This window comes from Yersinia nurmii (assembly GCF_001112925.1).
Taxonomy (GTDB): Bacteria; Pseudomonadota; Gammaproteobacteria; order Enterobacterales; family Enterobacteriaceae; genus Yersinia; species Yersinia nurmii.
On sequence record NZ_CPYD01000008.1, the window covers coordinates 1 to 207620 of the forward strand.

Genomic DNA, 207620 nt, shown 5'->3' on the forward strand with positions numbered 1-207620 from the left:
CGTAGCGAGCGAAAGCAACTTAAGGGCGGCAAGCGCACAGCTACCGGAATGGACTTTCTATCCATGAGGATAGCGAGCACTGCCCAACCTTAAAGTGCGAACGCGCAGTAGCCGACCACGATTACTCGTCGAGCATGACCACCTTGCCTACATACGGCAAATGACGATAACGCTGTGCATAATCAATACCATAACCGACAACGAACTCGTCTGGAATCTTGAAACCAACCCACTCAACCGGAACTTCAACTTCACGGCGCTCTGGTTTATCCAGCAAGGTGCAGATTGCCAGAGATTTTGGTCCACGCAGCTGCAGAATTTCACGCACTTTACTCAGGGTATTACCGGAATCGATGATGTCTTCGACGATCAGCACGTCTTTACCGCGAATATCTTCATCCAGATCTTTCAGGATTTTTACATCGCGGGTTGAGGTCATACCGCTGCCGTAGCTGGAGGCCGTCATGAAATCGACTTCATGAGAAACATTGATAGTGCGGCACAAATCCGCCATAAACATGAAAGAACCGCGCAGCAAGCCGACCAGAACCATTTCGCTGCCGCTGTCGCGGTAATGCTCGGTGATTTGACTGCCTAACTCGGCGATACGGGCTTTTACTTCCTGCTCGGAAATCATTACTTCTACGGTGTGTTTCATAAGTTTTTAACGTCGGTTGCCTGAAGAAAGCCGCTGAGTTTAGCATAGCGGGAAAGTAGTTGCGACGCGTGCGCAATAAGGGAATGTGAAGGAAATGGCAGATAGCTGATTATGAAGCTAAAGAGCCCCGGACGCGAGTGGTCCGGGGAATCGGGTTAAGCGCTGACGGTAAAGCCCAACATCATCCCGGTATCTTCGTGTTCCAACAGATGGCAGTGGGCCATATAAGGTTGGCTGGCGGTCGCTAAATGGTTAAACCGAACCAAAACTTCGCTACGCGCACCTTCAACCCGAACCGTATCCTTCCAACCGCGACGATGTACCGCCGGTGGCTGACCATTTTCCGTTAAGATACGGAATTGAGTGCCGTGAATATGGAACGGATGCAGCATCATGTCCCCTTCACCTGAGATGGTCCATTTCTCGTATTGCCCCTGTTTGGCATCAAACGCCGCTTCGGTCATGGAAAATGCCTTACCATTGATCATGTTGGCATGGCTGAAATCGAAGCTCTCAGCCTTTTGCGCCCCGTGCCCCATTCCGGCCATGTTGCCATGCCCCATAGCACCGTGATCCATGCCGCCCATTGAGCCACCGCTGTTTTTACCGCTTTCGGCCATCATCGCCATGCCGCCGTGCTGATCCATGCTCATGCCAGCCATTGCCTGATGCCCGTAGCGAGTCATCAATGCCTGCATTCCGAGCATATCGAGCTGAGGATTCATCATCAGCTGTAACCACCGCTCCTTCAACCCATCAAGCGAAGCCAGCGCAGGCAATGCTACCAGTTGATCCGGCAGCACTTTGTTGCTACCGGCGGCCAACGACGGTTGCAAACGTAATACCGGCAGCGGTTGATCAAACGGCGCCAACGTCATACCCATTTGCTTAACCGGCAGAGTAACTAAATCCACACTCTTACCATCGGCGGTATCAACCAGAATTTCGAAGCGTTCTCCCATCAGAATCGGCAGTTCTTTAACCGCCACCGGTTCCGACAAGAAGCCACCGTCGCTGGCAATCACATACATTGGCCGCCCATCGCTCAACGCCAGATTGAGCGATCGCGCGTTACAGCCGTTCAGTACCCTCAAGCGCACCCAACCGCGCTGCGTAATCTGCTGCGGGAAACGTGCGCCGTTAGTCAGCATGTGATCGCCAAACCAGCCTACGGCTGCGGTCATCACGTCTAGCTGGTAATCAATCTGTCCGTCTTTATCCAGCAATTTGTCCTGTAAAATAACCGGAATATCATCGACGCCCCACTGCTTGGGCAAGGATAATTTGCTGCTTTCGTCATCGTCGATCAGTACCAGACCACCCAATCCCATCGCTACCTGATAGCCGGTTTTATTGTGGGTATGCGGATGGAACCAGCAGGTCGCCGCCGGTTGGTCGACGGTAAAGGTCACTTCTCGCGTCGCGCCCGCCTCAATCAATGCCTGCGGCCCGCCGTCTACTTCCCCAGGGATTTCCAATCCGTGCCAGTGTACAGTGGTCGCTTCCGGCAAGGTATTTTTCACACTTACAGTGACAGGTTTACCACGCTGTAAACGAATCGCCGGGCCGAGAAATCCGCCGTTAATTCCCCAGGTTTGAGTCGTTTTACCAGGAACCCAGACCATGCTACCGGTTTGCAGTTGCAATTGGATTTTGCCGCTTGCATCAGGTTGTAGCAACGGAGGAATCGGCAAGCTAGGGCGTTCAGCAGCAAAAGCCGCTCGGCTCCAGAGAGGCAGAGACGTGGCGGCTCCAAGAGCCGCCGTCAATTTGATGAAATCACGGCGCAACATGGTCGTCCCCTCAAAATGATTAATCAGTGCAGAAACTGCAGCAGAGTACATAATTAGTGAAGAGCCTAAACCCTCCCCTTGCGGTAAGGTCAAGAGGCAATTGCTCAGTCTGAGCGTTAACGCCAAGGTTATATAAGAAAATTTAGTGTGGGACTGTCCAAATGTGTTAACGTTTATTGACAATTAAATAAGCAAATTTCCGCCATGAAAAGAACAAAGTTAGTCGTGCTGCTGCTCGCTCTGTGTGGATTTTCATCTGCCAGCCAAGCTTTAACCGAATCCGAAGCAGAAGATCTTGCCGATCTCACTGCGGTTTTCATTTATCTGAAGAATGATTGCGGCTACAACGAACTACCTAATACGGAAATTAAGCGGGCGATTGTATATTTTGCCCAGCAGAATCGTTGGGATTTACGTAACTATAATAGCTTCAATATGAAAGGCCTGGGTGAAGAGAGCTATCGCGATTTGCGCGGCATCGCCATTCCGGCTCCCACCAAATGCAAATTCCTAGCACGCGATTCACTGAGTTTATTGGCCTACGCCAACTAATAACTCGCCTAATAGCCTCTGTCTGAAATTCAACCGTGCAACCTCGGGCAGAGTTGGCTATGATGTTGCGCCCATTTTTCATGGCTGTTACCGCGGAGGAGAGCCCTAACATGTCCCAGAAAGAGCTTTGGTATGAAACGCTCCATGCCAATTTCGGCCAGTATTTCTCTGTAGAGAATATTCTGTACCGCGAGAAAACCGAGCACCAGGATCTGGTGATCTTCGAGAACCCGGTTTTAGGCCGCGTCATGGCGCTGGATGGCGTAGTGCAAACGACTGAGCGTGATGAATTTATCTATCACGAAATGATGACCCACGTTCCGCTGCTGGCTCACGGGCAGGCGAAGAAAGTATTGATCATCGGCGGCGGCGACGGTGCCATGCTGCGTGAAGTCAGCCGCCACAGCACCGTTGAACAAATCACTATGGTGGAAATCGATGCCGGCGTCGTAGAATTCTGCCGCCAGTATCTGCCGAACCACAATGCCGGAGCCTATGACGATCCGCGCTTCAAACTGGTGATCGACGACGGCGTTAACTTCGTTAATCAGACCACCGAAAAGTTTGATGTCATTATCTCTGACTGCACCGACCCAATCGGCCCAGGCGAAAGCCTGTTCACCTCTGCCTTCTACGAAGGTTGCGCCCGTAGTCTGAACGAAGGCGGTATTTTCGTCGCGCAAAACGGCGTGTGTTTCCTCCAGCAGGATGAAGCCGTCGATAGCCATAAAAAACTCAGCAACTATTTCGGCGATGTCAGTTTCTATCAGGCAGCAATTCCGACATATTACGGCGGTATCATGACCTTTGCTTGGGCTACGCAAAACCCGGCGCTGCGTCAGTTAGATCTCGCTACGCTGCAAGCCCGGTTTGAACAAGCAGGCCTGACCTGTCGTTATTATAATCCAGCAATTCACGTCGGTAGCTTTGCCCTGCCACAGTATCTGCTGAATGCACTTTCCACAAAACGTTGAGTATTAATCCGTAAGGGGGTGAACTAAATTGCACAAGCTTAAACTGCACGGCTTCAACAATCTGACCAAGAGCCTGAGTTTTTGTATTTACGATATTTGTTATGCCAAGACCGCAGATGACCGCGATGGCTATATCGCCTACATTGACGAACAATACAATGCCAACCGCTTGACCGAGATCTTGAGCGAAACCTGCTCGATCATCGGCGCGAATATTTTAAATATCGCTCGTCAGGATTACGATCCCCAGGGTGCCAGTGTCACTATCTTAGTCAGCGAAGAGCCAATCGATCCTCGTGATGTCGATACATCAGAACATCCCGGCCCGCTGCCTAACTCCGTGGTTGCTCATTTGGATAAGAGCCACATTTGTGTGCATACCTATCCTGAAAGCCATCCTGAAGGCGGGCTATGTACTTTCCGTGCCGATATCGAAGTTTCTACCTGTGGCGTTATTTCACCGCTGAAAGCGCTGAACTATCTGATCCACCAGCTTGAATCTGATATCGTAACTATGGATTATCGGGTACGCGGCTTTACCCGCGACGTTAAAGGCGTGAAACACTTCATCGATCATGAGATCAATTCGATCCAGAACTTTATGTCAGATGATATGAAGTCGCTGTACCACATGATGGATGTGAACGTTTACCAGGAAAATATGTTCCATACCAAGATGATGCTGAAAGATTTCGATCTGAAGCACTATCTGTTTAACGCCAAACCAGAACAACTGAGCGATGAAGAAAGAGAAACCATCACTCGTTTACTGTACAAAGAAATGCAGGAAATCTACTACGGACGCAACGTTCCGGAAGTATGATCGACGTGCAATGACTCACAGGCAGGTCTTCCTGCCTGTGTGTTTTTATCCTCGCCACGCTTTCTTTCCGATAAAACAACGATAAATCAACCCATCATCCCATTTTTTCCTGCACGAATGTCGTACTCTGGCTGGCTGATATTTCATCGCCGACGTCGAGTCTACCCACATGGAACGTACCGCCACATTATTAGGCATTGTTGCTATTTTACTTTGGAGCATGAGCGTCGCACTCACTCGTGGGTTAGCCGAAACCTTAGGCCCCTTTGGTGCCGGAGCGGCAATCTATAGCGTCAGCGGAATACTGGTCTGGCTGGTGGGCGGTAAGCCGCAGATTCGCGGCCAGCATCCGGCCTACTTATGGGGATGCGGGTTATTATTCGTTATTTATATGGTTGCTTTTGCCATTGCCATCGGAATGGCGAGCGATCGCCAACAGACGCTGGAAATTGGCCTGATCAACTATCTGTGGCCCAGCCTCACGCTGCTTTTCGCCGTCGTACTACTACGGTTACGCACCCGCTGGTGGCTATGGTTAGGGGCTGCAATTGCTTTATTCGGCGTCATTTGGGTTGTCAGCGGTGGAAATGGTCTGGATATCAGTATCTTGGCAGAAAATATCAACCATAACCCGCTAGCTTATAGCTTAGCGCTGCTCGCCGCCTTTGCTTGGGCAATTTATTCCAATCTGGTGCGCATTTATAGCCGTGGCCGCGGTGTACTGCCGCTGTTTCTTCTGGCCTGTGCGCTGTGCCTGTGGCTACTGTTTTTTACCCTGACTCCGGGGCCACTTCATTTTACACCGCAGGCAGTCATGGAGCTGTTGATGATGGGCTGCAGTACTGCGCTGGCCTACCAATGCTGGGATAGCGCCATGAAGAAGGGCAACGCCACGTTGGTCGCAGCCCTTTCATATTTTACGCCTTTGCTGTCAGTACTGATTGCCAGTTTATGGCTCAGTACGCCACCGTCAGCCGCGTTTCTACCGGGCGTCGGAATGGTGATAGCCGGTTCGCTTTTGTGTTGGTCTGCCAGCCGAGCGCCAGCCTCACCAAGAGCGAAATAAAAATCAATATTTCAGAATAAAGGCTCGATAGCCTTTTAACACGGCGAGGAAATCCTCTAATCCGCACATGCAGAGGCTTTCCTCATCGTAATAGTTCATACCTTCTTCAATTTCATCGCCTTCAAAATCAAGTTGGTTAGCCCGAACCATCACCTCTTCACCGTCCAGCCACAAAGTGTATTCATGGCCTACCTGCTGCCATTGGCGTTCACTACCGGCAACCTGAGCCGCCGCGGTTTCGATCTCATCGAGTTTAGTCAAGTCACCTTTAATTTCTTCATTGAGCCAGTGGCCGATCACTTCATGCCCCATGGAGAATCTGACGATTACCTGCCCCGTTAGATCACGCAAAAATTCATAGTCCATAGCACGCCCTCCTGTTGCTCTTACTATCAGTTTAAACATTATTGGCGGGCTAACTAAGTCCAAGCTCGCAAAGTTATGCAACATCTTGCGATGACACCCAATAAAAACGGGAGACCCTTGGCCCCCCGCGTATTAGATGCGAAATATAGCGACTTAAACCGCAGTTTGAAAGGGTTGCATCACACTTAGCTGTATAAGCCGGAGTATTTAGCCGGGGAATGTTGCCATCAAGCCGCCGTCGACCACGATATCACTTCCGTACAAATAACTGGATTCATCAGACGCTAGAAACAGAATAGCCTGAGCAATTTCTATGGCTTCAGCGAAACGTTGCACTGGGAGCAGCGGCGTAAACTGCTCGTGGAATTTATCCCCATCCATGCCCTGTTTATACAAAATTGGCGTATTCACCGGGCCGGGTGAAATCGCGTTAATTCTGATGCCATCGGCGGCTAATTCCGTGGTTAAACCACGCATTACCGCCAGCAGCGCCGCCTTGGAAGCACCGTAAATAGGCGCACCAAGCAAACCACGATGAGCGGCAATAGAAGTGGTTATCACCACCGAGGCTGGGTTGCTCAACAAGGGTCTTAGGGCCTGTAGTAAGAAGAATGGCCCTTTAAAATTCACTGACATCTGCCGATCAAAATCAGCTTCGGTCCAATCTTCCAGTGAATGCCAAATCCCCATTCCCGCATTCAGTACCAAGGCATCTAACTGACCAAAATCCTGTTTAATTTTTTCAGCCAATCTCTTCTGTTCCTGAATACTACCGGATTCACTGGCATAAATTCTGGCAGCAGGTAGAGTTTTACAGGCATTCTCCAGGCTTTCCGGTGTAATCCCCGTAATCGCAACCTGAGCGCCCTGCTGCAACATCAGCTCTGCCGCCGCCAAACCTATACCCGATGTACCACCAGTAATAAGTACACGCTTACCTGCCATCCTATTATGATTTTTTATCGAATATGAATCGGAGGTCTGTGTCGTCATTAGGTTATTTCCGCTGTGAAAAAAAAGGATAAACGCCTGCTTACAGCCGCTGGCTGCTTTGAAAGCGTAGCCTATCGCAGTGGATAATAAAGACAGTCTAATGTTTAGGCAGGGTATTTAACGGGGAGAATGGGTGATAAATAGAGAATCAAACGCCGCTTACCCACTCTGGCAGAAACAAAATCCAGAATGTTCTATCGCGAGTAATACTCAGAAATCACATAGGAAATCGCCCGTAGCACGGAATACAAGGCAATAAAAAGGAGGCCATCGGCCCCCTTCTAATTATTAGTAATAACTCATGGTTAATACAAAAAATATCTTACAGTGCAGTCTGGAAAATGACGCCGTCAGCTTTCTCTGTATATTCATTTAACTTATCGAAATTAAGATAACGATAAGTATCAACCGCGGTCTTATCAACCTGAGCCATATAAGTCTGGTATTCGTCCGGCGTAGGTAGACGGCCTAACAACGCAGCGATAGCCGCCAATTCAGCTGAAGCCAGATACACATCGGCACCGGTACCCAAACGGTTCGGGAAGTTACGGGTCGAGGTAGATACTACCGTTGCCCCGTCGGCCACGCGCGCCTGGTTACCCATACACAGTGAACAGCCCGGAATTTCAACGCGCGCCCCACTCTTACCAAAGATGCTGTAATAGCCTTCTTCCGTTAGCTGAGCGGCATCCATTTTGGTTGGTGGTGCGACCCACAGGCGAGTCGGTAGCTGACCTTTATGTTGATCCAGCAGCTTACCGGCAGCGCGGAAATGCCCGATGTTGGTCATACATGAACCGATAAAGACTTCGTCGATCTTGCTGTTTGCTACGTCAGACAACAGGCGAGCATCGTCCGGATCGTTTGGCGCACACAGAATAGGCTGAGTGATCTCGGCCAAATCAATTTCGATCACTGCAGCATATTCTGCGTCGGCATCCCCTTCTAACAGATTCGGGTTAGCCAGCCAGTTTTCCATGCCAGTAATGCGGCGTTCCAGAGTACGGCGATCGCCATAGCCTTCGGCAATCATCCACTTCAGCAATACCACATTGGATTGCAGATATTCTTCGATCGGCGCTTTATCCAGCTTAATGGTACAACCGGCGGCGGAACGTTCGGCGGAAGCATCAGCCAGTTCAAACGCCTGCTCCACTTTCAGCTCAGGCAAACCTTCGATTTCCAAGATCCGGCCAGAGAAGATATTTTTCTTTCCTTTCTTCTCAACGGTCAGCAAGCCTTCCTGAATGGCATAATAGGGAATGGCATGTACCAAATCACGCAGAGTGATACCCGGCTGCATTTTGCCTTTAAAGCGCACCAGCACCGATTCCGGCATATCCAGCGGCATAACGCCAGTCGCCGCAGCAAACGCCACCAGACCCGAGCCAGCAGGGAAGGAAATCCCGATAGGGAAACGGGTATGGGAGTCACCGCCGGTACCGACGGTATCCGGCAACAGCATACGGTTCAGCCATGAGTGAATGATACCGTCACCGGGACGCAGGGAAACCCCACCGCGGTTCATGATGAAATCAGGCAACGTATGGTGAGTGGTCACGTCAACCGGCTTAGGATAAGCGGCGGTATGACAGAATGACTGCATCACCAAATCAGCGGAGAAACCCAGACACGCCAGATCTTTCAGCTCGTCGCGCGTCATAGGCCCGGTTGTATCCTGAGAGCCCACGGAGGTCATTTTAGGTTCGCAGTATTCGCCCGGGCGCACACCGTCAACGCCACAGGCGCGACCGACCATTTTCTGTGCCAGAGAGAAGCCTTTATTGCTTTTGGCAACCGGCTTGGCCTGACGGAAAATTTCGCTCGGTGGCAACCCCAAGGCTTCCCGTGCCTTAGTGGTCAAACCTCGGCCGACGATCAGAGGAATACGCCCACCGGCGCGAACTTCATCCAGCAAAACATCGGTTTTCAGTTCAAAAGTCGCCAGCACTTCACCGGTATCATGGCGACGCACCTCACCCAAATACGGGAAGATATCAATCACGTCGCCCATATTCAGTTTGGCAACGTCAACTTCGATCGGTAATGCCCCGGCATCTTCCATAGTGTTAAAGAAGATAGGCGCAATTTTGCCACCTAAAACCACACCACCACCGCGCTTATTCGGCACGTAAGGAATGTCGTCACCCATAAACCACAGCACTGAGTTAGTGGCAGATTTACGGGAAGAACCGGTACCCACAACATCACCGACGTAAGCCAGCGGGAAACCTTTCTTATTCAGCTCTTCGATTTGTTTAATCGGGCCAACGCTGCCCGGCTGATCGGGGTAAATGCCTTCGCGAGCATTTTTCAGCATAGCCAGTGCGTGCAATGGAATATCTGGGCGCGACCAAGCATCAGGTGCCGGAGACAAATCATCGGTGTTGGTTTCACCGGTCACTTTAAATACCGTAACGGTGATTTTGTCCGCCAGCGCCGGGCGAGACAGATACCATTCCGCATCGGCCCAAGACTGCATGATTTGTTTGGCATGCGGGTTGCCGGATTTGGCTTTTTCTTCCACGTCATAGAAGTTATCGAACATCAGCAACGTGTGAGATAAGGCTTTAGCTGCGATAGGTGCCAGCTTTTCGTTATCCAGCGCATCAATCAGAGGATGGATGTTATATCCGCCCTGCATAGTACCGAGCAACTCGACGGCTTTTTCAGGAGTAATCAGTGGAGAGGTAGCGTCGCCTTTAGCGATGGCGGCCAAGAAACCGGCCTTTACGTAGGCTGCTTCATCAACGCCAGGTGGAACGCGGTTGATCAGCAGGTCTAACAGGAATTCTTCTTCGCCCGCAGGCGGATTCTTTAATGCTTCAACCAGCGCGGCCATTTGAGATGCATCCAATGGCTTCGGGACGATCCCCTCAGCGGCACGCTCGGCTACGTGCTTACGGTATTCTTCTAGCACGACATTCTCCTCGCTTTCATTATCATTTATTTTGCCTGGCTAACCGTTCTCTCCGGTCACCGAAATCGATGCCTAAAGTTGTAGGGTAAGTGCCCGGTTCTGCGCAGCCAGCATATCAGGATTTGAACTGGTTGTTAATTCGTTCACATAAAAGCAACATTAAATTTTTGCTGAATCGTTGAGCACAGTGTAATCACCTGAAAAATTTGTTTGGGATATCAATTCGTGGCTAACCAAGTGGTTTCGGTGATAAATACTCCGCAACATAATAACCATATTCTTGCAATGGATACTATCTCTCCGTGCGGGTTATGTATTGCGGATCAGGCTGATAGGAGTAAGGGTTTGCGTAGGGAGCAGAAAATAAGGTCAATCCGATAACGGTCAATTTTTATGGTTAAAAAATCAGGTGGCGGGCGTTGGATAGCCCAAACCATTTGCTGTTTCACTCGAGTGGTAGCTTTACTTTGAAGCTGTCACTGGGGGGCAAAAGGTGATTGATTGCACTGATATTTGTTATCAACAACGGCCCGTATCGCTACGGGCTATCGATTTTATTCACTAAACTTAACGATTAGAACTGCGTATTCAGGCTAAGGAAGAAAGTGCGTCCCGGTTCGTTATAAGTTGCGGCTCCGGCGCCTTCAATGCCCGCCACACTCTGCGCGTTACCCGCACGGAACTGGCGTTTATCAAACAGGTTTTCAATCCCAGTAGTGACACTGACATTCTTAGTCAGCGTATAGCTGCCGCTCAAACCAAATACCGCGTAAGGACTGAGTTCTCTGGTCGCTGTACCTGTAACTGGATTTCCCTGATAGTCGAATTTCTTCGGTTTTTGGCGACCGTACCACACCACATGGGTCATCAACGATAAATCATCCGTCGCCTGCCAACTCAGAGAGCTATTCAGCGTGAACTCTGGCGTGATGGAAAGATAATCCCCGGTGGTTTTGTTCTCCGATTTCAGCATGTAGGTCAGGTTACTGCTCCACAGCACATCATCAGTAACCGGAACCGCCAGGCTGCCTTCCAGCCCTTCCACCAAGGCTTTAGGCACGTTTTCCCATTGGAAAATATCTGAATCCACATAGGCACCTGTCCCACCGCTGGCATGACCTATTGATACCAAACCCGGCTCAATCTTATTACGATAATCGTTACGGAAGTAAGTGACACCGGCAATCAGCCCATCCTGATGGAATTCCAGACCGATCTCTTTATTTACGCTGGTTTCCGCCGACAGAGACTCGTTCCCCATCAAATAGCAACTCCCGCCGCCACCGTAACAGCCTTGCCCACGGCTATATAGCAGATAGTCCGGGTTGGTTTGATACAGATTTGGCGCTTTGTAAGCACGGGCAATCCCCATTTTTAGCGTAACATTATCGCCCAGCTCCTGAGAAAGGTTCACACCCGGACTCCAGTTGCTCCCAGCTTTACTGTGATGATCGTAACGCACTGCCGGAGTCAACATTGTCGTTTCCGTCAGCTCGATATTATCTTCCACAAACAGAGAAGCAATTTGCGCCGATGTGCGCGTATTGCGCCCGGAATCATTCAAACCACCTACGCTACCGCCTTCAATCGTGGTTTGAGTATTGGAGGCAGGATCGTGCATTTTCTGATCGTTCCACTCCGCCCCAATGGTCACTATCTGATTTATCCCCCACTCGAAGGGCAAATTAACTTCGCTGTGCGCGACGTAGTTATCCAGTGTGATGGTATTAAAATCGCGGTTTGAGAAAATACCTTCAGTACCGCCAGCCAGACCTTCACCCAGCCGCGAATTTCGGGTTTCTTCATATTGAAGATAGGACGTCGTGCTCATGCCGCTATCCCAGAATCCGCGGTGAGTTGCCGAGAAACTCTCGCGATACATGCGGTTAGTTTCAGCACCATACAAGCTGCGCACAATGGCGTTACTGTTGGTATTTTGCGTATCACCGGCGTAAATATTTCCCTGGCGGCTATAGCCTGCTTGGAATTCCAGAGACTGACCGGGACTGAAATCCCAGCGCAGTAAGCCACTGATATCTTTATTACGTACGCCTTCGCGTCCGGCAGGTAAAGTCCCAACCTGATTGCCCGTACGCAATGATTCATGACCTGCGTTGATATCCCATTCATCGGCATCGGTTTTATTGTATCTGCCGTATAAACGGAAGCTGAGCGTATCACTCAGTGGTCCCATCAGGCTAAAGTCAGTGCGACGGGTCGCCCCTTCCTTACTGTGCTGCGGCACATTCATATAGGCATTCCAGCTACCTTGTCGCTGTTTGTCCGGCTGCTTAGTGATGATATTCACCACGCCCCCAGCGGCACCATTGCCATAGCGAGCTGCCGCAGGGCCACGCAACACTTCGATTTTCTCCACCATATTGGCGGGAACCCAATTGGTATCACCGCGAGTATCACGCTCGCCGCGCCAGCCGTAACGTACCGCATTGCGACTGGAAACGGGAATGCCGTCGATCATAATCAGGGTATTTTCCGGCCCCATACCGCGAATATCGATTTGGCGGTTATTGCCGCGCTGACCGCTAGCGGAATTACCAGAAAGATTCACCCCCGGCATAGTTCGGATGATTTCGGATAAATCATTGGCCGGTGGCCGTTTGCGTATATCTTCCGCCGTGATAACCGAAGCGCCTAGCGCCTGTCGTACCTGCTGCTCTGCCGTTACCACCAAAGTGTCGCCACTGGTTAGCGCATTGGTTTTTTTCGATGTAGATGTGGATTCCGGCTGTTCGGTTGACGCGGTATCCGTACCGGTTTTGATATTATTTTGAGCTTGCACCCACAACGGTGTGGAGAGACACAGGCCGATCATGGTCGTCAGGTAGCGCCGCTGCCATTTGACATTCATCATTATAAATAATTTCCCTAGTGCAGGCGCCCGCAACGCATTGCGACGGAGAGCGTCCCCGTCGACTGATTAACGAGCCAACAAAACAAACAAGATTGATAATTATTTTCATTACCCATTCAGTGCGCTAATTGTTACATTGCGCTACAGGAAAAAGGTTTGTGAAAACGGCAAAGCTCTTTGCCGCAGCGTCAATGTCATCGGGTAAAAGTATGGAGACCATACTCAAGGGGGGTCATCTTGTCGGCGATGAAAAAAAATACTGTGCGCAAGGTTTCGCCTTCTTCTAAACCAATCTATCCAGAGCAAATTGTGCAACAGTCCAATTTGGTCGCCAGCGACTATCGCCTGAGCGGAGGGAAGTCCTCTGCCACCGACCCGGTGCTATTTGGTGATTTTCAGGTGCTGCGCCTCAACCCCCATTTAATTCTGCATACGGCGAATGTCACTAATCTTTACGACATCAAAACGCAGAACTGTCTACCCCCTTCACTCAAACTGGCTATCGTAGTGAGCGGCAGCGCGCATATATCCTTTGGAGGCAAACCATTAGAGCTACATGAGAAAGGACCTTCCTCTCTGATTTCTCTCGTTGAGAACACGTTATTTACCCGGCATGGAAAGAAGAATGGTCATGAACGCACTTTAACGCTGACCTTTGACCGCGAATGGCTATATGGGGATTTGCTACCGCAGGAAGGAGGATGGGAAAAACTGTACGACTTCACTCAGCAACATCTGGCAATTCATTTATGGCAACCATCTGTACAGGCACTTTCAATCGCCCAACAAATAGCCAGTGCGCCCCCCTACGGCACGCCACTGGAGCGGTTACGCTGTGAAAGCCAGTGTATTGGTCTGATTATTGAGGCATTCAGCTCACTGGAACAATCAAGCCAACAGCAAAACAAAATATCTCTGCGCGGCCTGAATCGGATTCAACAGTTACGTGACTGGCTGGAAAGCGGCGAGGCCGACCAACTTTCACTACAGGAACTGGCTCAGTCAATTAATATGAGCCCAAGCACGCTACAACGCCGTTTCCGGGAGAACTATAACGTGACAGTATTTGAATATTTGCGCCATTGCCGATTGAAGCGCGCCATGCTGGCCTTAAAAAAAGAAGGTGTCAGTATCGATCAGGCCGCTGCCATTGCCGGATATACCAGCTCCGCAAACTTTGCGACCGCACTGCGACGCACATTTAATATCACTCCGCGGCAAATTCGTGAAGGTTTCTATCCTTAACTAATTTCCATCCTTAACTAATATAGTATTAAACAGTTAATTAATTGTCATACGTAATACTCATTATATAAAGTCAAATCCACTTACCTCACAAGTTCAAACTTACAATTCAATGCTAATTTTGAAACCGCAAACCTCCAATTTAAAACCACAAGCCGTATTTATAATATTTAATTTTATATTCTGAAGGTATTCTCATTTAAACAAATAAGGAGTGAATATGAGATTAACCATAACATTTTCAACTTTGTTATTCACAACATTATCATTCAATATTTCCCATGGACGAGAAGCTCAACCTAAATGGCAATCGAATAACGAAAGCTGGTCCAGCTTTCAGTCACGCCATTGTAAATGGGAACGCGGAGTTCCTTGTAAAACCGTCCCAAAAGATCAGGGGAAAACACCTCCCAGAACCGGCGCGGAAATCGCGCTTGAAGTCGGTCTTGGCGTATTAAGTATGGGGCCAACCCCGCAGCCCAGAGGATTTAAAGTCAGTCTTGCTGCCAAGCCAGGAGCGACTACGGCAGCAAAGCCCAGAGTGAATATTGCTACCAGGCCAAGCTCGCGCATCGGGGTCAATACAGAGCGAACCCCGCTATTACCCACAACATCGAAACCTAAACCCAAAATATCGAGTCGACTACAGAGGGTAAATGGCAAGGTCGGGTTCCTGTTCGGTGATACCAATCCACCAACTTTAGGTGATGATCCCCCACCTAAAATAGCCAAAATAAAACCATCGGATAGCAGTAGCTCTTCATCAGCCCACCCGGCGTCTTCATCCTCTTACGGCTCTTCTACTTCGACAGATGCCTATTATGATGTTGAAGGTAATATTATGGTGGACAAGAATAGAATTGACCAAATGGCACCGATAACGCCTAATGAAACTCCGACAATAAAAGAAGAGCTTGAAGTGATATATGGAAAAACGAGATTAGATGAATGCGACCTAAATATTGACGATGAAATTCAACGCTATAATTCAATCTCTGCACATAAAAAAATAAGCTTCCGAGAATACTTTGCCATTAGAAACTTTCAAGAAGAAAGATTCGTGACCATAAATAATGCCATGAGAAATGGAACCACTAATAATGAATTAGAAACTGAAATAACAGAAGCCTACACAGCATTAGATAACCACTCTGATATTAATGTCTCATTACGTGAGAACGGCTATATTATTTCCGAAGAAGAGAGCAGCGTTAGCGAAGTTTACCGAGGGGAAGTCAGAGATCGCGCTGACTTCTTATCTAAAGTTATACCTGAAGAAACCATCCAAATAGATACATTCTTGAGCACTACCGCTGATGAGGATCTTATCGACCCATTCACTAGCCAAGAGCTGGAAGAGGGAAAAATCAACGTCAGATACACCATAAGATATTTTCTTGAACGTACCAACAGTACTGATATCAGCGAATTACTCGACGAACCAGGAGAGGAACGTATCTTCTTGCCTAAAAGCCGTTTCCTTGTCACCAGTGTAGAAGAATCGGCAGAAGGCTCAACCTTCAAGGTCGACATGCTGGCCCTTACCGATGAACCATTGCCACCGGTAGCGCAGGTGAACTGATTCAGTTCATTGACACATTTTCCCCTTTGCCCCAATAAAAAACGGCCCCTGAATTAGGAGCCGCTTTAACTAACACATCAGCAATCAGAAATTATTTCTTTTTCGCTTTAGGGTTAGGCAGGTCGGTAATGCTACCTTCGTAAATCTCAGCAGCCAAACCAACAGATTCGTGCAACGTCGGGTGAGCATGGATAGTCAATGCCAGATCTTCTGCATCACAACCCATCTCAATTGCCAGACCGATTTCCCCTAACAGTTCCCCACCGTTAGTACCGACAATAGCGCCACCAATGATACGGTGAGTTTCTTTGTCGAAGATCAGTTTGGTCATACCGTCTGCGCAATCTGAAGCGATAGCACGGCCAGATGCCGCCCACGGGAAGGTGGAGGTTTCGTAGCTGATGCCTTTCTCTTTTGCTTCTTTCTCGGTCAAACCAACCCATGCGACTTCTGGTTCAGTGTACGCAATGGATGGGATCACTTTCGGATCGAAGTAGTGCTTCATACCGGCGATAACTTCAGCAGCAACGTGGCCTTCATGAACACCTTTATGTGCCAGCATTGGCTGACCCACGATGTCACCGATTGCAAAGATGTGCGGTACATTGGTACGTAACTGTTTGTCGACGTTGATGAAACCACGCTCGTCAACTTCTACGCCAGCCTGACCCGCATCCAGCAGTTTACCGTTAGGTACACGGCCAATCGCAACCAGAACGGCATCGTAACGCTGTGGCTCTGCTGGCGCTTTTTTGCCTTCCATCGTTACATAGATGCCGTCTTCTTTGGCTTCTACTGCTGTAACTTTAGTTTCCAGCATCAGGTTGAACTGCTTGCTGATACGCTTAGTGAAGACTTTCACTACGTCTTTATCAGCCGCTGGAATCACCTGATCGAACATTTCTACCACATCAATTTTCGAACCCAGAGCATGGTAAACGGTACCCATTTCCAGACCGATGATACCGCCGCCCATGACCAACAGACGTTCTGGGACAGATTTCAGTGCCAGTGCATCCGTTGAATCCCACACGCGTGGATCTTCATGAGGAATGAAAGGCAGTTGGATCGGACGAGAACCCGCAGCGATAATGGCATTATCAAAGGTGATGGTAGTTGGACCATTTTCGCCTTCAACAACCAGAGTATTCGCGCCGGTAAATTTACCGAAACCGTTAACTACTTTGACTTTACGGCCTTTAGCCATACCAGCCAAACCACCGGTCAACTGAGTGATAACTTTGTCTTTCCAGACACGAACTTTATCAATGTCAGTCTTAGGCTCGCCAAAAACAATGCCGTGCTCAGCCAGCGCCTTGGCTTCTTCGATCACTTTTGCAACATGCAGCAATGCTTTTGATGGGATACAACCCACGTTCAGGCAAACGCCACCCAGAGTGGAGTAACGCTCAACCAGAATGGTTTCCAGACCTAAGTCCGCACAACGAAAAGCAGCAGAATATCCTGCTGGGCCCGCCCCAAGTACCACGACCTGAGTTTTAATTTCAGTACTCATCATGACCTCTTAATTGTTTGTCCGGCGGGTCAGACGTCATTTATTAGGCTAATAAAGTTCATAACGCCCTTCATCCACCGGGACGCTTACACTGCGAGCAGTTTACAGAATTGTTAATAGGCTGAAAAGCCGCATCGCGTGACGAGTGTCTCAACAACCTTGTCTACTAATGTAACGAGCAAAACAAGGTCGGTTCATAACTATCAGTGATATAACCCTAAGCTAAGTAATAATAAGGCCGGCGCTAGGCCGGCCTAAGCTATTACATAACCAGACGGCGAATATCAGCCATAATGGTGGCAATGTAAGCTGCGAAGCGCGCACCTGCCGCCCCATCAATCACGCGGTGATCGAAGGACAGAGACAGAGGCAACATCAGACGCGGAGCGAACTCTTTACCATTCCAAACGGGTTTCATGGATGATTTAGACACACCCAGGATAGCCACTTCTGGTGCGTTGACGATTGGCGTAAACGCCGTTCCGCCGATGCCGCCCAGACTGGAAATGGTGAAACAGCCGCCCTGCATATCGGATGCGGTCAGTTTGCCGTCACGTGCTTTCTTAGAGATAACAGACAGCTCGCGAGACAACTCAACGATGCCCTTCTTGTTAACATCACGGAAGACCGGAACAACCAAACCGTTTGGCGTATCAACAGCCACACCAATGTTGATGTATTTCTTCAGAGTCAGTTTCTGACCGTCTTCAGAAATAGAGCTGTTAAAGCGTGGGAACTCTTCCAATGCTTTAGCAGCGGCCTTCATCAAGAACACCAGCGGGGTGATTTTCAGATCCTGTTTCTTCTTCTCAGCTTCCACGTTTTGTTGCTTACGGAATGCTTCAACGTCAGTGATATCCGCTTCGTCGAATTGAGTAACATGAGGAATCATGACCCAGTTGCGGCTCAGGTTAGCACCAGAGATTTTCTGAATACGACCCAATTCCACTTCTTCGATTTCACCGAACTTGCTGAAGTCAACTTTCGGCCAAGGCAGCATGCCTGGCAGACCGCCGCCAGCCGCGGCTGTCGGAGCAGCTTCAGCACGTTTCACCGCATCTTTCACGTATGCCTGAACGTCTTCGCGCAGGATACGACCTTTACGGCCCGTTCCTTTCACTTTCGCTAGGTTAACGCCGAATTCACGAGCCAAACGACGCACAACCGGAGTGGCGTGTACGTAAGCTGCATTCTCAGCGAATTCGCCTTTGCTTTCCGCTTTAGCTGCTGGCGCTGCCGCTTTGGCCGGAGCCGCTGCCGCAGGTGCCGCTGCTTGTGGAGCCGGAGCTGCCGCAGGCGCTGCGCCTTCAACTTCGAAGACCATGATCAGAGAGCCGGTTTTCACTTTGTCGCCGGTGCTGATTTTAATTTCTTTCACGGTGCCAGCGAATGGAGCAGGAACTTCCATTGAAGCTTTGTCACCTTCAACGGTGATCAGGGATTGTTCAGCGGCAACTTTGTCGCCCACTTTCACCATCACTTCGGTGACTTCAACTTCATCACCGCCGATGTCAGGAACTTCAACGTTTTTAGCCGCGGAAGCCGCTGGCGTAGCCGGAGCACCTGCAGGAGCAGGTGCCGCTGCTGCCGGTGCCGCAGCACCTGCAACTTCGAAGACCATGATCAGAGATCCGGTGCTCACTTTATCGCCGGTGCTAATTTTGATTTCTTTCACGATGCCAGCGAACGGAGCCGGAACTTCCATAGAGGCTTTGTCGCCTTCTACGGTAATCAGAGACTGTTCAGCTTCAACGCTGTCGCCAACCTTAACCATGATCTCGGTGACTTCAACTTCGTCAGAACCGATATCCGGTACCGCAACATCTTTCGCTGCGCTAGCCGCAGGTGCAGCCGCTTTCTCTTCTGCTTTAGCCGGTGCCGGTGAGGCACCTGCCGCTGATTCGAAGACCATGATCAGTTTGCCGGTTTCGACTTTATCGCCAACCGCAACTTTGATTTCTTTCACCACACCCGCTTGAGGTGATGGAACTTCCATAGAGGCTTTATCACCTTCTACAGCGATCAGCGACTGTTCAACTTCAACGGTATCGCCGACTTTCACCATAATTTCGGTGACTTCAACTTCATCTGCACCGATGTCTGGTACATTGATTTCGATAGACATTTGTTCTTTACCTCTTATGCCAGACGCGGGTTAACTTTATCGGCGTCGATACCAAACTTAGTAATTGCTTCTGCAACTACGCTGGTGTCGATGTCACCGCGTTTAGCCAATTCACCCAGTGCTGCAACCACAACATAAGAAGAATCAACTTCGAAGTGGTGACGCAGGTTCTCGCGGCTGTCAGAACGGCCGAAACCATCTGTACCCAGTACGCGGAACTCGCTGGCAGGAATAAAGTTACGAATCTGTTCAGCGAACAGCTTCATGTAGTCAGTAGAAGCAACCGCTGGCGCTTCGTTCATTACCTGAGCTACGTAAGGTACGCGTGGAGTTTCGGTTGGGTGCAGCATGTTCCAACGCTCACAGTCCTGGCCATCACGAGCCAGTTCGGTGAAGGAAGTTACGCTGTACACATCAGAACCAACGCCATACTGTTCAGACAGAATCTGTGCAGCTTCGCGAACGTGACGCAGGATAGAGCCTGAACCCATCAACTGAACCTTGCCTTTCTCACCGGCCAGAGTTTCCAGTTTGTAGATACCTTTACGGATACCTTCTTCTGCGCCCTGTGGCATAGCTGGCATATGGTAGTTTTCGTTCAGCGTAGTCAGGTAGTAGTAAACATTTTCCTGAGCGTCGCCGTACATACGTACCAGACCGTCATGCATGATAACGGCTACTTCATAAGCATAAGCCGGATCGTAAGAAATACAGTTAGGGATAGTCAGTGACTGAATATGGCTGTGACCATCTTCGTGCTGCAAACCTTCACCATTCAGAGTCGTACGACCTGAAGTACCGCCGATCAGGAAGCCACGGGCCTGTTGGTCACCCGCTGCCCAGCACAGATCGCCAATACGTTGGAAACCGAACATGGAGTAGTAGATGTAGAACGGAATCATTGGCAGATCGTTGGTGCTGTAAGAAGTCGCTGCGGCCAACCATGAAGAAGCGGCGCCCAGTTCATTGATACCTTCTTGCAGGATCTGACCTTTCTCGTCTTCTTTGTAGTATGCAACCTGCTCGCGGTCTTGCGGGGTATACTGCTGACCGTTAGGGCTGTAAATACCGATCTGACGGAACAGACCTTCCATACCGAATGTACGTGCTTCATCAGCGATGATTGGAACAATACGATCTTTGATCGATTTGTTCTTCAGCATCACGTTCAAGGCACGAACGAAAGCGATAGTGGTAGAAATTTCTTTGTTCTGCTCTTCCAGCAAGGAGCTGAAATCTTCCAGAGCTGGCATTTCCAGTTTCTGGGTGAAGTTAGGCAAACGGCTTGGCACGTAGCCTTCCAGCGCCTGACGACGTTCATGCAGATACTTGTACTCTTCGGAATCTTTCTCGAAGGTGATGTATGGCAGTTTTTCGATTTCTGAATCAGCAACTGGCACATTGAAACGATCACGGAAGTGACGAACACCGTCCATGTTCATTTTCTTCACCTGGTGAGCGATGTTCTTACCTTCAGCAGTTTCACCCATGCCGTAACCTTTAATGGTATGAGCCAGGATGACAGTTGGTTTGCCTTTGGTATCTTGCGCTTTTTTCAGTGCTGCAAAGACTTTCTTCGGATCGTGACCGCCACGGTTCAGCGCCCAGATCTCGTCGTCGGTCATGTCTTTCACTAATGCAGCTGTTTCTGGGAAACGGCCGAAGAAGTGTTCACGGACATAGGCACCGTCTTTGGATTTGAAAGTCTGGTAGTCACCATCCAGCGTTTCGTTCATCAGCTGAATCAGTTTACCGCTGGTATCTTTACGCAGCAGCTCATCCCAACGACCGCCCCAGATAACTTTCAGTACCTGCCAGCCCGCACCGCTAAAGATGCCTTCCAGTTCGTTGATGATTTTGCCGTTACCAGTAACTGGGCCATCAAGGCGCTGCAAGTTACAGTTGATAACGAAGACTAAGTTGTCCAGCTTCTCACGGGTAGCGATGGTGATCGCACCTTTGGATTCCGGCTCATCCATCTCGCCATCACCCAAGAAGGCGTAAACGGTTTGTGCTGAGGTATCTTTCAAACCACGGTGAGACAGATATTTCAGGAACTTAGCTTGATAAATGGCGCTAATTGGACCCAGACCCATAGAAACGGTCGGGAACTGCCAGAATTCAGGCATCAGTTTAGGATGCGGGTAAGAAGACAGACCTTTGCCGTGAACCTCTTGACGGAAGTTGTCCATCTGTTCTTGGGTCAGTCGACCCTCAAGGAAGGCACGAGCGTAAACGCCTGGGGAGATATGACCCTGGAAGTAAACCAGATCGCCGCCGTCTTTTGGGTTACGCGCACGGAAGAAGTGGTTGAAGCAAACTTCGTAGAAGGTTGCAGAAGACTGGAAGGAAGCCATGTGGCCGCCCAGATCCAGATCTTTTTTAGACGCGCGCAGCACGGTCATCACGGCGTTCCAACGGATTGCAGAGCGAATACGACGCTCCAGATCCAGGTTGCCAGGGTAGGCTGGTTCGTCTTCTACTGCGATGGAGTTAACATAGTTGCGGTTTTCAGAACCCGCAGCCACGCTCACGCCGCCTTTACGGGCTTCGCCCAAAACCTGATCAATCAGATACTGAGCGCGCTCAACACCTTCTTCACGGATAACCGATTCAATCGCCTGTAGCCAGTCACGGGTTTCGATCGGATCCACGTCATTAATTAAACGTTCTGACATGGTGGTATTCCTTATCTGTCTCTAATGGTTTATTTGGAGCCTATCTTCCTGTGTTTTAACCAGAGTGATTAAACCAGGTTAAAACACGCGCCCTGGTGAAAGCACCGGAAGATAGGCTCATCAGTTTAGTTGCCGCTTTTAGTGCTCAAAATAAGCACTTAGAACCCATCCCGACGGGGAGAAGCCCTTAATCCTTGCGTTGCTGGAGGCGTCGGAGCGATCGCTCACGGCGACTGTTCTCACGACTAAGATCCAGCAAAATTTCCTCAATAAACGCCAAGTGGCGGTGTGAGGCTTCGCGCGCTTTTTCCGGCTCGCGGGCCACAATCGCCTCGAATATCCCGGCGCGGTGACTGCTTACCGTTGCCAGCATTTCGCGGCGCGAGTAAAGCAATTCGAAGTTCTGTTTAACATTCTGTTCTAACATCGGCCCCATGCAACGCAGTAAATGTAACAACACCACATTATGAGCCGCTTCTGTAACAGCCACCTGATACTGCATAACTGCATCGGCTTCAGCGTCTAAATCACCGCTGTCTTGCGCCTGTTGAATCGCAGTATGACATTCACGAATACATTGCAGATCTTCATCAGTACCGCGTAAAGCCGCGTAATAGGCGGCAATACCTTCGAGGGCATGACGTGTTTCCAGCAAATCGAATTGTGATTCAGGATGGTCGGCCAGCAATTCTGCCAGCGGGTCACTAAAGCTTTGCCACAGGTTCGTCTGGACGAAAGTACCGCCCCCTTGACGACGCAGCAGAAGGCCTTTGGCCTCGAGTCGCTGAATGGCTTCTCTCAAAGAAGGTCGGGAAACATCAAATTGCTTCGCCAGCTCGCGCTCAGGCGGTAATTTCTCGCCCGGACGTAGTGTCCCTTCCAAGATCAGGTACTCAAGCTGCTGCTCGATAACATCTGATAATTTGGGTTGGCGTATTTTGTTGTAGGCCATAATTTATGTGAGTCGCGCTGTAAGCCGTATTGAGTGAATTCGTCTCTGCGAGTGGCGCTGAGTCAATTGGTAATACCAATTTCAAAAACGTGACGATAAAGTAACAAAGTATTCACTAGCTGTCCATACGGACATTGACCGAAATCATGAAAGCCAGCACATTTTAACAACTTCACTAATGTTATGCCGCAAAGTGGTAACCTATAGGTGGTAATACCATTACTCACCCCCGAATAATTGTAACGATTATGAAAAGGGTAATTAGGCAAGCTGAAGCGTTATAGTTGATGTTTTTATGATTTTTTAATCAAAAAATATGAATTTAAATCCACCAGCAACGATCTTTATTTTATGACCGAGAATATGAGTCACAGAAAACTGGTTTGACCATTTTATAAATCCTCATTTCACCGAAGCATGCCTATAAAACCGTCATTTCCCCCTCGCCATTTCTTAAACTCCCTGAATAGCCACCGGTCTTAGTATTTCTTAAATGCATAAAATACGAACGATCCATTAAAAAAGCAGATGCAATAATTCTCGCCTACCACTATTCTCACGTAATGGGTAGTCATTGGCACCATTATCAAAATGAATACCCGTAAACAAAACAATACAAACAACGGAATTTCAAAATTACACAACATCACAAATAACGATTTGGGCATTAGCCAAAAAGACAGAGGATGCAACGATGAGTGTTCAACAAGAAGGCGCGGAGCTAAAGCGGGGTCTAAAAAACCGCCATATCCAGCTAATCGCCTTGGGCGGCGCAATTGGTACAGGGCTTTTTCTCGGTATTGCACAAACCATAAAAATGGCAGGCCCTTCAGTGCTGCTGGGATACGCCATCGGCGGTTTTATCGCTTTCCTGATCATGCGCCAACTGGGTGAAATGGTCGTTGAAGAACCGGTCGCAGGTTCATTTAGCCACTTTGCCTATAAATATTGGGGCAACTTCGCCGGTTTCGCCTCTGGCTGGAATTATTGGGTACTTTACGTTTTGGTCGCGATGGCCGAACTAACCGCCGTGGGGATTTACGTCCAATACTGGTGGCCGGAAATCCCCACCTGGGTTTCCGCCGCAGTGTTCTTCCTCGCTATCAACGCTATCAATTTGGCTAACGTTAAAGTGTATGGCGAAATGGAATTCTGGTTCGCCATCATTAAAGTGGTCGCGATCATCGGGATGATTGTATTCGGTGGCTATTTGTTGTTGAGCGGACAGGGTGGCCCAGAGGCAACGGTCACCAACCTGTGGGCTCAAGGGGGCTTCTTCCCTAATGGTTTCATCGGGTTAGTGATGGCGATGGCAGTGATAATGTTCTCCTTCGGCGGCCTTGAACTGGTCGGCATCACAGCGGCAGAAGCAGAAGATCCTGCGCGCAGCATCCCGAAAGCAACCAATCAGGTTATCTATCGGATCTTGCTGTTTTATATCGGTTCACTTGCAGTATTGCTCTCACTTTATCCTTGGGGAAAAGTGGTTGAGGGCGGCAGTCCCTTCGTACTAATTTTCCATGCATTAGACAGTAATATTGTCGCTACCGTGCTGAATATCGTGGTGCTTACCGCCGCGTTGTCGGTGTACAACAGCTGCGTTTACTGCAACAGCCGTATGCTGTTCGGTCTAGCCAAGCAAGGGAACGGCCCGAAAGCTTTATTAAAAGTAGATGGTCGTGGCGTACCGGTCATCGCTATTGCCGTTTCAGCCTTTGCGACTGCATTCTGCGTATTGATTAACTATCTGATTCCCGGACGGGCATTTGAGTTACTGATGGCGTTAGTGGTTTCAGCGCTAGTAATCAACTGGGCAATGATTAGCCTTGCTCACTTAAAATTCCGCGCAGCGAAAGACCGGCAGGGAATTGAGCCTAAGTTTAAAGCCTTCTGGTATCCCTTTAGCAACTACCTATGCCTAACCTTCCTGGCGGGCATTCTGGTTATCATGTACCTAACGCCGGGCATTCAGATTTCCGTCTTGCTTATCCCCGTCTGGGTCATCGTGCTAGCGGTTGGTTATATGCTGAAAAATCGAGTTAAGCAGAATAAAGCTTAATCGCTCATCACTGTGCACTATCTAGTTGAAAGCGATAAGCATTAACGTTCAGGCCCGCATTTATACTGTGGGCCTGTTTTTTAATTGCCCATAGAGTAATAAAGCCGCTTGCTGAGCTTCATCGAAAGTCGTTTGATTATTGATTATTGATTATTGATTATTGATTATTGATTATTGATTATTGATTATTGATTGCAGATTGCAGATTGCAGATTGTTTGTACATGAAAAATCACGCCTAATTGTTCTCACAACACCAGAGAAAATCAGTCAGTTACCTCGGAAATGGCTATGTTATCAAGGAGCTTAAACTCGCGCTGCGGTGACATAATTACCCATATCACGACCATGAGTCTCTGATATTACCCAAGCCTAAAGCGAACTAATGTGTAGGGGAAATCAGAAGCAAACAAACTATCAGACTTTGATGCTTCAATCCGATAATTCCCTGCCTGTATTTCGCAACCTTACTCCCTCCCTCCATTAATGACTGAAGCTAGCGCTAACACGCTCTAAAACCTGTAATAAACTCGTTGAATTTTAAGTTTTTCATTGTTTTTGTTACAAAACCGACCAATCAGACATACGCTTATTTTGATGGGCTCTTGCTGCCAATCCGATGCTTACGAAGCTACCTTTCCAGATAGCTGTCGTTTTTATCGATAATGCCTCTAATGCCGCTATACCAGAGCGCCATAGATAGTGAGCAAAGCCACGACAATTATAATCGTCAACGTGACTTTCCTCGCCAAAGATACTGCCGCACGCGGCGTTTGTACTGGGTCGAGATGCGGTTCTCTAGCCAGCGAATACTGAGCTAAGCGGGTGAGCACCTGATACTGCGGCGAATGCCAATCCCCCAAAGAGGCAAACCACGCCGGCAACGCACGTTCGCCGTGACCAAGCAGTGCGTAGGCCACGCCAACCAACCGGACGGGAATCCAGTCAACCCAGTGTAAAATCCGGTCAATGCCTGACTGAGAGCGTTGCAAAGGGCTTTGGTGACGTGCCAGCCAGGTTTGGTATCCGCGCAACATCGCGTAGCCCGTAATAGCTACCGGGCCATAAGAGCCACAAACCACCAACCAGAACAAAGGAGCCAGATAGTAGCGGAAGTTAATCCATAGCAACGCATTCTGTAACTCTTGTAAACGGTCCTTTTCACCACAGTCCACAGGCAATCCATGAATCAATGCCAGCTCTTCCGCCATTTGCAGACTGGCATTGGCCTCCCCTTGTCGGGCGGCTTTCAGGTAAGCACGATAGTGTTTTCTTATACCACCAGCGCCGATGCATAACAGGCAGATAACAATCCACAGTAACAGTTGTGGCAAGCCAAACAAAAAATCCTGAACCAACTGCAACATCAAACCGACAATAGCCATACACAAAATGGCCAGACCGAGCGTTTGCAGCAACGAATATCGATGCAACCGACTAAAAATAGCTTCCAACCGGTGGTCCAGCTGCCAATGTTCGCCTAACTTAAACAAACGTTCCCAGGCCAGTACCAGCAATAGCGTAAAAAGCGTCATTGATTCCCTATCTCCCTCTACATTCCACCTGCCCGAACCTTCAGGCACCATGCCTCCCGGCAGCGGTTATCACAAAAAAGGTAAAAATGACGGAATCCGCGCCTCCGCTATCATGACCTCTATTGCTGCAAAATCACGCCAATAATGGCGTCAAACTTTGTCGATAAAGCGCCCAGTCAAATGCGGGTCCCGGATCGGTTTTGCGGCCGGGAGCTATATCACTATGCCCGGTTATCCGCTCTAGGGTAATGGGATAGTGGGATAGCAACAACACACTGATTTTTTTCAGACTTTGATATTGCTTATCGGTAAACGGTAGCACATCCGTTCCCTCCAACTCGATACCAATGGAAAAATCGTTACACCGCTCACGCCCAGCAAATTGAGATATACCGGCATGCCAAGCTCGCTTATCAAAAGGCACATATTGAATAACTTCGCCATCGCGACGAATCAGGCAATGCGCCGATACTCGCAAGTGAACAATATCAGCAAAATAAGGATGTTCATCCGCATTCAAAGTTCCGGTAAACAAATGGTCGATATAAGGTCCACCAAATTCGCCTGGCGGCAAACTGATATTATGAATGACCAAAAGAGAGGGAGCCTCATCTTCAGGTCTGAGATCAAAATGAGGAGAAACCACCCGCTTAATCCCAACAATCCAGCCATTCTCTAACTGCATTTGTCACCTCAATCTTATTCTAAACCGGCTCTGTAGTAGCACTGACGCCAGCAACAGAGTAGCATGTTTGAACTATTACCTATCCGCCATTTCGGAGTTTTCTATGCCGACACGTAGCTACAGTGCCGACAGTCGTCGCACTGCGTTATTAGAGCGAATTCAAAGCGATATTCCCTTTTCCGTTGCCCAGGCACTGAGTGAAGATCTAGGCGGTGAGGTTAATGCCGATCGCGATCTGACGGCCCAACTGCTCCCCGCAGATAAACAAGCCTCCGCGACTATCATTACTCGCGAAGCCGGCGTTTTCTGCGGGCAACGCTGGCTGAACGAAGTCTTTATCCAGCTCGGAGGAAAAGTTGCGGTCGAGTGGCTGGTGGCAGACGGTGACGCTCTCACCGCTAACCAAACGTTGTGCCACCTTTCCGGCCCCGCTCGCATCTTGCTCACTGGCGAACGTACCGCATTAAATTTTGTTCAGACGCTATCCGGCGTAGCCACCGAAGTCAGCCGCTATGTTGCTTTACTCCAAGGGTTGCATACCCAACTCCTAGATACTCGTAAAACACTGCCTGGCTTACGAACCGCATTAAAATACGCAGTGTTATGCGGCGGTGGCAACAATCATCGTCTTGGGTTGACCGATGCTTTTTTAATTAAAGAAAACCACATTATTGCCGCCGGTTCGATTAAAGAAGCCGTGAGTAAAGCATTCTGGATCCACCCCGATGTCCCAATTGAGGTCGAAGTGGAATCTTTAGATGAATTACAGCAGGCTCTGGATGCCGAAGCCGATATCGTGATGCTTGATAACTTCACCATTCCTATGATGCGTGATGCCGTATCCCTCACCGCAGGCCGCGCTCAGCTGGAAGTCTCAGGTAATGTCACACTCGAGACACTTCGCAGCTATGCCGAGACTGGGATCGATTTTATTTCTGTCGGCGCACTGACTAAACACGTTACCGCCTTAGACCTCTCGATGCGTTTTCAATAACGCTAGCAGATTTGTTTCAACCGGGGAAAGAGCTCAAGTAATAATGAGCTCTTTTTTGCGGCCTCTGCCGAAAAAAAATCTCCGATTACTGCAACACTTAAAAATTCTCACAATACGTTTCGCAGCCCTATTCAAACCCACTTTTCCAGCAATAAAAAAAACCGCACTCTTGCCTCGTCTTTCATCACAAGGAGTGTGAAAATGCATTATTCACAAGGCTTTACCCTCATTGAACTCATGGTTTCCATCGTCATTATTGCCATTCTCGGCGGCATCGGCATTCCTGCTTATCAAGGCTATGTACAGAAAGCCGCCCTAACCGATATGTTGCAAACCAGTGCTCCTTACCGAATGGCCGTAGAGGTTTGCTCGATGGAACATTCAGCATTATTAGGCTGCAATGCCGGTAGTCAGGGGATTCCCTCTGGCCAACCTACTCGTTATGTCAAAGCCATCAACATCGCAAGAGGGGTTATCTCTATGACCGGACAGGAGACTCTGGATGGATTAAGCGTGGTATTAACCCCAACTAAAAGCGCCGCCGGCAACCTGGTTTGGACACGAGCATGTACAGGAAACCATGATGAGCTAAGTAAACTCTGCCAGTCGGTATTTGCTCTGAAAGAGACGTCTAGCGACGATGAATAGCAACCGCTCAATCAATAACAAAGGAGCCGGGGGATGCGTTATCCCGGCTTTGCCAGCAGTATCGAGCGATACCGCTGGAAATCAGCCCAAATACATTAACTCTTGCCATGTTGCAGTACCCAACCAGTGAGGAGATAAATGCATTACGCTTTGCCTGCGGTTTAAATGTGGAAGTGATTCTATGGCCTGCGGCAAAAATTGAGCACCACCTCCATCATTTGAGTCCTGATTTAATCCAGCAGCTAAACGGCGCGATTAGGCCAGATAACGAGATCAAAAAACACGCGGAAGAGGCGGCCATAAAATATGCCCCTAATACGGATAAATCACACATTCAAACCTTTGATAATCAAAAAGTGACTTCACTTAATGATGAAAGTGATGCGCCCATTATCAACATCATTCATCAAACGCTACGCATGGCGATTCAAAAACGTGCGTCTGATGTTCACTTCGAGCCTTATCGCCGCTATTACCGTATTCGGTTACGTATTGATGGCATTTTGCACCAAACGCTATCTCCACCGGCTAATTTGGTTAATCGAATCAATGCCTGTCTCAAAGTAATGGCCAAGCTGAACAGTGCGGAACGGCGATTACCTCAGGATGGACAGTTTAGCATTAGCCTTGATAATCATTATTACTCACTGCGCATAGCCACATTACCAACTCAATACGGTGAAAAAGTGGTACTACGCATTCTGAATACCGATATACCGCAACGATTGGACGAGCTGGAACTTCCCCAAAAAAGTCGGGAATCAATCCTTGAGGCCTTAAGTTTACCGCAAGGATTGATTCTTGTTACCGGGCCAACTGGGAGCGGAAAAACAGTGACCTTGTATAGCTGTCTACAACACCTAAATCAACAGTACCGTAATTTATGCAGCGTCGAAGATCCGATCGAAATTCCCGTTGAAGGCATTAATCAAACTCAGACCAACAGTAAAATAGATTTAGATTTCTCTCAGGCGTTACGTGCATTACTCAGACAGGACCCAGATGTCATTATGATCGGCGAGATCAGAGATAATGAAACTGCAGATATTGCGGTAAGGGCTGCACTAACAGGCCATTTAGTGCTTTCGACCTTGCACACCAATTCAACGCAAGAAACGCTAGCCCGATTGACTCAAATGGGAATCAGTCATTATCTGCTCGCATCTTGCCTAAAACTGGTAGTAGCCCAACGCTTGGTGCGCCGCCTGTGTCAACGTTGTAAACGAGCAGCACCCGAGCCAGTCATTCTCCCCATAGTTTTGTGTCCAAAGCCTTTGCATCACTGGCATGCCACTGGTTGCGAACACTGTAGTAGCGGCTACTATGGCCGAATAGGCGTCTATGATACATGGGCAATGACACCGTCAAATCAGCAGGATTTAATGAATATAGCCCCTCTTCCTAGCCTGAAAAATTCTCAGCCGCCCCCAGGACACCATTCTCTACTCATCGCAGGCTTAGCGCTGGTTCAACAGGGAATAACCAGTATCGCCGAAGTCTCACGAGTTGTCGGAAACCTGACGACATTAAGGGGAATTCAATGACACTTGGTTTATTTATTTGGCAAGGCATAAATAGCGAAGGAAAGATGATCGTCGGCGAGTCTCTAGCCAGCGAAAAATCGGTAATTTACCAAAGAATAATGCAGCAGGGGCTACAGCCCATCCGTATCAGAAGGATAAAACGCCTAAGCTCTCGGCTACATCAAGGGAAGCATCTGCTTCATTTCACACGCCAATTAGCTACGCTTTTGCAAGCGGGACTGCCGTTAATAAATAGTCTGCAATTGTTGGCAGCAGAGGCCGACACGCCAATATGGCGCTGTTTACTAAGAGATGTTAGTGAAAGCCTATCTCAAGGGCAGCCGTTATCTGAGGCAATAAACGCCTATCCATCAGTTTTCCCACCCATATACGCGCAATTAATTGCCATAGGCGAATTAACGGGAGAGATAGATAAATGCTGTCTCCAGCTAGCCGACCAACAGGAAAAACGCCAGTACCTGAAAAAGAAAGTGACTAAGACACTCAGATACCCCGCCTTTGTTTGCCTGGTTGCTTTTGCCGTCAGTGTCCTGATGTTACTTGTTGTTTTACCAGAATTTGGGCGGCTCTATCAGACTTTTGACGCCCCCCTGCCCGCACTGACTCAAGGGCTGCTATCTCTATCAGAAATACTGGGTAATTACGGTATTTACACTACAGTGGCAATCATCGGTATTGTATTAGTTTACCTCTATAAAATAAGGGGAAACACACGATGGAAGCAACGGGAACAATTCTTGTTGTTACGCCTCCCGTTGATAGCGCCACTGGTTCAAGGGTACTGTCTCAGCCAAATTTTCCGTACCTTATCTGTCACACAAAAAGCAGGTTTAACCTTAGCTAATGGGCTGGAAGCAGCCGCTAGATCCATTGATAATCTGCATTACAAATCCATTATCAATCATTTTTATCAGCTAATTAATCAGGGAATACCTCTGAGTGATGCCCTTTCACACCAACCTCTTTTTCCTCCACTTTGCCAACAGTTAGTACGCATTGGGGAAGAATCCGGCTCGCTGGATAGCGTGCTGACAAAGCTTGCTGGTTGGCAACAGCAGCAAACTGAGGAACTGGCTGATAAGTTGACACAAATGCTCGAGCCGATGTTGATGCTGTTCGTCGGCGCAGTGATTGGCACGCTGGTTATTGCTATGTATCTCCCCATTTTTCAACTTGGGGGAATTATTAATTAGCAAAAGTTTTAGGTTTGGCATTTGGCATTTGGCGTTTGGCGTTTGGCGTTTGGCGTTTGGCGTTTGGCGTTTGGCGTTTGGCGTTTGGCGTTTGGCAGAAGATTAAAAAAGGACGCATCATTTTGCGTCCCTTCTTTAATAGTCAATTAATCACAAACTATCAGCGATATAAAACACGCATTCAGCGTAAACCGGCTGAGGTTATTTGGCTCAGTTACTGCCAAATACACGGTTTTCTTGCTCTGCAACGCGGATAAAGGTGGTGCGTTTGGTCAGCTCTTTCAAATGAGAAGCGCCAACATAAGTACAAGCAGATCGCAGCCCACCCATAATGTCGCGAACGGTATTCTCCACTGAACCACGCAATGGCAGTTTCACGGTTTTACCTTCCGCGGCACGATATTCCGCTACGCCGCCAACGTGACGCTTCATCGCTGACTCAGAACTCATACCGTAGAACAGCATAAATTTCTCACCGTTTTCTTCAACAACTTTACCTTCGCATTCGTCGTGACCGGCTAACATCCCGCCCAACATAACAAAGTCTGCACCACCACCGAACGCTTTGGCAACATCACCCGGAACGGAACAACCACCGTCACTCACGATTTGCCCACCTAAACCGTGGGCAGCATCGGCGCATTCGATCACGGCAGAAAGCTGCGGATAACCCACGCCTGTTTTCACTCGGGTGGTACAAACCGAACCTGGGCCTATCCCAACTTTTACAATATCGGCACCAGACAAAATCAATTCTTCAACCATTTCGCCAGTAACTACATTACCAGCGCAAATCACTTTGTCAGGGCAAGCTTCACGAGCCTGTTGCAGGAAAGCAACAAAGTGTTCAGAGTAACCATTGGCTACATCAATACAAATAAATTTCAGTGCAGGGGAAAGCGCCAGAATTTGCTTCATTTTGGCAAAGTCCGCCTGAGATGTACCGGTAGAAACCATGACGTGACGCAGTACCGATTCAGGCACACGGCGAACAAACTCGGCCCATTGTTCAACAGAATAGTGTTTATGTACGGCGGTAAGAACATCAAATGAGGAGAGAACCTCAGCCATGCGGAAGGTGCCGACGGTATCCATATTCGCTGCAATAATGGGTACACCAGCCCAGTTATAACCTGAATGTTTGAAGGTAAACTGACGCTCTAACTCAACTTCAGAGCGACTTTTCAGCGTGGAGCGTTTAGGTCGGATCAAGACATCTTTAAAACCTAATTTCAAACCTTCTTCAATACGCATGGCTTTGGTTTCCTGGTTATTGGCGATGGATCGCATAATGAGATCGGGCGTAATAGACGCCATTTCCAGTGAAGCTATCATACGCAGGAATAATTCTTCGGCAAGACTGCGAATTTACCTTTATTTAGGCTACACTCCCACAAATTACCTAAAAACCACGCATTTTACCTTCCTGACTGGTTCGTCTGGCTACACTATTCCTAGCTGTGTCACTATCGGCAATATTGATTTAAAAAATACGCCCATGGCCAGAGAATAGGCATCAAAGACAGATTGAAAATCCGAATGCATCCGCGCTATGTCTTACACACAGCTTTCAGTTACAATTCGGGTATTCAACAGCAGTATGCAAGGCAATGTAATGACCTATATTGTTGCTCTTACAGGCGGAATTGGTAGTGGGAAAAGTACCGTTGCTAATGCTTTTGCCGATCTCGGCGTACCGCTGGTTGATGCGGATATCATCGCCCGACAGATTGTTGAGCCTGGTATGCCGGCGTTAAATGAGATAAAAGCCCGTTATGGATATACTATCTTGCTGGCAGACGGCAGCCTGAATAGAGCCAAGCTGCGGGAAAAGATTTTTAGCGACCCGATGGAAAAAAACTGGCTAAATGCGCTGTTGCACCCATTGATTCAGCAAGAAACTCAGCGTCAGCTCGCGGCTGCAAAAGCGCCTTATGTACTTTGGGTCGTTCCCTTACTGGTTGAAAATAACCTAAGCCATAGAGCTGACCGAGTATTGGTCGTGGATGTCACCCCTGAGATTCAGCTTAGGCGCACCATGGCAAGAGACGGTATCAGCCGTCAGCAAGCGGAACATATTTTAGCTTCGCAGGCCACACGACAACAGCGTCTGGTCTGTGCAGATGACATTATCGACAATAGCGGCGATCCTTCCACGATCCCGCCGCTCGTTGCCTCGCTCCATCACCGGTATTTAAGGTTGGCGACGGTGACCCAACAGGATTTACACCGATGAGTGATCTCACCTCAACTGTACTTTTTGAACACCCGCTGAATGAAAAAATGCGTACCTGGCTTCGCATTGAGTTTTTGCTGCAACAGTTAGAAAGTCAGCAAAATCTAGATAATATCGCCAGTGCTTTAACGTTTTTTCGCACCGCATCCGACCTAATCGATGTGCTTGAAAGGGGGGAAGTTCGCACTGACTTACTCAAAGAGCTTGAGCGTCAGCAGCAAAAACTTCAGGCCTGGGCTGATGTTCCCGGTGTCGATATGGCGTTGATTGATGAATTACGAGCCCAGTTGAAAAGCCGGGCATCGGTGCTGATGTCCGCACCGCGTATCGGACAGTCGCTGAAAGAAGACCGCATGATTAGTCTGGTTCGCCAACGACTCAGTATTCCGGGCGGTTGTTGTAGTTTCGATCTGCCTACGCTACATATTTGGCTGCACCTGCCGCAGGAACAACGCAATCAACATATCAATGCATTACTTGATACGTTAACCCCTCTGAATCAATCATTAACCATGATTCTGGATTTAATCCGCCAGTCTGGCCCGTTGCGCAACCAAATTAGCCTAAATGGATTCTTCCAGGATAATGCCGAAGGCGCTGATTTATTGCGCCTGCGAATTTCCATGGAGCATCAGCTTTATCCGCAGGTTTCCGGCCACAAAACCCGTTACGCGATACGTTTCCTACCATTGGATAGCGAGAATGGCACTGTACCCGCACGCTTAAGCTTTGAGTTGGCCTGTTGTTAACTCTTGCACTTATTTATGCTTATGGCTGTGTTGTCATGCAGTAAGCAAGTTTTAGGAGAGAATATGGATTCAACTGAAATGCAGGTTAATTGCCCAACCTGTGGGAAAATCGTTATCTGGGGCGAGCAAAGCCCGTATCGTCCTTTTTGCTGCAAACGTTGTCAGTTGATCGACCTTGGCGAATGGGCCGATGAAGAGAAGCGTATTCCAAGTCAGGGAGAACTCTCAGATAGCGATGAATGGAGTGAGGAAGATCCGCGCTAATGCGCTCACAGATTGGAGCCACGCAATGTGTGCTCCAATCTGAGTTTGATTATGCCTGAGAAACCAGTAACTCAACTATGGACAGATTTGCCGTTGGGAATTCCTCAGCCCGTAACTCCTCTTGCTTAATCCAACGCACCGGCTGGCCTTCCCGACCAAAAGGTTCGCCCTGCCAGTGTTCTACCAGATAGAAGCTGAGAGTGACAATTCGGTCAGGAAAACGGTGTTCCAGAGTGGTTATCTGCACGGCATTTTGCGCAACAATGCCAACTTCTTCCAATAGCTCACGATACAACGCCATTTCCGAGGTTTCCCCCTGCTCTATCTTCCCACCGGGAAACTCCCAGAACCCCGCCATATGGGAATCTGCCGCGCGCTGGGTAATAAAAATTTCGCGTTGCGCATTACGGATAATACCCACAGCGATCTGCAAATGTTTCATTCTGATATTCCTCGTTTATCTCGCGTTCACATCCTGATTCCGCGACATTAAGCAAAAAGAAGGGCGGTCTATTTGGCCGCCCTGCTATTTACTGTTTAACTATTGCTGGCTAATCACAGCGTTATTTCTGCAAACGGCCATGACATTGCTTATATTTCTTACCTGAACCACAAGGGCAAGGATCGTTACGGCCCACTTTACGTTCAAGGCTGGCTGCAACTTTCACATCTTCTTCAGACATCAGGGCGCTATTGTCATTTTCATGGCTCAACTGTTGCTGTCTGGCCAAACGCTCAGCTTCTTCACGGCGTTGAACCTCCAGCGCCTCGACCTCTTCCGGCATACGAACCTGAACTTTGCTCAGCACGCTGATCACTTCATATTTCAGAGACTCCAGCATTGCCGCAAACATAGCGAAAGATTCGCGCTTATATTCCTGCTTAGGATCTTTCTGCGCATAGCCACGTAAATGGATGCCCTGACGCAGATAATCCATCGCTGCCAGATGCTCTTTCCACAAGGAATCCAGCGTTTGCAGCATCACGCCTTTCTCAAAATTGCGCATCATTTCGACGCCGACAACTTCTTCTTTGCGTTTGTAGACGTCAATGGCCTGCTGAAGGATTCGCTCACGCAGGGTTTCTTCATGCAGCTGTGGTTCATCTTCCAGCCATTGCGCAATCGGCATATCCAGATCGAAGTCGTTTTTCAGGCGCTGTTCCAGACCTTCAACATCCCACATTTCTTCCAAAGATTGCGGCGGAATGTAGCTATCCAGCGTAACTTTGAACACATCTTCACGAATGCTGTTGATAGTTTCGCTAACGTCAGATACGTCCAGCAACTCGTTACGCTGGCTGTAGATCGCACGGCGCTGATCGTTGGCTACATCATCGTATTCCAGCAGCTGTTTACGAATATCGAAGTTACGGCTTTCTACTTTACGCTGTGCGTTAGCAATCGCTTTGGTTACCCAAGGATGCTCAATGGCTTCTCCCGGCTTCATACCCAGTTTACGCATCATGCCTGACACACGGTCAGAGGCAAAAATACGCATCAATGCATCTTCCATTGACAGGTAGAAGCGCGAGGAACCGGCATCACCCTGACGACCCGCACGACCGCGCAGCTGGTTATCAATACGACGGGATTCGTGGCGTTCAGTACCGATGATGTGTAAACCACCGGATGCCAGAACCGCATCGTGACGAATTTTCCATGCGGCTTTAATTTCGGCAATTTGCTCTTCAGTCGGATTTTCCAACTGTGCGATTTCACTCTGCCAGCTTCCGCCTAACACGATATCGGTACCACGGCCGGCCATGTTAGTCGCGATAGTAACCGCTCCCGGCTGACCCGCCTGAGAAACAATGTCTGCTTCCATGGCGTGGAATTTAGCGTTCAGAACTTTATGTTCGATGCCGGCTTTGGTCAGTTCAGCAGATACCACTTCGGATTTTTCGATGGAAATCGTACCAACCAGCACAGGCTGGCCGTTGGCAGTACGCTCACGGATATCCTCAATGATGGCACCAATCTTTTCCATTTCAGTCATATAGACCAGATCCGGCAGATCTTTACGAATCATTGGACGGTTAGTTGGAACCACAATAGTATCCAGCTTATAGATAGAGCTGAATTCAAAGGCTTCGGTATCCGCAGTACCTGTCATACCAGCCAGTTTTTCGTAGATACGGAAATAGTTCTGGAAAGTAATGGAAGCCAGCGTTTGGTTTTCGTTCTGGATTTCCACCCCTTCTTTGGCTTCAACTGCCTGATGCAAACCGTCAGACCAGCGGCGGCCTTGCATGGTACGACCCGTGTGTTCATCAACGATGATAACTTCGCCATCTTTAACGATGTAGTCAACGTCGCGGGTAAAGAGTACGTGGGCGCGTAGAGCGGCGGTTACGTGGTGCATCAGCATAATATTGGCCGGTGAGTACAGAGATTCGCCTTCCTCCATAATGCCGGCTTCCACTAACATCTGCTCGATCATGATCAAGCCACGCTCAGTTAAATGCACCTGACGGGACTTTTCATCTACCGAGAAATGCCCTTCACCCTGGAAGGTATCGGAATCTTCTTTTTCCTGACGAATCAGTTTAGGAATCAGTTTGTTAACCCGAATATACATTTCGGAACTGTCTTCCGCAGGCCCAGAAATAATCAACGGAGTACGCGCTTCATCGATCAGGATGGAGTCAACCTCATCCACCAACGCATAGTGCAGTTTACGCTGTACGCGCTCTTCCGGGCTGAACGCCATGTTGTCGCGCAGGTAGTCAAAACCGTATTCGTTGTTAGTACCGTAAGTAATATCAGCAGCATAGGCTTCACGCTTCGCCGGAGCTGTCATACCCGGCAGGTTGATACCGATAGTTAGGCCGAGGAATTCAAACAGTGGACGGTTATTCTCTGCATCGCGCTGAGCCAGATAGTCGTTGACAGTAACCACGTGTACGCCGCGACCAGTCAGCGCATTCAGGTAAGCTGGCAGCGTTGCGGTTAAAGTTTTACCTTCACCGGTACGCATTTCTGCAATACAACGCTCGTTCAGAACCATACCGCCCAACAGCTGCACATCGAAGTGGCGCATGCCGAATACGCGTTTACTGGCTTCGCGAACTACAGCAAAAGCTTCTGGAATCAGGTTTTCCAACACTTCGCCTTTCGCCAAACGTGCGCGGAATTCGTCCGTTTTGGCTCTTAATTCTTCATCGGACAGTTTTTCCATGTCCGGTTCCATGCGGTTGATTACATCAACCACTTTACGCATACGGCGCAGGGTCCGATCGTTACGGCTGCCAAAAACTTTAGTGAGTAATTTGATTAGCATAATTCTTTATATCTCTTACAAGACCACCAAACCGGCGGTCAAAGGTTACATTAAGTTAAAAGACTTCAGAGGAATAACTAGCTGTAACGAACCGGTCCGGCACGAATGCCTTGTACCTGGGCAAGCCATAAGCCAGGTTGATGAAGGGATAAAACGGGCTGAGGTACTCGTTTGGTATAGCGAATGATGGTCGGTGGCCGCGACTCGTGAGTCAACAACGCATTGAGCGTATCCAGTAGCGCAAGCTGTTGAATTTGCGTCGGCTCTACCTGTTCTAACGCCTCGACTTCCTGCACGCGGCTATAAGCGGCCTGCGGTGCAAGTGCAAAAGAAAGGTGACGAATGACGGTGCGAAGCGCATGCTGCTGCCAATAGTCTACGCTGAAGGAAGGACGACGGTGCGTCTCTTGCAGCAGAGCAAGACTATTAAAGTTGGTCGTACCGTGATTTTGGCGACTTTGGCTGGAAGATGTACTCGGCAGTGCGGTTTGATCCGGGCCGCCGGACAAGTTTGACGGCACGCCAAGACTCGCCGCGACCATCCCCAAAAGGAGATGCGGCCAGAAATAACGTCTGCCAAATTGTCGCCAACGATTTAGAATACCGATCACAAGTTTAAAATCCGCCGGAGCCCTGTCAATGCGTGAAAGCCGCCCACAATTATTAGATGTTCTGTTCGACGATGCGACCGCAACGGAGAAAGGCCCACTGCACAATGTACAGCAGCGCGCAGTCGCACTGTTAAAGCTCAATCGTGCGGTAAAAGCATTGCTTCCGTCACAGTTGCAGCCTTGGTGCCGTGTGGCCAATTATCGACAGAGTATTTTGGTGCTAGAAACCGCCAACGCCAGTTGGCTAATGCGATTACGTTACGAACAACCTAACCTGCTTTCTGCACTACGAGCGCAAATTCTACCATCATTGTCTTCAATCGACATCAGGATTAATCCTGCGTTAATGGCGAAAGGACAGAACAAGATACAAGAAACCGTTCAGGCTGCGCAAAAAAGCGAAGAGTCAGCGCCATTACGTCACTTGAGTTTGGAAAGTGCAAATGAATTACGAGGATTAGCGAGGCGTAGCCCAGAGAAATTGAGGACTATTTTGGAACGACTGGCTGCGTTGGCCGGAGAGAGTGCCAACGCAACCAAACGTGATAAGTAGCTTTTAGTAAGCCAATACCGTTGACGGAGCTTTGAATGCCAATGGCATTTCGGCTTCGTCTTGGAACGTCACATATTCCCAAGCTTCCTGTTTTGCCAATACGGCTTGCAGTAACTTGTTATTCAGTGCGTGACCAGATTTATACGCGGTGAACGCGCCAATAATATTGTGGCCGCACATGAACAGGTCGCCGATGGCGTCCAGCATTTTGTGACGAACAAACTCATCTTCGAAGCGCAGGCCATCTTCGTTCAGAACGCGGTAATCATCTACCACGATGGCACAATCGAAACTACCGCCCAGGCACAAACCGCGGGACTGCAGATATTCGATATCACGCATAAAGCCAAAAGTACGCGCACGACTGATTTGCTGCACAAATGAATCAGCAGAGAAATCCAGGCGGTAACGCTGCGTACTGGTGTCTATCGCCGGGTGATTGAAATCAATGGTGAAATCTAAACGGAATCCATTGAATGGAGACAGTTCAGCCCATTTATCACCGTCTTCAACCCGAACGGTATCTTTCAGGCGTAGGAATTTCTTCGCTGAATTCAGCTCTTCAATTCCTGCGTCCAGCAGCAGGTACACGAATGGACTGGCACTGCCGTCCATGATCGGCACTTCAGGTGCATTGACTTCTATAATAATGTTATCAATCCCTAAGCCCGCCAAAGCAGCGTTGAGATGTTCAACGGTAGAAATACGCACGTCATGCTCGTTAACCAGACAAGTACAGAGCATGGTATCACGCACGGATTTTGCATCTGCCGGGAAATCAACCGGTGGATTCAAGTCAGTGCGACGATAGATGACCCCGGTATTGGCCGGCGCGGGGCGCATTGTCAACGTGACTTTCTTGCCGGTATGTAAACCAACACCAGTCGCTTGAACAATACGTTTTAATGTCCTTTGTTTGATCATCGTTTTATCTCGCAATGTTATCCATCCTACCGACCTAGCATATAGGAAGATCGGTGGGACAGTTTAGCACAAAGAGCGGAGATACCAAATTTTTGGAAATTAATCAGCTTGCTTGCGCAAGAACGCTGGAATATCCAAATAATCCGGCTCTTTGTTCGTTTGAGCAGTTTGGTCGTTCACCACCTTCGCGGCAGGCTTCACTTCCTGCGGCAACGGTGACATACCGTGCTGCTGATAACGGTGATCCATCACTGGCTGAGTTTGCTTGTTGGTAACCAGCGTGATTTCCGGACGTTTGTCCATGCCGATACCAGTCGCAACCACAGTAACACGCAGCTCGTCGTTCATTTCCGGGTCTAAGGACGTACCGATAACCACGGTAGCATTATCAGACGCGAAGGCACGAATGGTGTTACCTACGGTTTCAAATTCATCCAAACGCAGGTCGAAACCAGCGGTGATGTTGACCAGAACGCCACGGGCACCCGACAGGTCGATATCTTCCAGTAACGGGCTAGAAATCGCCATTTCTGCCGCTTCCTCCGCACGATCTTCGCCACAAGCGACGCCGGAACCCATCATGGCATAACCCATTTCGGACATCACAGTGCGCACGTCAGCAAAGTCGACGTTCATCAGGCCAGGACGGGTGATCAGCTCGGCGATCCCCTGAACGGCACCTTTCAACACGTCGTTAGCTGCGCCGAATGCATCCAGTAAAGAGATGCCACGACCCAACACTTTTAACAACTTGTCGTTCGGAATAGTGATCAATGAATCCACGTGTTTAGACAACTCAGCGATACCCTGCTCAGCGAATGCCATGCGTTTCTTGCCTTCAAAGTTGAAAGGCTTGGTAACCACGGCCACTGTCAGAATACCCAGATCTTTTGCTACTTCCGCAACTACAGGCGCAGCACCAGTACCGGTACCGCCACCCATACCTGCCGCGATGAAGACCATATCCGCGCCATCAAGTGCTGCACGCAGCGCTTCGCGATCTTCTTCCGCAGAATTACGACCCACTTCCGGGTTCGCACCAGCACCCAGACCTTTGGTAATACCGCTACCGATCTGGATAGTCTGGCCAACTGCCGTTTTACGTAGCGCCTGAGCGTCTGTATTAACGGCAAAGAATTCAACACCTTCGATGCGCTCGCGCACCATGTGTTCAACGGCGTTGCCACCGCCACCGCCGACGCCGATGACTTTAATCACCGCGTCATTGGTCAGTTCCATAGGTTCAAACATAGTTTCTCTCCGTTTTGTGCCTGTCGCTTCGAGATCAAAAAATATGTTCAGCATGATCTCTTTGTTGAAACATTAAAACTCTTTTCTCAGCCAGCTATTGATACGTTTGAACCAATTGCCCACCGAGGCACGTTTTTCTACTTCTGACTCACCACTGAGATGAGATTCTTTACCGTAGTGCAATAACCCAACAGCAGTGGAGTAGTAAGGTTCCTGCGCATAGTCCGTCAGCCCGGTAATATTGAGCGGTTGGCCAATACGTACCTGGGCATGAAACACCCGTTGCGCACATGCGGCCAGGCCATCAATTTGTGCCGCACCACCTGTAAGCACAATACCTGCTGCCAAGTGGTGTTTTACGCCTTGCTGACGTAATTGTTCCTGCAACTGCAAAATTTCGTCATTTACCAGGTTCAGCAATTCCGTATAGCGTGGTTCAATGACCTCGGCCAGTGTCTGTCTTTGCAGACTACGGGGAGGACGTCCGCCAACACTTGGCACTTCAACACTTTCGTCCTTGCTGACAATCGACCCGAGCGCACAGCCGTGTCGAACTTTAATCGCTTCCGCATCGGTCGGCGGTGTGCCAAAGGCGTAGGCAATATCGCTAGTGACTACGTTACCAGCATAAGGAATCACCTTGGTGTGACGCAGTGCGCCACCGGTGTACACCGCCATATCCATGGTGCCGCCGCCGATATCCACTACACAAACGCCCAGTTCGCGTTCGTCTTCGGTCAATACCGCATAACTGGCGGCCAGACCGGCAAAAATAAGCTGGTCAACTTTCAGACCACAGCGTTCAACCGCTTTGACAATATTCTTTGCCATATCGTTATGGCAGGTAATCAGGTGTACTTTGGCCTGCATCCGCACGCCGGAAAGGCCGACCGGGTTCTTAATACCTTCCTGATAATCAATGGCATATTCCTGAGGGATAACATGCAGGATTCGATGTTCATCACGCACACGTACCGACTTCGCGGTATGTACTACGTTCTCTACATCTTCCTGAGTTACTTCCTCTTCGGAAATAGGAACCATCCCGATTTCATTCTGACAACTTATATGTTTACCCGATAATGCCAGATAAACGGAGGAAATCTGGCAATCTGCCATTAACTCTGCTTGATCGATCGCACGTTGGACGCATTTCACTACCGATTCAAGATCGTTAACGCCACCCTTATCCATACCACGGGATGGGCAACTGCCAACCCCAATAATGTTGACCATGCCATCGGGCAGAACTTCCCCTACCAATGCGGAGACCTTTGCCGTACCGATCTCGAGACCCACTACCAGTTTTCTGTCCGTCGACTTGATCATTGTTGTTTTGCCTGTGCCTGATTCTGTTGCGGATTACTGTTCTGCTGGCTGCTTGCCTGCTGGTCGATAAATACCGGGGACCAACCCACCGCAGCGCCGGTGTCATAACGCAGGTCGATATAGCTAACCCGTTTATCAGGCTGCTGCTCTAGCATGGGGTACAGTTCCATAAAGCGCTGCAAACGTCCCATGCGGTCATCCCGCCCTAGCTCCAGCCGAACATCGTTATCTAAGGCCAGTTGCCAAGAATGGCGAGCACTCATTGCCGCCATTTTTAGCGTGTATTTATTGGCCGCTAACACCTTACTCATCGCCCGGTAGCCCTCCAGAACATCCTGTTCACTGCCTTCAGGCCCATACAGCAGCGGCAATTTCTGGCCGCCGATGCGTTCCGAAGGCACGCTAAACGACTTACCCGCAGCATCAATCATGTGCAAATCGTTCCAGCGGGCAACCGGCACATATTCTACCAAATGGATTTTCAGCTCATCCGGCCACTGCTTACGCACGCTAGCCTGCTGAATCCAGGGTAACCGTTCAATCTGCTGCTGGATGATGTTGACATCCTGCGTCATAAAGGTTCCCGGTGCGCCCAAAGCCAGAATCGCCTGGCGAATATCGTCATTGGTGGTGTAATGGCGTTCGCCGGTCACCACCAGTTTTGACAGTGGCAAACGGCTGGCATCCTTCATCCAACCTACAACGGCCCAGCCGCTCCACAACACGGTTCCCAGCACCATCAGCAGGAAAACCAACCCCGCTAACTGGCCTCCGTTGCTCCGGCGAGCAGCGCGGGTTTCAGCGGCACGTTCCCGTGCATTCAGAGCAGCTTGCGACATATCAGTCAGCCAGCGCCAGAATGCGCGTCACCAGCTGGGAAAAACTCATCCCGGCATGACGAGCGGCCATCGGTACTAAGCTATGGCTGGTCATACCTGGCGAGGTATTCACCTCTAACAGATAGAATCCGCCATCGCTATCCTGCATAACATCCACCCGCCCCCAGCCGCTGCACCCTAGAGCCTGATAGGCCTGACGTGCCAGTTCGGCCAGCTGTTGTTCTTGCTCCGCGTTTAAACCGCTTGGGCAAAAGTATTCTGTATCATCGGATAAATACTTGGCTTCATAGTCATAAAACACACCGGCTGGCTGGATGCGGATCGAAGGCAACACTTCGTCACCCAACATTGCCACGGTGTATTCCGGGCCACTGAGCCATTTTTCAATCAGTACGTCATTGTCATGACGGAACGCTTCTTCCAATGCTGCCGGCAGATTCTCAATGCGATCCACCTTACTCATGCCAACGCTAGAGCCTTCACGGCTTGGCTTGACGATTAAAGGCAGGCCAAGCTTAGCGATCCGCTCAGCGAAGTCATCAGATGAAAGTGTTTCAAATTGTTGACGAGAGAGCGCCACAAAAGGTGAAACCGGCAAACCCGAAGCCTGCCACACTAATTTGCTGCGTAACTTGTCCATCGTCAGCGCAGAGGCCATGACGCCGCTACCGGTATAAGGCAGTTGCAGAAACTCCAATAACCCTTGCAGCGTACCGTCCTCACCGCCACGACCATGCAGAGCGATAAAGACTTTATCGAAGCCGTGCTCTTTGAGCTGAGTCACAGGAAAATCAAGAGTATCAATGGGATGGGCGTCGATGCCGCCTTCCAGCAGACCGGCTAATACCGCCGCGCCAGACATCAATGACACTTCGCGCTCAGCGGAGGTTCCACCCAGCAGTACGGCGACTTTCTCAACCATGATGTTCCTCCTCTTTCACCTGAGGCTGCAATTTGGTCTCAGCCAGATTGCGCGCGATTTTACCGATATTACCTGCTCCTTGAACCAAGATCAGATCGTTGTCATTCAATACTTTAGCTAATACTGACGGAACTGTGTCGCTATCCGAAACTAAAATTGGGTCCAACTGACCACGATTACGAATGGTGCGGCACAGAGAACGGCTGTCGGCACCGGGAATTGGCGTTTCGCCAGCGGAATACACATCCAGCATCAGCAACACGTCCACACCTTCCAGCACGTTGGCGAAGTCATCGTACAAATCACGAGTACGGGTGTAGCGATGCGGCTGGAAAACCATCACGATACGTTTGTCCGGCCAGCCCGCACGAGCCGCTTTAATAGTGGCATCCACTTCCGTTGGGTGATGACCGTAATCGTCCACCAACATCACGCTACCGCTTTTACCGTTCACATTTTTCAGCGGGAAATTACCGAGGAAATCGAAACGACGCCCGGTCCCCTGGAAACCGCTCAGCGCGCGTAAAATTGCTTCATCGTCAATGCCTTCTTCCGTTGCTACCGCAACCGCGGCGGCGGCGTTCAGCGCGTTGTGACGACCCGGCGCATTCAGGGTCACCGTCAGTAAAGGTTTATCCTGACGACGCAGGGTAAAGTGGCCCTGCGGCCCAATTTGCTGATAGCTGGCAATTTGTACGTCCGCGTCATCGCTGAAACCATAAGTGGTAATGTGACGACCTACGCGCGGCAGCAACTCACGCACCACAGGATCGTCCACACACATCACTGCGCGACCATAGAACGGTAGGTTGTGCAGGAAGTTAATAAATGTCTGTTTTAAATTTTCAAAGTCGCCTTGGTAGGTATCCATATGGTCGGCTTCGATATTGGTCACAATCGCCACCATTGGCTGCAAATGCAGGAAGGAAGCATCGCTTTCATCCGCTTCTGCAATCAGGTAGCGGCTGGAGCCCAAGCGCGCGTGAACGCCCGCCGCTTTCACCAAACCGCCGTTAACGAAGGTTGGATCCAAACCCGCCTCAGCATAAATGCTGGAAACCATCGCCGTCGTGGTGGTTTTACCGTGAGTACCGGCTACCGCAATGCCGTGGCGGTAACGCATCAGTTCCGCCAACATTTCAGCGCGACGAATGACGGGAATACGCGCTTCCCGCGCAGCCACGATTTCCGGGTTATCCGCAGAAATCGCCGTTGAAACCACCACTACGCTCGCATCACGGACATTTTCCGGACGGTGATGGAAATAAATCTGTGCACCCAATGCGCTCAACTGCTGAGTGACCGGGTTTGGCGCCAGGTCAGAACCGCTAATCTGATAGCCTTCGTTTGCCAACACTTCAGCGATACCACCCATGCCAGCACCACCGATGCCGACAAAGTGAATGTGCCGGACGCGTCGCATCTCGGGCACGATAGTACGTAGTTTCGCCAGTTGTTGTGTATTCACGTTTTTCTTCACTATGTAGTTTGTTACATCTCTACAGCCCGCGTTAAACGCAAGCTGTTCATTATTTCTGTCTTGAATCAAGGCTTCGCAGCAGCGATCACTTCTGCGGCCACGCGCTCGGTCGCATCCGGAATGGCAACGGCTCGTGCCTGTTCCGCCATTGCTAACAGCGTCGGTCTATCCCACTGTTGCAACAGGCTGCTCACCGCGGACGCATTAAACTGCGGCTGCTCGATAATTTTTGCGGCACCGGCTTTTTCCAGCGGCAACGCATTCCAGTACTGCTGACGATCTTTATGTTGGAAAGGCACAAAAATCGCGGGTAAACCGGCGGCGGCCACTTCGCTGACCGTCAACGCACCGGAACGACACACCACCACGTCAGCCCAGCGATAAGCCGCAGCCATATCATCGATAAACTCGACAATTTTGTGCTGTGTCTGTCCGGCCTGTTGGTAAGCCTGCTCGACTTCAGCCAACGCACCTTTACCCACCTGATGCCATAAGGTGATTTTATCGCCCAGATCCGCCGCAACTTGCGGCATGGTTTGATTCAGCACGCGTGCGCCCTGACTCCCCCCGATGACTAGCACACGAGTTGCCCCTTCACGACCGGCTAGACGTTCAGCCGGCAGCGGCAGTGCCAGTACGTCGGTACGAACCGGATTGCCAACCACGTCTGCGTGAGGAAATGCGCCAGGGAAAGCCTGCAATACTTTTTTGGCAATACGCGACAGCCAACGGTTGGTTAAACCTGCGATACCATTTTGCTCATGCAAAACGACCGGAACGCCGTTCATCCACGCCGCCAGACCGCCGGGACCAGAAACATAGCCGCCCATTCCCAGCACCACATCTGGCTGGTAATCACGCATGATTTTCCGCGCCTGACGAATGGCACGATAGATGCGCAACGGAGCGGTCAGCTGAGCTTTCAGCCCTTTGCCACGCAAACCGGAAATCTGAATAAAATCGATCTCAATGCCGTGTTTGGGGACCAAATCGGCTTCCATGCGATCGGCGGTGCCTAACCAACGCACCTGCCAGCCCTGCGCCATCAGATGATGCGCAACGGCCAAACCGGGGAACACATGTCCACCGGTTCCGCCAGCCATCACCATTAAACGCTTGGTTTTCCCACTCATCGGGCACTCCTTACAAACGCTTGGGCTTTTGCCAAACGTGTTTCAAAATCAATACGCAGCAGTAAAACTATGGCTGTTGACATAATCAACAGACTGGAACCACCGTAACTTATCAGGGGGAGTGTCAGACCTTTGGTCGGTAACATCCCAGCCGCGGCCCCAACGTTAACCAACGCCTGGAAACTAAACCAAACGCCGATTGAACAAGCCAAAAAGCCGGAAAACCGCTGATTAATCTCTAACGCACGACGCCCAATGGACATCGCGCGAAAAGCGACGAAGAATACCATTAACAGGGCTAAAACCACACCGAAATAGCCGAGTTCTTCCCCTAAAATTGCGAAAATAAAGTCGGTATGAGCTTCCGGCAAATACTCGAGTTTTTGCACCGAATTGCCCAAACCTTGCCCCCAGAATTCCCCGCGACCAAACGCCATCAGAGACTGAGTGAGCTGATAACCGCTGCCAAAAGGATCTTCCCACGGATTCCAAAACGAGGTGACCCGGCGCATACGGTAAGGCTCGGCAATGATTAGCAGACAAACTGCAAAAATCCCGGAGCCGATAATCGCCAGGAACTGCCACATTTTGGCTCCGGCTAAAAACAGCATCGCCAGCGTAGTAATAAACAGCACCACCACGGTCCCCAAATCCGGCTGAGCCAACAGTAGCACTGCCAGTATGACCATCACGCCCATCGGTTTGCAGAAGCCCCAGAAGTTACTGCGTACTTCTTCAACCTTGCGCACCAGATAACTGGCCAGATAACAAAACAGCGAGAGTTTAGATAACTCCGCCGGCTGAATACGCAACGGACCGATGGAAATCCAGCGGGATGCACCGTTAACCGAGCTACCGACTACCAATACAATTAGCAGCATCACGATGGACAGCAGCAGCATAATGTTGCTGTAGCGCTGCCAGATTTCCATCGGAATACGTAGCGTGACCAGCGATAAACCAAAAGCCAAACCGAGGTAAAGCGCGTCACGCTTGGCAAACAGGAAAGGATCGCCCGCCAAACGCTGACCGATAGGCATTGATGCCGAAGTCACCATCACAAAACCGATGATGGCTAAACCAAAGGTCAGCCACAGCAAGGTTCTGTCATAAAGCACCATACTGGTGGCGTCGCTCTCCCGCGATCCCATGACCCAGTGCTTTAACTTATTAAACAGCCCTAGCCCCAGCATTCGCATCAGCCCAGTTCCTCCGCCAGACGGGCAAACTCGGTGCCCCGTTGTTCAAAACTGCGGAACTGATCCAGACTGGCGCAGGCAGGTGATAACAGCACCATATCGCCGCTTTTTAGCGTCGGTGCCAGTAATTTCATTGCCTGTTCCATGGTTTCAGTCAACTGTGAGACTTCAGGTCTCAACTGCGCTAACTGCTCGCCATCACGACCAAAGCAATAGACTCGTACGTTGTCACCCTGTAGAAAACGGCTCAGTCCGGAAAAATCAGCGGATTTGCCGTCGCCACCCAGCAGTAAATGCAGAGTGCCATCGACGTATAACCCGTCCAGTGCCGCTTCAGTGCTGCCAACGTTGGTGGCTTTGGAATCGTTAATCCAACGCACCCCGTTGTTTTCAAACACCAATTGGAAGCGATGTGCCAGCCCTGCGTAGGTGGTCAGTGCTTTTAAGCTGGATGAACGAGGAATTCCCGCCACATCAGCCAAAGCCAGCGCCGCCAACGCATTGGTATAGTTATGTCGACCTGTCAGCTTCATTTCGCGGGTGTTTAGCACTTTCTCGCCGCGAACCCGCAGCCAGACTTCGCCTTGCTGTTTATTTAAATGGTAATCGCCCACATCAACACCAAAGCTAATACAGCGGCTATCGGCCCCGCGCACCGGCATGGTTAGCGCATCATCGGCGTTGACCACACAGGCTTTGGCATTTTCATAAATACGCAGTTTGGCGGCGCGATACTGTTGCAAACCAAACGGATAGCGATCGGTATGGTCTTCCGTCACGTTCAAGACGGTCGCGGCGGTGGCGTGCAGACTTGAGGTGGTTTCCAGTTGGAAACTGGATAATTCCAACACCACCAACTGATTTTCCTGCTTCAGCAAGGTCAGAGCCGGAACGCCGATATTGCCACCCACACCAACCTGCCAGCCTGCGGCTTTCGCCATCTCACCCACCAGCGTAGTGACCGTGCTTTTGCCGTTAGAGCCGGTAATCGCAACGATCGGTGCCTGATTTTCACGGCAAAACAGCTCAATATCACCGACGATTTCAACGCCAGCTTCCGCCGCCTCGCTCAAAGCCGGATTAGTCAGCGCCATTCCTGGGCTGGCAACGATTAAATCGGCGTCTAACAGCCATTGCTGATTCAGATCGCCCAAATGGCGCTCCAAACCGGCAGGAAGTTTATCCAAACCCGGTGGATTGATGCGGGTATCCATAACGCGCGGCGAAACGCCCCGCGCCAGAAAGAAATCAACGCAGGAGAGGCCGGTTAGCCCCAGCCCAATAATGACAACTTTTTTACCCTGATAATCCACCATAATTACCGCACCTTCAGCGTCGCTAGGCCAATCAGGACCAGCATCAGCGAAATAATCCAGAAGCGCACAATCACACGCGGCTCTGGCCACCCCTTCAGCTCATAATGATGATGAATCGGTGCCATACGGAAAATCCGCTGGCCACGAAGCTTAAAGGAGCCAACCTGTAGAATCACTGACAGGGTTTCTACTACGAATACCCCACCCATAATCAGCAATAAGAATTCCTGACGCAGCAATACGGCGATGGTGCCTAACGCGCCGCCCAGCGCCAGTGAGCCGACATCGCCCATAAAGACCTGTGCCGGGTAGGTGTTGAACCACAAAAAACCTAACCCGGCACCGACGATGGCGGTACAGACGATCACCAATTCACCGGAATGACGCAGATAAGGAATGTGCAAATAGTTGGCAAAGTTGACGTTACCCGTCGCCCAAGCCACCAACGCAAAGCCCGCAGCAACAAATACCGTTGGCATAATGGCCAAACCATCCAGACCGTCGGTCAGGTTAACGGCGTTACTGGTGCCGACGATCACGAAGTACGCCAGGAGAACGTACATCAGCCCCAACTGCGGCATCACGTCTTTAAAGAACGGCACCACCAACAGCGTTGCCGGGGTGTCTTTACCTATGGTGTACATAGTAAAGGCGGCGGCCAGCGCGATCACCGACTGCCAGAAGTACTTCCAGCGGGCAATCAGTCCCTTGGTATCCTTGCGGACCACTTTGCGGTAATCATCGACAAAACCGACGATTCCGTAGCCCACCAGAATAAACAGTACGCACCAGACATAAGGGTTAGACGGATAAGCCCACATTAATACCGAAATGGTAATGGAGAACAGAATCATCAGCCCGCCCATAGTTGGCGTGCCGCGTTTGCTGAAATGTGACTCCGGACCGTCGTTACGTACAACCTGACCGATTTGCAGCTTCTGCAAATAAGCAATTAGGCGCGGCCCCATCCACAAGGAGATAAACAGAGCGGTCAACAAACTGACGATGGCGCGAAACGTCAAATAGGAAAAAACGTTAAAACCGGAATAGAATTTGACCAAATATTCAGCCAGCCACACTAACATGATGCTTTCTCCTGTAACGCCTGCACAACACTTTCCATGGCAGCACTACGTGAACCTTTAATTAATACGGTGATAACTTGATGTTCGGACAACAGGGCCGCCAAACGAGCCGTCAACGCGCTCTTATCTTGAAAATGCTCGCCGTTACCGCAGGCGTTACTGATCAGCTGACTTAATTTACCCACGCTCAACACTTTATCCACTCCAGCCAGACGGGCAGCCTCCCCCACCTGACGGTGACAATCCTCTGCGGTTTCACCCAATTCGGCCATATCACCCACCACCATTACGCGGTAGCCGGGCATATCGGCCAGAACCTGCGCCGCGGCGATCATGGAGCCCACGTTGGCGTTATAAGTGTCATCTAGCAGCAGTTTTCCTTCGGCCAGCGAAATCGGGAATAAACGCCCTTTTACCGCTTGCAACTGAGATAACCCCTGACGCACCGCATCTAAATCTGCGCCGACCGACATCGCTAGAGCCGCCGCAGCCAACGCATTGGCGATGTTATGGCGACCCGGTAACGGCAGCGACACTGCTACATTGCCGAAAGGCGAATGCAGAGTGAAATCCATACCTTGCTGATGAATGCGCACATCGCTGGCATAAAAATCGATGTCTTCACCGGCCTGCGGTGAAAAACGCCAAACCTGCTTGTGAGCTAGCGTGGACTGCCAATGCGGCCAGTCATTGCTATCAGCGTTAAGAATGGCAATACCTTTGGCTGGCAAACCGGCAAAAATTTCACCTTTCGCCTGCGCAACACCCGCCAACGAACCAAAGCCTTCCAGATGAGCGGCCGCCAGATTGTTCACCAATGCGGCTTCTGGGCGGCTTAAATCCGTGGTGTAGGCGATTTCGCCAATATGGTTAGCGCCTAACTCAATCACAGCAAAATCATGTTCTGGCGTTAAACGCAGTAAAGTCAGCGGCACACCGATATCGTTGTTAAAGTTACCGGAGGTATACAACACGTTGCCACATTGACGCAGAATCGCTGCGGCCATCTCTTTAACCGAGGTTTTACCGGAAGAACCGGTCAACGCGACGACTCTGGCAGGAACCTGCTGACGAACCCAGGCAGCAAGCTGACCCAGAGCCAGACGGGTGTCTTTCACCACGATCTGCGGAACATCCACCCATAAGCGCTGACTTACCAGCAGCGCCCCAGCACCGGCGGCAACGGCGGCTTCAGCAAAATCATGAGCGTCAAAACGCTCGCCTTTCAGTGCCACAAACAGGCAACCTGCCGTCACCTGACGCGTATCGGTGGTCACTTCGGTAATCATATCGTCGTTACCGAACAGCTCAGCGTTAAGCTGCTCCGCGAGGTGTTGCAGGGAAACGGGAATCATGCGACTACCCCCAGCAAACGGGCAACGGTAACACGATCGGAATAATCCAGCCGACGATTGCCTACCAGTTGGTAATCTTCGTGACCCTTACCGGCCACCAAAACCACATCTTCTTCCTTCGCCTGCATAATCGCGCTGGTTACCGCTTCAGCACGGCCATGAATTGCCAGCGCACGACCCGCATCCATCAAACCGCGAAGAATATCAGCCACGATAGCCTGCGGCTCCTCGCTACGCGGATTATCGTCGGTCACAACGACGCGATCGGCCAGCTGTTCTGCAATGGCTCCCATAAGTGGGCGCTTACCTTTGTCACGATCGCCGCCGCAGCCAAATACGCACCACAGTTGACCTTTGCAATGCAGACGCGCCGCCGCTAGAGCTTTTTCCAACGCATCCGGTGTATGAGCATAATCAACGACTACCGTAGGTTTGCCTGGAGCGTTGAACACTTCCATACGACCGCACACCGGCTGGAGCCTAGGTGCCGCAGTTAACAATTCCGGCAACGGATAGCCCAGCGCTAACAAGGTCGACAACGCCACCAGTAGGTTACTGACGTTGAATGCGCCCATCAGGCGGCTTTCCAGCTGACCTTTACCCCAACGGGAGTCAAAGGAAATCGTAGCGCCGTTATCGTGATAATCCACATGAGTAGCGGACAGCCACGGACCATTCCAGCCCTGCGGCACTTTACCTTCCATAGTGACGGCAACTGCCTGAGGCAACTGGCTCAGCCAGCGTTGCCCGACCTCATCGTCAGCATTGATAATTTTGTGTTCGGCCTGATGAGTGGAGAACAGCAGCCATTTAGCTGCTTCATAGCTCGCCATGTCGCCGTGGTAATCCAGATGATCGCGGCTCAGGTTGGTAAACACGGCAGCGGCAAACGGTAACGCTGCCACGCGGTTCTGCACCAGTCCGTGAGAAGAAACCTCCATCGCAGCGACTTTAGCGCCCTGTTCCACCAGCGAATGCAAAATCTGTTGCACATCAACCGCTGAGCCGGTGGTATTTTCTGCCGGTACAACCTGTCCCAGCAGCCCGTTACCCACGGTACCCATCACTGCACTGGTCTCCCCCAGCGCCTGAGTCCATTGCGCCAACAGCTGCGTAGTGGTGGTTTTGCCATTGGTGCCAGTGACGCCAATTAAGCGCAACGCCGCACCCGGCTGTTGGTAAAACTGGCCTGCCAGCTTGGATAAATGCTGATTCAGATTGCTCAAATAAATCACGGGAACGCCGTGCATTTCTGTGATGCTGGCATCTGGTGCTACGCCTTCGGCTTCAGCAACCACGGCGGCGACGCCCTGAGCAATAGCCTGCGGAATATAGCGCCGCCCGTCCGTTTGGTGGCCGACAACGGCGACAAACAGATCCCCGGCAGCCACCACGCGGCTGTCTAATGTCATTTCCCGTAGCGCACGTCCCGGGACGTCAAGCCCCCAAGGAGCGAGTAAGTCGCGCAAATTACGATCTGCCACCTGAACCCTCTTTTTTATTAATCACTAATTCGCTTTTATCACTGGTCGGTAACGCATCCGGTTCAACGTTCATGGTACGTAAAACACCGCCCATAATTGCGCCAAATACCGGAGCAGAAACCGCACCGCCGTAATATTTCCCGCCCTGTGGGTCATCAATGACCACTACCAGAGCAAATCGAGGGTTGCTTGCCGGCGCTACGCCGGCGGTATACGCAAGATATCGGTTCACGTATTTGCCGTCCGGTCCGACTTTCTTCGCAGTACCGGTTTTAATCGCAATACGATAGCCTTTAATCGCAGCTTTGGTGCCCCCACCGCCCGGTAACGCTACGCTTTCCATCATATGAACCACGGTACGAACAATGGGCTCAGGGAAGACGCGCTCACCGGCAACCGGCGGGTCAACTTTGGTAATCGACAGCGGCCGATAAATGCCCATACTGCCGATCGTCGCATAGACTCGCGCTAACTGTAACGGGGTTACCATTAGCCCGTAGCCGTAAGAGAAGGTGGCCCTCTCTATGTCAGACCACCGTTGTTTTTTAGGATATAAGCCACTGCTTTCTCCGACCAACCCCAAATTGGTCGCTTTCCCAAACCCAAAACGTGAGTAAGTATCTACTAACGCTGAGGATGGCATCGCTAACGCCAGCTTAGAAACACCGACGTTACTCGACTTCTGTAGAATCCCTGTCACCGACAACTCCGCATAACGCGCCACGTCTTTGATCTGATGGCCACTAACAAAGTACGGCAAGGTATTCAATACGCTGTTTTCTTTGATAACACCGTGCTGCAATGCGGTCATCACCACCATCGGCTTAACCGTAGAGCCCGGCTCGAAAATATCGGTAATTGCCCGGTTACGCATGGCTTCTTTCGGCGTACCGGTTAGGTTGTTCGGATTGTAAGAAGGGCTATTGGCCATTGCCAGCACTTCGCCGGTGTTCACATCTACCAACACCGCGGTTCCTGATTCAGCTTTGTTGAACGCCACCGCATTGTTCAATTCGCGATAAACCAGCGCCTGGAGGCGTTCATCGACGCTCAGCGCCAGATTATGTGCCGCTTGGCTATCCACGGAGGAGATATCTTCGATCACCCGACCATAGCGGTCTTTACGCACCGTACGTTCGCCCGGTTGACCGGTTAGCCAGCGATCGAAGCTTTTCTCAACCCCTTCAATTCCCTGACCGTCGATATTGGTCACGCCGATAATATGCGCCATGACCTGGCCCGCAGGGTAATAGCGGCGAGATTCCTGACGCAGATAGATACCCGGCAGTTTCAACTTATGGATATAGTCGCCAATAGCTGGATTGACCTGACGCGCCAGATAAACAAAGCGGCCTTTCGGATTGGCGTTAATACGGGAAGCCAACTGATCGAGAGGAATTTCCAGCGCGTCGGACAGTGCTTTCCAGCGCGTATCCAGCGTGATTCCCCCACGTTCATGCAGTTCTTTCGGATCGGCCCAAATGGCATTCACCGGAACACTCACCGCCAGAGGCCGCCCTGCGCGATCGCTTATCATGCCGCGAGCGGTAGGTACGGATTGAACCCGCAGCGAACGCATATCGCCTTCGCGCACCAATTTGTCTGGATTGATCACTTGCAGGTAGGCAGTGCGTAGCATCAGCCCAACCAAAGCCAGTAAAATACAGCCGCACAGCAATGCAAAACGCCAGCTTATAAAGCTGGCTTGTTCTTCCTGCCGTTTCAACTTACCGGGGCGCGCTGCTTTCATGCGTTACCTTGGCTACTCCGAGTCATGGTGAGTGCAAATTTAATCATTGTTTAACCACAATGTTTTCTTGTGCTGGATCAACGTGCTGCATTTTTAACTTATCAGTCGCGATACTCTCGACCCGGCTGTGATCGCCCAAAGCGTTCTCTTCCAGAATCAGGTTACGCCACTCGATGTCCAGAGCATCACGCTCCAGCACCAGTTGTTCACGTTCGGCGGTCAGCAACCGAGTGCGGTGAGCGGTTGTCACCACTAACACCGCAGAGACCAACACCGCAACCAGCAGAATCAATGGGATCTTGGCATTGCGGAGTAAATCTCCGCCAATGACCCCGACTAAGCCGTGGCGTTCGTTGCCTATCACGCGTTAATCCTCTCAGCGAAACGCAGTACGGAGCTACGCGCCCGAGGGTTTTCCGCAACTTCCGCGTCGGAAGGCATCATTTTCCCTACGGATTTCAAATTACGTCCGCCCAAACTCTGTAACTGCTCTTCCGTTAACGGCAAACCGGCAGGCACTTTCGGCCCACGGCTTTGGTTACGGATAAAGTTTTTAACAATACGATCTTCAAGAGAATGGAAACTGATGACGGAGAGACGACCGCTGGGAGCTAACACTTCCAGCGCGCCTTCCAATGCTCTTTCGATTTCTTCCAGCTCGCTGTTGATATAAATGCGAATCGCCTGGAAACTGCGGGTGGCCGGATGCTTGTGTTTTTCGCGGAATGGGCTGGCGTTAGCGATCAGATTTGCCAGCTCGGTGGTGCGAGTCATCGGCTGGGTCAGGTTACGCTCGACAATAGCGCGAGCCAGACGTTTGGCAAAGCGCTCTTCACCAAAGGTTTTCAATACCCAAGCAATATCGTCGGCGCCAGCTTTCATCAACCACTCGGCGGCAGAAATACCACGCGAAGGATCCATCCGCATATCCAGTGGCCCGTCACGCATAAAGGAAAAGCCGCGTTCTGGATCGTCTAACTGCGGTGAAGAAACGCCCAGATCCAACAGTACGCCATCGATCTTCCCGACTAAGTCCAATTCCCGCACATAATCTGCTAATTCAGAAAATGGACCGTGTACAATTGAGAAACGCGGATCGGTAATGGATTTTGCTGCTTCAATAGCTTGCGGGTCGCGGTCAATTGCAATCAAACGCCCTTCCGGCCCAAGTTGAGACAGAATCAGACGTGAATGACCACCACGGCCAAAAGTTCCGTCGATATAAATGCCGTTACTGCGAATGTTCAGGCCGTTAACTGCCTCATCCAGCAGCACGCTTGTGTGCTTATAGTTATCTACCATGCTTATAGCGATAAGTCCTGTAGCCGCTCAGATAAAGGTTCCTGAGTCGACTGTTGTGCGTCTATGTCATCCTTGACTTGTTGATACCAGGTCTGTTCATCCCACAGTTCAAACTTGTTGAACTGCCCAACCAGCATCACTTCTTTACTCAGCCCGGCGTGTTGACGCAGTGTATTTGCAATCAACAAACGCCCGGAGCCATCCATCTGGCATTCGCTAGCATGCCCCAACAATAAACGCTGAATACGGCGCTCGGCAGGAACCATGCTCGACAGACGAGAAAGCTTTTGTTCAATAATTTCCCATTCGGGCAGCGGATAAAGCAACAGGCATGGTTGGTGAAGGTCGATAGTGCAGACCATCTGTCCTTGCGATTCCTCGTTCAGCAAATCCCGATAACGGGTAGGTACGGCAAGCCGCCCTTTGCTGTCGAGGTTAACCATCGTTGCCCCACGAAACATCGTTGAGTCACCCCTTCATGGCCTTATTTGCCACTTTATCCCACAAATCCCCACATTAAAGAGTTTACGGATGGTATGAAAACCTTGTCAAGCCAGAGCAGAAGCGGTTTGGCAATATTTATGGGTCTATTTTGAGATATATCTTGTAGAAGGGGCGTTTTCAGCAAGTAGCGTGGAAATTAACGTCATGATAAACGGGCTATTTTTCCGCCAGATGATTTTACTGATTAAATAACGATTAATTTAGCAATTAATTGTCACATTAATTCCTTCTGCAAGGGATGTCTCATTTCCAGTATAAAAATTGCACAATGCAAAATATTAGGAATTAGGCCTATCTCCCGCTGTGACTGGCTGCGCTGGGGAATGTTAATGCAGAACATTCCTGCGGATAATCTTCGTGAATAATACCAATTAAAATTATCAGACGTTCGCCGTGGGCGCATTTTACTTCAATTACTCAGAGGAATATGAATCTATTTTGAAATAAATTATTAGCCGCTGATTATCCGCCCCTTTTTAATAAGAGAATGCGTTTTAAGAAAAGTCCCAAATTAGTAACACAGCGCCAATGTATTTTTCCCGCCTTTCAATATGGCTATTAGCCGCTAATCAACTTCCCCTTGACACTTAAAAACGCCAGTAAATTTAATTCATTGTTTTTAAAGCATAAACATACATCCCACCGCGTAATTCACCATAAACAAGCCTTTACAGGCCAGTTGAAAGTATAAAAATCATACAAGTGTTAAAAATAGAAATTTTAAGCTAGTTATATTAAATAAAGTGGTCATGTAAACTACCATGAAAGCAAAACACCAGATGATAAGCCTTAAATTAACAAAAAATCAGAAACATACCACTAACAGAAAGCACACATGATTTGATCTATTAACGGATTTTCCCCCAATATGGGAGGTAATGACGATGTTTTCTACTGATTCTCGCTTACGTAGCGCCGTTGCAGATACCTTTGCTCTGGTGGTGTATTGCTTTATCACCGGTATGGCGATTGAAATACTGATTTCAGGCATGACCTTTGAGCAGTCGCTTTCTTCACGCCTGCTTTCCATACCGATTAACATCCTGATTGCCTGGCCTTACGGCATGTATCGGGACAGTTTTATCCGTCTCGCTCAACGATGCGCGGGACAGCATTTTTGGGCGAAAAATCTGGCCGACTTACTGGCCTACGTCAGCTTTCAGTCTCCGGTTTACGCTATTATTCTGTGGACGGTCGGCGCAGATTCCCAGCAGATCATCACGGCAGTAGCCAGTAATGCGGTCGTTTCTATGGTTATGGGCGTGGCCTACGGCTATTTTCTGGAATATTGCCGCCGCCTGTTCCGCGTGGCTGGGTACGTGTAAGACAAGGATTGAAGTAACCGCGACAGATATGATTCGGGCACCGATTAAGGTGCCCGATAGCATTTTAGCGAAAGTATTCAGCGCGTTATTTGCGGCTTAAACTACCGCGACGGAACAGATTACGACGAATACGCGTCAAGCCCGGTTTCGGTTTATGCGGTTCATCCAGACTCGCTAGCACCAATTCCAATACTCTTTCTGCCACGTCACGGTGACGCTGCGCCACCGCCAACACTGGACATTCCAGGAAATCCAACAGCTCATTATCACCAAAGGTGGCGATAGCCAGATTGGTGGGCAGGCGGCCACTTTGCTGCAAAGTGACATCCAGCACGCCCTGTAGCAATTGGAAGGAAGTGGTGAACAACGCCTGCGGCATTGGGTGAGTTTTCAGCCATTCGGCAAACTTCACTCCGGAAGCTTCCCGCTCATAGCTATTTGCATACAGATAATCCACTTTACGCGGATCGTCCTGCCAAGCCTCACGGAAACCCTGCTCACGCAGGAAGCTCACCGAAAGCTCCGGCAAAGCACCAAGATACAGAATGGATTCCGCCGGGAAAGTGCGTAGCTCTTGCGCCAGCATCAAGGCATCGTCCTGATCGGCACCCACAACGCTGATAAAGTGCTCGCGATCCAACGCTCTATCTAACGCGATGATAGGCAGGGATTTATCTGCCCAGCGTTGATAAAAGGGATGTTCTGGCGGCAGCGCCGTCGAAACGATAATCGCATCGACCTGACGTTGTAACAGATGCTCAATACAACGCATTTCGTTATCAGGTTGATCTTCAGAACAGGCGATCAATAGCTGATAGCCGCGCTGTCGCGCCTGCCGCTCAAGATAATTCGCAATACGTGTATAACTGGTATTTTCAAGATCCGGAATCACCAGACCAATGGATCGGGTTCTGCCCGCGCGCAAACCTGCCGCTACGGCGTTAGGGTGATAATTGTGTTCACGTACCACAGCCATCACTTTTTCTACTGTTTTATCGCTGACCCGGTACTGCTTCGCTTTGCCATTAATGACATAACTGGCCGTAGTGCGCGAAACACCCGCGAGACGCGCGATTTCATCCAGTTTCACGTTAACCCCTTATAAACCCTGTAAAGTTATGAAAAGCAGATCTGTCTGCCGGGTTTTTATATACATAGTTTAACTATGGATATAACCCATGATAGATCTAACCGCAGAACACCCCATTGAGCAACCGCTTTCATCTTAAGATGTCACTATCAGGCTTAAAAATGCAAAAAAAAGCTCTGCTTCAAAGCAGAGCCTCAGATTTATCTAATTTATATGCCCGATTTCTGCTTAACGCATGATTTTCTCACCGCGAGAAACGCCAACAATGCCGGAGCGAGCAACTTCAACAATCTCAGCCACTTCCCGCACCGCATTAAGAAATGCGTCCAGTTTGTCGCTGGTTCCTGCTAATTGAACGGTGTACAACGTCGCGGTAACGTCAACGATCTGGCCGCGGAAGATCTCGGTGCAACGTTTGATTTCTTCACGTCCGTAACCGCTAGCCTGTAGCTTCACCAACATGATTTCGCGCTCAACGTGCGCACCGGGTACCAGTTCGCTGACTCTCAATACGTCCACCAGCTTATGCAACTGTTTCTCAATTTGCTCCAGTACTTTCTCGTCACCCACGGTCTGAATGGTCATACGGGACAGCGTTGGATCATCTGTAGGCGCCACGGTCAGGCTTTCAATGTTATATCCGCGCTGTGAAAACAGGCCGACAACCCGAGACAACGCCCCAGATTCGTTTTCCAATAATACTGATAAAATCCGGCGCATCATTAGGTCCTCTCCGTTTTGCTTAACCACATTTCGTCCATACCGCCACCGCGAATTTGCATCGGGTAAACGTGCTCGGTTTCATCAACGGTGACATCCACAAATACCAGACGATTGGTTTCAGAAAGCTGCGTTAATGCTTCGGCCAGTTTTGCCTCCAGCTCGCCTGGGGTGCGAATGGCGATACCGATATGTCCGTAGGCTTCAGCCAGTTTGACAAAATCAGGCAGAGATTCCATATAGGATTGCGAATGGCGGCCAGAGTAAATCATATCCTGCCATTGTTTCACCATGCCCAGATAACGGTTGTTCAGGTTCAACACCAACACCGGCAGGTTATATTGCAACGCCGTAGATAGCTCCTGAATATTCATTTGGATACTACCGTCACCGGTTACGCAAACCACGGTTTCATCCGGTAACGCCAGCTTGACGCCCAGCGCCGCCGGTAGGCCAAAGCCCATGGTTCCCAAACCGCCGGAGTTGATCCAACGGCGCGGTTTATCAAACGGATAGTACAGTGCAGCAAACATCTGGTGCTGCCCGACGTCAGAAGTCACGTAAGCATCGCCTTTGGTCAAACGATGCAGAGTTTCAATCACCGCCTGAGGCTTAATACTGCCACTTTCTTTGTTGTAACCCAGGCAATCACGAGCGCGCCATTGTTCGATAGACTGCCACCAATCGCGTAACGCATCGAAATCCTGCGTACAGTCGATTTGCGTCGCCAGCTCCAGCATTTGCTTAAGTACCTGTTTGGCGTCGCCAACAATAGGAATATCTGCATTTACCGTTTTTGAAATAGAAGTTGGGTCAATATCAATATGCAGAACAGTGGCATTCGGACAATATTTAGCCAGATTATTCGTGGTACGATCGTCGAAACGTACCCCTACGGCAAAGATCAGATCCGCGTTGTGCATCGCCATATTGGCTTCAAAAGTACCGTGCATTCCTAGCATGCCTACGCTTTGACGATGTGTCCCAGGGAAACCCCCTAATCCCATTAACGACGTCGTCACCGGAAGATTCAGTTTTTCTGCCAGAGTGAGCAATTCTTCGTGGCAGGCGGCGTTTATCGCCCCGCCGCCCACGTACATAATAGGTTTTCTGGCTGCCAGAATGGTTTGCAATGCGCGTTTAATCTGCCCGCGATGGCCTTGTACCGTTGGATTATATGAACGCAGGCTAACCTGCTCTGGATAGGCATAAGGCAGTCTCAGCGCCGGGCTGACAATATCCTTCGGCAAATCAATCACTACTGGGCCAGGCCGTCCACTTGAGGCCAGATAAAAGGCTTTTTTCAGCACTGAAGGAATGTCTTCGGTACGCTTAACCAGAAAACTGTGTTTTACCACTGGCCGGGAAATACCGACCATGTCGCATTCCTGAAAAGCATCATAACCAATGAGCGAGCTAGGCACCTGCCCTGACAACACCACCATTGGAATAGAATCCATATAAGCTGTGGCAATCCCGGTTATGGCATTGGTTGCACCGGGGCCGGAAGTCACCAGCACCACTCCGACTTCGCCAGTGGCACGAGCATAGCCATCGGCCATGTGTACCGCACCTTGTTCATGACGAACCAGAATATGATCGATTCCCCCAACCGTGTGCAGGGCATCGTAGATATCAAGTACGGCCCCGCCGGGATAACCGAATACATGTTTTACGCCCTGATCGATTAACGATCGGACTACCATCTCGGCTCCTGACAACATCTCCATGGGTTTTGCCTCCGGGCTTAGTTTTACTTTTTGGACAACAGAAAAAGATTTCTACGTCGTCCTGTAGGAAAGGCACGAGGCCCAACTCTTGTTATTTTTCGAATATGATTAATTAACATAACGTCAGAATTTCTAGCAGGCAAACGGCAAATCAGGTGCTAGGAGGAGGTTCACTCTGTGACACGCTGCATTCATTAATTTTACAAAAATAAAACACTAGCAAGACCGCACATTTTGTCGGGATTGTGTCGGAGGGGGAATCAATAACAGAACTAAATGAGGTAATGACTTTTGCCGGAATATTGAGCAAAAACCGTTATTCACGGGACAAGAACGATGGGAAGAGCAAGCTGGCATCAAAAAATACCAAGCCCCGCGGGCTACACCTAGTTTCCAGATGCTGCCCGCAGGGCTTGTCGATAACAATCACGAATCTGATTAATGGGTCAGCATATTAATCGCGATACATAGAATCAATTTCGAACTGATAGCGTTGAGAAATAATTTTGCGACGCAGTTTAAGCGTTGGCGTCAACTCGCCAGACTCCATTGAGAAAGCCTTTGGCAGCAGCGTGAAGCGTTTTACCTGCTCAAATTTCGATAGCTCTTTCTGCATATCTTTCAAACGCTGTTCGAACATTTCCACAATGTGACTATGACGCAGCAGTTCTAGACGATCGTGATATTTTAAATTGATCGATTTGGCATATTCTTCCAATGATTCGAAACAAGGCACGATCAATGCAGAAACAAATTTGCGCGTATCGGCGATCACTGCAATTTGCTCGATAAAACGATCCTGACCCAAGGTGCCTTCGATCATCTGCGGAGCAATATATTTGCCCCCCGATGTTTTCATCAAATCTTTCAAGCGTTCGGTGATAAACAGGTTACCAGCGCTATCAATGGCACCTGCGTCGCCGGTTTTTAACCAGCCGTCTTCAGTCAATGTCGCCGCCGTTTCTTCCGGTTTATTCAGGTAGCCACGCATCACTATTGGCCCACGAACCTGAATTTCATTTTCCGCGCCGAGACGCACTTCAATACCCGGTAACGGCTTGCCGATCGAACCAAAGCGGAAATCATTTTCTTCCCAGCAGGAAACCGTCGCGCAGGTTTCCGTCATGCCGTAGCCATATTTAATATTGACGCCAATGGCTTGGAAAAACAGGATGATATTGTCATCAAGGCGCGCACCGGCTGCCGGTAAAAATCGCACGCGACCACCGAGCACATTACGCAATTTTTGCAGCACTAAGCGATCGGCCAAAGCGAACAAACGATCGGAAAGCCATGAGGATTTACGTCCTTCCTGCTGGCGGCGAAATTGTTTCTCACCGCAGCTGACCGCCCAGTGGAACAATACCCGACGATGGGGTTTGGCTTGTGCGACTTTCTCATGAATGGCCGAAAAAACCTTTTCATAGAAACGAGGAACGGCACACATTACTGTTGGGCTAACGGCCTGCATTGCTTGACGAACCCAGTCAGTATTACTGATGTAAACATTTTGCGCGCCGGTATGCATCACATAGAAACTCCACGCGCGCTCAAAAACGTGAGAAAGCGGCAGGAAACTCAGAGAAACATCGTCGGTAGTCAGCGTTAAACGCTCATCATGCAAATACAGCTGCGCCGCCATATTGCGGTAATCCAGCATCACCCCTTTAGGTTCGCCGGTGGTTCCCGAGGTATAAATCAGGGTAAACAGATCGTCTAAATCACAGCTATCGATACGCTTATTCAGCAAAAACAGCAGTGTTTCATCGGGATCGATTTCGAATGAAGCAAGGTGCTGAGCATACTCGCAGCCACGTAAATCAACCGCCGGATCCAGCGCTACGATAGTTTCCAACTGCGGACACAGGCTTTTCAGCGTTATCGCCACGTCATACTGCGACTGCTCACCGACAAACAGAATGCGAATATCGGCATCATTGACCACAAAGGCCGCCTGCGCCGCCGTATTAGTCGCATAAAGTGGAACGCTGATCGCACGAATTTGCAAAATAGCCAAATCAGCTAAAGACCATGCCATGCTGTTATTGGCAAAAATGCCCACTTTGTCCTGCACCGCTACGCCTTTAGACAGCAGCGCAGCAGAAATGCATTGAACCTGATGGCCTACCTGCTGCCAGCTAAGTTGAGTTTCTGCTCCGGGAGACCACTGGCGAAAGGCCGTCTGATCAGCACGATGTTTAATTTGCTGATGCAATCGACGCACCAAGTGGTATTGCTGCAATTTATCTATCATAGAAATGCTGCCCAGGGTTGAAATAAACAAATGTAGTGAATACGTAAAGCATAGGATGAAGCTCCCCTTTGGCCAAAGTTTCGGCTTACAGGTGTTCACTTTTTTCGCGCAGTCTACTCACTCTTAGCCCTATGGCAAACAAATTTCGGCGTAAGAATGTGAGGTGAAACTGATTTCACCGCGGATTTCAGTGAAATTGGTGAGGTCTATCGCAGATGGCGGACCAGCATCTGAGAGAAGTATTGCGGGAATAAACACAGAATAACGGAAAGAAAAAATTTTAATGAGTGCCGCTACGCAACAAAACTACTGAGGTACATCAGTACCCCAGTAGTAACAACGCCAGTAGCCGTTAATAAAGTTTAAATTGAAAGGCTAAATTGGCTTAATAAGGCTTTCATCCACTGATGACCTTTATCGCGATCGGTAGATTCATGCCAGGTTAGATAACAGGCTCGTGTAGTATTTGCCCAAGGTAATTCAATAAGTTTTAGATTAGACTCTTCACTACATATATTAATTAACCAGCGAGGAACAATAGCCACGTAATTTGTTTTAGATACAACGTTAAGAACGCTATTCATATCCGTGCTTTCATAGGAAATAGTATGGGATAAGTCATTAGCCTCATAATAGTTCTTGCTAAATGAACCCACTTTATCCAAAGAATCCACGGCATGTTGTTCTTCAAAAAGTTGCTCTGAAGTAATAGATTCATTTATTCGCGGATGATCTTTTGAAACAGCCAATACCAATTCATCATTAAATAAAAGCGTGCGTTTAAATTCAGGCCGTTCAAATTCGGTATAACCTATCACAAAGTCTGTTTTCTGATAGCGCAACTGATGTTCAATATCATCATTTAAGTATGACTTAATTGATAACTGTACGTGTGGGCCGCACTGCTTGACTCGCCCTACTATTTCGGCGGTCAGGCGAACATCAAGCGGACTACAAATGGAGAGATTAAACAAACGTTCGCTACTTTTTGGCTCAAACCCAACGCCGGGCAATTCATTATGGACCAATTGTAATGCCTGGCGAACCGGCCCAAACAGCTGTTTAGCTCGGACTGTCGGCTGAATACCTCGACCGCTACGGAAAAAGAGTTCGTCATCAAACATCAGCTTTAAACGCGCTACGGCGTTGCTCACCGCCGGTTGTGACATCCCCAAAGATTGCGCCGCGCGGGTCACGTTCTGCTCTTGCATAACGGCATCAAAAACCGTGAGTAAATTAAGATCAACGCTACGCAAATGGACATCAAACGATTCTTTTTGAGTTACTGGATTTGCAGTTACCAAGTTGTGTTCAGACATGCTTAACTCCACTAAGCTTTATGCAGATGGTTCTATTAGGAGTATGACTATCTTTTAATAGCAGCAAATTAATTACTGATATATTAGATGTCTCACAATTAATATAACCAATGATCTCAATTGTTATCGTTAGGAAAGATAACCACTGAGTCTCGTCCTTGTATAAAATGTGAAACCACGTATCACATCTAACGCATCCTATTGTCAGAATATTTTCCATAGATAAATAAAAAGTGGAACGTGGCATGTTATCACTGGAATCACTAATTTCCAGAAATGTGATGATTAACCTCCAAGTGACATACAAACACTCACCTTATAAGATACAATGATTCATAATCATGCCATTATTAAATAATAATTTCATAAATTAAACCTTATTAGTTCTTAAAATAAGCTAACAACAGCCAAATAGTTAAATTTTTTACATTGACATAATAAACATTAAGTGTGAATTAATAAACCAAAGGTTTATAAATATAATCGCTGCGTATGCTAACTCTAATTATATATAAATATATTTATGATAATTAAATAACGCCAATAGTGGACGTCGTAAGATGCCTTATTACATTAATGCTATCTGTCATTTTTATCCACCTTATCAAGTTTGTCAGAGGATAATTTTACTTAAACAAAGGTTAACTATTCACCAAAGAGGCTGGAATCGAACGGAGCATTATAGTTAAGCATAATAACCCGCTTTTAATCACACTTGCGAAACAATCAATAATATCCACAACGGCAAGATGAAACATAATTCTAAAATTAAGCCAGGTAAAGGATTTAATACCAAAAATAAGGTTAACAAAAACCTCAAACCAGTTTAAGTCGCCATTCCAAACAAAAGTTGACACCCCTGTTAAAATAACGTATCAAATTAGGAAGCAAAACAATTAACCGATGAGAAGCTGATAACGATGTTCTACTCCAACCGTCTACTAGGCCTACTACTAAACGCATCTTACTTGCGCGGTATGTTGGTGGACGGAAATCAGAACTGATTCAGCCATCAAGATTCAGAAACCCGCGCAAATGCGCGGGTTTTTTTTTACCCGTCGCGCGCTAAATAAAAAAGTTACTCAGAAAAATAAGGAATTACCCGATGAGCCAACAAGTCATTATCTTCGATACTACCTTGCGTGACGGCGAACAGGCGTTACAGGCTAGCCTGAGCGTGAAAGAGAAATTACAGATTGCGCTGGCGCTGGAAAGGATGGGCGTCGATGTTATGGAAGTTGGCTTTCCCGTTTCTTCCCCTGGCGATTTCGAATCGGTGCGTACCATAGCCCGTGAAATTAAAAACAGCCGAGTCTGCGCCCTGGCGCGCTGCGTCGATAAAGACATTGATGTCGCCGCCGAAGCCTTGCGTATCGCCGAGGCTTTCCGTATTCACGTATTTTTAGCCACATCGACATTACATATTGAATCCAAATTAAAGCGCACGTTTGAAGATGTTATGGCGATGGCCGTTCACTCGGTAAAACGTGCTCGTAATTATACCGATGACGTTGAATTTTCCTGTGAAGATGCAGGCCGCACGCCAATTGATAATTTGTGCCGGATTGTAGAGGCCGCGATTGGCGCTGGGGCGACCACGATCAACATCCCTGACACAGTGGGTTACACCACGCCTTATCAGTTCGGCGGAATAATCAGTAACTTGTATGAGCGTGTTCCAAACATCGATAAAGCCATTATATCCGTTCATTGCCACGACGATTTGGGTATGTCGGTCGCGAACTCCATCACTGCCGTTCAGGCTGGCGCGCGTCAAGTTGAAGGAACAATTAACGGTTTGGGCGAGCGCGCCGGTAACTGTTCATTAGAAGAAGTGATTATGGCGATAAAAGTACGTCACGAAATGCTGGGTGTGCATACCAATATCAATCATCAGGAAATCTACCGCACCAGCCAGTTGGTCAGTAAATTATGCAACATGCCAATTCCTGGCAATAAAGCCATTGTTGGTAGCAATGCTTTCGCTCACTCTTCCGGTATTCATCAGGATGGCGTACTGAAAAATCGTGAAAATTACGAAATCATGACGCCGGAATCCATTGGCTTGAAAGAAGTTCAGTTAAACCTGACCTCCCGCTCTGGTCGCGCCGCAGTAAAACACCGCATGGAAGAAATGGGCTATCAGGATAAAGATTACGATCTGGATTCCTTATATGACGCTTTCCTGAAACTGGCGGACAAAAAAGGCCAAGTATTTGATTACGATTTAGAAGCTCTGGCCTTTATTAATAAACAACAGGAAGAACCGGAGCATTACCGTTTGGACTATTTCAGCGTTCAATCTGGCTCCAGCGTGATGGCCACGGCGTCAGTGAAATTGGTGTGTGGCGAAGAAATAAAATCTGAAGCTGCCACCGGTAACGGCCCGGTAGACGCCGTTTATCAGGCAATTAACCGCATTACCGAATATCCGATTGAATTAGTGAAATATCAATTATCTGCCAAAGGTCAGGGTAAAGATGCGCTGGGTCAGGTGGATATCGTAGTGGAACATCAAGGCCGCCGTTTCCACGGCGTCGGATTGGCCACTGACATTGTTGAATCCTCCGCTAAGGCATTGGTTCACGTATTAAATAACATCTGGCGCGCTCAGCAGGTAGAAATAGAAAAACAGCGCTTGCAACAAAATACTCAGGAAATGGTGTGAACATGACGAAAAATTATCATATTGCCGTTTTACCCGGAGACGGCATTGGCCCAGAAGTGATGGCGCAGGCAAACAAAGTGTTAGACGCCGTACGCCAGCGCTTTAACATGCGAATTTCCACCAGCGTTTATGATGTCGGCGGTGCTGCTATCGATCGCCAAGGCTGCCCTTTGCCTACGACAACCATTAACGGCTGCGAGCAGGCTGACGCGATTTTATTCGGCTCCGTCGGCGGTCCCAAATGGGAACATTTGCCGCCGGACGAACAACCTGAGCGCGGCGCTTTGTTGCCTTTGCGTAAACATTTTAAGTTATTCAGTAACCTGCGCCCTGCTCGTTTGTATCAGGGTCTGGAGGACTTTTGCCCATTGCGCAGCGATATTGCTGCCCGTGGCTTCGATATTCTGTGCGTACGTGAATTAACCGGCGGAATCTATTTCGGCCAGCCGAAAGGTCGCGACGGCCAAGGCATGTATGAGCGCGCCTTTGATACCGAGGTTTATCACCGTTTTGAAATTGAGCGGATCGCCCGTATTGCCTTTGAATCCGCGCGTAAACGTCGTAGTAAAGTCACTTCGATTGATAAAGCCAACGTATTGCAAAGTTCTATTCTGTGGCGCGAAGTGGTGAATGCCATTGCTGCAGATTATCCGGACGTCGCGCTGTCTCATATGTATATCGACAACGCCACCATGCAGTTGATTAAAGATCCATCTCAGTTCGACGTATTGCTGTGTTCCAACCTGTTTGGCGATATTTTATCCGATGAGTGCGCCATGATTACCGGTTCTATGGGCATGTTGCCATCTGCCAGTCTGAACGAGCAGGGCTTTGGCTTGTACGAACCTGCGGGCGGCTCCGCGCCAGATATTGCCGGAAAAAATATCGCTAACCCGATTGCGCAAATTTTATCGGCATCATTGTTATTACGCTTCAGTTTAGGCGAAGACGATGCCGCCGACGCCATTGAACGCGCAGTTAATCTGGCGCTTGAACAAGGCTATCGCACCGCTGATTTGGCGGGTGACGGCAAATCTATTGGCACCAATGAAATGGGCGATGTCATCGCACGCTTTATCGCTGAGGGGATTTAACATGGCCAAGACCTTATACCAAAAATTGTACGATGCACATATCGTCCGTGAAGCCCCGAACGAAACGCCATTGCTGTATATCGACCGGCATTTGGTGCATGAAGTGACCTCACCACAGGCTTTCGACGGCCTACGTGCTATGGGTCGTCCGGTACGTCAGCCGGGTAAGACTTTCGCTACTATGGATCACAACGTTTCTACCCAAACCAAAGACATTAATGCCAGCGGTGAAATGGCGCGAATTCAGATGCAGGAACTGATCAAGAACTGTGCCGAATTTGGCGTTTCTTTATATGACTTGAACCATCCTTACCAAGGTATCGTCCACGTTATCGGCCCGGAACAAGGCATGACATTGCCGGGAATGACCATCGTATGCGGCGATTCCCACACCGCAACTCACGGTGCCTTTGGTTCTTTGGCTTTCGGTATCGGTACTTCGGAAGTTGAGCATGTATTAGCGACTCAAACTCTGAAGCAGGGCCGCGCTAAGACCATGAAAATTGAAGTCAACGGTGAAGTTGGCGCAGGTATTACCGCTAAAGACATCGTATTAGCGATCATCGGTAAAACCGGTAGCGCAGGCGGCACTGGGCACGTAGTGGAATTCTGCGGCAGTGCGATTGAAGCCTTGAGCATGGAAGGTCGAATGACCTTATGCAATATGGCAATAGAAATGGGTGCTAAAGCAGGTTTGGTCGCGCCGGATGATGTCACTTTTGACTACCTGAAAGGCCGCCAGTTTGTGCCAACCGGTGCGAATTGGGAGCAAGCAGTGGCCTACTGGCGCACGCTGAAATCCGATACCGATGCCAAATTTGACACCGTGCTGACATTGAACGCTACGGATATTGCGCCGCAGGTCACATGGGGCACTAACCCTGGTCAGGTCATTGCCGTTAACCAAATTATTCCAGCGCCTGAGTCTTTCAGCGATCCGGTTGAGCGCGCATCGGCGGAAAAAGCCTTGGCTTATATGGATTTGCGTCCGGGCATTAAGTTGACTGACGTGCCTATCGATAAAGTATTTATCGGTTCCTGCACCAATTCACGTATTGAAGATTTACGCGCTGCGGCGGCTATCGCGCAGGGCAGAAAAGTAGCTCAGGGTGTACAAGCTATCGTGGTTCCTGGCTCCGGGCCAGTAAAAGCCCAGGCAGAAGCCGAAGGTTTGGATCAGATCTTTATCAACGCTGGTTTTGAATGGCGCTTGCCGGGCTGTTCCATGTGTTTGGCGATGAATAACGACCGTCTGGAGCCGGGCGAGCGCTGCGCTTCGACCAGTAACCGTAACTTTGAAGGCCGTCAGGGCCGCGGCGGGCGCACCCATTTGGTCAGCCCTGCAATGGCGGCAGCGGCGGCGGTTAGCGGCCATTTTGCAGATGTGCGCGATTTATCCGCGTCCACACATTAATCGGAGACACCATAGTGGCAAAATTGATTCAACACACAGGTTTAGTCGTTCCGTTGGATGCAGCGAATGTCGATACCGACGCCATCATTCCTAAGCAGTTTTTGCAAAAAGTGACGCGCACTGGCTTCGGCCAGCATTTGTTTAACGATTGGCGTTTTCTGGACGATGCAGGTCAGGTGCCTAACCCTGAGTTTGTACTGAACCACCCGCGCTATCAGGGCGCGTCGATTTTACTGGCGCGCGAAAATTTTGGCTGCGGCTCATCTCGCGAACATGCCCCTTGGGCACTGACCGATTATGGTTTTAAGGTGGTTATCGCCCCAAGTTTTGCCGATATCTTTTACGGTAACTCATTCAATAACCAATTATTACCGGTGACGTTAAGCGAAGCGGATATTGATACTTTATTCCAGTTGGTAGAGAGCCAGGAAGGTATCGAGTTCGTCGTGGATTTGGAAAAGCAGACCGTCATCGCCGGAGGCAAAAGTTATGCCTTTGAAATCGATGGTTTCCGCCGTCATTGTATGATGAATGGGCTGGACAGTATCGGTTTGACGTTGCAGCACGAGGCCAATATTTCGGCCTATGAGCAGCAGCAACCCGCATTTTTACGTTAATTTTCAGCAAAATTACGCTCGGTCACTTAGCGCTCAACTAAGTGACCGGGGTGAATGAGTGCAGCCAACGCCGCTGCGGCGTGAAAGATGCAGGGGATTTAGATAGCCCTGACTCTGCTAAATATCCCTAATGACACTGTCGCCAGTAACGCAGCCATCCAATAAACCGCGTAATGCCCCAGATTCTCTGTTAGCACGCCTTGTAAGATCCCAGCTAAAATTACGCCGGTTGATATGCTATTGGTAAACAGCGTCGTTGCGGCACCAGCCCTGCCCGGCATCAACTCCTGAAAATAAAGCATACCTATACCTGCAACAATACCGATGAAAACGGCGTTGAAAATCTGCAATAGCATCAGCGCAGTTTTGAACTTAAACAGGATCAAACCAACATAAAACACGATACCTGCGGCCACTGCAAATAGCATAATTTTACGCATACCAAAGCGTTTAACCGAGTAACCCGCCAGCAGCATAATCGGGATTTCCAGCCCCGCGGCGGTTCCCATCAGTAAACCGGCCAAACGTTCCGGCAAACCGAGATCTGAAGTGATGTATAACGGCATATCGATGATATACATGGTGTTACAGGTCCACATCAGCATCGAGGCAATGAACAGTAACAGCACGTTTTTATCGGCAAAAAGCTTGGCATTAATCACTACCGGCGCGTCTTTCGGCACTTCAGCTTTCGGCACCGATGGCAATAAGAACCCGACCAGAATACCGCTTAATACGAATATTCCGGCGGCAACGCTGAACATCAAAGTGAAGCCATAGTTCAACGCCAGCATAAACGATAGCGGTGGGCCGATAACCCAAGCCAAGGATAATTGCGCTCTCATTATCGAACTAAACATCACTACTTCTTTCGCCGAGCTGTCGGCATATTCCCGCGCTAAAGCAAAAATCTGCGGCATGGCCGTATTGGCCACTGAGGCTAATAGCACGCCAACGGTAATCAGTGTCAGATAATCACGATTAAAGGCAAATAGCAGACAGTTACCCACCGCCATCAGGTAGCACAGCATGATTAACTTGCGGCGATCGCCTCGCAGATCCGAGCGTTTCGCCAGCACAAAGCTCACCGTAATTCCAGCAATAGCGTTAACGGTATAAAAAAGCCCAACCCATAAAGGGCGTACATTGACCTCTGTGGTTAAAAACAAACTGAGGGTTGGAGCCTGCAGTGCACCGGCGATGCCAGAAAGAAAAGCCACCACAAAAAAAGCAATAAAGACGGGATTAATTCGTCGGGAATAAGTCAGAGCAGATTTCATTACAGGCTCCATCGCCAGAAACCACTTTAGATTCATATGCTACAGAAGGCACATTGCGGTGAACAGCAACAATAACTATATAGCTAATAATTACTCGGCAATAAAAAAGCCAGCAGGCTGCCCCACTGGCTGGTGAATTGCACCATTACTCAGAAATTTTTGATGATAGGCAGCGCCCCTGCCGAACAGCGAAAGTTAAATCCAGATTCCATCGGTACTAAATAGGTTCAAACTAAATATGTTTGCGGTATTCTTTTTCCGGCATTTGCTGAATGTCCCATTGGGTGACATCTGCCAACATCCGTAACCGCCATTCCATCGGCACCCAGCTCAACCAATCGGCCTGCTGCTGCCTGATGGCTCTAAAATAGCGCTGGTAAAACTGTCTGGTTAAGCACTTTTTCATCATGCTCCTCCCCTTTCATTACTGATAATTATCTGCGTAATATAGGGAAAGATAAATTGATGCATTTTGCCGTGGAGTTCCTCTTTTATGTCTACTTCTCGCCTGCAACACCAGTTCATCCGTTTGTGGCAACATTACGACGGTAAACCGACGGAAACCACCCTGCAACAATTGGCGGAAGTGCTAAATTGCTCGCGTCGCCACGTTCGTTCGTTACTAGGTAATATGCAGCAGGCGGGTTGGCTAAGCTGGCAGGCAGAAGCTGGACGAGGAAAACGCTCGCAGCTCACCTTTTTGTACACCGGTCTGGCCCTGCAACAACAGCGGGCAGAGGAGTTGTTGGAGCAGGATCATATCGATCAGCTTGTGCAGCTGGTGGGAGATAAACAGGCCGTTCGCCAGATGCTGCTATCACAGCTAGGACGGAGTTTTAGACAGGGTAAACATATACTTAGAGTGCTTTACTACCGTCAACTACAGAACCTGTTGCCCGGTTCCGCACTGCGCCGTTCAGAAACTCATATCGTTCGGCAGATTTTTAACGGCTTAACCCGCATAAATGAGGAAAATGGGGAAGTAGAACCAGATTTATCTCATCACTGGCAAACGCTAACCCCCTTGTATTGGCGCTTTTATTTACGTCCGGCGATTCACTTCCATCACGGCCGTGAATTGGAAATGCAGGATGTGATTACATCATTAAGGCGTTTGACCACACAGCCGCTGTTTTCCCACATCACGGAAATCACCTCACCTACGCCTTATGTCATTGATGTAAAACTTAATACGCCAGACTATTGGCTCCCTTGGCTACTGGGCAGCGTTCACGCCATGATTTTGCCGCAGGAATGGCCTGAACTACCTGATTTTTCGCGTTATCCTATCGGCACTGGCCCTTACTCGGTGATTCGCAACCGGCATAATCAATTTAAAATTCAGGCTTTCGATAACTACTTCGGTTTTCGCGCACTCATTGATGAAGTCAATATTTGGGTATTGCCTGAATTGTCGGAAGATTTAGTCTCTTCTGGCGTTCATTTGCAGGCGGATGATACCAGCCGTAATGAACTGGAAAGTCGGCTGGAAGAAGGCTGCTACTTTCTCCTTTTCGATCAGCGCTCCCCACTTACCAGCCAACCGGACGTTAGACGCTGGCTATGTGAACTGATAACACCGGTAGCATTACTCAGCCATGCCGATGCGTTGTATCAGCGCTACTGGTCGCCAGCCTACGGTATTTTACCGCGCTGGCACCATAACAGGCTGAATCCACCTTCTGCCAAACCCATCGAATTAACCGAGCTAACCGTAACCTGTTTTACCGAGCATCCTGAATTTAACGCCATTAGCCAAACGCTGAGAGACGTACTGGCCACGCAAGGAGTGAAACTGGTGGTACAAGAGCTCGATTACGCCAGTTGGTATCGAGGGGAAGCCAAAAGCGATATCTGGTTAGGGAGCGCCAACTTCTATCTGCCGGTGGAATTTTCCATTTTTGCCACCTTATATGAACTTCCTCTATTGCAACACTGTTTGAGTGAAGAGTTGCATCAAGACGTCGCCCAGTGGCGTAATAACCAGTTGCCCATGGCGGAATGGAGCCAACGATTGGTCAGCGATCATCAATTCCACCCGTTATTCCATCACTGGCTAGAATTGTTTGGACAGCACAGCATGCGTGGCGTGCGGATGAATACCCTTGGCTGGTTTGATTTCAAATCGGCCTGGTTTACGCCACCGGAGGTATAAACAGACTTTCACTAGTCTGGCTATCCCTCTACAATAGCGCCGTCTCAACGGGGTGCGAAAAATTGTTTAGCGGCAAACCGCGGCCAATATTCGCTGAGAGTAAACCCGTCGAACCTGATCCGGTTAATACCGGCGAAGGGATTTGAGAGCGTCATTCAGCAATATGATGAACTTGCAGATATTGACCAAAGCCTCAGATACCTTTGCCACCTTTCTTTTTTGAGGAGTGCAAAGTGTTTAAACGAATTCTTCCCTGCCTGCTGCTGATTTCGGCCGCGACCACCGCGGCTGAGGGCACCAAACCTGTCCTGACGGTTTACACCTACGATTCCTTTGCCGCTGATTGGGGGCCGGGTCCTGCTATTAAAAAATCCTTTGAAGCAGAATGCGACTGCGAGCTGAAATTCGTCGCACTGGAAGATGGCGTTTCTCTGTTAAATCGCCTGCGAATGGAAGGAAAGAAAAGTCCGGCGGACGTGGTATTAGGATTGGATAACAACTTGGTGCAATCCGCAGAGAAAACTGGATTATTTAGGCCAAGTCAAATAGATACCAGCAAACTGGCGCTACCCGAAGCCTGGCATAACAACACGTTTATTCCGTATGACTACGGCTATTTTGCCTTCGTGTATAACAAGGAAAAAATCAAAAGCCCGCCGAAAAGTCTGCATGAGCTGATCGACAGTGACTCACCGTGGAAGGTTATTTATCAAGATCCGCGTACCAGTACACCGGGGCTGGGGTTGCTGCTATGGATGCAGAAAGCCTACGGGGACGAATCACCGCAAGCATGGCAAAAATTGGCGAAAAAAACCGTCACCGTGACCAAAGGCTGGAGTGAAGCCTATGGCCTTTTCCTGAAAGGCGAAGGGGATTTCGTCATGAGCTATACCACTTCTCCGGCTTATCATTTGATTGAAGAAAAGAAAGATCAATACGCTGCTGCTGATTTCAGTGAAGGCCATTATTTGCAAGTGGAGGTCGCCGCGCAGGTCGCCTCGAGCAAACAACCAGAGTTGGCGCAGAAATTTATGCAGTTTATGGTTTCTCCGGCTTTCCAGAACCATATTCCTACCGGAAATTGGATGTATCCGGTGATCAAAATGGATCTTCCGGCCGGATTTGACACGCTGACTGTGCCAAAAAAAGCGTTGGAATTCAGCGCTAAAGAAGTGGCCGATAACCGCAGTCAATGGATTCAGGCATGGCAATCCGCCGTCAGCCGCTAATCCCCGCTTGGCTCTGGCCGGGGCTACTGGCTTCATTCCTGCTGGTTGGCGTGGCGCTGCTGGCATTTAGCGCCATCTGGCGTCATGCTCCAGAAGCCGATTGGCTCGGGGTATGGCAGGACAGCTATTTGTGGCACGTGGTGCGCTTTACCTTCTGGCAAGCGTTTTTATCGGCGCTGTTCTCGGTGGCTCCCGCTATTCTGCTGGCTCGCGCTCTGTATCGCCGCCGCTTTCCCGGCCGTCAACTGTTGCTGCGATTATGTGCCATGACCTTAGTACTGCCGGTATTGGTAGCGTTATTTGGTATTTTAAGCGTCTATGGGCGCCAAGGCTGGCTAGCGCAACTTTTCGGCTGGCTGGGGCTGGATTACCGTTTTTCCCCTTATGGCTTGCAAGGTATTCTGTTAGCTCATATCTTTTTCAATCTACCACTGGCTACCCGCCTGCTACTGCAATCACTGGAAAGCATTGCGGTAGAACAACGCCAATTAGCCGCTCAGTTGGGAATGAACGGCTGGCAACATTTCCGCTGGGTGGAATGGCCTTATTTACGCCGCCAGATTCTGCCTACTGCCGCGCTGATCTTTATGCTGTGCTTCGCCAGTTTTGCTACCGTGCTGTCTCTCGGCGGCGGGCCACAGGCGACAACCATTGAGCTGGCTATTTATCAGGCGCTTAGCTACGACTACGATTTAGGCAGAGCGGCGCTGCTGGCGCTGATTCAGCTCGGTTGCTGTCTGGGATTGGTACTACTAAGTCAGCGGCTAAATAGTGCGCTAGCGGTGGGAAATACTCATGCTCAGCGCTGGCGCAACCCGCAGGACAGTCTGTGGCAACGGGTTAGCGACAGCGTACTCATCATCGGCGCGCTATTATTGCTGTTACCACCTCTGCTGGCCGTGATCATTGACGGTACCAATAGAAGTCTATTCAGCGTATTACAACAACCGGCGTTATGGCAGGCCTTAACGACTTCGCTGACTATCGCCGTATGTGCAGGATTGCTCTGCGTGCTGCTGACCATGATGTTGTTGTGGAGCAGCCGCGAGTTAAAGTTGCGACATAAAATGGTATTCGGCCAAGCAATGGAAATGAGCGGAATGGTGATATTGGCGATGCCGGGCATTGTTTTAGCCACCGGTTTCTTCCTGTTACTCAATGACACCATAGGTTTACCCCAATCCCCCTACGCGCTAGTGATTCTCACCAACGCCCTGATTGCAGTGCCCTATGCGCTGAAAGTGCTGGATAACCCGATGCGCGATTTGGCTGAACGCTACGGTCCGCTATGTCTGTCGCTGGATATTCGTGGCTGGCACCGACTGCGCTGGGTGGAATTCAGCGCCTTAAAACGCCCATTAGCCCAGGCGTTCGCCTTCGCCAGCGTGATATCTATCGGTGATTTTGGCGTCGTCGCCCTATTTGGCAATGAGCATTTCCGCACCCTGCCGTTTTATCTTTATCAGCAGATTGGGGCCTATCGCAGCAACGACGGCGCGGTAACCGCCCTACTGCTACTGTTATTGTGTTTCCTTCTGTTTACCCTAATTGAGAAATTGCCGGGCCGCCATGCTAAAGCTTGAGAAAATCACCTATTTATATGACCACTTGCCTATGCGATTTGATGTGCAAATTCATCCGGGCGAGCGCGTGGCTATTCTTGGCCCCAGCGGAGCAGGTAAAAGCACCTTACTTAGCCTAATCGCCGGGTTCCTTACGCCAGTCAGTGGTCGTATGCTATTGAATAACCAAGAGCACAGCGGTAGTCCTCCAGCTAAGCGCCCAGTTTCTATGCTGTTTCAGGAAAACAATTTATTCTCACATCTGACAGTGGAGCAAAACATCGGGCTGGGACTGAATCCGGGATTAAAACTGAATAGTCAACAACGCGAGTTATTGCAGCAAATTGCTCAACAGGTAGGATTGGAGAACTGCCTGGATCGCTTGCCAGCACAGCTTTCCGGTGGTCAGCGGCAACGAGCGGCGCTGGCGCGGTGTCTGGTTCGCAGCCAGCCGATCCTGTTATTGGATGAGCCGTTTTCTGCCCTCGATCCGGCATTACGCACCGACATGCTGCAACTGCTGGAACAGGTTTGCGACCGTCGCCAGCTGACTTTGCTGATGGTTTCTCATAATTTGGACGATGCCGCGCGGATTGCGAAACGAACGTTATTGGTAGTGGACGGGCGCATCTATTACGATGGCCCGACTCAAGCATTGGTGGAAGGTTCGGTGGCTGAGGCCAGTGTGCTGGGCATTACCTCAACTTTAGCCTGCTAGCACTTTCCACAGCAAATGGCGGTAAATCGGCATAATCGGCTGTACGAGCAGCCAGATAAAGCTGCTGATTGCCGCCAACGTCATCAATATCGTTAACCAGCGTAAACGCGCCAGCGGCAGCCAACGACTCAGACGATCTGGCCCGCGCTTGCCGTATCGAACCCAGCGCCAGCCCAGCCATCCTGCCAGCCAAACGGTTACCGCCACTAAGACTAACAGCCACTTAAACATGTAACTATTGGCGCTGGGCGGAATATCAATCGCCACGCCAGCCAAAATGCCGGGGAAGAAATACACCGCAGGCCAGGTCAGGCAACCAATAATATTTGGCAAAGCGAATTTTAGCGGCGGTAAATCCAGCATACCAGCGACCATCGGCACCAATGGCCGAGTGGGGCCAATATAACGACCGATCAATACCGTCGCCATGCTGTGCTGATGCAGTGCATACTCGGTTTTATCCAGCATAGTTTTATGCTTTTTCAGAAACGACCAACGGTGCAACGGCTGTTTAAACGCCCGCCCGATAAAATAGGAAATCCAATCTCCTAACAGGCAACCGACAATCCCCGCGGCCCACGCCGGATAAAATCCAACCTGACCGCTTCCAATTAACGCCCCCACGCTCGCCATCATCACCGTCCCCGGCAACAACAGGCCAACCAGCGCTAAAGATTCAATAAATGTGACAAACATGACGACAAATAGCGTGAAAGCCAGCGATTGTGTCAAAAGGTGTTCTAAATAGGCTTCCATAAATTTATCCATTGTATAAAGCGCGTGGGATTGTCCAGCTACCTCATAGTCCCGTCAATCAATGATTTTTTCCGGGCTATTTCTGTACTGCTGCTGAAGTGGCTGTGATTCAACTGTTTGAGTGTTTGCTACGAAATCTATTGGAAACATACGGAAGCTGTCTGGCAACCATTCAAATAGACAATGACTGTATAAAAACCCATACTAAAAGACACATCAGTTAACACTCATTCATAGCATCACTAATTAAAGGTAGCATTCATTAAAGGTAATCCGGTGGATCAAGCGCGCCAAGGTTTCCTGCTCACCCGTCATTGGCGAGATACAGCAGCAGGCACTGAAGTTGAATTCTGGTTGGCAACCGATAATGGGCCGCAGTTGGTTCGGCTGCCGCCTCAGCCTTCCGTGGCCTTTATTCCCGCAGAGCAGGCGCCGTTGGCAGAACAAATCCTGCTGGATGAGCGCCGCTATCAGTTACGACCGCTTTCCCTGATGGATTTTCACCGTCGCCCGGTTTTAGGGCTGTATTGTCAACAACATCGTCAGCTGATGCGGCTGGAAAAACTGCTGAAAGAAGGCGGCGTGAATGTCTACGAAGCGGATATTCGCCCACCGGAACGCTACCTGATGGAGCGCTTTATTACCGCACCGGTGTGGTTTAGCGGTCAGCCGGATAAAAACGGCACGTTATTGTCCACCCGAATGAAACCGGCCGAAGCTTATCGCCCACCAATAAAACTACTGTCTCTGGATATAGAAACCAGTGAGCGCGGTGAGCTATACAGTATCGGGCTGGAAGGTTGTGGCCAACGTCAAGTTTATATGCTGGGGCCGCAAAATGGTGATGAGCAACCGCTGGATTTCAATCTGGAATACGTTGCCAGCCGCCCGCAGCTACTGGAAAAACTGAATCAATGGCTGGAACAATACGATCCCGATGCCATTATCGGCTGGAATCTGGTGCAATTTGATCTGCGGATACTGCAAAAACATGCGGATCGTTATCAGATTCCACTACGTTTTGGTCGTGGCGGTAACCCACTGGAATGGCGTGAGCACGGTTTTAAACAGGGGCACTTCTTTGCGTCTGCCGCTGGACGGCTGATTATCGACGGCATTGAAGCGCTTAAATCAGCCACCTGGAATTTTTCCTCTTTCAGTCTGGAATCCGTCGCGCAAACCTTGCTGGGCGAAGGCAAAGATAGCGACTCCCCCTATCAACGAATGGATGAAATCAATCGTCGCTTTGCTGAGGATAAGCCTGCGCTAGCGCGCTATAACTTGAAAGACTGCGAGCTGGTGACGCGGATTTTTGCCAAAACCGAGTTGCTCAGCTTCTTACTGGAAAGAGCCAGCGTAACCGGTCTGGCCGCCGATCGCAGCGGCGGGTCGGTCGCGGCCTTTACTCATTTGTATTTGCCGCGCATGCACCGAACCGGTTATGTCGCGCCAAATTTAGGAGAATTACCGGAAGAACATAGCCCCGGCGGCTTCGTGATGGATTCTCAGCCCGGTTTGTACGACTCGGTGCTGGTGCTGGACTACAAAAGCCTGTACCCGTCGATTATTCGAACTTTCCTGATAGATCCTGTTGGCTTAGTCGAAGGAATGCATCAGCCAACGCTAACGCATTCAGTGCCCGGTTTTCGCAATGCCTGGTTTTCTCGCGAGAAACACTGCCTGCCCGCCATTGTTAAACAAATCTGGCAAGGCCGCGAAGCCGCGAAACAACAGCAAAATAAGCCGTTATCTCAAGCGTTGAAAATCATTATGAATGCGTTTTACGGCGTATTGGGTTCTAGCGGCTGCCGTTTCTTCGATCCTCGGCTGGCCTCTTCGATCACGCTGCGTGGTCACGAGATCATGCGCCAAACTCGTGAATTAATCGAAGATCGCGGTTATCAGGTCATTTACGGCGACACCGACTCCACCTTTGTCTGGCTGAAACACGCCCATAACGATGAACAAGCCAGCCAGATTGGCAAAGCCTTGGTGGAATACGTGAACGCATGGTGGCAGCGACATTTGCAGGAGACGTTCGGCCTGTCCTGCGCATTAGAACTGGAGTTTGAAACTCACTATCGCCGCTTTTTGATGCCCACCATCCGCGGCGCAGAGCAAGGCAGTAAAAAACGTTATGCAGGATTGGTCACCACGCCGGAAGGCGATCGTATGGTGTACAAAGGGTTAGAAACCGTGCGCACCGATTGGACGCCGCTGGCTCAGACATTTCAGCAGGAGCTTTATCAACGCATATTCCAACAGCAACCCTATCAGGACTACATTCGCGATTACGTGGCGAAAACCCTGAACGGCGAGCTGGATCATCTGCTGGTTTATCGGAAACGACTACGAAGAAAGCTGGATGATTATCAGCGCAATGTGCCACCCCATGCCCGTGCAGCTCGTCTGGCCGATGAGTTTAATCGTCAGCAAGGACGCCCTTTGCAATACCAAAACGGCGGCTGGATCAGCTATGTGATGACCACGTCTGGCCCGGAGCCGCTGGAGATTCGTCATTCCCCCATTGATTACGATCATTACCTCACCCGCCAGCTACAACCTGTAGCCGAGGCTATACTACCCTTTCTACAGGATGATTTTACGACATTGATTACTGGTCAGATGGGACTTTTTTAATCACTTTTCCGTGGTTTTACAGGTGACGACGGGCGCGCCTTCCATTACCATAGCGCCCTTGCCAAATCGCGCATCAATCACAATGTCGTTATTTATCCGTGCAAACGGACTCTGCCGCCAGCGTCACACCGGTTGTCACGTTTTTTCAGGCAGATTCTTAGGCCTCCAGCCTGCGCGGACGGTAAACTATTGCCAGTTAGTTGATAAGGGTTGGTGCCATTCGTCGACAATAAAATTAAATTTATAGTGAATAAAACCAACCTTATCAAACGCACAGACTAGTTAAACAAACCACTGCCCAACCAAAAATCGAGCCGATAATTTATGCCTTTTACACTTGGTCAACGCTGGATCAGCGATACAGAAAGCGAACTTGGACTGGGTACTGTCGTAGCCATCGACGTACGCATGGTCACCTTGCTGTTCCCTGCAACCGGTGAAAACCGCCTCTATGCCAGAAATGACTCTCCAATCACCCGCGTGATGTTCAACCCCGGTGATACCATCAGCAGCCACGAAGGCTGGCAAATGAAAGTGGAAGAAGTCACCCACGAAAACGGATTGATTACCTATATCGGCACCCGTTTGGATACCGAGGAAACCGGTGTTGCAATGCGTGAAGTGCTGCTGGATAGCAAGCTCACCTTCAGCAAGCCGCAAGATCGCTTGTTCGCCGGTCAGATCGATCGGATGGATCGTTTTGCCCTGCGTTTCCGCGCTCGTAAATACCAAAGCGAGCAGTTCCGTTTACCGTGGAGCGGTCTGCGCGGCGTTCGCGCCAGCCTGATTCCTCATCAGTTGCATATCGCATACGAAGTCGGCCAGCGTCACGCTCCACGCGTACTCTTGGCCGATGAAGTGGGTTTGGGTAAAACCATTGAAGCCGGGATGATTATCCATCAGCAATTATTGGCTGGTCGCGCTGAGCGCGTGCTGATCGTGGTGCCGGAAAGCCTGCAACACCAATGGCTGGTTGAGATGCTGCGCCGTTTTAACCTACGCTTCTCACTGTTTGACGACAGTCGTTATTCCGAAGCGATGCAAGACAGCAGCAACCCATTTGAAACTGAACAGTTGGTTATCTGCTCATTAGATTTCGTGCGTCGTAACAAGCAGCGCTTAGAGCAACTGGCCGACGCATCCTGGGATTTGTTAGTGGTGGATGAAGCCCACCATCTGGCTTGGAGCGAAGAAGCCCCGAGCCGCGAATATCAGGTTATTGAACAACTGGCGGAAAATATCCCTGGCGTACTGCTGCTAACCGCAACGCCTGAGCAATTGGGCCAACAGAGCCACTTTGCCCGTTTGCGCCTGCTGGATCCGGATCGCTTCCACGATTACGAAGAATTTGTCAGCGAACAACAGCAATATCGTCCTATCGCCGACGCAGTGACGCTACTGCTGGGCGGCGAACGTCTGGCGGACGACAAGCTGAATATGCTGGGTGAAATGATTGCCGAGCAGGATATCGAACCGCTGCTGAAAGCGGCAAACAGCGACGGAGAAGACAGCGAAGCGGCTCGCCGCCAGCTAGTCGACATGCTGATGGATCGCCACGGTACCAGCCGGGTTCTGTTCCGTAACACCCGTAACGGCGTGAAAGGTTTCCCACATCGCGTACTGCACGAAATTAAACTGCCATTGCCAACCCAGTATCAGACAGCGATCAAAGTCTCTGGGATTATGGGTGCGAAAAAATCTCTGGAAGCTCGCGCCAAAGATATGCTTTACCCCGAGCAGATTTATCAGGAATTTGAAGGGGATAATGCCACCTGGTGGAACTTTGACCCTCGCGTTGAATGGTTGCTGAACTACCTGATCGCCAACCGCGATGAAAAAGTGCTGGTTATCTGCGCTCAGGCCGCTACCGCGCTGCAACTGGAGCAGGTCTTACGTGAACGTGAAGCGATTCGCGCCGCCGTGTTCCATGAAGGTTTATCACTGATTGAGCGGGACCGCGCCGCGGCTTATTTTGCCTCAGAAGAAGACGGCGCACAGGTGCTGCTGTGTTCAGAAATCGGCTCCGAAGGGCGCAACTTCCAGTTTGCCTGCCAGCTGGTGATGTTCGATTTACCGTTTAACCCGGATCTGCTGGAACAGCGAATCGGACGTCTGGATCGTATTGGTCAGAACCGTGAAATTCAAATCATGGTGCCTTACCTGGAAAATACTGCACAGGCGATTTTGGTGCGCTGGTATCACGAAGGTCTGGATGCCTTCGAACATACTTGCCCGACAGGCCGAACCATTTATGACAGCGCCTATCAAGAATTGATCGGCTATCTGGCCACGCCAGCCGAACAGGAAGGTTTGGACGAATTTATCCATACCTGCCGTCAGCAACACGACAAACTGAAGCAGCAACTGGAACAGGGTCGTGATCGTCTGCTAGAAATGCATTCCAACGGCGGTGAACACGGTCAGGAACTGGCCGAGGCTATCGCCAATCAGGATAACGACATCAATCTAGTTAGCTTTGCGCTGAACCTGTTTGATATTGTCGGCATCAATCAGGAAGACCGCAGCGATAACCTGATCGTATTAACGCCATCAGACCACATGTTGGTACCGGATTTCCCTGGCCTGCCGCAGGATGGCTGCACCGTGACGTTCGATCGCGATCAGGCATTATCCCGTGAAGACGCACAGTTTGTGTCCTGGGAACACCCGATCATTCGCAACGGCCTGGATTTGATTTTGTCCGGTGACACCGGAAGCTGTGCCGTTTCTCTGTTGAAAAACAAAGCATTACCAGTAGGTACTCTACTGGCAGAGTTGGTTTATGTGGTAGAAGCTCAGGCACCTAAGCATCTGCAACTGACCCGCTTCCTGCCACCGACACCGGTACGTATGCTGATGGATCGCAAAGGCACTAATCTGGCCGCTCAGGTTGAGTTTGAAAGTTTTAACCGCCAGTTGAATGCCGTCAATCGCCACACGTCCAGCAAGCTGGTGAACGCGGTTCAGCAAGAGGTTCACGGCATGCTGCAACAGGCGGAAGCTCTGGTAGAAGAACAGGCGAAAGCGCTGATCGAAACCGCCAAGCAAGAAGCCGATGAAAAGCTGAGTGCAGAACTGGCACGTTTGGAAGCGTTGAAAGCCGTTAACCCGAATATTCGTGATGACGAACTGGAAGCGCTGGAGCATAACCGCAAAATGGTGCTGGAGAACCTGAATCAGGCTGGCTGGCGTCTTGACGCAATCCGTCTGGTTGTGGTCACTCACCAGTAACACTTTTGTGTAAGAAAGAGCCGGGAATCTCCGGCTCTTTTATCCAGACTCATATGCAATATCGAAAACGTCGAATTGCAGCAAGGTGGTAACTGATTGAACATGGAACCCTATAACCCCCCACGCGATCCCTGGCTGCATATTTTGTATCAGGATCAGCATATTATGGTGGTTAACAAACCGAGCGGGTTGCTTTCGGTACCCGGACGGGCACCGGAAAACAAAGATAGCGTAATGACGCGTATTCAGGCTGATTTTCCGACGGCGGAATCCGTTCATCGTCTGGATATGGCGACCAGCGGCGTGATTGTCGTGGCACTCACCAAAATCGCCGAACGCGAACTGAAGCGTCAATTTCGCGAACGTGAGCCGAAAAAATCTTATATTGCACGCGTTTGGGGACATCTGGCACAGGACGAAGGGGTTATTGATTTGCCGCTGATTTGCGACTGGCCTAATCGGCCGAAGCAAAAAGTGTGTTATGAAACCGGTAAATCTGCACAAACCGAGTATCTGGTGCTGTCCCGAGATGCAGACGGCAGTACGCGGGTGAAATTATCGCCCATCACCGGCCGTTCACACCAATTACGAGTACATATGCTGGCGATGGGGCACCCAATCCTCGGCGACGGCTTCTACGCCCATCCAGAGGCCAAGGCGATGGCTCCGCGCTTACAGCTACATGCTCAGGAATTATGTATCACCCATCCAGAATTCAGCACTCCTATGCATTTCCGTAGTGAAGCCGATTTTTAAGTGATAAGCAACGGTAGAGTACAGTGAGTATCCCGTTTGATGAATGATTAAGGAAGGCGTCCTGCCTTCCTTAAAATCGAATGAAATGGCACCAAAGTAGCGACTGCAATTTTTATCGATAAGCATCTCAATAAAAATCTAAACTTATTTAAATCCCTTTTCTCGCTTAATCAAATCATAAGCGGACTGAATTTCCTGCGCTTTCTGCTTAGCCATTTCCATCATTTCCGGCGGAAGGCCCTTAGCGACCAATTTATCCGGATGATGTTCACTCATCAATTTGCGATACGCGCGCTTGATGGCAACGGCATCATCGCTCGGATTAACGCCGAGCACTTTACAAGCATCAGCCAGCGTTGGACCTTGAGGCGCCTGCTGATAGCCCCCTTGAGAGTAACCCCCCTGCCCACCAAACTGACGACCACCTTCTATCATGCGAAGAAACTGATCGAACTGGCTACGGGAAATCCCTAGCTCATCGGCAATCACATACAGTACCTGCCGTTCATTCGGATGGAGCGAACCATCGGCAAAAGCGGCCTGTAACTGAATTTCCAGAAACATCCTAATAAGATCGAAACGACCGAAGCAAACGCTGCGCAATTCACGCAGTTTTTCCCTCAATGGGAAGTCGCTTTGCTTACCTTCACGGAACGCCTGTTGCGCCGCTGTACGGGCATTTCCATGTAATTGCATACGATCCATCAACTGACTGGCAAGCTGAATATCGACTTCAGTTACGCGTCCTTTGGCTTTAGCCAGGTGCCCCATGACCTGAAATGTGGTGCGAAAAAACAGTGATTGTCGCGTTTGCTGATCGACGAAAAAGCCGCGGCGTCGCGCGGTTCGCGCCTTATCTACCATATGGCCGACGATCAACCCCAGTACTACACCCCAGAAACCAATACCGGACATCAATCCCAATATCAGACCGAGCAGTTTTCCCCAATACTGCATATACTCCTCAATTCATCATGCCGTCAGTCAAATTTTGCATTATCATACTCGGCATTTAGCTCTGTGCCTAACGGCGAGACGTGTAAGCGGCCGGATTTAACACTAGCGCAACTCTGATGAGTGAGATAGTCTCAGACCGTTTGCCGGCACGATGCCCCTGATGACGGAACACCAAAAGCGCGTATGAAAAAAAGATTCCCAACACTGCTGGCCACGTTGATATGGACGGCACTCTATAGTCAGCAATCGCTGGCCGACCTCGCTGAACAATGCATGTTCGGCGTTCCTACCTATGACAAACCACTGGTAACGGGTGATACCAACCAGCTTCCGGTGCATATCCAGGCGGATAAGACCGAAGGCAATTATCCCCACAGTGCGATTTTCACTGGTAACGTGAATGTCCAGCAGGGTAACAGCACCCTAACGGCCAATGAGGTTCAGTTACACCAGACGCAGGAACCCGGCCAGCCGATTCCGGTGCGAACGGTGACCGCTATAGGTGATGTCAATTACGACGATCCGCAGATTATTCTGAAAGGGCCAAAAGCCTGGTCAAATCTGAACACCAAAGACACCAATATGGATAAAGGCGACTACCAAATGGTAGGACGTCAGGGTCGCGGTGATGCCGATCTGATGAAATTGCGCGGTCAAAATCGCTATACCATTCTGGAAAACGGTACTTTTACCTCGTGCCTGCCCGGTGATAATAGCTGGAGCGTAGTGGGTAGCGAAGTGATCCATGATCGCGAAGAACAAGTCGCCGAGATCTGGAATGCGCGCTTTAAAATCGGGCCGGTACCGGTTTTCTATAGCCCGTATATGCAATTGCCCGTTGGCGATAAACGCCGCTCCGGTTTCCTGATCCCGAATGCGCGTTACTCGACTAATACTGGCTTCGAATTCATGCTGCCGTATTACTGGAACATCGCACCAAACTTTGATGCCACAATAACTGCGCACTATATGGAAAAACGTGGCACACAGTGGCAAAACGAATTCCGTTATCTGCTCGCCCCCGGCGCTGGCACCATGGCACTCGACTGGCTGCCAAGCGATCGCGAATACGCCAGTTTGAGCGAAGCCAATAAAGATAAAGCTCGTTGGCTTTACTACTGGGGTCACTCCGGCGTAATGGATCAGGTATGGCGCTTTAACATTGACTATACCAAAGTTAGTGACTCCCGCTATTTCTCAGACCTGACGTCACAATATGGTTCCAGTACTGACGGTTATGCCACGCAGATTTTTAGCGTAGGCTATGCGCAGGAAAACTGGAATGCCACTTTGGCTTCCAAGCAATTCCAGGTCTTTACTGATGCCGGTAATGCTAATGCCTACCGTGCCCAACCGCAGTTGGATCTCAATTATTACAAAAACGATATAGGCCCGTTCGATATGCGGGTGTATGGGCAAGCGGTTAAATTTACCAGCGTCAACCCAAATAATCCGAAGGCGGACCGTTACCATATTGAGCCATCTATCAATCTGCCACTGGCGAACGATTGGGCGAGTCTGAATACCGAAGTCAAGCTGATGGCAACCCATTATCAGCAAGATATTCCCACTGGTTTTTTGGCGAATAACGGTGGTGTTGCTCCAGAACTGCAAGATTCAGTCAATCGCGTTCTGCCGCAGTTTAAAGTCGACGGGAAAGTGGTATTTGACCGCCAGATGGATTGGGCCGAAGGCTATACGCAGACTTTAGAGCCACGCGCCCAATATTTATATGTGCCTTATCGTAACCAAGATAACATCTATCTTTACGATACCACTCTGCTGCAAACTGACTATACCGGCCTGTTCCGTGACCGCACTTATGGCGGGTTGGATCGCATCGCATCTGCCAATCAGATCGCTACCGGTTTAACTTCTCGCATTTATGATGATGGGCTGGTTGAACGTTTTAACGTTTCCTTAGGTCAAATCTATTATTTCACCCCTTCCAGAACCGGTGATAATAATAAAAACTCAGCCAATATCGACAACAGCAATGATACCGGTAGCCTAGTATGGGCCGGGGACACCTATTGGAAAATTACCGATAAGTGGGGCTTTAGAGGCGGAGCGCAGTACGATACCCGCTTAGGAAGTCTGACTCAGGGTAATACGGTGATGGAATATCGCCATAATGCTGAAACGGTGCTTCAGTTGAACTACCGCTACGCCAGCCCTGAATATATTCAGGCGGCGGTACCTAATGTGAGAAGCCAGGGCTATCAGGAAGGTATTTCTCAAGTGGGTGCTGTGGCCAGTTTACCATTGGCAGACCGTTGGGCTATCGTCGGGTCATACTATTACGATACCAAAGCTAATCAACCGGCTAGCCAACTGGTTGGGGTACAGTACAATACCTGCTGTTGGGCGATTAATCTGGGCTATGAGCGTAAAATCAACGGCTGGAACACGCTGGACAATACCAGTAAATATGATAACAAAGTCTCGTTTAACATAGAGTTACGTGGTTTAAGCAGCAACCACAGTTTGGGTACCCAACAGATGTTACGCTCTGGTATCCTGCCTTACCAAAGCGCATTCGGATACTGAGTAACACACTGAATTCAGTGAATTTAAACCCGCTACTGCGGATTACATAATGGAAAAGGTATGAAGAACTGGAGAACGCTTATTCTCGGATTGGTGATCGGTGCCAATACCGCGTTCGCAGCACCACAAGAAGTTGATAAAGTGGCCGCCGTGGTTAATAACGGTGTGGTCTTGCAGAGTGACGTCGACGGTTTGTTACAGTCGGTCAAACTCAATGCGCAACAGGCTGGTCAGCAAATTCCTGACGAAGCCACATTGCGCCACCAGATTCTGGAACGCCTGATTATGGATAATATCCAATTGCAGATGGCGCAGAAAATGGGGATTACTGTTTCCGATGAGGCGCTGGATAAAGCCATTGCTGATATTGCAGCGCAAAACCGTATGACAACGGCACAAATGCGCAGCCGTCTGGCCGCTGAAGGGCTAGATTACAACACTTATCGCGCCCAGATTCGCAAAGAAATGCTGACCTCCGAAGTGCGAAATAACGAAGTTCGCCGTCGCGTCACTATTTTACCGCAGGAAGTCGAATCACTGGCTAAACAGATCGCAGCCCAGACCGGCGATGACGCTGAATTAAACCTGAGCCACATTTTAATTCCGCTACCGGAAAATCCATCCCAGCAGCAGGTTGATGCCGCTGAAGACTTGGCAAAAAATCTGGTCGCTGAACTCAAAAATGGCGCAGATTTTGGCAAGTTGGCTATCGCAAACTCTGCCGACTCCCAGGCATTGAAAGGCGGCCAGATGGGTTGGGGCAAGCTACAGGAATTGCCAACGCTATTTGCTGAAAGACTGCAAACGGCCAGCAAAGGTCAGGTCGTTGGTCCGATTCGCTCCGGCGTCGGTTTCCATATTCTGAAAGTGAATGATATTCGCGGCACAAATCAAAGCGTGTCGGTTACAGAAGTGCACGCTCGCCATATTTTGCTTAAACCATCCGTTGTGATGACCGACGATCAGGCGCGTGCAAAATTACAGGCAGCGGCGAATGATATTAAAAGCGGCAAGACAACCTTTGCCGATGAAGCCAAGCGACTTTCTGAAGATCCTGGCTCAGCGGTTCAAGGTGGCGATCTGGGTTGGGCTTCTCCCGATATCTACGATCCAGCCTTCCGTGATGCATTGATGAAACTGAAAAAAGGCGAGATCAGTGCGCCGGTTCATTCATCTTTCGGCTGGCATTTGATTCAGGTAGTTGATACCCGTCAGGTAGACAAAACCGATGCGGCGCAGAAAGATCGTGCCTACCGCATGCTGTTTAACCGTAAATTCTCTGAAGAAGCGCAAACCTGGATGCAGGAGCAACGTGCCGCTTCTTATGTGAAGATTCTTGATGGTAGCGATGCTCAAAAATAACCGCATTGTCATTACCCCCGGCGAACCTGCCGGGGTTGGGCCGGATCTGGTGATCTCTCTGGCTCAGCAGGACTGGCCTGTTGAGTTGGTCGTGTGCGCCGATCCGGCCTTGCTGCTTGAACGGGCAGAGCAATTAGGGCTCCCTCTGCAATTGCAGGAATATCAACCCGATGAAACTGCTCATCCCCAGCGGGCCGGTACGTTAACTGTCCTGCCCGTTGCCGCCGCTCCGGTCACCGCAGGTGTTCCTTCGGTTAGCAACAGCGCCTACGTGGTAGAAACGCTGGCTCAGGCCTGCGATGGGTGCTTGCGGGGTGAATTCGCGGCTCTGGTCACCGGTCCGGTACAAAAAAGCATTATTAATGATGCTGGCGTCCCTTTCACTGGACATACTGAGTTTTTTGCCGAGCGTAGCCAGTGCCAAAAAGTCGTTATGATGCTGGCAACCGAAGAGCTACGCGTCGCTCTGGCTACAACGCATTTACCGTTGTCCGAGGTTTCTCGCGCAATAACTCGTGATAACCTGCACGAAGTTATCACTATTCTCGATCGGGATCTCAAAACCAAATTTGGCATCCTTCAGCCGCATATTTATGTTTGTGGGTTAAATCCACACGCAGGCGAAGGCGGTCATATGGGTCGTGAAGAACTGGATATCATTATTCCCACGCTAGACGAGCTGCGTCAGCAAGGCATGACCTTGATTGGCCCGTTGCCGGCGGATACCCTATTCCAGCCCAAATATTTACAACATGCCGATGCAGTTTTAGCCATGTATCACGATCAGGGGCTACCGGTGTTAAAATACCAGGGCTTTGGACGAGCGGTAAATATTACCCTCGGTCTGCCTTTTATCCGCACATCAGTGGACCACGGAACCGCTTTGGAACTTGCCGCTACCGGCACTGCCGACGTTGGCAGCTTCAAAACGGCATTAAATTTAGCCATTAAAATGATAAATAACAGCAATGAATAATAGAGTCCACCAAGGGCACTTTGCCCGCAAACGCTTTGGACAAAACTTTTTAAACGATCAGTTTGTCATCGATAGTATTGTTTCTGCGATCCACCCTGTTCCAGGGGAAGCGGTAGTTGAAATCGGGCCCGGCTTAGGCGCGTTAACCGAGCCTGTGGCTGCACGAATGGATCACATGACCGTAATCGAGCTGGATCGCGATCTCGCCGCACGTTTAGCCAGCCATCCGCAGCTAAAAGATAAGCTGACGATCCACCAGCAAGATGCCATGAAGATTGATTTTGCCGAGCTGGCAGAACAGGCGGGTCAGCCATTACGCGTGTTTGGTAACCTGCCGTACAACATTTCCACCCCGTTAATGTTCCACCTGTTCAGCTATACTCAGGCTATTCGCGACATGCATTTTATGTTGCAGAAAGAAGTGGTAAACCGCTTGGTTGCTGGCCCAAACAGCAAGGCTTATGGTCGCTTAACAGTCATGGCGCAATATTATTGCAACGTGATACCGGTTCTTGAAGTGCCGCCAACGGCCTTCACCCCAGCACCAAAAGTAGACTCTGCCGTGGTACGTCTGGTTCCTCATGTGAACATGCCTAACCCGGTTGGGGATGTGCGTATGCTGAGCCGCATTACTACGCAAGCCTTTAACCAGCGCAGGAAAACCGTACGTAATAGCTTAGGGGATTTGTTTACGCCTGAGCAATTAACCGAATTAGGTGTCAATCCGACGCTGCGTGCAGAAAACATTTCTGTGGCACAATACTGTAAGCTGGCTAACTGGCTTTCGGCGCAATCGACACCGCAGGAATAACAGGAGTTCGCCATGATTGAACGGCCCCGTGTGTGTGTGCAGGTACAAAGTATCTATGTGGAAACCCAATCGATACCTGATGAAGAACGCTTTGTCTTCGCCTATACCGTCACTATTCGCAATCTGGGACGTTCAACCGTTCAGCTGGTTGGTCGTTACTGGCTGATCACCAATAGCAACGGTCGTCAGACCGAAGTTCAAGGTGAAGGCGTTATCGGTGAGCAACCGCTGATTCTTCCGGGTAATGAATTCCAATATACCAGCGGCGCGGTACTAGAAACGCCGCTGGGTACCATGGAAGGGCACTACGAAATGGTGGATCACCTCGGCCAGGCATTCCGTACAGCAATTCCCGTCTTCCGTTTGGCTATCCCGACGCTGATCCACTAATCCGGCCCCATAAAATATGTCTACCTACCTGATTGGCGATGTTCACGGCTGTATCGATGAACTACGCGCCCTATTGGCGCAAGTTGAGTTTAATCCTCAGCAAGACACACTTTGGTTAACCGGTGATTTGGTCGCCCGTGGCCCCGCATCTTTAGATGTTCTGCGCTATGTTCGCTCACTGGGCCCCGCCGCACGTATGGTGCTAGGCAACCACGACCTGCACTTACTAGCAGTTTATGCTGGCATTAGCCGCAATAAGCCCAAGGATCGCATCACTCCGCTGCTGGAAGCACCAGACGCCGATGAACTGATTAACTGGTTACGCCGCCAGCCGGTGCTTCAGGTCGATGAGGAATTGAAACTGGTGATGGCTCACGCGGGAATCACGCCACAGTGGGATATTGAAACCGCCCAAACCTGCGCCCGCGAAGTCGAAGCGGTGCTGAGTAGCGACAGCTATCCACTATTTCTGGATGCCATGTACGGCGATATGCCAAACAATTGGAGCCAAGAGCTATCTGGTCTGGCTCGTCTGCGTTTTAGCACTAATGCGCTAACCCGCATGCGGTACTGCTTCCCTAATGGTCAGTTGGACATGATCTGCAAAGATACGCCAGAGAATGCTCCATCACCGCTAAAACCTTGGTTTGATTTGCCTCGGTTGGTTGATCCCGATTATTCCATTGCGTTTGGTCACTGGGCATCGCTGGAAGGGAAAGGGGCTCCGGAAGGTATTTACGCGCTGGATACCGGCTGTTGCTGGGGAGGCGTGCTGACTATGCTGCGTTGGGAAGATAAGCGCTATTTCACTCAGCAATCTTTCCGTGAAAAAGGCACTGACATCAGCTTCGCAGCAGCCAACTAACCTCGTTTAATATGATGAAATGGCACAAATAAATTCGTGCCATTTCTCATTCTTCAGAATGACATCGCACACCGAACTACTCTTGCCAAAAATTCCTACCCGTGACCGCACTGCTTTGAAGCATAGTGTCGAAGCTGTCGCTTTCGAATGAGACAGGCCAGATTCCACCACCAAGAATCCCAACTAAACCTATTTTATCAATATTATCTGCACGCAGTTCTCGTCCCACACGATTGGTCAATCGATCTTCATTCAGTTGCATAACTTCATTTACCATAAGTATTTCCCTTATTTTTAATTGATAAAAGCAGATGCATGAAAATAATAAGTCTCACTTATGACAAATAAATGGCACCCGGAGACTCCGAAAAAAGATAGATCAAAACAATAGTGATTAACAGTTAGCTTTTCTTAATATTGATTACATCACTCTAGCTATTATCTTCCGTCTGATACTGACATATTTGGTAATAATCCAACCGGTCAAAAGTACAATATTTTACATCATCAGACTGACAAACGAATTTATCTCCCGTTAACGTCGAGGGTGTCCTCACCCAAGGCTTATGCCCCATCAGAGAAACAAAAAACCCACCGTTTTGCATCGACTCATAATCTTTCATATGCATATCTATAGTCCCAGATTCAAGGGCATAGCTACAGCTGGATAAAATACCTATCGTCTCAGCATTACTATGATAAGGAAAGTAGGTAGCCCCTAAAAAATGAGAAACTTTCCCATGATTCTCAGCACCTTGAGATACTCCAAGCCACTCACTATTTACCGTGGAATATAATCCCAGACCATGAACCCCATCAATTTCATTCGGTTCTGGGCAATGACTGACAGAGGCTGATAAAAGGTGACTGTATAGAATAATAGGTAGAACCGTTGCCAGATTTATTTTTCTCATTTAACACTCCGATTTATATAAAGCCTGAATTAGCATTGAAAAGAAAAATAAATATATCAACCAGATTGAGCGCTGGCGTTTTCTAATTTAATAACGAGGGCCATAATAATAGAGATGCATTTTTTGATAAAAAAAGGAGACCATATAGATCTCCTGTTTAATTAATCCGACTCAGTGAAAATTAGCGACGCTCTAATATCTCAAAGCAATAGCTATGTGAATTAGCTTCATCTGCATCGTGAAACTCGCTGAATGAAGATTCCCATTCATCAGGTTCATAGTCAGGGAAATGTGTATCGCCCCCAACTTCAGCGTCGATGTGTGTCAGGTACAGGCGATGTGCGCGATCGAGGAACTGGCTATATACCCGTCCTCCGCCCATAACCATCACTTCTTCAACGTTACCGGCTAAAGCCAGCGCTTCGTCGATTGAAGTTGCCCAACTCACGCGGCTGTCGGTGCCCGGTTGGCTGCTGATAACAATATTCAGGCGACCAGGAAGTGGACGACCAATAGATTCAAACGTTTTGCGACCCATAATTACCGGTTTGTTCAGCGTGTTACGTTTAAACCACGCCAAATCAGCCGGTAGGTGCCACGGCATGGCATTTTCCATACCAATAACACGATCCGCCGCAAGTGCAGCGATCAGGCTGATAATCATTATTAAACCCTGTAGGCTAAGTAAGCCAGTCCCGAAAAATTGCTCACACTATACGTAAAGCCTTATCAGCCGTCGATAGTCATAATCAGGCTAAAAGCACATATAAGACAGCTCTTAGCGACGGGACTGCTGACCTCGGGAAAAAAGCCTATACACTCGGGCGCTTACGATAAAGCCATAATCCAGGCAAAGATAAACCTATCGATAGTGCGCCAACAATAAATGAAGCTTTTAAGAAATTGGTGACCATTGTTGACATCAACTGCTCGGTGTATCCCAAATGGGATATTTCTACCACCGAGATCATCGCAGTATAGGCCGAAATACCGGGAAACATCGGAATAACCGCAGCGACTGTAAATACCTTCGGGTGCGCGAGTAGCCAGCGCGACCAACTGATACCAATCACGCCGATCAGAATTGAAGCCACCAGCGACGCCAATTCGATATTCATACCAAAATGCATCATCAGCATACGCGAGCCGTGACCGATAGCACCCAACAGTGCGCAATAACGTAATGCCCGAATCGGAACGTTAAACACCATCGCAAAACCCAATGCAGGAATGGCCGCCAGCGCCATATCTTGCAGCAAAGCCCATAATAAAGTCATGCCCATCCCCGCAGCCCCCACAGTGCCATGGCGATCACCACGCCAATACAGGTCGATAACGTCAACAGGCTGGCCATTGCCCAACGAGCCAGTCCGGTATTCACATGGCCTTTAAACATATCCGCGACCGCATTAATCAGCGGAAATCCGGGAACCAACAGTAAAACGCTGGCGGCCATCGCCACGCTGGAAGCCTGTTCAAACTGAGGTAAGCGCATCAGCAAACCTGATGCCGAAGTCGCAACGAATGCCGTAATACAGAAGTTAATCAGAGGATTCATATGACGAGCCGTCAAACTTTGCCGCACAAACATCGCCACGCCGCTGGCGATAAAAGTGATAGAAAATGCATCCCAACCGCCGCCGTTTAGCATACTAAAGCACCCGCAGGACAAAGCGACCATCGCTACCACCAACCAACGTGGATAACGCAGTGGCCGAATATGATCTAAGCGTTTCGCAATATCCTGAGCATCCAGCAGACGATGTTCAGCCAAAATAACAATATGCTGTACTTCGGTCACAACCTGCATGTTAATGCCACGATCGGTATTTTTTCGGGTCGAGGTCAGGCATTTCCCTCGGCTAATAGTCGTTAGTACCACCGCGTTAGCAGAGATCGAGCTTTCAACGCTATCCATTCCCAAAGCAATCCCCAGACGAGCGGAGAGTTGTTCTACCAACATGCTTTCTGCGCCATGCTGTAACAATAACAGGGCACATTGTATACATAGCCGGGTAATTTCCCGCTGCTGCTGATGGGGTATACCCTGACAAATTGCATTCTCCTGGCTCATCATTCTGTATAGATACCTGTCAAAAGAGTGAAACGTTGATTTTAATTTCTTACCCATTAAGGTGATGCCAGGGAACTGGGACAGCGCTATTATTCACCTATTGCCCTGCTACATTGCGGAATTCCCCGATGCTCGAAACTTCATTATTTGTTGCTACTATTGCTACTTTGGGGATGCTTTCTCCCGGCCCTGATTTCTTTCTGATCATAAAAAATGCCGCTCGCTATCGCCGTTCGGCCGCCATGATGACCGCATTTGGCGTTATTTGCGGCGTGGCGACTCACATGTCTTATTGCGTAGCAGGCCTGGCAGTGGTTATTACCACTACCCCGTGGCTATTTAATTTCCTGAAATATGCCGGTGCTGTCTACCTAATTTGGGTAGGAATTCAGGCGCTTCTCTCACGCGGAGAAAGCAAAATGAATATCAGCAATTTGCCACAACTAAATATCAAGATGAAGAATGCCTTTCTGCAGGGTTACCTTTGCAACCTGCTAAATCCCAAAGCGACGCTATTCTTTCTCGCGGTATTCACCCAGATACTTCAGCTTAACTCCGGTATCGGCGAAAAACTGTGGTACGCCTCGATCATATTGGGATTAGCAGTAGTTTGGTGGCCAATACTGGTAATTTTGATCCAAAGCGCTCCGGTTAGGCGCGCTCTGGCAAAAGCACAAAAACTGGTGGATAAAGTTCTCGGTGGTTTACTGATTGGTCTGGGTATTAAAGTCGCCTTGAGTTGATTCACTTTGTTGCAGTCAAAAAAAAGGCGATGTTTCCATCGCCTTTTCAACTTAGCGCTTACCCAGATTAACCTTTCATTTGCTTAATCTTGGCATGCATTTCCTGCACTGAAATCACTTGCTCGGTTGGGTCCGCATTCAGCGCCATTGCCGTCGCGAAACCACCGTTTAACGTGGTGTCATAGTGGACTTTATACTGCAAGGCACTGCGACGAATCAGCTTGGAGTCTTCAATAGCCTGACGTCCCGCAGTGGTATTCACAATGTAGGTATACTCACCATTCTTAATACGATCCTGAATGTGAGGACGGCCTTCATGCACCTTGTTGACCAAGCGTGGATTTATGCCTGCTTCGCCTAACACCACCGCAGTACCGTGGGTTGCATCTAATTCGAAGCCCTGTTTCAGCAACTTGGCGGCCAAATCAACCACGCGAGCTTTATCCCCTTCACGCACTGACAGAAGCGCACGACCACTTTTCTTCATACCGGACTGGCTGCCCAGCATCGCCTTTGAAAAGGCTTCTGCAAAGGTACGACCAACGCCCATAACTTCACCGGTAGAACGCATTTCTGGCCCAAGAATCGGGTCAACACCAGGGAATTTATTAAACGGCAGCACCACTTCTTTGACCGAGTAATATGGCGGGATGATTTCTTCGGTTATCCCTTGCTCTACCAGTGATTTGCCAGCCATAACTCGAGCGGCAATCTTCGCCAGTGGCATACCGGTGGCTTTAGAAACGAAAGGTACGGTACGGGCGGCGCGTGGGTTCACTTCAATCAGGTAAACTTCGTTGTTCTTCACCGCGAACTGGACGTTCATCAAACCGCGAACGCACAGTTCAAACGCCAGTTTCTCAACCTGCTGACGCATAACATCCTGAATCTCTTTGCTCAGCGTGTAGGCTGGCAATGAACAAGCGGAGTCACCGGAGTGAACCCCGGCCTGCTCGATGTGTTCCATAATTCCGCCGATCAGCACACGCTCACCGTCGCAAATCGCATCCACATCCACTTCCACCGCGTCATCGAGGAAGCGGTCCAGCAATACGGGTGCATCGTTTGACACGCTCACCGCGTTCTGGAAGTAACGGCGCAGGTCGGTTTCGTCATAGACGATTTCCATTGCACGACCACCCAGTACATAGGAAGGACGCACCACCAGCGGATAACCTAAGCCGCTAGCCTTATCTACCGCTTGTTCGATAGTGGCAACGGTGGCGTTAGCCGGTTGCTTCAGGCCCAGACGATTCACCGCCTGCTGGAAACGCTCACGGTCTTCTGCGCGGTCAATGGCATCAGGGCTGGTACCGATAACAGGAACACCGGCAGCTTCCAACTCGCGAGCCAGTTTCAGCGGAGTCTGGCCGCCATACTGTACGATAACGCCCTGTGGCTTCTCGATACGCACGATTTCCAGCACGTCTTCCAGCGTCACTGACTCAAAGTACAGTCGGTCAGAAGTATCGTAATCCGTGGAAACCGTTTCAGGGTTACAGTTCACCATGATGGTTTCGTACCCATCTTCACGCAGCGCCAACGAGGCGTGAACGCAGCAATAATCGAACTCAATCCCCTGACCGATACGGTTCGGACCACCACCCAACACCATGATTTTTGGACGATCGCTGGTTGGGTTAGATTCGCACTCTTCCTCATAGGTTGAGTACATGTAGGCTGTGTCAGTAGAGAATTCTGCCGCACAGGTATCCACACGTTTGTAAACCGGATGCAGGTCAAATTTGTAACGTAGTTTACGCACTTCGCTTTCTGCTACGCCAACCAGTTTAGCCAAACGCGCATCAGCAAAACCTTTACGCTTCAACTGGCGCAGGAATTCATAATTCAAGCCGTTGATACCGCATTCAGCGACTTTCTCTTCCAGACGAACCAGTTCTTCAATCTGCACCAGGAACCAGCGGTCAACGTTGGTCAGGTTGAAAACGCCGTCTACGGACATACCGGCGCGGAATGCATCGGCGATGTACCAGATACGCTCTGCGCCAGCGTCTTTCAGCTCGCGGCGAATCTTAGTCAGTGCTTCTGGATCGTCCAGACTGACTTTTGGATCAAAGCCGGTCGCGCCCACTTCAAGGCCACGTAAGGCTTTCTGCAAGGATTCCTGCTGAGTACGGCCAATCGCCATCACTTCGCCGACGGATTTCATTTGGGTCGTCAGGCGGTCGTTGGCACCGGCAAATTTCTCGAAGTTAAACCGAGGGATTTTAGTCACAACGTAATCGATGGACGGCTCAAATGACGCCGGGGTTCGGCCACCGGTGATATCGTTGGTCAGTTCGTCCAGCGTGTAACCTACCGCCAGCTTGGCGGCAATTTTGGCAATCGGGAAGCCGGTTGCTTTAGATGCCAGCGCTGAAGAGCGAGATACGCGCGGGTTCATCTCGATAACAATCAGACGGCCCGTTTTTGGGTTAACCGAGAACTGAACGTTGGAGCCGCCGGTTTCCACGCCGATTTCACGCAGTACCGCCATCGAGGCGTTACGCATGATTTGATATTCTTTATCCGTCAGAGTTTGCGCTGGCGCAACGGTGATGGAGTCACCGGTGTGGATTCCCATCGCGTCAAAGTTTTCGATGGAACAGACGATGATGCAGTTGTCGTTTTTATCACGCACCACTTCCATCTCGTACTCTTTCCAGCCGATCAGGGATTCGTCAATCAACAATTCTTTAGTTGGAGACAAATCCAGACCGCGTTCGCAGATTTCTTCGAACTCTTCGCGGTTGTAAGCAATACCGCCGCCAGTGCCTCCCATGGTGAAGGATGGGCGAATGATGCAAGGGAAACCCACGTCAGCCGCAACGGCCAGCGCTTCTTCCATATTGTGAGCGATGCCGGAGCGCGCCGTATCCAGACCGATTTTCTTCATCGCGATATCAAAACGACGGCGGTCTTCTGCTTTATCAATAGCGTCGGCGGTTGCACCAATCATGGTGACGCCAAACTCGGCCAGTACGCCCTGACGTTCCAGTTCCAACGCACAGTTCAGCGCAGTTTGGCCGCCCATGGTTGGTAATACTGCGTCTGGACGTTCTTTTTCAATGATTTTGCGAACCACTTCCCAGTGAATTGGCTCGATGTAGGTCGCATCGGCCATTTCTGGATCGGTCATGATGGTTGCCGGGTTGGAGTTCACCAAAATAACCCGATAACCTTCTTCACGCAGGGCTTTACAGGCTTGAGCACCTGAGTAATCAAACTCACAGGCCTGTCCGATAACGATCGGGCCAGCGCCGAGAATCAGGATGCTTTTTATATCTGTACGTTTTGGCATGGTCTTCGCTCCTGATTACTTGCTATTAGTGCTTGCTGATGATGCGCGGTAGGCTTCAATCAGTTCGATAAAGTGGTCAAACAGCGGAGCGGCATCATGTGGCCCTGGGCTCGCTTCAGGGTGACCCTGGAAGCTGAACGCTGCTTTATCAGTACGATGGATTCCTTGTAGAGAACCATCGAATAACGACGTGTGGGTGGTACGTAAAGTGGCAGGTAATGAGGTTTCATCCACCGCGAAGCCGTGGTTTTGTGCGGTAATCATCACGCAGTTGCCATCCAAATCTTTCACCGGATGGTTGCCGCCGTGGTGGCCAAACTTCATTTTTACCGTTTTTGCGCCGCTGGCCAGTGCCAGCAGTTGGTGACCTAAGCAGATTCCAAAGACTGGGATATCGGTTTCAAGAAAACGTTTAATCGCCGTAATGGCGTAGTCACAGGGTTCCGGATCGCCCGGGCCGTTGGACAGGAAGATACCGTCTGGATTCAGCTTCAGAACATCTTCCGCCGACGTCTGCGCCGGAACAACCGTCAGGCGGCAGCCACGATCTACCAGCATACGCAGAATATTGCGTTTTACGCCGTAATCGTAAGCCACTACGTGGAAAGGTAATTCCTCAGCTTTTTTCGCCGCCGGCAGCTCGCTTTCCAGCGTCCAGCTCCCCTGCAGCCAGGTGTAAGCTTCTTTGGTCGTGACCTCTTTTGCTAAATCCATCCCTTTCAGACCGGGGAAAGCTTTGGCTTTTTCCAGTGCCACAGCCGCATCCGTCAGGTCCCCAGCGATGATGCAACCGTTCTGAGCACCTTTCTCACGCAGTAAACGAGTCAGCTTACGGGTATCGATATCTGCAATCGCAACGATATTGTGGCGTTTGAGATATTCGAATAAGCCTTCTTCATTACGGTAGTTGCTGGCAATCAGTGGCAGGTCGCGGATAACAAGACCTTGGGCGTGTACTGCGGAGGATTCTTCATCGGCGGCGTTGGTGCCGACATTGCCGATATGGGGATAAGTGAGAGTAACGATCTGGCGGGAATAGGAAGGATCAGTGAGGATTTCTTGATAACCGGTCATCGACGTATTGAAGACCACTTCCCCCACTGCCGAACCTTCTGCCCCGATGGCCCGACCGTGAAATTGGGTTCCGTCTTCGAGAACCAATAGCGCTGACTTAATCAAAACACCCTCCAAGGAATAAACAGTCACATTATCTGCATATTAATTCAGATTTAACGATCTAAATCAATGCAAAATCCGCCCTCAAAGCTAATTTTTGGCAAATTGGGCGCATTTTAATGATGAGCTACGCTCTTGTCTAGCCAAAGTACCATTTTTTCTTTGTTTTTTGCCCATTTCGCCAAAATAGTGGGTTTATGGCGGTAAAAATACAAACTAAGTTAACATAGTAAACGGTTGCGAGGGTGATAGAGTGAATTTTAACGTATTCGGAGAGAGGAAAGGCAAATTGGCAATAACGAGAGTCGTAAAATTTCAATAAAACGCTAAAAAACACGTCAAAAAACACCAAAACAACCGTCTAGCAAACAAATAACACCTTAATAGCTAAAATAACAAGAATAAAAAAGAGCGATAAATATATCGCCCTACTATCAGATAGTTATGATAGAAAAAACCACATCACGCCGGTGCTTTACACATTACAAATCGTTTAAACCCAAGACATCTCGCATATCAAACAACCCTTTATCCTGACTTGATAGCCAAATTGCTGATTTAATTGCTCCATTAGCAAAAGTCATACGACTGGTCGCTTTATGGGTGATCTCAACCCGCTCGCCAATATCTGCAAACATCGCGGTATGCTCACCCACAATATCCCCCGCACGCACGGTAGCAAAACCGATAGTCCCTTCCTGACGCTCGCCGGTATAACCTTCGCGACTATAAACGGCGCAGTCTTTTAAATCGCGCCCTAACGCTTCCGCAATCGCTTCTCCCATCGCCAGCGCAGTGCCCGAAGGCGCATCGACTTTATGGCGGTGATGCGCTTCAATAATTTCGATATCAGCGTAGTCACCCATGACTTTAGCTGCCTTCTCTAACAGCTTGAGAACCAGATTGACGCCCACGCTAAAATTGGCCGCAAAAACAATCGCAATCTCTGTCGCCGCCGCGCTAATCGCAGCTTTGCCAGCGTCATCAAAGCCCGTCGTGCCGATAACCATGGCTTTTCCGTACTGGCGGCATAGAGCCAAATGCGCCAACGAGCCTTCTGGACGAGTAAAATCCACGAGGATATCAAAGCTGTTAATTGCTTCGGCAACATCATCTGTCACCTTGATATTTAGCAACCCAATACCGGCCAGTTCACCGGCATCCGTGCCCACCAGCGACGAACCTTTGCGCTCCAGCGCAGCCCCCAGCGTTACACCAGGAATTTGATGCACGGCCTGAATCAATTGTCGCCCCATACGGCCACCGGCACCGACAATAGCGACACGAATTGCTGAATCAGTCATAAATCCTCTTGTTGTTTTATATCAGCCCTGATCAGGGTTCAGATTAGCGGTCTGCCACTGACTCTGCCAGACTATTTAACCTGTATTAGAAAAAAATGATATCCGCTCATTTTTATCAGTGAAAGCACTTAATTGCTCAGCTATGGGAGGCAAAAAGCTCCGACATATCAGATAATCAGATGGAATTCTCTCAATTTCTGCGTTACAAACCGAAAATGGGCAAATTTCGCGCGCTGCATCTTTACGCATATTCATGCATTTTCAAGGAATAGCCAGCAGAAAGGCATTTAACATTCCCGTATCCAAACCGTTACCTTGAGTTTTCTTTTGCCATAAAAAAAGCAGCCCCAAGGCTGCTTTTTCTCTATTCATTCGGCTAACTTAGTCAACCTGCTTTACGTTAACCCTCAGCTCTTTTGGCACTTCGAAAACAATATTCTCTTCCCTGCCACTCAGCTCAATCGAGTGACCGGCCCCCAGCTCTTGCAAGCGAGCAATGACTTGCCGCACCAAAATATCCGGCGCCGAGGCTCCAGCAGTCACGCCGATGCAGGAAACATTGCTCAGCCAGGTTTCTTGTATATCATCAGCTGAGCCAATGAGATAAGCCGCTTTGCCCATCCGTTGTGCCAATTCGGCTAAACGATTCGAGTTAGACGAGTTTTTCGAACCGACGACCAAAACCACGTCCGCTTCATCCGCCAAATTACGCACCGCTTCCTGTCGGTTAGTGGTGGCGTAGCAAATATCATCTTTACGCGGACCAATAATCTTAGGGAAGCGTTTATGCAGCGCATCTATCACTTCAGACGTATCATCAACCGACAAAGTGGTTTGCGTCATAAAGCACAGATTATCTTCGTTTTTTACTTCCAGCGTCCACACGTCCGCTGGCGATTCAACCAAATACATTCCCCCTTCCGGGTTACTGTATTGCCCCATGGTGCCTTCCACTTCCGGATGACCCGCATGTCCAATCAGAATCGCCTCTTTGCCCTTACGGCTGGCGCGAGCCACTTCCATATGAACTTTGGTCACTAACGGACAGGTCGCATCAAACAGCATCGTCAACTGGCGCGAGCGGGCTTCTGCCCGAACGGCCTGAGAAACGCCGTGGGCAGAAAATATCAGAATAGAGCCATCTGGCACTTCCGATATTTCCTCGATAAAGATGGCTCCGCGCTGGCGCAGGCTATCCACCACGTAGCGATTATGCACCACTTCATGACGAACATAGATCGGCGCGCCGTACATCTCCAACGCGCGTTCTACAATGCTGATAGCTCTATCGACTCCGGCGCAAAAGCCGCGTGGATTAGCCAGCAGTATTTGCATGAGATTCCCCCTGTTGAGGATCAATCTCCAGCACTTCTATATCAAAGCTGATAGATTGACCGGCCAACGGATGATTGAAATCAACGGTGACGGATTCTTCAGCCACTTCACGCACCACGCCCGGCATCTCACTGCCGTCTCGGGTGGTAAAGAGCATAATAGTACCCGCATCCGGCACGCCGGTTTGAGCAAAATCACGTCGGCTAAAGTATTGAATCAGATCCGGGCTTTCCAGACCAAACGCCGCTTCCGGTGGCAAAGTAAAGGCATGCTTGTCGCCAATTTGTAGGCCAAGCAGTTCTTCTTCCAACTGATCGGATAAGCTGCCATCGCCTAAGCGAAATAGCGCAGGCTTACCGTGTGTGCGCGTGGATTCAGCCGTAGAGCCATCTTCCAGTTTCAGCGTGAAATGCACCAAAACGGCACTGTTATCCTGTACCCGGTCTGACATATTACTCACCTTTCTTTGGTGCGGTTTTTTCCGAAGGACTTAAAAACCCTTCAAATACCACTAGCGCTGCACCGATACAAATAGCCGTGTCGGCCAGATTGAAGATCGGAAAATGCCAGTCATTAACGTAGAAATGGATAAAATCGATAACGACGCCATGTACCATGCGATCAAATAAATTGCCTAAGGCACCGCCGATAATCAGCGCATAAGCACAGTTTATCAGGCGTTGTTTGCCGCTGGAGCGGTACATCAGCACCGCCAACGTCACCGAGATACCAACGGCGATCAGCGCAAAGAACCAGCGCTGCCAGCCATCTTTATCCGCCAGGAAGCTAAACGCCGCCCCCGGATTTTGCGCATAGGTCATATTAAAGAAAGGGATCAGAGGGATCGACTCCCCCAAAGCAAGGTGGGTCATAACCCACTGCTTGCTCCCCAAATCCAATGCCACCACCAATACCGCCAGCCACAGCCAGCGCAATCCGGTCGAACAAATCGGCTTACTCATTAGGCAAACTTACGCTCTTCGCCGTCACCGGCCACGTTAGTAACACAGCGACCACATAAATCTGCGTGTTCCGCTACCAGACCGATATCCTGCGTGTAGTGCCAGCAACGCGGGCATTTCTCGCCATCGGCTTTCTTGAAGGTGATTTTCAGGCCGCTGATAAGTTCACTTTGCTGTGCATCATCCCCTGCTGCAGCGTAATCTGCTACGTGAGCACCGGAAGTTAGCAACACAAAACGCAGCTCATCTTGCAAGCTGTTCAGACGCGCCGCCAGTTCAGGCTCGGCAAACAGCGTTACATCCGCTTCAAGAGAACCGCCGATGCGCTTATCGCTACGAGCCTGTTCCAGAACCTTATTCACTTCGCCACGGACTTTCAGCAGTTCGTCCCAGAAGCTGTCGTTCATGCTTTCAGTACCGGTCAGGCCAAACAGCCCCTGATACCATTCTTCAGTGAAGACATACTCTGGGCGCTCGCCCGGCAGTTGGTTCCAGATCTCGTCGGCCGTAAAGGACATGATCGGCGCCATCCAGCGCACCAGCGCTTCAGCGATGTGGAACAACGCGCTTTGGCAGCTACGGCGGGCAACGCTGTCGCCTTTCGCGGTGTACTGACGGTCTTTGATGATATCCAGATAGAAGGAGCCCATTTCGACCGAACAGAACTGCATCAGACGCTGGACAACCAGATGGAAATCATAATTTTCGTAAGCTTCGATGATACCAGCCTGCGCAGCCTGCGCACGACCTACCGCCCAGCGATCCAGTACCACCATATCTTCCGGCTGAACCATGTGCTGAACCGGATCGAAACCGTTCAGGTTAGCCAGCAGGAAGCGCGCGGTGTTACGGATACGACGATAAGAGTCGGCAGAGCGCTTCAGAATTTCATCTGACACAGCGATTTCGCCGGTGTAATCCGTCGAAGCCACCCACAGGCGCAGGATGTCGCCACCCAATTTGTTCATCACATCCTGTGGGCTAACGGTATTACCGATGGATTTGGACATTTTGCGCCCCTGACCATCAACGGTGAAACCGTGGGTCAGCACTTGACGGTAAGGCGCTTTGCCTTTGATTGCCGTTGCAATCATCAGTGACGACATAAACCAGCCGCGATGCTGGTCAGAACCTTCCAGATACATATCCGGGGTATTGCCGTTAAATTCAGGACGAACGTCAACCACTGATGAATGGGTTGAGCCTGAGTCAAACCACACGTCCAACGTATCTGGTACTTTCATGTATTCGTCGGCGTCCGCACCCAGAATTTCCGCTGGGTCCAGATCCCACCACGCCTGAATGCCACCCTGTTCTACACGCTTCGCCACTTCTTCCATCAGCTCAGTGCTGCGCGGATGCAGGGCTTCAGTTTCTTTGTGTACAAACAGAGACATCGGCACGCCCCAAGTACGCTGGCGGGAAATACACCAGTCAGGACGGTTGGCAACCATAGTCTCGATACGCGCCTGACCCCAATCTGGAATCCACTGCACGTCTTTGATTTCTTCCAGCGACTGCTTACGCAGACCTTTCTGATCCATGCTGATGAACCATTGTGGCGTGGCGCGGAAGATAATCGGCGTTTTGTGACGCCAGCAGCACGGGTAGCTGTGAGACATTTTCTCTACGTGCAGCAAAGCGCCTTTCTCACGCAGCAACTCAACGATCATATCGTTAGCTTTGAAGACAAATACGCCGTCCAGCATTGGGTAAGTGCCCGTCAGGTAGCAGCCGTTTGGCCCGACCGGATTCGCCACTTCCAAACCGTATTTTTGACCGATCACAAAGTCGTCCGGGCCGTGGCCAGGAGCAGTATGAACCGCACCAGTACCGGCATCCAGAGTCACGTGGTCGCCCAAAATTGCTGGCACGTCGAAATCCAGGAACGGATGACGGAAACGCAGCAGCTCAAGATCCGCGCCCTGACAGTTGCCCAACACAGTCCACTCGATGATACCGGCGCGTTTCATCACGCTTTCCACCAGATCGGCAGCCAGAATCAAATTCTCGTCGCCTACTTTCACCAGCTGATACACAAATTCTGGATTGAGTGAAATCGCGCGGTTAGCTGGTAGAGTCCACGGCGTGGTTGTCCAGATCACCAGAGAAATCGGGCCGGAAACGCCGGAAACGCCAAATTTCGCAGCAACGGTGGCTGCATCAGCGGCGTTAAAGCGCACGTCGATAGACGGAGAGGTCTTATCGTAATATTCCACTTCCGCTTCGGCCAAAGATGAACCACAGTCGGTACACCAGTGCACCGGCTTAGCACCTTTATGCAGATGGCCGTTATCGATGATTTTACCCAGTGCGCGAATGATGTTGGCTTCAGTTTTGAAGTCCATTGTCAGGTAAGGGTGATCCCAGTCACCCAACACGCCCAAACGGATAAAGTCTTTTTTCTGGCCTTCTACCTGCTCTGCCGCATACTTACGACAGGCCGCACGGAACTCGGACGCGGTGACTTTTTCACCCGGTTTACCAATCAGTTGCTCAACTTTCAATTCGATAGGCAGACCGTGGCAGTCCCAGCCTGGAATATAAGGCGAGTCAAAGCCGGCCATACCTTTCGATTTAATAATAATGTCTTTGAGAATTTTATTAACCGAGTGACCAATATGAATATTGCCGTTCGCGTACGGAGGGCCATCGTGCAAAATAAAGGACTTTTTACCTTTCTTGGCCGCACGAATTTTCCCGTACAAATCCTGCTCATACCAACGTTTCAGCATCTCAGGTTCGCGTTTTGCCAGATCGCCGCGCATCGGGAACCCTGTTTCCGGCAAGTTCAGGGTATTCTTGTAGTCACTCATTAGATTCTCGGTTCCGTTTTCGGCTAGAAATATTAAACCGGTGTCTTTAGCCCGAAGAAATTTCGGGCCGTCACCACATCATTGGCGATTTGCTGCTTCAAAGCATCGAGGGAAGCAAACCGCTGTTCATCGCGCAATTTTGCGCGCAGCACCACATCAATGTGGCGCCCATAAAGATCCATATTTACATCAAGCAGATGAACCTCCAACTGCTGGCGAATGCCAGCAACGGTCGGCCGCGTGCCAATATTGGCAACGCCGGGTAACGGCTCTGGATCCAAGCCATATACTTCAACCGCGTACACTCCTTTGACCGGAGCGACTAAACGTTTTAACGGTAAATTCGCCGTAGGAAAACCAATGGTCCGCCCCAGCTCATCACCATGGACAACCCGTCCAGAAATGCTGTAAGGGTGCCCAAGCAACGTTTCTGCCAGTGACAAATCGTCATCATGCAGCGCTTGGCGAATCGCCGTGCTGCTAATGCGTAAGCCGCCGTCACAGAAACTGTCGGTGCTGATAACGTCGAAACCGTACTCGGCACCAGCCTGCTGCAACAGTTGGAAATCCCCTTGACGCCCAGCGCCAAAGCGAAAATCATCCCCAACCGCCAGAAACTTAACGCCGAGCTTTTCTACCAGTAACTGAGCCACAAAGGTCTGGGCCGTATTGGCAGCAAAACGCGGTTCAAATTTAACGCATAATAAGTAGTCAACGCCGGCCTGTGCCAAATATTTGGCTTTATCACGTAAACGCGTTAACCGGGCCGGTGCTTTTTCCGCTGCGAATAGTTCCAAAGGCTGCGGCTCAAATATCATCACCATTACCGGTAGCCCTAAGCGCTGACCTTCGCGCTTGAGTTGCTCTAGTAATGCCAGATGCCCACGATGGACACCGTCGAAGTTACCGATAGTTAGCACGCAACCATGGTGGCGTGCCCGGATATTATGTATACCGCGAATTAGCTCCATAGCTGGCTCAAAACAGTGGAAATCGCCGGATTATACCTTGTACAGCGGTTAAGGTTAACCCGCGATTGGCACCTTTACTCCAATAGTCATAGCAATTTACCGATAATACGCAGTTAAAACACTTTTACGCCAGTTTATCCTGTAGAATGCGCGAGCAGTTGGATACAGACCCCCCGTTAAGACTTTTGCAAAAACCATCGCCGAAGGCTTAATAGGTGAGGCCGGTGGAATTTTCTTTCGAAAGACTGTATTCCACCGCTCGAAGCTGGTAAAATCCCGCTCCATCACAACGTAGCAAGTGCCGCCCGTACAAACGGCGCTTATTTGCACAAATCCATTGACAAACGAAGGCAAAAAGGGCATATTCCTCGGCCTTTGAATTGTCCTCAATAGAATATATTTGGGAGTTGGACCTTGGCTAATATCAAATCAGCTAAGAAACGCGCCGTACAGTCTGAGAAACGCCGCAAGCATAACGCTAGCCGTCGCTCAATGGTGCGTACCTTCATTAAGAAGGTATATGCGGCAATTGCAGCTGGCGATAAAGACGCGGCGCAAAAAGCATTTAACGAAATGCAACCAATTGTGGATCGTCAGTCCTGTAAAGGTCTGATCCACAAGAACAAAGCAGCGCGTCATAAGTCAAACCTGACAGCGCAAATCAACGCAATGCAGTAATGCATTAAGTTGACTGCTTGTAAAAAGACCGGCCTAGGCCGGTTTTTTTATATCTGCCATTTGGCCACAGATTCAGATCTTAGGTCGCCCTACCAGTTTATCCTACCCGATAATCTGATAGAGCATCCTCTTTGCTAAGTACTTTCTTTCTATCAAACCGACTTTCAGCGATTAAATCATCAACAGTCAAACTTTCGGCTATTTAACGCCCAACGGTTAAATTTTCAACCATTGAGCTTTTAACTGTTAAATAATGACGTGAAATCTTTATTACACACGCGCTGTACCGCCGGATGCTGAATCATTCTTTCTGCAAAGATAACGTAATATTCTTCATGCACATTATCTAAGCGCCCGATTTCTACGACCTGTTCATTTGAAAAAATATCGTCGGCATACATAGATGGTGCGACAAAAATTGCATTGTGATAAACCCCAAACGCCTTCATCAATGCGGCATCATCAAACTCGCCCAGAATCTCAACCTGAATTCCTTTGCTGTTTATCCAGTTCAGTAACTTGCGCCCAAGCATAGAACGGCGGCCTGGAATTAGCAGACGGCGCTCCTGCAAACACGCAGGAAACGGCGCTTCCGGTATTGGCTGACGGCAATAAAAACTCACACTGCACTCGCCCAACTTAACGGAAAACAGCCCTTCTTGTTGGCTGGAATCAACCGGACAATCAGACAAAATCATGTCCAGCTTGTGCTGACTTAACTGCTCTAACAACATTTCGTGGGTAGATTCGAAGCAGCGTAAATGTATCTGCTCGTTATCCACCACGGCGGTTTCTAATACTCGGCTAACCAATCGTTTGGAAAGCGCATCTGCCACGCCGACGTCAAACAGCAGGTTAGATTCTTTACGGTAATTAACGATATCCAGCATTTCATGGCTAAGCATGAACATTTTATCGGCGTAACGAAAAACCAGCTGGCCTAACTCTGAAGGTACCAGCCCGCGCCCTTGGCGTTTAAATAGTTTCCCGCCCAAGCGTTCTTCCAGGGCTTTAATCTGACCAGTAATAGTCTGTGGCGTCAGAAACAATGCTTCCGCCGCTCCAACTACCGAGCCTTCCTTACACACCTGCCAGAAATAGTAGAGGTGGTTAAAATTGATATGTGACATTCGCATGCAGTGATCTCCTTAACGTATCGCCCGATGGGGTGATCAATTTCCCGAGCGATCAACTTCCCTTGTTCTGAGATCAAAACATAATGCGATCTCGGGAACCCATCAAGCAAAACTGCCGACGTTGTAAAGAGCACTACGTCGGCAGTTCGGCCTATTACTTCTAATGATTTACGACAATTATTTTGCGGCAACGGCCGGCGTTTTATTCGGTAAAACCAAACGTAGCAGTGTGTATCCCACTATCGCTGCGGCAGTAGAACCCAGCAATATACCTAAGCGAGAGTAAGTGCTTAAAGCCTCGCTACCACCTTCGAACGCCAGTGAAGCGATGAAGATAGACATAGTAAAACCGATACCGCACAGCACTGATACCGCAAAAATCTGTTTAAAGTTAATGGATTCCGGCAGTTTGGCGATGCCAACCTTCACCGCTACCCAGCTGAAGAGGAAAATCCCCAACGGCTTACCAATAAACAGCCCGCTGGCAATCCCCAAAGGCAGCAACGACGTCAGTCCCGCAAGCGAAACGCCTTCAAGAGATACGCCAGCATTAGCGAAAGCAAACAGCGGTAAAATCAGATAAGCCACCCACGGATGCAGCCCGTGCTCTAAAGACTCAGAAGGTGAACGCTTATCTTTGGTATGCAACGGAATCATAAAGCCGACAATCACACCGGCCAGCGTCGCATGAACTCCGGATTTCAGAATACTGACCCACAGAACTAAGCCGACAAGTAGATAAACTGAGGTTTTCCCGACCCCACGCCAGTTCATATACGCCAAGAGCGCAATCGCCGCGGCTGCCACGCCCAGTGCGGCCAGCGAAACATCCTGAGTATAGAAAAAGGCGATAATAATAATGACACCCAGATCGTCAATAATCGCCAGCGCCAGTAAAAACACCTTCAAACTGGTTGGAACGCGGTTGCCCAATAGCGCCATCACACCGAGCGCAAAGGCGATATCCGTTGCCGCTGGAATAGCCCACCCCTGACGGGTAACTTCATCTGCGCCGTTAAATAACAGGTAAATCAGCGCCGGAGCCAACATCCCACCTAATGCCGCGATAGCGGGAAATACCGCTTTATCACGACCAGCCAAAGAACCTTCCATCAGTTCGCGCTTAACTTCCAGCCCGACGACCAAAAAGAAGATGGCCATCAAACCATCATTAATCCACAGCAGTAACGGTTTACTGATATCCAATGACGCAATTTTTACCGCGACCGGAATGTCTAAAAACGTTTGATAAATACCCTGTAGTGGGCTGTTAGCCATCAGTAAAGCGACCACGGCAGCCACGATCAGAATCATGCCCCCGGCCGCTTCTAATCGTAAGAATTGGCGAATAATATTTGTCACAATGAATACTCCCTACATCGGACAGAGAAACAAACCAAAGCAATTGGCAAATAATTTACAAATTCTAGGCTAATTATTAACTCGAAAATAGTCGTTTTTATTGCACAAACCACTCGGTTAAACCGAATAATTAATGATTAGCATCACGTTGCAGCTGTAAGTATTGGCGAAAAAAATCCCCGGTATATACCAGGGATTTAGTTTCAACTACCTAATCATAGGTTCTATGATTAACGGGTCAAATCATCGAAGAATTTTTTCACACCGTCGAGGAAGCTTTTAGAGCGTGGGCTGTTTTTCTCGCCCGCGGCACCGCCGAAACTTTCTTCCAGTTCACGCAGTAACTGTTTCTGTTTTTCACTCAAACTTACCGGCGTTTCTACGACTACACGGCACAACAAGTCACCCTGGCTGCCCCCGCGTACTGATTTAACGCCTTTGCCGCGCATACGGAATAATTTACCGGTTTGCGTTTCCGCAGGAACTTTCAATTTCACCCGGCCATCGAGCGTCGGAACTTCAATTTCACCGCCCAGCGCTGCCATTGCAAAGTTAATTGGCACTTCGCAATACAGGTTATTGCCTTCACGTTCGAAGATTGGGTGAGCTTTCACCTGAACCTGAACGTACAAATCGCCTGATGGTGCACCGTGTTCGCCAGCTTCACCTTCACCCGCTAAACGGATACGGTCGCCGGTATCCACACCCGCCGGGATCTTAACCGAAAGGGTTTTGGATTTTTCAACGCGGCCATGACCATGACATTTGTTGCACGGATCTTTGATAATCTGGCCCCGCCCGTGGCAATGAGGACACGCCTGTTGCACGGTGAAGAAGCCTTGACGCATCTGTACCTGACCTGCACCGTGGCAAGTCGGACAGGTGATTGGAGAACTGCCTGGTTTTGCTCCGCTGCCGTGGCAAACGTCACACTCGTCCAACGTTGGAATGCGGATTTCTTTGGTTACACCACGAACCGCTTCTTCTAACGTCAAATCCATATTGTAACGCAGATCGGAACCACGACTGGCGCGCTGCTGACGACGTCCGCCGCCAAAAATGTCACCAAATACATCACCAAAGATATCGCTAAAATCAGCGCCACCGCCAAATCCGCCGCCGCCGCCCATACCGCCCTGTTCAAAAGCCGCGTGGCCATATTGATCGTAAGCAGCGCGCTTTTGCGCATCGGTCAGAATTTCGTAGGCTTCTTTAACTTCTTTGAATTTACCTTCGGCGTCCTGTTCCTGATTACGATCCGGATGGAATTTCATCGCCAAGCGCTTATAGGCCTTTTTGATTTCACGCTCATCCGCCGTCTTGGGGACGCCTAAAACCTCGTAATAGTCTCTCTTCGCCATTCTGTTTTTCCTACCCTTAACATGCGTGCACGGGCGTAGAGTTTCCTCGACGCCCGTGCTGGTTTCCAGCAACAGTATCTCTTACCACTGCTGTGCCCGCTTAAGGGCTATTATTTTTTGTCTTTTACTTCTTCGAATTCGGCATCAACAACGTCGTCTTCTTTCTTCGCGCTGGCATCGCCCGCTTCGCCGGCTGCCGCCTGCTGCTGCTGTGCCATTTCCAGCAACTTGCCAGATACCTGGACCAGTGCCTGAGTTTTCGCTTCGATTTCCGCTTTGTCTTCGCCTTTAACCGCTGCTTCCAGCGCTTTCAGTGCATCTTCAATGGCAGTTTTGTCTTCTGCTGGCAGTTTGTCGCCGGCTTCTTCCAACTGTTTACGAGTGCCATGAATCAGGTGGTCAGCTTGGTTACGAGTCTGAACCAGTTCCTCAAACTTACGGTCTGCTTCAGCGTTAGCTTCCGCATCGCGTACCATTTTTTGGATTTCTTCCTCGTTCAGACCTGAAGATGCCTTAATGGTGATCTTCTGCTCGCGACCGGTATTTTTGTCTTTCGCAGACACATGCAAGATACCGTCGGCATCGATATCGAAGGTAACTTCGATTTGTGCCATACCGCGAGGTGCGGCCTGAATACCATCCAGGTTAAACTGACCCAGAGACTTGTTGTCCTGCGCACGTTTACGCTCACCCTGCAGCACATGGATGGTTACCGCAGACTGATTGTCTTCCGCAGTAGAGAACACCTGGCTGTGCTTAGTTGGGATGGTGGTATTTTTAGTGATAAGCGGAGTCATCACACCACCCATTGTTTCGATACCCAGAGACAATGGAGTAACGTCCAACAGCAACACATCTTTTACTTCACCAGACAGAACGCCGCCCTGAACTGCTGCACCGATAGCAACGGCTTCATCTGGGTTCACGTCTTTACGTGGTTCTTTACCGAAGAAATCAGCAACTTTCTTCTGAACCATTGGCATACGAGTCTGACCACCAACCAGGATAACGTCCTGGATGTCAGACACAGACAGACCCGCGTCTTTCAGAGCCACTTTCAGCGGTTCCATAGAACGGTTAACCAGGTCTTCTACCAGTGACTCCAGTTTTGCACGAGTCACTTTGATGTTCATGTGTTTTGGACCACTGCCATCAGCGGTGATGTATGGCAGGTTAACGTCAGTCTGTTGTGCAGAAGACAGTTCAATTTTCGCTTTTTCTGCTGCTTCTTTCAGACGTTGCATCGCCAACGGATCGGTACGCAGATCCATACCTTGGTCTTTCTTGAATTCGTCAACCAGGTAGTTGATCAGGCGGCTATCAAAGTCTTCACCACCCAGGTGGGTATCACCGTTGGTAGCCAGAACTTCAAAGGTTTTTTCGCCGTCAACTTCATCAATTTCGATGATAGAAATATCGAAAGTACCACCACCCAAGTCGTAAACCGCGATAGTACGGTTGCCAACTTCTTTATCCAGACCGTAGGCCAGTGCCGCCGCGGTTGGTTCGTTGATGATACGTTTTACTTCCAGACCCGCGATACGGCCAGCATCTTTAGTCGCCTGACGCTGAGCATCGTTGAAGTATGCAGGTACAGTGATAACCGCTTCAGTTACTGGCTCGCCCAGATAATCTTCAGCCGTTTTCTTCATTTTCTTCAGCACTTCAGCAGAGATCTGCGGTGGTGCAATTTTCTGGCCTTTCACTTCCAGCCATGCATCGCCGTTATCAGCAGCAATGATTTTGTACGGCATGATGTCTTTATCACGCTGCGCTTCTTCGTCTTGGAAACGACGACCGATCAAACGCTTGATTGCAAACAAGGTGTTCTCTGCGTTAGTAACAGCCTGACGTTTAGCTGGTTGACCAACCAGAATCTCACCATCTTGGGTATACGCGATAATAGAAGGCGTTGTACGTTCGCCTTCGGGATTTTCCAGCACGCGTGCTTTTGTACCATCCATAATTGCTACACAAGAGTTGGTAGTACCCAAGTCGATACCAATAATTTTACCCATCTAAAACGCCTCCACGAAAAAAGTCATAATCGGTCAAGTTACTAATCTATATATGGGCGGATTTCTAATTTTCAACTGCCAAATATTTACTGACAACTTTCCGCTAACCACGATTAGTCACTGCGGTTGGGAATAAGATGGGGCCATGAACACCATCATCAAGGGGGGAGATGAAAAAAAATTACTTTTTATCACACTCAAGATCATTGTTTCCGGTCGAACAGATCATTATGATGCCGCGCGCACTGAGGGAATAGACGACTTTTTACTCATTCAGGCGATTTATACTTATTCGGATATTTATCTATTTTTTTAGCAATCTTTTATTGCAGAGGACTTATGAACACCAACAAGTTGGCGAATCCTGGCCCGTTAGGCCTGATGGGCTTCGGGATGACCACCGTCTTGCTTAACCTGCACAACGCGGGTTTCTTCCCCCTGACTTCCGTAATCCTCAGCATGGGGATTTTTTACGGCGGTTTGGCGCAAATTCTGGCTGGTCTGCTGGAATATAAAAAAGGGAATACCTTCGCTGCAACGGCCTTTACCTCATACGGCGCATTCTGGCTGAGCCTGGTTGGCCTGCTGATGCTGCCTAAACTGGGTCTGGCAGAAGCTACTGACGCTCAATTCCTCGGCGTTTATCTGGGCGTATGGGGTATTTTCACCCTGTTTATGTTCTTCGGCACTCTGCCAGCCAACCGTGCATTACAGTTTGTGTTTGCCAGCCTGACGCTGCTGTTTGCCCTACTGGCTATCGGTAACTTCACCGGTAATCACGCGATGCTAGTATTCGCCGGCTTCGAAGGCGTTATCTGTGGTGCCAGCGCCATTTATCTGGCTATGGCTGAAGTACTGAACGAACAGTATGGTCGTACCGTACTGCCAATCGGTGAAGTCAAACGCCCAGTGGCAATCCCAGCGACTGCTTAAATTCCTGACCAACGGTCAGATAAAAGCCCTGCAAATGCAGGGCTTTTTTTATCACTTCACACTGAATAAAACTTAGTTGCCAAGCGGAATACGACGGCCCGCTTCAGACTCGGTTTTACTTTCGCTATTGATATCATTACGCAGATAGATACCCAATAGCAGCCCGACCACACACAGTGTCAGCATGTAGTAAGCCGGAGCCAACGGCGTGATTTTCAGCAATAAAGTCACTAATACCGGCGTCAGTCCACCAAACACCGCGTAAGCCACGTTGTAAGAGAACGAAATGCCGGTAAAGCGAATTTCTGCCGGGAAGGCCCGCACCATCACATAAGGCACAGCACCAACGATACCCACGCTAAAACCGGCGAAAGCGTAATGGCTAAACAGCGTTGTCGCATCGGTGAGATCCGCGCGATAGAAGGTCCAGGTCGCGACAGCCAACAACAGGCTGCCCAGAATAAAGGTTTTACTGGCGCCAAAGCGGTCAATTGCTAATCCAGCCAGTACGCAGCCACATACCAGCGCCACAATTGCCACGCTGTTAGCCTGCATCGCCAGCGCTGACATCACGCCGTACTGTTTTTCCAGATAAGTTGGCGTCAACAGGATGACGACCACGATTCCAGCGGACAGCAACCAAGTCAGCAGCATCGAAACCACGATTTCTTTTTTATGGTTAACCACGACCGATTTCAAGGGCAAGCCCTCTGCCAAGGCTTTCTGCGCCTGCATCTCTTTAAAGATCGGCGTTTCCTGTAACCAGCGGCGAAGATACATAGCGAACAGGCCGAAAATACCGCCGAGGAAGAACGGAATACGCCAGCCACCGTTCATCATTGCCTCGGTGCTAATGGTGGTTTTCATCCCCGTAGCCACCAAAGAACCCAGCAGAATGCCCGCTGTCAGCCCGGCGGTTAAGGTGCCACAGGCAAAACCAACGCGTTTACGTGGCACGTGCTCGGCCACAAATACCCAGGCTCCCGGCACTTCTCCACCGATAGCCGCGCCTTGCAATACGCGCATCAGAAGCAGTAATAAAGGTGCAGCAATACCGATAGAGGCATAAGTTGGTAGCAGACCAATAGCCAGCGTCGGCAAGGCCATTAATAGAATACTCAGGCTAAACATCTTTTTACGGCCAACCAAATCGCCGAAGTGCGCCATGATAATGCCACCCAATGGTCGCGCCAGATAACCGGCGGCGAAAATACCAAAGGTCTGCACCTGACGTAGCCATTCTGGCATATCGGGAGGGAAGAAGAGTTCACCGATAATCGCGGCGAAAAATACGTAGATAATGAAGTCATAAAACTCTAAAGCTCCGCCCAAAGCGGCTAACGTCAGAGTTTTATAATCTTGCCGATTCAATCGGCGATTGTGCTGTTGATCCATAAGACACCGTGATAAACCAGAGTAGTGAGTTAAAAATATTACAACTCTTTGTAAAGTAAAAATTACTATACCGTACAAAAATCCTCACATGCTTAGAATGGTATCTTATGTCAGAAACTATTTGAATTTAGATTTTTGTATCACGCAAGGCACTCTTAGGACGAAATGCTGCTACCACCTGGCTGTTTGTTTCAATGTACGGGCCATCCAACAATTGAATGCAATAAGGGACACTGGCAAAAATCCCATGAACCAACACGTTGCCTTCCGCGTCTTTGACTCCTTCCAGCGTTTCTTTTATCGCCTTAGGCTGGCCGGGCAAATTCAGAATCAGCGCCTGTTTGCGAATGACCCCAACCTGGCGGGATAAAATCGCCGTGGGAACAAAGTGTAGACTGATTTGGCGCATTTGCTCGCCGAAACCGGGCATGTGACGATCGGCGATGGCCAGAGTCGCATCCGGCGTCACATCGCGACGCGCCGGGCCTGTGCCGCCGGTGGTTAACACCAAATGGCAGCCCATTTCATCCACCAGCTCACACAGGGTTTGCTCTATCAGCGTTTGCTCATCGGGGATTAAACGGGTTTCGAGGGTAAATTCACTGGTTAAGGCGCTTTTCAACCAATCTTCCAACGCTGGCAGACCTTTATCCTGATAAATCCCATTGGATGCCCGATCGGAAATGGACACTAAACCTATACGTAATGTATGCATACAACGACCTCGATGGAAAAATCTATCTCTGTGGGCGGGATGATACTACGCGACGCTATTACCTCAACCCTCTCAACTCACAGAATTAAGTATAGTTTTGTTCCGTCACAGAGCAGAAACAGGCGAGCTTCAGACGTAAAAAAGGCGGCTTGCGCCACCTTTTTCATTCAATGTTGCCTGCCGGTATAAAATTACAGCAGATCGGCAATCATCTTCTCAAGTTTGCCCTGATCGACAGCAAACTTGCGGATACCGTCGGTCAGTTTCTCAACTGCCATTGGGTCTTGGTTGTGTTCCCAGTAGAACTCAGCTTCAGTCAACGGCGCTGGCGCAGCGTCAATATTGCCGGTGTAAGACAGTTTACGCTCCAGTGGGCCTTCGCTTTCCGCCAGCTCTTTCAGCAGGGTTGGAGCGATGGTCAAACGGTCACAGCCAGCCAGTTCGATGATTTCACCAATATTACGGAAGCTTGCGCCCATCACCACGGTTTTGTAGCCGTGTTTTTTGTAGTACTGGTAGATTTCTTTAACGGAAATTACGCCCGGATCTTCGTTTGGTGCGAACTCTTTCTTATCGCCGTTCGCTTTGTACCAGTCCAGAATACGGCCAACAAACGGAGAAATCAGGTATACGCCCGCTTCAGCACAAGCACGCGCCTGAGCAAAGGAGAACAGCAGAGTCAGGTTACAGTTGATGCCTTCTTTCTCTAACTGCTCAGCGGCGCGGATACCCTGCCAAGTAGAAGCCAATTTGATCAGGATACGGTCTTTGCTAATACCCGCATCACCGTACATTTTAATCAGACGTTTGGCTTTCGCGACGCTGGCAACGGTGTCGTAAGACAGACGCGCATCAACTTCGGTAGAAATACGGCCTGGGATCAGCTTCAGAATTTCCAGACCGATGTTAACGGCCAGCTTGTCACCCGCATCGATGACTTGCTGCGCTTTATCGCTGCTTTGCTCGCGAGCCCAGGCGATAGCGTCGTCAATCAATTTACGGTATTCAGGAATTTGAGCCGCGTTCAGGATCAGAGAGGGGTTAGTCGTGGCATCTTGCGGCTGATACAGTTTCATCGCCGCAATGTCCCCGGTGTCAGCTACAACGGTAGTCAATTGACGTAGGGAAGTAAGTTTATCGGTCATGTTGTCGTTTCTCATCGTTTGTGCATGAACTTTTGGCATTCTGCAACCCAGCCTTTTCTTGATAATAACACGCAGAAGCCCCGGTGCAAGGCAGTTCAACTGTTTAGAAAAACACCGGTCGCGTCGACTTCTCCGAGCAACCGTTTTCGCCTGCGAAAAGGCGTTGAACCCCGTGGATTAATAACAACTTGGTTCATTATCACGATGCTGAGACGATTTAGCCACGCGATACTTCCTATCCTAGCAATTGACCATTCTTCGTTTGGTTACCGCTCGCTTTTTGCTACAGTGTGCCAATCTGGATAAACAGGATGTCGTCATGCTTATTATTATCTCTCCGGCTAAAACTCTCGATTTTCAAAGCCCCTTGGCTACCAAAACCTACACTCAGCCCGAGTTGTTGGATCAGTCTCAGGCTCTGATTGAGATTTGCCGTGAACTGACTCCGCCCCAGATTGCCAGCCTGATGAAAATCAGCGATAAACTGGCCGGATTAAATGCCGCCCGTTTTAGCGACTGGCAGCCGAAATTCACGCCGGAAAATGCCCGCCAGGCTATTTTGGCGTTTAAAGGTGACGTTTACACCGGTATGCAGGCACAGGATTTCAGCGAGGAAGATTTTGCCTTTGCTCAGAAGCATTTGCGTATGCTTTCTGGTTTATACGGCCTGTTGCGTCCGTTGGATCTTATGCAGCCATACCGTCTGGAAATGGGCACCAAACTGGCTAACCCGCAGGGTAAGGACTTATACGCTTTTTGGGGGGAGACCCTGACCGAAAAACTGAATCAGGCGATGGAACAGCAAGGCGATAACGTGCTGATTAATCTGGCTTCGGATGAATACTTTAAAGCGATAAAGCCGGCTAAACTGAACGGTACGCTGATCAAACCGATATTCCTGGATGAGAAAAACGGTAAATACAAAATTATCAGTTTCTACGCCAAGAAAGCCCGCGGGTTGATGAGCCGCTTTATCATTCAGAACCGCTTGAGTAAAACCGAGCAATTGGTGGATTTCAATCTGGAAGGCTATCAGTTCGATGCGGGACTCTCGGCGAAAAATGAGCTGGTCTTTAAACGGTCCGAACAGCACTAAGCTGATTTATGCATCATTGATTCATGTACCATTCATATAAAAAAGGGCCAATCGGCCCTTTTCTGCTTTAGTGATTTAGTGATTTAGTGATTTAGTGATTTAGTGATTTAGTGATTTAGTGATTTAGTGAGTTCGCTGTATTCTGCAAAAACGCGCTCACTTATTTCGGTAATGCCATCAGGAATGCGCGCAATTTATCGTAATCTGCTGGTAAATCATGAGATAACAATGGCATTGATGCTCTGACAGCCAACTCTTTCGGCAACGGCAGTTCCTGCGCCAGAATCGCTTCTACGTTCTCTTTAAACTTCGCCGGATGCGCTGTCCCCAGAAACAGGCCGAACTCGCCGTCTTGCAGCTGATCGCGTAAAGCGCGGTAAGCAATGGCGGCGTGAGGTTCAGAGATATAGCCGATTTCAGCCAGTTCTCTCATGGTTTCTTTGGTCACTTCATCGCTAACGGCTGCATGACCCAGATCTTTCAACTGCCAAATCTTACGGCGGAACAGTTCTTCTACTCGCGGCCAGTTATTCGGCTGGCTGACGTCCATCGCGTTGGATAACGTTGCTACGGTAGCCTTAGGCTGCCACTGACCGTTAACCAGGAAGCGCGGTACAGTGTCATTAGCGTTAGTCGCGGCGATGAAGCGTTTCACCGGTAGCCCCAGAGACTTCGCCAGCAAACCTGCGGTCAAATCACCGAAGTTACCGCTCGGTACCGAAATCACCAATTGGTTACGTGCTTCCTGCGGCAGCTGCGCCACGGCCTCGAAGTAGTAACAGATTTGAGCCAGCAAACGGCTGATATTAATTGAGTTAGCCGAGTTAAGGTGCAGTTCTTGTTTTAACTCTTCATCATCAAAGGATTGTTTCACCAGCGCCTGACAGGCATCGAAATCGCCGTCGATAGCAACGGTTTGGATGTTGCCACCCAAGGTGCAGAACAGTTTTTCCTGCAACGGGCTGATTTTACCGCGCGGGTACAGAATCACCACTCGCACGTTTTTCAAACCGTAGAAAGCATGAGCTACCGCTGCGCCAGTGTCGCCAGACGTGGCGGTCAGAATGGTGACTGGCTGCTCACCGGCTACTTCTGCCAGCATCTGCGCCATAAAGCGTGCGCCGAAGTCTTTGAATGCCAAAGTTGGACCGTGGAAAAGCTCCAGAATCGAGACATCGTTTTCCACCGGAGCCACCGGTGCCGGGAATTCAAAAGCGGCTTTAACTCGTTTGGTCAGAGTTTCAGGAGCCATTTCGTCACCGATAAAAGCAGATAAAATGCGACTGCTGCGCGTCACAAAATCCTGATCAAGCAAGTTATCAATTTCAGTCAGTTCGAACTCTGGCAATTCCAGCGGGAAAAACAGCCCCTGATTCTTACCCAAGCCTTGCTTGATGGCCTGCGCAAAGCTGACCTGCTCATTATGATCTTTAAGGTTGTAGAGTTTCATGCGTTATCCCAGTAGTCGTGCGCCTGCGGTATCCAGACGGCAAATATGAACAAAACCTTCGTCGTTTTGCAGGTAGTTTTTTTGCAGCCAATCCGCCATGCGTTGCGCGGTAGCGCTTTCGTTGCACACCGCAAACAGGGTTGGGCCAGAGCCGGAAATTCCGCAGGTCAGCGCACCAATATCCTGTGCGGCCTGACGCGCTGCGGCAAAGCCCGGTAGCAGTTGCGTACGATAAGGTTCTGCAATGACATCTTTCATCAGTTTAGCGGCTAACAGAGGCTGCTGCGTGTGGCTGGCGTGGATAAAGCCGGCCAGATTACGCCCGTGGCTAATGCAATCCTGCCGACGATATTGTGCAGGTAAAATCGCCCGCGCTTCGGCAGTAGAGACTTTAATTCCCGGATAAGCCATCACCCACAGCCAATCGTCAAAACCGGGCACTGACTGACTAATGCAATCCGCTTGCTCTAAAATCAGCTGCAGCCCCCCCAGATAGCAAGGCGCTACGTTATCGAAATGCACGCTGCCGGACACCCGCCCTTCCAACTCGCCCATCAGGCCAAGTAGAGTGACCTTATCCAACGGATGGCCGCAAAACTCGTTCATCGCCATCAAACCGGCGACAACCGAACAGGCGCTGGAACCCAAGCCAGAACCTATCGGCATATTTTTTTCCAACCGCATTGCGACCGGAATCTCTTTGCCTATTTCCTGACAAAAACGCTGCCAGCACTGATAAACAATATTCTCTTTTGGATCGACAGGTAGCTTACTGACGAAACGCCCTTCATTCTCCAAACTGAAACTGTCTGCCGCCGTTACGCTAACGCAATCGCCGAGCAAGGTGCCATCCACTGGCGACACTGCCGCACCCAGCACATCAAAACCGACGCTAACATTGCCAATCGATGCCGGAGCATAGACCTTAACCATAATTAAACTCCCAGCTTCCAGGATAATGTGCGTAACAAATCGGCAAATACGCCAGCGGCGGTAACATCGTTACCTGCACCGTAACCACGTAATACTAAAGGAATTGGCTGATAGTAACGTGTGTAGAAGGCCAGCGCATTCTCACCATTTTTGACTTTATACAACGGATCGTTGCCATCCACCGCATCCATACGGACTTGACAGCGACCGTCTTCAATCACGCCGACATAGCGCAGCACTTTGCCCTGCGCGGTTGCATCAGCGACCCGACGAGCGAACTCTGCGTCTAGCGATGGCAGGTGTTTCAGGAAGCTTTCTACATTGCCGCTGGCATCGAAAGATGGCGGCAATACGGATTCAACGTCAATATCAGCCAGTTCTAATTTGTAACCCGCTTCTCGAGCCAAAATCAATAGTTTACGAGCAACATCCATCCCAGAAAGATCATCGCGCGGATCGGGCTCGGTATAACCTAAAGCTTTGGCTTGCAGCGTAGCTTCTGAAAACGACATTCCTTCATCCAGTTTACCGAATATAAAGGAAAGCGAACCGGAAAGGATGCCGGAGAAACGCACCAACTCATCACCGGCGTTCAATAAGTTTTGCAGATTCTCGATAACCGGCAGGCCTGCGCCCACGTTGGTGTCGTACAGGAATTTACGGCTGGATTTAGCCGCTGCAACGCGAAGCTGGCGGTAATAATTCATCGATGAGGTGTTGGCTTTCTTATTCGGCGTCACGATGTGGAAACCATCGGACAAGAAATCGGCATACTGATCGGCCACGGCCTGACTGGAAGTACAGTCCACAATAACCGGATTCAGCAAGTGATATTCCTTAACCAGACGAATTAAACGGCTCAGGTTGAAAGGTTCTTGAGCTGCCGCCAGTTGCTCCTGCCAGTTCGCCAAATCAATGCCGTGGACGTTGGTCAGCAACGCTTTAGAATTGGCAATCCCGCAGACGCGTAAATCAATATGCTTTTGTTTCAGCCAAGGCTGCTGACGGTAGATCTGCTCGATCAACGCGCCGCCGACGCCGCCTGCACCAATCACAAACACCTCAATAACCTGATCGGTATTAAACAGCATTTGGTGGCAAACCCGTACGCCGGTGGTCACAGAATCATTATTCACCACCACGGAAATGGATCGCTCGGAAGAACCCTGTGCAATAGCGATAATATTGATATTGGCTCGCGCTAGCGCGGAGAAGAAGCGTGCGGAAATACCGCGCAAAGTGCGCATACCATCGCCGACAACGGAGATAATCGCCAGCCGCTCCATGACGTCCAGCGGGTCGAGTACACCATCTTTTAATTCGAGGTAAAACTCGTCCTCCAGCGCCCTGCGAGCTCGCGCCAGCTCGCCCTGAGGCACACAGAAACTGATGCTATATTCAGAAGAGGATTGAGTGATTAACACCACGGAGATTCCACTGCGTGACATCACGGCAAAGACCCGTGCGGCCATGCCGACCATGCCTTTCATTCCCGGCCCTGAGACGTTAATCATCGCCATATTATTCAGGTTAGTAATACCTTTCACCGGATAAGCGTCATCGCTGCTATCGCCACCGATTAAGGTGCCGGGAGCTTGCGGGTTAGCGGTATTTTTTATCAGGCAAGGAATCTGGAACTGGGCAATCGGAGCGATGGTGCGGGGGTGGAGAACTTTGGCGCCAAAATAGGACAATTCCATCGCTTCTTGATAAGACATCGACTTGAGCAACCTGGCGTCTGGCACGGTGCGCGGATCGCAAGTGTACACGCCGTCGACGTCAGTCCATATCTCGCAGCAGTCTGCACGTAAACAGGCGGCCAGAACCGCGGCGGAATAATCAGAGCCGTTACGCCCCAAAACCACCAGTTCCCCTTTATCGTTACCGGCGGTGAAGCCAGCCATCAGGATGATATGGTCGTTCGGAATCGCACTGGCGGCAATACGCTGAGTGGATTCGGCAATATCAACGGTAGATTCCAGATAGTGGCCCTGCGCCAACAGTTTCTCAACCGGATTGATTACCGTCACTGGGTAGCCTTTGGCCTGAAATACCGCTTCCATCATCGCGATGGATAGCTTCTCACCACGGCAGATAATCGCCGCATTAATGCTATCCGGGCATTGTCCCAACAGGGAGATTCCGTGCAGCACTTGTTTGAGTTGCGCAAATTCATGGGAAACCAGGGCCTTTAAACGCTCATAGGCAAAACCCGGCTGCGCTTCTGACAGGCCGCGCAACAGATCGGCAAAAATAGCTTCTGCATCGCTCATGGTAGGAGAGATATCCAGCCCCGCCACGGTCTTATCAATCATCGCAACCAAATGGTTGGTGATTTTAGCTGGCGCAGACAGTACGGTCGCGACCTGCCCCTGACGCGCATTGTTTTCGATAATATCGGCAACGCGCAAAAATCTTTCCGCATTTGCAACTGAGGTCCCGCCAAATTTCAGCACTCGCATTTCTGATTCTCTCCTGAATTTATGCCGAAAAAAAAAGCCCGCACTGTTTAGGTGCGGGCTTTTTTCTGTGTTTCCTGTACGCGTCAGCCCGCCCCGTAACCTGTGGTTTCGGTGGTGGTAATAATCGTTGTAGTCAGGCTGATGAATCGCATGTTTTCTGTCTGTCTCATTTAATAATTGAAGCTCTCCCTCTATTGGTTAAAGCAATAGTCGACCCAAGTCAAACTTTTTTGTTAACTGGCTCGCAGAACTAGCCATCAACGCCAAAGAATTTAAATTCTACAAAATAGAAATTAAAAGCAGTAAAGAACGATAAAGGCATAAATTAAGGAATATATAGCTAGGCGAACGAATTTTATCCCTAGTATGTACAGCAGCATTTTTTTCTGTTTTCTACGCGAGCAGACGGTGACATTTCCTCAAATAATGAGAAAGCGTCTTTCGTTCCAATAGAGTCAAAGAGGGAAAAAGCGATGTAATAAGGAAATTTGGCTACGGGTGAATCCCCTGTGGGGAATATGACGTGAATAAGCTGTTTTCCAGCGTAACGCTACGGATGTAAATATAACAGACATTTTGTTTACATTCATATAACATTTACGGTAATTTATCTTATCTATTGAGTGAAAGAGACGCCCAACGTTAAAAATCAGGACTGACGGCTGATACTCAGAATATGTTGATTTTAAACAATAAAAATCAATGCATTACAAATTAAATTATTCATCTAAACATAAACCGATTTTTTTAATATTAAATACACTGAAACGATCAGTTATTTTAACCAACTATCACTTAAGCTGGTATTCTTGTAAGTGTTTTTCACAAAAGTGTTAACGTGCTACAATTGAATTTGATATATGTCAACAAAGCGTAGTTTTGTTGGGTGGTAGATTCGGCTCACACTGTTATGTTGCTGTTAATAGGGTTAGGATATGCGCCGCTTTTGTCACCTTTGGGGCTGTAGGGAGTAACACCCCGACCAAGCTAGCGATGTTGTTGACGTTGATGGAAAGTGCATCAAGAACGCGTTTACGTACTTTAGTCATGTGATAAATAGGATGACGAGTTACAAGTCAATAAAAATTCCTATATAACAAAGACTTCTGTACTTCCTATTTCTATTTTGTTGGCAATTTTAGGTAGCAAACATGCAGACCCCGCACATTCTGATCGTAGAAGACGAGATAGTCACTCGTAACACCCTGAAGAGCATTTTCGAGGCGGAAGGCTACGTAGTTCATGAAGCCAATGATGGCGCTGAAATGCACCACATTCTGTCTGAGAATGATATCAACCTGGTTATCATGGACATCAATCTGCCAGGCAAAAATGGTTTATTGTTGGCTCGGGAGCTTCGTGAACAGGCAAGCGTTGCGCTGATGTTCCTGACTGGCCGCGATAATGAAGTGGATAAGATTCTCGGTCTGGAAATCGGTGCTGATGACTACATCACCAAACCTTTCAATCCGCGCGAATTAACTATTCGTGCACGTAACTTGCTGTCACGTACCATGAACCTGGGTAGCGTGGGAGAAGAACGTCGTCTGGTTGAAAGCTATAAATTTAACGGTTGGGAGCTGGACATCAATAGCCGCTCACTGATCAGCCCTGCTGGCGAACACTATAAACTGCCACGCAGTGAATTCCGCGCCATGTTGCACTTCTGCGAAAACCCAGGGAAGATTCAATCCCGTGGCGAATTGCTGAAAAAAATGACCGGCCGCGAGCTGAAGCCTCATGACCGTACGGTTGACGTGACCATCCGTCGAATTCGTAAACATTTCGAATCCACTCCGGATACGCCAGAAATCATCGCGACTATTCATGGCGAAGGTTATCGTTTCTGTGGCGATCTGGAAGAGTAATCAACCGGTTATAAACTCTATAAGAAAGCCAGCGCTGATGTGCTGGCTTTTTTTTTGCTTAAAATGCTTCGTTATTGGCTGGCGTGCGTCCAGGGAATAATCGGCACGGCACTGATAGCATTCTTCGGTGAACCATCAACGACTTTGTCGGAATAAGTCAGATACACCAGAGCGTTACGGTTTGCATCGTAGAAACGAACGACCTGAAGTTTTTTGAAAATAAGCGAAGTACGTTTCTGGAATACCACCTCTCCTTTAGATTTTCCTTTCTTAATTTTCTCTGATAATTCAATCGGTCCAACCTGCTGGCAGGAGATAGCCGCATCGGCAGTATCTTCAGCCAGCCCTAATCCGCCCTTGATTCCACCAGTTTTTGCTCGACTGATATAACAAGTTACATTTTTAACATCGGGATCATCGAAGGCCTCAATGACGATTTTATGGTCAGGACCAAACAGCTTAAATACCGTATCCACCGAGCCAACCTCTTCCGCCTGCACGCTCATCGCGCCAAAAGAAAGTAGTCCGCAAAGCAATATCCAATTTTTTTTCATACACTTACTCCATTACGCCCGATAGATTATGCAAAGTTAAATTTTTGTACTGATAATAAGATATTTATTGGAAATGAGCATTCGCCAGCTTAACAACATTATTTAGCACAGATGCTAATAAAAATCTTAGGCAGTCTGAGACAGAAAAAATTGCTACTATGCGGCGGAGCTAATTCAGCTCTCAAGCTATTACTTTACTCCAGGCCGCTTTACGAGGAAGATCTATGGATCAAGCCAGTATCATTCGTGATCTGCTTAGCTGGCTAGAAAGTCATTTAGACCAGCCTTTATCACTGGACAATGTCGCCGCAAAAGCAGGCTACTCTAAATGGCATTTGCAACGGATGTTTAAAGACGTCACCGGTAACGCTATTGGTGCCTATATCCGTGCAAGAAGACTATCTAAAGCTGCGGTTGCGCTGCGTCTAACCAGTCGGCCCATTCTGGATATTGCACTGCAATACCGTTTCGACTCCCAGCAAACCTTTACTCGCGCATTCAAAAAACAGTTTGCGCAAACGCCTGCGCTCTATCGTCGAGCGGAAGACTGGCATTCATTAGGCATCTGCCCGCCTATTCGGTTGGGCTCTTATACCCTGCCTCAGGCCGAGTTTATTACCTTGCCAGAACAGCATTTGGTTGGTTTAACTCAAAGCTATTCATGCACGTTGGAACAAATTTCCACGTTCCGAACCGAGTTGCGCTCTCATTTCTGGCATCAATATCTTGGAGGTGCGGATAAGCTGCCGCCGGTACTGTACGGCTTGCATCATTCCCGACCAAATCAGGAAAAAGATGATGAGCAGGAGATATTCTACACTACGGCCATTGAGCCTCAGCATACTCCAGCTAACGTACAGGAAGGCCAGCCGGTTATTTTGCAGGGCGGTGAATACGTTAAGTTTATCTATGAAGGGCCAGCGGAAGGGTTACAGGACTTTATTCTGACGCTGTATGGTACCTGCCTGCCGCTGTCGGAGATGACTCGCCGCAAAGGCTATGATATCGAACGTTTCTTCCCTCAGGGCCGGCCACAAGACCAGCCTCCGAAGGTGTTACGCTGCGAATACCTGATTCCTATCCGACGTTAACGCTGTAATTCGTCCAACGCGGGCATATCCAGATGTGTGATATCGCCCGCGGTCTCAACTATCCAACCTGATGCCAACCACGGACTTTGCTGATAATCCACGCGGGATAGCGAACAGTTGCGCAAACGTAAGCGGCGCTCAGCATGGGGCGGCAGCCCCAAAATAGTGCTGAGCAGGCAACCTAACGCGATACCGTGGCTAACCAACAACGGTTTGCTGCCCGGAGGTAGCTCAAGGCAGCTTTCCAAAGCCCCGCGCATACGGGCCGCCAGTTCAGCCATGGATTCACCTTGAGGAATACGCCCCTCAGGAGTACCATCGACCATCTGCTTGCGCCACCGTTCTTCCTGGGCGTTTAAACCGTCGATGCCACGCTCTTCCAACACGCCCATATTTAATTCTCGCAGGCGCGGTTCAACAATAACGTCACAGCCACAGGCATCGGCAATGATTTCTGCCGTGCGTCGCGTACGTCCCAAATCGCTGGTGATGACGTGGGTGATACCTTCACTGCTCACCCGACGTGCGACCAGACGAGCCTGATGTTCACCGATTGCGGTCAGCGGGCTGTCTGATTGCCCTTGAATACGGCGAGCCGCGTTCCATTCGGTTTCGCCATGACGAACGAGATATACCTGTAACATGTCTGATTTCCGTTATACTGCGTAAAATTAGCTAAAGGATGCTTAAGCTCATTATGTACCATGTTGTTGCCGCAACTACCAACCCTGCAAAGATCAGGGCTATCACTCTCGCCTTCAACGATGTTTTTGGCGCAGACTCCTGCCGTGTCGAGGGTATCAACGTCGATAGCGGCGTATCCCTACAGCCTATTGGCAGTGACGAAACCCGCACCGGAGCACGCCAGCGGGTCACCGCAGCACGTCAGATAAAGCCGGAAGCAGATTTTTGGGTCGGGGTCGAAGCCGGTATCGAAGATAATATGACCTTTGCCTGGATAGTCGTTGAACACTTGCAGCTGCGAGGAGAATCCCGTTCAGCCAGTTTGATGCTACCTCAAATTATATTACAAGGAATTAATCAAGGCCGTGAACTAGGCGACGAAATGGCACTTTTGACAGGTAATACGGAAGTGAAACGTCAGGGCGGTGCGATTGGAGTCTTTACCGATGGTAAACTGTCACGCACCAGCGTTTACCATCAAGCATTAGTACTGGCTTTAGTTCCCTTCCATAACCCGGTCTATCTGCAATAGCGGATTAGGCAATACAGCATCAGGCAAAGGCTGAATCTTTACCTGATTTTTCAGTCATTTCAGGATTGTGACGACGATTCGTTATTGAGTAATTGCGCTTCTAACCAGCTTTTCAACTGCGCTGGTGAGGCTTTCAGGCTATTAGAACCTCGGGTAATGGTAGCAATACCGGCGCCCAGTTGGTTCTTCAGTTCCCGCTGACTCAATTCACCACGCATTAACTCTTGAATAATACGCACGCGCGTCCCCAAAGCCGCACGCTCATCGGGCGTCAGCATCAGTTGCAACAGCGGTTGATGAAGATCTTGCGCTACGGCCTGTTGCAATAGCGCAATAAAGCTTAACCAGTTCTGGTTATCTTCAGCGGAAAGAGCGGGATCGATTACGACATTTTCGGTCATGGTATGCTGCCATACTATTTAACTAGTACAGCAGCATAGCATAAACTAGCAAAAATCAATAACGCCTCTGCCACTCTGCATCACTCAGCACCTTCGCCGGACGGTGCATAAAGTGACGATAGAAAGCATCGTAAGCCAGGACGTTTTTGACATAGCCACGCGTTTCAGAGAAAGGAATACTTTCAATGAAAGCAATAGCATCGACCTGCCCCGCACTATTTCCCAGCCAGGTATTCACTCGTGATGGCCCGGCGTTATACGCCGCGCTGGCGAGAATCCGGTTGCGACCAAACTGCTGATAGACCTCTTCCAGATAGCTGGTGCCAATCTCGATATTTGTGACCGGATCGAGCAATTGGCTGCTGTTCACATAGCCGCTGATATTATTCAGTTTTACCGTATGATCTGCGGTACGTGGCATCACCTGCATTAAACCTGCGGCCCCCACTGGGGATTGCGCTTTCGGGTTCCATGCACTTTCCTGTCGGGCAATCGCCATCGCATAGCTTGGAGTGATGCCTTTGCCTTCCGTTGCCCGACGGAATTCTTGCGGCCATGCCAGTGGGAAGCGCTCTTCCAGGTGATCCCAAAGTTTCGCCACTATCGTCGCCTGTACGCTCAGATCGGCCCACTTTTGGTTAAAGGCATAACGCGCCAGAGCTTCCTGCTGTGGTTTGCTGCGGCTGGCGACCAAATAGCTCCATTCGTTACGTGCCAGATTATCCATATTCCAGTACATCAGCTCGCGAACCCGAGCAATTTCCGGGCTTTCGGCCAATGAGGCATCGGGTTTCGTCGCCACTTCAACCATGATGGGATAAGGTATATTCAGCTTTTGTGCCGCCACCATCGGGTAGAAACCGCGCGCTTTGGTTAACTCACGCAGTATCGCCTCGCCTTCGGTTTTCTTTCCCTGCTCAATTAGCAACGTTGCACGCCAGTAGCGCCATTCGTCTTTATCTTTTGCATCCGCAGGCAAACGCTCCAGCCATGCCTGTAACCCTTTACGGTCTCCGGTGCCTAACGCCATGCGAATACGGCGTTCAAGCAACGGCGTCGCGTGGCTTCGCAACGTGACTTCATCACGCCATTTCGCCTGCTCGTAACTGGCATCATTACCCATCAAACGCCAAGCAACCGCCTCTTCCAGCTCCAGTTTCTCATTCTCGCTCATCTTCTGGAGTCGTGTCAGAGTGGGAATCATGGCGCGAGCGTTTTCCACGTCCTGACGCGCTAAGCGAGTAAAAGCAATAATGGTGGCAGAACGAGTAAAATCTGTCGGCCCTACGGTGCGGGCAAAGCTTTCCACGCTGGCCGGATCGCTCTGCAACTTCGCCAGCGCCGTCCCCATAGTTTGATAATCACTCGGTAATTGTTTTAGCAAGAAATTGACCAGACTGGCATTCCCTTCCTTCAGCGCCAAACGCATCCGCGCCAGCGTTGCCAACGGTGTTTGATGCCCTGCCTGCTGCCAAACCGTAAACAGTTTGTCGCAGCTACCCGGTAAAGACTGACCATTCAACCAGATTTCGCTGGCACCGTCCCAGGCCACCTGCTGCTCGCCGGTCGCCCATTTGGCATAGTAATAATTACAGCGAGCCGCTACCGGCTTCGGCGGCTGTGGGCTAAAGCTCAATAACCCACGCCAATCTTCACGGTTCGCCAGCTCGTTAACAAAACGTGAGGATAGCGAACGCGCCGGCGGCAGCGTCGGATTACGGCTGAGGAAATCACTGATCTGTGCCGCACTGACCTGGCTGAGATCTTGCGTCAACTGACGATATTCCAGATAGGGATACAAAGGATAATCGCGCAGCGTTGGCAACAGCTGCTCCACCGTTGCCATCTGGTTGCTATCCCACGCCTGTTTAACTTGTTGATAGCGCTGCCGTTGGGCATCAAGAGAATCTGCTGACGCCGCGCCTGATGCTGTCACCAGACACACGCCAATCGCCAGGTATCGCCACTTATCCATACTTACTGTTTCCTCACTGGTTGTTGGCTGTACGTCACATTCACCGGATCTTCTGAATAGCTTAGTCATAATGAGTTCAGAGTTTTAAATTCAGGCTGGCTGAGAGTTTCGCTCGATATGCCGCTATGTTCCAGCGTCTTTACCCACTTTTGCAGATATTCCTATAATGGAAAATCCACGTTTTGCTCAATGAAGATAAGCACATAAATTAGGAGTGCGAACGAAATAATAACCTTTATATAATAGTGGTTATCCATATTCATCTTATCCGCTTAATGAAATAAATTCCCCATGACGCTGTGAGATTGGGTTTTAAATTTTTTAGCGATAACGCAAGTAACCACTAGATACATCATTATTAGCATTAGCAAAAATCGCGCCTAAACTCAGGCTTTGACCCTACCGGAATATTCTGTTACTTAATTTTTATTATCTCAGATCAAGGCAGTAAACTGATAATTATCTACTATCCTTCCTCAATATAATCATGCTGTTTCACTGTTTATGTTCAACCCATTAGCATTTAATTTTTAATTAAAAATCAAATAATTAACATAAAGGTGTTCACAACGTAAGGCAAAAGGTATTTTGGCTTGACGCTAAACCGGCATTATTTTCCGGTCAATAAAGGACACAAGGACGGCTAATTTTAGATTTATTAATTCTTTGGAGAAGGTTCCTTCAATGCATAACACACCAAACCAAAAGTCAGCCTCGCCACCCCCATCGGGGAAAACTTGGTATCAGCTCACGATGGATGAGAGCTTAGAGCAGCTCAATACCACTACAGAAGGTCTGAGCCAGCAGGAGGCAGCAGAACGCCTAAAAAAGCACGGGCCTAATGCCTTGCCAGAAAAGAAACGCAAGCATCCCCTCCTCCAATTCCTCGCCCATTTTAATGATGTTCTAATTTATATCCTGCTCGCCGCAGCCTTGGTTAAAGGGCTGATGGGGCATTCCGTCGACACCATAATCATCCTATGCGTCGCGGTCATTAACGCCCTGATCGGTTTTGTACAGGAAAATAAGGCCGAGAAATCCCTGAAAAGTATTCAGAACATGCTGTCCAGTAAAGCCGTCGTTATTCGCGATGGCATTACGCAAACCATTGATGCGAAAGACCTGGTTCCGGGCGATATCGTTACCCTGAAACCCGGTGACAAAATTCCTGCTGACCTGCGTTTGCTGGAAGGCCACAACCTACAGATCGAAGAAGCTATTCTGACTGGCGAATCGACGGTGGTGGAAAAACAAACCGGAGTGATAGAAAGCGAATCCGTTATTGGAGATCGTAAAAACCTGCTGTTCTCTGGTACCACCATTAGTGCCGGTACGGCCAAAGGCGTGGTTATTGCCACCGGCGGCGACACCGAATTGGGTCATATCAACCAGATGATGTCTACCGTTGAATCGACCCGAACTCCGCTACTGCAACAAATGGATCGCCTCGGTAAAGCTATATTCATCCTGATTCTGGTGATGATGGCCGTACTGTTTGTTTTCGCCTTTATCCTACGCGACCTACCGGTTGATGAACTGTTGCTGGCTCTGATCAGTCTGGCCGTGGCCTCGGTTCCAGAAGGGTTACCGGCGATTATCTCAATTATTTTGTCGCTAGGCGTTCAGTCCATGGCGCGTAAAAGGGCGATTATCCGTAAGCTGCCAACGGTAGAAACGTTGGGTGCTATGACGGTGGTATGTTCCGATAAAACCGGCACACTGACAATGAACGAAATGACCGTGAAAGCGGTAATTTTGGCCGACCATTGCTATCGCGTTGAAGGTGAAAGCTACGAGCCCGTTGGCAATATTTATCAGGAAGGCAGCGACCAGCAGGCCGATTTGGCGGCAAACCCAACGCTGAAAACATTCATCACTGCGGTGAATTTATGTAATGACAGCCAGATACAGAAAAACGATCAGGGTCATTGGGTGATTACCGGCGGCCCAACCGAAGGGGCGCTAAAAGTACTGGCGGCGAAATCCGGCATTGAGTTGGGACAGGTTAATCAGCTCGGTAAAATTCCTTTTGATTCCGCTTATAAATATATGGCCACCAGCCATCAGATTCAGTCGGAAAACAGCATCTTCCTGACCGGCGCACCGGACGTACTATTTACCTTCTGTCAGCAGGAACTGACGGCAAACGGCGTCGTTCCGTTCCGCCGCGATTACTGGGAAGCAGAAATGGCTCGCTACGCCAAGCAGGGCTTGCGTATGGTGGCTGCAGCGTTCCGACCTACTGACGAGGGCATTAGCAACCTGGATCATGCCGATATTCAACAGGGTATGGTGTTTGTGGGTATTGCCGGCATGATGGACCCGCCGCGCCCTGAAGCCATTGATGCGATAGCCACCTGCCAACAGGCCGGTATTCGCGTGAAAATGATCACCGGCGACCATCAGGAAACCGCCATGGCGATTGGTGCGATGCTGGGAATAGGCAACGGCACGGATTCCATTACCGGCAGTCAGCTGGAACATATGGACGATGAGGAACTGGCCGAAGCCGCGGTTCGTTACGATATCTTTGCCCGAACCAGCCCGGAACATAAGCTACGTCTGGTGAAAGCGCTGCAAACCAAAGGTGAAATCGTTGGCATGACCGGCGATGGCGTCAACGATGCACCGGCGCTGAAACAGGCGGATGTGGGTATCGCCATGGGGATTAAAGGGACCGAAGTGACGAAAGAAGCTGCCGATATGGTGCTCTCCGATGATAACTTCGCCACCATCGCCAGTGCGGTAGAAGAAGGGCGTCGGGTTTACGATAACCTGAAGAAAACCATTCTGTTTATCCTGCCAACCAACCTAGCGCAAGGACTGCTAATCATCTTTGCCATTCTTGCCGGGGCGGTCATTCCGTTAACGCCGCTGCAAATTCTGTGGATGAATATGGCGACCTCTACCACGCTTTCCTTCGGTCTGGCATTTGAACCGGCAGAAAGAGGCATAATGAACCGCAATCCGCGAGATCCTTCGCGCCATGTGCTGGACGGCCACGCTATTTGGCGTATCGCCTTTGTCGGTACTTTGATTGCTATCAGTGCCTTTATTCTGGAAGCTTATCTGGAGCCTCGGGGCTACAGCACCGAATTTATCCGAACAGTGCTCATGCAAACGCTGGTTACCGCGCAGTGGATTTACATGTTTAACTGTCGCGTAGCGGATCGCTTCCCGCTGAACAAAGAGTTGTTCGTTAACAAAGGCCTGTGGCTGGTTTCCGGCGTATTAATCTTGCTGCAACTGGCGATAATCTATTTGCCGTTTATGAACACGGCCTTTGGGACCGAACCGCTGCCAGCCTATTACTGGGGCCTGACATTACTGGTGGGTATTGCCATCTTCATTATTGTTGAAATAGAGAAATGGGTTATCCAGCGTTTTAAACCTTCCATAAAATCTGTTTGACTATATTCCGCTTTATTTCTCCGCCCGGTGTTAAAACCGGGCGGTGTTCCCTGAAATGAAGATATTTAAGAAAATTCCCTGCCCTGCCGATACCATGACGAGCATTGCAACAATGTGATCTTGTAATACAATCAGAGAGAATAAAAACAGTAAATCTAAGCGCCGATAATAAAATGACTTTTTCTCACTGACTAAGTTGCTTGTTTCTATTTCCGAGGCCGATCCACAGGAAGCGCAAAAATGACTATCTCGACTTGCGCAATCAACGGCGTCAGTAAGAATCCTCAATACGTTATGCCTCCCTGGCATTTTTGGCGTATTTGTCAGTATCTGTTGATTGTATTGACGTTAGTATTTTCTACCGGCGCCGGATCGGCGGAAGAACCTGCGAATGCGAACGTTGTGCAGGCGCGGACAGACGCCGCAACCAAAATGGTTTTGGGGATTATCAGCTATACACGCTGGCCGGTGACTCCGCAGGTTATTAGGTTATGTATTGTCGCCCCGACCAACTATGCAGAAGGCCTGTTTAACCCAGCGTTAATGGCAACGCAACATCCCATTAAAGTCGAGCGATTCCCGTTTGCCAGCCCGGCTATTTCAAGCCAATGCGATGCTATTTATTTGGGAAGTACCACCGAAGAACAGCGGTTGGAGTTAATTAATCGTACTCAAGGTCATCCGATACTGACAATCAGTGAGGATTATTCTGAATGCACCACCGGCAGCGCCTTTTGTCTGTTAGTGGAAGATAACCAGGCATCTTTTAAGGTTAATATGGATGCGTTAGCACGTACAGGAGTTCGTGTTCATCCGAGCGTACTGCAACTCGCCCGTAAGAAGGCTGATGGTTTATGAGACTGATTAAAAGAATAAATAAACGTCGTGCAAAATTACCTAGCTTAGGGAAAATACTTCAACGCATACATTTAACCGTGGCTCTGGTTGCTGTGGGGATGGCCGGTATCTTTATTACCCTGGTTGCTATTTTTTCCTTGCGTGTTTACGCCGATCACAACCTGCATTTGATCGCCCGTTCAATTAGCTATACCACCGAAGCCGCCGTCGTCTTCGGCGATAATATTGCTGCCAGTGAATCGCTGGCGTTGATTGCAGCCAGTGAAGAAGTGGCCGAAGCCAAAATTGTTGATGCCAATGGCAAGCTCATTGCCAGTTGGTCGCTACCAGCCCACGGTCCGTTCCATAAGTTGGAACAAAGCGTTGCCCATTGGGCACTGAGCGGTCCGGTAGAACTACCTATCATGCACAACGGCGAACGCATAGGTACTATTATTATGGTCGGTCACGGCGGCAGCCTGCTCAGTTTCCTGCTGCGCGGAGTGATTGCCATGTTGGCCGGTATCATTGCCAGTACGCTAGTCGCCCTGTTCCTTTCTCGTCGTATGCTCCGCAGAATTGTCGGCTCGCTGAATCGTATAACTGAAGTGGCGCACGATGTGAGTCTGCATCGCAGCTTTGGTCAAAGAGTTCCATCGGTTCACATCAAAGAACTCAATGAGTTAAGTAACGATTTCAATGGATTACTGGAAGAGCTGGAGATCTGGCAGGCGCATTTAACGCAGGAAAATGATTTCCTGACTCATAGGGCGACTCATGACAGCCTGACCGGGCTTGCCAATCGCGCCTTTTTTGAAGTCAGCCTGAACCGTACGCTCAATGAATGCGCGGATAAAGATATGGTGGCATTGATGTTCCTCGATGCCGATAATTTCAAAGAGATTAACGATAATTATGGCCATGCCGCCGGTGACGTCGTACTCATCACCATGGCTGAACGCATCCGTTCGCAATTACGCGAAACTGATTTTGTTGCTCGCCTGGGCGGCGACGAATTTGCCGTACTGTTGACGTCAATCGGCAATAGCTACGATGTATTATCGATCGCGGACAATATCATTCATTGTATGGCTCACCCTATTACACTGCCTGACGGCACGGACATCACAACATCAATCAGTATTGGTATTGCGTTCTATCCGGAACACGCGCAAACGCCAGTAGAGCTGTTACAGCGTGCGGATGAGGCCATGTATTTGGCGAAGAACAATTACCACGGAGGCGGTCGGGTGATTCTGCCCCAAAGCCTGACACATACAGCGTAAAAAGAATAAGGTCATACAATGCAAAAGTTGAGGAGTAGCCTGTGGATTGGCTTGATGGCGTTGGGTTTATTGCTGCTAGCGGGTTGTCAGAATAAACCTCAGGGCCTGACAGCGGAGCAGATAGCCGCTCTACAGGAACAGGGATTCAAACTAACGGACAACGGTTGGGAGTTTGGCCTGTCAGATAAGGTGCTATTCAGCAGCAACGTCGGAAACTTGAATGCGCAAGGAGAGCAAACCGTAGAGAAAATCGGTCACGCCTTGATGGACGTTGGTATCAACCATATTCGCCTGGATGGACACACCGATTCTATGGGTGAAGAGAGTTACAATAACCAACTGTCTTATGGCCGCGCCAGCGCCGTCGCCGATACCCTATCTTCCGTCGGTATGCCGAAAGCCAATATCGAAGTTCGCGGGCTCGGTAAGCTAAATCCAGTTGCCGATAACCGCACGGCCAAAGGCCGGGCTGAAAACCGTCGAGTGGCAATGATCGTCACCGCGCCCTGACACCAGAATAAGCCCATTCTGTGGGGGCGGTCAGCCCGCCGTTCCTGCAAAAAGGTTATACTCCGTTATCTTCAAGGATGTATGGGATCCGTTATCGAAACGGGCTACACTCCGCACCAGACATCCTAATAAAAACTGATATAGAGAGGCTAGAGCAACGTGGCTCAATACGTCTATACCATGCATCGCGTCGGCAAAGTGGTTCCGCCGAAGCGTCATATTTTGAAAAACATCTCCCTGAGCTTCTTCCCCGGCGCCAAAATCGGCGTATTGGGTCTGAACGGCTCCGGTAAATCTACCCTGCTGCGCATTATGGCCGGTGTAGATACCGATATCGAAGGCGAAGCGCGCGCCCAACCAGGTCTGAAAATCGGTTACCTGCCGCAGGAACCTCAGCTGAATTTGGAGCAAACGGTACGCGAAGCGGTAGAAGAATCCGTTAGCGAAGTTAAACGCGCGCTGACCCGTTTAGACGAAGTCTACGCGCTGTATGCCGATCCGGATGCCGACTTCGATAAGCTGGCAAAAGAGCAAGGCGAGCTGGAAGCGATTATCCAGTCTCACGATGGCCATAATCTGGATAACCAGCTGGAACGTGCTGCCGATGCGCTGCGTCTGCCGCCTTGGGATGCCAAAATTGCCAATCTGTCCGGTGGTGAGCGTCGTCGCGTAGCGATCTGCCGCCTGCTGCTGGAAAAACCAGACATGCTGCTGCTGGACGAACCAACCAACCACCTGGATGCCGAATCCGTGGCTTGGCTGGAGCGCTTCCTGCACGACTATGAAGGCACCGTTGTGGCGATTACCCATGACCGTTACTTCCTGGATAACGTGGCTGGCTGGATTCTCGAACTTGACCGTGGCGAAGGTATTCCGTGGGAAGGCAACTATTCCTCTTGGCTGGAGCAGAAAGACGCTCGTCTGGCGCAGGAAGCCTCTTCCGAAGCCGCTCGTCGTAAATCTATCGAGAAAGAGCTGGAATGGGTTCGTCAGAATCCGAAAGGCCGTCAGGCTAAAGGCAAAGCACGTTTGGCTCGCTTTGAAGAACTTAACAGCGTTGAATACCAAAAACGTAACGAAACCAGTGAGTTGTTCATTCCACCTGGTCCACGCTTAGGCGACAAAGTGCTGGAAGTTCAGAACCTGAGCAAATCCTACGGCGATCGCCTGCTGATTGACGATCTGACCTTTGCACTGCCGAAAGGCGCCATCGTCGGTATTATTGGGCCAAACGGCGCGGGTAAATCTACTCTGTTCCGTATGTTGTCCGGTCAGGAACAGCCTGATTCCGGCACCATAACCTTGGGTGAAACCGTGCAGTTAGCCTCTGTCGACCAGTTCCGCGACAGCATGGATAACAGCAAAACCGTGTGGGAAGAAGTTTCCGGCGGTCAGGACATCATGAAGATCGGTAACTTTGAATTGCCAAGCCGTGCCTACGTTGGCCGCTTCAACTTTAAAGGCGTCGATCAGGGTAAACGCATCGGCGAACTATCCGGCGGTGAGCGTGGTCGTATCCATCTGGCAAAACTGTTGCAGGTTGGCGGCAATATGTTGCTGCTCGATGAACCAACCAACGACTTGGATATTGAAACCCTGCGCGCACTGGAAAACGCCTTACTGGAATTCCCAGGCTGTGCGATGGTTATTTCCCATGACCGTTGGTTCCTCGACCGTATTGCTACCCATATCATCGATTATCAGGATGAAGGGAAAGTCGAATTCTTCGAAGGTAACTTTACTGAATATGAAGAGTGGAAAAAGCGGACGCTGGGCGCTGATGCCTTAGAACCGCACCGTATTAAGTACAAGAAAATGACCAAGTAATTCGTCATTCACTGCTAAATACTGCTCACCTTGGTGGGCAGTATTTTTTTAGCCTGACGCATGGATAGCAAATGAAATTACGTTCAATCTCTGAAGCACTGAAAAAATTAATAAGAATCCGCAAAATCCGATGGACGCTATTTTTATTTATTCTGGGTGGAGCAGTCTATTTTTGGTGGCAGCAAGGCACTCTGGTTAGGGAAGAATGGAGCCCCAATCATCAATACGTTATGCGATTTTATAAGATTACCCAGTTGATTCCCTCTATGGGTTCCCCCGGCGACGGCTCTCATTACAGCGGCTACATTAAAATTGAAAATCAGGCCGGTCAGGTTTTTCACACTGAACAGGTTTCGCTAATGGATTTTATTGAAGGCCCGCACTGGAGCGATTATGGCGTTTATTGGTTTGGGACCGATTTTAACGATATTGTTCCGCTCCCTACTTCTGCCGAAAAGTAATTCTCTCACTTAGCCAAAGCACTACAAATCATTAGGTTAACCCTTGGGCATAATGGGTAAATACCGGATGCCCCATAACCACATCAATAAAACAGCTCAATGCTGGTGAATTTAATTTCCGGCTGGGATAAACCAAATACAGTTCATTACCTTCGACCAGCCACTCTGGCAACACTTCCACTAATTTCCCCTGCGCAACCTTTTCGCGGCTGAGAAAAGCGGGCAGCAAGGTAATTCCCCCCGCCGACAGCGCGCACTCAATGGCGTAGAGCAAATTATCGGTGACGTGGAGCTTAGGTAACTGCCAACGGAAATATTCATCCTGATAATTTAATACCAGTTCTGTCCAGGCGCGGTGGGTAATCCAACGATGTTCCTCCAACTGACGTGGATGTAAAATTGGCGGAAACTGAGTCAGATAATCAGGGGAAGCCAGTAAATTGCGTGGCGCATAGCCCAAGCGGCGCCCAATCAATGATGAATCCTGAGGTTTTCCGGTGCGCAACGCTACATCGAAGCCTTCTTCCACCAAATCCACTTTAACGTCGGAGACCAATACCTCGAGAGAAACATCGGGATATTGTCGTTGAAAATCAGTGGCAATCTGTGCCAGCAAAGTGGCGGCCAGCCCTGCCGGACTGGAAACTCGCAGTCGGCCGCTGGGATTATCCAGCAAGCGCTGTAGGGTTAAATCGGCCCGCTCCGCCGCCAGTAGCATTTCCTGGCAGTGCACCAAATAACGTTCACCGGCGAACGTTAGGCTGATCTGACGCGTGGTTCGATTCAGCAGCCGGATACCCAACCGGTGTTCCAACAGGCTAATACGCTGACTGACGCTGGATTTAGGTAAACCGGCGATGGCCGCCGCTTTGGTGAAACTGCCGCATTCGGCCACTCGCGCAAACAGCGCCATATCCTGTAGCTGCTTAAACATAATTGTTCACCATAGACGAACGCTTCGTTATTGATTGTCCATCTTATCACTCTAGTTAATCGGGTCTAGACTCAAGGTCTACCTAAAAAGGAGCTAGACTATGTCTCATTACGCTATTGCGGTTAATCCGCAGCACCCCGCCGATTTTATTCAGATCCCGTGGGATCAGCCAACGCCCAATGCTTTCGATCTCTTGGTGGAAGTAAAAGCCGCATCGGTTAATCCGGTCGATACCAAAGTCCACGCCGGTCTACAGAAAAATGGCTTACAACAGCCGCGAGTACTCGGCTGGGATGCCAGCGGCGTAGTCATTGCCGTAGGTAGCTCGACACAGGGTTTTAGCGTTGGAGATGAAGTCTGGTATGCCGGTGATCTGACACGTCCTGGCAGCAACGCCACGCATCAGTTGGTCGATGCCCGCATCGTGGCGCATAAACCGAGTCGCCTGAACTGGGCAGAAGCCGCCGCCATGCCGTTGACCGCATTGACCGCCTGGGAAGGGCTATTTGAGCACCTAAAAATTCAGGAAGCGCCAGCGGGGAAAACCCTGTTGATCATTGGTGGTGCCGGTGGCGTGGGATCAATGGCGATCTCACTGGCAGCGCTGCGCAGTCAGGTTAAAGTGATCGCCACAGCCTCTAATCCAACCTCCGCACGCTGGTGTCTGGATCGCGGCGCGGATCTCACCGTCGATTATCGCGATCTAAAAGGAGAACTGGCCAGTAATGGAATCGAACAGGTGGATTATATTTTCTGTCTGAATGACACCGACGGTCACTGGGCGGCGATCGGTGATCTCATCGCACCGATGGGCCACATTTGCACCATCGTGGAAAATACACAGCCCCTCGATCAAAGCGCGTTGAAACTGAAAAGTGCCGCTCTCCACTGGGAACTGATGTTTACCCGCAGCATGTTCAACACGCCGGATATGGCGCAACAGGGAGAAATATTGAAACAGGTCGCTCAATATGTCGACGCAGGAGAACTGCGCGGCACGCTGAGTGAGACTTTACACGGCCTAACGACTGAAAACCTGCACGCGGCGCACCAAAAAGTACTGACCGGACGCATGCAGGGCAAGCTGGTTATCGCTTATTAATTATCATTCTGCACACTGTCCCGCTCGCTGATCGGTGAGCGGGATAATCGCAGCGGATCGGCGGCCAGCAATTGCTGAACCAATTCAACGCAGCGCAGGAAGCGCTCGTCATAGTCTGCCGATTCCACGTGAACATACTCAACGTTATTGGCCCTCAACATGTCTTGCAGCAGGCTTTGGAAGGATTTCCGATCGGAAGTACTTCCCAGGCTACGTAAACCGTCAGCCACCCACGGAGTATTATTCTCCAACAGAATCACCAGATCGAAGCGATACTCATCGATCAATGCCTGCACGAAAGGATGCTCCCGCCCTTCGTATTTCTTACAAAATGCCTGAGTCGTGACGAAGTCTGTATCGATAAAAGCGACCTTATTGGCGTATTTCACCGCGAAATCCACGTACTGCGCCTGCCCCAAGGCTATTTTGTCGTAATCCGAGTATTGCAACGCCATCTCATCGCCACCCAAATGGGAAAATACGTAATCCCGCCCGTATTCCCAGGCGCTGGTGGTATTGAATATATTGGCTAATTTATTCACCAGCGTCGATTTTCCGCTGGATTCGCCGCCGAGGATAGCCACCGTTCGGACAAAGAAGGGTTTGACTTCGGTAGGAATATAATCCCAGTAACGGAAAGGATCACGGCGAATCTGACGGCCGCTGATCTTCATAAATGAACGCTGCGGATCGATCAGGATGGTTTCGATACCAAATTGTTCGCGATAGCGCGGCGCATCCTGACTTTCGCTGGAATAGATAAAACTCGGCACTATACCTTTATCTGCCATAAAGGCTTTTACGCCGCGGCTCCAGACATCCCAACCGTGCGGATAGGGTTCGATGCCGTGCTCGTCAAATGAGTGAATGCGAATGTTTTTTTGATATTTGAACGTTTGCAGCAGCCAGCGCAAACGGTCACTAACCGTTGGCTGTTGTGACATGGAGCTGTTCTCGAACAGTTCCCGATCCCGAGGTTCGTCGTGGCACAGAATGATATGCAATTCATCTACTTGGCTACAGGCTCGTTGGATCAAATAGATGTGACCGGTATGCAGCGGGTAAAATTTACCAAACACTACGCCCACCTTTTTCTCGCGGCGGGGGAACTCCAATTCAAGAAAACGATGCAGAGCTTCAAGCTTTTGCGCACTGGGGCTTTTAATTTTATCGTTAAGTAGCTGGCTTAAATATCCTTTGGTCATCCCGCTGGCTTCGGCCACTTGCTGTAACGTGCAGCCTTTCTGTTTGATTGCCGTTTTTAAATAATCGAACTGCAGCATACTGCCTCCTGTTTAGCACGCTAAACAAAAATAACACAGTATGCTGCTCAAACAACACGACTAAATGCAGCTTAGAGATCCTCTAAAACCGCCAGCGCGTCGGCCAGTTTTTTCACACCAAATACCTGCATATTCGGCAGAGGCTTCTTCGGCATGTTGGCGTGCGGCACGATGGCTCGTTTAAAACCGTGCTTCGCCGCTTCGGAAATTCGCTCCTGACCACTGGGCACCGGGCGAATCTCACCGGCCAATCCGACTTCACCAAATACCACTAAATCCTGTGGTAAAGGCCGATCCCGCAAGCTGGATACCAATGACATTAATAACGCCAAATCGGCGCTGGTTTCCGTCACTTTTACCCCACCTACCACGTTAACGAAAACATCCTGATCCGACATTTGAAGGCCGCCGTGACGGTGTAAAACCGCCAGCAAGATAGCCAGTCGATTCTGTTCCAATCCTACCGCTACTCGCCGCGGATTCGACATCATCGAATGATCCACCAGCGCTTGAATCTCAACCAATAGCGGGCGTGTCCCTTCCCACACCACCATCACCGAACTACCCGCAGTGACTTCATCACCCCGGCTGAGGAAAATAGCCGATGGATTACTGACTTCACGTAGCCCTTGTTCCGTCATAGCAAAAACGCCCAACTCATTCACCGCGCCAAAGCGGTTTTTGTGGCTGCGAAGAGTACGGAAGCGGGAATCGCCGTCGCCATCCAACATCACCGAACAGTCGATACAGTGTTCCAACACTTTCGGGCCGGCCAGCGAGCCGTCTTTAGTCACATGACCGACCATCACTATCGCCACGCCGCGTGTTTTTGCAAAGCGAGTGAGATAAGCGGCAGTTTCGCGCACCTGCGCCACGCTACCGGGAGAGGACTGAATATCGGCCATATGCATCACCTGAATGGAATCAATCACCATCAGCTTAGGCTGTTCTTGCTCGGCAATCAGGCAAATCTGCTCAATGCTAGTTTCTGATAGCATATTCAGATTACCGGTGGGCAAACCAAGTCGATGCGCTCGCATCGCCACCTGCTGTAGCGATTCCTCACCGGTGACATACAGGGTTTTCATGCCTTCAGATAGCTTGCACAATACTTGCAACAGCAGGGTACTTTTCCCCGCGCCGGGGTTACCACCAATCAGAATGGCACTACCGGGTACCACACCACCGCCCAACACCCGATCAAACTCTAGGAAGCCGGTGGTGAAACGCGGCAGCGCCTCCAGACTGATATCTGACAGCTTTTGTACCCGACTGATACCCGCCTCGCCCGCGTAGCCACCGAGGCGATCGTTACGCGAAGAAGGCGTTGCCGCAGCCAGACGCACTTCGGTAATGGTATTCCAGGCGTTACAGGCACTGCACTGCCCCTGCCAGCGCGGATAATCTGCGCCGCACTCATTACAAACAAATGCGCGTTTTGGTGCTTTAGCCACGTCTTTTCCTCTGTCTTACGATCTCACAATAAATTGAAAGTTTAATAGGCTTGAGCGTTGTAACCGCCTATTTTTCTACGGTTTACTGGCGTGATGGCAAACTGCGCGATCACGCCAGAAACGTAGGGAATTAGCGTTCTTCGTGCTTCAGACTGCCGCTTAGAATACACAGCACGCTCATCAAATCACCGTGCCGAATCGCCACTTTCGCTTTAGCATAAACCTTAGGCTTAGCATGGAACGCCAGACCTAAACCGGCAGCCTGCATCATTTTCAGATCGTTGGCACCGTCGCCGATGGCAATGGTTTGCTGAATCGGAATAGACAGTTTTTCCGCCAGTTTAATCAGTGTGTCGGCTTTGTATTGCGCATCGACAATCGGGCCAAGCACCTGACCGGTTAGTTTGCCGTCACGGATTTCCAGCTCATTGGCAGCTACCGCGTCCAGATGCAGCTTATCCCGCAGATATTCCGCATAATAAGTGAATCCACCAGAAGCGATAGCCACATGCCAATTCAGCGCCTGCAATTTCTTCACGAGCGTGACCAAACCCGGCATCAGCGGCAAAGTATCTCGTACCTGTTTCAGAATATTGGCATCAGCGCCTTTCAGCGTACCTACCCGCTGACGCAGGCTGGCAGAGAAATCCAGTTCCCCTTGCATTGCTCGCTCGGTTACAGCCGCCACTTCGTCGCCTACGCCGGCTAACTTGGCTATTTCATCAATACATTCGATTTGAATAGCCGTGGAATCCATATCCATAACCAATAAACCCGGCGTACGCAAATGAGGAATTGCGCCTAGCGGAGCCACATCGAGTCCGCTTTCGTCCGCCAGCGTTTTAATCCGCGGTGTCAGGCTACCAGCCAGACGAATCACCTGATAGTCATCGACGCACCAAGCGGAGACAATCACCATCGCCGCGCCCAAACGGCGTTGAAAATCGGTAATACGTTGCTTATCCAGCTTTCTGCCGTACAACAGCCAACCCGTATGGCCCGCACGATAATCCAGCGGCATGACCTCATCACCACTCAAAGAAAGCGGCAAACCGGGCCACTGATAAATCTCCGCGGGGAGATCGCAATAGGTCAGACTATTTGACATGAAAAGCTCCTGTAGAAACCCAGAATCGGCAATATATACCCAATAGCTTCACATCACAGCAAAGCTGCAATATAAGCCCAATAATTTCTCGTTGCGGCTAGGCGGCAACTGAGCGAATACCCAGGAGCTTAGTCCACTAAGTGACTGGGGTGAGCAAAAGCAGCCAATACCGCAGCAGCGAGAAAGATGAAGGGTAAAAACGATGCATCAAGCTATCCTATCGCCCTTGCTTCTGGCAACATAAAGTCATCAAAACGCGTAAGGAACCTGCATGGCCCGGGCTAAATTAAAATTTCGACTGCATCGCACTGCTATCGTACTGATTTGTCTAGCTTTGCTTGTACTGCTTATGCAAGGCGCATCTTATTTCAGCCTCAGCCACCAATTGGCACGCTCCGAACAGGTGGAAGAGCTGGCGAAAACGCTGGCGAAACAGGTGGCTTTTAGCCTGTCACCGATTATGGATAGCAACAATGACGACGTGGATAGCCAGAAGGTCGATGAAGTCCTGAAACAGTTGACGCAGGCTAGCCGCATACTGGATGCCAGTGTGTACTTGATTGACGGCACTTTGGTCGCGGATTCTGGAGAAAAAGTCAAAGTGCGTGATCGGTTAGCGCTGGACGGCAAGCGCCCCGGCAGTTATTTCAATCATCAGATTGTGGAGATGATTCCCGGCAAGAACGGGCCTAGCGGCTTTTTGCGCATGACTTTGGATACCCACGTACTGGCAACCGAATCCAAGCAGGTGGATAACACCACCAACTTACTGCGTTTAATGATTTTGGTCGCGCTGGCGGTCGGTATTATTCTGGCCAGAACCTTATTACAACATCGCCGTAGCCGCTGGCAACAATCCCCTTATCTGCTCACGGCCAATACGCCAGTAGAAGAAGACAGCGAATCAGGGGAATCATCCGATGCGGATTCAACTGCCAGCAAATCTACGGAAAGAACCGAGGGATCGCAGGACAAAAAGTAGGTTCAGGCCATGCGTTTGATACGTGGCGTTTGTGAAGCAAATTTTTCCTGTACTTAGCAAGCTATCGCTTTGAATTCCGAGTTGATATCAATAGATAGGGTAATATCTGGAACCTGTTGCCGCATATTACCGGTGCTCGCCGGAGCAAATGCCAGAGGCAACATATCGTAGATAGGCACCAAAGATAACGGCCAATTCCTAGAATGCTAGAAAGATAGATTCCCTTGATGCGCATCGGTATTTGCTATTAAGACGCCAAATGCGCACGCTATGCAAAACCGAACTAAGGTTTCGGCACTAATCAACCCTTTCTCCGCTAGCTCTTTGCATACTTTTGAGCAACTGGACGTTGGCATACCGATAAATCCCGCGTTTACCACCGCCAGCGATACCATGCCCATACGCCCGCGTTGACCGTTCCACGTCTAAAAAGGTCTGTTTGCCCTGATTACGAAAAACGCGGCTGACCACCGCCGAATATCCGGCACAGCAGGTAAACTTGGGCTGCTCCCCTCTTGCCGATGATCCGACTATTTCACCCGCCAATGCCATTTAGGGCAGCTTAGTATAGCGCTGAGGCTTATCCATTGGTTGAATAGGTGCTACATCCGATTTGTCTAACCAACGCTGATAGCTTTCCTACCCGAGAAGAATATTGCTATACATATCATCTGCCATACGAGAGAGAGCAATAAGAATGATGAATAAATTTATAGCTCTAATAATATGATATATAAAGAAATGAGAATAAAACGGTGCAGAATAGTGAATAGAAAGAAAAAGAGAAACAGAGAGTTTGGATAAAAAAAGAGCCGCAGCGGAGTGTGCGGCTCAGAAAAAATAATAGCCTAGGCTATTACTCTTTATCGCCCAGCAGAACAGATTCCAACGCAATTTCGATCATGTCGTTGAAGGTCGTTTGACGTTCTTCTGCGGTGGTTTGCTCACCGGTACGGATATGGTCAGAAACGGTACAGATAGTCAGCGCTTTTGCACCGAACTCTGCCGCTACGCCGTAGATACCGGCAGCTTCCATTTCCACGCCCAAAATGCCATATTTTTCCATTACATCAAACATTTGTGGGTCTGGTGTATAGAATAAATCAGCGGAGAAAATGTTACCGACGCGTGCTGGAACACCTTTGGCTTTCGCTGCGTCAACAGCGTTACGCACCATATCGAAATCAGCGATAGCCGCGTAATCGTGATCTTTAAAACGCAGACGGTTAACTTTTGAATCGGTGCAGGCACCCATACCAATCACAACGTCACGCAATTTTACATCGTTACGCACTGCGCCACATGACCCCACGCGAATGATTTTTTTCACGCCGAAATCGGTGATCAGTTCTTTTGCGTAGATTGAGCAGGATGGAATACCCATACCGTGACCCATTACCGAGATCTTGCGGCCTTTATAAGTACCGGTGAACCCCAGCATGCCACGCACATTGTTAACCTGACGCACGTCTTGCAGGAAGGTTTCTGCGATAAATTTTGCACGCAGCGGGTCCCCTGGCATCAGGACAACGTCAGCAAAATCACCCATTTCAGCATTGATATGTGGCGTAGCCATAATTATTTTCCTTATAAATCAAAATATTAAATAAAATTACCGGTCGGGCCGCCATGAACGGTCTGACGCAGATAATCAAAACATGGGTTTGCCGTAATCCATCGGTGACAAATCAAAATATTTCGCGACAGTCTGGCCGATGTCGGCGAAAGTATCGCGATGACCGAGAGAACCCGGTTTCACTTTTGGACCGTAAACCAGCACTGGAATGTGCTCACGGGTGTGATCGGTACCCGGCCAGGTTGGATCGCAACCGTGGTCCGCGGTGAAGATGATAATGTCGTCATCTTTCACCAGTTCTAGCAATTCTGGCAAGCGGCGATCGAACAGTTCCAGCGCCGCGGCATAACCTGCCACATCGCGGCGGTGACCGTAAGATGAGTCGAAATCTACGAAGTTGGTAAAGACGATGGTGTTATCGCCCGCTTTCTTCACTTCTTCCAAAGTAGCGTCGAATAAAGCATCAATACCGGTAGCTTTGACTTTGTGAGTAATCCCCACGTGTGCGTAAATATCGGCGATTTTGCCGATCGAAACCACTTCACCTTGCTTCTCATCAACCAGCTTTTTCAAAATGGTTGGCGCTGGCGGCTCAACGGCCAGATCGTGGCGGTTACCAGTACGCTGGAAGTTACCCGGTTTATCGCCGATAAACGGGCGAGCGATAACGCGGCCAATGTTGTAGCCGCCTTCGGTTAACTCTTCACGAGCGATTTCACACAGCTCATACAGACGATCTAAACCGAAAGTTTCTTCGTGGCAAGCAATCTGGAAAACCGAGTCAGCGGAGGTATAGAAAATCGGCTTGCCGGTTTTCATATGTTCTTCGCCCAACTGATCCAGAATTACAGTACCGGATGAATGGCAGTTTCCTAGGTAGCCTGGCAGGTTGGCACGCTTAACCAATTTATCCAGCAATTCCTGCGGGAAACTGTTCTCAACGTCGCTGAAATAGCCCCAATCAAACAGAACGGGCACACCTGCAATTTCCCAGTGGCCTGACGGAGTGTCTTTACCGGAAGATAATTCGCTGGCGTAAGCATAGGCGCCAATGATGTCAGCATCTTTATCCAGGCCCACAGGGAAAGTACCGCAGGATTCCTCAGCGGCTTTACCTAGACCCAAACGGCTCAGGTTCGGCAACGTCAGCGGGCCTTTGCGCCCAATATCAGCTTCACCACGGGCACAGGCTTCAGCGATGTGGCCGAGGGTGTTGGCACCTTCATCGTTAAACTTGCCAGCATCAGCGCTAGCACCGATACCAAATGAGTCTAATACCATAATAAATGTACGTTTCATCATTTTCTCCTGCGTGAACTCACGCTGTGGGAGCAGCACGGCCAACAGGCCTTACTGCGCCAAATTCGTAGTGAATAAATCAAGCTTATTCGGTAATCCGACGATAAACCACCGGCGTTTGTTCTGGCGCTTTGTCACCCAGCGTCATTGCCGCGCGTACTGCATCAGCCGCCTGCTGCCAGTCACTTTCATTGTTAGCATGAATCACTGCCAACGGACGTTCACTATCCATTTTATCGCCCAGACGCGCCATATCGGTCAGGCCTACGCTGTAGTCGATTGCATCGGTCGCGCGGCGACGACCACCACCCAGCGCTACCACAGACATCCCCAGCGCGCGGGTATCCATCGCAGTGATAATACCCGGTTTTTCTGCAAAGACCGGTTTGCTTAGCATCGCCACCGGCAGATAGCTGTCATAACGTTCAACGAAATCAGTTGGGCCTTTCTGAGCCGCAATCATACGACCAAAAACTTCGGCCGCTTTACCGTTATCCAATACCGCCTGTAGCTTGGCGCGCGCATCGGTTTCAGAGTTCGCCAGCCCGCCGGAAAGCAACATTTCAACGCACAGCGCCATCGTCACTTCCAGCAAGCGTGGATTACGGTATTCACCGGTCAGGAAGCGCACGGCTTCACGAACTTCCACACCGTTCCCGGCGCTGGATGCCAGCACCTGATTCATATCAGTCAGCAGAGCCGTTGTTTTACAACCCGCGCCGTTGGCCACGCCGACAATCGCCTGTGCCAAATCTGCGGACAGTTGATAGGTTGGCATAAAGGCACCGGAACCGACTTTAACGTCCATCACGAGCGCATCCAGTCCTTCCGCCAGTTTCTTCGCCAAAATAGAAGCGGTAATCAGCGGAATGGAATCCACGGTCGCCGTAATATCGCGAGTGGCGTAAAAACGTTTATCCGCCGGAGCCAATGAACTGGTCTGGCCGATGATTGCGACGCCAACATCCTGAATAATCTTCCGGAAGGCATTATCATCTGGGAAAATATCAAATCCAGGAATGGCCTCCAGCTTATCGAGTGTACCGCCGGTATGGCCCAAGCCACGGCCTGAAATCATAGGCACATAACCACCGCAAGCCGCTACCATTGGGCCGAGCATTAACGAAGTTACATCGCCAACGCCACCGGTAGAATGCTTATCTACGATAGGGCCGTTCAGCTTGAGACTTTTCCAGTCCAGCACGGTACCGGAATCGCGCATCGCCATAGTCAGCGCCACGCGCTCAGGCATGCTCATATCATGAAAATAAATGGTCATTGCCAAAGCGGCGATCTGCCCTTCGGAAACAACATTGTCGCGAATACCATTGATAAAGAAACGTATTTCTTCTTCGCTCAGCGGCTGGCCGTCGCGTTTTTTACGAATAATTTCTTGTGCCAGAAACAAGGCATCCCCCTGCTTGACCTGAATGGGAAATCGAAAAGCACATTGTGTCTTTTCAGCAATAGCAACACGGCGGGCGGATTGCCCGTCGTGCATCTGCAATAATTAATAACCGCCGGTTTTGGCTGTGCTGTGATGACCTAAAGTGGTCAGCAAGCTGGCTAACAGGCTGGATGCACCGAAGCGGAAGTGGCGCGCATCCGCCCAATCTTCACCCATGATATCGTCAGCCAGTTTCAGGAATGCAGCCGCGTCTTCTGCAGTACGCACGCCGCCAGCAGGCTTGAAGCCGACGTCTTTGCCTACGCCCAAATCGTGAATGGTGCGAATCATGATTTCCGCACTTTCCAGCGTCGCGTTCACCGGTACTTTCCCGGTTGAGGTTTTAATGAAATCAGCGCCCGCTTTAATCGCAATTTCAGAAGCCTGACGGATCAAATGCTGCTGTTTCAATTCGCCGGTTTCGATAATGACTTTCAGCAATACGTTGGCGGCGGCACAGGCCTCTTTGCACACTTTCACCAGCTCGAAGCCCACTTTATCGTTACCAGCCATCAGCGCACGGTACGGGAATACCACATCGACTTCATCAGCGCCGTAGGCAATTGCCGCACGGGTCTCGGCCAAAGCAATGTCGATATCGTCATTGCCATGCGGGAAATTGGTCACGGTGGCAATGCGGATTTCAGGGGTGCCCTGTTCACGTAGCGTTTTACGAGCAATCGGAATAAAACGAGGATAAATGCAGACAGCCGCGGTGTTACCCGCAGGGCTTTTCGCCTGATGACAAAGATCGATAACCTTTTGATCGGTATCGTCGTCGTTCAGGGTGGTCAAATCCATCAAACTGAGCGCACGTTTCGCGCTGGCGGTTAAATCGGTCATAAAACTCTCCAACTCTATTTCAGCTTCGGCACCGCGCCAAAGCCGAGCATTCATTTATGAACTGACGGCAATTTCCTATGGAAATTCCAGGCCATGCAGCTCAACACGTTGGCGAGCGGACTTGGTTCCTTGAAGATAGCGCCCTTGGGATTTTTCTCCCGCAGCGGCAACTGAGATCCATCTCACCGCACTTAGCTTTTCCACAAGAAAAGCCAGCTGTCTCTATTTGAACATGAAGCGCTCAAATGAGATGTGTTAATGCTCACATTAATTAATAGTGATTTGTAACAGGCCTGAATTATATGTGAATTGAATCACAAAATAACCTGATTTATCGATAAGTGAGGACTCTCTTTCGCTCTCGCATCAAGAATAGCCTATTCATCGAATTCCGCGCGACGACGGTGATGGCAATACGCACAAACGGACTGAGCAACCGGAAGGGTGAAACAGGCTGGCGGGGGATAACCTTCCCCCGCCAGCACGCTATTCTACAAACAATCGACCTTTGCAGAATATTATATTTTACAAATCGATATGAATTACAGGGCCAGGAAGAAACCGGCGATGGTGGCGCTCATCAGATTAGATAAAGTCCCCGCGGCCACCGCTTTCAAACCGAAACGAGCAATGTCATGACGGCGATTCGGCGCCATGCTGCCCAGGCCGCCCAACAGAATTGCCACGGATGAAAGGTTGGCGAAACCGCACAGAGCAAAGGAAATGATGGCTTTGGTATGATCGGAAAGCACTGGCAAACCAGCGGCAATAACCAACTCATCGGCTTTCAAATACTGACCGAAGTTCATAAAGGCCACAAATTCGTTGACGATAATTTTCTGACCGATAAAGGAACCGGCAACCATCGCTTCGCTCCACGGCACGCCAATCAGGAAAGCAATTGGTGAGAATACCCAACCTAGAATCAGTTCCAGCGAGAGCTGTGGATAATCAAACCAGCCGCCAATACCCCCCAAAATGCCGTTTAACAAAGCAATTAACGCGATGAATGCCAACAGCATTGCACCGACGTTTAACGCCAATTGCATACCGGAGGCCGCACCGCTCGCCGCTGCATCGATAACGTTCGCTGGGCGATCGGCTTCAGGAATCAGCTTGGTTGCATCTTCGTGATCGTGAGTTTTTTCGGTTTCCGGCACCATCAGTTTGGCAAATAGCAACCCACCCGGCGCAGCCATAAAGGACGCGGCAATCAGGTATTCCAACGGCACGCCCATTTGCGCATAACCCGCCAATACTGAACCCGCAACCGACGCTAGGCCACCGCACATCACGGCAAACAGCTCGGACTGAGTCATAGTAGAGATGTACGGACGCACCACCAGCGGCGCTTCTGTCTGACCAACGAAGATATTCGCGGTAGCCGATAGGGATTCAGTGCGGGAAGTCCCCAGCAGTTTTTGCAGGCCGCCACCCAGTACGCGAATCACCAGTTGCATGATACCGAGGTAATAAAGTACCGCGATCAGAGAGGAGAAAAAGACGATAACCGGCAGAACGCGCAGGGCGAAAACAAAGCCGCCGCCACCGAAAACTTCAAACATTTTGTCGGAGACCAGTCCGCCGAAAATAAATGAAATTCCTTCGTTACCATAGGCGATAACATTCGCTACGCCTTCAGACATTCCGCCCAAAATACGGCGACCGATCGGCACATACAAAACCAATGCTCCGACGCCAATCTGGATAAGAAAAGCGCCTACGACGGTGCGGATATTAATTGCTCTAAAGTTACTCGAGAGTAATACGGCAATTAATATCAGTACCGCCATCCCGACCAAACTCATGATGGGTTGCATCTGATGTTCCCTGTGTGTGTATTAAATGGAGAGTGACACGATTTAATATGCGTTCAGGCCGCATATTTCTGTTTTAGATTCGGGGGGGATTATAGCGTTATGGTTCAAATCGCAAACAATCCCTGTCACAAATAAACACACAAAGAAGCAACTAAATGGCTGGAAGTGTGATCCAATTCACACAATTATAACTATTATGAGTAGTCGAGATGTTACCACGCTAAGTAACACATTCAGCTGCTTCAATGGCGTTCAGCACGTTGTTAGCCATCCATTCATACTCAATAGATTTTTCATTGCAGCAATGCGGCAGCTGAGCGAGTGGCTGGGAACTTAGCCGACTCCGTCACTGGGATAAATGAAGATAGTCAACACAACTGTGCTGTGACAAATGAAAGCGATTACGCCGGAGGAAGATTAAACAAACGCACACTGTTGGCATAAAGCTGCTGCGCAATCACATCCGCGGGTTCGGAGCGTAATGCACACAGCACAGTGAACACGTCCGCCGCGCGTTCAGGCCGATTCGGTTGTCCCTGAAAACCGGCCAGCGGCATATCCGGCGCATCGGTTTCCAGCAACAGCGCTTCCAGCGGTAGCTCGGTCATCACTTTTCTGGTTTTCTGCGCTCGCTCATAGCTAATAGTGCCACCCACGCCGATGTAATAGCCTAATTTAATAAACGCTTGCGCTTGTACCAGACTACCGGCAAAACCATGTACGACACCGGTGCGCGGCAGATCGGCTTTACGCAGCGCACCGGCCAGCTGATCGTGAGTGCGGCGAGAATGCAAAATCACCGGTAAATCATACTGCCTAGCTAATTTAAGCTGCGCTTGTAATAACGCCAATTGGCGAGAGAACTGTGGATTTTCCATATACAAATCCAGCCCAATCTCGCCCACTGCAACCACTTTTGGCGATCTCTTCGCCAGCCGTTGCTCCAGTAAAGTCAGATGCGGCGCCTGATGCCTATCAATATACAGCGGATGCATTCCCAGAGCGGCAAACAGCGCCGGATAATCATGAGCCAAAGCCTGTATGCGATCGAAATATTCGGCTTCTACGGCGGGTACAATGATTTGCCTAACATTCGCCTGCGCAGCCAATGTCAGACTAGCCACTTCCGCTCCGCTAAACGGCGGAAAATCGAAATGGCAGTGAGTATCAATAAAATAAGCTGCGCTGCTGCTAGAACCTGACATTACGCCTGATCACCTTTGGATTTTTTTGCCTTAGCCGGCGGAGTGAAATCGGAAATCACCTGCGCCACTTTATTCCTAAGCTTAGCCGGTAAAATGAGTCCTTTTGCTAATGGCATATTCTCAGCGGGTAAGATTTTCCCCGTTTCAGCAAATTGACCCGAGTCACTCAGCAATGACGAGGCTACAATTTCAGACTGAATGTCTTGGCGTGGTTTAATTAAACGACGAGAGAAAACCACCTTACTCTTATCATCCGATCTGTTATCCCGAGGCAATAACCAGTGGCCCACGGTTGCCAAAAAATAACGGCCACAGCGGCGTCCTAAATGATAATCCCGATTTAGCGACGCTATCTTACTGCCCAAAGCGTTACTGGCTAGCGGCTTAGGTGGAAAAATTTCAAATACGCGTAATTTCCCCGGTGGTTTTTCAATAAACTTTTGAATGCGATGATAGCTATGCTCGTGCTGCTGCATAATTCGCACCAGTTGTTGTAGGCTGCTTTCGCTTAACCAATGCTCCATACGCTTCATCCACTGTGGCGTGTAATACATTTGCGAAGGCACAGTGCGAATCACGACAATGGTATCTGCTCCGCGTCGGTGAGCTTCCTCCACCGGAATGGCATCGCTGATACCGCCGTCCAGATAACTGATTCCATCCATTTCTACCCCTGAACGATAAAACCCAGGAATGGCGCTGGAGGCTTTAATCGCTGGCAGCCAGTTTTCTCTATTGGGCGCGATATAAGTCGGCGTGAAATCATCGCTGCGACAGGCGCACATCAAGAATTCACGTCCATTGGACAAATGCTTTTCCGCACGATCAATAGCTAGCGGCAGTTGCTCAGAAGTGATATTGACCAGCCAATCAAGATCGATTAGATGGCCGCCACGTACAAAGCGCAGAGGATTAAAGAAATCCGCACTGGTGGTATAACGCGTGATAACCCGACGAGCATAGCCCGGCTGGTCACAGATAAAGGCGGATAGATTCTGCGCACCGGCGGAAGTACCTATCATTAAATCGAATGGATTAAAGCGGGCTCGCTGAAATTCATCCAGCACTCCGGCGGTAAAAATCCCCCGCTGTCCGCCCCCTTCGCATACCAGCGCCATTTTCCCAGGCTGATAGGGTTTGTACGCTAATGGCTCAATATTGCCGAGCGTAATAGGTATTCTGTGTCCCACCATCCATCCTCAGTGAGTAGCAATAGACCCCGAGGATAGCTTGTCTTACACGCTTTGGTTAATCTTCTTGTAAATAATCATTGCTAATAAGCCGCTTTACGCCCGGTTACTCACTGATTAACATCGGAAAATAGGCTCTTATTGCTAATGATGCCTTCTTAATTTGCTATTGATAGTTTCTTAAATCGCTTCATTCGGCCAATGAAAAAGCCGCTGTTAATGACAGCGGCTTTTTAGCATAAAAAACAAGAATGTAATATCTTCCTACGCTAGCTAAAGACGTTTACGTCCGGTAAACAAACTGATCAAGAAGAGTATGATACCGACGACAAAGACCACTTTGGCCGCCCAGGCCGCCGTACCGGCTAACCCACCGAAACCAAGCGCCGCAGCAATCAACGCTATTACCAGAAAAATAATGCCCCAACGAAACATAAGCCTCTCCTTCCATCCGTATCTCAATAAAATTGACCCGCTGTAGTGCTGAACAACGCGCTTACTTCGGTATGGCTAGCTTGAAAAAGCCCCATCCATAGAGCACTTCAGCAATAACTAACGGGTCAACTCTCGGTTTTAAGTTCTTCAGAACGGCCTGTTACTCCACAGACCTTCTGTGGAAGTATTAAGGCTTAATGTTCAGATCGTTTTTTACACTTTTCACACCGTCGATGGCTTTCGCGATGCTTTCAGCGCGCTCAGCTTGTGCTTTATTTTCTACATCGCCCGTCAATAGGACGACACCAGCGGTGGTTTCTACGGTAATTTTGCGCGATGGAACGATATCATCGGCCAACAGTTTGGCTTTTACTTTGCTGGTCGTGGTTGCGTCACCGGCATATTCACCAACTGATTGTGTTTTCTGATCTTTTACATGCAGCTTATCACTGACAGATTTCACGCCTTCTACCTTGCCTGCGACAGCAACCGCACGCTCGGCTTCAGCCTGGCTGGATACAAAACCACTCAGAACAACAACGCCATTTTCAGTTTTCACCGAAATATCGCCGCTCTTAATAGTTTTATCCTCAACTAATGCACTTTTAACTTTAGCCGTAGTTGCGCTCTCATCCATGTAATTATCAACTTTTTTCATGGAGCTATCGATTTTCGCACCGGTGCTGTCTATCGTGCTGGATGCTTTATTGAGTAAAGTGTCTTCAGCCATTACGCTTCCGCTAACCAACGCAGAACCTAAAACAACAGCCATCACTGAACGTGCAAATGTAGTGTTTTTCATCGATTTTTCCTTTTTGGTGTGAAGCCAGTCAGTGTCAGTTGTTTCGCCACCGCTTTCGTGGCTCACTTAATGGATACTTCACAATTACTGTAGCTTCAATATTTCCAAGCTGGCAAAAATTGAGCTTGTTCAGTCAGACATACTGCAATTGCAATCTACAATTACGATGCCGACCTAAAACACCATTAAATTCAGCCATAAACAAAGTCTGGATTAACAAACTGAAGCAAAACCGCCTGCGACAACAGACAATAACGCTTAATCCAGAGCCATTTTTCGCTTACTGACTGATTTAACAGAATTAAACCTGTTTCTTTTGGCAATGAACAAACAAAAACATAACTGATTGATTCAAAATACTGTTTTTATCTGAACAATTGCCTAACACGCTTATAAATATAGACCACAGATAAAAAAAGACAGTAGGAATCCGCCTAAAGAGGCAGTATCGAAAGATTAGTAGGATGAATCCTAGAGGTGTAAATGATGAGGGAAACTAAAGATTCGGGGCAATGGATGCCCCGAATAATAAGGGATACAGCGGAGATTAATGCTCGCGAGTTTTACGGAAAATAACTTCCGGATAACGCTCTTGAGTAATATTCAGGTTAACCATGGTTGGAGCGATATAGCTTAGATTATCGCCACCATCCAGCGCTAGGTTCAGCTCATTCTTACGTTTGAACTCTTCAAATTTCTTCACGTCACTGCACTCAACCCAACGTGCGGTGGAAACGTTAACCGACTCGTATACCGCTTCAACGTTGTATTCACTTTTCAGTCTGGAAGATACCACCTCAAACTGTAGCACCCCTACCGCGCCCACGATCAGATCGTTGTTGGAGATTGGGCGGAATACCTGTACCGCACCTTCTTCCGACAGCTGAACCAGACCTTTCAGCAATTGCTTCTGTTTCAGCGGATCGCGCAGACGAATACGACGGAATAGCTCTGGCGCAAAGTTCGGGATACCGGTGAATTTCATATCTTCACCTTGAGTGAAGGTATCACCAATCTGAATGGTTCCGTGGTTGTGTAAGCCGATGATATCACCAGCAAAAGCTTCTTCCACATGGGAGCGGTCGCCGGCCATAAAGGTCAACGCATCGGAAATCACAACGTCTTTCTTGGTACGAACCTGACGCAGTTTCATGCCTTTTTCGTATCGGCCGGAAACTACGCGCATAAAGGCCACGCGGTCACGGTGTTTCGGGTCCATGTTAGCCTGAATTTTAAACACGAAACCGGTGAATTTCTCTTCTGACGCTACCACTTCACGCACATCGGTTTTACGTGGCATCGGTGCCGGAGCCCAGGAAACGAGGCCGTCCAACATGTGATCCACGCCAAAGTTACCCAATGCGGTACCGAAGAAGACCGGCGTTAAATCACCGGTCAGGAAAGCCTCATGATCGAACTCATGGGAGGCGCCCTGCACCAGTTCCAGCTCTTGACGGAATTGTTTGGCCAGATCTTCACCGACAGCAACGTCCAGCTCTGGGTTATTCAGGCCTTTAACAATGCGAACTTCCTGAATAGTGTGGCCTTTACCCGTCTGGTACAGGTAAGTTTCATCTTTATAGAGGTGGTAAACCCCTTTAAACAACTTACCGCAGCCGATTGGCCAAGTGATTGGAGAACAGGCAATTTTCAGCTCACGCTCCACTTCATCCAGCACTTCCATCGGATCGCGAATATCACGGTCCAGTTTGTTCATAAAAGTCAGAATCGGCGTATCGCGCAGGCGGGTCACTTCCATCAGCTTACGGGTACGATCTTCTACCCCTTTTGCCGCATCAATAACCATCAAACAGCAGTCAACAGCGGTTAGAGTACGGTAAGTATCTTCGGAGAAGTCTTCATGCCCCGGGGTGTCCAGCAGGTTTACCAGACATTCCTTATACGGGAACTGCATCACCGAGGTGGTGATGGAGATACCGCGCTGTTTCTCCATTTCCATCCAGTCGGATTTGGCGTGGTTATTGGAGCCACGGCCCTTTACCGTACCGGCAGTCTGGATAGCCTGTCCGAACAGCAACACTTTTTCAGTGATGGTGGTTTTACCGGCATCAGGGTGGGAAATAATGGCGAAAGTACGTCTTTTCGCCACTTCTTGTGCGTATTCACTTGGAGACATAGTTAGATATTTCTACTTTGGGCCGCCCTGCTCTGGCATCACTTCGAGTCATGCATGATTCAGGAAAGCGAGAATCAGTGTTATAGCGCGATATTTTCCCTGATTTAACCGGGATAGACAATCGATGAAAATACCTGCGACAGCGAAACCGGCTTTAAGCCAAAGGTAACGCCATCATGATGGCATCTTCGCGCCCATTCGCGCTGGGATAGTAGTTACGCCGCACCGATACTTCATTAAAGCCAAGGCTGTCATACAGCGCGATGGCGCGGGCGTTTGAGGCTCTTACCTCCAGCCAAAGTGTGACTACATCACGCGTCTCCAACTGTTCAATCAAATGTTCAAGCAGTAAGCGGCCACAGCCTTGGCGCTGATACTGCGGATCAATGGCGATATTAAACAGCGTGGCTTCGTCCAATACAATTTGTGTAATCGCGAAACCGGCCATTTGCTGATCGACCGTCAGCTTATAGTTGAGGTAACGTTCGCCCTGATTACTGGCTAGGGTCTTTTCCGTCCACGGAAATTCGTGGCTGGCTTGCTCAATCTGATACGCGGTGACCAGATCGGCTGGCGTCAGGATAGAAATCTGCTTCATGGTGACAAATCTGCTGCCAAAGTGCGCGCTTCGCGCCCGCATCTTGATAAAGCTCGGTCAACGCCGGGCTGTGTAATTGTGCACCGGCCAGCGCAAGCGGCTCGCTGATACCCAATCGCCAACTATTACACTGCGTATCTTCCGGCAGCATCGCCACCTGATCCGGCGTCAGGCTATATACCTGAGCGGCGCTCAGGCCAAGGCTGCGCACGATATCACACAGCAATGGATCGTCCTGACCGGGGAGCGTTTCCGCCACAATAAGCAGGCGAATATCCTCGGGTAAACTTACTGCAATTTCGCCTTGCAACACGGCGGGACGGCGTAGTGTCCACTGTGTAATGCCAAGCTGTTGCAATAGCCAGTCTCGTCTTGATGCCATGCTATTTCCTGTCAAGATACCCGTGTTTCGGCGCTATGCTAGCAAACACATCGAATATGCGCCAACAAACCTCTATAATCCCCGATCATATTATTAAGGAGCCAACGACTGATGTCCGCATTAACCCCAGCCAGTGAAGTGATGCTGCGCCATAGTGATGAGTTTATTCAACGCCGCGTGATTTTTGCCGGCGACCTACAGGACGCGTTACCGGCGCAGTTCGAAGCAGCCGAGGTGCGTGTTCACACTAACCAATATCACCACTGGCAATTACTGAGCAATACGCTGGAAGACAATGTTCAATTCGGTCTGCTGGCTGACGCCGATTTTCTGGCGCAAAGTGATACGCTGATTTACTACTGGCCAAAAAGCAAACAAGAAGCTCAGTTCCAACTGGCTAACCTGCTGTCTATGCTGCCAATCGGCACCGATATTTTCATCGTCGGTGAAAACCGCTGTGGCGTACGCAGCGCAGAAGAAATGCTGACTGATTTTGCCACGTTGACCAAAATCGACAGCGCGCGCCGCTGCGGTTTGTACCATGCTCGTTTGGATAAACAGCCTGAATTTAATCCAGAAGGCTGGTGGCATAGCTATCAGGTTGATGATGTCACCATCAAAACTCTGCCAGGCGTGTTCAGCAAAGACGCACTGGATTCCGGCAGCTACCTGCTGCTCTCCACCTTCAACGAACCTTTTAAAGGTCGCGTGCTGGACGTCGGCTGCGGTGCAGGCGTATTGGCTTCGGTATTATCTAAACAGTCACCGAAGATTAAATGGACTCTGAGCGACGTAAGCGCTCCCGCCATCGAAGCCAGCCGAGCGACCTTAGCTGCCAACGGAATCGAAGCAGAAGTGATCGCGAGTAACGTTTACTCTGACATTCAGGGACGTTTCGATATGATTATTTCCAACCCACCGTTCCATGATGGATTACAAACCAGTTTACACGCGGCAGAAATGCTCATTCGTGGTGCAACCGGCCATTTGCACGTTGGTGGTAAGCTGCGCATCGTGGCCAACTCCTTCCTGCCTTATCCGGCGCTGTTAGATGCCGCGTTTGGCAGCCATGAAGTACTGGCACAAAACGGACGTTTCAAGGTTTATCAGGCGACCGTTGGCCGCGCTCCCCGCGCAAAAGCCAAACGTTAATAATCTGAGACTGAAATAATTTGGCGTTTAAATACTCAAACGTTAAGATTTTTAAGATCAGCACGTCATGTTGCAGCGCATAGCCGCTGCCGCATGGCGTAAACACCGTCTACTCACTTATTCCGTACTTTGCCCGCCTTTCACCCCAAAATTTCCCGCTTATTTCAGGCTTCTTATTGACGAGGTCACCTTTAATTTCCGATGACCTCATCAGTCATGCTGACAAAAAAACGCTAAAAAGCCCGATATCTCGATGAATCAGCCGAATAACTGCGGATATGCTGTTTTTTACAGCAACTGCCCCGATAAAGGGAAATAAGTATTGACCTGCACAGGAAAATCTCTAGAATTCGCCCCCGTGGTTGCATCACAAAAGTGATGAACAAGGTACGCGATGGTGGCGGAATTGGTAGACGCGCTAGCTTCAGGTGTTAGTGTTCTTACGGACGTGAGGGTTCAAGTCCCTCCCTTCGCACCACACTGATTGAATTCCTCGGTTTTATCCCTTCTTGTTATGTGCAAGCGATATAGCATTTGGCTATAGATCACTTAGCGGTATTCGTTCCAAAGCACTTAGTTATCTTCCCAAAAAAACTTCCCTATTTTGCTCTAAATACGGCGTAATTCAGCCCGCATTCATACATGAGTCAAAACTGCAAGCAGACCGCCAGTCATTGCCAGACAGGAAGGAATCAACAGAAAATGGCGCAGCCGCGGGTGGTACAGCATACTCAACGTTGCCAACATCGCGGCGACAATAATGCCACGCAGCTCGGCCACGCTAAATTCTCCCCAGCCCAGCAAAGGTAAAAGCGCGCAAGGCAGTAAAACACCCCATCCGCTGGCCATTCGACTCAGTAAGAAATCGTTTAGCCTCCACGACCGGCAGGCTGCTATTGTCGCTCCAATCATGATAATACCCCACACCAAGTGATAATGATAACCAATATCATATAACACTCTGTAGTTAAGTGCATCATTTTGCGTAGCAGCTCGACATCATGATGACATGCCGATCCAAAGATGGTAATTTTGTATTAAGAAAAATCTTAAAAAGATTTAAATAAGAATAATTTCAAAGAAAAACTATTTATCGTGCCCCTTAAATCAGGCGGCATGAGGATATTGTTTATTTGTCTGCGGACAGCATTACATACACAGAGTGAATTTAATATGAACGGCCATTCCTACGATCAGCTATTGAAAAGTAAGCATCGGCTTTCTTTACTGCTCTTTTTATTTTTAAATGCGTCTTCATCTATTTTTAATATGTTATTACCGGCTCACCACACTCCAGCATTTACTTTGCCGGTGGTATTGATTGCTATTCTCAGCATTAGTGCATTGTTATTCATCATATTTTTTTCGAAGGATTATGCGAATAAACTGAATATATTCGCATTTGTTCTCGGTATTCTGTGGACATGGCAAATCATTCTTAAATATGAATATTTGGGACGAGACGAAAATAACTTCTTATTGATCAGCCTGTTTACTATCTTCTTTATCAGCACTATCGCGCTTTCCGATAATTTTATCGCCTTTTGTTTACATTCAGCGCCAGCGGCGATTGCCGTGATTTTACTGGACGATTTCCAGAATATCTTCCGCATTATATTCACGGTTATGCTGCCACTCATTGGTTTTTGCTTACATCATCTGATGCTGCGCCGCAGCGATGAATTCACCCGAAAATTGGTCGCCCATTTATACAATGAACGAGAAAAATTCAGTGATTTAAGCATGATAGATCCATTAACTAATCTGTATAACCGACGCGGCCTAGAAAGTAAGCTGGAAAGCCTGCTAACGCAGTCGCCGGGGAATCATTATGTTTTGTTGTTGGATATTGACCATTTCAAGGCCTATAACGACAATTACGGCCATACTATGGGCGATCAGGCTTTAGTGCGGGTTGCTGCAGCCATTCGCGATGCCGTGCGTTCGCGAGATATCGTGGTGCGCTACGGTGGAGAAGAGTTTCTGGTATTGCTGACCCACGTTAGCGAAGAATACGCCTCACAGCTGGCCGAACGCGTTCGCCAGCGCGTGCTAGGACTGGATATTCCCCACGTTTTCAATCACAAAGTTTCTACTACGGTCACGCTCAGCGCGGGTATTTCACCACTGCAACCCTTGGATTTGCCAGCTTCGCTAAAAGCCGCGGATGAAGCACTGTATCAAGCCAAGAAAGACGGTCGCAATAAAGTCGCTTTTGCCAGCGATACGCTCACTAACGTGGAATCCGTCCACTAAATCTCCGCGGTTAGCCAGACAATCTCTTCTCTGTGGGGCGATGTATTTGCCCTGCCAATAAAATACCAGATCGCTCCTCTCCGGCATTAGATTTCACCACGCCAGACGGGAAGATCTATTTACTAATATGAATGATTAAATAAATGCATTAAAAATCTGTTGAGTTTATTCGAATGAATCAGTCGGTTTATTGTGAAAATGATTCACGTAAGTTATCCCGTCCCTATGTATATTTCTAATATCTGAATTTAGCTAATTTCGTTTAGTAACTATTTTTATAGAATGTTATTTCTGCGGTTACAGGCATAATTTTTTTGAAGGCTGGTGACACGAAATAACAAAAGGAAATGGCGGCGCAGGGAACAATTGGTCGAACACTATCAGAAACCCGGCCAGTACTTGGCCGGGTGAACGGCTTTAGAATGATACAGAACCTTGCACAAAGAAGGTGCGCGGCTCACCGACATATTTGCCGGAATTGTTATCATTTGAACGAGTGAAATAACGCTGGTCAAATAGGTTTTTCACCCCAGCGCCTAACGTCAGATTTGACCACTGTGGTCCGAAATTATATTCCGCTCGAGTATTCCACACCATATAACCCGGAATATTACCAAACTGGCCGTCGGCGCTTTCTTCGGTAAGATAAATCGGACCGCTACCCGGTGAACGCTGCTTAGATTGCGCATAACTATCCAGATTCCAGGTCCAGTTTCCGGTCTGATAACGGGTTCCAAGGGTGTATACCTGGCGGGAATAGAACGGCAGATCCTTACCCGCAAACGCGCCGCCTTCGGTCGTCGCTTTGGTGTAGGTATAGCTGGTATAAACGCTCATACCCTCCAGTGTCGGGTTCAATTCACTCAAATCGTAACTGAACGCCATTTCAATCCCTTGATGCTTGGTCGCGCCCAGATTGGTCCAGCCGATATCATTGCTGATGTATTGCAGTTGGTTATCGAAATCAATGTAGAACAGCGTCACTTCACCGGTGATTAGCGTGTCATCGAAGCGAGTACCCATTTCGTAGGTATGCGCTTTCTCTGCGGTCAGACCCGGCGCGGGTGCGTTACCGTTGCCACCTTTGCTCAATTGGAAGTACTGCATACTGCCAAAAGAGGTATTAGCATTAGCAAACAGCTTCCATTCATCAGACAGATGATACATCAGGTTCAGGGATGGCAGCGGCTCACTGTAATGCTTCTCACGAGCGGTTTGTGAGAAAGAATCATCAACGTTGGTGCTGATTTTTTCATAACGCAGACCCGGTGTGATCGTCCAGTTGCCAACGTTTATCGCATCATCGATATACACCGCGTGGGCTTCTGTGCCGCCAGAGGTATGCTGGTAGTAATCAGGCGTCGCCGGTGTAGAAGACTCAGAACCCGGAGCATACCAGACAGAACGATAGGCTTTCTCGTCCATGGTTTCATTCAGATAACGATAGCCTACCGTCACCTCATGGGAACTGCTGCCCAAACGGAACAATTGGGAATAACTCGGCTCAATAGCCCAGGTGGTGTAATTACGCGGATAAGCAACCATCCGTTTTTTACCCACATTTGCGCCAGTGCCTTCAGATTCAATATTGCTACCGCGGAAGCTTTTGGTGAAATAAGTCAGTAATTCAAACTGCTTATCTTCTTCCTGATGTTTATATTTGAAAGACATGTCGCGGCGGCGGCCATCGAACTGGTCGAATGGCCGAGTGGACTGGAATGGGTTTTGTGCATATTGCGCACGGGTCAGGCCGCCTGGCATACCGGCGTGGGCTTCGTAATAATGGAAGTTGGCCAATAGCTCATCATTCGGCGTGATTTCATAACGCGTTTTCAGCAGAAAATCGTCGATATCGGTATTGTCGTTACTATCGCGATACCCCTGGCCATGTAAACCAGAGTACATCAACGCCGCGCCGAAGCCGTTATCCGCCGTACCGCCCAAAGAAGCGCTGGATAGCGTTTTCAGGCCGCCGTGGCTAGCGCCTTGAGTCTGCGCACTCACCGCGCCGCTAAACTCTTTAGGAATCGCTTTGGTATTAAAGTTAATAATGCCCCCCACGTTCTGCGGCCCATAACGCACCGCTCCGCCGCCGCGAATCACGTCGATAGACTGTAGATTTCCGATGGATAACGGCGCCATAGATAACTGTGGCTGTCCGTAAGGAGCCACCGCCAGCGGAATGCCATCCTGCAAAATGGTGGAACGCGGTGACAGACGTGAAGTTAAACCACGAACACCAACGTTAAGGGAAATATCGCTACCGCCAGTGCCGTTGCTTTCGCGCACCTGAACGCCGGGAATACCGCGCAATGAATCACCAATAGTCTGCGCACCTTTTTCCTGCAAACGCTGCTGGGTGACGATGGTTCGCGCCCCCGGATGATTCAGCACAACCGTGCTGTTGTCGGTGTTATCCAACCAGTTACCCACTACCGAAAGCGTGTCGCTTTTACCGCTGGCAGGTGCATCCTGAGTGGTCGTTGGCTGGCTATCATCAACCTGAGTTTTTTTATCCGCGGCATAGGTAGGCAATGCCAGCGCAATAGATGCGGCTAGCAAGGAAAGACGAGTAAAAGTAAACATATGAGGTTTATTCCGAAAGGAAATGTATATGAATGTATTTTTTAGAAACGCTAATCTTAATGATTCTGCTTACCAAGTAAATCGATATTGGCAATAAATCGAATCAGAGTTTATTTCAGTCGAAGTCGTGATTGGCCACGGTTTACGTAGAAAACCGCAAACGAGCATGAAGCACACAAGCCCGTTGAGCAGAGCAGTTATTCAAAATGGCCAATAAAATCGCCTCAATAGAACAGGCTCAGAAATATCCTCCCGTAAAGGGAGGATTAGCAGGAGAAATGAGCGTGGCGGGAATTATTTAGCCTCAACCCAAAACACGCCGCTGTAATCCAGCGCGGTGTATTTTTGATGCAACATCTTGATATCTGCCAGAGGGTCAAGATCGCTAAATAGCGCCGGATGCAGGAATTTAGCAATGGCTTCAACGGCAATCACGTTGAACGGCGTATCGTAAAACTGATGATAAATCGCCATAACCTTCTTATCTTTGACCGATTGCAGCACGCTGATGCCGGTGCGATTCATCAGGTGTTTCAGACGCGCCTGCGTGGTAGCTTCATCGGTGCTATAACCGAGCGGAACCGCTAAAGTACCTCGATGCCCGCGACTCCAGTCAGCGCCGGTCATCAGATAAAAATCGGGGTTACTGGCAATCAGTTGCTCAACATTCACGTCCCCGCCCATTGCCGGAAATAGCTTGCTTCCAACGTTATTACCGCCTGCAACATCGATAAATTGTCCGAAACTGCCTTTCCCAAAAGTGCTGCAACAATCATCGCCTTTCATTCCGGCGCTACGCTCGATAAACACACTGGGGCGCTGCTCTGGTTTTAAGGTCGCAACCCGCTCACGAACCAAATCCAAACGTTGCTGATAGAACTGAATAAAGGATTCAGCGTTCGCCTCCTCACCAAAGACTTTGCCGAGTAATCTCATACTTGGCACCGTATTGGTGAGCGGCTGCTGACGGAAATCGATGATTAAGACCGGCAGCCCGGCTTTTTCTAGCTGCCGTAACACGCCGCTGCTTTTCAGTTTTTCCAGCAAACCAACATCAAAAATTATCAGATCTGGCCTAAAGACTACCGCTTGTTCCACGCTAAAATCAGAAACGTATGGGTTTTCAAAAATAGGAATCTTATTGATTTCAGGGAATTTCTTCGCGTAAGCCTCTACCAGATCTGGCGCTTTGACTTTTAGCGAATTATCCCAGGCAATAATATTTTTTAGCGGCGTATTCGGATGCAAAATATTCAGCGCTAGCAAGGCTCTGGCGTCAGCCAAAATGACTCTGGAAGCGGGCTGAGGCAATGTTACTTCACGCCCCGCTACATCGGTAACCACAATAGGTGCAGCCAACGCAGACCAGGACATAAGGATCGCCAGCGAAGCCAATAGCCAGCGGGCTGCGCGGAGAAGACTAACGGGCATGATATATCCTTGATAAATGCATAATAAGATTCGAACGCTAATGATAATCCATATCTTTTGTTTTTAAACTACCCAATATTTCTCACTGCAATAAAATCGATGAGATCACGTTATTACTCACTTTTTCAGATTACTTCAGGAATTTTGTTGCTTTGCTAAACCGATTCTTCTAATTTTAGCCACCAATAGGATTGGATAAAATTGAGGATCATCATGAAGAATTCAGTGTGGGTTTTAGGCGATGCTGTGGTTGATCTTGTGCCTGAAAATTCAAACAGTTACCTTAAATGTCCCGGCGGAGCACCGGCAAACGTCGCCGTGGGAATTGCGCGCTTAGGGGGAAAAAGCGCCTTTATTGGCCGGGTTGGCGACGATAGCTTTGGCCGTTTTTTGCAGCAGATATTGCAGCAGGAAAATGTCGATACCCGCTACATGACGCAAGATCCTCAATATCACACCTCAACCGTGGTGGTAGATTTAGATCAAAACGGCGAACGCTCCTTTACTTTTATGGTTAATCCAAGCGCCGATTTATTCCTGCAACCTGATGATTTACCGGAATTTGAAGCCAATCAGTGGCTTCACGTTTGCTCCATTGCGCTCAGCCGTGAACCCAGCCGTAGCACCGCATTTGAAGCGATGAAGCGCCTCAAAGCCGCCGGTGGTTGGGTCAGCTTCGATCCTAATATTCGGGAAGATATCTGGCAAAATCCGGAGGAATTACTGCCGTGCCTGCATCAGGCACTGCAATTGGCGGACGTGGTAAAACTGTCGCTGGAAGAACTGGCATTTATCAGCGGTACCAATGAAACCACCCTAGCGATAGAGCAGATAATGGCACAATTCCCGTGCAAATTGCTGCTGGTCACGCTGGGGGCTGATGGCGTATGGCTGCATAATCGCGCCGATTTGCAGCAATATCCAAGCCGCAAAGTCACTCCGGTAGATACTACTGGCGCGGGTGATGCCTTCGTCGCCGGGCTGCTGGCCGCCTTGGCGTGCCAGCCAGACTGGGTTAAAGGTACAAATCTTACCGCGGCTATCGCTCAGGCTCAGGCCTGCGGCGCACTCGCGACCACGGCCAAAGGCGCGATGACCGCATTGCCGAGCTCCAACCAACTGGCCCATTTTTTGGAAACCACGATTTAACCCGCTGATACCTGCCGGATCTCTCTGTTTTATCGAAGTTATCCGGCAATAACTACTTATTTGCCTTTCCTCCAACCCCGCTATATATTTTCTGCCTATACCTACCTGCCCGCTATTTTCTCTTCTGAAAGGAACTCAACGTGAAATCTTTGTCTGCGGCCTTGCTGCTCAGCATCTTACCCGTGGCAGCATTTGCTACACCAATGCCTTTTGTTATTGATAAAGACCATAAAGGGCAATTAACTATTGAGCAGTTTGAAGGATCAAATAGCGACGGCGGGCGTTTCGAGGTGCTGTTACCCTCCGGAAAAACGCAGGAACTGGGCGGTTTTGAATTTATTGATGATGGTAAAAATCCGGGGGCCAGTTTCACTGATTTCAACTTCGATGGTTATAACGATATCGCCATCGATGTGCCGGTCGGCATGGTGAACTTTGAGACTTTCATCTACCTTTGGCAGCCTGAAACAGGCCAATTTAAAGCACTAAAACCGAATAATCCTGGCGCCTGCGGCCAGTTTTCCGATGTGACGCTGGATGAGAAAAACAAAACCATCATTTCATCCTGCCGTGGTGGCCCAGTCTGGTATAGCGACAAATTTAAATACGATGATCAAGGGAAGCTCTATCTGGCCTCGGATATGGAATTAAACATGGGCGTAGCTCCCGATCACGACATTTCAACCTTCGCCTTTTTCGAACGCTACTACGATCCTCAAGGTAAGAAAATCAGTCAACAGGCGATTGGGATTGAAGGTGAACCTTATGTTTATACAGTAAAAAATGAAAAATTACGTCTGTATAACGCACCGAACAAAGATCAGAAATCAGCGATGTATCTGGTGAAAGGCGATCAAGTCGCGATCGTGGATTTAACCGTTCTGGAGAACACTAATAGTACTTGGGTAAAAATCAAATATGCCAACAAAAAGCGCGGTGATATTTATAAATGGGTCGCCGCCGATGAAACCGAACGTTCAGTACCGCAGGAGTAATTCCTGCAACATTCAGGTAATGACCCCGCTTTAACCGCCTCTAATGTAGTGAACTTCTCCAGCGTGCCGATTCCGGCGCGCTTTTTTATGGCTAAAACCCAGCCAACTCTGTTTAAAACGATCGATTTGTAAGCTGGATCACAATGGCTGAAACGGGTTAGCAAAATGTTTTGCTAACTCAGGGTTAACTCCATTATGTTAACCCTGAAAAACCGGTTTAGCTGTTTAGCAAATAACAACGAATCACATATCGAGTGATATAAAAATGATGATAAAACCTAGCTATCTCGCTGTAACTATTGGACTTATTCTCTCATGTTCGGCCACCAGCGTTACGGCAGCTTCCACCAGTGACATTGAAGTGCGCTTAAATGCGTTGGAACAACGCTTACAGCAGGCGGAGCGACGGGCGCAACAGGCTGAAGCACGGGCAGAAATTGCAGAAAAACAGGCGAAACGATTAGAAGCACGCACCGCACAGGCAGAGGAAAAAACCGTAGAAGTGGCCAAACGCACTGAGAAGCTAGAAAGCAAAACTCCGGCAGACAGTGGCTTTGAGTTCCACGGCTACGCCCGTTCCGGGCTGCTGATGAATAGTAACGGAGCCAGCACCCAAGGCGGCCCAGATGTTACGCCGGCAGGCAGTACCGGCGGTAATATTGGGCGTCTGGGCAACGAACCCGATACTTACGTTGAGCTGAGTCTGGAGAAAAAACAGACGCTGTCAAACGGCGCAACTACTCGCTTTAAAGCGATGCTGGCAGACGGTCAGCGCGACTATAACGATTGGACCGGCAATAATAGCAAACTCAATGTGCGTCAGGCTTTCGTGGAATTAGGCTCTCTGCCCACTTTCACAGGCGCATTCAAGGACAGTACGCTGTGGGCCGGTAAACGTTTCGATCGGGATAACTTTGATATTCACTGGCTGGATAGCGATGTGGTATTCCTCGGCGGCACCGGCGGCGGTATTTACGATGTGAAATGGAATGAAAATCTGAAAAGTAACTTTTCACTTTACGGTCGTCATTTCGGTGCCATTGAAGGCATTGATGATGAAATCCAGAACTACATTTTCACTGCCAATAACTTCGCTGGCCCGTTCCAATTCATGCTAAGTGGCCTACGTGCCAAAGATAACGATCAGCGGAAAATCAACGGCGTTGTCGCCAGCGATAACGCGGCGGAGAAAGGCTTCCACGCTATGCTAGCCTACCACGGTGACAGCTTCTACGGCCTGCGCGACGGAACATCTAAAATCGCGGTGCTCTACGGCCACGGCTTAGGTGCCGAAGTAAAAGGCCTTGGTTCCGACGGCAATCTGAACGAAAGCGCCAATACCTGGCGTATCGCCACCTACGGCACCACGCCGCTCAGCAAGAACTGGAGTTTGGCACCGGCGATTATGGCTCAGCAGAGCGAAGATCGTTATGTTCAAGGTGACAGCTATAAATGGGTGACATTCAACACCCGCTTTATTCAGGAGATAACCGAAAACTTCGCGCTGGCCTACGAAGGCACCTATCAATATATGAATTTAGACCCACGGGGCTATAACAACTATAAAGATGTCAGCGGCGGTTTCTATAAATTGACCTTCGCACCAACCTTTAAAGCCGGTGATATTGGGAATTTCTTTAGTCGTCCGGAACTGCGCGTTTTCGCTACCTATATGGACTGGAGTAAAGATCTGGATAGCTACTCTCAGCAGGATGCTTTCGGTAAAAATGATTTTACCGCCGGTGGTCAATGGAACTTTGGTGTGCAAATGGAAACTTGGTTCTGATGATAACTGACCGTCGAACCGCAACGACGACGGCCATAAGTCACTCTGTATATAAATAACAATGTACCGCGGCGAGAAAGACCGCAATGCGGTTCTGATCGCGGCTTTGCTGGATAGAATGAGGGAAAAAATGAACATTACTGAGACCGTTTCGGCTCTGCTCCCGCTGCTGGGGGGCAAGGAAAATATCGTCAGTGCCGCCCACTGTGCCACCCGCCTGCGGCTGGTATTGGCCGATGATGATCGGGTTCAAAAGTCCGCCATCGAAAAACTGGACGGCGTAAAAGGTTGCTTCAGTAACGCCGGTCAAATTCAGGTTATTTTCGGCACCGGTTTGGTCAATAAGGTTCACGCGGAATTTATCCGACAAACCGGCGTAAACGAATCCAGTAAATCCGAAGCAGCCGATCTGGCAGCCAAAAAACTCAATCCATTCCAACGGGTTGCTCGTTTACTGTCAAATATCTTTGTGCCAATTATTCCGGCTATCGTCGCCTCTGGCCTACTAATGGGCCTGCTGGGGATGGTGAAAACCTATGGCTGGGCCGACGCCGACAGCGCCATCTTTATCATGCTGGATATGTTCAGCTCCGCCGCCTTTATCATTTTGCCGATTCTGATTGGCTTTACCGCCGCGAAAGAGTTCGGCGGAAACCCTTATTTGGGGGCCACGTTGGGCGGGATTCTCACTCATCCGGCACTGACCAACGCTTGGGGTGTGGCGGGCGGCTTCCACACCATGAATTTCTTCGGATTAGACATCGCCATGATCGGCTATCAAGGCACCGTGTTTCCGGTGTTATTGGCGGTTTGGTTTATGAGCATGGTGGAAAAACGGCTGCGTAAAGTGGTGCCTAACGCGCTGGATCTGATCCTGACGCCATTCCTCACCGTAGTGATTTCCGGTTTTATCGCACTGCTGTTCATCGGCCCGGCAGGTCGGGTACTCGGCGACGGTATTTCAATGATCCTCAGCACGTTGATCACCCACGCAGGCTGGTTTGCCGGATTGCTGTTCGGCGGCCTGTATTCGGTGATAGTGATTACCGGTATCCACCATAGTTTCCACGCGATTGAAGCTGGATTACTGGGTAACCCAAACATTGGTGTTAACTTTCTGCTGCCGATTTGGTCGATGGCCAACGTTGCTCAGGGCGGGGCCTGTCTGGCGGTGTACTTCAAAACTAAGGATGTCAAAATCAAGGCTATCGCAGTGCCGTCGGCCTTCTCTGCCATGCTAGGTATTACCGAGGCGGCAATCTTTGGTATTAACCTGCGCTTTGTGAAGCCGTTTCTGGCTGCACTAGCCGGCGGCGCACTGGGCGGTGCCTGGGTGGTTGCCAATCACGTCGGTATGACCGCCGTAGGTTTAACCGGCATCCCCGGTTTGGCTATCGTTCAAAGCAGCGCCATTGTCAGCTATCTGATTGGTTTGGTTATCGCTTTCGGCTCGGCCTTTATCCTCTCGCTGCTGCTGAAATACAAAACGGACAGTGAATAATGCAAGAAGCCAGTTTACTCAAACAACTCACGTTGGCAGTAATGTCCGGTCAGGTTCGGGCAGCGCAGGACCCGCATCGGCCCGGCTGGCATTTGGCTCCGTGCGTCGGGCTACTTAACGATCCTAACGGTTTTATCTATCACGCTGGCTACTACCATTTATTTTATCAATGGAATCCGCTGGCCTGCGCCCACGGCAGTAAATATTGGGGACACTGGCGCAGTGCGGATTTGATTCACTGGGAGCATCAGCCTCTGGCGCTGGCACCAAGCGAAGAATATGAAAGCCATGGCTGTTACTCTGGCTCTGCGGTGATCCACGACGAACGCATTCACCTGATGTATACCGGAAATGTGAAATATCCTGATGGTAGCCGCACCGCATTTCAATGTTTGGCGCGCGAGAATGCACGTGGAGAATTCGATAAGCTGGGGCCGGTACTGAGCCTGCCTGTCGGCTATACCGGCCATGTGCGCGATCCGAAAGTCTGGCAGCACGACGGTCGGTGGTACATGGTTTTGGGCGCGCAGGATCTTGAGCTGAAAGGCAAAGTGTTGCTGTTCCGTTCGCCGGATCTGCATCAATGGCAAAGTCTGGGCGAAATTGCTGGCTCTGGCATCAGCGGTTTGAATGATTTCGGTTATATGTGGGAATGTCCGGACCTGTTTGCACTTGGCGACGAAGATGTGCTGATCTTCTGTCCGCAAGGGCTGGCAGCGGAGGCCGAACGTTATCGCAATACTTACCAGGCCGGTTATGTCTGCGGAAAACTCGATTATCAGCAAGGTCAGTTTAACCACGGTGCTTTCCACGAGCTGGACGCTGGGTTTGAATTCTACGCCCCACAAACCACACTGGCCGCAGATGGTCGCCGTTTACTGTTTGGCTGGATGGGCATTCCGGATCAGGATGAGTTATATCAGCCAACGGTCAATTACGGCTGGATTCACACAATGAGCTGTCCGCGCGAGCTGTCGCTGCGTAATGGCAAAGTTATTCAGCGACCAGCTCGTGAATTAACCGCATTGCGCACCGTTCTCTTCCAGTGGAAAGGAAGCGCCGATGCCGCGCCGCCGTTACGCATTGACAGTGCGGAAATCCAGCTGGAAATCAGCGGCGAGTTCACCCTACAACTGGCCGATGCCATGACGCTGGAATGGGACGGCGAGCGCCTGACCCTCAGCCGCAAAAATCTGCGTACCGGCGAGCGAGAATTCCGCTACTGGCGCGGTTCTGTGCAGCAGTTGCAGCTGCTTTTCGACCGCTGTAGCGTGGAAATATTTATCAACAATGGTGAAGGCGTGATGACTTCCAGCTATTTCCCTCAGCCTGAACCACTAGCAATATTCAGCGGCAATGGTGAACTGCGCCTGCGGCACTGGTTGTTACTGTCACCCATGTTAGAATAAGGACATCTTTCCCGGTGGCAGATGCAGTCAGTGAAAAACAGTAAACGTATTACTATTAACGATATAGCTAAACTGGCTGGTGTGTCTAAATCGACCACCAGTCTGGTTCTGAATGGCCGCAGTAAGGAATATCGTGTTTCTGACGAAACCCGGGATCGCATTATCGCCCTGGCCAACGAACACAATTACCAGCCCAGTTTCCACGCGCGTTCTTTGCGATCGACCCGCAGCCATACGCTGGGTCTGGTGGTGCCTGAAATGACCAATCACGGTTTTGCCCTGATTTCCCGCGAGCTGGAAATGCTGTGTCGCGAAGCCGGATTGCAACTGCTTATCGCCTGCACCGATGAAAATCCCAGCCAAGAAATGATGGCGGTGAACAGTCTGGTGCAGCGTCAAGTTGACGGTTTGATCGTCGCTTCCAGCCAACTGAACGATAGCGAATACCAAAAGATAAACGCTCGGCTGCCAGTGGTACAAATGGATCGGCTGATCGGCGAATCGACTCTTCCACTGGTCATCACCGATTCCATTACCTCCACCGCCACGTTGGTAGAAAAAGTGGCGCAGCAGCATCAGGATGAGTTTTATTTCCTCGGCGGCCAGCCGCGCATTTCACCGACGCGCGACCGCCTGAGCGGATTTCAACAGGGTTTACAGCGCGCGGGCGTAGAATGTCGCCCGGAATGGATACTCAACGGCAATTATCTGCCTAGCTCCGGCTATGAAATGATCGCTCAACTTTGCGCTCAATTGGGTCGGCCACCGAAAGCGGTATTTACCGCCGCCTGTGGCCTACTGGAAGGGGTGCTGCGTTACCTGAACCAATATCAATTGATGGATAGCGATATTCACCTATGCAGCTTTGACGATCATTACCTGTTTGACTGCCTGCCGCTAAAAATCGATACCATCGCTCAGGACTGCCAAGGGCTAGCGCGTCATAGCTTCGAGATGGTTACCGCGCTGATCGCCGAGCAACCGTTAGAACAGCAGCGGCTGATTCTGCCGGGGCAAATTCACTGGCGTCATCCAGACTCTAAAGCCAGGTAGGTTGAAAGCTCAGTATTCCCTCAGTCAATTTGCTTCGAATAAAGTGACGGCCGCATTTGCCTGCGGCTTCACAGCAATTCAGACAATAATTAGAGTTAATAGTGATTCTCGTTTTTTGGAGATCACTGTCTGGTTGAGGTAAATCTATTTTGGCCCCAAAGTCTGCCCCACATTGTGCTGAATCACCTTACCGCCCTCAGGCAACGGTGGTTACGCCCGCACTGAATGATTCCTGGCAACGCTGTCATAAACTGATGCAGCCCGCCACTTGGCGAATTCCACATCGGGCGGCTGGCGCGACATTCAGCTCGATATGCCAGCGTAAAAACGATCTGTTGGTACTGGGGCAAGCGGCGCTGGAAGATGCGTATGAATATATGGAATCCCGCGAGTGTAGCCTGCTTATTCTGGATGAAAGCGGCTGTACCCTGTGGCAATGCGGTCATCCGAAAACACTGCGCCAGCTCAGTGAATTAGGTTTTACCGCCGGCAGCTACTGGGCCGAAGGTTTGATCGGTACCAACGCGCCGGCACTAGCGATGGCCGAAGGTAACCCAATGCAGGTCAGCGGCAGTCAACACTTTAAGCTGGCGCTGCATCCATGGCATTTCTGTGCAACGCCGGTATACGACAACAGCGGGCGACAGCGAGCAGTGATCGTGTTGGGCTGTTTGCTGACGGAAAAAGCCGCCAGTGATTTACCGCTGACGTTGGCTATTGCGCGGGAAATCGGTAATTCCCTGCATGCGGATAGCTTGCTGGCAGAAACCAATCGCCATTTGAATGAGTTAAACGCCCTGCTCGACGGCGTGGAAGACGGCGTGATGGCTTGGGATCAGCGTGGCTGCCTGCTGTATCTCAATCGGCGCGCCGCCGCCATTTTGCGGCTGGATGAAACCAATAGTCTGGGGAAACCGGTCAGCCAGTTACTGACGCTTCCTGCCCTGCTGACCCACGCAATTCAGCAACGCAGTCCTCTCAGCCACGTAGAGGTGACGTTTGAGAACCAACAGCAGTTTATTCCGGCGTTACTCACGCTAAAACCGATACCCGACGGCGATCGCTGCGGCTTTATCGCATTGTTGCATCCGCAGGAACTGCTGCGCCAAATGGTACACAACCAATTGGGTCGCGCCAGCCATACCTTCGATGAGATGCCGGTTAGCTCTCTGGAAATGCGCCGTTTGGTTCGTTACGGCAAACAGGCAGCTAAAGGCCAGCATCCTATCTTGCTACACGGCGAAGAAGGCGTGGGAAAACAGCGACTAGGCCAGGCAATTCATAACGCCAGCGAACGAGCCAATGGCCCTTATATCGCTTTGAACTGTCAGGCTTTGCCGCAAAGCTTAATGGCACGAGAATTCCTCGGCAGTGATGCCAGTGAAGGCGAGGCTGGGCAACCGAGTAAATTCGAGTTAGCCAACGGTGGCACATTATATTTGGAGCAGGTGGAATACCTGTCGCCGGAAATGCAGTCCGCACTGCTGCAGATCGTTAAAACCGGCATTCTGATGCGCGTCAATTCCAATCGGGTGATTCCGGTGGATGTGCGGATTATTGCCGCCACCGGCGCGGATTTACCGCTGCTGGTCAAACAAGGGCGTTTTCGCCGCCAGTTGTTCTATACACTTCAGTCTTTCGAATTACATATCCCGCCGTTACGCCAGCGCCAACAGGATATTCAACTACTGGTACAACATACCTTGCGGGATTTAGGGCAGCATTTTCACTGCCAGTATCAGACCGATGAAGATGTTAATCGGCAGCTCAATCAGTATCCGTGGCCGGGCAACGATCAGGAGTTGAAAAGCGTTGTCGAACGTGCTGCGATGTCCTGTCGCAATAACCGAATCCGTCTCAATGACTTACCTGAGCATTTGCTGGGTGAAAAATTGCTTCTTGAACCGGACGCTCCGCAGCCGCAGCCGGTACTATCACTGCAAGAGCTTGAGCGACAGGCGATAATTCGCGCCGCGCTGGTGTGTCAGGGTCAGCTTAATGAAATGGCAACCTTGCTGGGCATTGGCCGCACCACACTGTGGCGTAAAGTGAAGCTGCACCGGCTGGATATCGGACAGTTTAAAGGCGGAGAAGCGGTTTAATACCTTGGTAGTTAACCAAAGAAAAGGAGCCAATTCTGGCTCCTTTTCTTATATCGCTGGGAACATATTATTTTGCTGAGATATATCGCGAGTCTCTCTCGCGCCGGTAACTTACCCTTTAATTTTCAACACGCCACTGGCTGTATCCAGTTCAGCCATCATTCCTGTATGAGTGGCATCCAGACAGCCACTCATTCCCACCGCCATGGGAATACCCAAGGCGCGGGATAGAATCGCGCTGTGTGACACCGTGCTCCCCAGGCTCAGGCAAATACCTTTTACTTGCTGTCGCCGCAGCCCGACCAACGCCGATGGCATTAGCTCATCCGCCACCAATAACGCGCTACCGCCAATGTGCAACGAAGCCAGCGGCAAACCGGTCAGATGTCCCAGCGCCCGATTAAGAATATCGCGAATATCCAGCTCGCGAACCCGCAGGTATTCATCATCCAGCGCCTGATAATCCGCGGCCATTGCCATCAACTCACCGCGCAGGGCGGACTCGGCGCAAACACGTTCCTGAGCAATCCGCTGATTCACCGCCTGCTGCAGATCTTCATCGCTGACTAATAGCTGATGAGCGCTGAATATCGCCCCGAATTCTTCACCAAGAGTTTCTCCCACCTGTGTAGCCAGAGATTCCAAATCTGTCGCAGTTTGGATCAGCGCCTGCTGTAGACGCTGCTGCTCACCAGCCACTTGTTCGGCACTGATAGTGCGGGGAATAAACGCCGTCATCGCAGGAGGAAGTTGGAGAATTGGCCCACGAACGACCCCGTTTGGCACCATCGTTCCCGCAAGTTCCGCGTTATCACTGTCCGCGACTGATTCGCCAAAATGCCGCTGAGCTAACTGTTCAAACGCAGCCAACGCCAGTTCGGCCTGAGCTCCGCGGGCTAGCAGGCGAATGGTATCCCCTTTGCGTACTTGCAAGATCGCCAGCTGATTCAGACTACGCGGGTTCACGCATTTACCGCCCTTTTCCAGCAGTAGCTCGGCGTCAAAAGGTGCAAGAGCCTCCACCAGCTTTGCCGCAGGGCGAACGTGTAAACCGTTGGGATTCTGTACTCGCCAACTCACGCTTTGCGCATCTTCGCCGAATCCCGTCACAGAAGCAGATTCTTCCGACTGGTTTTCTTCGCCCAATTGGCTACTTTTCGCCGCCAGCGCGCCCATAGCTTCAGCACGAACCTGTTGTAACGATGAGCCTGCCGATGCCGCGACTACCGCCGCCAGCGTGCCTTCTACCAAAGGAGCCGCACACAGCAGCACATTGGCTGCCATCGCCGGGTCGAGCAGATCCAAGGCGGTTTCCGCGCTTAGCACGGCGCTACCAAGATCCATCAACACCAATACCCCGGCGGGATCGTAAACTGACTCAATGGCTTCCATCACTTTAATGGCGTCAGTGCCGATGGGATGATCCACGTCGTCCACCCCTGCGGCCAGCGCCAACCGACATCCGCCCTGCGCCATTTGTTGCGCCAGCTCGGCAACGCCCTGAGCCAACAACGCACTGTGGGAAACTACAACGATATTGACCATCTTTCCTCCTGGAATCTGATACTGCTCTGCGGTTATCGCACCGGCCTGACGGACACGCTTTTAATGCGTTATGGCAAATGGTTCATGTAAAATTCATCGCTAACGGCAAGCTACCTGCAATAACGCCTGCATCATTAGCATGGCCGAAGTCGCGCCGGGGTCCTGATGGCCAATACTGCGTTCACCGAGATAACTGGCACGGCCTTTACGCGCCTGCATGGTAATGGTGCTAGCCAGCGCCTGCTGCGAGCGTTCCACCGTTTGTTGCAATGCGTCCACCATCGATAAACCTTGCTGATTGGCCTTTTCCAACTGATCCACGACAGCCCACCAGACATCGCACATGGTTTTATCACCGGGTTCTGCCTTACCGCGCATCACCACACCTTCAACGCCGTCCTTAAACATTTGGCACAGAGCGGGAAGATCGAGGCTTTGTTTAGCATTAGTACTCTGCGCCGCTCGGATAAAGAACGTGCCAAACAGCGGGCCACTGGCCCCACCTACGCTGGATAACAACGTCATACCGGTGTTCTTCAGGATGAACCCAATGTCTTTGTCTGCCACCGAAGGGAGCTTTTCGACCACTTTGTTAAAACCGCGATTCATGTTCAGGCCATGATCGCCATCGCCAATTTCAGTGTCTAGCTGAGTGAGGAAATCCCGTTGTTGAGTAAAAACCTCGGCGCAAAGTTGCAGCCAATTGACGATATCTTGTTTGGTTAATGCCATTTTTTCCTCCGACATTTAACACCCCCAACGCAGCGCAGGAGTATTGACCGGTGCGTCCCAAAGCGTGAGTAATTCATCATCCACTTTCAGCAACGTCATCGACATGCCCTGCATATCCAGCGAAGTACAGTAAGAGCCAATCAGTTTACGTTCGACTTTCAGACCAAACTCGGCGCAGCGCGCGGCTAACCGATGCCAAACGCCATACAGCTCAGACAGCGGCGTAGCACCCAGACTATTCACTAGGACTACGACTCTATCGCCCGCAGCCAATGGCTGTTTGCTCTGACGAGTTTCCTGCCAATCTCCCAGTTGGCGATCCCAGTGGCGCAACGTGCGTTGATACTGACCGTGTTCAATCAACGTCTGGAACATTGCGTCAACGGTGCTATCCAACGAGGTAAAGGGACGGCGCTCGATGCCCGGTTCGCCGTGGATACCCACGCCAAACTCCATTTCATTTTCTGCCAGAATAAAGGACGGTTTACCCGCCGCAGGCACCGTACAGGCCCCCAAAGCAATCCCGATGGAATGTCCCTGATTATTGATTTTTTGTCCCAACGCCACGCATTCATCCAGTGAATCACCGCGTTCGGCGGCAGCACCTAATAATTTTTCGATCAACACCGTATTAGCGACGCCACGGCGTCCGGCAGTGTATAGGCTGTCTTTTACCGCTACATCGTCATCAATCACTAGCGTTGCGACGGCGGTGCCTTCGCTGTGCAGCAGTTCGGCTGCGGTTTCAAAATTAAGAATGTCGCCGGTGTAGTTCTTTATCAGCATCAACACGCCTTTCCCGCCGTCGATAGCCTGACCGCACTCGAACATTTGATCCGGCGTAGGTGAAGTAAAAATCTCACCGGGACAGGCACCGTCCAGCATTCCTGCACCAATAAAGCCGCAGTGCATCGGTTCATGACCGCTACCGCCGCCGGACATCAGCGCCACTTTGCCTTGTACTGGCGCATCCCGGCGGGTAATAAACAGCGGCTCCTGATGCAAAGTCAGTTCCGGATGCGCTTCCACTAAACCTTGAATTTGTTCCTGTAAAACGCTTTCAACGCTATTAATCAGTTTTTTCATGCTGGTACTCCATCCATAAGAGGCTCGGTTACCCGTGTGGGGCAGAACCGAGCGGCCCGCAGGCGACCCGGTTTGTTATCACAATGAATTCAACTTAGTTGAGGAAAGCGCGCCCCAGTCTATCGGCAACCAAAATTGCCGCGTAAACACTGTCCGGCGTAACGGCAAACGGCATATTGTGGATGGTTTCACCTTCGGCACAACTGGCTTCGGCCACTGCGCGAATTTTCTTCTCGATATCCTGATGAACGCCCATTTCGCCCAGCGTGATTGGGAGCCCCAATTGCTGACAAAAATCGAGTACGGTTTCAATTTGCTCCATGCTGCTGTTTTGCAACACCAACTGTGTCAGCGTTCCGAAAGCCACCTTCTCACCGTGATACAGGTGATGGCATTCTTCCAGTACGGTAAAACCGTTATGAATGGCATGCGCCGCCGCCAGGCCGCTGCTTTCAAAACCAATGCCGCTCAGGTAAGTGTTGGCTTCAATAATGCGTTCTACCGCTTCGGTAACCACACCGGCTTCTACGGCCAGTTTAGCTTTGTAACCTTCTGACAGCAGCGTGTCGTAGCACAAACGCGCCAGCGTCACGGCGGCTAGCGTTGAGGCTCCGCCCGCCATACTGATCGCTTTGGCATCAAAACAGGCTTGTGCTTCAAAATAGGTAGAAAGCGCATCACCCATACCGGCGACTAATAAACGCACCGGTGCTTTGGCGATAATCGCGCTGTCCATCAGTACAATATCCGGATTTTTTGGATAAATGAGATATTCAGCAAACTCTCCTTCTTCGGTATAAATCACCGACAGGGCGCTGGTTGGCGCATCGGTTGAGGCAATCGTTGGTACTACGACCACCGGAATATGTTGATAATGGGCGATGGCTTTTGCCGTATCCAGGGTTTTACCACCACCGATACCGATCACTCCGTTACAACCGTGTTTTTTCAGCTCGACGGTCAGGCGTTCAATTTCCTTACGAGAGCATTCGCCGTGGAACTGGCTGAAGTGATGTTTAACATCGCTGCCCTGTAAGCTGCTGCCAACAGTATCCGATGTGAGTTTCATGACGAAGTCATCGGCGATGACAAAATAATTATTTGCCAATAGTTTAGCGAACTCACCAATAGACTGAAGCGCGTTAGCGCCCTGTATATATTTAGACGGAGATTGAATGACTTTAAGCATATCTGGCTCCTGAAGCGTAAATGTATTTTAAAAGGTGGTGTCTCGGGTCAGCATCGGTCTTTGGCGAGAGACGGTTTTACTTTGGCTAAAACCACTATAGAGCGAGAAAAACCGTTGAGTATCCGGTAGAGAAAACGTTCCATTATGAAACGACTAACGGAAATCAGAGTTTCACTATGAAACAAAGAGGGTTGTTAATTCAGGTAATAAGAGAGCTGGCGCACAGGCGGAAAAATCGAGGAACGATAAAAAAGCGTTTTTAAAAACAAGGTTCTGACCACAGCCGAAAAAAAACCGTCCATCGGACGGTTTTTTAGCTGAAAAAAATACATTACTCGGTAGTCGGCTGCGGTTTTGGCTCCGGATTCATACAGCTGTAAATCACCGGCAATACCAATAAGGTCAGTACTGTCGCAAAGCCCAGACCGAACATAATCACCACCGCCATACTTTGGAAGAACGCATCGCTCAGCAGCGGTGCCAGCCCCAGAACCGTGGTAAAGGCCGTGAGCGTAATTGGGCGCAAACGGGCGGTAGAGGCATCAATAATGGCCTCCCGCAGCGGTTTTTCCTGTCGCTGTAAGCTAATTTCTTCTACCAATACGATCCCGTTACGGATCAACATACCGCTCAGACTTAACAGGCCGAGTAACGCCATAAAACCAAAAGGAATGCCGGTTAACAGGAAACCAACGGTCACGCCAATCAAAGCTAAAGGCACCGTTAGCCAGATAGCCACAGCGTTACGTACCGAGCTAAACATCAGCACTGTAACGACAAACATGATAATGAATGCGATCGGCAAGCTGGTGAAGATCCCCTGCTGCGCCTCTTTAGTACTTTCGTAATCGCCTCCCCACTCCAGTTCATAGCCCGGCGGCAGTTTGATCGCTTCGATATTCGGCCTGATCCGCTGCAACAGTTCGGCGGAAGTTTCGCCGCCTTCCGATGTTGGATCGGTTTGCACCGTTAATGTGCGTTTACGATCCAAACGCATAATGAGTGGATCTTCCCATTCGGTTTCAAAACTGGTGACAACGTTATCGATAGGAATAAACGCCTGACGCGCCTGGCTCCATACCATGACATCGTTGAGCCTTTCTGCGTTCAGCCGCTCAGCGTCCGGTGTCCTAAGGACAATCGGCATCAACCGCGTACCGTCCCGATACAACCCGACCGGCAAGCCACCAAAGCTCATCCGCAGGGTGCCATCCACTTCTCGCTTATCTACGCCCAGTTCGCGCCCCAGATAGTCTGAGAATTGCGGACGGATCATTTTGCTGCGATCCTGCCAATCATGACGCGCGCCATCGGCCAGAGGATCGGCCACAATCACTTTTTCCGCCTGCGTAGCCAGAGAGCGCAATACGTCCGGATCTGGCCCGTTAAATCGCGCTTCGATTGCGCTGTTATTGGATGGCCCGAACATGATGCGTTTCACCCGTGCATTTACCTGCGGATATTCATCCTGCATAAATTGCTCGGTTTCTTCGATCAATCCTGGAATGCGATCCAGCCGATCGGTACGCACCATAATTTGCGCATAGTTAGCATATTGCCGCTCGCCGTTATAGGTCAGCATAAAGCGCATTGCGCCCTGACCAATAGTGCCAACGGTATCGGTAACGCCCTCTTGCTCCTTGATATGTTTTTCTACTTCCGCCGCGATGTTTTCGGTATAGCTAATATCCGTGCCATACGGTAGCCATAAGTCGACAAAGAAGATCGGCGTATTCGAAGCCGGGAAGAAACTCTGCCGCACACTGCCAAAGCCGTAAATAGACGCCACCAGCATCGCAGTCAGTACCACTAGCGTGATGCTGCGATGCTGCAATAGCTTATTCAACACCGCCCGATAGTTACGGAATAACCAGCCGTCATAAGGCTGCTTAACTGGCTTATCTTCATCAACCGGAGCCGATTTTTGGTTCTGGAAGGCCCATTTGGCGAATACCGGAGTTAAGGTCAGCGCGGTGAACCAACTCAGCATTAACGAAATCAGCAATACTTCAAACAGCGAGCGGCAATATTCGCCGGTGGAATCATTTGATAAACCAATAGGCGCAAAGGCCAAAATCGCGATGATAGTGGCACCCAGCAACGGGAGCATCGAGCGCTTCACCACTTTACTGATCGCGGTGAAAATATTATCTCCCCGCTGGCGCCCAACCAGCACCCCCTCTACCACCACGATGGCATTATCCACCAACATGCTAAGGGCGATAATTAATGCACCAAGGGAGATACGCTGCAATTCAATATTAAACAACCACATAATCAATAATGTCCCCAGCACATTCAGTGCCAGAGAGAGTGCGATAACAATACCGCTGCGCGCGCCCATAAAGATGAATAAAGTGACTACAACGATCAGTAACGCCAGCAGGAAGTTAAGGATAAAGCCGTTTACCGCGCCTTCCACTTCATGAGACTGATCGTAAAAAATACTGATGTGCATGCCGGACGGCCGTTCAGACTCTAGCTGCGCTAACCGCACTTTGACGGCATTACCCACCGTTACGACGTTGACGTTCGGCGCAAAAGAAATCCCCATCCCCAATGCTGGCTGACCATTCGCACGATAAATATTGGTAGGCGAGTGAGTCACTCCCTGAGTCACGGTGGCAATATCACGCAAATAGACGCTTTTTGGGCTGCCCGGCTGGCTGACCAATAAGTTTCCCAATTCCTGCACGCTATTGAATTCACCGGTTGGATGCAGCCGGATCGACTCACTGCCAACCAACAGTTGCCCGGAGTTGGAAACCACGTTCTGGCGACTCAGTAAATCCGATAAATGCTGCGGAGTAATACCGGCAGCGGTCATCTGCGCCCGCGAAATATCAATCTGAATCTCTTCCGGTAAAATGCCGGCAATAGCGACTTTCCCGACGCCGTTAACCAGCACCAACTCACGGCGTAATTGCTCGCCAAAATTCCGTAAATCCTGATTGGTGTAGCCCTCTCCCGACAGCGAGAAGAAGAAACCATACACGTCACCAAAATCGTCATTGACCAGTGGCGTACCGGCTCCCGGAGGCAGACGGGCGCTGTTATCACTGATTTTTCGGCGTAACTCATCCCAGATTTGCGGCAGTTCGTTCGGCCCGTATTGGGAACCTACGTTGATGGTTATTTGCGATAAACCGGCGCTGGAGATTGACCTTACGTTATCGACGTAAGACAGCTCCTGAATGGCATTCTCCAGCGGCAGCGTCACCTCCTCTTCCACCTGCTGCGCCGAGGCACCTTCGTAGCGAGTGACTACCACCGCAGTTTTAATGGTAAAAGCCGGATCTTCCAAACGACCGATATTCAGATAAGCAATCAGCCCGCCAATTCCTAGCAACAGAATCGTTAGCCAGATTCGCGTGTTATTGTTGATGAAATTGTCCGTTAGCTTCATTACAGACCCCGCTCACGGACCCACGCCCGCACCAACTGCTGTGGACGAAGCTCGCTAGTACCAGCGGCAACAATCTGCTCACCGTCGCTCAAACCCGAAGTAATCTGGATACCGTTGGCCGTTAGCTGCCCGACCTGCACTTCCCGTTCTTCAACGTGGAGCTGACCTTTATCCTCTTTAACGACCCAAACTCGTGCATCATTAAGCTGGGCGCTATCGGGATTAAATACGGCTTCCACCGGCACAATAATCGATGCGTTCGTCGAACCAGTTAGTTTATGCGTATTGATACGAACGCTACCGCTGATGCCAGACAGCAGCGGTAAATCCGGCGGACGTTTCATGGTCAGCGTCACCTGGAAAGTCATAGAGCCAGCGCTGGTGGAGGTAGTGTGCTCTTTATATTCAGCCAAGAATTCACGATCCGGTAAATGGTTTAAACGCACCGTTGGGTGATAATCCTTATTGCCAATATCCAATGCGGTGAATAAACGTTCCGGCACGCTAAATACCACGTCCAGCGAATCCAGCGCGCTCAAGGTCGCAACCACTTGCCCTGGGGCCATTACCTGATGATTACGTGCACTAACATTAGCAATCACGCCGTCAAAAGGCGCACTAATGGTGGCATCACTCAGCTCTTTACGTGCGATATCCAGCGCCGCCTGAGCGGATTCCAGCTCGGCTCGGCGAATATCCAGCTCAGCACGAGAAATGGCATTGCGCCCTTGCAAGGTATTAAAACGATTGAACTGATCGCGAGCCAGATTAAACGCCGATTGCCTATCCCGTACTCTCAAGGTCAGATCGGTGTTATTCAACATCGCAATGTTCTGCCCTTTTTTAACCTGCTCACCTTCCCGCACCAGCAATTGCTGAAGCTGTCCCGCACGTTTAAATGACAGTTGAGTTTCATCCCCAGCCTGCAATCGCGCCGGGAAATAACGCACTCCGTTTTGGCCGCTGTCTTCAACCGTAAATATTTTTACTGGGCGCACGCTTTCCATTACTTCAGGCACTGGTTTATCACAGCCAGCCAATAAAAGCGTTGCCAACAGAGTCACTACAATTTTTGTCTTCACTATAAAGATCTCGTTCAATCAAATATTGGGGTTGCGATTGCGCAACAGCGGTTGAAACGCACCAGCAAGAATCGGGTTAAAAAGTGAAAATATGATGACATTGTGGTTAGGATTAGCCGCAGATAGCTCCGCAACGACAGAAACAAACGGCCTAACACCATCAGATTTACATTCTGTTCATCCCTTATCTCAGCGCCCATTAGCTGCGTTTTTGCTATCAGTTTTGTTATCGGTTTTTGTTATTACTTTGCGAATCAGTTTATTCATCAGCGTGAGTAGAATTCCGCCAGTCAGCATGCCTAAAAAGTAAATCAGGACGATCAACACGGACATGGGCAAGATTATCTGATTAAAGAGTAGCGATACCTGAACGGCGCCGCTGTTCTGAAAGACAAAAAGAGTGGTTAATGTGACAATTAACAGAAAAAGTACCGTATAAACGTATTTCACAGCGCCGTCCTTTTCTAAAAATTTATTACGTCGCCCAAAACACTCGGCGGTTTTAAATACAGATAGCCGACAGCAAACCAGCGTGATAACGCTGTCCACTCTCGACTATTTTTTTAAGAGCACTGTCGCCAGCTGACGAGAACCGTTCCCCCAGCTGGCGGTTATCAGCAATTAAAAATCAACGGCATCGCGGATAAGCGGGCAAGTCATACAGTGACCGCCCCCGCGACCTCGGCCTAATTCACTGCCGACAATCTCAATCACTTCCACCCCTTCTTTACGCAGTTGAGTGTTGGTTTTGGTATTGCGATCATACGCCATTACCACGCCCGGAGAGATGGCGACCATATTATTGCCGCTGTCCCACTGCTGGCGCTCAGTGTCGTAATCATTGCCCTCAGTTTCTACCACTCGTAGTTTTTTCAGATTAAGCGCACCGGCGACCGCGTCAACAAAGGTGCCTTTGTCACGGCTCAGCTTCATCCCAGTCGGGCCATCGTCCGGACGCAGTGAGAAAGTCTGGATCTGATTAACAATCGCCGGGTAAAGCGTCACCACATCGCGATCGCAGAAGGTGAAAACCGTATCCAGATGCATGGCGGCGCGCAGCTTCGGCATCGCCGCAATCATCACGCGTTCAACGCCAGATTTCTTATTGGAAAACAGTGAAGCCGCCAGTTGCGTAATCGCCTGATGGGAAGTTCGCTCGCTCATACCAATCAGGACGGTTTTATTCCCAATCGGCATCACATCGCCGCCTTCCAGCGTGGCTGAACCATGGTGCTGAGTCGGGTCCCCCCACCACACATTGATATCAGCATTTGCGAAATCAGGATGGAACTTATAAATCGCCGTAGTCAGGATGGTTTCTTCATGGCGAGCAGGCCAGTACAGCGGATTTAACGTCACGCCGCCGTATATCCAGCAGGTGGTATCGCGGGTGTATAAAGTGTTTGGCAACGGCGGCAGTAAATACTCCGTAATACCGACGGCTTCACGAATCAACTTCAATTCTTCTTTGTCGCACTTACCCACTTCGTGTAATTCACGTGTAGATAAACCGCCAATCAGAAACTCAGCCAGCGTTCGCGGCTCCAACCCTTCGAGAAAACTGCGGGTTTCATGCAAAATGCCTAATGAAACTTCATTAGGCACAATTTGCTGATCCAAAATCCATTTTTTTGCCACCGGATTATGTAGGGTCTCAGTCAGCAGATTATGCATTTCTACTACGTCCACGCCTCTTTCACGCATTTTGGTCATGAAATCGAAATGGTCGCGTTTGGCTCTTTCTACCCACAAAACATCATCAAATAATAACTCGTCACAGTTGCTTGGCGTTAGACGGTTATGGGCTTTACCCGGCGCGCACACCAGAACTTTGCGTAAAGTACCAACCTCTGAATGTACGCCGTAAGCGCCTGACTTCTTGGTTTTCTTATCCGACATAATAGCTCCAGTAAATTATATGGTGATGATTCCGGTGAAAATGCTGTACAGCGCGACCGCCGCTGCGGCAATCACAATGGCAAACAAGATTTTTTCAGCGGTATTAAAGACTTTCTGATGTTGCTCGCGTTTCGCCATAATGAACAGGATGGTACCTGGCCCGTAAATAATGGCGGACAACAGCAGATATTTCATGCCACCGGCGTATAACATCAGCGCCGCGTAGAAAGTGGCGATCAATGCAAAAATCAGATCTTTTCGATGGCCTTTAGCATTGGTTTCGTAGGTTTCGCCGGTCCAGGCTAATTTCAGGCCGTAGGCGCCCACTAGCAGATAAGGAATCAACGTTAGAGAACTGGTTAATTCCAATGCCAGTTGGAAGGCATAATCAGTAAATAGTGTCAGGATTAAGAATATCTGCACAAAAATATTGGTCAGCCACACCGCAGCGGAAGGTACTGCATTACTATTTTCCGTCGCGAATATTCTTGGCATACTGTTACTTTTGGCCGCAGAAAAAAGCACTTCGGCCGCCAGCAATGACCAGGATAAATAAGCACCCAGCACGGAAATAATCAGGCCTATGCTGATAAATATTGCTCCCCAGCGTCCCACTATGGCTTCTAATACACCGGCCATGGAAGGTTGACGCAGAGCGGCTAAATCAGGTCGCAGCATCACGCCGTAAGACAGCATGGTGATCAATACCAGCAGACACAGCACGCCAATAAAGCCTAATACCGTCGCAATACCAACGTGGCTACGTTCTTTAGCGTAACGTGAATAAACGCTGGCCCCCTCAATTCCTAGGAATACAAATACCGTGACCAGCATGGTACTGCGCACCTGCGAGAAGAGAGATTCAGGCTCGGCTACCGCGGTGCTAATTGTCGCAGCCGCGTGGCCGACGTAGCCATAATCATTAAGATGAGATAAATCAGCCCCTTTAACGACATCCGGCGTTCCCCAAAAGTTCAGCGCAAAGACATCGCCTTTAAAGGCAAAAATAAGAACGATAACAAAGATAAAGATTGGGATAATTTTCGCGAAGGTGGCAATGGTATTTATCGCTGCGGCTTCTTTAACTCCGCGTAATACCAGAATATGGAAGCCCCACAAGATCACCGAGGCGACTAATACCGCAGGAATAGTATTACCGTCACCGAATATCGGGAAAAACGCACCTAGGGTAGATTTGATCAACACAAAATAAGAGACATTACCAATACAGGTACCGGCCCAAAAACCTAGGGCTGAGGCGAATCCTAGATAATCTCCAAAACCTTCTTTAGCATAAATGAATACGCCGGAATCCAGATTAGGTTTGCGCTGCGCTAACGTTTGAAAAACGAAAGCCAGCATTAACATACCGCCACCGGCGATACACCAAGCAATAATGGCGCCAAATCCACCCGTTGCTCGTCCGAATGTCGCAGGCAGGGAGAAAATACCCGCGCCAATCATCGAACCAACTACAAGAGAAGTCAGTGCGGGTAACGATAGTTTATTCGCTGATGAGTTTGCCATGATTCTCTCAATGACGTTGGATAGGTTAATAAATGTAGATTCTGTTTAGGCGATCAGCAGAATCAACCTGAACCAGTTCAGGAATAGAAATACATCTTTATCATAGTCAGATTTAAAACTATTGCGTAATACCCCGAAAGTAGACGGAATTTTTCAAAATGTAAATCATTGAAAAAATTATCACACATATTACAAATACCCAAAAGTGATCCACATCATCATTTGGGATTATTATCAATCGACGAATGACGTATCACATTAAATTTATTAGCCAATTTCACCACAGTGATCTGCTTTTCTTATAATCACCGCACATTAAATTTTAATGACAAAAAACCAGATAACTCTGCCCACTAAAAACAAATAAACCTCGCCTTGATATTAGGTATTACACCACCTAAGATTAATAGTTACACTGGTAAAACAAAATAATAAAAAACCAATAAAAACAAAAGATTAATCAAAAAACCATGGGTGATAAATTTTTGTAATCCCTCGCTTACCCCTGAGGTTTTAACGCTAAAAATGAAGTGATAACCAAACGACACTCTCAATCTTGTTATGAGTGTTTAAAAATAAAAATATCCGCCTTAAAAAACCAATATTCATAGATCTTCGATTACCAATAGGAAATGAATATAGCCAGTCAAGAATAGGATTATTCCTATAATAAATAGGGCTTTTAATTCGGAAAAAACCATACGTCAATAACACATGTTATTATCATGTTAAGTTTTATTAGTTACATTTACCCACTTATAAATAATAAATACTCATTTTCTATTCATTCCATTATCACGACATTAGCGTCGGTCAAAAGCAAATCAAATAGCATAAAACTCCGACGTAAGCGTCTAATTAAAATATATAAACTAAATAATGAAGATTTATTTTCCATAAATTCATTTTAGCCAATCTGTACAAAAAACAAACTAATTTTTAGTTATCAAGATTTACATCACCAATATTTAGTCATGAGTTATTCATTTAAACATCACTTATTTGATGGTAAAAAGTAAATTAAATTATTTTCCACCTATTTTTTATTTACAAAAAAGAAAATAAAAAACCGATAACACAGATATCGTGATGGCTTGTTAATTTTTTTACTTTTTATTTTGTATAGATTATTAGCATTTTTTAATGAATTATCTATCTTTTCACAAAGCCACCCAATCACTACACTTTTAGCCGGTCAAACCTCTATTTTTCTCTGAACTAATAACCGATATAAAGATAGCAGAGACAGAATATAATGTTATTCCGCTAGCTTCTGATATGTCATCAGTCAGTCTTATTTACAGTACGAACTTCATACTGCCAAGTTATTGTCCTACCCACAAAAAGACAGCATTAAAAATGCAAACCTGCATCGACAATGCTCGCCACATCAACCCTCACAGATCCAGCTACAGCGCCACTTCTGCACTCGTTCTAGTATGTCATTTCTGATCGTACCAACACATGAATTAAGCATGTGTGGTATGACTGCTAAGAGTCGCCTTATTAACAGAGCAGTAGATCCGATGCTGTCCCCATGTCGGTGATTATTTAACCAACAAGGAAAACAACACAGTTTCGGATTATTTAACGTGGCTGGGTTGAATGATAATAATAATGGTTTCTACATTCTGAGATTTATGATTTGAATGAGGAATATATAATTGTGTTTATCACGGCTATAAACGGGTGCTCAGTTACTCCTAGCTTGCCGTTACGAGATAAGTAGATAAAGTGCATGTTGGGCTATTGTGACCGTCAGAATCCACTACAAGGCAGATTGAGTCCTCTCAAACAAGTTTGTCAGGTTGCCAGAAGCCAGCCATAGGTTAGGAAAGCGACAAAGCAAAACGGCTCCAATAAGGAGCCGTTTTATCATCGGTCAGCCAAGGTTAACCTATAGCGTCTGAGGCATATTCTGCTTCGCGGATACCGAATATCCCGCCAGTATCGCAGCCAGTATCATAAACAGATGGCCTTCTGAATAATCTAGCAGGAATGAGTTAAAGAAATTACAGGCCATATAGCTACAGAGTAATGCCAGCAGCAAATTGCGTAACTTCGGATCCTGCTGCCAGGCCGCACGGAAACAGCACACTATCCAGGCCAGAAATATCACCAGTCCCAAAATACCTGACTGAATAGTTTCCAGCAGATATTGGTTATGCGGGTTATTGATCTTATAGCCAGTTTCCGGGTTGGAATAGAAGAAACCGCCCGCACCGTTGCCCATAATAGGCGCCTGCTTAATCAGTCGTGCAGCTTCCATAGCAAAAGCGGAACGCTGCCCCATAGAAGAGTTACAAGCCTGATATTCATCGCCGGAAGTTGATGCCATGCACGCTTTAATTTCATTAACGCCCAGCATAATACGGTCAGTTGCTCGGTTAGGAACCAGCGCGATAATAGCAAATGCGATAATACCTAAAGCCACCAGACCAAGACGTTGACGGTTTCCTAATGAGAAAAATAGCCAAGATCCTAACCCTACCACCAGCGCCACATAACCGGTACGACCCAGCACTAAAAACAGCACGCTATAGCAAGCACCGGCAACCAGAACGCCATATCCCAAACGCTTCCAACCGCTGCTTTTAAACGCCAGCATCAGCCACAATACCGCCGCTAATGCCATAAAAAAGTTTTGGGTAATTTGAAGTTTAAAAATCGTCGGATTCGCCGGATCAATAGCGCCTAACGGTACGTGCAATACGCCAACCAATAGTGACCCTGCCAGTATAACCGCGTTTGCCAACAGGAAACCGGCGCCAAATAGCTTAATCAGACGATTCTGATGCAGGAAAAATAAAGCCAGCGGTAGAACATACAGCAGCTTCTTCATTTTACCCACCATCTCAGAACCGTAATCGTTATGATGGAACAATAACGATGCCGCCAGCAGCAAGAACATCACCGCTGGTAAATAAACAATTGGGTTGGTTGCCAGCGCTTTGAATTGCAGCCTGTCGCGCTGAATAATCAAACAAATAATAATTAGAACCAACGCAATATTCACGAAAGAGGTGGCAGTTGGCAGAGCTACACCTAGCAGAAAAGCAGCAAAACCGGCCAGTAAACCGCTTAAGCGATTGGCCAAAGATATTTCCGGGGAGCGAACCTCCGGAGAATTTGATGTTGTCGTCATGGTACTCTCAATTCAGACTGGTTAAGGGGAGAATGAATGACCAATGAATTAATGATCTGAGCCGTTAAGCCAGGCATCAACCGCAATTTTCACTTCATTCACCGGAATAGCGTCCAGATAACGCTCGGTTGTCTCTGTATCAATTTCATTTGGCTGAGGAAGCGTCCGATAGTTCCCTGCCCATATCAATGTATGTGGTGCCTGCCAAGGATACCACTGTTGCAGATTACTTGGGCCAAACAGCACCACGGCTGGCGTTTGCAGAGCTGCAGCCATATGCATCGCTACCGAATCTACCCCAATAAATAGTTTTGCCTGATCAATAAATACTGCTAATTCAGGTAAATCCAACGTCCCCGCCAGATTGATAATCTTCTCAGGCTGCGCGCAGCCGCCAATAATTTCGGCAATATAATCCAACTCGGCGGAGTCTCGTCCCCCCGTCAGTAAGATCTTATGACCTTGCTGAGTCAGTGAATCGATCAATTGGCTGAAATTACTGGCAGACCATGTTTTGAATCGCCAACGGGCAGAAGGTTGAATCAGCACATAGCTATCAAGTTCATTCTGCTGGCGGATCGCAATGACGCGATCGATATTAGCCTGACTGAATGCCATCGTGACTTGAGTACTGATATTCTCAATCCCAAGTGGCTCAAGAATAGCCAGATTATTTAATACCGTATGCTGTTCTTCTGCCTGCGGAATATCCACCAATTGGGAATGACAGTAGCGCCACAGCCCATTATCCCGTTTAGGAAAACGAATACCGATACTGAATTTAGGCTGTAATAAACGACAATAAACACCGGCGCGCCATTGATCGGATAAATTGAGGATCAGATCATATCGCTGTTTTTTCAGATCGCTAAACAGCGCTTTTTCGCCACAAATTTGTGCCTTGAGGCCAGCGTGTTTTAAATTTCGATCGACGATATAAGCATGATTAACTGTGCTATTTGCCGCCAGCATCGCTTCCGTTCCGCCATAAAGCAGTACATCTATCAACGCATTCGGATAGTTTTCTCGCAGCGTATTTAACAAAGGAGTGATTAAAAGAACATCACCAAAATGCCGCAGCTTGATAACTAGGATACGTTGAACACTTTCTTTATTCCGGACAACACCGGGAAGTGTTGACGAAGATAATGAGGTTGAACGTTGCCCATCGAGGGATTGTGTCTTATTTGACGTATTCATCATGGGATGCGCCATTCTAGGCAACAAAAGATAAGGGCAATTATGCTATATCAGCCATTTACCCTATGGCAATCGTTTTTGCATATCAATATGTTAACAATCATAGTCAAAACAAATCAATATCCCCTTTTCCTGTATTCCACGGCTTTCTTTTCCACCAATATATTTATGGAATCTAGCTCACAACTCAGCAATGTTAACGTTAACATATGTGATTAACATCGCAAATGAAGAAGACGCTAGCTTCTCATGATAAAAAGTTAACGTTAACAATAGTGCCATACAAAGCCATCAGGGTACCGCTATGAAAGGCAACATACGTAACCAATATCTGATTTTGAGTGGACTGCTGTTTACCTTTTTCTTCACTTGGTCTTCAGCATTCTCTCTATTTTCCATATGGTTAAATCAAAGCGTCGGTTTAAAAGGCGCAGAAACGGGCACTACATTTTCAGCCATAGCGCTCACTGCGTTATGCGCCCAACCGCTATACGGCTTTATTCAGGACAAATTAGGGCTACGAAAAAATCTACTGTGGGCAATTGGCGGCTTATTACTTCTCAGCGGCCCCTTCTTCATCTTTCTCTATGCTCCGCTATTGCGACTCAACATGCTGGCTGGCGCAATTGTGGGTGGATTATATGTAGGAGCCACTTTCTTCGCGGGCATCGGTGCTCTGGAATCCTATACCGAACGCGTTAGCCGTATTGTTGGCTTTGAATTTGGCAAAGCACGCATGTGGGGATCTTTAGGCTGGGCCTGCGCCACTTTCTTCGCCGGAATGTTGTTTAACATTAATCCTAATATCAATTTTTGGATGGCATCCTCATCGGCGGTGGTATTTCTGCTGCTATTGCTCTGCCTGCGGGAAGTTAAAACCGATGCCCTCAATCAGTTGGAATATGGCAAATCTAGCGCATTAACCCTATCAGATGCTTTGGGGCTGCTTAGCACGCAACGTTTTTGGGCTTTGGTTGTATTTGTGATGGGCGTCAGTATTTATAACGTTTATGACCAACAATTCCCGGTCTATTTCTCTTCTCTATTTTCAGATCCGCGCCGCGGCAATGAAATGTACGGTTTTCTAAATTCACTACAGGTATTCCTGGAAGCGGGCGGCATGTTTTTAGCTCCCTTCTTGGTTAATCGCATTGGTGCCAAACAAGGTCTGCTACTAAGCGGTATGATCATGTCTCTGCGAATTATCGGTTCAGGGTTAGCTGATGACGCCGTCACCATTTCCCTGATGAAACTGCTACACGCCGTTGAACTGCCGATCCTATTGATCGCCATGTTCAAATACATCACCAGCCAGTTCGATCCACGCCTATCCGCCACTTTGTATCTGGTGGGTTTCCAATTTGTCACTCAGGTTTGCGCCAGCGTGTTGTCGCCATTGGCCGGACACAGTTATGACCTACGCGGCTTCGCTGCTACTTACATGATCATGGGCGGCATGGTGTTGGGCCTCACTCTGCTTTCCTGCTTTCTGTTACGTGCTACTCCCCGAAGCCAGCACTTACCTCTTAACTTAACAATCAAGTGAATGATTATGACAACGCAACTGGATCGCGCTAACCATGCGCTGCAACAATTAATTCCTCAGGTCGGGGACGCTTTCTACCCCAATTATCATCTGGCTCCTCCCGCAGGTTGGATGAATGATCCCAACGGACTGATTTACCACAACGGCCTTTATCACGCCTTCTACCAGCATCATCCCTATGACGAAAACTGGGGGCCCATGCACTGGGGACACGCCACCAGTACCGATATGGTGAATTGGCAACACCAGCCGATCGCTTTGACACCGGCCGATGAGTGGGATAAAGACGGCTGTTTCAGCGGCTGCGCGGTAGATGATAATGGCACGCTGACCCTAATTTATACCGGTCACGTTTGGCTCAATCAGCCGGGAGATGATGGTGCTATTCGCGAAGTACAATGTCTGGCAACCAGTCAGGATGGAATCAATTTTGAAAAACAAGGCGTTATCCTGACTCCGCCGAACGGCATCATGCATTTTCGCGATCCTAAGGTATGGAAACAAGACGGCGTTTGGTGGATGGTGATTGGTGCGCGAGATCATGTCGATTGCGGACAAGTGCTGCTATACCGCGGCGAAACGCTGCACCAATGGATTTTCCAGCAGGTTCTAGCCAAAGCGGGGACCGGCGAGGGCTACATGTGGGAATGCCCAGACTTCTTCACGCTGGGAGAAGAACAGATTTTGATGTTTTCCCCGCAAGGCATAAAAGCCGAAGGCTACCGTTTTCGTAATCTGTTCCAAAGCGGTTATTTACGCGGTTCTTGGCAGCCCGGCACGGCCTTTAAACGTGCCCAACCTTTTGTCGAGCTGGACCAAGGACACGATTTTTATGCACCGCAATCATTCACAGCCAAAGATGGTCGTCGAATTGTTATTGGATGGATGGATATGTGGGAATCCAATATGCCTTCTAAAGCGGAATATTGGGCCGGTTGCCTGACTTTACCGCGAGAATTAAGTATTAAAGATAACGGGCAGTTATGGATGCAGCCCATATTTGAGCTGGAAACGCTGCGTCGCCAGCACGTAGAGTTAGAAAGGTTGCCATTAGAAAACATCACCCGACAAATTGTCGACGAGGCCAGCGCACTGGAAATACAGTTGCGATGGAATCTCAACGATAGCAACGCCGAACGCTTCGGCCTACGTTTGGGGGGAGTTGAGGCCGCAGATGAAGGCGTATCCGTCTTTATCGACAGTCAGGCTCAACGGTTGATCCTCAATCGCCATTATCCGCAGCACCGTCTTTCCGGCTATCGCAGCGTCAAAATCCCCGCTGACAACACCTTATCATTGAGAATATTTATCGATAAATCATCAATAGAGGTGTTTGTAAATGATGGTGAAGCGAGCCTGACCAGTCGCATTTATCCAAGTAAAGGCCTACGCCAGCTTTCACTTTTTGCAGATAATGGTCAGGCCATGCTTGAGAGTGGGCAATACTGGACGCTAAAAGCAGGCTGAAAAATTTAGGATTAAACGGCTGCGGATGAATACCGCAGTCGGTTTAATTGGAAAATCAGAGAGAAGATCTTTCTAGCAGAGGACACGGAATTTTATGAATTTCGCTATCTGTTCTGCCTTGGATTAAATGCAAAGCTGCGGCACGGCCGATTTCATCATGCGGCAATTGCACTGTAGTCAGTGGAGGTAAAAATAGCCCACCGATACCGACCATGTTGTCATAACCTAGTACCCCAACTTGCTGTGGGATTTTAATGCCTTTAGCTAATAACACCTGATAAGCGAGAAAAGCGATACGATCATTGCCGCAAACCAGAATATCAAAATCTAGTTTGTCATTAGGACAGTGTGCATTTAGCAGTGTAACGACATCCGGGTAATGCTCATCCCCCCAAATCATGTGTTCCTGACGTAAATCACTTAAAGGCAGACCGGCATCCTGCCACGCTTTTTCAGCACCGGCACGACGTGCCTGAGCGGCGAGCGTATTCTCAGGCAGATAAAAACACAGGGGGCGGCGATACCCACATTCAATCAGTCGTTTTATTGCCTGATATTGACCCAAAAAATCGTCAGGAATATAGCTGGCCACATCCGAATTGTCGCTCACACAGTTAGCAAGCACTAACTTCTTATCCATTAATCGCGCTGGGATCTGGATGCTGCGTAACCCCATAGTAGTAAAAATAATACCATCTGGACGCTGGGAAAGCAGTTGATTAACGGCACGTTCACTGTCTTCCGCCGAAGTCTGGTTCACCAGAAAACTATTCCAGCCGCATTCCCGCGCCGTCAGCTCAATCGAAAGCAGCATTTCAACGGAAAATGGCGTCGTGGCCGTATCGAAAGCCAAAACTCCTAACGTCGAGGTTTTCGTAGTGTTACCTCGCATTTTCCGTGCAGAAAAATCAGGCACATAATTAAGAGCGTCGATGGCCTGCATCACTCGCTGATAGGTTTCAGGCCGCAATTGCTCCGGGTTATTAATCGCCCGAGAAACAGTCATTAATGATACCGAAGCCAATTTAGCCACATCTTTCAGCGAAGCCATAACGTCACCTAAATTATGTTGTTGTCATGATCATCCCATAATGTGCCACTCAGGGGTAGATTTCCGATGATTCTCAGTGTGTTTCTATTTTCCAACCCGATAAGTTATCAGCTTTCGGACAACCTGATATGCGAATTCTAAATCCGTCAATATGCAGTAGAGCCAAAATCAGACGCTCTCCTAAGTTAAATTTTTGCGTTATGCTGCCCGTGAAGTTAACGACTAACGGTCTAACTAACTGCTTCAGTGCTTCAGTGCTTCAGTGCTTCAGTGCTTCAGTGCTTCAGTGCTTCAGTGCTTCAGGATCTTGGCTATAGCCCACAATGTGAAATAGGAGTTTCTATGAATAACACTCATCGTCTATTACTGGCTTTGGCCTTTTCCAGCACTCTGGTAACCGCGAGTGCTCAAGCCAACAGTTTATTCGACTCGGTAAAAAATGCAGCGGACGAATACAGTAAATCGGGGGATAGCTCTTCATCATTATCTTCGCTTACTGGGCTGCTTAACGGCGGCGATAAGGCACTCAGCGCGAGTACCATGACGAATGCCGCAGGTATTTTGCAATACTGCGTTCAAAATAACGTTTTATCGGCCAATGGCACTACGGCAATTAAAGATCAGCTGATGAGTAAATTAGGCATTACCAGTACGGAAAATGCCAAAAGTCAGGACTATCAGGAAGGTCTGGGGGGATTACTGAAAACCGGCGAAGGTAAAAGTCTGGATCTCAATAATCTGGGCACTGCTCAAATCACTGAAAAAATTAAAACTAAAGCCTGTGATTTAGTACTCCAGCAAGGTAAATCATTTCTGATAAATTAATCTGGATAAATTATGAATGCAGCCTCTTCTGGCTGCATCTTTTCAGTTTTCACTTGCCTGCCCTAACCTAGTAATAGTTAATCTTAATTATTGCCGTAGCGTCAAACTGACCCAATTTTATGGCTTGCCCCGGAATGGCATTCAGGCTGGCGGTATAATTTTTAGTGACCTGATTCACATCATTCATCACGGCAAAATCAGCATAACGGTTAAATACTACCGCTTGATCAGCATCATCATAGATGGTCAATTTAGAACCATTTTGCAGATCGATGGCATTATCACCAATTAACGGATTGGTGGTTGAAAACTGAGCCTGAATAGAAAAGTTGGACAAACAGCCTTGCTTCACTGAAGTAATTGCAAAAGGCGCGCTAATCCCATTTCCCGTCGTTGATAACAGCGATTTATTAAACGAACCAAAACTAACGACCTGTGATTCCGGATATACCACTAAATCCGCACCGCAGGCAATAAAGCGCGTTGAACTTAATCCAGATAGAGAATATCTTAGATTCTTTGCTCTTGGGGTAAGGTTAAGCCCATTGGAACCATCCAACTGGAAAACCGTAAAAGTATTGGCTCCGGGATAAGTGCCGCTGGAAGGCGGATTTCCTGTCACTTTAATATATAGTCGGAAAGTCACGGTCACGGTTACGTTCTGCCCTTTAACGATAGGTGCCGTATTGGTATTTATTCCCTTACCGTTAGTTTCTAGCTCCTGACCTAAATAACTCACGCCTAACTGCAAGCCCTGACCTAATGTGTGATTCAGCGGGTTAAAATAAAACCACACTTGATCCCGGAGACTTCCCAGCACATTGTCGCAGTAAGCCGTCACCGTAATATCATTAGATTCCCAGACCTTAGTTCCAGCAGCGACATTGGATGGAATTGCCAATGCGCCAATCGGAATTGCAGGTTTAATAACCACGCCAGTACCCGCTTCTACACAATCCAGCGCATATGCCGTTGGAGCCAGTAATAAGGTAGCACTCAAAAGAACCAGCGAGCCATAGAAGCGGCGCAATTTTGCTAGAAATAAAAGGACCATTATTTATCCTCGACCATTAACGAAATGGCAATAAACATTATTTATTCTTTTCCGCAGGCTGGATCTGGCACTCAACCGATGAACAATTAAATATGCGCAACACCAAGCCGCCAAAATCATCCATATATCCCAAGCTATAATGATCTCCGCTATAGCCCGGAGTCTTCACGATTTCAGTACCGAAAGGCGCAATCATCACACTGTCAAAACCGGGAAAATTACCCCGATTATCCTGACTCAAATATCCCAGAGTGACATAATAAGGCGTCGGATTATAAATTTTCAGACTCTCACGTTGTTTAGTAAGCTGAAGTTTATCCTGCCAGGCCTCTTTATAATCAGCTTTAATCGCCGTTGGCCTATAAAAGAGTTTTACCCGGTTCTGAATAGCAATCTGGACCACATTAGCCATTTCACTTTTTGGCGGAACTTCACGCACGTTAAAATAGAATAACGTTTCACGATCCGTAGCAAGCGTGCTGGCATCAGGCAATTTCATAATACGAGCCTGACTTTTTTGCCCTGCATCAATACGTTGCATCGGCGGTAAAGCGACGAGAGGACTATCAATCTTTTTCCCTTCAGCATCTTCCAGCCAGGACTGAGCCAGATAAGGGGAGGTTTTACTCTTATTCTCAAGAATAATACTGGCCGACTTATCGCTACTATCGAAAATAATCCGTGTCCGGTCCAAATTTATTGCCGCCTGACTATTCACCGTGCCAAGCAGCATTAACGCCAGCATCACCAACATATTTTTAGGCTGAATAGCGGTCGTGCATCTCATTTTGTTTTCCAAAATCATCATCATTACTCACTTTAAATTTTGTCAGTTCTGTACTCTCTATCGCCCAATTGCCTGAGCCATTCAGGCCAATACTGACGATTAATTAATCATTGGGTTACTGGCAAGGCAGTAAAATTTTTCCGGAGTTGATACCTTTATTCTCTGGCAATGTCAGACGACACTGATTTTTCCCCCATTGCACGGTTAACTGTGCCGCATCTTCCAATCCGGCCAGATAAGCCAACCCGCTATCTCCAACTATTCCGACTTCAGCGCCGGTTTTATCTGCCACTACCGAAGAACCCAATGGCGGATAACTACCGTCGGATAAACGAATGACTGCCATCATTTGCTGACCTCTCACCACCCGAATTTTTCGGTAGCCAATTGCACCTTCGGTCAGGGTTTTCTGAATCACTGTGTTATACACCTCGATATCATCAGGCAAATTTTGCATATCAACTCGAACATCCGATTGCTGGTAACTTGTCACGCCATTGGCAACGGCCAAACCCAAACCGTTAGTTACGGTGGAATGATTATTTAGAGACACTCCAGAAATATTACCGGTATCAATCATCAGTCTGGGTTCGTTACCCGATGGATTCTGATGCGCGGCTAAGCCTTGCGCAGTCGCCGTTAATGAGCCATACCAATTGGTATTCACCGAGTTGTATTGGCTATTTTTATGGCTACCATCAATACCAAACTCACCATAGGGCGAACGGTGCTGATAACCGCCGCGAAATACGCCATCCCCCTTCTGCAATTCAGGATTTCCACCGCCAGCACTGACACGCCAGATATTTTTGGCATCCTGGCTATTAAAGTAAGAAATATTTTGGGTATAGCCGTTCGTTTTATCTCGCTGCGCGTCATAGCTAATTTGCTGTCCTGTGCCAATTGGCAAACTAAAAGAGAAGAAAATTTGGTTTTCATTTTCGTTCTTGTATTTCACTCTATTGGCAGAAACAGCCGCAGAAACACCCTGAAACGGACCAATATCCAAGAGCTTGCTGAGCGAAATTCCATAGTTATTACTGGAAACATCATTCCAATAGGTTTTATGCGTCGCGGATAAATACATTGTCACATCCGGCCATGCCAGATATTGGTTGGCCGTCAGGGTATAAGTCTGTTTGTCATTTTGTAGATAGTTATTGCCACTCAGCCGATCCAAGTACTGATTCATACTCATAAAGTTTTTTTCGGAGAAACGGTATCCAGCAAAGGTGATTTGGCTATTAGTCTGGTCAAAACGTTTGGAATAGTTGATCCGATAGCTTTCCCCACTCAGTTTTTCCTGCTCAGGTAATTGAGTGCGTGAGTGAGTCACATCAACGGATAAAGCACCAAACTCACGTAAATTCTGCCCCATTCCCACCGCAACCGCGGTGTAATCCTGTGACGTAGCAATCAGGCCACCATATAGTGATATATCGTCGAAGGCTCCCCAAGAAAATTCCCCGTTAAAGAAAATCGGATCGCTCACCGCATTATTATTGCCATACATTGGCCGCCCCAAAGCGGTCTTATAACGCACTGAACCCTTACGAGTTAAAAATGGCACGCTGGCAGCGCTGACCTGAAAAGAAGTGTTATGCCCATCCTCTTCTTCTACCCTCACATCAATATTTCCTTGCACCGTTTCACTGATGTCTTGAATAACAAACGGGCCGGGAGCAACGTTAGTCTGATACAGGGTTCTGCCATTTTGGCTCAAAATGACACGCGCATTGGTACGAGCAATTCCCATAACTTGCGGCGCATAGCCACGCAGCGTAGGCGGCAACATCCGCTCATCAGTAGCGAGGGAAGCCCCCAAAAAACGAAAAGAATCAAAAATACTGGAACTCAGGTAAGTCTGCCCACCGACAAATTTGGCACCTATCGAGGAAATAGCACGAAAAGCATAAACCTGAGACCAGTCAAAATTACTGTAATGCGTACCTTCATTGTCACTATTAATATATTGATAGTCGGCCCTAATACGCCACGGTCCCATATTGGCCCCTGCGGTGCCGTAGCTGCTGATGTTTGTCGTACTCTTCCCTGAATTAGGCGCGTAATAGTTCCCAAACAGGTTGTAATCCAACAAAGCGCCAGGTACGCCATCATCCCATTGAGATGGCGGAACCCAGTTCGGATCGCTGTAAGCTAGCCAGGCTTGCGGAATAGAAATAATCAAATGCTGCTTTTCTTTATCGTAACTTTCCGTTATTTCTTGCTTATCATCGATAGAAACGCATCGACCGTTATCCCATAACCCCATTGAATTACGCACTGCTGGAGCAAGACCGAAAGAATTGACCAATTCAGGCGTTAAACAAACCTTACTTGACTTCCCTTCATCCATAGGCAAATAGGTAATAAGAGATGAATCAGGTAATAACCTGCCATTGACCAGAATATCCAGAAGATAATCCCCTGGTGGCGTATAGTCATTAACTTCAAAGCGGGAAAGATCAATATTATTACGGTCTTGAGCGTCAATAATATTGGTATTAAATTCTACCGCCATAGTATGTTCAGGCAGGAATAAACCTATGCCTGCCAACGATAATATTGGCATCATTCGAAAGATCATTGCTTTTCTTTTAGAATCACTTTGCATAAATAAATCACTGTCTTATGGCGTATAAATAATTATTTATATCGATTGAGAGCGTTTCTTTTTTGGCACAAATGAGCAAAGGGGAGTTTCCTCCCCTTAAATCGACGCGATAAAAAGGGAGATTATTTATAGTTCAGTGCGTAGGTAGCCTGAGAAACAATAGTACCGGCTTTCACCGCAGTACCAGTCGCTTCAACGCGAGCTGCAAAAGCAATTTGGTTAATACCGGAGATCAGATTGATATCAGCGCTGGTATCGCCAACTTTTAGCAATGCACCATTCGCATCGATCAGGCGGATACCCGCGCCAGTCGCGCTACCGGTGTTAGCCAGCAAAGCTGCAGCAGAGGCATCAGAAACCCCACCGAAGGTCACGCTAACTTTAGACATTGCCGGATAAGTTACTGAACCAGCCGTTTGCTCACTTAGATCGCAATCTTGCAAATCGATGTTATAGCTAACGTTCTCGGAATGTTTATTGCCGGTTTCCAGCACCTTATTTGATACCTGTCCCAGATCGACATTAATATCGGTAGAGTTTGGCGCAATCGAACAAGGAGCATTAATTACTGTACCAGTAAAATGGATACGTCCATTACCTTCATCAGCAGCAAATACCTGTGAAATAAACGCAGAAGAAATTAACGCTGTAGCCAATACACTTTTCTTGAAGTTAGACATAATAAAGACCTTTAATTAGACAATATTTTTATACAGATACGATGGCACGATGAATTCAAACTCTTATCTGAAAACACCATGATTGAATACCCATTAATAATTAAAAAAGAAAACAAAATAATTATTAAAAGGCACAAAATTCCTGAAAAGACAGAATAGCAAAAACGATAATATTATTTATAGGTAGATAAAAAGATGAGAATTAGGACGATATCCCTCTCATGACTTTGTTTATGTCTACACTATATTTCATAATTTACAGATTTTACTAAATACGCTGAATTATCAGTTTTCCTTAAATTTCACCCCGAACAACAAGAATGAACTATACGCGATCTTTTTATCTAGTAAATGGTGATTTTACCGATTAAAAGATCGTTTTAATTAAATTAATTGGGCATTTATCCTGCCATATACGGATAAAGGCAGTGCTTCGTATCCATAAAGCAAAGATTGTCATACTTAAGTGCTAAATGTTTTTAATTTAATAGCGATATATCTTATTTGACCAAAAACAATAAAAAGGAAATAACGGATGATAATAAATGAAACATCCTACATCTGCTATATGAATTTTCTCATCACGCTGTAGGAAAATTCATTTTCGGGAAAAAATCAATCCAATAGCTATTATTCTAAGTTCAAAAAATAGCAAAATAGTAAAGAAGGAAATTAAAATTCTTCGTGAGCCATCTTTCTCACCTCTACCAATATGGAGTATCAACCATGCACACAAAAAATAAATCCGACTTAAGGTAAATTTAAATTATTTTGCTCTTTTAATTGGCTCAAAATCAGCTAAAAACATGACAATAACAAAGAAGCAGCCTTAGAAACCACCATACCTCTCTACTACTATTTTTTGAGCTATTTATCCGGGCTTCATCACGCCGTGCCCGGGCATCAGCCAATGACACTTCAGGGTATTTCCCCAGCGCCAGCATCTTCTCTTTGCCACCGAAACGATAACGCAGCCGCCAGTATTTAGAACCGTTAGGGTGAACCAGCAATACCATTCTTTCGCCATCTGTAAGCTTATAAGCTTTTGCTTCAGGCTTGGCTGCACGAACCCTTCACCTCACTCAGAGCCATATTGAGTATCCTTTCAAGGGTTCTGCGTGGGGATAAACATTATCGAACCGGGATATACCCGCAGATGTACCTGTAAGTATCCCAGCTTTAGTTCCACACACTTTTTGAGATTTCCGGTTTCTCAGCCATCAGCCGATATTCTTCCGGCGTC

At 49.2% G+C, this 207620-nt stretch carries 167 protein-coding genes, 1 tRNA gene, 2 pseudogenes, 1 riboswitch and 1 other annotated feature; of the genes and pseudogenes, 62 read left to right on the forward strand and 108 right to left on the reverse strand.

Features of this window, described 5'->3' with window-relative positions:
* Positions 1 to 121 precede the first annotated feature (121 nt).
* Positions 122 to 658 (reverse strand): hypoxanthine phosphoribosyltransferase, encoded by a 537-nt coding sequence (hpt, locus tag AD970_RS11015; protein ID WP_049598727.1) that lies wholly within the window; start codon positions 656 to 658, stop codon positions 122 to 124.
* A 155-nt stretch (positions 659 to 813) separates the two neighbouring features.
* Positions 814 to 2451 carry a multicopper oxidase CueO gene (gene cueO, locus AD970_RS11020; RefSeq protein WP_049599096.1) on the reverse strand — a complete coding sequence of 546 codons (1638 nt, stop codon included), beginning with the start codon at positions 2449 to 2451 and terminating at the stop codon, positions 814 to 816.
* Between the two features lie 204 nt (positions 2452 to 2655).
* On the opposite strand from cueO, the gene AD970_RS11025 reads away from it, so the two are divergent.
* The 4 genes from AD970_RS11025 (at position 2656) to yddG (ending at position 5866) form a co-directional block, all read left to right on the forward strand.
* On the forward strand, positions 2656 to 3003 hold the full coding sequence (locus AD970_RS11025; RefSeq protein WP_049598729.1) for a YacC family pilotin-like protein: 348 nt from the start codon (positions 2656 to 2658) through the stop codon (positions 3001 to 3003).
* 110 nt (positions 3004 to 3113) lie between these two features.
* Complete coding sequence (gene speE / locus AD970_RS11030) at positions 3114 to 3977, forward strand: polyamine aminopropyltransferase (RefSeq protein ID WP_049598730.1); 864 nt, start codon at positions 3114 to 3116, stop codon at positions 3975 to 3977.
* A 28-nt stretch (positions 3978 to 4005) separates the two neighbouring features.
* Entirely contained in the window at positions 4006 to 4800 is a 795-nt protein-coding gene (gene speD / locus AD970_RS11035; RefSeq protein ID WP_049598732.1) for an adenosylmethionine decarboxylase, read from the forward strand.
* A 169-nt stretch (positions 4801 to 4969) separates the two neighbouring features.
* Positions 4970 to 5866: an aromatic amino acid DMT transporter YddG gene (gene yddG / locus AD970_RS11040; RefSeq protein ID WP_049598734.1), complete on the forward strand. Its 897-nt coding sequence runs from the start codon at positions 4970 to 4972 to the stop codon at positions 5864 to 5866.
* 3 nt (positions 5867 to 5869) lie between these two features.
* Here yddG and yacL read toward each other — a convergent pair whose 3' ends face one another.
* From yacL to AD970_RS11060, 4 genes are all read right to left on the reverse strand, one after another.
* The gene (gene yacL / locus AD970_RS11045) at positions 5870 to 6232 is read right to left on the reverse strand and encodes a protein YacL (protein ID WP_049598736.1); all 363 of its coding nucleotides are present in this window, start codon (positions 6230 to 6232) and stop codon (positions 5870 to 5872) included.
* A gap of 207 nt (positions 6233 to 6439) precedes the next feature.
* Complete coding sequence (locus tag AD970_RS11050; protein ID WP_209429075.1) at positions 6440 to 7177, reverse strand: SDR family oxidoreductase; 738 nt, start codon at positions 7175 to 7177, stop codon at positions 6440 to 6442.
* A 370-nt stretch (positions 7178 to 7547) separates the two neighbouring features.
* Positions 7548 to 10145 (reverse strand): bifunctional aconitate hydratase 2/2-methylisocitrate dehydratase, encoded by a 2598-nt coding sequence (gene acnB, locus AD970_RS11055; protein ID WP_049598740.1) that lies wholly within the window; start codon positions 10143 to 10145, stop codon positions 7548 to 7550.
* A 574-nt stretch (positions 10146 to 10719) separates the two neighbouring features.
* Positions 10720 to 13014, reverse strand: a complete 2295-nt coding sequence (locus tag AD970_RS11060) for a TonB-dependent siderophore receptor (RefSeq protein WP_049599098.1) — start codon at positions 13012 to 13014, stop codon at positions 10720 to 10722.
* Between the two features lie 240 nt (positions 13015 to 13254).
* On the opposite strand from AD970_RS11060, the gene AD970_RS11065 reads away from it, so the two are divergent.
* A complete protein-coding gene (locus tag AD970_RS11065) occupies positions 13255 to 14262 on the forward strand; it encodes a helix-turn-helix domain-containing protein (protein ID WP_049598742.1) in 1008 nt (335 codons plus the stop codon).
* Between the two features lie 220 nt (positions 14263 to 14482).
* A complete protein-coding gene (locus AD970_RS11070; protein WP_049598744.1) occupies positions 14483 to 15844 on the forward strand; it encodes a hypothetical protein in 1362 nt (453 codons plus the stop codon).
* Positions 15845 to 15935: 91 nt separating this feature from the next.
* On the opposite strand, the gene lpdA is transcribed toward AD970_RS11070, so the two are convergent.
* From lpdA to pdhR, 4 genes are all read right to left on the reverse strand, one after another.
* Positions 15936 to 17360, reverse strand: a complete 1425-nt coding sequence (gene lpdA / locus AD970_RS11075) for a dihydrolipoyl dehydrogenase (RefSeq protein ID WP_049598745.1) — start codon at positions 17358 to 17360, stop codon at positions 15936 to 15938.
* A 262-nt stretch (positions 17361 to 17622) separates the two neighbouring features.
* Complete coding sequence (gene aceF, locus AD970_RS11080) at positions 17623 to 19485, reverse strand: pyruvate dehydrogenase complex dihydrolipoyllysine-residue acetyltransferase (protein WP_049598748.1); 1863 nt, start codon at positions 19483 to 19485, stop codon at positions 17623 to 17625.
* Between the two features lie 14 nt (positions 19486 to 19499).
* Entirely contained in the window at positions 19500 to 22163 is a 2664-nt protein-coding gene (gene aceE / locus AD970_RS11085; protein ID WP_049598750.1) for a pyruvate dehydrogenase (acetyl-transferring), homodimeric type, read from the reverse strand.
* Between the two features lie 187 nt (positions 22164 to 22350).
* Complete coding sequence (gene pdhR, locus AD970_RS11090; RefSeq protein WP_049598752.1) at positions 22351 to 23115, reverse strand: pyruvate dehydrogenase complex transcriptional repressor PdhR; 765 nt, start codon at positions 23113 to 23115, stop codon at positions 22351 to 22353.
* A 694-nt stretch (positions 23116 to 23809) separates the two neighbouring features.
* Between pdhR and AD970_RS11095 the strand changes: the two genes are divergently transcribed.
* Entirely contained in the window at positions 23810 to 25174 is a 1365-nt protein-coding gene (locus tag AD970_RS11095; RefSeq protein WP_049598755.1) for an amino acid permease, read from the forward strand.
* 679 nt (positions 25175 to 25853) lie between these two features.
* Here AD970_RS11095 and ampE read toward each other — a convergent pair.
* Together ampE and ampD are read right to left on the reverse strand one after the other, a co-directional pair.
* Positions 25854 to 26708 (reverse strand): beta-lactamase regulator AmpE, encoded by an 855-nt coding sequence (gene ampE, locus AD970_RS11100; RefSeq protein ID WP_049598756.1) that lies wholly within the window; start codon positions 26706 to 26708, stop codon positions 25854 to 25856.
* Positions 26709 to 26841: 133 nt separating this feature from the next.
* Positions 26842 to 27393 carry a 1,6-anhydro-N-acetylmuramyl-L-alanine amidase AmpD gene (gene ampD / locus AD970_RS11105; RefSeq protein WP_049598757.1) on the reverse strand — a complete coding sequence of 184 codons (552 nt, stop codon included), beginning with the start codon at positions 27391 to 27393 and terminating at the stop codon, positions 26842 to 26844.
* Between the two features lie 103 nt (positions 27394 to 27496).
* Here ampD and nadC point away from each other — a divergent pair, with 103 nt between their 5' ends.
* The 4 genes from nadC (at position 27497) to hofC (ending at position 31772) form a co-directional block, all read left to right on the forward strand.
* A complete protein-coding gene (nadC, locus tag AD970_RS11110; RefSeq protein ID WP_049598760.1) occupies positions 27497 to 28387 on the forward strand; it encodes a carboxylating nicotinate-nucleotide diphosphorylase in 891 nt (296 codons plus the stop codon).
* Between the two features lie 201 nt (positions 28388 to 28588).
* Positions 28589 to 29035 (forward strand): prepilin peptidase-dependent pilin, encoded by a 447-nt coding sequence (ppdD, locus tag AD970_RS11115; protein ID WP_049598763.1) that lies wholly within the window; start codon positions 28589 to 28591, stop codon positions 29033 to 29035.
* The gene (gene gspE / locus AD970_RS11120) at positions 29032 to 30579 is read left to right on the forward strand and encodes a type II secretion system protein GspE (protein WP_049598766.1); all 1548 of its coding nucleotides are present in this window, start codon (positions 29032 to 29034) and stop codon (positions 30577 to 30579) included. Before ppdD ends, gspE begins: the two co-directional genes overlap by 4 nt.
* Positions 30576 to 31772, forward strand: a complete 1197-nt coding sequence (gene hofC, locus AD970_RS11125; RefSeq protein ID WP_049598769.1) for a protein transport protein HofC — start codon at positions 30576 to 30578, stop codon at positions 31770 to 31772. Before gspE ends, hofC begins: the two co-directional genes overlap by 4 nt.
* Here the strand turns inward: hofC and AD970_RS20350 are convergent.
* Both AD970_RS20350 and AD970_RS11130 read right to left on the reverse strand, forming a co-directional pair.
* Positions 31765 to 31893 carry a hypothetical protein gene (locus AD970_RS20350; RefSeq protein ID WP_268872392.1) on the reverse strand — a complete coding sequence of 43 codons (129 nt, stop codon included), beginning with the start codon at positions 31891 to 31893 and terminating at the stop codon, positions 31765 to 31767. The two genes, hofC and AD970_RS20350, sit on opposite strands and share 8 nt — an antisense overlap.
* Positions 31894 to 31982: 89 nt before the next feature.
* On the reverse strand, positions 31983 to 33026 hold the full coding sequence (locus AD970_RS11130; protein WP_049599101.1) for a GMP reductase: 1044 nt from the start codon (positions 33024 to 33026) through the stop codon (positions 31983 to 31985).
* A 361-nt stretch (positions 33027 to 33387) separates the two neighbouring features.
* On the opposite strand from AD970_RS11130, the gene coaE reads away from it, so the two are divergent.
* The 3 genes from coaE to yacG all read left to right on the forward strand — a co-directional run bounded on the left by coaE (position 33388) and on the right by yacG (position 35021).
* Positions 33388 to 34008 carry a dephospho-CoA kinase gene (gene coaE, locus AD970_RS11135; protein ID WP_049598770.1) on the forward strand — a complete coding sequence of 207 codons (621 nt, stop codon included), beginning with the start codon at positions 33388 to 33390 and terminating at the stop codon, positions 34006 to 34008.
* Positions 34005 to 34757: a cell division protein ZapD gene (gene zapD / locus AD970_RS11140; RefSeq protein WP_049598772.1), complete on the forward strand. Its 753-nt coding sequence runs from the start codon at positions 34005 to 34007 to the stop codon at positions 34755 to 34757. Before coaE ends, zapD begins: the two co-directional genes overlap by 4 nt.
* 63 nt (positions 34758 to 34820) lie before the next feature.
* Positions 34821 to 35021, forward strand: coding sequence for a DNA gyrase inhibitor YacG (gene yacG / locus AD970_RS11145; RefSeq protein WP_049598775.1), 201 nt, complete (start codon positions 34821 to 34823; stop codon positions 35019 to 35021).
* 49 nt (positions 35022 to 35070) lie between these two features.
* Here yacG and mutT read toward each other — a convergent pair whose 3' ends face one another.
* The 3 genes from mutT to secM all read right to left on the reverse strand — a co-directional run bounded on the left by mutT (position 35071) and on the right by secM (position 38913).
* Positions 35071 to 35463, reverse strand: coding sequence for an 8-oxo-dGTP diphosphatase MutT (gene mutT / locus AD970_RS11150; protein WP_049598779.1), 393 nt, complete (start codon positions 35461 to 35463; stop codon positions 35071 to 35073).
* A 121-nt stretch (positions 35464 to 35584) separates the two neighbouring features.
* Positions 35585 to 38302 (reverse strand): preprotein translocase subunit SecA, encoded by a 2718-nt coding sequence (gene secA / locus AD970_RS11155; RefSeq protein WP_049598782.1) that lies wholly within the window; start codon positions 38300 to 38302, stop codon positions 35585 to 35587.
* Between the two features lie 77 nt (positions 38303 to 38379).
* Positions 38380 to 38913 (reverse strand): secA translation cis-regulator SecM, encoded by a 534-nt coding sequence (gene secM, locus AD970_RS11160; RefSeq protein ID WP_049598785.1) that lies wholly within the window; start codon positions 38911 to 38913, stop codon positions 38380 to 38382.
* Between the two features lie 28 nt (positions 38914 to 38941).
* Here secM and AD970_RS11165 point away from each other — a divergent pair, with 28 nt between their 5' ends.
* The gene (locus AD970_RS11165) at positions 38942 to 39466 is read left to right on the forward strand and encodes a DUF721 domain-containing protein (protein WP_049598788.1); all 525 of its coding nucleotides are present in this window, start codon (positions 38942 to 38944) and stop codon (positions 39464 to 39466) included.
* Between the two features lie 3 nt (positions 39467 to 39469).
* Here the strand turns inward: AD970_RS11165 and lpxC are convergent, their stop codons facing one another.
* The 16 genes from lpxC to mraZ form a co-directional block, all read right to left on the reverse strand.
* Entirely contained in the window at positions 39470 to 40390 is a 921-nt protein-coding gene (gene lpxC / locus AD970_RS11170; protein ID WP_049598790.1) for a UDP-3-O-acyl-N-acetylglucosamine deacetylase, read from the reverse strand.
* A gap of 99 nt (positions 40391 to 40489) precedes the next feature.
* Positions 40490 to 41641 carry a cell division protein FtsZ gene (ftsZ, locus tag AD970_RS11175; RefSeq protein ID WP_049598792.1) on the reverse strand — a complete coding sequence of 384 codons (1152 nt, stop codon included), beginning with the start codon at positions 41639 to 41641 and terminating at the stop codon, positions 40490 to 40492.
* A gap of 72 nt (positions 41642 to 41713) precedes the next feature.
* Positions 41714 to 42970: a cell division protein FtsA gene (ftsA, locus tag AD970_RS11180; protein WP_049598793.1), complete on the reverse strand. Its 1257-nt coding sequence runs from the start codon at positions 42968 to 42970 to the stop codon at positions 41714 to 41716.
* Entirely contained in the window at positions 42967 to 43809 is an 843-nt protein-coding gene (ftsQ, locus tag AD970_RS11185) for a cell division protein FtsQ (protein WP_049598796.1), read from the reverse strand. Before ftsQ ends, ftsA begins: the two co-directional genes overlap by 4 nt.
* 1 nt (position 43810) lies before the next feature.
* Positions 43811 to 44731 carry a D-alanine--D-alanine ligase gene (locus AD970_RS11190; RefSeq protein ID WP_049598799.1) on the reverse strand — a complete coding sequence of 307 codons (921 nt, stop codon included), beginning with the start codon at positions 44729 to 44731 and terminating at the stop codon, positions 43811 to 43813.
* On the reverse strand, positions 44724 to 46199 hold the full coding sequence (gene murC / locus AD970_RS11195) for a UDP-N-acetylmuramate--L-alanine ligase (protein ID WP_049598802.1): 1476 nt from the start codon (positions 46197 to 46199) through the stop codon (positions 44724 to 44726). Before murC ends, AD970_RS11190 begins: the two co-directional genes overlap by 8 nt.
* A 77-nt stretch (positions 46200 to 46276) precedes the next feature.
* Positions 46277 to 47344, reverse strand: coding sequence for an undecaprenyldiphospho-muramoylpentapeptide beta-N-acetylglucosaminyltransferase (gene murG, locus AD970_RS11200; protein WP_049598805.1), 1068 nt, complete (start codon positions 47342 to 47344; stop codon positions 46277 to 46279).
* A complete protein-coding gene (ftsW, locus tag AD970_RS11205) occupies positions 47341 to 48543 on the reverse strand; it encodes a cell division protein FtsW (protein WP_049598811.1) in 1203 nt (400 codons plus the stop codon). The genes murG and ftsW overlap by 4 nt, the downstream gene beginning before the upstream one ends.
* Positions 48543 to 49859 carry a UDP-N-acetylmuramoyl-L-alanine--D-glutamate ligase gene (gene murD / locus AD970_RS11210; RefSeq protein ID WP_049598814.1) on the reverse strand — a complete coding sequence of 439 codons (1317 nt, stop codon included), beginning with the start codon at positions 49857 to 49859 and terminating at the stop codon, positions 48543 to 48545. The genes ftsW and murD overlap by 1 nt, the downstream gene beginning before the upstream one ends.
* Positions 49860 to 49861: 2 nt before the next feature.
* Positions 49862 to 50944, reverse strand: coding sequence for a phospho-N-acetylmuramoyl-pentapeptide-transferase (mraY, locus tag AD970_RS11215; protein ID WP_049598817.1), 1083 nt, complete (start codon positions 50942 to 50944; stop codon positions 49862 to 49864).
* Positions 50938 to 52299, reverse strand: a complete 1362-nt coding sequence (gene murF / locus AD970_RS11220; RefSeq protein WP_049598820.1) for a UDP-N-acetylmuramoyl-tripeptide--D-alanyl-D-alanine ligase — start codon at positions 52297 to 52299, stop codon at positions 50938 to 50940. The genes mraY and murF overlap by 7 nt, the downstream gene beginning before the upstream one ends.
* On the reverse strand, positions 52296 to 53783 hold the full coding sequence (gene murE / locus AD970_RS11225; RefSeq protein ID WP_049598823.1) for a UDP-N-acetylmuramoyl-L-alanyl-D-glutamate--2,6-diaminopimelate ligase: 1488 nt from the start codon (positions 53781 to 53783) through the stop codon (positions 52296 to 52298). The genes murF and murE overlap by 4 nt, the downstream gene beginning before the upstream one ends.
* A complete protein-coding gene (locus AD970_RS11230; protein ID WP_049598826.1) occupies positions 53770 to 55533 on the reverse strand; it encodes a peptidoglycan glycosyltransferase FtsI in 1764 nt (587 codons plus the stop codon). Before AD970_RS11230 ends, murE begins: the two co-directional genes overlap by 14 nt.
* 43 nt (positions 55534 to 55576) lie before the next feature.
* Positions 55577 to 55897, reverse strand: coding sequence for a cell division protein FtsL (gene ftsL / locus AD970_RS11235; protein ID WP_049598828.1), 321 nt, complete (start codon positions 55895 to 55897; stop codon positions 55577 to 55579).
* On the reverse strand, positions 55894 to 56835 hold the full coding sequence (gene rsmH, locus AD970_RS11240) for a 16S rRNA (cytosine(1402)-N(4))-methyltransferase RsmH (RefSeq protein WP_049598831.1): 942 nt from the start codon (positions 56833 to 56835) through the stop codon (positions 55894 to 55896). The genes ftsL and rsmH overlap by 4 nt, the downstream gene beginning before the upstream one ends.
* A gap of 2 nt (positions 56836 to 56837) precedes the next feature.
* On the reverse strand, positions 56838 to 57296 hold the full coding sequence (gene mraZ, locus AD970_RS11245) for a division/cell wall cluster transcriptional repressor MraZ (protein WP_049598834.1): 459 nt from the start codon (positions 57294 to 57296) through the stop codon (positions 56838 to 56840).
* A gap of 927 nt (positions 57297 to 58223) precedes the next feature.
* Between mraZ and AD970_RS11250 the strand changes: the two genes are divergently transcribed.
* Complete coding sequence (locus tag AD970_RS11250) at positions 58224 to 58664, forward strand: L-alanine exporter AlaE (RefSeq protein WP_049598836.1); 441 nt, start codon at positions 58224 to 58226, stop codon at positions 58662 to 58664.
* Positions 58665 to 58749: 85 nt separating this feature from the next.
* Here AD970_RS11250 and cra read toward each other — a convergent pair whose 3' ends face one another.
* From cra to leuO, 5 genes are all read right to left on the reverse strand, one after another.
* Entirely contained in the window at positions 58750 to 59754 is a 1005-nt protein-coding gene (gene cra, locus AD970_RS11255) for a catabolite repressor/activator (RefSeq protein WP_049598839.1), read from the reverse strand.
* A 228-nt stretch (positions 59755 to 59982) separates the two neighbouring features.
* A complete protein-coding gene (gene ilvN / locus AD970_RS11260) occupies positions 59983 to 60474 on the reverse strand; it encodes an acetolactate synthase small subunit (RefSeq protein ID WP_049599104.1) in 492 nt (163 codons plus the stop codon).
* 2 nt (positions 60475 to 60476) lie between these two features.
* A complete protein-coding gene (ilvI, locus tag AD970_RS11265) occupies positions 60477 to 62204 on the reverse strand; it encodes an acetolactate synthase 3 large subunit (RefSeq protein WP_049598842.1) in 1728 nt (575 codons plus the stop codon).
* 454 nt (positions 62205 to 62658) lie between these two features.
* Positions 62659 to 64458: an AMP-dependent synthetase/ligase gene (locus tag AD970_RS11270; RefSeq protein ID WP_049599107.1), complete on the reverse strand. Its 1800-nt coding sequence runs from the start codon at positions 64456 to 64458 to the stop codon at positions 62659 to 62661.
* 362 nt (positions 64459 to 64820) lie between these two features.
* A complete protein-coding gene (leuO, locus tag AD970_RS11275) occupies positions 64821 to 65777 on the reverse strand; it encodes a transcriptional regulator LeuO (RefSeq protein ID WP_049598844.1) in 957 nt (318 codons plus the stop codon).
* Positions 65778 to 66882: 1105 nt separating this feature from the next.
* Between leuO and leuA the strand changes: the two genes are divergently transcribed.
* From leuA to leuD, 4 genes are read left to right on the forward strand one after another with little or no spacing between them, the layout of a single operon-like run.
* Positions 66883 to 68445, forward strand: coding sequence for a 2-isopropylmalate synthase (gene leuA, locus AD970_RS11280; RefSeq protein WP_049598846.1), 1563 nt, complete (start codon positions 66883 to 66885; stop codon positions 68443 to 68445).
* A gap of 2 nt (positions 68446 to 68447) precedes the next feature.
* Positions 68448 to 69539, forward strand: a complete 1092-nt coding sequence (gene leuB / locus AD970_RS11285) for a 3-isopropylmalate dehydrogenase (RefSeq protein ID WP_049598848.1) — start codon at positions 68448 to 68450, stop codon at positions 69537 to 69539.
* Position 69540: 1 nt separating this feature from the next.
* Positions 69541 to 70953: a 3-isopropylmalate dehydratase large subunit gene (gene leuC, locus AD970_RS11290; protein WP_049598851.1), complete on the forward strand. Its 1413-nt coding sequence runs from the start codon at positions 69541 to 69543 to the stop codon at positions 70951 to 70953.
* A gap of 14 nt (positions 70954 to 70967) precedes the next feature.
* On the forward strand, positions 70968 to 71570 hold the full coding sequence (leuD, locus tag AD970_RS11295) for a 3-isopropylmalate dehydratase small subunit (protein ID WP_049598854.1): 603 nt from the start codon (positions 70968 to 70970) through the stop codon (positions 71568 to 71570).
* Positions 71571 to 71668: 98 nt separating this feature from the next.
* On the opposite strand, the gene AD970_RS11300 is transcribed toward leuD, so the two are convergent.
* Complete coding sequence (locus AD970_RS11300; protein WP_049598857.1) at positions 71669 to 72850, reverse strand: MFS transporter; 1182 nt, start codon at positions 72848 to 72850, stop codon at positions 71669 to 71671.
* A 232-nt stretch (positions 72851 to 73082) separates the two neighbouring features.
* Positions 73083 to 73259 carry a glucose uptake inhibitor SgrT gene (sgrT, locus tag AD970_RS18890; protein WP_209429076.1) on the reverse strand — a complete coding sequence of 59 codons (177 nt, stop codon included), beginning with the start codon at positions 73257 to 73259 and terminating at the stop codon, positions 73083 to 73085.
* A gap of 84 nt (positions 73260 to 73343) precedes the next feature.
* Here sgrT and sgrR point away from each other — a divergent pair, with 84 nt between their 5' ends.
* The 4 genes from sgrR to thiQ all read left to right on the forward strand — a co-directional run bounded on the left by sgrR (position 73344) and on the right by thiQ (position 78514).
* Entirely contained in the window at positions 73344 to 75005 is a 1662-nt protein-coding gene (gene sgrR / locus AD970_RS11305) for an HTH-type transcriptional regulator SgrR (RefSeq protein ID WP_049598859.1), read from the forward strand.
* Between the two features lie 38 nt (positions 75006 to 75043).
* A riboswitch (TPP riboswitch) is annotated at positions 75044 to 75164 on the forward strand.
* A gap of 74 nt (positions 75165 to 75238) precedes the next feature.
* Entirely contained in the window at positions 75239 to 76234 is a 996-nt protein-coding gene (thiB, locus tag AD970_RS11310) for a thiamine ABC transporter substrate binding subunit (protein ID WP_049598861.1), read from the forward strand.
* Positions 76210 to 77817, forward strand: a complete 1608-nt coding sequence (gene thiP, locus AD970_RS11315) for a thiamine/thiamine pyrophosphate ABC transporter permease ThiP (RefSeq protein WP_049598863.1) — start codon at positions 76210 to 76212, stop codon at positions 77815 to 77817. The genes thiB and thiP overlap by 25 nt, the downstream gene beginning before the upstream one ends.
* Positions 77804 to 78514 carry a thiamine ABC transporter ATP-binding protein ThiQ gene (gene thiQ / locus AD970_RS11320; RefSeq protein WP_049598865.1) on the forward strand — a complete coding sequence of 237 codons (711 nt, stop codon included), beginning with the start codon at positions 77804 to 77806 and terminating at the stop codon, positions 78512 to 78514. Before thiP ends, thiQ begins: the two co-directional genes overlap by 14 nt.
* On the opposite strand, the gene AD970_RS11325 is transcribed toward thiQ, so the two are convergent.
* Positions 78503 to 79270, reverse strand: a complete 768-nt coding sequence (locus AD970_RS11325) for a DedA family protein (RefSeq protein WP_049598868.1) — start codon at positions 79268 to 79270, stop codon at positions 78503 to 78505. The two genes, thiQ and AD970_RS11325, sit on opposite strands and share 12 nt — an antisense overlap.
* 276 nt (positions 79271 to 79546) lie before the next feature.
* Between AD970_RS11325 and AD970_RS11330 the strand changes: the two genes are divergently transcribed.
* The 3 genes from AD970_RS11330 (at position 79547) to rluA (ending at position 85897) form a co-directional block, all read left to right on the forward strand.
* Positions 79547 to 81910, forward strand: coding sequence for a DNA polymerase II (locus AD970_RS11330; protein WP_049598871.1), 2364 nt, complete (start codon positions 79547 to 79549; stop codon positions 81908 to 81910).
* Between the two features lie 324 nt (positions 81911 to 82234).
* Positions 82235 to 85141, forward strand: a complete 2907-nt coding sequence (gene rapA, locus AD970_RS11335) for an RNA polymerase-associated protein RapA (RefSeq protein ID WP_049598874.1) — start codon at positions 82235 to 82237, stop codon at positions 85139 to 85141.
* Between the two features lie 102 nt (positions 85142 to 85243).
* Positions 85244 to 85897, forward strand: coding sequence for a bifunctional tRNA pseudouridine(32) synthase/23S rRNA pseudouridine(746) synthase RluA (rluA, locus tag AD970_RS11340; protein WP_049598877.1), 654 nt, complete (start codon positions 85244 to 85246; stop codon positions 85895 to 85897).
* Between the two features lie 144 nt (positions 85898 to 86041).
* On the opposite strand, the gene djlA is transcribed toward rluA, so the two are convergent.
* Positions 86042 to 86854: a co-chaperone DjlA gene (gene djlA, locus AD970_RS11345; protein ID WP_049598880.1), complete on the reverse strand. Its 813-nt coding sequence runs from the start codon at positions 86852 to 86854 to the stop codon at positions 86042 to 86044.
* Between the two features lie 183 nt (positions 86855 to 87037).
* Here djlA and lptD point away from each other — a divergent pair, with 183 nt between their 5' ends.
* The 6 genes from lptD to apaH are packed head-to-tail and all read left to right on the forward strand — an operon-like array spanning position 87038 to position 93808.
* Entirely contained in the window at positions 87038 to 89404 is a 2367-nt protein-coding gene (gene lptD / locus AD970_RS11350; RefSeq protein ID WP_049598883.1) for an LPS assembly protein LptD, read from the forward strand.
* 60 nt (positions 89405 to 89464) lie between these two features.
* A complete protein-coding gene (gene surA, locus AD970_RS11355; protein WP_049598887.1) occupies positions 89465 to 90766 on the forward strand; it encodes a peptidylprolyl isomerase SurA in 1302 nt (433 codons plus the stop codon).
* Complete coding sequence (pdxA, locus tag AD970_RS11360; RefSeq protein ID WP_049599111.1) at positions 90753 to 91742, forward strand: 4-hydroxythreonine-4-phosphate dehydrogenase PdxA; 990 nt, start codon at positions 90753 to 90755, stop codon at positions 91740 to 91742. Before surA ends, pdxA begins: the two co-directional genes overlap by 14 nt.
* Positions 91735 to 92553: a 16S rRNA (adenine(1518)-N(6)/adenine(1519)-N(6))-dimethyltransferase RsmA gene (gene rsmA / locus AD970_RS11365; protein ID WP_049598890.1), complete on the forward strand. Its 819-nt coding sequence runs from the start codon at positions 91735 to 91737 to the stop codon at positions 92551 to 92553. The genes pdxA and rsmA overlap by 8 nt, the downstream gene beginning before the upstream one ends.
* Positions 92554 to 92565: 12 nt before the next feature.
* Positions 92566 to 92943, forward strand: a complete 378-nt coding sequence (gene apaG, locus AD970_RS11370) for a Co2+/Mg2+ efflux protein ApaG (RefSeq protein ID WP_049598893.1) — start codon at positions 92566 to 92568, stop codon at positions 92941 to 92943.
* Between the two features lie 16 nt (positions 92944 to 92959).
* Positions 92960 to 93808, forward strand: coding sequence for a bis(5'-nucleosyl)-tetraphosphatase (symmetrical) ApaH (gene apaH / locus AD970_RS11375; RefSeq protein ID WP_049598896.1), 849 nt, complete (start codon positions 92960 to 92962; stop codon positions 93806 to 93808).
* 76 nt (positions 93809 to 93884) lie between these two features.
* Here the strand turns inward: apaH and AD970_RS11380 are convergent, their stop codons facing one another.
* The 5 genes from AD970_RS11380 to AD970_RS11400 form a co-directional block, all read right to left on the reverse strand.
* Positions 93885 to 94085: a hypothetical protein gene (locus AD970_RS11380; RefSeq protein WP_049598899.1), complete on the reverse strand. Its 201-nt coding sequence runs from the start codon at positions 94083 to 94085 to the stop codon at positions 93885 to 93887.
* A gap of 154 nt (positions 94086 to 94239) precedes the next feature.
* A complete protein-coding gene (locus AD970_RS11385) occupies positions 94240 to 94722 on the reverse strand; it encodes a DUF3757 domain-containing protein (protein ID WP_049598902.1) in 483 nt (160 codons plus the stop codon).
* A gap of 181 nt (positions 94723 to 94903) precedes the next feature.
* On the reverse strand, positions 94904 to 95383 hold the full coding sequence (folA, locus tag AD970_RS11390; protein WP_209429077.1) for a type 3 dihydrofolate reductase: 480 nt from the start codon (positions 95381 to 95383) through the stop codon (positions 94904 to 94906).
* Between the two features lie 151 nt (positions 95384 to 95534).
* Complete coding sequence (locus AD970_RS11395; RefSeq protein ID WP_049598909.1) at positions 95535 to 95999, reverse strand: threonine/serine exporter; 465 nt, start codon at positions 95997 to 95999, stop codon at positions 95535 to 95537.
* Positions 95996 to 96796, reverse strand: a complete 801-nt coding sequence (locus tag AD970_RS11400) for a threonine/serine exporter family protein (RefSeq protein WP_049599114.1) — start codon at positions 96794 to 96796, stop codon at positions 95996 to 95998. Before AD970_RS11400 ends, AD970_RS11395 begins: the two co-directional genes overlap by 4 nt.
* 128 nt (positions 96797 to 96924) lie before the next feature.
* On the opposite strand from AD970_RS11400, the gene AD970_RS11405 reads away from it, so the two are divergent.
* Complete coding sequence (locus AD970_RS11405; protein ID WP_049598911.1) at positions 96925 to 97539, forward strand: LysE family transporter; 615 nt, start codon at positions 96925 to 96927, stop codon at positions 97537 to 97539.
* 67 nt (positions 97540 to 97606) lie between these two features.
* Here the strand turns inward: AD970_RS11405 and carB are convergent, their stop codons facing one another.
* From carB to ribF, 8 genes are all read right to left on the reverse strand, one after another.
* On the reverse strand, positions 97607 to 100840 hold the full coding sequence (gene carB, locus AD970_RS11410) for a carbamoyl-phosphate synthase large subunit (RefSeq protein ID WP_049598913.1): 3234 nt from the start codon (positions 100838 to 100840) through the stop codon (positions 97607 to 97609).
* Positions 100841 to 100855: 15 nt separating this feature from the next.
* Entirely contained in the window at positions 100856 to 102019 is a 1164-nt protein-coding gene (gene carA, locus AD970_RS11415; RefSeq protein WP_049598916.1) for a glutamine-hydrolyzing carbamoyl-phosphate synthase small subunit, read from the reverse strand.
* A gap of 479 nt (positions 102020 to 102498) precedes the next feature.
* A complete protein-coding gene (gene dapB, locus AD970_RS11420) occupies positions 102499 to 103320 on the reverse strand; it encodes a 4-hydroxy-tetrahydrodipicolinate reductase (protein ID WP_049598918.1) in 822 nt (273 codons plus the stop codon).
* Between the two features lie 381 nt (positions 103321 to 103701).
* Positions 103702 to 104655: a 4-hydroxy-3-methylbut-2-enyl diphosphate reductase gene (gene ispH, locus AD970_RS11425; protein ID WP_049598921.1), complete on the reverse strand. Its 954-nt coding sequence runs from the start codon at positions 104653 to 104655 to the stop codon at positions 103702 to 103704.
* Complete coding sequence (gene fkpB, locus AD970_RS11430) at positions 104636 to 105106, reverse strand: FKBP-type peptidyl-prolyl cis-trans isomerase (RefSeq protein ID WP_049598923.1); 471 nt, start codon at positions 105104 to 105106, stop codon at positions 104636 to 104638. Before fkpB ends, ispH begins: the two co-directional genes overlap by 20 nt.
* 1 nt (position 105107) lies before the next feature.
* Positions 105108 to 105617, reverse strand: coding sequence for a signal peptidase II (gene lspA, locus AD970_RS11435; RefSeq protein WP_049598926.1), 510 nt, complete (start codon positions 105615 to 105617; stop codon positions 105108 to 105110).
* Complete coding sequence (ileS, locus tag AD970_RS11440) at positions 105617 to 108433, reverse strand: isoleucine--tRNA ligase (RefSeq protein WP_049598929.1); 2817 nt, start codon at positions 108431 to 108433, stop codon at positions 105617 to 105619. The genes lspA and ileS overlap by 1 nt, the downstream gene beginning before the upstream one ends.
* Positions 108434 to 108465: 32 nt before the next feature.
* The gene (ribF, locus tag AD970_RS11445; protein WP_049598932.1) at positions 108466 to 109404 is read right to left on the reverse strand and encodes a bifunctional riboflavin kinase/FAD synthetase; all 939 of its coding nucleotides are present in this window, start codon (positions 109402 to 109404) and stop codon (positions 108466 to 108468) included.
* A 414-nt stretch (positions 109405 to 109818) separates the two neighbouring features.
* On the opposite strand from ribF, the gene rpsT reads away from it, so the two are divergent.
* Positions 109819 to 110082 carry a 30S ribosomal protein S20 gene (gene rpsT, locus AD970_RS11450; RefSeq protein ID WP_049598935.1) on the forward strand — a complete coding sequence of 88 codons (264 nt, stop codon included), beginning with the start codon at positions 109819 to 109821 and terminating at the stop codon, positions 110080 to 110082.
* A gap of 239 nt (positions 110083 to 110321) precedes the next feature.
* Here the strand turns inward: rpsT and nhaR are convergent, their stop codons facing one another.
* The 4 genes from nhaR to dnaK form a co-directional block, all read right to left on the reverse strand.
* Positions 110322 to 111218 carry a transcriptional activator NhaR gene (nhaR, locus tag AD970_RS11455; protein WP_049598937.1) on the reverse strand — a complete coding sequence of 299 codons (897 nt, stop codon included), beginning with the start codon at positions 111216 to 111218 and terminating at the stop codon, positions 110322 to 110324.
* A 177-nt stretch (positions 111219 to 111395) separates the two neighbouring features.
* A complete protein-coding gene (gene nhaA / locus AD970_RS11460; RefSeq protein WP_049598940.1) occupies positions 111396 to 112580 on the reverse strand; it encodes a Na+/H+ antiporter NhaA in 1185 nt (394 codons plus the stop codon).
* 230 nt (positions 112581 to 112810) lie between these two features.
* Positions 112811 to 113941 carry a molecular chaperone DnaJ gene (gene dnaJ, locus AD970_RS11465; RefSeq protein ID WP_049598942.1) on the reverse strand — a complete coding sequence of 377 codons (1131 nt, stop codon included), beginning with the start codon at positions 113939 to 113941 and terminating at the stop codon, positions 112811 to 112813.
* Between the two features lie 110 nt (positions 113942 to 114051).
* Positions 114052 to 115959: a molecular chaperone DnaK gene (dnaK, locus tag AD970_RS11470; RefSeq protein ID WP_049598945.1), complete on the reverse strand. Its 1908-nt coding sequence runs from the start codon at positions 115957 to 115959 to the stop codon at positions 114052 to 114054.
* A 145-nt stretch (positions 115960 to 116104) separates the two neighbouring features.
* Between dnaK and AD970_RS19660 the strand changes: the two genes are divergently transcribed.
* Complete coding sequence (locus AD970_RS19660) at positions 116105 to 116275, forward strand: hypothetical protein (RefSeq protein ID WP_157045518.1); 171 nt, start codon at positions 116105 to 116107, stop codon at positions 116273 to 116275.
* Positions 116276 to 116298: 23 nt separating this feature from the next.
* Positions 116299 to 116892: an acetate uptake transporter gene (gene satP / locus AD970_RS11475; RefSeq protein WP_049598947.1), complete on the forward strand. Its 594-nt coding sequence runs from the start codon at positions 116299 to 116301 to the stop codon at positions 116890 to 116892.
* 72 nt (positions 116893 to 116964) lie between these two features.
* Here satP and AD970_RS11480 read toward each other — a convergent pair whose 3' ends face one another.
* The 3 genes from AD970_RS11480 to tal all read right to left on the reverse strand — a co-directional run bounded on the left by AD970_RS11480 (position 116965) and on the right by tal (position 120147).
* Positions 116965 to 118287: an MFS transporter gene (locus AD970_RS11480; protein ID WP_049598950.1), complete on the reverse strand. Its 1323-nt coding sequence runs from the start codon at positions 118285 to 118287 to the stop codon at positions 116965 to 116967.
* 127 nt (positions 118288 to 118414) lie between these two features.
* The gene (mog, locus tag AD970_RS11485) at positions 118415 to 119002 is read right to left on the reverse strand and encodes a molybdopterin adenylyltransferase (RefSeq protein WP_049598953.1); all 588 of its coding nucleotides are present in this window, start codon (positions 119000 to 119002) and stop codon (positions 118415 to 118417) included.
* A gap of 191 nt (positions 119003 to 119193) precedes the next feature.
* Entirely contained in the window at positions 119194 to 120147 is a 954-nt protein-coding gene (tal, locus tag AD970_RS11490; protein ID WP_049598955.1) for a transaldolase, read from the reverse strand.
* A gap of 319 nt (positions 120148 to 120466) precedes the next feature.
* Here tal and yaaA point away from each other — a divergent pair, with 319 nt between their 5' ends.
* The gene (yaaA, locus tag AD970_RS11495) at positions 120467 to 121243 is read left to right on the forward strand and encodes a peroxide stress protein YaaA (RefSeq protein ID WP_049598958.1); all 777 of its coding nucleotides are present in this window, start codon (positions 120467 to 120469) and stop codon (positions 121241 to 121243) included.
* Between the two features lie 160 nt (positions 121244 to 121403).
* On the opposite strand, the gene thrC is transcribed toward yaaA, so the two are convergent.
* The 5 genes from thrC to yjjY form a co-directional block, all read right to left on the reverse strand.
* Positions 121404 to 122693, reverse strand: coding sequence for a threonine synthase (gene thrC / locus AD970_RS11500; RefSeq protein ID WP_049598961.1), 1290 nt, complete (start codon positions 122691 to 122693; stop codon positions 121404 to 121406).
* A 3-nt stretch (positions 122694 to 122696) separates the two neighbouring features.
* On the reverse strand, positions 122697 to 123626 hold the full coding sequence (gene thrB / locus AD970_RS11505) for a homoserine kinase (RefSeq protein ID WP_049598963.1): 930 nt from the start codon (positions 123624 to 123626) through the stop codon (positions 122697 to 122699).
* Between the two features lie 2 nt (positions 123627 to 123628).
* On the reverse strand, positions 123629 to 126088 hold the full coding sequence (gene thrA / locus AD970_RS11510; RefSeq protein ID WP_049598965.1) for a bifunctional aspartate kinase/homoserine dehydrogenase I: 2460 nt from the start codon (positions 126086 to 126088) through the stop codon (positions 123629 to 123631).
* A gap of 27 nt (positions 126089 to 126115) precedes the next feature.
* Positions 126116 to 126233: a sequence feature (Thr leader region), on the reverse strand.
* Entirely contained in the window at positions 126172 to 126258 is an 87-nt protein-coding gene (thrL, locus tag AD970_RS18900) for a thr operon leader peptide (protein WP_071925590.1), read from the reverse strand. (Overlaps the previous feature by 62 nt.)
* Positions 126259 to 126996: 738 nt before the next feature.
* Positions 126997 to 127137 (reverse strand): YjjY family protein, encoded by a 141-nt coding sequence (gene yjjY / locus AD970_RS20160; RefSeq protein ID WP_235600971.1) that lies wholly within the window; start codon positions 127135 to 127137, stop codon positions 126997 to 126999.
* Positions 127138 to 127239: 102 nt separating this feature from the next.
* Here yjjY and arcA (AD970_RS11515) point away from each other — a divergent pair, with 102 nt between their 5' ends.
* Positions 127240 to 127956, forward strand: coding sequence for a two-component system response regulator ArcA (gene arcA, locus AD970_RS11515; protein ID WP_004706052.1), 717 nt, complete (start codon positions 127240 to 127242; stop codon positions 127954 to 127956).
* A gap of 71 nt (positions 127957 to 128027) precedes the next feature.
* Here the strand turns inward: arcA (AD970_RS11515) and creA are convergent, their stop codons facing one another.
* The gene (creA, locus tag AD970_RS11520) at positions 128028 to 128510 is read right to left on the reverse strand and encodes a protein CreA (RefSeq protein ID WP_049598968.1); all 483 of its coding nucleotides are present in this window, start codon (positions 128508 to 128510) and stop codon (positions 128028 to 128030) included.
* Positions 128511 to 128734: 224 nt separating this feature from the next.
* Here creA and robA point away from each other — a divergent pair, with 224 nt between their 5' ends.
* Positions 128735 to 129601 carry an MDR efflux pump AcrAB transcriptional activator RobA gene (gene robA / locus AD970_RS11525; RefSeq protein WP_049598970.1) on the forward strand — a complete coding sequence of 289 codons (867 nt, stop codon included), beginning with the start codon at positions 128735 to 128737 and terminating at the stop codon, positions 129599 to 129601.
* Here the strand turns inward: robA and gpmB are convergent.
* Positions 129598 to 130245 carry a 2,3-diphosphoglycerate-dependent phosphoglycerate mutase GpmB gene (gene gpmB / locus AD970_RS11530; RefSeq protein WP_049598973.1) on the reverse strand — a complete coding sequence of 216 codons (648 nt, stop codon included), beginning with the start codon at positions 130243 to 130245 and terminating at the stop codon, positions 129598 to 129600. The two genes, robA and gpmB, sit on opposite strands and share 4 nt — an antisense overlap.
* Positions 130246 to 130298: 53 nt before the next feature.
* Between gpmB and yjjX the strand changes: the two genes are divergently transcribed.
* On the forward strand, positions 130299 to 130817 hold the full coding sequence (yjjX, locus tag AD970_RS11535) for an inosine/xanthosine triphosphatase (RefSeq protein WP_049598975.1): 519 nt from the start codon (positions 130299 to 130301) through the stop codon (positions 130815 to 130817).
* A 59-nt stretch (positions 130818 to 130876) separates the two neighbouring features.
* On the opposite strand, the gene trpR is transcribed toward yjjX, so the two are convergent.
* Positions 130877 to 131218, reverse strand: a complete 342-nt coding sequence (gene trpR, locus AD970_RS11540; protein WP_049598978.1) for a trp operon repressor — start codon at positions 131216 to 131218, stop codon at positions 130877 to 130879.
* Positions 131219 to 131273: 55 nt separating this feature from the next.
* Positions 131274 to 133193: a murein transglycosylase gene (gene sltY / locus AD970_RS11545; protein ID WP_049598980.1), complete on the reverse strand. Its 1920-nt coding sequence runs from the start codon at positions 133191 to 133193 to the stop codon at positions 131274 to 131276.
* Between the two features lie 684 nt (positions 133194 to 133877).
* On the opposite strand from sltY, the gene AD970_RS11550 reads away from it, so the two are divergent.
* The 6 genes from AD970_RS11550 to AD970_RS11575 all read left to right on the forward strand — a co-directional run bounded on the left by AD970_RS11550 (position 133878) and on the right by AD970_RS11575 (position 141525).
* Positions 133878 to 136604 carry a cation-transporting P-type ATPase gene (locus AD970_RS11550; protein ID WP_049598981.1) on the forward strand — a complete coding sequence of 909 codons (2727 nt, stop codon included), beginning with the start codon at positions 133878 to 133880 and terminating at the stop codon, positions 136602 to 136604.
* A 240-nt stretch (positions 136605 to 136844) separates the two neighbouring features.
* Positions 136845 to 137462 carry a YfiR family protein gene (locus tag AD970_RS11555; RefSeq protein ID WP_049598983.1) on the forward strand — a complete coding sequence of 206 codons (618 nt, stop codon included), beginning with the start codon at positions 136845 to 136847 and terminating at the stop codon, positions 137460 to 137462.
* Positions 137459 to 138727 (forward strand): diguanylate cyclase domain-containing protein, encoded by a 1269-nt coding sequence (locus AD970_RS11560; protein ID WP_049598986.1) that lies wholly within the window; start codon positions 137459 to 137461, stop codon positions 138725 to 138727. The genes AD970_RS11555 and AD970_RS11560 overlap by 4 nt, the downstream gene beginning before the upstream one ends.
* Before the next feature lie 18 nt (positions 138728 to 138745).
* Positions 138746 to 139237, forward strand: a complete 492-nt coding sequence (locus tag AD970_RS11565) for an OmpA family protein (RefSeq protein WP_049598989.1) — start codon at positions 138746 to 138748, stop codon at positions 139235 to 139237.
* A 159-nt stretch (positions 139238 to 139396) separates the two neighbouring features.
* On the forward strand, positions 139397 to 141064 hold the full coding sequence (ettA, locus tag AD970_RS11570; protein ID WP_049598991.1) for an energy-dependent translational throttle protein EttA: 1668 nt from the start codon (positions 139397 to 139399) through the stop codon (positions 141062 to 141064).
* A gap of 71 nt (positions 141065 to 141135) precedes the next feature.
* The gene (locus AD970_RS11575) at positions 141136 to 141525 is read left to right on the forward strand and encodes a hypothetical protein (protein ID WP_049598995.1); all 390 of its coding nucleotides are present in this window, start codon (positions 141136 to 141138) and stop codon (positions 141523 to 141525) included.
* A gap of 31 nt (positions 141526 to 141556) precedes the next feature.
* Here AD970_RS11575 and AD970_RS11580 read toward each other — a convergent pair whose 3' ends face one another.
* Positions 141557 to 142459: a LysR family transcriptional regulator gene (locus AD970_RS11580; RefSeq protein WP_049598998.1), complete on the reverse strand. Its 903-nt coding sequence runs from the start codon at positions 142457 to 142459 to the stop codon at positions 141557 to 141559.
* A gap of 100 nt (positions 142460 to 142559) precedes the next feature.
* On the opposite strand from AD970_RS11580, the gene AD970_RS11585 reads away from it, so the two are divergent.
* Positions 142560 to 143561 (forward strand): zinc-binding alcohol dehydrogenase family protein, encoded by a 1002-nt coding sequence (locus AD970_RS11585; RefSeq protein WP_049599000.1) that lies wholly within the window; start codon positions 142560 to 142562, stop codon positions 143559 to 143561.
* On the opposite strand, the gene nadR is transcribed toward AD970_RS11585, so the two are convergent.
* The 3 genes from nadR to serB form a co-directional block, all read right to left on the reverse strand.
* On the reverse strand, positions 143558 to 144844 hold the full coding sequence (gene nadR / locus AD970_RS11590; RefSeq protein WP_049599003.1) for a multifunctional transcriptional regulator/nicotinamide-nucleotide adenylyltransferase/ribosylnicotinamide kinase NadR: 1287 nt from the start codon (positions 144842 to 144844) through the stop codon (positions 143558 to 143560). The genes AD970_RS11585 and nadR overlap by 4 nt on opposite strands.
* A 71-nt stretch (positions 144845 to 144915) precedes the next feature.
* Positions 144916 to 146298, reverse strand: a complete 1383-nt coding sequence (radA, locus tag AD970_RS11595) for a DNA repair protein RadA (RefSeq protein ID WP_049599006.1) — start codon at positions 146296 to 146298, stop codon at positions 144916 to 144918.
* A 130-nt stretch (positions 146299 to 146428) separates the two neighbouring features.
* Positions 146429 to 147406 (reverse strand): phosphoserine phosphatase, encoded by a 978-nt coding sequence (serB, locus tag AD970_RS11600; RefSeq protein WP_049599009.1) that lies wholly within the window; start codon positions 147404 to 147406, stop codon positions 146429 to 146431.
* A 271-nt stretch (positions 147407 to 147677) separates the two neighbouring features.
* On the opposite strand from serB, the gene AD970_RS11605 reads away from it, so the two are divergent.
* A complete protein-coding gene (locus tag AD970_RS11605; RefSeq protein ID WP_049599012.1) occupies positions 147678 to 148388 on the forward strand; it encodes a YtjB family periplasmic protein in 711 nt (236 codons plus the stop codon).
* Positions 148389 to 148685: 297 nt separating this feature from the next.
* Here the strand turns inward: AD970_RS11605 and AD970_RS18505 are convergent, their stop codons facing one another.
* The 13 genes from AD970_RS18505 to AD970_RS11665 all read right to left on the reverse strand — a co-directional run bounded on the left by AD970_RS18505 (position 148686) and on the right by AD970_RS11665 (position 162122).
* Positions 148686 to 148940, reverse strand: a complete 255-nt coding sequence (locus AD970_RS18505; RefSeq protein WP_053215273.1) for a hypothetical protein — start codon at positions 148938 to 148940, stop codon at positions 148686 to 148688.
* 304 nt (positions 148941 to 149244) lie between these two features.
* On the reverse strand, positions 149245 to 149964 hold the full coding sequence (gene deoD / locus AD970_RS11615; protein ID WP_049599015.1) for a purine-nucleoside phosphorylase: 720 nt from the start codon (positions 149962 to 149964) through the stop codon (positions 149245 to 149247).
* Positions 149965 to 150039: 75 nt separating this feature from the next.
* Positions 150040 to 151263 carry a phosphopentomutase gene (gene deoB, locus AD970_RS11620; protein WP_049599018.1) on the reverse strand — a complete coding sequence of 408 codons (1224 nt, stop codon included), beginning with the start codon at positions 151261 to 151263 and terminating at the stop codon, positions 150040 to 150042.
* Between the two features lie 85 nt (positions 151264 to 151348).
* The gene (gene deoA, locus AD970_RS11625) at positions 151349 to 152671 is read right to left on the reverse strand and encodes a thymidine phosphorylase (RefSeq protein WP_049599115.1); all 1323 of its coding nucleotides are present in this window, start codon (positions 152669 to 152671) and stop codon (positions 151349 to 151351) included.
* A 102-nt stretch (positions 152672 to 152773) separates the two neighbouring features.
* Entirely contained in the window at positions 152774 to 153553 is a 780-nt protein-coding gene (deoC, locus tag AD970_RS11630; RefSeq protein WP_049599118.1) for a deoxyribose-phosphate aldolase, read from the reverse strand.
* Positions 153554 to 154095: 542 nt separating this feature from the next.
* On the reverse strand, positions 154096 to 155361 hold the full coding sequence (locus tag AD970_RS11635; RefSeq protein ID WP_209429078.1) for a NupC/NupG family nucleoside CNT transporter: 1266 nt from the start codon (positions 155359 to 155361) through the stop codon (positions 154096 to 154098).
* A 413-nt stretch (positions 155362 to 155774) separates the two neighbouring features.
* The gene (locus tag AD970_RS11640; protein ID WP_049599023.1) at positions 155775 to 156578 is read right to left on the reverse strand and encodes a TatD family hydrolase; all 804 of its coding nucleotides are present in this window, start codon (positions 156576 to 156578) and stop codon (positions 155775 to 155777) included.
* Entirely contained in the window at positions 156578 to 157771 is a 1194-nt protein-coding gene (locus AD970_RS11645) for a patatin-like phospholipase family protein (RefSeq protein WP_049599025.1), read from the reverse strand. The genes AD970_RS11640 and AD970_RS11645 overlap by 1 nt, the downstream gene beginning before the upstream one ends.
* 270 nt (positions 157772 to 158041) lie before the next feature.
* Entirely contained in the window at positions 158042 to 158203 is a 162-nt protein-coding gene (locus AD970_RS18905; RefSeq protein WP_004389381.1) for a DUF1328 domain-containing protein, read from the reverse strand.
* A gap of 187 nt (positions 158204 to 158390) precedes the next feature.
* Positions 158391 to 159005, reverse strand: a complete 615-nt coding sequence (gene osmY / locus AD970_RS11650; RefSeq protein WP_049599027.1) for a molecular chaperone OsmY — start codon at positions 159003 to 159005, stop codon at positions 158391 to 158393.
* A gap of 547 nt (positions 159006 to 159552) precedes the next feature.
* Positions 159553 to 161142, reverse strand: coding sequence for a peptide chain release factor 3 (gene prfC / locus AD970_RS11655; RefSeq protein ID WP_049599029.1), 1590 nt, complete (start codon positions 161140 to 161142; stop codon positions 159553 to 159555).
* A 154-nt stretch (positions 161143 to 161296) separates the two neighbouring features.
* On the reverse strand, positions 161297 to 161740 hold the full coding sequence (gene rimI, locus AD970_RS11660; RefSeq protein WP_049599032.1) for a ribosomal protein S18-alanine N-acetyltransferase: 444 nt from the start codon (positions 161738 to 161740) through the stop codon (positions 161297 to 161299).
* Positions 161685 to 162122, reverse strand: a complete 438-nt coding sequence (locus AD970_RS11665) for a DNA polymerase III subunit psi (RefSeq protein WP_049599034.1) — start codon at positions 162120 to 162122, stop codon at positions 161685 to 161687. The genes rimI and AD970_RS11665 overlap by 56 nt, the downstream gene beginning before the upstream one ends.
* 111 nt (positions 162123 to 162233) lie before the next feature.
* Here AD970_RS11665 and rsmC point away from each other — a divergent pair, with 111 nt between their 5' ends.
* Both rsmC and AD970_RS11675 read left to right on the forward strand, forming a co-directional pair.
* The gene (gene rsmC, locus AD970_RS11670) at positions 162234 to 163274 is read left to right on the forward strand and encodes a 16S rRNA (guanine(1207)-N(2))-methyltransferase RsmC (RefSeq protein ID WP_049599037.1); all 1041 of its coding nucleotides are present in this window, start codon (positions 162234 to 162236) and stop codon (positions 163272 to 163274) included.
* Positions 163275 to 163665: 391 nt separating this feature from the next.
* Positions 163666 to 163752, forward strand: a tRNA-Leu gene (locus tag AD970_RS11675).
* A 158-nt stretch (positions 163753 to 163910) separates the two neighbouring features.
* Here AD970_RS11675 and AD970_RS11680 read toward each other — a convergent pair.
* Positions 163911 to 164227 (reverse strand): annotated as a pseudogene (locus tag AD970_RS11680) (DUF1435 family protein).
* 220 nt (positions 164228 to 164447) lie between these two features.
* On the opposite strand from AD970_RS11680, the gene AD970_RS11685 reads away from it, so the two are divergent.
* Positions 164448 to 165530: a GGDEF domain-containing protein gene (locus AD970_RS11685; protein WP_049599038.1), complete on the forward strand. Its 1083-nt coding sequence runs from the start codon at positions 164448 to 164450 to the stop codon at positions 165528 to 165530.
* A gap of 417 nt (positions 165531 to 165947) precedes the next feature.
* On the opposite strand, the gene AD970_RS11690 is transcribed toward AD970_RS11685, so the two are convergent.
* Positions 165948 to 168116, reverse strand: a complete 2169-nt coding sequence (locus AD970_RS11690) for a TonB-dependent receptor family protein (RefSeq protein ID WP_049599040.1) — start codon at positions 168114 to 168116, stop codon at positions 165948 to 165950.
* A 294-nt stretch (positions 168117 to 168410) separates the two neighbouring features.
* Positions 168411 to 169547 (reverse strand): ABC transporter substrate-binding protein, encoded by a 1137-nt coding sequence (locus AD970_RS11695; protein ID WP_049599043.1) that lies wholly within the window; start codon positions 169545 to 169547, stop codon positions 168411 to 168413.
* Between the two features lie 213 nt (positions 169548 to 169760).
* Between AD970_RS11695 and AD970_RS11700 the strand changes: the two genes are divergently transcribed.
* The 7 genes from AD970_RS11700 to dhaR all read left to right on the forward strand — a co-directional run bounded on the left by AD970_RS11700 (position 169761) and on the right by dhaR (position 179542).
* Complete coding sequence (locus tag AD970_RS11700; protein ID WP_049599045.1) at positions 169761 to 170696, forward strand: aminoimidazole riboside kinase; 936 nt, start codon at positions 169761 to 169763, stop codon at positions 170694 to 170696.
* 140 nt (positions 170697 to 170836) lie between these two features.
* Complete coding sequence (locus tag AD970_RS11705) at positions 170837 to 171691, forward strand: SH3 domain-containing protein (protein WP_049599046.1); 855 nt, start codon at positions 170837 to 170839, stop codon at positions 171689 to 171691.
* A 265-nt stretch (positions 171692 to 171956) separates the two neighbouring features.
* Entirely contained in the window at positions 171957 to 173477 is a 1521-nt protein-coding gene (locus AD970_RS11710) for a carbohydrate porin (protein WP_084728151.1), read from the forward strand.
* Positions 173478 to 173607: 130 nt separating this feature from the next.
* The gene (locus AD970_RS11715; protein ID WP_049599126.1) at positions 173608 to 174978 is read left to right on the forward strand and encodes a sucrose-specific PTS transporter subunit IIBC; all 1371 of its coding nucleotides are present in this window, start codon (positions 173608 to 173610) and stop codon (positions 174976 to 174978) included.
* Positions 174978 to 176387 carry a sucrose-6-phosphate hydrolase gene (locus AD970_RS11720; RefSeq protein ID WP_049599049.1) on the forward strand — a complete coding sequence of 470 codons (1410 nt, stop codon included), beginning with the start codon at positions 174978 to 174980 and terminating at the stop codon, positions 176385 to 176387. The genes AD970_RS11715 and AD970_RS11720 overlap by 1 nt, the downstream gene beginning before the upstream one ends.
* A 21-nt stretch (positions 176388 to 176408) precedes the next feature.
* Entirely contained in the window at positions 176409 to 177440 is a 1032-nt protein-coding gene (locus AD970_RS11725) for a LacI family DNA-binding transcriptional regulator (RefSeq protein ID WP_049599051.1), read from the forward strand.
* Positions 177441 to 177646: 206 nt separating this feature from the next.
* On the forward strand, positions 177647 to 179542 hold the full coding sequence (dhaR, locus tag AD970_RS11730; protein ID WP_049599052.1) for a dihydroxyacetone kinase operon transcriptional regulator DhaR: 1896 nt from the start codon (positions 177647 to 177649) through the stop codon (positions 179540 to 179542).
* A 111-nt stretch (positions 179543 to 179653) separates the two neighbouring features.
* On the opposite strand, the gene dhaM is transcribed toward dhaR, so the two are convergent.
* The 11 genes from dhaM to rfaQ all read right to left on the reverse strand — a co-directional run bounded on the left by dhaM (position 179654) and on the right by rfaQ (position 196356).
* The gene (gene dhaM, locus AD970_RS11735) at positions 179654 to 181087 is read right to left on the reverse strand and encodes a dihydroxyacetone kinase phosphoryl donor subunit DhaM (RefSeq protein WP_049599054.1); all 1434 of its coding nucleotides are present in this window, start codon (positions 181085 to 181087) and stop codon (positions 179654 to 179656) included.
* A 99-nt stretch (positions 181088 to 181186) separates the two neighbouring features.
* Positions 181187 to 181819 carry a dihydroxyacetone kinase subunit DhaL gene (gene dhaL, locus AD970_RS11740; RefSeq protein WP_049599129.1) on the reverse strand — a complete coding sequence of 211 codons (633 nt, stop codon included), beginning with the start codon at positions 181817 to 181819 and terminating at the stop codon, positions 181187 to 181189.
* 15 nt (positions 181820 to 181834) lie between these two features.
* The gene (gene dhaK / locus AD970_RS11745) at positions 181835 to 182905 is read right to left on the reverse strand and encodes a dihydroxyacetone kinase subunit DhaK (RefSeq protein ID WP_049599057.1); all 1071 of its coding nucleotides are present in this window, start codon (positions 182903 to 182905) and stop codon (positions 181835 to 181837) included.
* A gap of 94 nt (positions 182906 to 182999) precedes the next feature.
* Positions 183000 to 184094 (reverse strand): glycerol dehydrogenase, encoded by a 1095-nt coding sequence (locus AD970_RS11750; protein WP_049599060.1) that lies wholly within the window; start codon positions 184092 to 184094, stop codon positions 183000 to 183002.
* A 331-nt stretch (positions 184095 to 184425) separates the two neighbouring features.
* A complete protein-coding gene (locus AD970_RS11755; RefSeq protein ID WP_049599063.1) occupies positions 184426 to 187500 on the reverse strand; it encodes an efflux RND transporter permease subunit in 3075 nt (1024 codons plus the stop codon).
* Entirely contained in the window at positions 187500 to 188582 is a 1083-nt protein-coding gene (locus tag AD970_RS11760) for an efflux RND transporter periplasmic adaptor subunit (RefSeq protein WP_049599065.1), read from the reverse strand. The genes AD970_RS11755 and AD970_RS11760 overlap by 1 nt, the downstream gene beginning before the upstream one ends.
* Before the next feature lie 189 nt (positions 188583 to 188771).
* Positions 188772 to 189032 carry a lipopolysaccharide assembly protein LapA domain-containing protein gene (locus tag AD970_RS11765; RefSeq protein WP_049599132.1) on the reverse strand — a complete coding sequence of 87 codons (261 nt, stop codon included), beginning with the start codon at positions 189030 to 189032 and terminating at the stop codon, positions 188772 to 188774.
* A gap of 171 nt (positions 189033 to 189203) precedes the next feature.
* Positions 189204 to 190481: an arginine deiminase gene (gene arcA, locus AD970_RS11770; protein WP_049599067.1), complete on the reverse strand. Its 1278-nt coding sequence runs from the start codon at positions 190479 to 190481 to the stop codon at positions 189204 to 189206.
* A gap of 15 nt (positions 190482 to 190496) precedes the next feature.
* The gene (locus AD970_RS11775; RefSeq protein WP_049599070.1) at positions 190497 to 192008 is read right to left on the reverse strand and encodes an amino acid permease; all 1512 of its coding nucleotides are present in this window, start codon (positions 192006 to 192008) and stop codon (positions 190497 to 190499) included.
* Positions 192009 to 193905: 1897 nt separating this feature from the next.
* A complete protein-coding gene (locus tag AD970_RS11780; RefSeq protein ID WP_049599073.1) occupies positions 193906 to 195153 on the reverse strand; it encodes an O-antigen ligase family protein in 1248 nt (415 codons plus the stop codon).
* Between the two features lie 48 nt (positions 195154 to 195201).
* A complete protein-coding gene (rfaQ, locus tag AD970_RS11785; protein ID WP_049599077.1) occupies positions 195202 to 196356 on the reverse strand; it encodes a putative lipopolysaccharide heptosyltransferase III in 1155 nt (384 codons plus the stop codon).
* A 301-nt stretch (positions 196357 to 196657) separates the two neighbouring features.
* On the opposite strand from rfaQ, the gene AD970_RS11790 reads away from it, so the two are divergent.
* Both AD970_RS11790 and AD970_RS11795 read left to right on the forward strand, forming a co-directional pair.
* Entirely contained in the window at positions 196658 to 197899 is a 1242-nt protein-coding gene (locus AD970_RS11790) for an MFS transporter (protein ID WP_049599078.1), read from the forward strand.
* 3 nt (positions 197900 to 197902) lie between these two features.
* A complete protein-coding gene (locus tag AD970_RS11795; RefSeq protein WP_209429079.1) occupies positions 197903 to 199366 on the forward strand; it encodes a glycoside hydrolase family 32 protein in 1464 nt (487 codons plus the stop codon).
* Between the two features lie 55 nt (positions 199367 to 199421).
* Here AD970_RS11795 and AD970_RS11800 read toward each other — a convergent pair whose 3' ends face one another.
* A complete protein-coding gene (locus AD970_RS11800; RefSeq protein WP_049599081.1) occupies positions 199422 to 200417 on the reverse strand; it encodes a LacI family DNA-binding transcriptional regulator in 996 nt (331 codons plus the stop codon).
* A 342-nt stretch (positions 200418 to 200759) separates the two neighbouring features.
* Between AD970_RS11800 and AD970_RS11805 the strand changes: the two genes are divergently transcribed.
* Positions 200760 to 201242, forward strand: coding sequence for a DUF2501 domain-containing protein (locus AD970_RS11805; RefSeq protein ID WP_049599085.1), 483 nt, complete (start codon positions 200760 to 200762; stop codon positions 201240 to 201242).
* 67 nt (positions 201243 to 201309) lie between these two features.
* Here the strand turns inward: AD970_RS11805 and AD970_RS11810 are convergent, their stop codons facing one another.
* The 5 genes and pseudogenes from AD970_RS11810 to AD970_RS18910 form a co-directional block, all read right to left on the reverse strand.
* The gene (locus AD970_RS11810) at positions 201310 to 202296 is read right to left on the reverse strand and encodes a fimbrial protein (protein WP_049599088.1); all 987 of its coding nucleotides are present in this window, start codon (positions 202294 to 202296) and stop codon (positions 201310 to 201312) included.
* Positions 202297 to 202333: 37 nt separating this feature from the next.
* Complete coding sequence (locus tag AD970_RS11815) at positions 202334 to 203050, reverse strand: fimbrial biogenesis chaperone (protein WP_235786931.1); 717 nt, start codon at positions 203048 to 203050, stop codon at positions 202334 to 202336.
* Positions 203051 to 203198: 148 nt separating this feature from the next.
* Positions 203199 to 205658 carry a fimbria/pilus outer membrane usher protein gene (locus AD970_RS11820; protein ID WP_235786930.1) on the reverse strand — a complete coding sequence of 820 codons (2460 nt, stop codon included), beginning with the start codon at positions 205656 to 205658 and terminating at the stop codon, positions 203199 to 203201.
* Between the two features lie 161 nt (positions 205659 to 205819).
* The gene (locus AD970_RS11825) at positions 205820 to 206377 is read right to left on the reverse strand and encodes a fimbrial protein (RefSeq protein WP_049599093.1); all 558 of its coding nucleotides are present in this window, start codon (positions 206375 to 206377) and stop codon (positions 205820 to 205822) included.
* Positions 206378 to 207252: 875 nt separating this feature from the next.
* A pseudogene (locus AD970_RS18910) lies at positions 207253 to 207469 on the reverse strand (Arm DNA-binding domain-containing protein); the annotation flags it as partial.
* Positions 207470 to 207620: the final 151 nt, after the last annotated feature.

What these genes read in the sequence shown, in the direction of transcription:
- hpt (WP_049598727.1), bottom strand. Translation starts at nt 658, where the DNA reads ATGAAACACACCGTAGAAGTAATGATTTCCGAGCAGGAAGTAAAAGCC.
- cueO (WP_049599096.1), bottom strand. Translation starts at nt 2,451, where the DNA reads ATGTTGCGCCGTGATTTCATCAAATTGACGGCGGCTCTTGGAGCCGCC.
- AD970_RS11025 (WP_049598729.1), top strand. Translation starts at nt 2,656, where the DNA reads ATGAAAAGAACAAAGTTAGTCGTGCTGCTGCTCGCTCTGTGTGGATTT.
- speE (WP_049598730.1), top strand. Translation starts at nt 3,114, where the DNA reads ATGTCCCAGAAAGAGCTTTGGTATGAAACGCTCCATGCCAATTTCGGC.
- yddG (WP_049598734.1), top strand. Translation starts at nt 4,970, where the DNA reads ATGGAACGTACCGCCACATTATTAGGCATTGTTGCTATTTTACTTTGG.
- yacL (WP_049598736.1), bottom strand. Translation starts at nt 6,232, where the DNA reads ATGGACTATGAATTTTTGCGTGATCTAACGGGGCAGGTAATCGTCAGA.
- AD970_RS11050 (WP_209429075.1), bottom strand. Translation starts at nt 7,177, where the DNA reads ATGGCAGGTAAGCGTGTACTTATTACTGGTGGTACATCGGGTATAGGT.
- AD970_RS11060 (WP_049599098.1), bottom strand. Translation starts at nt 13,014, where the DNA reads ATGAATGTCAAATGGCAGCGGCGCTACCTGACGACCATGATCGGCCTG.
- AD970_RS11070 (WP_049598744.1), top strand. Translation starts at nt 14,483, where the DNA reads ATGAGATTAACCATAACATTTTCAACTTTGTTATTCACAACATTATCA.
- lpdA (WP_049598745.1), bottom strand. Translation starts at nt 17,360, where the DNA reads ATGAGTACTGAAATTAAAACTCAGGTCGTGGTACTTGGGGCGGGCCCA.
- aceF (WP_049598748.1), bottom strand. Translation starts at nt 19,485, where the DNA reads ATGTCTATCGAAATCAATGTACCAGACATCGGTGCAGATGAAGTTGAA.
- aceE (WP_049598750.1), bottom strand. Translation starts at nt 22,163, where the DNA reads ATGTCAGAACGTTTAATTAATGACGTGGATCCGATCGAAACCCGTGAC.
- pdhR (WP_049598752.1), bottom strand. Translation starts at nt 23,115, where the DNA reads ATGGCCTACAACAAAATACGCCAACCCAAATTATCAGATGTTATCGAG.
- AD970_RS11095 (WP_049598755.1), top strand. Translation starts at nt 23,810, where the DNA reads ATGAGTGTTCAACAAGAAGGCGCGGAGCTAAAGCGGGGTCTAAAAAAC.
- ampE (WP_049598756.1), bottom strand. Translation starts at nt 26,708, where the DNA reads ATGACGCTTTTTACGCTATTGCTGGTACTGGCCTGGGAACGTTTGTTT.
- ampD (WP_049598757.1), bottom strand. Translation starts at nt 27,393, where the DNA reads ATGCAGTTAGAGAATGGCTGGATTGTTGGGATTAAGCGGGTGGTTTCT.
- nadC (WP_049598760.1), top strand. Translation starts at nt 27,497, where the DNA reads ATGCCGACACGTAGCTACAGTGCCGACAGTCGTCGCACTGCGTTATTA.
- ppdD (WP_049598763.1), top strand. Translation starts at nt 28,589, where the DNA reads ATGCATTATTCACAAGGCTTTACCCTCATTGAACTCATGGTTTCCATC.
- hofC (WP_049598769.1), top strand. Translation starts at nt 30,576, where the DNA reads ATGACACTTGGTTTATTTATTTGGCAAGGCATAAATAGCGAAGGAAAG.
- AD970_RS20350 (WP_268872392.1), bottom strand. Translation starts at nt 31,893, where the DNA reads ATGATGCGTCCTTTTTTAATCTTCTGCCAAACGCCAAACGCCAAACGC.
- AD970_RS11130 (WP_049599101.1), bottom strand. Translation starts at nt 33,026, where the DNA reads ATGCGTATTGAAGAAGGTTTGAAATTAGGTTTTAAAGATGTCTTGATC.
- coaE (WP_049598770.1), top strand. Translation starts at nt 33,388, where the DNA reads ATGACCTATATTGTTGCTCTTACAGGCGGAATTGGTAGTGGGAAAAGT.
- zapD (WP_049598772.1), top strand. Translation starts at nt 34,005, where the DNA reads ATGAGTGATCTCACCTCAACTGTACTTTTTGAACACCCGCTGAATGAA.
- yacG (WP_049598775.1), top strand. Translation starts at nt 34,821, where the DNA reads ATGGATTCAACTGAAATGCAGGTTAATTGCCCAACCTGTGGGAAAATC.
- mutT (WP_049598779.1), bottom strand. Translation starts at nt 35,463, where the DNA reads ATGAAACATTTGCAGATCGCTGTGGGTATTATCCGTAATGCGCAACGC.
- secA (WP_049598782.1), bottom strand. Translation starts at nt 38,302, where the DNA reads ATGCTAATCAAATTACTCACTAAAGTTTTTGGCAGCCGTAACGATCGG.
- AD970_RS11165 (WP_049598788.1), top strand. Translation starts at nt 38,942, where the DNA reads ATGCGTGAAAGCCGCCCACAATTATTAGATGTTCTGTTCGACGATGCG.
- lpxC (WP_049598790.1), bottom strand. Translation starts at nt 40,390, where the DNA reads ATGATCAAACAAAGGACATTAAAACGTATTGTTCAAGCGACTGGTGTT.
- ftsZ (WP_049598792.1), bottom strand. Translation starts at nt 41,641, where the DNA reads ATGTTTGAACCTATGGAACTGACCAATGACGCGGTGATTAAAGTCATC.
- ftsA (WP_049598793.1), bottom strand. Translation starts at nt 42,970, where the DNA reads ATGATCAAGTCGACGGACAGAAAACTGGTAGTGGGTCTCGAGATCGGT.
- ftsQ (WP_049598796.1), bottom strand. Translation starts at nt 43,809, where the DNA reads ATGTCGCAAGCTGCTCTGAATGCACGGGAACGTGCCGCTGAAACCCGC.
- AD970_RS11190 (WP_049598799.1), bottom strand. Translation starts at nt 44,731, where the DNA reads ATGGTTGAGAAAGTCGCCGTACTGCTGGGTGGAACCTCCGCTGAGCGC.
- murG (WP_049598805.1), bottom strand. Translation starts at nt 47,344, where the DNA reads ATGAGTGGGAAAACCAAGCGTTTAATGGTGATGGCTGGCGGAACCGGT.
- ftsW (WP_049598811.1), bottom strand. Translation starts at nt 48,543, where the DNA reads ATGCGAATGCTGGGGCTAGGGCTGTTTAATAAGTTAAAGCACTGGGTC.
- murD (WP_049598814.1), bottom strand. Translation starts at nt 49,859, where the DNA reads ATGGTGGATTATCAGGGTAAAAAAGTTGTCATTATTGGGCTGGGGCTA.
- mraY (WP_049598817.1), bottom strand. Translation starts at nt 50,944, where the DNA reads ATGTTAGTGTGGCTGGCTGAATATTTGGTCAAATTCTATTCCGGTTTT.
- murF (WP_049598820.1), bottom strand. Translation starts at nt 52,299, where the DNA reads ATGATTCCCGTTTCCCTGCAACACCTCGCGGAGCAGCTTAACGCTGAG.
- AD970_RS11230 (WP_049598826.1), bottom strand. Translation starts at nt 55,533, where the DNA reads ATGAAAGCAGCGCGCCCCGGTAAGTTGAAACGGCAGGAAGAACAAGCC.
- rsmH (WP_049598831.1), bottom strand. Translation starts at nt 56,835, where the DNA reads ATGGTAGATAACTATAAGCACACAAGCGTGCTGCTGGATGAGGCAGTT.
- mraZ (WP_049598834.1), bottom strand. Translation starts at nt 57,296, where the DNA reads ATGTTTCGTGGGGCAACGATGGTTAACCTCGACAGCAAAGGGCGGCTT.
- AD970_RS11250 (WP_049598836.1), top strand. Translation starts at nt 58,224, where the DNA reads ATGTTTTCTACTGATTCTCGCTTACGTAGCGCCGTTGCAGATACCTTT.
- ilvN (WP_049599104.1), bottom strand. Translation starts at nt 60,474, where the DNA reads ATGCGCCGGATTTTATCAGTATTATTGGAAAACGAATCTGGGGCGTTG.
- ilvI (WP_049598842.1), bottom strand. Translation starts at nt 62,204, where the DNA reads ATGGAGATGTTGTCAGGAGCCGAGATGGTAGTCCGATCGTTAATCGAT.
- AD970_RS11270 (WP_049599107.1), bottom strand. Translation starts at nt 64,458, where the DNA reads ATGATAGATAAATTGCAGCAATACCACTTGGTGCGTCGATTGCATCAG.
- leuO (WP_049598844.1), bottom strand. Translation starts at nt 65,777, where the DNA reads ATGTCTGAACACAACTTGGTAACTGCAAATCCAGTAACTCAAAAAGAA.
- leuA (WP_049598846.1), top strand. Translation starts at nt 66,883, where the DNA reads ATGAGCCAACAAGTCATTATCTTCGATACTACCTTGCGTGACGGCGAA.
- leuB (WP_049598848.1), top strand. Translation starts at nt 68,448, where the DNA reads ATGACGAAAAATTATCATATTGCCGTTTTACCCGGAGACGGCATTGGC.
- leuC (WP_049598851.1), top strand. Translation starts at nt 69,541, where the DNA reads ATGGCCAAGACCTTATACCAAAAATTGTACGATGCACATATCGTCCGT.
- AD970_RS11300 (WP_049598857.1), bottom strand. Translation starts at nt 72,850, where the DNA reads ATGAAATCTGCTCTGACTTATTCCCGACGAATTAATCCCGTCTTTATT.
- sgrT (WP_209429076.1), bottom strand. Translation starts at nt 73,259, where the DNA reads ATGATGAAAAAGTGCTTAACCAGACAGTTTTACCAGCGCTATTTTAGA.
- sgrR (WP_049598859.1), top strand. Translation starts at nt 73,344, where the DNA reads ATGTCTACTTCTCGCCTGCAACACCAGTTCATCCGTTTGTGGCAACAT.
- thiP (WP_049598863.1), top strand. Translation starts at nt 76,210, where the DNA reads ATGGCAATCCGCCGTCAGCCGCTAATCCCCGCTTGGCTCTGGCCGGGG.
- thiQ (WP_049598865.1), top strand. Translation starts at nt 77,804, where the DNA reads ATGCTAAAGCTTGAGAAAATCACCTATTTATATGACCACTTGCCTATG.
- AD970_RS11325 (WP_049598868.1), bottom strand. Translation starts at nt 79,270, where the DNA reads ATGGAAGCCTATTTAGAACACCTTTTGACACAATCGCTGGCTTTCACG.
- rapA (WP_049598874.1), top strand. Translation starts at nt 82,235, where the DNA reads ATGCCTTTTACACTTGGTCAACGCTGGATCAGCGATACAGAAAGCGAA.
- rluA (WP_049598877.1), top strand. Translation starts at nt 85,244, where the DNA reads ATGGAACCCTATAACCCCCCACGCGATCCCTGGCTGCATATTTTGTAT.
- djlA (WP_049598880.1), bottom strand. Translation starts at nt 86,854, where the DNA reads ATGCAGTATTGGGGAAAACTGCTCGGTCTGATATTGGGATTGATGTCC.
- lptD (WP_049598883.1), top strand. Translation starts at nt 87,038, where the DNA reads ATGAAAAAAAGATTCCCAACACTGCTGGCCACGTTGATATGGACGGCA.
- surA (WP_049598887.1), top strand. Translation starts at nt 89,465, where the DNA reads ATGAAGAACTGGAGAACGCTTATTCTCGGATTGGTGATCGGTGCCAAT.
- pdxA (WP_049599111.1), top strand. Translation starts at nt 90,753, where the DNA reads ATGCTCAAAAATAACCGCATTGTCATTACCCCCGGCGAACCTGCCGGG.
- rsmA (WP_049598890.1), top strand. Translation starts at nt 91,735, where the DNA reads ATGAATAATAGAGTCCACCAAGGGCACTTTGCCCGCAAACGCTTTGGA.
- apaG (WP_049598893.1), top strand. Translation starts at nt 92,566, where the DNA reads ATGATTGAACGGCCCCGTGTGTGTGTGCAGGTACAAAGTATCTATGTG.
- apaH (WP_049598896.1), top strand. Translation starts at nt 92,960, where the DNA reads ATGTCTACCTACCTGATTGGCGATGTTCACGGCTGTATCGATGAACTA.
- AD970_RS11380 (WP_049598899.1), bottom strand. Translation starts at nt 94,085, where the DNA reads ATGGTAAATGAAGTTATGCAACTGAATGAAGATCGATTGACCAATCGT.
- AD970_RS11385 (WP_049598902.1), bottom strand. Translation starts at nt 94,722, where the DNA reads ATGAGAAAAATAAATCTGGCAACGGTTCTACCTATTATTCTATACAGT.
- AD970_RS11395 (WP_049598909.1), bottom strand. Translation starts at nt 95,999, where the DNA reads ATGACTTTATTATGGGCTTTGCTGCAAGATATGGCGCTGGCGGCCATT.
- AD970_RS11400 (WP_049599114.1), bottom strand. Translation starts at nt 96,796, where the DNA reads ATGAGCCAGGAGAATGCAATTTGTCAGGGTATACCCCATCAGCAGCAG.
- AD970_RS11405 (WP_049598911.1), top strand. Translation starts at nt 96,925, where the DNA reads ATGCTCGAAACTTCATTATTTGTTGCTACTATTGCTACTTTGGGGATG.
- carB (WP_049598913.1), bottom strand. Translation starts at nt 100,840, where the DNA reads ATGCCAAAACGTACAGATATAAAAAGCATCCTGATTCTCGGCGCTGGC.
- dapB (WP_049598918.1), bottom strand. Translation starts at nt 103,320, where the DNA reads ATGACTGATTCAGCAATTCGTGTCGCTATTGTCGGTGCCGGTGGCCGT.
- ispH (WP_049598921.1), bottom strand. Translation starts at nt 104,655, where the DNA reads ATGCAAATACTGCTGGCTAATCCACGCGGCTTTTGCGCCGGAGTCGAT.
- fkpB (WP_049598923.1), bottom strand. Translation starts at nt 105,106, where the DNA reads ATGTCAGACCGGGTACAGGATAACAGTGCCGTTTTGGTGCATTTCACG.
- lspA (WP_049598926.1), bottom strand. Translation starts at nt 105,617, where the DNA reads ATGAGTAAGCCGATTTGTTCGACCGGATTGCGCTGGCTGTGGCTGGCG.
- ileS (WP_049598929.1), bottom strand. Translation starts at nt 108,433, where the DNA reads ATGAGTGACTACAAGAATACCCTGAACTTGCCGGAAACAGGGTTCCCG.
- ribF (WP_049598932.1), bottom strand. Translation starts at nt 109,404, where the DNA reads ATGGAGCTAATTCGCGGTATACATAATATCCGGGCACGCCACCATGGT.
- nhaR (WP_049598937.1), bottom strand. Translation starts at nt 111,218, where the DNA reads ATGCGAATGTCACATATCAATTTTAACCACCTCTACTATTTCTGGCAG.
- dnaJ (WP_049598942.1), bottom strand. Translation starts at nt 113,941, where the DNA reads ATGGCGAAGAGAGACTATTACGAGGTTTTAGGCGTCCCCAAGACGGCG.
- dnaK (WP_049598945.1), bottom strand. Translation starts at nt 115,959, where the DNA reads ATGGGTAAAATTATTGGTATCGACTTGGGTACTACCAACTCTTGTGTA.
- AD970_RS19660 (WP_157045518.1), top strand. Translation starts at nt 116,105, where the DNA reads ATGAACACCATCATCAAGGGGGGAGATGAAAAAAAATTACTTTTTATC.
- satP (WP_049598947.1), top strand. Translation starts at nt 116,299, where the DNA reads ATGAACACCAACAAGTTGGCGAATCCTGGCCCGTTAGGCCTGATGGGC.
- AD970_RS11480 (WP_049598950.1), bottom strand. Translation starts at nt 118,287, where the DNA reads ATGGATCAACAGCACAATCGCCGATTGAATCGGCAAGATTATAAAACT.
- mog (WP_049598953.1), bottom strand. Translation starts at nt 119,002, where the DNA reads ATGCATACATTACGTATAGGTTTAGTGTCCATTTCCGATCGGGCATCC.
- tal (WP_049598955.1), bottom strand. Translation starts at nt 120,147, where the DNA reads ATGACCGATAAACTTACTTCCCTACGTCAATTGACTACCGTTGTAGCT.
- yaaA (WP_049598958.1), top strand. Translation starts at nt 120,467, where the DNA reads ATGCTTATTATTATCTCTCCGGCTAAAACTCTCGATTTTCAAAGCCCC.
- thrC (WP_049598961.1), bottom strand. Translation starts at nt 122,693, where the DNA reads ATGAAACTCTACAACCTTAAAGATCATAATGAGCAGGTCAGCTTTGCG.
- thrB (WP_049598963.1), bottom strand. Translation starts at nt 123,626, where the DNA reads ATGGTTAAGGTCTATGCTCCGGCATCGATTGGCAATGTTAGCGTCGGT.
- thrA (WP_049598965.1), bottom strand. Translation starts at nt 126,088, where the DNA reads ATGCGAGTGCTGAAATTTGGCGGGACCTCAGTTGCAAATGCGGAAAGA.
- thrL (WP_071925590.1), bottom strand. Translation starts at nt 126,258, where the DNA reads ATGAGACAGACAGAAAACATGCGATTCATCAGCCTGACTACAACGATT.
- yjjY (WP_235600971.1), bottom strand. Translation starts at nt 127,137, where the DNA reads ATGACTAAAGTACGTAAACGCGTTCTTGATGCACTTTCCATCAACGTC.
- arcA (WP_004706052.1), top strand. Translation starts at nt 127,240, where the DNA reads ATGCAGACCCCGCACATTCTGATCGTAGAAGACGAGATAGTCACTCGT.
- creA (WP_049598968.1), bottom strand. Translation starts at nt 128,510, where the DNA reads ATGAAAAAAAATTGGATATTGCTTTGCGGACTACTTTCTTTTGGCGCG.
- robA (WP_049598970.1), top strand. Translation starts at nt 128,735, where the DNA reads ATGGATCAAGCCAGTATCATTCGTGATCTGCTTAGCTGGCTAGAAAGT.
- gpmB (WP_049598973.1), bottom strand. Translation starts at nt 130,245, where the DNA reads ATGTTACAGGTATATCTCGTTCGTCATGGCGAAACCGAATGGAACGCG.
- yjjX (WP_049598975.1), top strand. Translation starts at nt 130,299, where the DNA reads ATGTACCATGTTGTTGCCGCAACTACCAACCCTGCAAAGATCAGGGCT.
- trpR (WP_049598978.1), bottom strand. Translation starts at nt 131,218, where the DNA reads ATGACCGAAAATGTCGTAATCGATCCCGCTCTTTCCGCTGAAGATAAC.
- sltY (WP_049598980.1), bottom strand. Translation starts at nt 133,193, where the DNA reads ATGGATAAGTGGCGATACCTGGCGATTGGCGTGTGTCTGGTGACAGCA.
- AD970_RS11550 (WP_049598981.1), top strand. Translation starts at nt 133,878, where the DNA reads ATGCATAACACACCAAACCAAAAGTCAGCCTCGCCACCCCCATCGGGG.
- AD970_RS11555 (WP_049598983.1), top strand. Translation starts at nt 136,845, where the DNA reads ATGACTATCTCGACTTGCGCAATCAACGGCGTCAGTAAGAATCCTCAA.
- AD970_RS11560 (WP_049598986.1), top strand. Translation starts at nt 137,459, where the DNA reads ATGAGACTGATTAAAAGAATAAATAAACGTCGTGCAAAATTACCTAGC.
- AD970_RS11565 (WP_049598989.1), top strand. Translation starts at nt 138,746, where the DNA reads ATGCAAAAGTTGAGGAGTAGCCTGTGGATTGGCTTGATGGCGTTGGGT.
- AD970_RS11575 (WP_049598995.1), top strand. Translation starts at nt 141,136, where the DNA reads ATGAAATTACGTTCAATCTCTGAAGCACTGAAAAAATTAATAAGAATC.
- AD970_RS11580 (WP_049598998.1), bottom strand. Translation starts at nt 142,459, where the DNA reads ATGTTTAAGCAGCTACAGGATATGGCGCTGTTTGCGCGAGTGGCCGAA.
- AD970_RS11585 (WP_049599000.1), top strand. Translation starts at nt 142,560, where the DNA reads ATGTCTCATTACGCTATTGCGGTTAATCCGCAGCACCCCGCCGATTTT.
- nadR (WP_049599003.1), bottom strand. Translation starts at nt 144,844, where the DNA reads ATGCTGCAGTTCGATTATTTAAAAACGGCAATCAAACAGAAAGGCTGC.
- serB (WP_049599009.1), bottom strand. Translation starts at nt 147,406, where the DNA reads ATGTCAAATAGTCTGACCTATTGCGATCTCCCCGCGGAGATTTATCAG.
- AD970_RS11605 (WP_049599012.1), top strand. Translation starts at nt 147,678, where the DNA reads ATGGCCCGGGCTAAATTAAAATTTCGACTGCATCGCACTGCTATCGTA.
- AD970_RS18505 (WP_053215273.1), bottom strand. Translation starts at nt 148,940, where the DNA reads ATGGCATTGGCGGGTGAAATAGTCGGATCATCGGCAAGAGGGGAGCAG.
- deoD (WP_049599015.1), bottom strand. Translation starts at nt 149,964, where the DNA reads ATGGCTACGCCACATATCAATGCTGAAATGGGTGATTTTGCTGACGTT.
- deoB (WP_049599018.1), bottom strand. Translation starts at nt 151,263, where the DNA reads ATGAAACGTACATTTATTATGGTATTAGACTCATTTGGTATCGGTGCT.
- deoC (WP_049599118.1), bottom strand. Translation starts at nt 153,553, where the DNA reads ATGACCGATTTAACCGCCAGCGCGAAACGTGCGCTCAGTTTGATGGAT.
- AD970_RS11635 (WP_209429078.1), bottom strand. Translation starts at nt 155,361, where the DNA reads ATGAGTTTGGTCGGGATGGCGGTACTGATATTAATTGCCGTATTACTC.
- AD970_RS11640 (WP_049599023.1), bottom strand. Translation starts at nt 156,578, where the DNA reads ATGTCAGGTTCTAGCAGCAGCGCAGCTTATTTTATTGATACTCACTGC.
- AD970_RS11645 (WP_049599025.1), bottom strand. Translation starts at nt 157,771, where the DNA reads ATGGTGGGACACAGAATACCTATTACGCTCGGCAATATTGAGCCATTA.
- AD970_RS18905 (WP_004389381.1), bottom strand. Translation starts at nt 158,203, where the DNA reads ATGTTTCGTTGGGGCATTATTTTTCTGGTAATAGCGTTGATTGCTGCG.
- osmY (WP_049599027.1), bottom strand. Translation starts at nt 159,005, where the DNA reads ATGAAAAACACTACATTTGCACGTTCAGTGATGGCTGTTGTTTTAGGT.
- prfC (WP_049599029.1), bottom strand. Translation starts at nt 161,142, where the DNA reads ATGTCTCCAAGTGAATACGCACAAGAAGTGGCGAAAAGACGTACTTTC.
- rimI (WP_049599032.1), bottom strand. Translation starts at nt 161,740, where the DNA reads ATGAAGCAGATTTCTATCCTGACGCCAGCCGATCTGGTCACCGCGTAT.
- AD970_RS11665 (WP_049599034.1), bottom strand. Translation starts at nt 162,122, where the DNA reads ATGGCATCAAGACGAGACTGGCTATTGCAACAGCTTGGCATTACACAG.
- rsmC (WP_049599037.1), top strand. Translation starts at nt 162,234, where the DNA reads ATGTCCGCATTAACCCCAGCCAGTGAAGTGATGCTGCGCCATAGTGAT.
- AD970_RS11685 (WP_049599038.1), top strand. Translation starts at nt 164,448, where the DNA reads ATGAACGGCCATTCCTACGATCAGCTATTGAAAAGTAAGCATCGGCTT.
- AD970_RS11690 (WP_049599040.1), bottom strand. Translation starts at nt 168,116, where the DNA reads ATGTTTACTTTTACTCGTCTTTCCTTGCTAGCCGCATCTATTGCGCTG.
- AD970_RS11695 (WP_049599043.1), bottom strand. Translation starts at nt 169,547, where the DNA reads ATGCCCGTTAGTCTTCTCCGCGCAGCCCGCTGGCTATTGGCTTCGCTG.
- AD970_RS11700 (WP_049599045.1), top strand. Translation starts at nt 169,761, where the DNA reads ATGAAGAATTCAGTGTGGGTTTTAGGCGATGCTGTGGTTGATCTTGTG.
- AD970_RS11710 (WP_084728151.1), top strand. Translation starts at nt 171,957, where the DNA reads ATGATGATAAAACCTAGCTATCTCGCTGTAACTATTGGACTTATTCTC.
- AD970_RS11715 (WP_049599126.1), top strand. Translation starts at nt 173,608, where the DNA reads ATGAACATTACTGAGACCGTTTCGGCTCTGCTCCCGCTGCTGGGGGGC.
- AD970_RS11720 (WP_049599049.1), top strand. Translation starts at nt 174,978, where the DNA reads ATGCAAGAAGCCAGTTTACTCAAACAACTCACGTTGGCAGTAATGTCC.
- AD970_RS11725 (WP_049599051.1), top strand. Translation starts at nt 176,409, where the DNA reads ATGCAGTCAGTGAAAAACAGTAAACGTATTACTATTAACGATATAGCT.
- dhaM (WP_049599054.1), bottom strand. Translation starts at nt 181,087, where the DNA reads ATGGTCAATATCGTTGTAGTTTCCCACAGTGCGTTGTTGGCTCAGGGC.
- dhaL (WP_049599129.1), bottom strand. Translation starts at nt 181,819, where the DNA reads ATGGCATTAACCAAACAAGATATCGTCAATTGGCTGCAACTTTGCGCC.
- dhaK (WP_049599057.1), bottom strand. Translation starts at nt 182,905, where the DNA reads ATGAAAAAACTGATTAATAGCGTTGAAAGCGTTTTACAGGAACAAATT.
- AD970_RS11750 (WP_049599060.1), bottom strand. Translation starts at nt 184,094, where the DNA reads ATGCTTAAAGTCATTCAATCTCCGTCTAAATATATACAGGGCGCTAAC.
- AD970_RS11755 (WP_049599063.1), bottom strand. Translation starts at nt 187,500, where the DNA reads ATGAAGCTAACGGACAATTTCATCAACAATAACACGCGAATCTGGCTA.
- arcA (WP_049599067.1), bottom strand. Translation starts at nt 190,481, where the DNA reads ATGTCGGATAAGAAAACCAAGAAGTCAGGCGCTTACGGCGTACATTCA.
- AD970_RS11775 (WP_049599070.1), bottom strand. Translation starts at nt 192,008, where the DNA reads ATGGCAAACTCATCAGCGAATAAACTATCGTTACCCGCACTGACTTCT.
- AD970_RS11780 (WP_049599073.1), bottom strand. Translation starts at nt 195,153, where the DNA reads ATGACGACAACATCAAATTCTCCGGAGGTTCGCTCCCCGGAAATATCT.
- rfaQ (WP_049599077.1), bottom strand. Translation starts at nt 196,356, where the DNA reads ATGATGAATACGTCAAATAAGACACAATCCCTCGATGGGCAACGTTCA.
- AD970_RS11790 (WP_049599078.1), top strand. Translation starts at nt 196,658, where the DNA reads ATGAAAGGCAACATACGTAACCAATATCTGATTTTGAGTGGACTGCTG.
- AD970_RS11800 (WP_049599081.1), bottom strand. Translation starts at nt 200,417, where the DNA reads ATGGCTTCGCTGAAAGATGTGGCTAAATTGGCTTCGGTATCATTAATG.
- AD970_RS11805 (WP_049599085.1), top strand. Translation starts at nt 200,760, where the DNA reads ATGAATAACACTCATCGTCTATTACTGGCTTTGGCCTTTTCCAGCACT.
- AD970_RS11810 (WP_049599088.1), bottom strand. Translation starts at nt 202,296, where the DNA reads ATGGTCCTTTTATTTCTAGCAAAATTGCGCCGCTTCTATGGCTCGCTG.
- AD970_RS11815 (WP_235786931.1), bottom strand. Translation starts at nt 203,050, where the DNA reads ATGTTGGTGATGCTGGCGTTAATGCTGCTTGGCACGGTGAATAGTCAG.
- AD970_RS11820 (WP_235786930.1), bottom strand. Translation starts at nt 205,658, where the DNA reads ATGATGCCAATATTATCGTTGGCAGGCATAGGTTTATTCCTGCCTGAA.
- AD970_RS11825 (WP_049599093.1), bottom strand. Translation starts at nt 206,377, where the DNA reads ATGTCTAACTTCAAGAAAAGTGTATTGGCTACAGCGTTAATTTCTTCT.